This is a genomic window from Gallionella capsiferriformans ES-2, assembly GCF_000145255.1.
Classification (GTDB): Bacteria; Pseudomonadota; Gammaproteobacteria; order Burkholderiales; family Gallionellaceae; genus Gallionella; species Gallionella capsiferriformans.
This window is the reverse complement of record NC_014394.1, coordinates 575,127-805,812: the sequence shown is the minus strand read 5'-3', so window position 1 is coordinate 805,812 and position 230,686 is coordinate 575,127. Positions and strand designations below refer to the sequence as shown.

Sequence of the window (230,686 nt, the reverse complement as noted above, 5' to 3'; positions counted from 1 at the left end):
TCTTTATCGCTTTGATCGACATTAGCCGTCAGTGCAATGACCGGCATGTTCTGATAAGCCGGATTGCTGCGCAACCGCTCACAAGCAGTCAGTCCATCCATCACTGGCATTTGTAGATCCATCAGCACGACATCATAGTGTGATCGTGCCAGCTGATCGAGTGCATCCTGACCGTTTTCTGCCAGATCAAACTGCAAGCCGACATCCCGCAGCATCTCACCCATTACCTGCTGATTAAAGGCATTATCTTCAACTAGCAATACGCGCGAACCACGCAGACTCGTCATTTTTTGCTCGAGCTGTTCGCGCGAGTGAGCCTGTGCCAACAACTCACCGGAAGGCGCTCCGCCGATTACAAAGCGTACCGTAAAACAAAAAGTACTCCCAATTCCGGGCTCACTTTCCACCCAGATTCGCCCCCCCATACGCTCAACCAGACCGCGACAAATCGACAGTCCTAAACCCGTTCCGCCAAAACGGCGCGTCGTTGAAGAGTCCGCCTGCGAGAACGGCTTGAACAGCAAACCTAGTTGCGCCGGTGAAATACCAATTCCGCTGTCCTGCACGGCAAATTTCAGTTCAACAGCTTGACCGGATATCGCACCCAACTGACAACGTATGCTAATGCTGCCCTGAGTTGAAAATTTGATCGCATTACTGCATAAATTGAGCAGGATCTGCTGCAATCGCATCGGGTCGCCCCGCAACGGATACTGTTCGATGTGCTCATCAAGATCGACATGGATCGTCAAGCCTTTATCAACGGCCAGCACGCCAATCAAATCGGTGACGTTTTTCACGACCCGGCTGATCTTGAGCGGAATCGCTTCGAGCATATGCTGCCCTGCCTCTATCTTCGACAGATCGAGCACCTCATTGATGATGTGCAACAAAGACTGCGCCGCACTGCCGGCCTTGGTTAGATAATCCTTCTGTTTATCGCTCAGTTGAGTGCGCAGGCAAAGCTCGTTAAAACCGATAATCGCATTCATAGGCGTGCGGATTTCATGGCTCATATTGGCTAGAAATTCACTCTTGGCCTTATTAGCCGCTTCAGCCTGCGTTTTGGCTTCAAACATCTCACTGGTGCGCTTTACCACTAGCGCCTCCAGATCGCGCCGGTATATTTCCAGCTCTTCATCCATCAGTTTTTTCTGGGTGATATCCTTCTGGATGGCAACATAATGGGTGATTTCCCCGTCAGCCTGGCGGATCGGCGATACGATCGCAAAGTCGGTGTAGTCCTCACCGTTTTTACGCCGGTTGATAAACTCACCCTGCCAGACCTCCCCTTGTTGCAAGGTCTGCCACAACGCCGCATACACTTCTGGTTGTGTGAGCCCTGACTTAAAAAAACCGGTCTTACGCCCGATAGCTTCGCTTGCGCTATAACCTGTGATCGCAGTAAACGCCGCATTGACATACTCAATCACACCATTTGTATCGCAAATGACGTTGCTGTTTGGACTTTGCTCCACGGCCTGAGAGAGTTTGCGCAACTGAGCTTCATCCTGTTTACGCTGACTGATATCGTGTAAAAATGAAAAGCAGCGCCCTCCTTCAGCCGCAATATAAGTTACATTGATCTCAACCGGCCAGATGTGACCACTCCAGGTTTTATGCTGCGTCTCAAAACGGGCATGCCCCTGCTCGGCCAGCCCTGTTAGCACATGGGCTACATCTGAGGCTGACATCTTCGCTTCCAGATCACCGATATTCATCGTCACCAGTTCCTCTGCGCTGTAGCCTGACAGACAGGCATAGGCATCATTGGTTTCCAGTATGCGCCCCTGCATATCCACCACCAGAAAACCATCCTTGGACGTTTCGATCACGGCGCGATACTGCAACTCGTGCTGACGTATCTGCTCGAAGTTTACTTCATTGAATTTAAGCTGCATCTTACGCAGCGCTAGCATATTGCGCACCCGTGCGGTGAACTCAACGGTATCGAGCGGTTTATTGATGAAATCGTTGGCGTGCAACTCCAGTGCACGCAATTTGACCTCACGCTCAATGGCCGCCGTCACCATGATAACGGGCACCATCATTTTCCCGGGGAGTGCTCGAAACCGTTTAATGAATTCCAACCCGTCAAGTACCGGCATCATGTAATCAACCAGCAACAGATCGGGCGCATTGGACTCGCACCAGATAATAGCTTGCATCGCATCCGTGAAGCTCACAGGGGATACTCCATCTATCTTTAGCAGCAGCTGAGCAATCAGCGACAGATTGATCGCATTGTCATCAACAACTAAAACCGTAAATTGCATATTCAGTCACTTTGTAATTAAGCGCGAGGTTCTCACACTACCACCAGCGCTGACTTGTTGCATTGATGTCACTAGCTTGAACAGTTGAGCGCTTACCCCTGAATCCCTATTTTTCTCATTGCCAGCAACGCGCTTCAGCATGCAGCAATTTCACCACATGGATGATAACAAGCAAACTTTCCACCATAAAATGATATTATATGCATATATTTGATAAAATATGATATTTGATGTTACATTACCATCTATAAAAAATAATTAAGCACCTCCCCTTACCAACGGCAAAAAGGCTAATCATGGCTCATAACAGGCAAGCCCCTAAGACATTTTGCACGACACGCGAGGCGGCAGAACTCCTTTCCGTCTCGCTGCGCACAGCACAGCTCTGGAGCGAGAGCGGCCTGCTAGAAGCATGGAAAACGGATGGCGGCCATCGGCGCATTTCTAGGCTGTCAATCGAAAGACTGCTGGCCGAACCGATCGTCAGACAACTCGACAACAAAGCCAAAACGCCCGAAGCGTTAAAAATACTCGTGGTTGAAGACGATCCTGCCTTGCGTCGCCTCTATGAGATCAATATGCAACGCTGGCCGATGTCCGTCAGATTTCATTCTGCCAATGACGGCTACGAAGCACTGATCCGCATAGGGCACGACAAGCCAGACTTGCTCATTACCGACTTACAGATGCCAGGGATGGACGGATTTCGCATGCTAAACACGCTTTGCAACATCTCCGAACTCGCCGACATGCAGATTGTTGCCGTCAGTGGACTAGATCCAGATGCAATCAGCGCACACGGCGGCATACCGGACGGCATATCCCTGCTGTCCAAACCCGTCCCGTTTAGCCATTTACTCGCGATCGCTGAAAAAACAGCCCAAGTTAAATTACTCAAAGCACGGGAGGCCGCATGAAAAAAGTCTTACTCGTCGACGATCACGCCGATATCCGTCGCCTTATCCGTATCACACTGGGAGAAAATTTTGATATTTTTGAAGCTGAGGATGGCGTCACCGCACTACGGCTTGCCTTAAAAATCGTACCCGACCTTATTGTGCTCGGTGTCATGATGGCCGGTGCTCTGGATGGCCTTCAGGTACTGGGCGCAATCAAAAGCGCGCCTCAATTGCAGCACACCCACGTCATCATGGTCACCGCGCGCGGCCAGGTGAGCGACTACGAAGATGGCATGCAACGCGGCGCGGACGCCTATTTCATCAAACCATTCAGTCCCCTCGCACTGGTTGCCGCAATCAAAGAACAACTCGGCCGGTAAATCCCGATGAGCACCCGATCCCCGCAAAAGCGCCCAAAAGCAAACAGCCTGTCAGACTCCAACCAGATGCTGCATGACCAGCTTTTTCGCTATGCTGAGGATCTGCAGCAAATGATCAATCGCAACAGTGAACTCGAACAAAACTACCGGCAACTCAATGAGCACATAGAACAATCCCATTTAACGAACGTTGCGCTCGAATCCCGCATTTCAACGATGGTTTTAAAAAACGCGGCCGAGGGCGTGATGATCACGGATTGCAACGGAAAAATTCTGGCAGTTAATCCCGCGTTCAACCAGATCACCGGTTTTTGCGAAAACGAAATACTAGGCCAGACGCCCCGCATACTCAATTCCGGCTGTCAGGATGCTGCGTTTTACCAGAACTTATGGCAGTCACTGCAAGAGGATGGCAACTGGCAGGGCGAACTGTATAACAAGCGAAAAAATGGCGAGATCTATTTGCAGCAACTGTCGATCAACACCCTACGCGATAGCGAGGGTTGTATTCAAAACTATATCGCCTATTTTTTCGACCAGTCAAAAACTGAAAAGCAGCTGGCTTATCTGGCCTATCACGACACGCTGACCGGCCTGCCCAATCGACAACTACTGCAAGAGCGTATCAGGCAAAGGCTTACGCAATCGACACGCAGCACAAAAAAATTCACCCTCATTTTCATCGATCTGGATCACTTCAAACAAATTAACGACACGCTGGGACACGCCATTGGTGACAGCGTACTTTGTGAAGCCGCCAAACGCCTGCTCGCCTCGGTACGCAAAGCCGATACAGTCGCACGACTGGGTGGTGATGAGTTTGTCATACTCGCTGAAAATCTTTCAGGTGCTGACAATATTGGCCTATTTTGCAACAAGGCCATTGCGTCACTGGCTCACCCCATGCAAGTTGCAGGTCACGAACTCTTTGTCGGCGGCAGTTTCGGCTGCGCAGAATACCCGCAGCATGGCGACGACGAAACTACGCTGATGGAACATGCTGACCAAGCTATGTATCAGGCGAAATCAGCCGGCGGCAATACTTTTAATATTTACCTGTCGCCGAGCATACCGGGATGAAATACATTCAAGGGCACCCGCGATCATCGCCAACTCACGAAAGATCAAAAATATGATCAAAAAATTTTGTAGTCTCGCGCTGCTCCTCAGCACTATCGGCTTAGCGCGTGCCGCCCCCCCCATACAGACATTAAGCGTGGGCATCGTGCCGCAGCAATCGGTCAGCCGCCTGGCGGAAGAATGGGGACCGCTGTTAGCCGAAGTGAGCCGACGCTCCGGTGTTACTTTAGTGTTCCGCACCGCACCCGGCATCCCTGTTTTTGAGGAACGGCTGGTACAAGGAGACTACGACCTGGCCTATATGAACCCCTATCATTACGTCATATTCCATAAATCAAACGGTTATCAAGCATTTGCCAAGGAGCAGGATCGAAAAATCCGCGGCATACTGGTGGTCAAAAAGGACAGTCGCTACCATAAGCTGGCCGATCTCAAAGGCCGGACCGTGGTGTTTCCCGCACCGGCTGCTTTCGCTGCCAGTATTTTGCCGCAGGCCGAGTTCAGCCGGCGGTTCATCCCCGTTGAGGCGAAATTTGTCGCTTCCCATGATTCTGTCTATCGTGCTGTTGCCGCGGGACTGCATGAGGCAGGCGGCGGTATCCAGCGCACCTTTGAGGCCTGCCCACCGGAAATTTGCGACTCACTGCGCATTTTGTCAGAAACTAAGGCCTATACCCCGCATGCCTTCGCCGCCCATCCCCGCGTGAGCGCTCAAACATTAGCGCGCGTGCAATCGGCGATGATTTCACTGGGTTCAGACGAAACAGGACAACGTCTGCTAGCCCCACTGGCGTTCAAAGGTATCTCCGCTGCTCACGACAAAGAGTGGAATGACATCCGCGCGCTTGACATCGAGCTTTTGAAACGCGACGTCCAACCTTAACGTTCATGCGCATCCGCACAAAAACAATATTAGGAATCGCCACCATTGAATTGGTGCTGCTCGCCATTCTGGTTGGCAGCGCGCTGTCGGTATTACGCGAATCCAACGAAGCGGAGCTGATGCGCCGCGTCCAACTGGGCGGCGTCCTGCTTGCCAGCGCAGCTAAGGATGCGGTGATTAGTCAGGATCTGGCCACGCTCGACAGTCTGGTTATCGAAGCAATGAACTCGGGTCAGATTGACATGGTGCGCATCGTTGATGCAGATGGCGTCATTCTGGCGCAGCGCGGTGATGCCGCCGTGCTCGCCCGTCCCTTTCACAAGGAGGTACACCCAGATCAGGTTAATGACGGAATTTTGGACTGGTCATCAACGGTGAGTGCGGGCGGCATTCAACACGGAGAGGTACAACTGGGTATCGCCATCGCCCCGCTCACCGCCCTGCTCAACTCCGCCCGCCATTGGGCAGCGGGAATTGCCAGCCTTGAGATGTTGCTCGTTGCCCTTTTTTCATGGCTGCTTGGCAGCTATCTTACCCGCCAACTCATTGCACTGCGGGAGGCGAGCAAGACGTTTTCAAACGGTAATTTTGATCATCGCCTCCCGATCAGCGGCGATGACGAATTAACCCAGACAGCAACCGCCTTCAACCTGATGGCACAAAAAATCGGCGAAAGCCATATACAGCTGATCAACGAAAACCAGTTACGCGTCCAATCGCAGCAGGATGCGGAACAGGCACAAGCACTGGCTGAGGACATTGCCTCTCAACTCAAGGAAATTTTCGCACTCAGTCCGGATGGTTTTGTCTCTTTTAATGGTGAACACCTCGTCAAATATGTCAGCCCGGCCTTCTCTAGACTGACAGGCCTGACTGAGGAAGATGTCATCGGCATCAACGAAATCACGTTTTTCGATCGACTGAAAGGACGCTGCATAAAAGGAGCGGATTTTCCGGATATTGCCACACTGCACGACAACCAAACCAGTCTCACCGACAGAACACCCGTCAAAAAACGGCAGCGCCAGATAATAGAGCTGTCGAACGGACGTATACTCGAAATCGGATTGCGCGAATCAAAAAGCGAGACGGTTTCGCAAATTCTTTACCTGCGTAACATTACCCACGAAACAGAAGTTGATCGCTTAAAGAGTGAATTCCTCTCCACGGCGGCACATGAGCTTCGCACGCCGATGGCAAGCATCTACGGCTACTCGGAATTGCTGCTAACCCGTGAATTTAGCCATGACGAGCAACACGAATTCCTGAGCACCATCTATCGTCAATCCGAATTGATGATCTCGATTATCAATGAACTGCTCGATATTGCCCGCATTGAAGCGCGCGGCAGCCTGGATTTCACGCTCACACAGATCGACTTATACGATTTACTGAACAACATCATCGCCGGATGCAAGCCGCCCAACGGACGCAAATGCCCGCAACAACCGCAACGTAGCACCCCGCTCTGGGTCGCAGGAGACCGTCGAAAACTCACTCAGGCGATCTCCAACGTCCTCTCAAATGCCTACAAATACTCCTCCGACGAAGTTGGAATCGAGTTTCTCACATCCGATCTGTCGGGACACTTGATCGGACTGCGGATTAGTGACCGTGGCATCGGTATGACAGCAGAACAATTATCCCACGTCTTCGAACGATTTTATCGTGCCGACGACTCGGGAAAGTTCCCCGGTACCGGTCTTGGCATGAGCATCGTGCAGGAAATCATCACCTTGCATGGCGGCCACATTGACATAGAAAGCCAATCGGGTACCGGCACCATCGTTACCTTGTGGATTCCGGCAGCAACAGATTGACAACGCATTTTACGAAAGACGCATCATGACAAAACAGGAAAACGAAATTAACGCGCTGAACGAGCACAAACTCCGCTCTGAGCTGGTACGCGCATACGATTTACTGCGCACGGTGATAGATGAAAATCCCAATATCATCCTGATGAAGGACTGGGACGGCAAATTTCTGATCGGTAACCGTGCGTTGGCCAATCTGTATGGGACGACGCCGGAAAATCTGGAGGGAAAAGATGACGGCGCATTCAATCCGAATGCCGAACAGGTCGCATTTTATTTGCAAAACGTGCGCGAAATCATGTCGCAGCCTGCCACCCAAATCGTGATGGAGGAGTCTACCAACAACGCCACCGGCGAAACTCACTATTACCAGTCAATAAAAAAGCCTCTCGTTTCAGCAGACGGTAAAAAACAGATTCTGGTCATCGCCAATGACGTGACAGAATTAAAGCTGGCACAGAAAAAACTCGAAGAGAGCGAGCGCCGTCTGCGCTATGTGCTGGATGCAACCGGTGAAGGCGTATGGGACTGGGATATCAAAAGCGGCATAGTGACCCACAATAGTCAGTGGTGCAAAATCGCGGGGATGGACGACAACTATCTGCAGCATCCGGTTGAAGAATTCGGGCAGCTGCTGCATGAAGACGACCGCGCCCGTGTCTTTGATGCGCTGCAAAACTGCCTCAACGGACACGGACACTATCAGAGCGAACACCGTATGCGTATGCCCGGAAACCGGATCGTCTGGGTGCTCGACCGCGGCGATGTGGTTGAGCGGGATAGCGAGGGGACAGCACTGCGCATGGTCGGCAGTTTTGTCGACATCACCAAGCGCAAAGAAATTGAACTGGCACTGGGCGTGCGTACCGAGTTGCTCGATGCGATATTTGAATTGAGTCCGGACGGATTTATCTCGTTCGATGAGGCGCATTGTATCAGCTATGTCAGCCCGGCCTTCACCCGGATGACCGGACTGCATGCCGCGCAATTGCAGGGAATGAACGAGGCACAGTTCAGCGATTTACTCACACGGCTTTGTGTTGCGGGTACGCATTTCAAAGGCGTGCAGAAATTGCGAGCACCCGCTTCGGACAAGCTGCCTGACACACGCCAAATCATTGAACTGTCGCATGTGGGCAAACGCATACTCGAGGTTGGTTTGCGCAGCAGCACCACCAGTTCTGTGTCACAAATTCTCTATTTCCGCGAAATAACTCACGAGACAGAACTCGATCAACTCAAAAGCGAATTCCTCTCGACGGCCGCACACGAACTGCGCACCCCGATGGCCAGTATTTACGGTTTTGCCGAGCTACTGCTGTCGCACGACTTTGACGAGGAGAGCCGCCGGGAATTTTTGACGATTATTTTAAAGCAGTCTGAACTGATGACCTCTATCCTCAATGAACTGTTGGATCTTGCCCGCATTGAGGCGCGGCGCGGCAAGGATTTCGTCATTGAAATTTTGCCCGCACAAGCCTTAATTACACAGGTGGTGCGCAGTTTCATCCTGCCTGAAGGCCGCCGCGCACCTGCCCTCAAAATGCCCGGCACCACGGTCTTCCTGATGGCCGATCACAAAAAAACCTATCAGGCGATCGTTAACGTACTGTCGAATGCCTACAAATATTCGTCAGGCGAGGTCAATATCGAACTGATTAATGAACCGCAACCGGCCAGCCTCAGCACTGCGGCCGTCGGCATACGCATTATTGACTGCGGCATCGGCATGACACCCGAGCAACAGTCCCGCGTTTTTGAACGGTTTTATCGCGCCGACTCGTCGGGGAAAATTACCGGCACGGGTTTAGGGATGAGCATCGTGCAAGAAATCGTGTTGCTGCACGGCGGACAGGTCACGCTCGAAAGCACGATAGGCAAAGGCACATCCGTTACGCTTTGGTTCCCCGCCGAGTCTAACCTGCCGTCAACCGCTGGACTGACATCATGACCCTTGCACAACGTTTCAATGTCTTGTTTTTATTGGCGGCGGCAGGCATGACCGGTTTGGCCGGCATTAACTTAATTCAGTTCAATCACGTTTACGAAACAGTCAACACCAGCAATGTCAAAATCATCCCGTCTTTGTTACTGCTGGATGATGCAGCCAAAGCCTTTGGCCGACTGCGCGTCGGCCTGTATCAGCATGTGCTGCATCACGATGCCTCCCGCTTATCCGATGTTGAGGTTTTGATCATCCAGTCTCAAGCCGATCTCAACACTGCGCTCAATAAATACGAGCTGTACCTGTTCGATGAGAAAGACCGTCTGCTGCTCAGCGAAGACATCAAAGCGGTGCACGACTATACCGAGCACATCGAAAAGATCAAAGCAGCCTCACACAACCATCATGATAACGAAGCCCTGATCCTGCTCAATGAAGCCTCTCCCTTGGCAGACCGGATAAATCAAGTGCTCGAGTCCCATAAAAACTTCAAGTCAACCCTCGGAAAAAAAATTGCCGCAGAAGGACTCGAGATTAAATACAACACTGTGACAATTTCAATCACCGTATGGGCATCAATACTGACGCTGGTGCTGCTGATCGGTGTTTGGCTAAGGCGTACTCTGTTGCACGCACTAGAAAAGGCCACACAAGTGGCGGAGCACATCGCGGCAGGGGATCTGTCCTACAGACTGAATATCTCAGGCAACGATGAGTCTTCCCATCTGCTCAGCGCAATGATGTCAATGCAGTCGAACTTGCGTGCACTGATCGGCGACCTGAGCAACATCGTCGAAGCCGCCGCATCCAGAGGTGAATTCAACGTCAGAATGAGTCTGAGCGACAAGTCAGGCTATGCACAGGACATTTCTAAGCTAGTCAATAATCTGTCAGACATCACCGACACGGGAATGCGCGATGTGATTCGCGTCGCACGCGCCATTGATCAGGGCGACCTGACGCAAACCATCAGCGCCAATTACCCCGGGCTGTTCGGCGAAGTGAAAGAAGCACTGCTCTCGATGCAGGAAGTCGCGCGTGCACTTGAACAAAGGCGCTGGGCTAAAGATGAAATTACCAATCTGATTAGCGCGATTCAGCAATCGCGATCTCACAGTGAATTCGGTGAGGCCCTGCTCTCGCATCTATGCCCGACCGTTCACGCGGTGCAGGGCTGCCTGTATGTCCAAACGGAAGAGAGCCTATCGCCTGTGAGCGCCTACGGCGCCCGCATCGATCAAATCAATCCGAGCGGCCTGATTGAACAATGCGCACAAGATCAAAAAATGATCGCCATTGAGGATCCCGAGGCGCGCCTGCACCTGTCAGGCTTGCTCAGTGCACGCACCGCGCATGTGGTGATACTCCCGCTCGTCTTGCAAAATCGGGCCATCGGTATCATTGAACTGTCCTTATTGAGTCCGCCTGACGCACACTGCAGCCTGTTGCTGAGTGAACTCCCGCAGATGCTCGCCCCGGTGCTCGAAGTACTCCGGCGTAACCTGCGCACCCAGCATCTCAACATGATGCTAGCCGCACAAACGAAGGAACTCGACGCACAACGGCGTGAACTGCTCAACACGCATGAGGCGACCGGCAAGGTTAATGCAATGCTGCAGGACATTCTGGCAGCCGCTACTGAAATCGCCATTATCGGCACCGATGTGAACGGACTGATCACGCTGTTCAACACGGGCGCCAACAAGATGCTGGGCTGGATAGCGGACGAAGTGGTCGGTCTGCAAACACCCGCCTGCTTCCACCGCGAAGACGAATTAGCTGCCGCCTGCCGGACGGCTGATGTGAGCAGCAGCTTTGGCGCTATCGTCGCCGGTGCGGTGATGAACGGCCACGACAGTCGCGAATGGACGTTTGTGCGCCATGACGGCACCGAATTTATCGGCCTGTTGCTTACCAGCGCGGTCTATAGCATGGATAGCGTAATCTCCGGCTATCTTTGCGTGATACAGGACATTTCTGGCCGTCGGGAAACAGAACAAAACTTGATCAATGCCCGCACACTGGCCGAAGAAACATCGCGGATGAAATCCGACTTTTTAGCCAACATGAGCCACGAAATACGCACCCCGATGAACGGCATTATCGGCATGTCACATCTGGCGCTCAATACCGATCTCACCCCGCGTCAGCGCGACTACCTGAAGAAAATTCAGCAATCCGGTCAAAATCTGTTGCGCATCATCAACGACATACTCGACATCTCAAAAATTGAAGCAGGAAAACTGTCCATCGAGCACAGCGAATTCGAGCTAGAAAACACCCTGGCCGATGTCGTTGCACTCATCGGCGAAAAAACCACCGAAAAAGGGTTGGAACTCATCCTCGACATCGCAAGCGATGTGCCGGTCAATCTGCTGGGAGACTCACTACGCTTAGGACAAGTGTTGCTCAACTATGCGAGCAATGCACTCAAATTCACCGAACAAGGGGAAATTGTCATTGCGGTGCGCCTGCGCGAACGTTCGGAAGATCAGGTACTGCTCTATTTCGAGGTTAGAGATACCGGCATCGGCCTGTCTTCTGAACAGATCAGCCGGTTATTTACGCCCTTCACGCAAGGTGACGCCAGCACGACACGCCGTTACGGAGGAACGGGGCTGGGGCTGGCTATCTGCCGTCAACTGGCTGATCTGATGGGTGGCGAAGCGGGCGTCAACAGCGTCGAAGGTCAGGGAAGCACATTCTGGTTTACCGCGCGTCTAGGCACCGGCGGAATCAAAAAACGCACGCTGCTGCCTGTTGCGGATCTTCGCGGCGGCCACGTTCTGGTGGTGGACGACAATGACAACGCGCGTCAGGTGATGAATGAAATGCTAGACGGCATGAGTTTTTCCGTCGATGTAGCTAACTCGGCTATTGAGGCAATCACGGCGATTGAACTGGCCGACCGTCAGCGTGATCCCTATAAACTAGTGTTCATGGACTGGCACATGCCGACAATGAACGGCATCGACGCCTGCAACAAGATTCAATCCCTGCCACTGACCGCGCCACCCCATCTGGTACTGGTCACCGCCTACGGTCGCGATGAAGTTTTCCACAACGCGGAAAATGCCGGCATCCGCGATGTACTGGTTAAACCCGTGACCGCCTCAACTTTATTTGATACAGCGATACGCGTGATCGGCGCTGAACGCGAAGATCTGCACATAAGCTGCGTGCCGACACAACCTGCTGAGGACATGAATACAATTAGCGGAGCGCGCATCCTGCTGGTCGAGGACAACGAGTTCAACCAGCAGATCGCGATGGAGTTGTTGCAACAGATGCATCTTGCGGTCGATCTGGCAGAAAACGGCGCTGAAGCGCTCAACCTGCTGGAAAAAAACAATTACGATCTCGTACTGATGGATATGCAAATGCCGGTAATGGACGGCATCTCGGCCACGCTTGAATTGCGACGTCAAGCCCGATTCGCGGAACTACCCGTGGTGGCGATGACGGCAAATGTGCTTCAGGCAGATCGCCAGCGCTGCCTGGACGCCGGCATGAATGACTTCCTGTCCAAACCGATTGAACCCGAGTTACTCTGGCAAACCTTGCTTAAGTGGATTACGGCGTACCGCTCGCAGGTTAAACCGGTTGCAAAACCCGACCGGCAGGCATTCGATCCGGAAATTGAGGGCATAGAGTCGATCCCAGCCCTGCGGCGCATGCTGGGTAATACCGAGCTATATTTTTCCGCGCTACGCAAATTCTGCGAGCTGCAGCAGCCTACTCCTGAGCAAACCCGCGCAGCGCTCGCTATAAATGACTGGGCGAGCGCGCAACGCCACATTCACACTTTAAAGGGCGTCTCTGCCAGCATCGGCGCCAAGGAACTGGCAAAGGATGCCGCCCTCCTAGAACAAGGTTTGAGCGAACGCTGGCCCAAAGATGAGATTGACTCACGCTTAGAGGCTCTCGAGAGCGCACTCAACGAGTTGATCGGACGGGTTTTACCAAGATTGCCTGTACCGGCTAGCAGTCAACCGGCCGACAGCGCATCGGGGATCAACGCACTCGCAGAACTCAAACTCCTGCTCACCGAAAACAATCCGGAGGCCATGAGCTGGTTCGACAGCAACAGCCATACGCTAAAAGGCCTATTTCCGGAAAAACAACTGACGAAATTATCAACCGCCATCCACCTGTGCGATCTGGATTCAGCCTTAGCGATTTTAAAAAATGCAAGCCCTGAATCTGCCAATGAAAGTTTGACATGAGTATTGCAAACAAAACAATCGAAACCGTGCTGGTCATCGACGACAGCCCGGAAATCCTGCTGATCATCAACGAACTTCTCAAGAAAGACTACCGCATCAAGGCGGCCAATAGCGGAGAAAAGGGATTGCGTCTGGCGCGTGAAGAACCCATACCCGACCTCATACTGTTAGATATTATGATGCCGGGAATCAACGGCCACGAGGTGTGCCGCACGCTCAAAGCGGATCGCAGCACCCGCGACATTCCGGTCATATTTCTGACCGCGATGCACAACGAATGCGATGAAGAACAAGGCCTGAAACTGGGCGCTGCCGACTATATCGGCAAACCGATCAGCGGGCCGATCCTACGCGCCCGCGTCAAGACACACCTCGCGATGAAACAGTCGGCAGACTATATCAGGGACAAAAATGTCTTCCTGATAGGCGAAGTCTCCAAGCGCGCCCGCGAACTGGAATTCATCCAGGATGTGACTATTCTAGCCTTAGCGTCTGTGGCCGAGACGCGCGACAATGAAACGGGCAACCATCTGCGCCGCACCCAACATTATGTGCGATTGCTGGCGGAACATCTGCAGCGCCATCCGCGCTTTTCACTCAGCCTCACGCGCACTAACATCGAGTTGATCTATAAATCGGCACCCTTGCACGATATCGGCAAGGTCGGCATACCCGACAGCATATTGCTTAAACCGGGGCGCCTGACAGCCGATGAATTTACAGTCATGAAAACACATGCCGCTCTGGGGCGCGAAGCGATCGAGCACGCCGAACAGCAAATGGGGCGCAGCGCACCCTTTTTGACCTTCGCCAAGGAGATCGCCGGCAGTCATCAGGAAAAATGGGACGGCAGTGGTTACCCTGAAGGATTAGCCGGCGAGCAGATTCCCGCTTCGGCTCGTCTGATGGCGGTAGCAGATGTCTACGATGCCCTAGTCAGCGAACGCCCCTATAAAAAACCCATGTCCCATGAAGCCGCCTGCGAGATCATCACAAAGGGGAGCGGCTCACACTTTGACCCTAACGTAGTCGATGCTTTTCTCTCTTTGAATCTTGAATTCAAAAATACGGCCGAGCACTTCAAAGACAACTTCAATGAGAATGCACTCAGCCAACCTTTAGGACACACCACATGAAAAAAATTATGATCGTCGATGACCAACCTATCATCCGAAAAATGATCCTGCTAGCACTACAAGATGAACATTTTGTTCTGACCGAAGCCTGCGATGCGGATAGCGCCTATCAGTTAATGCTGAAGGACAAACCGGATGGCATCGTACTCGATGTCATGATGCCGGGCCAACTCAATGGCTTTCAGTTATGTGAACGCATCAAGCAGTCGCCTGAGCTGTCCGGCATCCACGTTGTGCTGGTTACCGCCTGCGGCCAGATTGCCGACCAGGAATTTGGCCGCGCACTCGGCGCGGATGCTTACTTTGTCAAACCCTTCAGTCCGGTGGCGCTCGCAATGCACATGAAGGAAGCACTACTCAAGGAGTCCACATGAGCGAACATGAGCGCGCAGCCTGGCACAGCAACCCATGGGGCATGGCAGCCATCGATATCAGCGGCCGGGTCTCCGCAGTTAATCCCGTCTTCGAATACAGCACGAAACTTAGCGCCGCCCAACTGATCGGCTTGAGCGAAGCGGATTTCGACCATATTTTGTCAGATTTACCATTTACCGATCGCAGCCGCATTAATGTCACGGATGGAAGCATACGCGCCATCCACTATGTGCGCTGTCAGGAATGCACTGAACGCGATCACACTTTATCGCGGATCGCCGAAGTGCTGCGCGAGCCGCTGGCGAGCATCTACGGCTTTGCCGAACTGCTTTTAACGCAGCACTATGACGAACAAACCCGGCAGGATCTGACAGCCATGTTGTTAGGTCAAGCCGAAGTGATGGCCAACCTGATCAACGAACGGCTGGAAAACCGTACGCTCTGGAGCCGTGCCTCAGAAAATCAGCTATCGGAGGATTCGCGATGAGAACACGCCCGCGCTATATCACGCTGATCGAAGCCGAGGCCGGCATGGAACTGGCCGCCCCGTTAAGCACCGTAAGCCATGGTATTTTAAGCCTGAAGCTGCCGGCAGGTCATATTCTGACGCATGACAGCCTGCAACAACTCCACGCTCACAAGGCGGAATCGATGTTTATCGTTGAACCGGATACTCGTCCTAGCGGGCAGATCGCCATTAAAGCGGCAGAGGCAGCGCATCGCGTAATGGAAATTTTCGCCGGGGCTGACTTATCGGATCCCGCCATGGCGACCCTTTTCAACCAAATTCTTATTTTTCACAGCAAATGAACCTCGCCTACCCTATCAGCCAAGAAGAAGTTGTCAGGCTGTGCCAACAACTGCCCAGTTTTCCTTTGATCATCAGCAAAATTCTGGCCGATATCACCGATACGGAAACTAATTTAAACGAACTCGTCAGCTACATCGAGCAGGATCCGGTCATCGCAGCCCGCGTACTATCGCTTGCCAACAGGGCGGGTAGCCGCGCGCGCAACCAGCCTGAGATTAAGGATCTATGCACAGCCATTTCATTGATTGGTGCGGGAAATATCCGAGAAATGGCACTAGTCAGCTGCATCACCAATTTTGCCGACAATAGCCTGAGAGGCCAGATATCCGAGAATTTTTGGCGACATAGTGTGGCCGTTGCAGTCTGTACGCAAGAACTGACCCGCCAGATTGATACGAGCCGCATCACCTCGGAATCAGCGCTGGTCGCAGGACTGCTGCACGATATCGGCAAGCTTTGGCTATTCAGTTTCCACACCGAAATATATCAGGAAGTATGGTTAGACGCTCGCCGGCGTCAGGTAGGCATAGAGGATGCCGAGCAAGCCGCTTTCGGCGTCGATCACGCCGTCATCGGCGCCTGGATCAGTCAATACTGGGGCCTGCCCGATAGCATTAGCCATGCCATCAAACATCACCATGCACCGGAACATCACTGTAGCGACCCGCTGGTGGCCTTATTGCACGTGGGCGAAGTAATGACCAATGCGCTGGATCTGGATGGAGGTCAGGAAAATCGTGTGACATTTATTTCAGCAGCCGCATGCGAAAAACTGGGGCTAATCTGGGGCTGCGCCGCACGTCCGGATTTTATTTCCTTGTTCGGCAGAATCACGGCACGCGCGCGCCATGCCAGTACGCTGTTCTCATAACAGTACAGTCGCGTATAAGTGCAGGCGAGCAACACTTGCCTGATTAGCGCTATAAATTCACCGCAGCATGTATTTTTGAGCCGGGGGGCGCTGACGTGGTTTATTAAGCATCCTTCATAAAATCCGCATACGCTACAAAAGCCATCGATTACGACAACCTCCCGCGACGTGAAGCTCTCTCGAGCAACGCTGCGTAAACCCCCATTCCCCCTTACCGCCCAGTACAGCTTCCGCCAGCCAAATATGCACCGACGCCACCCGCTGCATCACAGCCCCCGTTGCACCAAACTGCACAGCATCGGTGCAACAGGTGTCCGGGAAAGTTTTTTCAGCCGATGCAAATTTCCCGAGCGGGTCACGCTGAGAAGCCACGGGGTGGGTAGAAAGCGCCAACAATTTCAGATCTAAGCGCGTTGAGATAGGCCTAAACCCATCGAAACTGCTCCGATCAAAAACTATTCAGATCAAGTTTTTTGTAATAGTCAGCAGGAACACCTTCAAAATCAACATCTTGACTCGCCTGGCTGGACGCATGCTGCATCCGCTGACTGGGCGATTTTTCTGCTGCCTGCAGGCCAGATGAAACGGATTCTCGCCCTTGCTCAATTTTAGCCGCACGTTTTTTCTTGCACTCATCATCCTCAATTGCTTCGGCAGGAATTACGAACAAGCTGGTGAATAATAATGCTGATAAAGCCATTTGAAGTTGCATAATTGTCCTCATGTAATTATGAAATATCAAAGCACATCGCTTTGTGCGCAAATGGACCAAAACACGCAAGATCAGTTCAAATTAATAAAAAATAATGTTTCTATGCCAGAGTGATCAGCACCCCTCGTCCACCAGCAAATTACCACTCACATCCAAAATTGCGCCCAAGACAGCCCCGCGCCCTGACGGATGAGGGTGGTCATCTAGGCCTGCAATCGGCTAAAACTGTATGCATTTCTGCCCCAACTCGGTGCCGCCTGCCTGCGCATTCCCCTCCAAAGGATCCCCGTTAATTCAACTAGGTGGCGTCGATGCGTCGGGTGCGGCGGGTTTACGGGAGAGTTTATTCAGTGCGAATCAAATTTCCCGGCGGGATCAGACAGCGGCGTCAGGAGATGCAAGCAATTTTAATGTCAGTAGATCCTGCTCAACCCATTCGGCATCAGCAAGAAACTTTACATCCGACATCCCCGCTTGCTGAAACAAGGTGAGCTGAACTTCGGCACCGTCACCATTCTGAATGACTCGCAAAGGAACATAAATTTCAGGACCATCATTCACACGGACATAATGGTCCATGATGCCGAATTGATTGTGCTCTGTAAACCGTATGCTGACAGTTCCTTCTGGCCCTTCTGCATGCCATCTGACACCATCATGGGTCAGCACGGATCTGCTGAGACCTGACGCCCATTTTGGGAAGTCTTGCGGCCGCCAATAGGCTTCGTAAATATCCTGCCAATTCTGATCAATTGTGATGCTGATTGTTCGAGAGTGGTACATACAATCCCTTCACACCATTAAGAGCAATTGAGTCACAATTGCATTCTTTATCGAAATACTCAGTGCAGCAATGTACCTTCATCCGGGAGTATGCCATCCAAGTCATCTTCCAGAACTTCGGCAAATTCCTCGACCATCAGAGGCTCAACACCCATATCCCAGATCATTGATTTATATTCGAGAGCAAACCATTCCCGGAACATCTTCAGGGTACGTTTCTTGGGCCACGCCGATTCATCCTCAATCCACGACATCAGGATATGTTCAAAAAACATACGCCAGCGCTTTTCTACCCACTTCACAGCATCCTCAGTCGTTTCTACAGGATCAATATGACTATCGTATGCGGGAATCAGAAAAGCATCTCCATCATCGTTGGCCTCTTCAAGTGTGAGTTCCAGCGGGAAGGGGCCAGCGGTCTTGACCCAATCGATATAAGGCTGCTTGTAGCGCAGTACGACCATTGCTCTGTTAACCGGGTGCCTTGGATATTCTTTCATTTGCATTCCCTCTGTGTCAGCTACTTTAGATCAACCCGCTCACGCAATTCCTTGCCTACCTTGAAGTGAGGAACATACTTGGCAGGCACTGACACCTTGCCTGCCGTCTTCGGATTCCGCCCCTTCCGAAGTGGCCTGTAATTCAGAGCGAAGCTGCCGAACCCGCGTATTTCGACGCGCCCATTCTTGGACAGCGTTTCTGAAATCGCATCAAAGTCCACCCTGACAGCAAGCTCTGCATCACTCAGCTTGAGTTACGGATGCAGTTCAGCCAAACGGGATATCAGGTCAGATCGGCTCATGCTCGGTATTGGCGTCGTGGTCAGAAAATTTCAGATCGCATTTTACATCAAGGCGGCACATGACGGACTCGACGCATCGACGCGGAAATGCACTTCCAATCAGGCAAGCGGCGTCAGGTCGTCGATTGCGACAGGTGTATCTGGGAAAATATTTCCTGAAAATCAGTCCCGTTCAATTTGACAGCTGCGAGCGATGAGTCATGTTATATCCAATTGATGGCACATTGGATCGAAGTTGCAAGATCAATTCCCCCTCTTTCTTGCTGACCTCAGTTTTGCTTTTTGACTCGAAGATAATTTCTTTGCGAATTGAAAAGTCTCGCAATTGCTCGTCTGAAAAATCCTTTTGGACCAGTTCATTGTCCCATGACCCAAAATATCGCAAGGAGTGGCCTTGTGCGCCTATGTCTTTACCAACATAGATTTTGCCATTGGGGAATGTCAGTTTATAAACGACGTAATCTAAAGGCATATGACTGATTCCAAATTAACTTCCCTCAATTTCTTTCAAAGCCTTACGGAGCCTGAACCGTTTTCTGGCATTCCATGCAGTAGACTTTCCCTCCGAACCTTGGCTTGTTGAACCAGCAAAATTTAGCAACGCTGTACAGCACGGGCGCTGAGCATGATGCACAGATCAGTTTCTGCTTTGGTTTATCGCCGCCCTCTGTTGTATCGGCAGGAACGGCAGGGCTGTCTACTGATGGCTGAACGACTGGCTGGACCTGCGGAACCTGTTGAGCGGCCTCTGGGACCGTAGTTGGAACAGAAGCAATGACTGGTGGATTTTCTGGAAGACCAAATTTAGCATACCATTTGAAGGTGACAGGCTTGTGCTGCCTGGCAAGATCACGGCACACAGCTTCCAACGTATCTTGCCCGATGATTTTCGCCATCATCAATGGGTTGTTATTTCCATCGACAGCCTTGTCTATTGCCTTAAATAGCTGATCGTTTTTGATCACACAATCCAGTCCGTCAACTTTTGCCTTAGGACGAGCTATTCTCGCATGCTTGGACACCAGCACAAGGCTCTTCAAGTCAGGTTTGATCGTGAAGCCGAGTCTTGTCGGCAGTTTGACAGCACCCGACTCAAAGTAACGTTTAAGTATCAGGATATGACGATTATTCTGTTCAATCGGTGATGGAACGCCATAAGGCTTGCTGCCGAAGAAAGCGGCAAACTCCCCGTGCTCGTTGATGGCGATACCTTCCGAGAAATGCTTGCTCTCACACACCCAGACTTCCAAAAAACGATTGACAATCAAATGGTCAATCTGAGCGACCAAATCACCGTGCTCGATCCGCAAGTCATGGATAACCATCCAGTTCTTGGATTCGCCCCAATGCACTTTCATTTCATAGGCAGCTTCATCCTCGCCCTTGATGCCTGCTTGAATATTGCGGAGTTCCTGCTCGATCTTCTTCCGTGTCTCGGGAGGACAATCAGACCTGCCCTGCAAACATTGAAGAGTGGTGATGTGCGATTTCTTTTCGTCTGCCACTTTGATGATCATCGTTTTGGGCCGTAATTAGCAACCCGTGGAGACTAGCACGGTGATGAACGTTACGCATCTGCCGAAAGGATTAGATAAGTGTAACTTGTGCCAAATCAAGTGCAAATGCTGACTGGCCAGAAATAACCTATATCGACTTTGCCGAACACAAATTTTGGGCGAGAAAAAAGGGTTGGTACGTTAGCACCAACCCTTTATCTGTCTGGCTCCCCGACCTGAACCAATATGGGCACTGGGTAATCACCATTTCAATTTGACATCGGGATGTTCCTCATTTTACCTTACAAAAGTAAAAAATCATTGATGACCCAAGAAGCAGAAATTCTGGAATTCTGAAAACAGGCGAATCCGTCCTGCCGTGAAAGTGTGAACTCCTGAAATCCGACACGACTCACGCCAGACTGATCACCAATTTTTTCCCGCAAGCATGAGCATATTTTTTCAATGTCGAAAAACTAGGCGAATGCTTCTGACTGATCAGAGATGACTCCAGACGAGACACTGCACTAGTTGTTGTACCCATGCGTTGAGCAATCTCGGACTGTGTCAAGCCAGCCTCACGACGAGCACGCAAGACAGCATGCAGAGCCACATACTCTTCCTCAAGCTCATCATAGGCATGTTTTGTTTCAACATCACTCAACATCTGAGCAACAAACGCATCATCGTGAGCAACAGGATTGAATCGTTCATTTTGCATTTTTAACCTCCTTCAAGCGACGGGTCGCAATATCCAACTCATTATTCGGTGTTCTTTGTGTCTTCTTGACGAATGAATGAAGCACAACAATCATCTGCCCTACCTGAGTACAGTAGAACACACGACCGATTCCCTCCGGGCCTTTGGGACGTAATTCAAACAGACCACTTCCCATTGCCTTGGAGTGAGGCATCCTCAAGTCGGCACCATGTTCTTCCATCAGTTCAGCCAGACGCAGATAGTCGGCTCGGATGCCGGGAGGCAAGGCCAACACATCAGATCGCACACGTTCAGAAAAGTAAATTATCCGCCAGTTCATGTGCAAATATTAGCATATATGTGAATTTTCTACACAAAAAACTCGACTCACCCGACGCATCAGCGTAGCTATTTTTACTTATGAGAGTGTCCATCCTGTGCATGCTCAAATATGTCGCCAACCGAAACAATCTCTTTTTCAGCAGATACATACCGCAATAACTCAGCCAGTTTACACAGACTTATCCACAGAAATTGTGGACAACGTATTCCAGACAGCCCTGAGCTGCCATCAAAGACCCTTTCAGCACCGAACCTGTTTCGGGTATGCTGGCAAGTATCAAACAGTCGAGAAGCTACCATGAACGTCGAAACTCTGCCCAAGTTCACACCACCTGCCGCCAAGCTGTACGCCGCAATCCCTGCTGACATCAGAAAGCAACTGCTCTCAAATGTCTGGTGTGGCGTATGCCGCCATGAGGTCATGATCAGCAATTTTTCCGGCGCTGTTCGATCTGGCGACCTGCTGCTTGTTGGGAAGTGCTCGGAATGCCACGGTGATGTTGCACGGGTGATTGAGAGCGCCTGAATCGACGCACCCGACGCCCCGTCGCCGCCCCTTGCATCCAAAACCTGCCCCACCTCGCATCCGCCGCCCCGCCCGACAGGGGCAGCCATCCCGGTCACGCAGCGACTCCGACTGAGTGCATTTCTGGGCCACCTCAGCACCGTGTTGCATCGCCAGAACCCCCTATAGTCCCCCGTTGCGGCAAGTGACTGGCGTCGATGCGTCGGGAGCGACAGGTTTCCGGGAGAAATATTTCTGCGCAGATCAAATTTCCCGGCGGGGGCAGGCAGAAGTGTCGTTATTGTCGGAATGTCGCATGACACTGCACGCAATAGCCCATTGTGGTTTGCAGTGCCTCCAGTGATTTCTTCATATCCTTCTTCTTTATGGTATCGCCCAGATCATCGCCGCTCTGATGGAACGCCAAACCGAGCTGCCTGAATTTTTCATTGTCCGACATAGTGGAGCACATTTTTTTCATCTCATCGGTCAATCCAAGGTCAGAGTGTGCGACCTGTGCAGCCTGATCGAACTCATTGTTTGCCAGATGCCCAACAATAGACTGAATGGCAACCACATGTGAACGCATATTTTTCAGTTGATGCTGCTTCATTTCCGGTGATAGCCCAAGAGAAAGACGTTCATCCATGCTGTGCTGATGGTGCATGGCATGATGATCCATAACAATGCCTTCTTCAGCCACTGACTGGCTCATGGTCAAATAGCCACAAAACAAGATTGCAAACAATGCAGAAATTTTCTTCATGTAATTCTTTCTATAAAAGTGATGTACAACAAACCCCACATTTTCGGCGGACTATATTATTGGGCAGCACATCACCCACCTGTTATGATTCAAATCATATCAAAGACTCTGAATACACCACATGGACTGGCAACCACTAATTGAATCCCAACCATTTTTAGATTACGTACCAAATGAACTGCGTCAGGTAACTCAATACAAAAACATGGCAGTGGGTGATAGTATTTTCAGAATTGGTGACTCCGTGCGCAACTTATTTTGCGTTGTCAAAGGTGAAGTGCAGCTGATTCGTCACGACAAGCGCGGCACAAAAATTATTTTGCAAAGATCACGGGGCGGATTCTTCGCCGAGGCCAGTCTTGGCAGCACTGCGTACCATTGTGATGCGCTGGCTGTCGAGACAGGAATCCTGCTGTGTTTCCCTCTTGCAGCATTCCGCACCGCACTCGATCGAAATTCACCTTTTCGCAATGTATGGATAGATCAGCTTGCCCGTGAAGTACGAAAACTGCGTGCCCAATGTGAGCGATTGAGCCTCAATGGGGCGGCGGAGCGGATCATTCATTACATCGAATCAGAGGGAATCAATGATACGGTCACCCTGCGTCAACCCCGCAAGTCATGGGCATCTGAACTGGGCTTAAGCCACGAATCACTCTATCGCACGCTGAAACAACTAAGTAATCAGGGAATGCTCCACACCAACGGCAACAAAATTTCACTCGCCCCGAAAGAGGATGAAGTCCCCTATCGCATTTCATCGAACGATCAAACATGTGACAAACCTGTGTGAACGGTACAAAAATTTCCTGAATATCTTGACGGACTCGACGCATCGTCGCCGGGAATGCACCTCCAATCAGGCAAGCGGCGTCAGGTCGTCGATTGCGACAGGTGTATCTGGGAAAATATTTCCTGAGAGGCCACATCAACCCCTGCGCATCACACAGAGGCCACCACACTGATCTGCACATCACCCAGCGTCACAACCGACCCTGCACGTATCTTGGCCGTCTTGCGCAGCTCCAGTAGCCCATCGACAGAGACGACGCCCTCAGCCACCAGCGCCTTGCCTGCACCGCCGCTGTCGCATAGGCCGACCATCTTGAGCAGTTGGTTGAGTTCGACATATTCGCTGTTCAATTGAAATTCGATGTGTTGCATAGGGGGCGTCCTTACTTAATTGGGTTTCGTTGCTCTGTCATGATCGTTTTGACAGCTATCGTCTAACGATCTTCCCGCGTGTGCCAGAGTCTCAGCAGGTAAATTGTGGAATGTTGAATTTCATAACGCATCTCATAATGACCAACCAAAATACGCCGCACCTCACGAGGATCAAACTCTTCCAGCCTTTCACCCAGACGTGGTTGCACCATGAGCTTGGCGGGTGCTGCCGTCAGGGATTGCACAGTGGCGGCAGCGGCTTGCTTGTTTAATGGTGAAAGAAACTCATGCAGCCTTGCCAAATCTGACAATGCCTTGCCCGTCCATTTCAATTCCATCAACGCGGCACCGGCAGCGGTTGATCGCTACTAAGACTGTCCGCCCAAGCTTGCACGGATTGATGGTCGATGACGTGACCCGCATCCACATCTGCCATCGCGTCCAGTGTCATACGACGACGCAATTCTTCCTGATCAACCCAAGCGGACAGCGCCTGCTTCACGATCCATCCGCGAGAACGTTCCATGCGAGCGGCGATTAAATCAACCTTTTCAATGAGTGGAACGGGAACATGCGCTGTGAGCACTTTAGTGAGCATACTGAATCTCCTGAAAATCAAATTTAATCGCAGTGATTATATTTGATTAGCACGACGACGTGTAACCCTTGTATGAACGCCAAAGTGAACCTATACCGACTCCAACGAACACGAATTTTGGGCGAGAAAAAAGGGCTGGCACCTAAGCACCAACCCTTTATCTGTCTGGCTCCCCGACCTGGACTCGAACCAGGGACCTGCGGATTAACAGTCAGAAGATATTGCATCCTACAATGTCCAATAAAATTCACGAGACACAATGAATATAACAATATCACATTGTAATCATTGGTATTTATTTATTGCATCGTCCATTTATGTCTAGTATTATTCAAAACAATCTAAGAGCATAACGGCACGATAACGGCACGCAAAACAAATGATCACATCACTATCAATTAAAGCAGCTCTCGCAAAGGCTATAAAAGACAAAGCCGATGTTTTTCTCTCTGATGACACCGGGCAACGTCTTGGCTGGCGCTTACAATTAAGATGCCTGCCTAGTGGCTCAGCAACTTGGATTTTTCGTTACACACACAATGGCAAACGCTATCAAATCAACCTAGGGACTTTCCCATCGTTTGACATTCAAACCGCTCGAACGACGGCAAGTCACTACGCAGCTATTTATAAAGAAAACACTGATGTGTTAGGGAAACTGCGGGCCGATGAGCAAGCGAAACAAGCTGCCATTGATTTTGAACAAGAAAAACTAGCAGCCATAGATGAACAAAGAAAACAACGTGACGAGTACACGTTATCAAAACTAATGACAGTCTATGTTAACTATCTTAAAAAACAGAATAAAATAAAATCAGCGAATGATGTCATCTCATTATCAAAACATTTAGCTCCAATTTCGAACAAGCCTGCGTCAGAGATTAGTAAACGAGACTTGGTAACAGTTCAGCGTACCTTGCTTGATATGGGAAAGGGGCGTACTGCAAACAAATTGAGATCTTTTGTAAGTGCTGCCTATGCGTTGACATTGAGGGCAGAGAGCGATTCATCCGCACCCGAATCAGCATTAGACTTTGCAACCACTGGCGGCGTAAACTCAAATCCAGCTGCACAACTTGCTGTAGCAAAAGGATTTAATGGCACAAGCGATAGAGTATTAACAGACAAGGAGTTATTCCAGCTCTTAGAGGAAGCAAAACACGGTGGCGCAGCAGGCCTAGCTATCCGCGCCACAGTATTCCTTGCAGGTCAGCGAATGGCCCAATTACTGAGAGGCACCGTTACAGATATCGAAGACAACTTTTTAACGCTTCTCGACCCAAAAGGAAAAAGAGAGGAACCGCGCAGACATCCGATTCCACTCGAAGGAATGGCAGACATAATTATTTCTGAAGCTGTAACGAGAGCACAGTCTCTTGATACAAAATGGTTGTTTAGTTCCACAGGAAAAGTAAAGCTAAACCCTGACACGGTCACCACCTATGTATCAGGCATCTCAACTAAATTCGTTGAATCAGGGGTATCTTCAACACCCTTCAAACTAGCCGACTTACGTCGCACGCTTGAAACACGAATGGCAGGGTTAAAAATCCCAAAGGACATACGAGCTCAACTCATGAGTCACGGTCTCGGTGGAATACAATCCAGACACTATGATCGACACGAATATGAAGAAGAGAAACGCGAAGCCCTCAACACACTGCATGCTTGGCTTAGATCGCTTAATAATCCAAAGAATGCCGTATCCAAAGATGCATGATATTTTGCTGCGCAACGTGCGCATAACCATCCGCTCCCTTTTCCAGAATCCACACGTCCTCTTGTACCAAGACATCGACAAAATAGGGCTGATCCGTTGTCACAAAAATTTGCGTAGTGGTCGAGAAGCTCGGTGACCAACATGTGCCACGCCTGTAAGCGTCCATCCGCGCCACATTGATTCGTTAAGCGAAAGATAAGAGCATGGTGTCCACCTAATTTAAGTGGACACCATCATGAGTACTACGAATCCTGCACCTCGCCGACGCACGTATACAACCGAGTTCAGGCAAGGACTGGTCGCACAATGCCAGCCTGGCGTATCTGTTTCAAGAATCGCGCTGGCGCACGGTATCAATACCAACCTGCTGCGCAAATGGATCGACCGCTACCGGAATCAACTGCCAGCCTCTGTCTCAGCAGAACCTTCAAAACTGGTTGCCGTTCAAGTCGAATTGCCGGTAAAGGCTCAGACTGAAGCCGCTTGCACTGAGCCCATTGAGATTAGTCTGACCAAGCGCACCACGCACATCAACATCCGCTGGCCAGGCAATCAAGCGCAAGCTTGTGCCACATGGTTAAGTGCGTGGCTCAAATGATCCAGCCGGAACAGGTATTCCTGCACGCGGAACCCGTAGACATGCGCTGGAGCATGGATCGACTGTCATTGCTGATCCAGCAGATTGACGGACGTTCTCCCTGCGATGGCACAGCCTATGGATTCACCAATCGCAATTACTCCCGCCTGAAGCTATTGATCTGGGATGGCACCGGCGTCTGGTTGTGCCATCGTCGCCTGCACAAGGGACGTTTTAAATGGCCTGCACCCGGTGAAACCTTGTTCCAAATGAGCGCGGAACAATGGCGTTGGTTGACAACCGGAGTGGACTGGCAACGGCTGTGTGCATCACCTTCCGTGCAGTGGCGAGTTTAGCGCCTAACCACCTGATGTTAAGTGAGTTTTTTGGCTGGATTTGATATAATCAAGCCCATGAATTCACTGGATAAAACCGATCATTCTGTCACTTCTCAGTCTCGCGATGACGAGATTGCCCGTCTCACCGAACTTGTTCAGTCGCTGAATTCAACGCTCAAAACACAAGATATCAAGATTCAGGCACTGATCCAGGAGGTGGCTTATCTGCGCCGCATGCGGTATGGCGTCAAGAACGAAGCGATGAGCGCAGAACAGCGCTCATTGTTCGAGGATGATGTGGTTCAGGATATCGCCGCCGTTGAAGCCGAGCTACCGGCAACGACTGCAGCACCGAGAGCGCGTTCCGGTCGCCAGACCTTGCCCGAACATCTGGAGCGTGTCGTTGTGCGCCACGAACCGGATTCCTGCACCTGTTCCGCCTGCCAGTCCGATCTGGTCAAGATCGGCGAAGATGTCAGCGAACAACTGGACATCGAACCGGCGCGCTTCTTTGTGATTCGCCATATTCGCCCGCAGTATGCCTGCCGCAAGTGCGAAACCATCACCGCAGCACCCGTGGCGCCTGCGGTAATCGACGGCTCGTTGGCCGCGCCCGGTTTGCTGACCTGGGTTGCCACTAGCAAATATCTGGATCATCTGCCGCTGTACAGGCTGGAACAGATCGCCGCCCGGCAACAAGTCAATCTGTCGCGCAGCACCATGAGCGAATGGATCGGTCGCATGGGCTTTGCCCTGCAACCGCTTGCAGACAGGCTATCTGAACTGCTCAGGCAACGGCAGGTACTGCATGCCGACGAAACACCGGTGAAACAACTGGATCCGGGAGCAGGCAAGACCAAGCGTGCTTATCTGTGGAGCTACCGGAGTAACGATCTGGATGAGGGACCTCCGATCGTGGTGTTCGATTACCAGTGCAGCCGATCCGGTCAGCATGCGCGAGACTTTCTGCATGGCTGGCAAGGAAGTCTCATGGTCGACGACTACGGCGGCTACAAGAAGATGTTTGCCGCCGATGCACAATTTGCTGTTACCGAGCTTGGCTGCTGGGCGCATGCCCGGCGCAAATTCTTCGACCTTCAGGTCAGTGGCGCACATCCACAGGCGGCGGAAGCGTTGCGGCGTATTGCCCAACTTTACGCTGTTGAAGCAGAGGCTCGCGAAATGGACCATGCGGCCCGTGGAGAACACCGCCTACTAAACAGTCTGCCGATACTGGTGGACATGCACGACTGGCTGATCCGCTTACGTATCGCAACGGCTGACGGCAGCGGACTGGCCCGTGCGATCGACTACAGCCTGCATCGTTGGCCCAGCCTGATTCGCTATGCACAGACCGGCAATCTACCCATCGATAATAACCCGGTGGAAAATGCGATCCGCCCGATTGCACTGGGTAAGAAGAACTGGTTATTTGCAGGAAGTGAACGTACGGGCAAACGGGCTGCTGCAATTCAAAGCTTGTTCGCTACCGCCAAGCTCAATGGCATTGAACCGTCCGCCTGGCTGAAAGACACACTGGAAAAACTCCCCGTCTGGACTATGCGCCGCATCGACGAATTGCTGCCTATCAAACCGACTGCATAAACCGGCTCATCCGAACAGGTGGAGCGGCCGGACGCTTACCCACGCCTCAGATTCCGCACTGAAGCAATCAAGCATTTGCCGTAGTTGTCCCAGTGCCGGTTTACCTTGAGAGCGGAGACCAGAAATTGAGTCTGGATTGACTGGCTACAATCGACTGATTGTATGTGATGGTGTAGCCTCAGAGCTTAAATTACGCTTTGATCCACATCCATTGGCTCCGAAAGATTCTCATGTCGATTATGCGCCAATTGAACTGCCGGCAACATGAGGCGCGGTAAATGCATGCGCGTGCATTGATTTGTAAGCAGTTCGCGCCAATAAGGCCAAATATGGTAACTGGCATTTTTGAGTGAAAACTCATCTATACAGGTTTGATCCAACTCTCCTGTCACACGGTACTCAGCGACGAAACTCGCCTCTATCATTGCGCGTACCGAACATTCCTCGTCTGACTCAGTCAGATCAACCCATCGTGCCCCTGTGTCCACAAATACACGCAACAAGCGTCCATCTCCTTCCCGCTCCATAACAACCGACTGCTTTACCACATGCAAATACTGTACAGTTAATTGGGAATAGTCATCACAATACTTAGGGTCAAAATCTCCAACGCAACGAGACAGACAGTCGCGCAGGTACACATCCTGAATCTGCAAGGTATCAATTGCTTTTTGCAGCTTGGCATTCTTCATTACGCATATCTCCGCTGCTGCTCTGGAACGGGTTCAGAAACTGAAACAATACGCAAATGTGGAGCACGTCGAACTGGCGTGACATCGGGCTCACTCGCCCAATCTGCCGATTTCCAATTTTTACTCATGCTTTCACTCTGCGGCTGGATTATTCCTGCTTGTTTAGCCAAATGAGCATAGGCCGCAGGTACTGCATCTGCTAGCCTCAGCAATTTATCCATGGCCTCTGACTGCGCCACATCATCACTTTCATACTTTGAGAAGGCCACAGGCCCTCCGCCGAAGATCAGCGATGCATAAGTCTGATTAATACCAAATTTATCACGCAGAGCGCGCACTTGAACGCCAGTCAACAGGCCATCGACTTCCTTTTTGAAAGCCATCATGGCACGCTTGTTGGTACGAACATCATTTGCGGATGCTTGTTCAGATCCACAGACCGAGCAAATTGAGCAATACATATCCAGTTCTTTGCTGACACCTTTATATTCGACCGGATTGATTTCAACCAGAGCACTAAGATGCCCCTCTCCGCAAATCTGGCAAATTCCAGTTGGGTTAGTCATGTTCATCTCCTAATATTGTGGTGTATGGCAAGAGGCAAGCAACAATAACTGGCCGGTCCTACCGATTGCAAACTTGACGTAGTACTCGCATTGCATATTTTTGTGGGCTGCTGCAATCCATTCCGAACGACGCAAAAGGTATGAATCACATGCCGCCCAAGGTCCACCAGGTTTTTGCATACACCACTGCGAATTTATGTATCGGCCACTCTGTAATGCCTGCCGAATAAGCTCTACCAAATCACTGTTATCCCAACCTAGACTTTGCACATCACGGATGCACTTATTGGTCCAAGCATTGATAGCGTCTTCTCCTCGCTGCTCAAGCAACACCATGACAACTTCAGGCGCATAAAGAGGAGTGTCTGAAATTGCGAGATCAGCCTCGCCCGCACCGTGAACTTGTCCTTGATAACGACTAACGTTGGTATTATTTACCATAATGGTAAGCTAAGTCCAGAAAAAGTTTCATAATAACCTTCTACATTCACACTAGCATCCATTACTTCTGGATGTGGTGCACAAAACAAAACTTATTAAAATCAATTTATTACATGACTCACATAAGGAATTTTTTCTATACCCTCGACACGATCTTAGTATCAACCAAGGATCTGAGATGCTCGCCAAGCAATTGAGGGATTCTCCCTCCCGTCACAAGCACACCGGCTTCCATATTTTTCTCCATCGCAAAGCCGGTCAAATTTGCACTGGTGATAAAACAGATAGCTTCGTCTGCGACAGCTAGAGTGCCAAACAACTCCTGAGTTAAATTAACTTCTCGATTAATAACAGGAATAGCAAAAAATCAAGCATCATACTGAATAAATATGCGTCAACGATTACCAAACGAGATGACATGACAATTAAACCGACGCAACGCACCTTTTCTCAATGTAAAACGATTGGGGCAGTGGGAGCGCTGAGAACATCGCTCACAAGACCTGTAGTGATAGTGTTTTTTTGGCAGCCTCTCTGTACTCAAGGGTTATTTTCGACGTGAGAACGGCGGGAACGCCCCCGCCAATTCTACAGTATGACTGAAATTCGATAAGCATGCTGGCGATCAAAAATTTCCGCCTAGTGCCTTGTCCGTCAATACATAAAACCACAAACCCTTGCCGCCGACTGCATTAATTCGCTTTTTTTGTTGGGTGCGGCCTGAACTAGGTTCAAGCCACCCGGCTTTGATTAAAGTTTTTGCAGCAGCCTTGTAGTTAAAGCCTTTGCATAGTTCACGCATGAATGCGCCTGATTCAGCCCAGTAAGACACATTATTGTCGTTTATATAACTAAAGCCAGCACGGTTCTGTACACGCTGCAAATCGATTGATGAAATGTCGTGGGGTGGAAACCTGCTTGATCCATGCGCTTGAAGAAATGCTGAGATCTGAGAGAACAGTGCCTTGTTATCTGCTCCCATTATACCATCGGCATCAGAAAGCCAGTCGTTGAAACATCGGATAGCTGCTTTCAGTGCTTCACCTTTGTCCCAACCTGTGACACCAAACTGTGTAGCCAATTCACCTGAAAAAGCCACTAGCGCAAACCGTGCCGCCACGCGTCCAACTTCGGGCGCCGCCTCGTCTGAAATCGCCATTAATTTAACAATCTCGTTGAGACAGTCACGAATGTTGCCATTCGTTTCTCTCAGTGTCGCAGGATTAGTCAACTGCTCTAAAAACGCTTCACCTGCTGTACCGTAATATTTTCGTGTTACCGACTTCATGGTGTCCGAGAAATGTCGGCCATCAGGCTGGTCGTGCAGATGTTCGAGTGAAAACATTCCTCCGCCAGCATCTGCAGGAATACTGGGCAAACGAGCTACTTGACCGCCCTTGGCAATCTTGCCAGACTCAGCCATGTGTTCTGATATATCTAACTCACCTGAAGATAAAATCATTGTTTTCCACGTTGAGAGAGGACGATTCCCTCCCTCTTTTTGCATCCGGGCCTTACCTTGACCATTCGCAATAAGATACGCCGACTGACCACACTCCCTAGCATCAGACTGCCCCAGATCGTCTAGCATCAGGGTTGAGTGATTACGCGATAGACACATTGCCTCCAATCCATTTGCTGTTGTGCGCCACTTTTTTGCAAATCTATCAGGAACACCCCACACACTAGCTGCTGGATCAATCAATGTCGAAGTTTTACCTTTTGATGTTGTCCCTGTAAACTGGAAACCGCCACCAGACTCGCCCGCCATTTCAACCAAAACTCCGGAAAAGGCCGTTGATATAGCAAAGACAATGCGCGAGTTACCAACCGCCCTTGCTGCTACCTCACGTTGCCAGTCAACTAAGGTGCCCGCAGTCGCATAATCTCCATTCGTAGCGCCTTGATAAATCATGCTTTCCCCTTCCTGTTTTCCATACACTCGATTGGCCAACACGTAAATATCTCCATACCACCCAGTTTTGGTGACGCACCTCACACGATCTGGGGATTGAGGTTTAAAGCCCAGCACATAGTCAACCAACTTTTGTCTAGCTTTGCTGTTGGTGGCGATAGTCAATCCATTGCGCACCAATTCTCGCCTAAATTCCGCCGTATCGGTCGCGGCTAGAATTTCAACTGGACAGGCCCAGTTATGTGCGTGCCCATCGTTGTCCAGCCAAGCAAGGAGTCGGCCCCAATTGCTCTGGTCTGTGTCACGTGTTTCAGCCACAATGATGAGCGGGGAGCAGAGTAAAATCGCAGGCTTTGGCACATCGTCCTCTCTGAATGGCTCTTGCCAATAAACTCCGTTCTTAAATCCCTTGCGATTCTCAAAGACATTAAATTCAGAGTCTTTAAACAACTCCCTCACCTGAGCTCGCCTTTCCGCTGCAACAGCTTCTTGTTGCGTCTTATCATTATTGTTTTTCCCCACCCCTTCAACCTTCGATATTTCCTGGCTTGGAGTGAAACCAAATAACATATTGTCACCCTGAGAATTATTTTTGAGATCAAGAAGGGATTGGATTTTGTCTGCGGTGAACCCTTCCAACTCAGCATCCGCTGCGTCCCAACCAACTGGCAAGGCCTCGCGCTTAATGCCCAGCTCATTTCCCATCTGAAGAAACCATTCAGAACGAATGGCATGCTTAACTTCCCCACCAGCAGCAACCACCAACTTTTCTACCGCTGTAATATAACTCTTGCCAGGCTCATCAAAATCCCCCCACAAAATTATGGAGCGACCAGCCAAGACTGACCAATCCGATTTCTCCGGCGAGTTCGCCCCGTTCATGCTGGATACTGCAACAACGCTAGGAAATAATCGTGTCGCAGCATCAGTTGGCTTCTCACCTTCACAGACCATCACGTCCGCATCAGGCCAAGTTGCAAGACGATCCAGTCCATAGAGCGGCCGAGGCTCAGCTGGTGCTTTTCGATTCCACTTAATTCCCGATTCAGTTTTAAAAAAAGTCAGAGGACGGAATTGCTTTTTCCCCACTTTAGTGTCAAACCGCTGTACATAAAATAATACCTTGCCGCATTTATCACGATAGGCCCACGCGCTAGACATCTTAACGGTCTCATTGCCAATATCCAAAACTTTGTAACGCTCAGGAATGACGGGCACATCCTCAAGGTCTGGGGGTACGGTTGCTGAGGCAGCTTTCTGCGTGATGTTCCCATTCGCGAAATTCGTGCTTGAGAACACACTATGATCGTCTGAACCATCGTTGTTATTGAGAATTCGCTCGCCGTTCTCACAGCTCCCAACGTTCCCAGAAAAAACCGGCATATCTAGACATTCTTCAACCTTCGATTTCATTAATTTTCCTCCCAAGCACCCAGCACTTTTGCTGAAGTGACAAAATCACAACCCGTAATCAATTGGTGCGCAGCTAAAACATCGCCACCTTTCGCTCCGCACGCATGACAAAAGAAACCACCAGACTCGGTGTTGATACCCAAGCTAGCATGCGTGTCGTCATGAAATGTGCACTTAGCCATTGCCCAGCCCTTTTTAGCTTTAAGCTGAATGCCGTGTGATGCCCAAAACGTTTCAGGCGAAGGTAAGTTGGAGTGCTTGAACGGGGATTGTTTGTGCTGATCTGTTGTAACTTTTAACCCCAATGTCACCATCAATGTGCTTGCTGACTGACCTGCAGTAATCATAGTTGTCACCGTTTTAAGCCGTAGTCTTACGAGCAGCTTCCAAATTAATAACGATCTCTCGAATATCCTGATCCGACTTCCCAGCTACACGGGCAACATTAATAGTTGAAATTTCATTTTCTGGCCAACCGACTGCCCTACCACCCAGGGAAATGGGACGTGGCCATAATCCATCTTTTATCCTTAGGTATATCGTTGATCGAGCAAGGCCGGTAAGTGCTTGCACAGCTTTTAAACGTTTAATAACTGTTCCCATCTTTTTCCTCACAAGTAATATTCTGTCCAATAGTGTTTTACAAGATTCATCGCAATCCAGTAAATGCAGCATATATCGTTGGAAGTACGTGTTTGGAGTGAGAACAGCGTTTTTTCGTCACTCCTTGAGATAGTTGAGTGATGGGCGAGCAGTTGATTGGACATATCAGCCGTGACGGCACTGCAATTGAGGCGCACGAACACAGTCGCAGCATGGTGCATGTGCCGCTGATTGATCACACTCCACGCAAAGGCGAGAAGATTGGGTTCAGGATTATCCGGCTTGCGCTCGGCACGCTGTTATATGCCGGCATCCTGATTTTAATGTTCACCCGATTCAAATTTCGATAAAAACATTTTTAATTCAATTAATTACAAAATTGTTCTTTGGAAAACAGTCGAGATAGGCATCATGTTAATTGCATACACAAACAGGAGATAAACATGCAAATTCAAAACCCACAAACAACTGAAACACACAGCCCGGCAGACATTCAACCGGCTGATGCAGGCGCTTTACCCGTTACTGAAGCGGGCATCGAGGACACGGCCGATGAGACCCCTTGGTACAAATCACAGGCCATCAGCAGTCTGTCATTCGCTTTCTTCTTCATGCTGTGGTTTACCACGGGGTCATATTTTTTAGGCCAACTGAACACCGTACCGACCAGGGTGATTTTAAAAAAGGAAGGCTGCACCTATCTACGCCATCTGCAGGTTGAGACACGACCCTATGACGAAGCGGCTGGGATGTGCAGCATTGTCACCCCGTTTCGTGGTGACCTGATTGGCAATGGTGGCACATTCATTTTGCAAGACCGGGAACTCAAGGTGACCGAGAACCCGATTGTCGCGACTGAAAAGCTCGACAGTCTGCCTTACACCGATTCGCAGACACGGATGGTCGTGTGGCTGTGCATCAACTCAGCACTGGCCCTGATGGCCATGATCTGGGCAATCTTTTGCTTACTGTAGAGAGGAGACTTGATCATGAACATGCTTAAAACCCACTCCGTCGCCACCGAGCAAGCCGACACGTATCGGGTGTACTGGAGCAACAGCAGCCACCGTGTCGGTGGCGTCCTGAAAGTTCGTATCAACGCACCAATCGAAGATAAGCATATTGCCGCAGAGCTGGCCGCAATGCGGCACCTGCTGGAAGTCAAAGGCGTCCTAGGCAATAAGCTGATTGGTAATGCCGGCACGCAATTGATTGTATCGCTTGGCGCCATTCGCAAATTGCACCGTTCACAATCAGACAAAGCGCATCTGGCCTGCTATGCCAAGTTTTTAACCACGCGCTTTGCGGGCTGCGCTCTTACGGTAGACAAAGACACCCGCTGGTTTACAGGCACTCAGCAGGAAGCAGTTGAAGATCTGCTGGTCAGCGGGCCGGTGCGCGAAACGTTGAATATCGCAGGCGTCGGTGAAGTCGAGATCACGCAGCATGTGCTGGCACGTTTCACCGATCGTTTTCTTGCCGCCACGGCCCCTGATAAAGCGGCGCAAGCCGCCTGGAAAAAACTCAACCAGATCGCAGCTGACGGATCGGTACGTGAGGTAGTGCGCAACAGCCTGTGGAATGCGGCCAAATATATGCGCGAAGGTCGGCAGGAAGGTCGATATTTTCTGAATGCCAAGCGCAATCTGGTGCTGGTCGTCACTGACAACCCGCGCGAGGGAAAACGGCTGGTGACCACCTACCCAGCCACAAGCCAGTTTCAGGCGTTGGCGGCCTGATCACCTCAAGCCACGCCACGACAGATACATATATATAGGACGTGACAGAACATGTTTATCAGCCATAAAAAATTGTGTAAGTACATCGAAGCGGGCAGAACGGCAATCGAATCGCGCATGCTCGGGATCATCATTCACCCCAGAGCCAGCACGGAAGCGGACGAGGCTGAAATGGCCTCGCTGCACGCCCTCTACAAACAATACAACGCGCTCATGTCGCCGGCCGAGCTGCCTGCCAGCAAGACTGCAAAGAGTAAGACATCGGCTGTCGACAAACACCCCAATCACAAACAAGGAGAACCCACGTGAACACCGCATTGAACACCTCACCGCAATTGCATTTTGAACACATCAGCAATACATCGAACATGCCCAGAGACGCACGCCGTAATCGTGCTGCGGAGCTTGCATGGGAGAATTTTTATTTTGTCGGCTTCCGGATTGACTCTGCGTATGGCGAGCGGTATCACCATGCGCTGATTCTGGCGGATAACCACGATGCGTTTTTGAGTGGCATCGCAGCCGAATATCTCGAGCTGCTCAATTACGACTGGATTACCTCGGCACATGACATCTCGGTGATCTTCATCGAAAATTTGATGATGCAGAATCCGGCACTGGTTGATGAAGCCCACCCAGTGCAAGCCAAACCTAAGGGTTCATCTACCCCCGGAGGAACAGCAATGCCTTTTCAGTAATCGGTTTTACCGACAGCAATCAGTACTGCCGCTTAGAAGTGGATTCAGACAATGCCTTGAAGGCAATCGATGAAGCCAATGCCCAAGTGAATTACGCGTGCGGCGCTCAATTCAAACCGTTGCTGATCAGTCAGCTCAATGCCGTGGCGATCGATTTCTTTAACTTGCTCAATGCGGTGGTCGAATCGGTAAAAGAACTGATGGGCGGCGCGGCGACAAATCGAGGCTATCTACACTGAGCCCGCAGTGGCATCAACGCGCTCACGGAGTTCCTTACCTGTTTTGAAGTGCGGCACATATTTGGCGGGCACCATCACGTTCACACCTGACTTTGGGTTGCGACCTTTGCGCGGAGGGCGGTGATTGAGCCCAAAACTGCCAAAGCCGCGTATTTCGATGCGATTTCCCCGCGCGAGTGTGCGTGACATTTCATCCAGAATCGTACGCACCGCCATATCGATATCGCTGTTGGTGAGCTGTGGAAATTTTGCAGCGAGCTGCACGATGAGTTCGGATCGGGTCATGACGGTTTTTAGAATGGCTGCGCGGGCAGAAAATAGAGTCTAACAAGTTTAATTATATCAGGAGGTTGAGAATGAAGGACAAATCGGACAATAAGGCAGACGGGATTGCCAGCCGGTTAACGGAAGGCATGGGGCAGCTTCGAGCTGGATTTATGCAGACGATCACTGGACCGAGATTCATTCGCCGAAGCTATGTCGGCTATTTTGCGCCGGTCATTGCGGGCTGCAGGTTGAGTAAAAAACGCAACTGGCACTATTTGCGTATTCTGGTGAAAACCGCCACCTATAATGCTCCAAACCCGCCACCTGAAATACTTCAAATACTCCACCCATAATGCCCGCAATTCCGCCACCGAAAATGGTGTAATAGCGCCACCTGCTGTTTAGATATTTTTGAACGTCTGATTAGATAGCAGAAGTTATTTCGATGTTGTGTGAATGTAGCCTGCTTATCTTGCTTGGTTTCTATCTGTTGTGGCGCATCTGAATGAGTCCGTCAGCCTGAGGTTCGTGGCCGCTGCTTTAGGCAATTAGTGACAACCCTTTTTATTTGCGACCTCAAGACTACCAACCTCGCATTCTTCCAGATAATTGATAAAGGCCAGTTTGAGACGATCTACCCAGTCTCCGCCGAGCTCGGAACCGATATAGCTTAGCTTGTCTGCGATCTGCTCAGTGGTAACCTGTATCAAGTCATACTGTATTTCTATCTTGTTTGCCGCAATGCGAACCGCCTGTATCCCCATCATCGAAAGCAGCGCTTTTTTCACCTGTTCGGACTGAACGGCATCCAGTGGTTCCGATAGCATCAGACTGCGTTTCTTGATTACTTCTTTGCCTAGTTGTGCGGGTGCTTTGTGTCCGGGAAGTCCGATATATAAACGCGGATTCGCCAGAAATCTTTCGCGGCACTGCTCAGAACAAAAAGCATACTGTATGCCTTCGTATTCGCAGACATGGGACGTTGTTGGGACTTGCATGTGACAAACCGGGTCTTCGGCGTTCATGACGCACCTCCTATGATTTTGAACGTGTTCGTTGCGGGATGAACCTTGATGTATGAGCCGCATATTCCCGCCACTGCGCGCCAAAACGGACTTCTGCATCTCGCTCCTCGGTATGCGCCAGACGCACATACATCCACACCAGCACAGGGAACATCAACAGGGTCAGCAGCGTTGGCCATTGCAACAAGAAACCAAACATGATGAGTACGAAAGCATCGTACTGGGGATGGCGGATTTTGGCATAAGGCCCGGTAATCGCCAGTTGATGATTGCGCTGCGCCTGATAGAGAATTTTCCATGCAGATGCAAGCAGGATGAATCCGCCGCCGATGAACACAAAACTGAGCATGTGTAACGGATCGGTGTGCGGATCGCCCCTCCAGCCGAGCAGGGTATGCCAGAGGTGACCGCTATTATGGGAGGAAATACCGACACCGGGATAACGGGTTTGCAACCAGCCGGCAAACAGATAAATCGTCAGTGGAAAACCATACATTTCGGCGAACAGCGCCACGATGAAGGCCGAGAACGCGCTGAACGAGCGCCAGTCGCGCGGCGTTTCTGGCTTGGTGAAGCTGAATGCAAATATGATGAACACCAGCGAGTTGATGATGACCAGCGACCACAGGCCATAATCGGGAGCGTCCGTATTCATTTTGACTCTCCTTCGGATGAACCATGATTATGCTGGTCATGGTTGTTATGGCCATGATGCATGAACAAGTGCATCAGCGGGCAGGCCAGCAAGAACAGAAATGGCAATGCACCCAGCAGGTGGGCGCGGTGTTCGGTAAACAGAAAAAATGCAGCAATCGCCAGAAATACCACCAGAATCCAGTTGTATCCCCTTGGTACACAGTGTGCATCTTGCTTAGTAGATTCGTCCTGTTTCATCACGTTCTCCTTTCAGGAAAAAGTTTACGTCCAAAAAAACCTTGTTACATCTTCACCCGATTCAGCCTGAGCGCATTCAGTATCACCGACACAGAACTGAAACTCATCGCTGCGGCGGCGATGATCGGCGAGAGTAGCAAGCCGAAGAACGGGTACAGCACGCCTGCCGCAATCGGAATGCCGAGTACGTTGTAGATGAAGGCAAAAAATAGGTTCTGGCGGATGTTGCGCATGGTGGCGCGTGACAGACGCAGCGCACGCACGATGCCGTTCAGGTCGCCCTTGATCAGCGTGATGCCTGCACTCTCCATCGCCACATCGGTTCCGGTGCCCATCGCGATGCCCACCTGCGCCTGAGCCAGTGCAGGCGCGTCGTTGATGCCGTCGCCTGCCATCGCCACGATGCGCCCCTCTGCCTGCAACTGCTTGACAATGGAGGCTTTCTGCTCAGGCAGCACTTCAGCTTCGATACGGTCTATGCCCAATTTTTTTGCAACCGCTTGTGCCGTGATGCGGTTGTCTCCGGTAAGCATGATGACTTGCACGCCTTCTTCATGCAGGGCGCGGATCGCCTCTGCCGTAGATGCCTTGACCGGATCGGCCACGCCGATCAGTCCCGCCGCCTTATTTTCGATTGCCAGCAGCATCACCGTCTGTCCGTCGCTGCGCAGCGCCTCGGCACGGATGTGCAAGTCGCTTGCATCGATGTGTAATTCTTCAAAAAGTTTGAGATTGCCCAGCGCGATTGCCCTGCCCTCGACCGTGCCCGCCACGCCCTTGCCGGTGAACGATTTAAAATCACTGACTGTGTTGAGTGTTATTCCCTTTTTCTCTGCGCCGTTCACGATAGCTGCAGCCAGCGGGTGTTCGCTGGCGCGTTCCAGACTGGCGCCCAGCCGCAGCACCTCATCCTCTTCAAATCCGGCAAGCGGAATGACCGAAGTCAGTTTCGGTTTGCCCTCGGTCAGCGTGCCGGTCTTGTCCACTACCAGCGTGTTTACCTTTTCCATAATTTCCAGCGCTTCGGCATTCTTGATCAGCACGCCGGCCAAGGCACCGCGTCCGGTGCCGACCATGATGGACATCGGCGTGGCCAGTCCCAGCGCGCACGGGCAGGCGATAATCAGCACCGCCACCGCGTTGACGATGGCATGCGCCAGGCGCGGCTCCGGCCCAAAGAGTCCCCATACCGCTAGTGTGGCGAGCGCTGCCAGCACCACTGCCGGCACAAAATAACCCGCAGTGACATCGGCCAGCCGCTGGATAGGCGCGCGTGAACGTTGCGCCTCGCTCACCATATGCACAATCTGCGCCAGCAAGGTGTCTGCCCCTACGCGCTCGGCGCGCATCAACAAACTGCCGGTGCCGTTCACCGTGGCACCGATCAGCCTTGCATCTGTCGTTTTTTCCACCGGAATGGATTCGCCGGTGACCATGGATTCATCCAGCGAACTGTTACCTTCCAGCACCACCCCGTCTACCGGCACCTTCTCGCCAGGACGCACGCGCAGCACATCGCCAGGCTGCACTTGTTCCAGCGGAATGTCTTCCTCGTGTCCGTCAGCACGCACGATGCGCGCGGTTTTTGGTGCTAAGCCCAGCAGCAGTTTGATTGCGGCACTGGTCTGGCTGCGTGCGCGCAATTCCATCACCTGCCCCAGCAGCACCAACGCCATGATCACCGCAGCAGCCTCGAAATAAACCGGCACGGTTTCCCCCATGCTGCGCATTGCAGGTGGAAAATTCCCCGGCAGCAACATCGCAATCACGCTGTATGTCCACGCCACGCCGACACCGAGCGAAATCAGCGTGAACATGTTGAGACTGCGGTTGACCAGTGAAGCCCAGCCGCGCCGGAAGATCGGCCAGCCGCCCCACAACACAACCGGGGTTGCCAGAAAAAATTCCAGCCATTGCAACACCGTCATCGAAACGGAATCCGGTATGAATTGCGGTGCCAGATCGGATGCCATCGCCATCACGAACACCGGCAAGGCCAACGCCGCGCTTAGCCAGAAACGGCGCGTCATGTCATGCAATTCGGTATTGTCATCATCAGGTGCGTTGCGCGGCTCCAGTGCCATGCCGCAGATCGGGCAACTACCGGGTTCATTGCGCACGATCTCAGGGTGCATCGGGCAGGTATATTCGGTAGCACCTGACTTGGCCGTAACTGGTGCAATCGGTTCCAAGGCCATACCACACTTGGGACATGAACCCGGCGCAGGCTGGCGAATTTCCGGATGCATCGGGCAGGTGAATACACCTGCAATTTGAACAGTAGCCGTCACAGCCGGCTTAAGGTATTCAGTGGGATTTGCCTGAAACTTGGCCAGACACTTCACGCTGCAAAACAGATAAGTTTGTCCGCTCTCTACGAGGCGGTACGTGCTGTCGGCAGAGACTGTCATGCCGCATACGGGATCAGTTGCCATTGCATGCCCCTTTCCGGTGGTGAAAATTGCCTCAGTGAATCATTTGATCAACCATTTGAAGCTTCTGGGAGACTTGTCGCCTGCCAGACGTATTTGCAGTTCCATTGATCGTGGCTGAGGAGCAACCGCCTTGAAGCGCAACAGCCCCTTGCGGTGATGGCCTCCGGGCGGCGCGCCGTCCCAGGCCAGCGGCAGGTATTGCTTGCCATCAACAATCAGCGTTGCAGACTTGGTCAAATCATCGCTCAAGGCCTGCGTATGGGTTTCCAGCGTCACCTCAAAAGTCCATGTTTTCGCATCCGCAGGAATAGCTTGCAGCGCAGTGGTTACCTTGATGCCCCGCTCGTTGCTTATTTGCGGCGCAATCTCCGCCGCATCGCATGTCGTAATAAGGCCGTTATGCACAAAGGCAATCAACGTTGCAAATGCAAAACTGCTCAAATATTTTTTCAGCATTTTTTATGCTCCCGCGTAGCGTTGATAACTTTAGGTACGATATAGAGAATACCGGCCACGTTAAAGGCAAGACCTGCCCAGAACAACTCAATCTGATATTCTGCAACGATGGTGAGAAAGCCGGTGACACCCAGAACAGGCAAGATATTGACCAGATAATGTGCGCAACAGGAAACCATTGCCGCAGTGGAGGTCGTGCCGGACACCGCTACCACCTTGCCTGATGCGCCATGTTGCCCGACAAGTTGCTTGAGGTAGGTGTAGAGACCGACCTGAATGCCAAATCCCAACGCAAGGGACACGAAGAAATACCAGAACTTTGTAAACTGTTCGAGTGTGAAATCCACCCCGGAAATCAGGCTGACCACAGCAAAATTAATGGCGAGCAGCAACACAAATGCACCCGCTCCAAATTGGATGGGTCTTATGGATAGAGCCGTCTCAGATTGTTGCTGCGTCATGCTGACCTCACATTCAGTCGAATTCAGTCTAATGATTAAATTCCAGTGTGTCCATGCATTACTGACATGTCACCCGACTCATCCGCTCATTCGGTGCTTACCCTAATGTCTTCTTTAATAAATTCAACATACCATCCTCATGCATCACAACAGGTTCATAAACAGGTGGCTTTTCTGTCGAAGGTGATTGCCCATGATTACAGGTCATTGTCCAACGACGCTGCAGGACATTTTTGCAATAATCATAGCGGCACGCACTGGGGCCTTCCCGTAACAGCTAGGCTTAACATTTGACAGCTGCATTTATTCCCATGCGAGTTTTCCATAAATTTCCCTATCGTTATTGAAATCCACTAGAAATATTTTTTTATTATCACTTTTAGTGTTTTCTGCAAATATCCTCGATCGGATTGTCCAATCTCGCCGTATAGCGTGGCGGCGACAGTTATGAAGATACCGACTACTTCAGGATCAAAATGTCCCCCGGCTCCATCCTGCAAAATTTTTAATGCGTCATCAATCAATAAGGACTCCTTATAGGGCCGTTTTGACATCAAAGCATCGAACACATCAACCACAGCAAACAATCGTGCCGAAAGAGGAATATCCTTGCCATAAATGCCGTGTGGGTAGCCGCTGCCATCAAATTTCTCATGGTGAAAAAGCACCACGTCCCGGGCACGCTTCAACCAAGTTGAATCCTGAATAATCTCCCCGCCAAATACAACATGGCGTTTCATAATCTCAAACTCATCCGCAGTCAGTCGCCCCGGTTTCAGTAGTATCTGATCCGGAACTCCAATTTTTCCGACATCGTGCAGAAAAGCACCAACAATCAGCGATTCGATGCTATCTCGATTCAGGTTCATTGTTTCGGCAAGCCTGACCGAATACAGCGTCACCCGGTAATTATGCGTATCGGTATCGGCATCTCTTTTTGCTATAGCGCTACCCAATGATTGCAATAATTCAAGGTTCGAATCCAAAAGCGATTGAGACAGGGACTCGGACCGCCGCGTCAATCCAAGTAAAACGGGGTAGAGCAAGATTAAAATCAAAATCACCGCAACGAAAGAAGTCAGTGTTGCATTGCGCGCCTGATGTTTTCTTGCATATCGCGTTCCAACATCAAGACGATAGACGCCTTCAAAATACACTTCCGTCACACGCATCGAATCAAGCAGTGGTATGAGCACTTGCACGAAATCTTCATCCTCATTCGTTAGCCAGTTATAGTGTTGCTTGCCTGGCTTTGGAAAAACATGCTGATGCGCTTGCACAGTACTTCGAAGACTGCCGGCCTCCATCCCCCATGCTTCCATCAATGATTTTCCGGATGAATCGAAAATACGGATGCCTGCAAAGCTGGAGTTCTCCAATAGTTTGGCAAGTTCAAGCAGACTCATTTGAGAGTCCGCCGCAACCAGTTTCCGCATTTCAGGGGAATCGAAATGTCTGGCACTTGCCGCAGCTTGTTCAAAGGCCATCTTTTCGACTCTCCAGTTTTCCAGATAAAAAACAAGTGTGCCGACAAGTACGCTGATCAATATGCCTGATACAAAAAATCTTGTAAGCAGATAACGATGGAGTTCTCTGGAATTATTGGGAATGGCTGCAAACATGATTTTCTGCAATGCCTCATTTCAAATTTATTTGAATCTGATTGATAGTTGACTTGCTGGCTTTGTCAAAAAAGCCGACATATCAATTCAAAAGGGGAAAAAATGTACGCCAAAATATTGTTCATCCTGGCGCACACTGAAACACGTAATTTAGTGCTTCTCTTTCAAGTGATCGTGCATAGGCATGTCTTTAGGCATGGATTCACGATGACTCTTACCGCTCGCAGTGCTTCCGACAGGCATGCCGGTTTTCTCTTCCATATGATTGTGTCTTTTCACAGGCTTTTTTGCCTCTGCCTTTTCAGTCTTAACTGTCTCAGTTTTTTCCGTTCCGGTGTTGGTGTCGTGAACATCAACGGCAAATGCCGTTACATTGAAAACAGAAAATATAACCAAAGTGGCAGCAAGCAATGTAGATTTAAGTTTCATTTTATTCTCCGAATGGTGGTGGTTAAAAAATATGCTGTAACAAAAATTATTTAAACGCGCATCGACACCTCCTTTCAATAATTAGTGGGTATGCTCCTCATGCGCAGGCAAGGACATCACACCCAAGCCATGCCGATAGACCACCTCGCCACCATGCCAGGCAGCGCTGACCACTAGCAACCACGCCGCGATCAGCAAAACCAGAAAACCTGGCGAGGGTGCCGTAAAAGAACGACCGCGCCACACATCCCAAGCGGCAAGCAAAGCCAGCGCACCGAGAGCGGCAAGTGCCCAGTTACAATGGATCGTCATGGCCAGATGTCCCGCTTCGTCATGTTCGACACTGTTATAAGCTAGCCAGCCGAACACCGCTGCGATACAGGAAAAAATGGCCGCTGCCCACAACATCCAGCGACCCATCGTCAGGCACTGCATCGCCCATGAGCGATTTTTGAATATCGTACCTACGGCAATAAAGGTTACCGCAGCCGTGGCAAAGGCAATTGGGAAATGCACCAACACCGGATGCCAATTTGGAATAATTTCAATCATTACTGCCCTTTTAAATTTATGAGTGCAAATAGATTAGTTATTCGACTGAGAACACATACGGTTCTTTCCCATCTTTCGGGACGGCGTAAACGGTCAGCGTTCCCTTCTTTGTCTCTCCCATCCCCGGTGAATTCATCTTCATTCCGGGCACACTGATGCCGACAATCGCGGGCTTCTCATTGAGCAGTTTGCGGATGGCATTAACGGGAACATGCCCCTCAATGACATAGCCATTCACCAACGCCGTATGGCAACTAGCGGCATGTGACATGCCATAACGCTTCTTGACGGCACTCATGTCGGACTCATTCACCGCCTTCACCGTAAAATCGTTCTCGCGCAGATAGTCCACGTATTTCTCGCAGCAGCCGCACGTCGGACTCTTGTAAAGAGTCACTGCCGTTGCGGCTTGCGCTGCACCTATACCTGCCAAGGTGAGTGCTAGAGTGATTGCCAGTAGTTTAAAAATTCTCATCGTGTTTCTTTCATTAATTGAAATTATCAGGCTGTATCGCGCTATTGGTGCGAATGGCACGCAGTGCCCGGATCGACTCGCGCAATACATGCAGTGCCGAGCGTAAAAAGAGTGCGGCAAGTGCCAGACCAACAAGGATGTCAGGCCAGCCGGAATGGGTGAGCCACACGCCCACGGCAGCAAACAATACCGAGATATTCGCAATGATGTCGTTGCGCGAGCACAACCAAACCGAACTCATATTGATGTCATCCGCACGATGTCGCCAGAGCAGAAAGAAACATGTGCCATTCGCGGCAAGTGCCAGCAAGCCGATTGCCCCGATAGCCTCATACACAGGGAGTTGCGGGAACGCGATCCGGTAGATCACCTGCCCGAGGACGAAGAAGCCAAAGGCCGCCATGATGATGCCTTTGAGCAGTGCCGCTCTGGCTTTCATGGTGGCGCTGCGTGCGACCACGTAGAGGCTGAAGCCGTACACCATTGCTATCGCCCAGCATATCCAGCGAATCCGCCACCAGCGAAATCGAGTTGCCGAGCAGTCCTGCCGTGAGTTCTACGACGAACATGACGGCATTGATACCCAGCACTATCTTGAGTGTCGAGCTTTGGCGATATCGAAGTGCGTCGATCTCGCATGCTTTGTCATTGCAACAATCAGCCATTACTTTTCACCTATTGAATTATCTGATTTCTCTGTTCTTGATCAGCGCATAGATCACCGGAATCACCAGCAGCGTCAAAATCGCTGAGGAAATCATGCCTCCCACCATAGGCGCTGCGATGCGGCGCATCACTTCCGAACCCGTGCCGCTGCTCCACAAAATCGGCAACAGCCCTGCCATGATCGCTACCACGGTCATCATCTTGGGACGTACCCGTTCCACAGCGCCGTGCATGATGGCTGTGTGCAGATCGACGGCGTTCGGTTGACGGCCTTCATCAGAGCAACGTGACTGAACGTCCTGCCACGCCTGCTCCAGGTAGATCAACATCACCACCCCCGTCTCCGCTGCCACACCCGCCAGTGCGATAAAGCCAACCGCCACGGCGACGCTCAAGTTGTAATCGAGCAACCACAGTAGCCACACACCGCCGACCAGCGCAAACGGTACGGACAGCATCACCACCAAAGATTCGGTGACGCGTTTAAAATTGAGATACAGCAACAGGAAGATGATCAGCAACGTGATGGGAATGACGATCTTCATTTTCGCGGCAGCACGTTCCATGTATTCGAACTGCCCGCTCCAGGTTGCATAGTAGCCAGGCGGAAATTTCACCTGTGCTGCAACTGCTTTGCGCGCATCGGCCACGTAAGAGCCAATGTCACGATCACGTATATCCACAAAAATATAAGCGGAAAGCAGCGCATTCTCGGTACGGATAGCAGGCGCACCTTTACTCAGGCTGACCTTGGCAAGCTGTCCAAGCGGAATTTGAGCACCCTCCATGGTTGGCACCAGCACTTCGTGGGCAATCTGTTCTGGATCGCTACGCAATTCGCGCGGGTAACGTACTGTCACGCCAAAACGTTCCCGCCCCTCTACCGTCGTCGTGACCATCTCACCACCCAGTGCGGTAGAAATGACTTCCTGTAAATCACCGACGCCAATCCCGTAACGTGCCAGGGCAACGCGATCAGGTTCAATATCAAGGTAGAAACCGCCCGTTAATCGTTCGGCAAAAGCACTGGTGGTACCCGGAACCTTCCTAACCACAGCTTCAATTTCCTTGGCGAGCCGCTCCATTTCATCCAGATTTTTACCAAACACCTTGATGCCTATCGGCGTGCGAATACCGGTTGCCAGCATATCGAGACGCGCCTTGATCGGCATCGTCCACGAATTTGCCACACCGGGAAATTGCAATGCTTTGTTCATCTCGCCGATCAGTTTGTCGATCGTCATTCCAGGTCGCCACTCCTCCTGCGGCTTTAAGTTAATGACCGTCTCAAACATCTCCAATGGTGCAGGATCGGTTGCAGACTGCGCGCGCCCAGCTTTGCCATATACGGACATCACTTCAGGAAAGCTCTTGATAATCTTGTTCTGCGTCTGCAACAATTCCGCCGCCTTGGTCACCGACATGCCGGGCAAGGAGGCGGGCATAAATAACAACGTGCCCTCATTGAGCGTTGGCATGAACTCGCTACCCAATCGGGTAGCGGGATAGGCTGACAATATCAAAACCAGTGCAGCAACGACGATGGTCATTTTCTTGTGTTTCAGCACCGCAGCAATAAGCGGACGATAGCCCGTGATTAACCAACGGTTTAGCGGATTTTGCGCCTCTGGTTTGATGTTTCCGCGTATGAATAGCAACATCAGCACCGGCACCAGTGTGAGCGAGAGCAACGCTGCGCCCGCCATGGAAAAGGTTTTGGTGAAAGCCAGCGGAGAAAACATTCGTCCTTCTTGCGATTCCAGCGTAAATACTGGCAAGAACGATACGGTGATGATGAGCAGCGAAAAGAACAGTGCCGGTCCGACTTCCTTGCACGCCGCAATCATCGCTTCTGTGCGCGATTCACCTTCTTTTACCCGCTCCAGATGTTTGTGTGCATTCTCGATCATCACGATAGCCGCATCTACCATCGCGCCGATGGCAATGGCAATCCCGCCCAAACTCATGATGTTGGAGTTCAGCCCCAGCACGCGCATCGCAATGAAAGAAATTAAAACACCAACAGGCAGCATCACGATGGCGACCAACGCACTGCGTGCATGCATCAAGAACACCATACACACCAGTGCGACAATTAAACTTTCTTCCAGCAGCGTGCCTTTTAATGTTTCAATGGCGCGATGGATCAAATCGGAACGGTCATATACTGAAACAATCTTTACGCCTTCCGGCAAACCGGGAGCGATTTCAGCGATCTTTTCCTTGATGTTGTGGATGACTTCTAATGCGTTTTGCCCATAGCGCGCCATGACGATGCCTGATACGACTTCACCCTCGCCGTTTAACTCAGTCAGTCCGCGCCGTTCATCCGGCCCCAGTTCGACACGGGCAATGTCGCGCAGCAGCACAGGGGTGCCTCGCTCGGCTTTAACGACCAGATTCTCGATGTCACTCTTGCCGCGCAGATAGCCACGCCCGCGCACCATATACTCGGTCTCGGCCATCTCCACCACGCGCCCGCCAACATCGCGGTTCGAGTCACGGATAATCTGTGACACTTTGCTCAAAGGAATACCATAAGCGCGCAGTTTAATGGGATCAACAGTCACCTGATATTGCTGTACAAAACCGCCGATGGAGGCGACTTCCGCAACACCGTGTGCCTTGGTAAGCTGGTAGCGTAAATACCAGTCTTGCATGGTGCGCAGCTGAGCGAGATTATGCTTCTCGCTCAACACCGCGTACTGATACACCCAGCCCACCCCGGTTGCATCCGGCCCCAGTTGCGGCGCGACATTTTTAGGCAGCCGTCCCGCGATGCTGTTGAGATATTCCAACACCCGGGAGCGCGCCCAATAGATGTCGGTGCCATCCTCGAAAATCACATATACAAACGATGCGCCAAAAAACGAGAAGCCGCGCACCACCTTGGATTTCGGCACCGCCAGCATCGCGGTGGTGAGCGGATAGGTGACCTGATCCTCAACCACCTGCGGAGCTTGTCCGGAATACTCAGTGTAAACAATTACCTGCACATCGGATAAATCAGGCAGGGCATCCAGTGGCGTTTTGAGTACCGCATAAATGCCCGCCAAGGTAACAAACAAGGTTGCCAGAATAACCATAAAACGGTTTCGAGCAGACCAATCGATGATGGAATTTAGCATCTTAATGTCCCTCGTGTTGCTGCGGCGCAAGCGCTTGCAACTTGGTAATCACCCATTCATCGGGTTTTCGCTCGACGAGTTCGAAGGTGATCTTGCTACCTGGTTTGATACCGGCGGCCAATGAGGAATTAGTCAAAGCGAAGTCCATGGTCATGCCGGGCCAGCCCAGTGATTTGATCGGCTCATGGGTGATGCTCACAGAACCATCCTCATTGATGCCGTTCAGGATGCCTGCTGCCTGATGACCTATTGTTGCAGGATTTTTCTTTGGCGCTGCAGGAGTTGCATGCGCTGAGTGATCTTCTGCGACGGGTGTAGCCCCGCCATGTGCTGCATGACCACCAAGACCACCCAACGCCGCTTTGAGGTTACTTTCCGCATCGATCAGGAACAAGGCCGAAGTAACTACCTGCTCCCCCTCTACAAGGCCATCCAGTATCTCGACATAATCGTTGCTGCGGCTACCCAATTTGACAGTGCGCGGCGCAAAGCGGCCTTGTGCTAATTGCACCAGCACCACCTGACGCATGCCACTGTCTATCACCGCCGAAGTTGGCACCGTCAGCATCCGAGTATTACTGCCTACGGGCAACGTCACGTTGGCAAACATGGATGGCTTAAGCAAACCTTGTGGATTGGCAATCTCCACGCGTACTTGCACGGTGCGCGTCGCGGAATTCAAAGTCGGATAGACGAAGGCGACTTTTCCCTTGAACAACTTATCCGGGTATGCACCGATACTGACCTGTGCGTCACTACCTGTCGTTACCTGCCCGATATCCTGCTCGTTGATGTCTGCCAGCACCCACACTTGAGACAAGTCGGCGATCTGATACAACGTCTCTCCCGGCATGAAGCGCATGCCCTGTACGGCCTTCTTTTCCAGTACGATGCCCGATACCGGCGCGTAATAGGTCAGGCTGCGTCTGGATTTTCCAGTGGTTAATTGCTTTATTTCTCCCGGCGTAATATCCCAGTTTTTCAGGCGTGCCAGACTGGCATCAGCCAGTTGCTTCATGCCCGCTTTAGTTTCTTCATCTGCATTCTCAAGTTTTGCTTCGCCTTGTGCGGCAATCGCGTATTCGCGCTGCGCCGACACCAGTTCGGGGCTGTACACATCAAACAACGCCTGTCCACGGTTAACAGTCTCTCCGGTGCTGTTCACATAAAGGTGTTCTACCCAGCCCTCGAATTTCGGTGCGATGGTATAGGTACGGCGTTCATCGATTTCAATGCGTCCGGTGGCATGAATGGTTTTGTTTAAACCGCGTAGCGTGGCTGCTTCGCTTTTTACGCCGAGTTTTTGCACTTTTTCAACACTAATATTGACACCCCCCTCCTCCTGAACAGCATCACCGTCATACACCGGTACGTAATCCATCCCCATCGCATCTTTTTTGGGTACCGGCGAGGTATCCGGCAAACCCATCGGATTGCGGTAATAAAGAATCTTGCGTTCCTCCTTTACGGCATCGGCTGTAACCGGCGCTGTCACCCCGGAGAAGCGCTTTCCCAAGCTATAGCTGCCAGCCGAAATAATCGAAACGACGACAATAATTGACACTAATACTATGATTTTTTTCATAACTCTTCTCCAATCAGGCGTTCAATTTCAGCTAGGCGCAATTGCGCGTCATACTGCGCTTTGATGCGTTGTTGGCGCGCTTTCAGTATTTGACGCTGCGCATCGAGCAGTGTGGCAAAATCAAGTTTGCCAGTCTCATACCCACTCAGCGCAGATTGAAAACTCAGCTCAGCTTGAGGTAGAAAACGCGTAGCGATGAGTGTCTCGGTACGCTGCGCGGTCTCAAGACCGGATACACTTTCCGATAATTCCGACAACACTTGATTGAGCAGAGATGCCTGACGCGCAGCGGATGCGGCCATCTTCGCTTCCGCTTCATGCTCCTGAGAACGGCGCGATTCCTGTTGCAACGGAAGATTGAATTCAACCATCAGATCCCAGCTCTTCACGACACTGCCGCTCTGTGTTGGGGCGACGCCAAGAGTAAATCCGGGATAACGGTTTTTATAGGTCAGGTCGCGGCTCTGCTGGGCTTCGTTGACGCTCGCATCAGCCACTTGCAGCTGCGGATTGTGCGCACGCAGCCTATCTTCCAGCGACGTAAGTCGTGCTGAGGCGGGAATTGGACGCAATTGCAGCGGCTCCGCCAGATCTGCATTGGCAGGACGCGACAGTAGATTGTTCAGGCTTGCATGCACATGATGCTGTTCATTGTCCAATTCAATCAGCATAGTTTGCAAATCAGTTTGTTCGATTTGCGCGCGTATCACTTCCTGCTGTGTACCCAGCCCGTTTGCATAGCGAGTTTGCGCGATTTTTTCCAGGCGCTTAGTTAAATCCAATGTTGCACGGGTCAGTCTGATACTGTCCGACAGGTAGTAATGCATCGCATAGGCAGTTTTTATTTTCCCGCTCAAATCCACCCATGCAATGGCAGTTTGTCCGCGCGCCCCGGCAACTTGTGCTTCGGCTATTCCTCTCTGTAAATCGAGCTTGCCGAACCACGGAACGCTTTGCATCAGCAAATAACGCGTACCGCCTACCTGTGACGGCAACAAGCTCGGCGGTTTATTCGTGCCTTGATTAGTAATGTCCATCAACTCGGTACGCAGCACCGGATCAGGCAATGCACCGGCGGGTTGCACGCGCAGCGAGGCGGCCTCGGCCTCATATCGCATCGCAGTCAGAGCCGGATTGTGTTCGCGCGCATAACTCAATAAACCCTGTAAGTCTGCACCTAAAGGTGGCTCTGCAGCTATTGCCGCAAAGCTTGAGGCGCAGCCAAACAGCATTGAAATCAGATTTTTCATATTATTCCTCACGGACTCGTAACGAGTTACGCTGCAAATCCGTCTTTGTTATTGCACCAGTGAGAATGATCAGCAAACCACGAGCATTGGTATTAACAAAATGTGTGCGTGCGTCAAACCGGTAAAACAAGGGCGAACGCAGACGCTTAAAGACTAAGGACGAGCTAGAGTCAGATCAATTTACGAAACTGGTAGACGGAGTCGTCCTGTAGAGCACTAAGCGAGAGGTGGAGGAACGACAGGTGTGGAGGTGATGGAATGATACGAGAATAAATAGGGCGTGACCGAAATGGCAGATTGCAGAACTTCTAGGTTCTTGATTGCCTGCACACCCAAATATCCGCTGCATGCCAGATGGCAGACAGCACAGGCGGTGCAGGATGTTCCGTCCTGATCGTTGTTGGGTGACTGATCATGCGACATCGCGTGTTGATGTTCATCCATATCTTGCATCGTATCCATGCCAGCTTCATGGCACGAGCCATTCTGTATTTGCATGGATACGCTAGCCGCCAGCGCTCCACCGCTAAACAGTGGTAGCCAGATGGCTAAAAGCACAGCGATAAATTTTCGGACGAAACTGGACATGCGCTGAGTTTTTCAGATGCAGGAGCTAATGTCAAGATAAAAACATACAAAATAGAAACTTCATGCCAAGGGCGGGTAATGGCACATTATTCCGATAGATTAATTTCTAATTCTATGAACGCTTGCTATCTGATACCAGCCAATCAGCACTTGTGAATTAGAACGTTTTGTAATGTAAGGCATTGCTATCCGAATATTTCATTCCATCCACCGAAGTATGTGGCGGCTGCGGAGCGGGCTTCGCGCATAGCCATTCCATATCCATCTGAGAATGCTTGACCTACATGCTTTAGCTGGCTATAGTGATTGCTAATTTACAATCAACGATCATGACAACCAGCCAGATTACACAACAAATCAACACAGATCTCGTCTCCATGGCAAAGGGCGAGGCTCGCTCATGGGCGCAAATTGGTCTGCTGCTGGATCAGGTAGATCATAGCGGCTACTGGCAAAAATCTTCCGGCTCTTTTACGGAATGGCTCAAGGCATTAAGTCCTTCCCTTAATTTGAAAGAAGCCAGCCTTTGGCGTTACCTCACGGCAGCAAGGTATTACCAGGAGTTACGCAAGACTTTAATTGCTAGTGGTGTATCCATTCCTTCCCTTGATGAATTATCCGACAAGGTGAGTCCCGAGAATATCGAAATTCTCTCAAAACTGGCTCGTGTTATGCCCGATGATGTCTTTCGGAAAATCGCACAACAAGTCGTGGCTAGCACCGTAACTCGTGCGGAACTGCGAGAAACCTGGCTTGCCTATCGTCCTGTACTAGAAGGAAGGACAGCGCGTGGAAAGGGTGTAGCAGTTCCAAAAATCAATCCAGCGGATTCCTTTCAGTCTGAGTCCATGCTGGAGGCGCAGGTCTTTACAGCGTTATCCGCTAACGGATCTGAATGGACTGGCATTGAACGTCCAGACCGTTACGAATTGTTCATGCACGTTAGCCCAGAACCACCTCTCAATGCTCGCCAGAGATTTACGTTTGACGCAGTGGCCGCAGTGCGCGCCCATAAGTCAGCCCCTCTTACATTCCATGGGATTGAGATTAAAGGGAGTTACCTTATTAGTAGATCCACTTACGAATTGCTTGAGCGACAAACCCCTTTTTGCGACTTCCTTTGGGTTGCAACCCATGGACGCACATCGGAACTGAGCATGGAGTGCATACCGGAACATGTTGGTTTGATGATCGCCGATGGCAACAGCATCCAGGTCATACGTCCTGCACAACGCAGCCAACAATCCGGACACTACACGGGTGAATTGGCCAAAGGCTTGTTGGTCAAGGTCTTCGCTCGCTGAATTTTTTGAGAATCATAATATAGCCGGCTATATTCATGTGTAACAGGAGATTAAATATGAGGAAGATAAGGCAGGTGCTGCGACTCACCTTTGAGATGGAGCAGAGCAAACGCGCCATTGCCAGCAGTATAGGAATTTCCCGCGATTCCGTTTCGGATTACTTGACACGTTCAGCGGTAGCGGGTCTATCTTGGCCTCTGCCATCAGATATGGATGATGCCGAGTTGGAGCGACGCCTGTTCCCATCTCTGCCCAAGGATAATACTTTGCGCAAATCTGAACCCGACTGGATGAAAATCCATCAGGAATTGAAGCAAAAAGGCGCGACGCTCCAAGGATTTCATGAGGAATATCTAGCCGAGTATCCAACTGGACTATCTTACAGTTACTTTTGCCAGCGTCACCGGGAATTCGAAAAAACGCTGAAGCGTTCTATGCGCCAAATCCATGTGGCAGGCGACAAGGTTTTTGTGGACTACGTTGGTCCCACGATGAAAATAACCGATATTGCTACAGGTGAAATCCAAGAGGCCCAAATCTTCGTCGGCGTATTGGGGGCGTCATGCTACATTTATGCCGATGCAGTCTGGAGCCAGAGTCTACCCAATTGGATTGATTCCCATGCGCGCATGTTCGAGCACTTTGGTGGGGTGCCCGCCGTTGTTGTGTGTGATAACTTAAAGTCTGCCGTCATTCGGGCCAGCAAAACCGACCCCACCATTAATTCCAGCTACCAAGACATGGCTGATCATTACGGAACCATGATTATCCCCGCCAGGCCATACAAACCGAAGGATAAGGCTCATGCGGAGAATGGAGTTCTGATCGTTGAACGATGGATTCTCTTCCGGTTGCGCAAACGCATCTTTACTAATTTAGCTGATCTGAACGATGCCATTCGAGAACTTCTCGTTGATGTTAATAACCGCCCATTCAAGAAGCTACCTGGCTGCCGTCGCTCCGTTTTTGAGGCTATCGACCAGCCCGCTCTCCGCCCCTTGGCACTCGAAAAATATACATTAGCAGAATTCCGCCGATTTTGTGTCGATCACGACTATCACATTGATCTGGGCGACCGACACCTATACAGCGTGCCCTACACGCTAATTCGAAAGAACGTTGATGTCCGTGTGACAGCCACCACCGTCGAAATCCTTCATGGTGGCCGCCGCATTGCGACCCATCCACGCGCTAACGGGCCAGGAAAAACAACTGACAAGGAGCACATGCCTTCTTCCCATCGCTATCAGCAGGACTGGAATGAAGACAAAGCGTTGGGCTGGGCACTGGGTATCGGCCCCAATACGCATAGTTTTTTGAAGTTGGCTCTATCCAAGTTAGCTCGCCGGGAACAATCCATGCGTGCAGACAGTGCGCTGAAGTCCATGGGCAATGCGTTCGGCGAAGATCGACTTGAGTCGGCGTGTGCTCGGGCACTTGCCATCGGAGCGAATCATGTGAGTCGTGTGCGTAGCATTCTGGAGAAGAATCTTGATCAGCAGCCCATTTCTGCACCAGCTGTACAGGAAGCGAATTTCGACCACGACAACATTCGTGGCCCCCAATATTACCACTGACCCATTCCACTAAGGAGAACGAAATGCTTATTCAGCAGACTATTACCAAACTTCAAAATCTACACCTAATTGGCATGGCCAAGGGCTTTGATGATCAGTTATCGAGTGTGGCGGCCATGAGCCTCAGTTTTGAGGAACGCTTCGGAATTCTGATTGATCAGGAAACCACTTACCGTGAAAACCAGCGCCTAAAGCGCCTGCTGAAAACGGCCAAGCTCAAATTCAATTCCTGTGTCGAGGATATTGACTACCAACACAATCGCGGATTGGACAAGAGCCAAATGGCTTCGCTGGTGACTTGCCAGTGGATTGAGAAAGGTGTGAATCTGATCATGACCGGCCTGACAGGTTCGGGAAAAACATGGCTGGCGTGTGCTTTTGGCAATCAGGCATGTCGGCAGGGGAAAACGGTATTATTCCAGCGGCTTCCACTTCTCCTAGAGGAGTTGCAAATCAGCCATGCGGATGGCAGTTTCAGAAAGCGCTTGGCACAACTGGCGAAATGCGATCTGTTGATACTAGATGATTTCGGAATGGCAGCGCTAACTATTCAAGGGCGGAGTGACTTACTAGAGGTCATTGATAGTCGTGTGGGAGGGCGTTCAACCATCGTCACCAGCCAGATTCCCGTGGAAAATTGGTATGGCTACCTAAGTGGCGGAAATCCTACCGTTGCCGATGCAATCTTGGATCGAATAATCAGCGGATCATTGCGTATTCCGTTGCAAGGTGAGTCGATGCGGAAACTACGTAAGTAAACTGGCAATATTTCCAAATTCAGCGATGAGCCGACGCTACCCGAAAGAGGCGTCGGCTTTATTATTTTATAGGGTGGCGGATTTGGGTGTTATGAGTGGCTGGTTTGCGAGCATTACAGATGGCGCTATTGAAGTATTATACGTGGTGGGTTTGGAGCATTTTTGGTGGCGGTTTTAGGGCATAAAACGCACTATTTGCACCAGTTGCGCGTCGTGTATCGCTATGCGTTTTGGCGGGGGAGGACTTGACGATCAGCCTGAGCTGCCTAATTACTCATAACGGATGCAATTCTATATGTGGTTCAGGGGATGGAAAACCAAAGGATAAATAACAGTTCTTAAAAAACGTGTTTCACGTAAAAGAGAGTTGCAGGACATCCTTAAAAAATTGAATAAAAACTAACAAATTACTATTTAGTGAGAGTTCACTTGCTTTATTTATATTAATCATTCTCAAGACTGACAACGCTAATATCGGCTATACATGACCCGACAATAAGGCTATTCTCAATACGAAATGAAGTTGGTTCATCATCTTCGTTAAGAACAGGATATTTGCGCGGCTCCCTAGCAAAGGTGTTATTAACTTTAAGATTTCTTTCGCTGATAGCTATATTAATAACGTACATAGCCGTTTTAAAGAAGCCTATTCCAGCCAAAGATATTAAAAAACAACAAAAAAATCTAGAAAACCAGAATGATTTTTGACTAAAACGATGACGGCTATAGCGGGGCACAAAACGCCAAGCAATATGAATAAGTAACCTGAAAATAATATTAATTTTGAACGCATATAAATCTCCTTGTGGTTTAATTATACACAGCAGAGGACTTTACCAAAGAGAATAATAACCTACACCACTACTGATGATTTTCGTAATCAGTAGTGGCTAACTTCACGAATTACTCGCCAACGAAAATTTAGATCAGTGCCAAGCACCAGAATTTTTAGTCAGAAAGATGTAGCTCAATCTCACGGCCATCCGGCAGCCGTATAAACAGCCGGAAAGCGTATGAATTGACGCGTGCTGCCAACGGTTGCAGGCAGCGCTCCGCCGTCCTCACCAGTTCCTGGAGTTGCGCTTCGTCGGGCACCTTGTTTTTCATATCGAGGTAAACTCCAATATGCCGAACTGATACGCCTTATCAGCGTTTACCTGCCTCCATGCCTCGATGCACCGACTTTGAGTTTCTTCATCCGGCTGATGTTGCCACTCAGTTTCAGGTGGATACGACGTAAAAAGCCCGAGGGCACCGCGGATATTGACGATCGCGTCCGCAACATTCTCCTTGCGCGTGATACCAATATATAGACAGATCGTCTTCGTCTCACCCTGCTCATCTGTGTACATGGCATAGTGTGCAAATCCGTCATGTCGTGGCAAGCCGTCTTTAATCATCTGTGCCGAGCCTGCCTCAATTTCCTTTCGCTCACTTTCTGGCAAACCTTCAAGATATTCGTCGAATGTTGTAAAGCCGCTTTCCATGCCGGATATCATTTCGTCATTCATGCTGAGATAAACCCCATCACACCGAACTGACATACCTTGTCGGGATTTGCCCGTTTCCATTCCTCAATACAACGCTCCTGAGTTGCTTCATCAGGTTCAAGTTGCCACTCAGATTCCGGGGGATATGTCGCAAAAAGATTAAGATCATTGCGAATGTGTGCAATGGCCGCCGCCACATTATCCTTGCGAGCGATACCGATATAAAGACAGATCGTCACCGTCTCGCCCTGATCATCGGTATACATCACATAATGTGCAAAGCCATCACGGCGCGGCAGACCTTCTCGGATCATTCTTGCAGTACGCTCTTTGAACTCTACTTGCTGCTCAGGCGATAGCTTGGCCACATAATCAGCAATTATTTTAGAACCGTTACCCATGATAATTTATCCTTTTGTAGTTAGGGATTTCTAATCTACAGAAATGGGAAATTTTCCAAAGAACAATTTTTATCATACTCAGCACGATTTAAACTGCCTGCCACCAAGTTAGTAATAATTCCTAGTTGCTGCCGCAGCGGCTGCCTTTTTAACACTCTTAAAAAAACGTGCAGGAACCCGAACATGGTTTTCCTTCTTGGACAGGGGAACTGTTATATGAGCAGGGGATTTCATACCAGAAGGCCCGAGCAGCATCCGAGCTGCACCATTAGGCTCCACAAGCATAGTAATGGTCCCTTCCTGATCAAGATCTGCATACAAATCGCCATCCTTAATCCAGGCTTTAACAAAGCCCTCTTCTTTACAATATTTGATATGTCTAGCATTAAATTTCATTTTGATTACCTCTATACGTTTAGTAGAAATCACCAGAAATTAACTGATGATGCTTATCATAAATGCTTAAAAAACGCCGGCGCGATCGAGAAGATCAGATTTTATGAACTCCTTGAGATTTTCGTAAATTCTGTTGGTGCCGTAAAAGCTGAGCAACGTAATCTATAGTTTATCGCATGACTCACTATCTCACGACCATCGGCAGCCATATAAACAGCTGGAAACCGTATGTTTTCCAAAGAATTTTTTCAGATTAATTAGCGATCAAAATCTGCTGTGCGTAACACTGAATAAATTTAGCTTTGGAAAATGTTCGAGTTAGGCAGAATGAACTCCTAACCTAAAGGAGCTTCAAAAATGAAACAAACCGTAAAAGTCACAACAAATCCAGCCGCACGTAACACTTTCTATTTGTGCGAAAAACCTTCGCAAGCACGTACGCTGGCAAAGGTGCTTGGCGCTGAAAAGGGTCGTGATCAGATGCATTTCGCAGAAGGCGTTGTTATCGGACATGCGTATGGGCACATGCTGAACTTGGCAAAACCGGAGACATATATCGGTACGGGCCCATGGTGCCTGGACAACCTCCCTATCCTGCCAAAAACTTGGGTATGGCAGGTCAAGGATGAACATCGCGAACATTTCGACAATCTCGGAAAGTACCTGAGTCAGGCCGATTTGGTTGTACTCGCAACCGATCCTGATGAGGAAGGCGAAGTCATCGGCCGTCAGATACTTCAGGCCCACAATTATTCTGGACAAGTTTTGCGACTGTGGATGTCCGCCCTCGAAACAGAGTCACTTAAAAAATCCCTGCAAAACTTGCGTCCGCTGTCAGAGACCGATCATTTTTACCAAGCAGGACGTGTGCGCCATGAAATGGACTGGCTGTTTGGTATGAATTTAAGCCGTGCATTCTCCGTCCTCCTCAAATCTAAGGCCAACATCGGTCGCGTCAAAACGCGCTTGCTTAATGAAATCGTCACCAACGACCAGCAAGCTGAAAATGTTATACAAGACGGATATGAGACGGCCTATGTGATGCTGGGTGACACCCTGCTGGAATTAATACAAGCTGATCAGCCGTGTGACCATATCGTGAATTTCAAAAAACTCGCAGGAGCGCAATGCGGAATTTATCGAAATGATAAAAGTTGCAACTACACCGATGAGATGGGAGTCCCCCTAGTGACACCCAGACCTCTCCCCTACACACTCACTGCATTGCTCGCAGACTCCGCAGACATCGGGATCCCACTGGATGAAGGTTACAAAGCGGTTCAAAAGCTTTATGAGTCCGGCGCAATCAGCTATCCCCGTACTAACTCAACAAAGCTGCCGGGCACATCGTCTGATGACTTTGCCGTACATCACGCTATCGTCACAATGAGGGATGATTTACCCACTGGCATGACAGAGGAAGCCACGCGCATCTTTGAGTTGATTCGTTTGAACGAGTTGTATCAAAGAAATCAGTTGATCACCATTGACCGCACACAAACGATTGAGATCGGTGGAGAATATTTTTCTTCACGTGAAGAGTGGAAGACCATTTCATTTGATTCACCCGATCGTGCTCTGCTGAAAAATCAAAACATTCTGGCCAACCAGAAAAAACTGGCCATCTACAAAACGGGCGATGAGTTTCCGGTCAAGGTTCGACTGACGCGCGAAAATTACGGGAAGCCAACGTATTTTACTGAGTCTTCACTGCTGCGGATGATGGCTGAAAAAGGGATCGGTACAGAATCCACTCGGGTCGCGGCTATTACCAATCTCATCAAAGAAAAACTCATCGATGTCACGCCGCAAACAGACCATGAAGGCGTGCCATGCACGCAGGCGCGCACCCTCCGTTCGACAACACTCGGTCGCAACTTAATCAGCAGACTGCCGGAAGTGGTAACCGGACAGGAAATGGAAGCTCAATTGCAGCAGGCATTGAAAGCTATGCGTGATGGACATTCGGATGAATCAGCCCACCTGATGCGTACAGCCACGTGGCTCACACAAACGATTCACGAGGCAGCATAACAGGCGTAGCGCGCCAGACGTGCAAATAATCAGGGAGACTGCCATGTTGGAAACTATTCATCTTTCCGGCATGTGCATGCTGCCTGGCACGGCGGATTTAATACCGCGTTGCTCGTCCCGGCGAGATAACTGGGGTTCATAGCAGGCCATTTTGGATGCCCTCCCCCTATCAGATCGGCAATCAGATCGAATGCTGCGGTTAAAACCGCAAACAAATATTTCAGTATTAAATTTATAAAATCAGGAGAATTAAATTATGAGTAATTCAATCAATAAGTTGATGAGGAAGTTCAAGTACGACGACAAACGGATCGAGCATCTGCTTGAAGATTTTGACGACCTTGTGGAAGCCATTAATGGTTACGATGACCAGTTTGAATTTAGTGACAAGAAGGATGAAACAGCCATGCTTTCTGGCTATCAGAACACTGCCTTCGGCATCCTGCTGTCCCTGCTTCAACTTGGGCATATCACAACGGCCGACTTTCACCATCGGATGCACGCCCTCAATTTAGTGTTCTTCAAAAAAACGGGTTATTAACACTACGACTGTAATTCTCGTGTAAAAAGATGACAATTTCTTTCCTTTAATATGGAAGGTGAGGTTCACCCGAAAAATAGTCTTCCAAGGGTGACGTAGAATTAACGTTACTTTTGGAAAGGCAAATAATGAAAATACCGAAGCCGGAATACACGACCGAGTTTCGTGAGTTGGCCGTAACCCTTTAGTCTGGATCAACTTAGCCTGATCGTCGGTTTCCACCTTCGTAATGGGATGATCCAAATTCAGCCGGTCAAGCCAAGTCAAATACTAGCAGTCAGCAAAATGAGTGAGGTCTGTAGCGGAAAAGGAAACCTGAAAATTTTTTTTTGCATGATTAGCATGCCTCCCTGTTTTCAACTGGATAGACCAGTGAATCTATGGGAGCGAAGATATCAACTCCAGTTGACCGCAGAATAAATCACTAAAAAATTAATTATCAAATAAATTTTTACTCAACAAGAAACAACTAACCTAATGTTTTATAAGTAATTTAAAGTATTTTTGCTAACAAAAAGATGCTACACAACTATCGAGTCCGCAGGGTACCTCACCGCATCTCAGATTACCCTCAATGACCGTATCTGCTTTTACATGTAATCTGTATCTAACCAAAACATACATTGCAAACAATTTTAAAACCGTGCATATCAGTCCCCAAGCAGCTACTGTTCCGCATATATCAAACACAATATTGAAAAATATTCCCAATTATCAGCCTAATTAATGATCTTAATTTAAATTAAATTTCAAATTCTCAGACTCATCAACGGCACGTGCGAAACCGAACGCCCCACTTTGCGCATTAACAGGTCTCGTCAATCAACTTCAGACTTATCGCATTTTTCGACTGGATAACTTATCCAGTCAATGAATTGACTAACTGGATAACTCATCCAGTGCTATAATTTTCCCCATGATAATTTCTGCTATTTCTCCAAATTACGTCCCACACTTCTCCGGTCACGAGACTTTCACATTGAGACAAATGTGGCTCAAAAAAGTCTTTGATCAAAAAACCGAAGATGGGCACATAAAAAAATCGACCTTTACCGACGACGAATCAATCGCCCGGTTCGGTGTTGGTAAAAACATGGTCGCATCAATGCGTCATTGGGCTCTCGCCACCAACCTGATCAGCGAAGGTCGAGGCGACGATTACGAACTGTCCCCTACCGCGCAGAAGATTTTTTCGAATGATGGCTTCGACCCCTACTCAGAGAACCCATCCACGGCTTGGTTCGTCCATTGGCAGCTCGCCGGATTAGGGAATCGTTCGACGACATGGTTTTGGCTGTTCAACAAGGTCACGGCACCGAATTTCACAAAGACAGATCTTGAAAAGCCCTTGACCGACTTTGCGGCAAAACTCAACAGCAAGCGAGGCATATCAGCCTCAACACTAACCCGCGACATCGATACCTGCATCCGCAGCTACGCCCCTAGATCCGGCGCGGGCTCCCCGGAAGATTTTGCGGAACCCATGCTCGGCGAGTTGGGCTTGATTTCGGAAGACATCAAAGGAACGTTTTCTTTTCGGCGCGGCCCAAAGCCCACGCTCAGCGACGGCATGTTCATCTACGCACTGATTGACTATTGGGAGGCTCTTGACTCCACCGCAAATTCAATGGCATTCGAGTCCATCGTTTACGGTGAAGGATCGCCCGGGCGCGTCTTCAAACTCGACGAAGAGTCGGTCGCGGAGCGTCTGTTCTCGCTGGAAGACTTCACCGGAGGCGTCTTTTCTTGGACGGACACCTCAGGCCTTCGGCAGGTGCTTAGAAAGAGCTGGAATGGCTCAGCGTTTCGCAGCTGGATGTTGGAGAAGGCCTACACATGAGCAAAGCTGACACCATCTTGCTATCCGAAATCGTACGTATTCGAAGCCAATACCAACGATCCATCCGCTTGGACGTCGACTTTGGGCGCATGGACGCCCTCGACGGCTATGTGTGCCATAAGACGGCCGCCGATGTATTGGACACCATGTCCAAGCAAATTTCCGGAAGCAATCAGCGAGCATTTACTTTGACAGGGCCATTTGGGGGCGGCAAATCTTCACTGGCTGTAGCTCTGGCGTCAGCTCTTGGCTCAGATGAAAGTCTGCGCGACAAGGCTCGCGAAGTGTTGCGCCTGAACTCCCACCCGAACTTCGACGAAGCCTTCCCCGTGAACAAAGGCTGGCTCGTCCTTCCGGTCGTCGGCAAGCGGGGATCTGTCTCTGACCAAATCTCAAAGACTCTACATCACGCACTAGGCTCAACAGCCGCTCCTGACTCCGCTACCGAGGTCATTCTTGAACTGTGCACTGCGGCCTCGGACGACCGACACGACGGAGTCCTCCTCGTCATCGACGAAATGGGAAAATTTCTCGAAGCCGCTGCCCTAGGCCTCGGTGACGACGTCTATTTCTTTCAGAATCTCGCGGAATCTGCTGCCCGTGCCCATGGGAAGATCGTCGTGGTCGGCGTTCTGCACCAATCCTTCCGGCAGTATGCCTCGCGTCTTGGCAGTGAGTCCCGCGACGACTGGGCGAAGATCCAAGGCCGCTACGCGGACATTCCGTTGGTCGCGGCAAGCGATGAGGTTGTAGAGCTGATTGGCCGCGCTGTGGAAACTAATGCCCGTCCGAAATCCAACCGCGTTGACGCCAGATCGGTCGCTCTCTCGATGGCGGCACGGCGGCCGGCCATTGGCATCGACAGCTTTGCCGACAGCCTGGACGCATGCTGGCCATTACACCCCACCATGGCAGCCCTCCTTGGCCCGGTGTCTCGACGACAGTTTGGCCAAAATGAGCGCAGCACCTTCGGATTTCTGGGGTCGATTGAACCGCACGGTTTCCGCTCATTCCTGAAAGAGCAGGAACAGTCTGACGAATGCCGGTATCGCCCTGACCACTACTGGGATTACCTCCGGGTTAATCTTGAACCGGCGATCCTTTCCTCCCCCGATGGCCATCGCTGGGCTCAGGCAGCTGATGCAGTTGAGCGGACGGAGGCCCACCATAGCCACCTTCACTCCGCCTTGATCAAGAGCATCGCAGTCATTGATCTGCTTCGCAGCACCTCTGGTTTGGCCGCCGAAGCAGAGGTGCTGCGCTCGCTATTCCACCGAAAACTCGCCCAAGAGGTCGACTCCGCATTGGAGCAGCTTTCAAAGTGGCGCGTCGCGATCTACAAAAAGCATATTGGCGCTTGGTCGGTCTTCGAAGGCAGCGACTTTGACATCGAAAAAGCCCTTGCCCAAGCGCAATCAACCCTTCCCGGCATCGACTTCTCGGTTCTGACCTGCATCGCCAACCTCTACCCTGCGATCGCCAAGCGGCACTACCACAAGACGGGAACGCTTCGTTGGATGGATGTCGCCCTGTGCAGGCTTGAAGACGCGGAGGGGCTCTCCTCCAAATTTTCCCCCAAGAAGGGAGAGTTTGGCCTTTTCCTGCTGGCGCTACCATCAAAGGAAATCCGCATGGAGTCTGCACTGAAGGAATGCGGAAAGATTGCCCGAAGCCGCCCGTGGCCGGTAGCCATTGGGATCCCGCCAAACTACGCGCGGATCGAAGAACTAGGCTTGGAGTTGGTTTGCCTGCAGTCCGTGCAAGGCCGCCCGGAACTGGAAGGCGATCAAATCGGAAAACGCGAAGTTACTGCCCGGATTTCTGCCACACGTTCGGAGCTCGAGGAGCAGCTTCGGGCCGCAGTGGCGCAAGCAACTTGGACCTTGGCAGGACGAACCTGCCCGACCGGAACTCCGATCGCCCGTTGCGCCTCGGATCTGGCAGACGAGCTTTACCGGGACTCTCCTCGACTTTGGAGCGAACTGATCAATCGCGATGCTCCGTCGAGCGCGAGTGTCAAAGCCCGGCGCAACTTAATTCATGCGATGTTGCAAAACGAGCACTTGGAGAACCTCGGATTCGAAGGCTTCCCGGCCGAGCGCGGACTCTATGAGTCCCTCTTGAAAGGAACGGGACTACATCGCAAAGACGGGAATTCGGACATCTGGCGCTTGCAGCCCCCGGACGAACTGCACGGAGCAACACTCATCAGTGTTTGGAATGAAACCCGCAAGCTATTCTCCGATGCATCCAAGCGAGTGGAGGCAGCCGAAATTGACCGCTTGTGGTCCAACGAGCCTTTTGGTATTCGCTCCGGCGTTAGACCGATCCTAATGACAGCCTTTCTCCTGGCGCACAAAGGTAACCTCGCAGCCTACAAGGACGGCATGTTTGTTCCGAGCTTGAACGACGCGGACCTCGACGAGTATTTGCAGGACGAGAGACGTTTTTCGTTTCGCTGGCTGATCGTCGACGACGAGAAGACGCGAATCCTATCCGGGATATCCAAGCTTCTGGCCTCAATCGGCGCGACAGCGCCGGCAAGCGATCCCTTGGAGGCAGCAAAAGGCTTGGTCGCCTTGGTTTTCCGCCTTCCCCCTTGGACTCAGCGAACTTCGACCCTGACGACAGAGGCCCGTGCGGTACGCGACATTCTCGCCAAGGCCAGCGACCCGCACAGGGTTCTGTTCATGGATCTGGCGGCTGTGTTCGGCGCAGCCAATGGGGCCGATTACGTCGATGCGTTGCGAGTCCCAATCACCGAGCTGGCGGGAGCCTACGAGGCAATGCTGCGCAAAATCGAATCAAGCATGCTCGAAGAGCTCGATGCGCCCAAAAACTCCCTAGAGCGACTGCGCGCACGAGCGGAGCTGCTCAAAGATTTGGATGGCGAGTTACGCCAAAACGCTTTTGCAGGCCATCTCGCGAAACACAACGGCAGCCTTGCGAGCATCGAAAGGATCGTTGGCTTGACAGTCAACAAGCCTGCGCGCGATTGGACGGATCGGGATTTCGATCAGGCCCTGCTTGAAATTGCGAGGCTCGCCTTGCGTTTCCGGCAGTCGGAGGCTTTGGTGTCCGTGCGAGGCAGAAAGCCCATGACCGATGCGTTCGCCGTAGTAATTGGAGCGGGATCCTCGGCGAGGATGATCTCGCGCCAATTCGATCTGTCTGAACGCCACCGTGCGACGGTCGACAACTTGGCCGAGGAACTGGCCAGCAGTCTTCAATCAAAGGGCTTGGATATTGACGTACTGCTAGCCGCCCTCGCCCGCACGGGCTTGAAGTTGACAACAGACGACTCCGCGGAGATCGAGCATGGCTGAGCGTCACGTCCTCGGAATTTCAGGCGGCAAGGACAGCGCGGCTCTGGCCGTGTTCGTCCGGCACCATCACCCAGAAGTCGAGGTGGAGTATTTTTTCACCGACACCGGCAAGGAGCTGCCTGAGGTCTATGAGTTCCTGGGACGGCTGGAGGGTTTCCTCGGAAAACCAATCCTGCGGCTCAATCCCCAGCGGGACTTCGATTTCTGGCTACGCGAATACAACCACTTCCTGCCTTCCGCCCAGACCCGCTGGTGCACCCGCCAGTTGAAACTTGCCCCGTTCGAGCAGTGGGTGCGTCCAATGCTCGCGGCCGGCGACACAGTCGTCTCCTATGTAGCCATTCGTGCCGACGAGGACTACCGCGAGGGATACACCTCCAAGCACAAGAACCTCAAAGTGCGCCTGCCATTCCGCGAGTCCGGCGTCGACAAGCGCGGCGTGATGGACATCCTGGAATCCTCCGGAGTTGGGATCCCGAAGTATTACGACTGGCGCTCTCGAAGCGGCTGCACCTTCTGCTTCTTCCAGCAGAAAATCGAGTGGGTTCGCCTACGCGAGCAGCATCCGGAAGCCTACGAGGACGCTAAGACCTACGAGAAGAATGCCTTGGAGCACGGCTCGCCGTTCACCTGGTCTGCAAGAGAGTCTCTGACCCAACTCGAGCGACCGGAACGAGTTGCGCAGATCATTGCAGATTTTGAGAAGCGCAAGCAACGCAACCGTGCGGCGACTCCAATCAACCCGCTGCGGCCTGTTCGAGATTTCCCCGAGGACATAGATGATGTTTACGGTGTGGATGAAGGTGGTGGCTCTTGCATAGTTTGCCACAAGTAACTCAAAGCAGGCTCAGATACTTGTCCAGATTGGCGATGGAGATGTACCGGGTCTGACCGGACGTCAGAACGGCGAACTCGTCCATCTTAATCGTGATCGTAGCCTTCTTGATCGAGCACAGAGCTGCCTGGGCCGCGTACTTGACGAACAGTTCGACTTGGTAGTCGCCTATAGGCCACTCGTTCGACTCGTATCCCGGGCGTTGAACTGGAACGAACAGAACGGACTGTTGAACCGAAGACTGTGGGGCGATCGCGAAGTCTCCGAATGGATGCCCTTGTCGTCGTCGCGTGGCGTATACCTCGCCGGGTTTATCGGCAACAACGAGTTCGGGGCGGTAGCGCATCTCTCGCGTGGCGGACCATACACGCAGCAAAAACATCTCCACGACGGCTGTGGAAGCACCTCCGTTGACGACTGTGAGTGGAAGAACTAGCTCGAAAGCACGGCCGGAAACCTGCACTGGACCCGCTATTTCCAGCACGCTCCACAGAACAGCGCAGTTCGAGGTCAAGCGCTGACTAACCGCATGCGGGTAGGAGGCCGTGATTCCGCTGAGCACCCATCCATCGAACTCGTCACGCGGCATACGCTTTCCGCATATCGCTGCCTGAAGCATGCGTGCGACGAGCTCGTAGATCAACGACTCGCGAAGAGGCAGTGGAAGCGGATCAATGGATTTCGCAGTCAGGTAGCGATCCACCTTCGTGATAGCCTGCTCAAGTAGAGCCAGAGTGTCCATTGACGTGGGGGTAGGCACCTCTACACCATGAAATGGGGCATCATCCAAAACGGCAGCAGCGATCGGCCCAGCCAATATCAGCTGATACTTGATTGCAGAGCGGGAGTCCTTGAGCTCTTTGCACCAACCGTCCACATGACTTTTCCCGATCTGGTTCTTGGACGATTTGACCTGCTGAGCGCAGGTCGAACCATCGTCGTACTCCCAGTAGATATCCACCTTATCGTTGTCGGAGTCAGGCTCAAGCGTGACAGCGGTCCACTGTACGTCCGCACAGAATGAGTCAAGCAGACAGATGAGGGTCTGCACCGCAAACCCGCGGATCGCTTCGCGCCCGCCCATGGTTAATTCTCGATCTCGAAGAAGTCCATGGCCATTCGACCCCACTCAGAACGGTTTTCCTCCATGGCCCTTCGGAGCTGCCCGCTTGCCGCTTCATCTTCCATCCGAGCCCAGGCGGCAACAAGCGACAGGACCTGCCTAGCGTACTGAGTTTCAGGCCCTTCCTCCCCCCGAAGGACCTCGAAGATTCGTGCGTGCACTGGATGACGCGTGTTCAGGGTGACCAAGATGACGCCCCCAGCAGTGGAGATGTCGAAGATATTGAAACCTGAAATTTCGGCGTGCCTGAAGCGAAATTTGATCTTCTTGCTGACATACTCCACTGCGAGTACTTGAGCTTTCGCCTCCTCCACGCCGTCCTGGACAATGTCGGCGGTAAGCGCCGATGCGCGTTCGCTTGCGTGTGCATGCTCCTCTTTGTCACTTCGGCCGATATCTCCAACCCGTTCTCTACGTCTCATCACCGAGTCAGTGGCCGCTTTCTCAGCCTTGTTCTCTGCTCGTTCCTTCGCGGAGTCGATGCGCTCACCTTCTCGCATCTTGGCCACTTGCGCGCGCATAGAGTGTAATAGCTTCTCGATCTCGCGGCTGATGCGGTACATTACAAGCTGCGGATCACGATCCTGCTCCAGCCTTTCCTGGTACTCCTTCGCGCTGAGGCCCTCTTCAAATGAGTCTTCCTCGACACTCAAGTATGTAAATCCAGTTGCAGACTGCTTGTTGTTGCTGACCCCGAAGACGTCATCCAAGCCAGGCTCGAACTGCACTTCAATCCCCCACCATCTCTCCCGCGTGTCGTAGGAGTTCGTGAAGCTGTGGTTGAGCTCTAGCTCACGCCTCGATCTCACGACGGAGATGCCCTGATTTCTTTGCGCATGCTGACCTATAGCTTTACCTCCTCCTTCACGCCGCGCCTCCGGCTTGCAGATTGAAGCCATGATGGTCACGGAATGTTCCACCCCGCTGAGAGCCACCTTGAGTACCAGCGGTTGTCCGAAGGGCACGAAGGCCGGCATCTGATTAAAGGGCGCAGGGGCATTCGTTCCGGACATCAGGTAGAGCGGATCGTTTGGCCGGACGAAGCTTTCATAGACGGTCGCTTTGGTCTTGCTCTCATAGGCGGCAAGACGAATTCGAACAGACTTGTCGTTGATGAAGTGTCGGTACACTCGCCCGCTGATAAATTCAGTGTGTCGCAGCAGAGTCGTACTTTGCTTCCAAGTGATGCGGTCCAGTTTGCTCCAGACGACCAAGGTACCGTGTTCTTCGAGATTGCCAGCGATCAATGATCTCCACTCTGAGGGGATCTCAGAGGGTTGCGACTCTGGAACTTCAATCATCTTGCCATCTTGGATATCCTGCACATCCAAGTACGCGTGATGAACCACCCCATCTTGCCATGTCCAGACGTCCACCCTCTTGCATTGAGAGATCGAAGAGTTCGGCAAACCCATGCCAAACTTACCGATCCCCTTCTGCTGAGCCCTGTCAAGACGCGAGCCATTGCCGAACTGAAGGGACTTTCTGAGTAGGCCGGGGCTCATGCCAATGGCATTATCATAGACCGCGATTCGGGAGGTCTGACGTCGTCCCTCGGTCGAAACTTCGTCGATGCAAATGACCTCAACTTCGGTGCGGGTTTTAGTTTCCTCTCCGGCCTGGATAGCGTTGTCGATGAGCTCCGCCAAGGCGTGGGCAGTGTCGCGATAGCCTGAGCTTCGCATCGCAGCAATGGACAGATTCTGGGGGATGATGGGAAATGACATATAGACTCCTAGGTGTTCAGTGGCGACCAAGTGCTCAGCGACCCCACCCAGCCGGTATCGGCTTGTGAGTCTGCAGCTACAATGAGTCTTAGAGTTTGAAGATCGGCCGTTCGCGCCTGGACAAGCCGCCCGATCATGGATAGGAAAGTTGCTCGGGACTTGCAGGGCGACGCCATCAGACATACGGAGATGTCCGGAACGGAGATTCCGGAGAGCAGGAACCCGTGTACGCACAAGACCCTTTCCTCTCTAGCGACAAATCTCTGAAGGGCAAGGGCGCGTTCTGCTGGGGATTCCTCCGCAGTAACGGATCTTGCCTTCACCCCTTGGACCGGCAGAAGGCCAGCGAACAGCCTCGCATTCTCGGCTGTTGTCGCGTAATAGATAATCCGTCCCCTACCGCCGGCCTCCTTCTTCAAGACCTCCATGATGCGCTCGTTGCGTTCAACGCTGTTGCTGAGCTCGGTAACGTAACTGTGATCGAAGTCGAGCGAGTCGTGGTTGACCGGGAGCGGGGCGCTTGTGGTCGAGTGGTTCGTGAGATGCACGACTGTGGCGTCAATGCTCGCGAAGTCGCCTGCCTCGCGAAGCAACTGCAATTCGTCTTCGGCTGCGACCGTTATCCAAGCGTCCGAAAAGGCTGCCTTCAAGGCACTCTGAGCAGGTTCCGTAGGAATGGCCGCACCAGATGTAGCCAGTATTCCCACGACACTGAAATGTCCACCTGCAGACATCCTTCTGACAATCTCGGCCCCAACAGGATGAATGAGACTCTCTGCATCAGCAAAGACGGCTACCGACGTGAAGGCCCCTAGCTTTTCGAGTGCCGGGTCATCCTTGCTGAGTCGAAGAATGTCGATGACTGCTATCGCCCCTCCGAGCTGATCCAAATCGCGCGTCGGATGCTCACCGTAGAGCCGGAGAATAGTTGTGTCGCGTGAGCCTAGTTGCTGCCACACCTCCTGCAACTCAAGGAACGCCTCCTCACACATTGCTGTACCGGGGGCCAGCCAGATGATCGATCGATCGTCGGCATCCGATCGATACAGATCGAGCGCCGCCGTAGCGACGAGCCGAAGCTTTCCCGCGCCAAACGGCATGTGAACTAAAGCGGAACATGGCGGGTGGGCGATCGCTCGTAGAAGTTTGCGAAATGCGTTCAGTTGATGCGGATGGAGCTTGTGGGAGGCAATGACTTTGTGGGATCCCTCGGATGCTTGAAGAGGCGCCTCAACATCGTCATCCACTAAGCCATACCATCTTTCCAGAAGTTCCAGATTGCCTGGCGCAGCATCGAAATTGAGACCACTAAGCGCTTGGAGGGGCGAAATCACTGGCAGCTGAAGCTGGTGGCACAGTTGAGTGGCCTCTGACATATCCAGTTTGGACAGCAGGAGACCTCGAATGTCCTGCCTTCGCAAAGCGCCGCGTTTTCCATGTAGACTCACAATAAAGTAAGCCAGACCAGCTGGGCTGGTCGCTTCTGGGCCAAGCTTAGAAAGTAATTCAACGGTTGAGGATCCCAACAGGGGAGCGAGCTCGGACGTCTCGCTTCTGGCCAGGTGTTCAACGAGTCGAGTCATCGCAGCCTCTCTAGATGATCCTAAGGTCGATGGAAGTTCTGGAGTGTTAGATGGTGCCATTTGCTGATCTTTGCGAGTTGTCGAGCGCAATCGCCTCTACTGCTGCGGCAATGTCATCATCTGATAAAAACGGGGCCTGAGCAAAAATCAGCCCCTGCTCGCCATTGAGCTTAGCGGCCAGATGCCCTTTGCCAAGTAGCAGCTCGGCACCAGGACGATCCAAGGAAATTTTCGAAGTCGCTTCACTGGCCACTTTCAGAATCAGACGATTTCCGAGATTTTCCCGAAGCTGCATCGGCATAACGTCTTTGTCAGGCCGCTGAGCAGCGAAGATCAAGTGAATGCCGGCCGCCCGAGCCTTGACACCCAAGCGCTGAACAGCAGCGCTGATCGCTCCCTTGTATTCGTCATCGAGCATCCAATCTGCGAACTCGTCGTGGACGAGGAATACCATTGGCAGCCTGTCTTCAAAAGCCATCTTGGCGTTGTAGGTAGCAAGATCCCGTGCTCGGGCCGGGGCAAACAGCCGATACCGCCCTTCCATCTCCTCAACCAAAGCCGTCAGAACCTCCGTCGAGCGTTCCCGTGTCGTGATGATCGGCTCGCGCATGTGAGGTAGATCCTCCAAAGCCGCGTAGTCGACACCCATCTTGGGATCAATCAAGATGATCTGTGCCAAATCTTTGGAGTTGGTCGCAGCAACATCCAGGAGCAATGCTTGGAGCAGCACCGATTTACCGCTGCCGGTCGCTCCGGCGACCAAGGAATGCGGCTCGTGCGACTGCAGCCCGCCGAACTCCTTGCCAAGATTCAGATACAGGAGCGCCCCGTTGATTTCTTGCAGACCCAGAATGAACGAGGTGTTGATACCGGCGGTATTGCGATTAAGTTCGCGCCTAGCCCATAGATCCCACATCGAAACGGACTGGCGCTTTTCACCAGCAATGGTCACCACGATCTCTCCCGGCTTGGGCTGGACCGTAACGAGGTTGATGGCGTGCGTCGTCAGAAGCTGCGTGCGCTTCGCCTCAATGTCCTCCACTCGAAGCTTGTCGGATCCGGCCAAGCGAACTAGGCAGCCATTTGGCGTCAGACGAGTGCCAAGCACCGCAGCTTGCAGGCCATACCCATTGAGAGCTGTTTTTAGCTTGCGCGTCGTTTCCTCGGCCCAAGCCTCCCGTTCGTCCACCACGGATGAATGGGAGGCCATTTTCGTTTGAACTAGGGCACCAAGATTCGTACCGGCGTTCGAAAGCACTTGCTGATTAGATGGCGAAGCCACTTCCACTGGTGCTTCCACAGATGAGGACTCAATCACGTCGGGTTCACTAGAGTGAGTCTTCTCGGCTTGTTTCTCATCTGCCGTCTCGGCGATCGGCCCCAGGTGCTCCATCATGGCCGTCCACGCAACTCGGGGCGCCGGAGGCTTCACCTCTGCGGAGCTCCACGGGTGATCTGTGCCAAGACGCGAACGCAATAATGCTGGATCGGATCCATTTGCGTAGCCACCGATCAATTCGCGCAGTTCCCCGCGCTCGAAGACCTCTTGAAGGGCTTGCAGGCCACTAGAATCGGTGATGGCAATTTGCTCCGAAGCAGGCTGAGTGACGCCCGGCTCCGCCGAATGAACGAACACATGGGAATACCCACGCAAGGAAATCCCCGACTCCCCATCGCGGACCTTGGCCCGAACTCGTTCCAGCAGCGGCGTGCAGCCCGAGGGAATGTCCGCATCCAAGAGCATGTCGGCCAGACGCGCGAGCCATACATCGCGATCCAAACGACCCGGATCTCCGAAGAGGGCGGCGTGGAAGGTCGACAAGGTCGCCAAAAGCTGGGTCTTCGATGAGCGCTTGGCCTCGGCCGCGCCGAGATGCGAGACGTATTTAGATTCGACGATCGCAATATGCAGGCGCGGACCATCTTCTCCCTCCTCCACGCATAGGCCGAGGATGTCAGCGATGCGGCTTTCCTTCTGGGACAGCCAGTCGGCGTAATCGTCGAGAAGGAAGAAGACACTGAACGCCTGTCGGCTTCCCGTCAGCGCTTTGAATTCCTGTTCGAGCAAGTGGCGGCTGAGAACCAAGCCGATCATCTCACCTGCAGACACTCCCCGCTTGGCGGCCCGAAGAACGATGTCACCAGAGATGGACAAGGCGTCTTTCTTCATCCGTCCAGCCAAGTCTGCCATTTGATCAACATCAAGCGGCAGGGCCAGCCCGTCGAGGCGGCGTTTAATCAAAACTCCGAGCAGGCGCAGCTCCGAAGTGGAGCTGACGATCATGTTGCGGCCATTGGTGCTCGCCCGGCGGTAGCGGACGACGGTCACCTTGTTGGCTTGAAGCTGTCGTTTGTCGAGCAGTTCGTCGTAGGTGGCGACCCACTCGGCCAAAGCGTGCGCGTCATCGAGAGCGCCTCCTATCGCCTCGTCCTGCAACGAAATCCGTCGCGCGGGAAGGAAACGTGCATTGGCGGGTGGATCGGTCCGGCGGGCGACCGCGCCAACGGCTCCGACATATTCCCAGCCGGATACGGTCTGTCTCGGGCAAGTCAGGAACGTGGTGGATTTGAGCTCGTTCTCCCCGGAGACGCTCCGGTAGGACCAGCGCGAAGGCGCGTGTTCCAAAGTCGGTCGCTCGTTCGTCCAATCAACTTGAACCCACTCGACGGCTGCCGTGCGGGAAACCACGTCATGCAGGAAAGCAATGTCAAACGGACGGAACTCGTTTGCAGACCTGGCCGGAGTGGCCGACGGTGGAATAACCGAAATGCGCAGCTTGGACATGAAGTTGTCCGAGGTCTCGCTCACGACCGGAAGGTCGGGATCGTCACCCGATTTGTTGACTAGTTCCGCATAGACCCGACGCAACTTGGCTTGATCTCTGTGGCGCACGGAGACATTGCACTGAAAATCGGCTTCCGTGTTCAGATTGGCGAGCTCGCGAACGGCCGCAAGCGGGAGTTCTGCAGCATCGGCGTTGTAGAGTAGGACGCTTAGGTTCGCGCCCTCGTGGGGCTGCAAGCCAACATACCGTTCAAGCAATTCCCGTATTTGCTTCGCTGCAGCGGATGGATCGACGTCAGAAAATTGGTCCTCGGTTCCACGCTCAGGTGATTCAAGCAAGCTGTAACCGTTGACCGTGCTGGTCTCCGAAACAAGATGCGGGGTCACGCCACGCATGAAGATCCCAATTTCCGGATAGAACGGATGAGCGAGTTCTTCGGAGAATTCGCGGAAGAAAATGCCTCGATCACCAAACAAGACATCCTTTCCGCCGAGCATGTGCGTCACCAAACCGGCAACGCGACGAGTTTTTACGGCAAGAGCCTTCATGCGCTCCGGATGCCAAGGCGGAATGATTAGGCAAGCCTGAGCGCCAGAAAGCCTTACGGTTCCAATCGAGATCACCTCGGAGACGAGCTTGGCGCGACAGACATCGCCGCGCGCGTGCACCGATAAGGTTCTTAGCAGAGTCCCAAAAGATTCAGCCTGTTTCAGGACGGCCTCGCCATGCAGCCCATAGGAGAGAAAGTCATCCATGGCCTTGATGTAGTCTTCTTCGAAGCTGTTCCAAGCAGCGCGGATTTCATTTCGTTGTTCAGAGGAAAGGCGCCTGTCTGTCGCCAATTCGTCGATGCGGCGTTTAATTTCGGCGCGCAAGCTGCGCAGCTTATTCGGGGGAGGCACGAGCGAACCGGCGTCGCGCGAGTAGCTCGCCTCCAAGGATGATGTATCCAGAAGGGAAACGCTTTGCACACCGCCCTTCTTGCTGACGAGGCGTCGAGGCACCTCCGTGCAGCCTACAGCCCCTTTTTCCTTGAGACGGGCCATGTCGGCGGCCAAAGACAGGCCAATCGACTCCGGGCGATACGACCAAAGCAGTTGGGTCTTATCCAGAATATCCGTCGCAGCCCCCTTACGCTCGATCAAAGCCACCTCGAACTTGATTTGGAGGGCCAGTTTGGCCAGTGAAGTGGAGGTCTTCAGCTTGTCGCCTCGAATCTCCTTCTCTTTTGCGATGAATGCCGGGTGCTCGAACAACGGATCGGGCAAGCTGCCCGACCCCATGCGTTCGATGATCCACTCGACCTTGTTTCCCATGAGCTCTTTGAGGCCGCGGTGCATCACCGAGAAATAGGCGCCGACATCTCGATTGAAACGTTCGCGCCACTCGGTGCGCCCCTTAGAAATTGTCAGCCGAAGGGCGCGCTCGCCTTTCGGCTCATCCGCCCCGGCGACTAGGCGCTGCGCCGCAGTCACGAAGCCTTCGAGGAAATCGTGACAATCAATCGGCTTACCAAAAATCGCCTTTTCCCACCTCGAAAGAAGCTTAGGAGCTTGCTCGATATAGCGACGATACAGCTCAAAGAACTCCTCGTCCTCCTCGTTTGTTTCGGCTCGGCGCTCGCGCGCCTTGAATTCTTCAAGATGTTTGCGCCAACATTCCTCGAGAACATCGGCCTCTTCGCAATCATGGTCGAAAAAGTGAATCGTCGAATCCGCGAGTCCCCGTTGCTTTTCCCTAGGCTTGTCGAAAATGAAATGAACACCATCGACTTCCCACTCAAGCAAGGCAATGGCTTGGGCGGTCGGCTCGTCGCCGGCCGGAGCGTTGATGAACGCCTCCAAAGCAACGCGTGCATGGTCTTGAATGGCCGCCGCGTTCTCTTCCAGGAGCAACAACATCTCGGCACCTTCAAGGGGCTGGCCATTGGGTTTGAGTCTGGACAGGAGCGGGTAGCGATTGACGAACAGCTTATCGAAAGCCTTGCGCCATGGACCGGCGGCGGTTCCAAAGGTTCGCGCGCTCGAGAAGAAGGAGGTGTCCCGAGGAAGCCCCACCGCAGGCAAAGCCCAGCCAATCGCATCGCGGATCGATTGGCCTTGCGAGGTATTCGCCTCGCTCACCAAAGCGCAGAAGCTGCCGATCTGGTGCAAACTGAGATCAAACGAGGACATCATTCCCTTCAAGCCCGCCAAGAAGATTTTCCTGTCGTCAGGAGCAGGAGCGATGCCGGTTACATGGCAGGTCGCCTCAACCCAACAGTCCTCATTGGCTCGAAATTCCTTGGCTCCCAGAGCCGTAACGTGCCCTAGCGTATCAGCGAGGTTGTGCTCATTGCCGTTGGCGGTCAGCAAAGCTTCCTTTGCAGTTCCGGAATTACGCACGGCCCCCGCGTTCTGAGCGGTAAGGACGCTTTCAGGAAGCCCCTCGCCCTCAACCAAGGCTGAAGGGATGCGCAAGTCGACCCGAGCCGAGAGCTCCGGATTTGCGAGAATCGCTTTCACCACCGAGGCAATCTGCCCCGAGGAAAGCTTGTCCAAGCGAAAGAGAGCGGACGAGTCTGGAAGCTGCCCGTCGCTTTGGCGGCTATCCGCGATGCGACGTTGGAGGATGTCGGCGCCAACGCGCCCGACTATGCGATTGGGGACCATCAATTGTTTCCTTCGCTGGTGAACGGATTCTCGACGAAAGAGCAGGAGTCCGAGAGTCTTCTAACCAATCCAAGCCCAAGCAGGCGTGTTTCGAGGCTCGAGCGGTTTTCGCTGAGCGCCTCTTGGTCGACCAAATTCTGTTTGACCAGATGAGCGCCTTCAGCGTCCCCGATGACGATGCCGTAACGCCGACGCAGCTCGTGCAGGAATTCGTCGAACTGCATGCGCTCATCGACCACCGTAACCACGAGAGTTTTCAGGAGGCGATCATTCGGGGCGTAGCGGTTGCCGCGCGCTAAGCGGCGCGAGCTCAGACCGATGGACTTGGACCAAGTCGAGTGAATCTTCCCGAAATGCTGGTCATGCCGGTTCTTGGCCTTTTCCATGAGTTTTCGCACCAGTTCGTCGCCTCGCAGACGCTCATAGTCGTCATCGTCATCGCGACCGGCCGGAGGCCACTGAAAGCGTTCGCGCATCAGTTTCAAACACTCCCCCTCGGGATCGGATGAGTCGAGCGCAACCGCCCATTCGGGGTCGAGCTTGATCGATTCGATAAAGGAGACCACAGCGCGCTCGGAAACGGCTTGATGCGCTTGGTAGGACTTGCCGGAAAGCGAACGAACCTTGGTTCGTTCCCGAGAGATGATCTCGCAAACCATCTCAACCGGCTCGTCGTCGCCACTATGAGCCTTGGCGCACTCGAGGAAATACAGGAGCAGGTTGAGGCCGGCGCTGGCAATCAGATGCTCCAAGGCGTCATAGATCGGAATGTCGCGAGATAAAATCGCGAGCCAGTCATCACACATCCGGTCGAAGCGCGGATGAGTCGCATAAGGCAGATAACGCTGGCCGATGGTCTTCGTCGACTCGGCGTGCTGGGGCTCGCCTTGCAGGACCTTGACAAGTCGGTTCATCGGTGCCCCAGCGTCGAACAGCCTCTCAACCAACTTTTTGCCCAGCTCCCTACCATTCGAGGCTCGGCTGAGCATCAAATACAGCATTTCGCCCGTTCGCGCGAAGAAGCGGCGGTCATTGGAAGCTCCGCCCGAATCAATGCGCAGATCCTCATAGAGCGCGTCCGGGCCAAACGGAAAGACGAATTTTGAGCTCCAGCGCTTGTTGCTGCGGACCTCAAAGGAAGACGAGCGCAGCAGTTCCAAGGCCTTGGCGAAATCGTCGAACGTCAGAAACGACTTGCGCAGATACTCCATATCCAAGTCGTCGCGGCCCGTCGCATCCTGTTTAAACAACTCCATCCAGTCGCGCCATTTGTCTTCGTCCGGATCACCCCGCTCCCTGACCGTTTCGACATACGGGTTATTGAACAGAAGTCCTCGAAGCCTGATTTGCTGTTGCGGCGCGTAGCGCACATCGGCGGCAGGATCATTCGCCAGCGGGTTGGTCCGATTCGCTCCCAGAACACTGAGAAATTCGAGAACCGTCAGGTGCGGAAGCTGTTCGTCGTAGAGGCGGTGCCCCCAAATATGTTCGTCGACGGTGAAGTCGACCTTGTCGATATTAAGAGGCATCAGGCGATCCTTATCGTCGACGGCCGAGTGAAACCGTGGCCATCCTTTTCGATTTCGATGAAATTCAAGGTCAATGCGCCCTCCTCCGCAGATCCCTCCTCATCGTCATCCGAAGTCAGAAGCGAGCGCAATCGCTCGGCTTTGCGCAACAGTTTAGCCTTGAAGGCGAGAAGATCCTCCAAGCACTCATTGGAGAAGCTTCCCGGCAAAGCGCCTTCTGCGACCCGGCAAAGAAACTCGAAACGCACAGGAGATAGAGTGAATTGCGCCCCGGAGCCAGGCACGTGCCCGAGGATGATATCGAGAGCAGGGCGATCCGTCTGCGGATCCAGCTTAATGGCCATACCGAGGCCTCCCTGACGTCGCGCCGTCGTCTGCGTGTCGCACAAAACACTGATCCGGGACTGGGTAAAACCGCCAGAACTGGCGACAAAGATCCGGTCGGAGTTTTCTAGCAACAGGCCCGTCATGACGCGATTCAAACCGCGAACCAAGCGGGCTCGGGTCGTTTCGCTGACGGCCTTGCGCCCAAAAACGGCCTCAGAAAGTTCCAAGTAGTCGCCGGCATAACGGAAAGCCGTCATGCCCCAGTAATGGTAATCCGGCTCATTTTCTGGCAACGTAAAAAAGAACCGACGCCGTTGGGCCGCCAGATGACTCAGGAAGTCTGACTGGCCTCCATCAATGCGCGCGGCCTCGTCGCCTTCAAGGTAATGTTGCTGAGCCGCCAGGTAGGCGGTAGTTGCCCCATAGACGGGGTCCGAGCCAACAAATCTTTGGAAGGCTTCGTATAACCTCGCGTCATCGGCTCCATAAACCAAGAGACCGTCCAAGCCGTTTGAGGTTTCCTCTCCGATACCGAAGGTGGAAAATGCCTTGAAGACTGAGCGGTCCATCGCCCTTCGGCGGGGAAGGTTCACGCCGAAGGCATTGTCGTAAAGGCTGCCCTTTTCAACCCCGCCAGCCGATTGGATACGGCCGACCTCGGAACAAGACATCAGGGCTTCTTTAGCATCCGGGTGTCCGAGAATGAGGTTGGAGACCAAGGCCAGTAGGTCTCGGACGGGCAGATGCCAACCATTCAGGCGTGAGGTTTCAACAAGGTCGCCAAGCCGATCTGCGAAGCGCACGCCTTTGACCGAACCCATCAGCCGATTGCGATTCTCGAAGATCGGGCAGACGCGCCCTTCGGCCTGCAGCGCGCAGTTTTTGCAGCTCGCCCACTCAGGATGGCCGGCGACCGCAGAGATCACCTCTTCAAGGGATTGGCGATGAGCCGTTCGACTCAGGTCGTAAAGCGCTAAGCGCTCCGGAAGCTTGCCGGAGATGAGAAAGGCCTCTTGGATGGGTTTACGCAGCGGATGCTTTCTGTTTTGACGAATGCCGAGGTCCCGCAAGCGTTCGAGGATTTGCCCGTGATTTGCGGCGATCACCGCGATCTTGGTGTTTTCCTCGCCGAGGGACGAACGCTCCAACAGATCCAGAACGGCGTCGCTCTGCTCATCGTTTAGCTCACTTAGGTCCTTCACAAAAACTGCGCTGCGGCCATCAGTCAAATCTAACGATTTGACCAACTCTGGAGAGGACCAAGCTTTGGCGGTGCCGCCAAGGGACATCCATAGACTACGGCAGTGGTAGGTCTTCCCGTCCCCGGCGGTGCCCGCGATCAAGATCGATCCCGGAGCTCCCAAGGACGCCCTTTGCTTCATCGCCTCCAAGTGGGGACTCGTCAAGGTGATTGGTTGGACTTTGGCTCTATTCAACGCGCCGGTCACGTACTCATCGAACAAGTTCAGGTTGTTCGGCGTCGGACCGTAAGAGCGCAAAAAACGAATCCAAGAAGCCGCAGGCGGACTAATGAACTCAGGGGCGGAATTAACTGGATTTTCCATAATTTATCCGATTCGTTAGATTCTAAGGAGCCTTACCACAACTAAAATCCTCATTCAATTTAGCAGCTCATCAAAATCCCAACGAAAAATATTGAAATAAACAGTCAAATACGCCATGAATTCATAGTTAAATAACATCGCAACTTGTACCCTCCCGTTGTTAAAAAATATCAAAATTAGCTGCGCATAACAAATACTAAACATAATTTAATGGTACACAGCAGCTGAACGGTTTCGATAATACACCGCCTAAAACCTGCCTTTAAAAATTTTTCTCGGTTCAAAATTTAGCTTGCCTGATTGCTGACGCTCACGACTTGAAAGCAAACTTTCAATCGACCGAAAATTGTGTGCTGAATGACTCTAGTGTATGGCATTCTGTTTGGCACCCGTTGGTGCAGCAATACAGGCCCACACATATGCAATTCAACTCTGATCGTAATCATTCATTACGCCCGATACGGGACAGTAATCCACAGTCGTTAGGACGTTCAAACCCTGAACTGCCCTCTACATATGCCGTAACAAGCCGTCCGACAGCCGAGACGACATCTTTGTCGGCACTAATGAATCCGATGGGGAAGGTAACAGGGTAAGAATCAGGCAATGAGACGTGATAAACGACAACCACAAACTCGCCTTCGAAGTGTAGCACCTCAATACTCCCTCCAAAGAAGCCCTCAATCAATCCGTGAACCTTGTCAGTATTAGGCTCGAACTCCCTTTGCCATTGGCGTGCAGTCCTATGGTCATTTGGACCGGAGACCGGCAAATAGATTATCGGCGAATAGAGCTTTTTATCCTTCGTACTTGCCCTTTCGAGAAGCTCACTGACTCTTACCTGAAGACTGCTGCTCTTTCCCCAATATGGCTCGCTGGGTGCAACCCAAAGAAAATGGGCTTGCCCCACGTCCGCCTTACTTTCTCGCCTAGTCTTGATGATTGGAGCCAAGTGTTTCTGGACCAATTCCCAATTTTCGGACGAGTAGATTGGTCCGATAAAGGTGGTTCTCTGCTTCTGACTATTGGATTCCAGCTTCGCCAAGTCTTCGAAGAATTGCAGGCTAACAGAACTGCCCTTCGAGTCGAAGAGTTTCAACGTCTCGCCATCACCGATCTCGAGCATGGTTTTAGCAATCTCACCAAAATTACTGGGTCTCGCCAAGCGGTCCAGCTCCAGAGAGATTTGCTCATGCACATAGTCAGAGCTTTTCAGGTTCTCGAAATCCTCTCGCTCGACGCTTCTTCCATCTTCGTCAACCTTAAACTGAACCGGCAGTCTGACGGGCATCTGCTTAATCTTGTTCACCGAATTCACGGTGTAGACATTCGGCGAGTCCTTTTCGTCCTGGGTCAGCGCCCTGGAAAGAAAACCCTTATGCAGTATTTCATGGAACTGACGCTGAAAATGCTTTTCCACATGCGTCTGGCTACAGGATGCGTTTTCGTCGTCGACCTTGATTGAAAGACCAGCTTTCCACTTTTCCGAAATATTGTCTTTCCCAAGGCATGTGAAAGTTGCGAGGTCGAAAGATAAGCAAGCTGTGCTATCTCGAAGTAGGGATAAACGCGGAACCTCGCCGAGTTCCGTGAAGTAACCACTGGATTTTTCCGTAAGGGTCAGACGACCATTTTCGGACAATGTCAGTTCACCGCGTTCGACGAGGTCAGAAATTGCCTCTTGAACTTCCTTGCGTGAAAAGCCAAAGAAGGTCGCAACCTGTGACATAGACATTGGCGCAAGATGGATCAGACGAAGCACGAATTCCCGAACGAAAGGAAGCCCTTTTTGGGTGATGTACGAGAAATTGATGTTGAAGCGTTGCGCTGGCAACAGAAAATCAATCTCGTGATAAATCGTAGTATTTTCCAATATCGTCACCTTAGCGGTTCGTCTTCGCGGACAGGAACTTATAGCCGGCGTCCTCGCACATATCGCTCATGTAGGAAACAACCTGTCCGAGAGGCTTGTCCTTGTTATGGGTCTTCCACATCTCCGCGTTACCAATGATTAGAAGCCGATCCATTGCTCGCGACATAGCGACGTTAATTCTATTGGGTGTGCGCAGGAAACCTGGACTCTTTTGTTTGTCGGAACGCGTCAGGCTCAAGATGATGATTCGATTTTCCTTGCCCTGGTAGCTATCGACAGTGTCGATTTTCACCAATTCCTTGAACCCATCGCTCCAAATCCCTTGGTTGAACTTCTGCCGAATCAACCGCTTTTGTTCGGCATACATGCAGATGACACCGATCAGCGCATCATCTTTGTCCTTGAGATTGCAAAGGTCGGTCAGGAATTGACCGTTCTCTGAAATCTGCTTGAGCAGGTCGATAACCTGTTCTGCCTCACAACGGTTGTATATGCTGACGCCACGGTCGCTCTGATGATTGGCTTGTTCGCCAAGTGGAGAGGTGTCGAGCCAAGTCACGGCAGAACGAAGCGAGTTCGGAGCACTTTCATAAATCTCGGGAATAGCCCGATCTCCATTGTTCAGCTTGCCATCGTAGAAGGTATGGGAAACCAGATTGCCAATGGGAGGTGCCATCCGATACTGAGTAAGCAACGTTGCACTAGTTTGCTTCCCATATTCAGAATTGAAAGCCCGCGCAAAGTCGCTTCGCAACACCTCATCAAGCTCGGTGTGTTTGTCATTGATGCCAAGTCGGCGTGCCAGCGCAGCTTTGTGAGCGTCGGAATACAGGGGGGGCAGTTGCAAATGGTCACCGACCAGGAGGACACGTTTCGCAGACTGCATTGCAATTGCCAGTTCGCTGGATATTGAACGAGCCGCCTCATCAATGATTACAAAATCATAGATGTTGTCGTGAATACCGATGTGTCCTTGCCCGATACCGACGCAGGTGCCGGTAACCAATTGTCTCGAGCGGGCATAGAACTCGTCGCAATTCACCCTTTCCGCCGACAGTGCATCCTGAATATCTCGGGATATCTGAGCCAATGCACGAACTCGTTTTGCTTCATTTGGACGGACACCATACTCGGAACAAATGTTGGAGAGCAGGATAGACTTCGCTTCCGAAACCTTGCTTTCCTGTGAAAGTAAAATTCCGTAGTCCGCTTGCAACTTGGTTCGGATAGACTCATTGAGTTCGACCACGATCGGCTTGAGGGCTTTGATGTCCTCCTCGTCGCCTACATTTTCGAAGTTCTTGAGCAAGGATTCAAGATGGTCAATCTGCTTGAACAGTTTCAGCTCCGCATCGACGACCTTGGAGATGAATTCAGTATCGAGACCTAGCGCATCCGATAGAGCTGCGACACGGTAGCGATATTCGGCGTTGAACAACTCGCGTTTTTCTGCGGTGATGGCATGGGAGTAGACGTCTTTCAGTCCATGCGAAACCGCCCCTTCACGATTGCTGAACCTGACTACTTCGAGTGAAGTTCCCAATCTCCCGCAGTGCTTCCTTATCCGCTCCGCAGCCGTGTTGACCGCTTCGTGAGATTGGCTGACCAGCAGGATTCTTCGCACATCCAACTTCTCAACGAGAAAGTGGACGAATGCAGCGATGAATTCCGTCTTTCCTGTTCCAGGCGGCCCCTGTAAAAGCGACAGCGGACCATAGTTCAGCAGCTTGGTGAATGCCTCACGCTGTTGCTCGTTGAGGCTAATTTTGTTTCCATGCAGATCTTCGCGGTCGTATCTGGCGAAGTCTTCGTCAGTGACAGAAATATTGTATGGCGTTGCATCCTTTTTGCAGGCAGGGTCAAATAAATCAAGCAGGTCAGGCAAGACCCCTTCCCTATCAAGCAGTCTTTCAAGTGCTGCCTTCCGTTTGCGATATGAAGCCCTGTCTTGTTTCGTCCTGAAGAAGACAGAGTCGCCATCTTTAAGACCATAGGCTGAACTACGGACTTTATTCAGTCGAACTTCGTTCAGAGCTGATTTTTTGAGAAAGACCTCCCCGATGATTTTTTCAGCACCATCCTGATCGATGAGCAGAGCTTCGACTTCATCCGTGCTTGCAAAAGCGCCAAGCGGATCGATGTCAGCCTCGTAAGGGAGTATCAGTTCAGAATCGGTATTCGATGGCTTAATTGAGGCTCCATTCAACTCGATATTCGGACTTGATTCGGTCTCGGTGGCGAGGATTGCACGCCAAAGTGCATGAGTCGAAATATCGACCGTTATATCAGAATGGTCCTCCCCTACGGAAGCTGCCGCCCTTTCAAACACATCCTTTAGTTGTTGACTCAACCCTGATTCATCAATTTCGGGCTGAACCATCTGAACCATCTGAAGCATTTCGATTGCACGATGAAACGCGTCATCATCGCGGAGATGTTCAGATAATCCAGAAAGTTGAGCTGGCCGCCCTAGCTTGATACGAATTGCTGTGCTGATTTCGAATTGGCTTTCTTCTGCCACCCTGAAATGAACATCAGATCTGATTCGAGGGGGTAACCCTCCGACAAAGCACCGCTGTTCCTTGTCGTAAAAGGTGACGAACGAACCACCAATGCCGGAAAACGTCACCGAGTAATTGCTCTTTCCTTGCTTCGGTGCCTCTACCTTGACGTACAGATGCCCGTTGTCGGGAAATATCGTCACTTGCTCATTAACATTGCTGAGTGATATTTCGAGAAATTGCTGATCCTGCACTTCGGATGAGGTCGTTAGTGACTTTTTAAACCGCCCCAAATCCCTGAAGCCAAACTCTAGATCGTTCAGTTCCGACTGAATCGCATCCGAGATTCTCGGGTAAGCTTTGGACTCCTCGCCCCACTCCAATCCGAGTAATTCGCAAGACATTTTGAGCACCGCAAATATATCCCGCTGTTCGGAAGAGCTTCCGTCGATGCTCTCTGGACTATACCGATGGTTCTTAGCTTCGGCAGTATTGTGGGAAAAGTCAGGAAGATCTATCAGATACACATTCCCGTTTTCCCTACCCAGCATCACATTGCAGGGGTGAAGGTCGCCGTGCGAAATCCCGAGCCCATGAAGATGTTCAACGGCATCAGCCAGCTTCTCAATAACGCCTAATTTGTCCGAGTCATCAATTACAGCATCAGCCCACGTCATACCATCAACCACGTCGGTCACCAGATACATGCTGCTGGACCTTGCCGCGAGCCCGTGTTCATGAATACGGGGCAGGTATGAGGGATTAACTGCCGCAAGCTTGTCCAAACGCTTCAAAAAAGTAAGGACGCGGAAATTGCTTACCGAGTCATCTCCTTTGCCACCGACATTCAGCCATGCTTTAACAAGCCTACCTTGTGAGACATAGACCTCTTTATCATCGTTCGAAACCAGAAACTCGTCCTGGTCAGGGAATTGCCGCGTGTGGTTAATCGGGTGACGATATGCTTCCAGTTCGGAGTCGTCGAAAGTCGGTATCGACTCGCCCTGCGGTTCTGCACGCTTCAAGCCATCGAAGAATTCCGATGCATCCTTAAACCTCCCTACCACTGCATCGAGAAGAACTCCTGCATACCATTCGCTGCTTGAAAGCATCTCGTTCTGAATGTTCTCCAAGCTCTTTGGGGACATTCTTTGAGCAGTCAGCAGATGCCACGACACAAGCCCAAGCGCATGAACGTCTTGCTGAAACGGGGTCGTTGACGAGCCATCCAGCATCTCCTTGACTTCTACTGCCCCTACTGAAAGGTTGCTCCGATAATCGCCGACCGTTCCAATTGGTTGGTGGTAAGCGGAGATAAAATTGGAGAGAGCAATTTCCTTCGAAGGCGACAGCCACAGACTATGGTCAGCAATGTCTCGATGGGCAATCTTAATCGCATGCAGGTCAGCGAACTTCGCGATAAGCAGCTTCGTGAGGTTCAGCCTGTCGGTCTGGTTAAACGACTGACCATATTTCCCCACGAACTCGTTGAACCTCAAATGCCCAGGAGGAAGTTCATAAACCTCGCTGTACTGCGATGTAACCTCATCCTTTTCAAAACTTGTCAGCGAGCGTAGGCAGTGGTTATACAGGTCGCGATTCTGGTGATTGATGAACTGCAATACCTCCCGCTCACGGGATACGATTTCAGCCCTGCCCTGCGGAGTAATAGCCTTGTTGCCTTGGATATTCTTGAAGTTCCAGACCCTAAGCAGAGCCTCCGCACCCTTTGAGATTTCCGAATTTGCCAGATATTCCTTGTATACCAATTTCGGATGCTTGAAAATTTCCTCGACTGCTGTGTACCCTCCAATTTTCAGTGCTTTCGGCGCCGTGTTTCCGCTCAGGAACAATTCATCAAATATCGGAAAGTCCTGATTTAGTACCTTTGCGCCGGGATGGGGGCGGAAGTGCTTTTCGAACGCCCCCTTGTCTGCAAATTTGAGAAAGTCCTTCATGGACATCGTATGGTGAAGTTCGACCTCGGGAAGCTGACTGAAATCAGAATTCCCTGTCATTACCACAAAGTATTCAACAAATGGGGTGTATCCCTTGTTTGAAAATCTCTGACTAAGCTTTTTTAGCTTGTTAGAGAGGGTGTATTGCTTGCTTCTCGTGACGCTAACAGGCGACCGCCCCATGTTCTTGTCGCCCTTGAACCAAATGTCACCATTTGCCGCGATGGGCGCATGGTTCCAGTCCTTTAACTCCACGATGATGACATTGCAGTGAGTCACGATCACCAAATCAAACTCACCCTCCTTGCCCTTCGAATCGACGAACCTAAATCCGGCATAACCTTTCCAAGGGAACATGCCGTTGCGCCCGAGCTTGTTTTGAAGCTGATCCTGTATAGAACCGCCTCTTACTTGGGACTTGCCATCAGGCTGGGCATCAGAAAAAGCAGCCCCGATTTTTTTGATTGCTTCAATCTCTTGTTCTTGAAGTCCGCCGTCCCAAATTTCGATGTCCAAAGCGCTTCCTTATATTCCATTACTCAAAGAATCCTTCCGCCAGAGGAACTTCACATGCCAAACGGTTGACTCGTCTGCCAACTTCCTCACCGGCAAACCTCCCCGCCACTGTCAGCAATTAGCAATAATACAGAGCTATTCTCCGAAGTGCACCAGAGGCGCCTTTACGGATAGCTGTCACTCAAACATGAACAGGCGAAATTCTATTTGCACATTCCCGATGTACGGATTGAAAAATACACTGTCTCAAACCGACCCTTGAATATTGTCCCCTATTCAAAATTTAGCCTGCCTGATTGCTGACCGTCGCAATGGATTATTTCCGATACACAGCACGGATTCGCTATCGAAATAATATGGCAAATAATTCTTGAAGGTTATCAGTTAAGCATCCATGTAGATATTGGAAAATTCTTAGATGCGTGCTGATTTGTTGATTTTTTTGAAACACCTCTGATCTTATGTCAGCTCATATACCACCTCAAAAGACTGCTTTTTGCGCCTGCAGATGACCAGCTTTGTTAAGAGTAGCCGTTCAGGACGGTTACGTCCCAACACAAAACTGTTGCGTCCCGCCCATATATCACCCCCGCTCTGTCGAACTTTTAAAAAGGCAGGTACAGCCTTTGGTAATATGGGCTTTAGTAGGAAACGCGCAACAATCAGCACGCAACAAAATTTTTTTCACAGGCCAAGTACTAAAAATACTGAGTCACACCGTTGCATTTGTTTATCTTGCTACAGTCCTTCCACGTCTATGCCGTATTCAACAAGCTAGGCTTTTCGTCGTTCAAAGTCCGACATGCGCGCTCGACACGCTGCCAGAATTCAGGGGGTGGGTGAGGTTGATGCAGGTTAGCTAATTCATCTACGGCCACATACTCGGCGATACACTGCGGAGGGAGTATGGTTTTCCAAAAAAATACATGCAGTCGCCTTTACCGCAAAATCCCCAACCATACCTCGGCGCGCTTACTGCGCTGCGAGCTGCATTCTACCGAGATAACCGTGATTCAATCGGGGTACCGCACAAAAAATTTCGATTAAAAACCATCCATACCCTTATTTACTTATCAAAATCCAGACGCAACTTCACCATCCGGCGCTATTGCATGCCCGATTGGTGAAGCAATATTACATAAAAATTTATTCCCCGTAAGAATTACTACCACTTGCATTGCAAGTGCGAGGTAGGTCACCCATCCCGTTTCGCCCCCATTTATCACCATTTAGTGGGTGATGAGCTGGGACTGATCTCGCTCTTCGTCACTTCGCAAACAACTCTCGGCTTAGCTACCGTCTGCTTCACCACCTGTGTGGCCTGGCGCAGCGCCAGTTTGTCAAAATGATGCTTTCCTCTTCAACCAAAAACAATTTTCAATATTTTCTCGGTACTACGCCTGTAACTCCTGGCTATTGCCAGGCAGAACGAAAAGCAACCAACTCTACGCATCATCATTATTACCAGCTGCCGGCGCGATGGCTTTGGCTGCTTTGAATAAATTGACCTGAGAATATAGCGCTCTCATCGGACCTACTAAAACTTTACTTATTGGAATGATTTGAATGAAAAACACCCTGCCTGACGGAGGGCTTATGATAAACACCAGCAACGTGATGTTTGATTGTGGACTTGCTACCGCAAGACGTGACGATACCTTGCGGTACCAAGTTGAAGGATAAAAAGCTACTTTTATCAGTGCGACATGTTTGGTTTTGACTTTGCAGCCGCGTAAAAAACCGAACGAACACAACACCTTTTACGGGTGTCAATCGTACTCTGCCTAAGCAGGATGTTCACAATATAAATGTAACCAATTGAATTGTCAACGTAAATACACTTCCGTGATATCAGGCCTGAAATGACCCATTTCCTGACTTACAATTGCTAACGCCAAATCGTAATTTATACCTGCTGATAGCAAAGTCATCATCCGGGATTGCGCATAAGTATGCCTTACCCCGTGCCCACCAGTCGTCCATCCTAACTCACGATCAGCGGCTTTAGTAAAAGAGTCACTCCACTGCTTTCCTCCGCCAATATCATAAAACTGCGAATAGTAAATATCACGATCCTTAAACTGTTGCGGCACTGGCAAACGCAATAATTCCAACCGCTTAGACAGATCATGAGAAATAGCAACTTCCCGCACCAGCCCCCCTTTGCCTTTAACCGTATATCTCTCCACATCATTCCGTCCCAAAAATCTATCATCCGTCCATTTTCGATCGGATAACTTTCTCATCAAATTAACAGGCATAAGTGTCAGAAGCTCATGGGCACGGAGGCCTGCATTGGCTGCGATTTGGGTAGATAGCGAATGCTTTTGAGACTGTGCTGAAACAATCAATTCAATTTGTTGAAATGTGTAGGCTCGACTATGCTGCGCTTGCTCTAACTCACTCTTAACAATCGGCAGCTTTACACCCAGTAGTATCTGCATCGCCTGACGGTCCTTGTCCAGCTGCTTCTGCCCAACGTCCTGCGACCTATGCTCTAGGTAGCTCTCAGCAATTTCACTTGTTAAACCAGACAGTCCTCGACCCGCATAATCCAACCGATTTTGAGTAATATACTCAGCTACCTTTTTTAGCGACTCCAGATAAGTCCGCTCTGTTCCAAGACTGTGAATCTTGCCATCCCCACCTGCCTTGGCATGGCTCGACTTACCAATAGCACGCTTTTTTTGAACGGCGTGTTTAGCTTGACTGGTAGAGGAGCGAAAAGTAGCCATTCTCGCCCCTCAAATAACCGCTGCCTTTTTTTTATCTAAAAAACGTTTGATAGTCGATCGTGCAACTTTTATGCGTTTATGCTTTTTTAACCAAAACCGAATTTCAGCCAAGGAGGCTCCATTATTCCTAAGCGTGATCAACTCAGCCAAATATTTGGTAAGGACAGAAGTACCCCATGTACTCCGTTTTCTACGTATAGAACATTCCGCCCGAACAACGGCGAGTACAACTAGTGGATTGAAATTTTGCATATAGCCTCCTGTGGTTAGAAACAGGAGTGACTATAAATCGGAGCAAGTTGGAATTGCCGGCAAATAAAGCGTTTTTTGGTGACTCCTTGGATATCACTCAAGAAGTTTTCGAAAAAACCCAAGGTCAGGCTAACCAAACACATTACCTACAATAGCAGATAAAAGATCGGGAGCTGAAGGTATGGAATAAGCCATACAACCAATTGAATTAAAATAAATAAATTATTTACAACAGAAATATTTTAGGCATGACGCCTAAGAAAACTCTAAAACAAACGAGAAAATGGCTGGCGACCTAGCCAAAGCCATAACGGCACGCTAACGGCACGGCTTAGAATTCCAGAAACAGATAAGGGGTTAGACTTTCGTCTAACCCCTTGATTATCTGGCTCCCCGACCTGGACTCGAACCAGGGACCTGCGGATTAACAGTCCGTCGCTCTACCGACTGAGCTATCAGGGAATGAAGAGGTGCGCATTATATAGAGATTGTCGATTCGGTCAACATAAAATTTAAATTATTTAAAAAATATTTTTCCACACAGTCATACATCGCTGAAAAAACCAAACCATACGCGTAAAAAACCTACCGCATTCAATTGAATAGATTGTATATTTTATCCGGCATCCCACCGGAACATCATCGACACTACGACATTAGTGCACACATTGATTATTGAAAGCCACCTGCAATGAAAAATTGCAAATCAAAGCGGGCCGACTGCGCTTGACCACTGACGCGACTGTGAGCAGACGCAACACCCTAGCAGGAGACGCCCTACTCAGAACAGCAAGTTTTTCAATGCTGGCGGCTCAAATCGCACAAAATACCGGCATCGCTGCCTATCCTCAGAAACACCTGCTCAGGCGTCATGCGCAACAAGCCGGCAATATCCTTATAGTCATCAGGCAGGGCCGCATCGTCCCAACCGTTGGACGAATGCCGCGCCAGATTGACCGCCAGCATCACGTTGCGCACCCGGGGCTGCTGCGAACTCGAATCATTGACCAGATGCAACAGCAACTGAGGCAACCCCCACTGGGCGATCAGCTCCTTTTGCAATTCAGCCAACGTAAAACCGAGCACTTGCTGCTGAACATCCTTACTGCGCAGCGCTTTGTCGTGCAACTGCAAATCGCGAATTTCCAGCATTAAATCGGGCGCAAAACACCACATCAGAATCTCGGCAATATCGTGCAGCAGGGCTGCGATACGCACTTCCTCATAATGCAGGTCGTGCAACTGTACCGCCCAGTCAAAAGCATAACTGGAAGCGCGATGTGAACGATGCACCACGCGTAGCAGCGGCGGCAAGGCAATCGTATGCGTCTTGAGCATATCTTCGATCAAAGGCTGCGCCGTAACTTTGTTGAAGAACGTTTCCATGCCGAGCATCAGCAACGCCTGCTCAACCTGAACCAACTCCATCGTTTGCGCCTTGTGTTTATGACTTTGCAGATAACGCAGCAACTTAACCGTCATGATGGGATCGGGCGCGATAACCGCTGCAATTGCATGCGCAGAGAGTTTATTCTCATCCTCACGCAGCAGCGCCAACTCTCTGGCAGTGTGCTTTAGAACAGGCAGTTCACTCTGACTGAGCAGAATCACCCAATTATTCAAAGCCTTGTTATCTCCCATCACATCACCTCTCAACCCGATTTATGGAAACTCTACGCTAATATTCAACTCAACGCCCAAACACCCTTGCAGCGCTTAGTCACCCTGTACCGCCAGCCGGCCTACACGCCCCTCGACTTCCTGCATCGACAGTTCATGACGCGGCAACGCCTCAGCTTCCAGCCCCTGCAAATACTGCTGCATAGAAACCAGTTCATAGCCCTGCGCCTGCCAGCCCTGCAACAATTGCTCGAATACCGGCATCCATTTTCCGCCTTCGAGTTCGGCATGCAAGGTATACACATGCCCCGTTGCTGGCGCATCTGCCGTCAGCGTTAAAAAATGTTCAGCGATATTATCAAGCGTAATGCCGTCCCGGTTGATCAACTCATCGAGCGTCGGCAAGGTCGTCGGCAACTGAGGACAGGCGATAATCTCAGCCTGCCAGGTCGGGATAAAGGGGTGCGTACCGCGCGAATCGGAACTATAGTCAAAACCCGAGCGCTGCATCAAACGCATTGCGTGACGATTCATCTGCCAGCCGGCTGCCGCATGTGCATGAGGCGGCTCTGCAAAAATTTCGGTGTAACGGTCGATCGCACGCTGCAACTCGCGCTGCGTCCATGCAGCATCCTTGTCCAGCACATGATCCTGCCAGCGCACATGATCGAAGCAATGAATGCCGACTTCAAATCCTGCATCCCTGACGCTGCGCATAATTCCGGCGCATTTTTTACCGATATCGGGTGCCGGTAGCAAGGTACCGTACAACAGGGTCTTGATGCCGTAGTGTTCGACCACCGACATGCGCGATACTTTTTTCAGATAGCCCGGACGGAACACGCGCCAAATGGCCCGCCCCATATTATCCGGGCCCAGCGTAAAGAAGAACGTCGCCTGCGCATGGTAGCGCTGCAATACCTCAACCAGACGCGGAACACCTTCGCGCGTTCCGCGATAGGTGTCCACATCAATTTTAAGCGCGATCTGTTTCGCCATTAGTCCATCAGCTTGCGCGCTTCGCCGACCTGACCGCGATACGCATCGAAAATATTGCGCAGCGTGTCCGCCATATTGATGACCGGCGCCCAGCCCAGCTCTTCGCAGGTATTGGTGATCTTTGGCACGCGGTTCTGCACGTCCTGATAACCCTTGCCATAGTATGCGGCGGCTGTCGTTTCGAGGATCTTTACCTTTTGTGCCGATTCGCGATATTCCGGATATTCGTTGGCGAGTTTCAACATCATGTCAGCCAGATCTTTGATCGAGAAATTATTGACCGGATTGCCGATGTTGTAGATTTTCCCTGTCGCGACGCCATCTTTGTTCTCGATGATCTTCATCAGCGCATTGATACCGTCATCCACATAGGTGAACGCACGCTTTTGCTGACCGCCATCGACCAGACTGATGTTTTCGCCGCGCACGATATGGCCCAAAAATTGCGTGACCACGCGCGAGCTGCCTTCCTTCGGTGTATGAATGGAATCGAGCCCTGCACCGATCCAGTTGAACGGACGGAACAGGGTGAAATTCAACCCTTCCATACCGTAACCCCAGATCACGCGATCCATCAATTGTTTGGAACAGGAATAGATCCAGCGCGGCTTGTTGATCGGACCGCAGATCAGTTCGGATTCTGCCGGGTCGAATTCTTCGTCATGACACATGCCGTACACTTCGGAAGTAGACGGAAATACCAGATGCTTGCCGTATTTCACTGCGGCACGCACGATAGGCAAATTGGCTTCAAAGTCCAGTTCGAACACGCGCAGCGGCTGCTTGACGTAAGTGGACGGCGTGGCGATGGCAACCAGCGGCAGAATCACATCGCACTTCTTGACGTGATATTCAACCCATTCCTTGTTGATGGTAATGTCGCCTTCGAAGAAATGAAAACGCTCGTGGCCGATCAGGTCCGCGATACGCTCAGAGCTCATGTCCATGCCGTAAACTTCCCAGTCAGTGGTCGCGAGTATTTTATTGGACAGATGGTGACCGATAAAACCGTTCACGCCGAGGATCAGTACTTTTTTCATTTCATTTCCTTAACAATTAAATTCAAATCTTTGCACACCGTAACGTCCGGCGAATTCTTCAGCGCTTAATTCTGCGCCATCCAGTTCAAAACGCAGCACGCGCAACACGCCCTCACCGCAGATCGCGTAGGCGCGGCCTTCTTTGACGTAGAACGCAGGCTTATCCTTCGAGGCCCTGCACTTCGTCACCAGCGTCTGCAAAATGCGCATCGGACGCCCCATCAGCTGCGTCGCGGCGCCCGGGTAAGGCGGCGCTACCGCACGAATCAGATTATGGATCTGTACAGCGCTTTGCTGCCAGTCAATCACACCATCCGCCGCATTCCGTCCGCCAAAATAGGCGCCCAGACTCAAATCCTGTTTCACCGCGCGCGCACGGCCTGCGAGCAATGCCGGCAACACGTTGTTTAGCGCAATTTCCGCCGCAACGGTCACCTTCTGAAACACCTGCAACGCCGTGTCATCGGGCAGAATCGGCACGGCCTGCTGCGCAACGATATCACCGTTGTCCGGTTTCTCGGTCATGTAGTGCAAGGTCGAACCCGTTTCGGTTTCGCCTTTGATTATCGCCCAATTTACCGGCACGCGCCCGCGGTATTTCGGCAACAGCGACCCGTGCATATTCAACGCGCCCCGATGCGGGATCGCCAGCAACGGCGCTTTGAGCATTTCCCGATAGTAAAAGGAAAAGAAGAAATCAGGCTGCAACGCGCGAATCTGTTCGACGACAACCGATTCATTCGGATTCGCAGGCGTAATCACAGGGATACCGTGCAAGGCCGCCAGTTCCGCGACACTGTCAAACCAGATATTCTCATTGGGATTATCTGTATGAGTCACCACCAGTTTTACGTCCACACCGTGAGCTAACAGCACGGACAGGCAGCGCACGCCGACGTTGTGATAGGCGAAGACCACTGCCGTTGAGGATTGAGGATTGAGGATGGAGGATGGAGGAAAACCTGCCGCCCCCTCTTTAACGTGATGAGTACTCATTAATTTTCACCCCCTGTTTTAACTCGAACTTCGTTCCTCAATCCTCACTCCTGCTTTCCAATACCGCTTCGACCAGATAGCGCGGGCGGTGACGCACCTGCTGGTAGATGCGTCCGACATACTCGCCCAGCAGACCGATACCAAACAAGGTGATGCCGATCATGAAGAATACCAGCGCGAACAGCGTAAACAGCCCTTCCGCCTCGGGGCCGATAATCAGACGGCGCACCACCAGAAACACGAAGAACAGGCCGGAAAAAACGGAGATGAGCATACCGGCCATCGAAAACATCTGCAGCGGCACCAGCGAAAATCCGGTCATCAGATCAAAATTCAAGCGAATCAGACTGTAGAGCGAATATTTCGACTCCCCAGCCAGTCGCTCGTCGTGTCCGACGACCACTTCAGCCGGATTGCGCGCAAAGCTATATGCTAACGCGGGAATAAAGGTATTCACCTCGTGGCAGCTGTTGATTGCATTGATGATATCCCGACTGTAAGCGCGGAACATACACCCCTGATCGGTCATTTTGATGCGGGTGATCCGCTCGCGCAAATTGTTCATCGCACGGGATGCCACATGCCGCCACCAGCTATCGTTGCGCTGACGACGGATCGAGCCGACATAGTCGTGCCCCTCATCCATTTTAGCCAGCAACAGGCCGATATCTTCGGGCGGATTTTGCAAGTCGGCATCCAGCGTGACGACGCGCTGCCCGCGCGACTGCTCGAAGCCCGCCATGATCGCCATATGCTGACCGAAATTGCCGTTAAACAGCACCACACGCGTCACATCCGCACGCTTTTGGAACTGCTCGCGCAATAGCGCAGCGGAACGGTCGCGGCTGCCGTCATTGATAAAAACGACCTCGTAACTAATGCCCAGCGTGTCGAGTGCCGGATACAGGCGGTCAAACAGGGTCTGCAGCCCCGCCTCTTCGTTGTAAACAGGAATAACGACGGAAAGTTGTATGGTATTCATAGGACGGCATTCTACCGCACAGGGTAAAATTCGCGAAATCGCGGCGCACTAATTTATAGATTGCCTGATGGCCCGCGCGCGCAACTGCCCGCATGCCCCTTCGATTTCCTGCCCGGCAGAATCGCGTATTTTAACCAGAACCCCTTGCCGCTTCAGCGCATACGCCATTGCAGCAATGCGCTCCGTGGATGGACGACGATAGTCCAGCCCGTCCACTTCGTTGAACGGGATGAAATTCATCACCGCATACTTACCGGCCAGCAGCCGGACGATTCCGTCCAACTCCGCATCACTGTCGTTAACGCCCTCAATCAGTGTCCACTGGTATTGAACGGGATAAGAGGTTATCCGCGCATAGTGTTCTGCCAGCGAAACCAACTCCTCGATCGCGATGACCGGCGCGCTGGGCAACAGTCTGGCGCGCAAGATGGCATCGGTCGTGTGCAGAGAAAGGGCAAGGGCCGGTTTGACGGTCTCCGTCGGCAGACGCTCGAAAACGCGCAAATCGCCCACGGTTGAAAAAACCAGATTCTTGTGGCCGATATTGCCCTGCGTGCCGAGCAACTGGATCGCCTCCAGCACGTTATCGAGATTGTGGGCCGGCTCCCCCATGCCCATGAACACGACTTTGCTCACCTCGCGGCGGCGGCGCGCGAGCACGACCTGAGCGACAATTTCCGCGCTACCCAACTGGCGGATCAGGCCGTTGCGACCGCTCATGCAAAACACACACCCCACCGCACAGCCCACCTGCGTCGAGATGCACAGTCCGCCGCGCGGCAGCAATACGCTCTCTACCATCTGACCGTCAGCGAGTTCAACCAGCAGCCGCGCAACGCCCTCGCCTGCCGGATATTCGCCGTGCAGCTTCGCCAAGCCGGTCAGTTCAGCTTCGATGGCGGGCAATTCGGCGCGCACCGCCGCCGGGAAAAAATTATCCGCCGGGCTATTTTTTCTGTCGTACGAAGCGATCTGGCTCCAGCCGCGCAGCAGCCGGTCTTCATGGCAGGGTTTGCTGCCAAGCTCGCGCAATCGCCTGATTAAATGAAGGATGCGCATAGGCGTGTGAGCTGATAAATTCAAAATAATTGCGCGCCGTGTCAGATTGCCGGTGATGTTAACGCAGGCACGGAATAGCCCATTTTAATCGTGCAACAACGGGGTGTCCCGCAGAATTACCCCAGCACCGCAAGCATTGCAGCGCAGGTGCGTTCCACATCTGCCTTGGTCAATGAATAATACATCGGCAGCGAGACGATCTGACGTCCGACGTGCTCGGCAATCGGGAACATGCCTTCCTTGAAACCCAGCTCGCGGTACAGGGTGAACAGGTGAATCGGGGCGTAATGAAAGCCTACACCGATATTAAAAGCCTTCATGCGCTCCATAAACTGAGCGCGCGTGATGGTATCGGGCAGCACGATCTGGAACAGATGCCAGTTGGTGTTTTCAAATTCGGCAGGCGGCAATTGCGCACCAGTGCGAGCTTCGAAATCCGGCCCCAGCACCTTGAAATAGTGTTGCGCCAGCGCGCGTCGATGCGAGGTAATGTCATCCAAATGGGAGAATTGCCCCAACCCGATCGCCGCGGCGATATCGGTCATGTTGTACTTGCCGCCGAGCACATCGACATCGATGCCGTCCCAACCGCTGCGCGTTACGCCTTGCAAGCGGTATTTTTCGGCAAGCACCACCTCTTCCGGCGTATTCAATACCAGACAACCGCCTTCGGAGGTCGTGATGTTTTTATTCGCCTGAAAGCTGAACGAGACGAAATCACCGAAGGATCCGATAGGACGTCCACGCCAGGTCGAACCGATGGCTTGCGCGGCGTCTTCGATCACGCGCAATTTATATTTGGCCGCAATGGCATACAAACGATCCATATCGAGCGGACGGCCAGCCAGATACACCGGAATAATCGCGCGGGTTTTCGGGGTAATCGCAGCTTCTACGAGATCAAGATCAATGTTACGGGTCACAGGATCGATATCGGCAAACACCGGGGTCGCGCCGACTTCGAGGATCACATTGGAGGTCGCCATCCACGATATCGGCGTGGTGATGACTTCATCCCCGGCACCGATTCCGGCGATACGCAGCGCAATCTCCATGGTGCAGGTGCCGGAATTGAAGGTACGAACCGGACGACCGCCAAAGTAGGCTGAGAGTTGTTTTTCGAATTCGATGACCTTGGGGCCGCTGGTGATCCAGCCGGAACGCAGAGTATCGGCAACGGAGGCGATTGTCGCCTCATCAATCGTCGGTTTGGAAAAAGGCAGGAAGCTATTGTTCATATCAGGCTCGCGAAATAATGACAACACCGAGAATAATCACGCCCATGCCGATCACTTTGGCAGGATTGAAGGACTCGTTAAATAAATACCAGGCCGCAACAGCATTCACCACATAGCCCATCGACAGCAAAGGGTAGGCGATACTGACCTGTACGCGCGACAACGCAAGTATCCAGATCACCACGCCAAACACGTAGCAGACCATCGCGCCGACGATATGGGGTTCCGTCGCCAGCCGCCAGCCGATCGGCACGACGTTGGCGAGACTAAAATCGAAATAGCCGATCGAATTCGTCCCTGTTTTCATCAGGATCTGGGCGGCCGCATTGAGCATCACCCCCGCCATAATCATGCTAAAGCTAACCAGATTCATATTTTTTTCACCACGATATATTGGCCGTCCTGAAAGATGATTTTCATGGCTAATTTTTTGCCCGATGCGGATTCCGCCATTTGTTGCAATTGAGGGTAAGCATACAGCGGCATGATGGCCAGCGCTTCGGCTTGCGCCTCCCAGACCGGCAAAAAATCGTCCAAGGTCGGAATCCAACGCTCAGGCTCCTGTTTAATACCGAAGTCCATTTCATCCTGGAACTGGACCAGGGTAAAGGTACGCTGTAAATAAAAGGGCAAGGTCTGCTCGTAGGTCAGCACCGAATAAAACGGGATGTCGGGTTTGACCTCGGCGCGGATCGCCTCCGCGATATGTTTCGCAGAACGCTCGCCCGCCAGCGTATTGTAGCCTGACACCCCCAGTTGCACGGACAGCAGCGTCCCCAAGGACAACACCAGCACCGCGGGCCACTTCTTGTTGCGCCACAACAGCGCCATGCCTGACAACTGGCTCAACAACAGCATTAAAGAGGCCGCCACCAGCCAGGGCCGGTATTCCGGATACAGGGCAATCTGTGTCGGCGTGTCGGCAAAGCGGTCCACATTGAGCGCCAGCACTAAAAAGGCGATTGCGACCGGCACGATGGGCGAGACTTGCCAGAACAACACGCGCTCGCGCATTTGCACCAGACGCTGCCCCATCAATAGCACCAGCGCCGGAAACATCGGCAACAGATAAGAGGGTAGTTTGGATCCGGAAATAGAGAAGAAACAGTAGATGAAGACCGCCCAGACCAGCAAAAATCGCGCGGCATTAAACGGACGCTCGCCTGCGAGCATCGGCGCTTTAGCACCAAAAACGGCACGCAGCACCGCATCGATCATCAGCACCGTCCAGGGCAGCATACCGGCCAGCAACACCGGCACAAAGTAATACCACGGCTGATAGCGTCCCAAGTCCTTCGTGGTGAAGCGCGTGTAATGCTCGTAGATAAAGAAGCGGCCGAAAAATTCGGGATTCGCCTTCATCACCAGATAAAACCAGGGCGCGGTAATCAGCAGGAAAACCGATATACCGGCCAACCAGTGCATGCGCTTTAACACCGTAAAGTCGCGCTGCACCAAGCAATAGATAAACACCGCCGTGCCCGGCAAAATAATGCCCATCAAGCCTTTGGACAGGACCGCCAGCGCCATGCCGGCCCACGCCAGCAGCATCCAGTTACGCCGCTGCCTGACATCGGTCGCACTCTGCCCCAGCAGCAGGGAAAAAATCCCCAGCGTAATGAAAAACGTCACGCCCATATCGAGCGTATTGATATGGCTCATCATCACATACAGCATACTGCCGGACAGCAGCACCGCCGCAAAGCCGGCCGTCTCACGCCCGAACAGGCGCGAACCTGCGAACCAGACCAGAAAAATCCCCGCAAAGCCCGTCAGCCCGGCCCACAGGCGCGATGTCCACTGATGCTCGCCAAACACGGTATAGGCGGCAGCCGTCGCCCAGTATTGCAGCGGCGGCTTTTCGAAATACTTTAAATTATTCAGCCGCGGGGTCACCCAGTCGCCGGAGGCCACCATCTCGCGCGGAATCTCGGCATAGCGCCCTTCATCGGGTTTAATCAACGTACGATATTCAAGATTGGCAAACCAGATCACCCCGACCACCGCCACCAGCCACCACAATTTCCTGCTCGCAAAAAGACTCATCATACTTTCCTGGCTACCAGCAACAATGACCCGCCAAGCGGGAATGAAATACCGCACGCGATCAACCAGCGCTCCACCTTCATCACGCCCCCTAAGAGCGTATTGGCCAGCTTGCCGATTTTAAATCCGGCATCCATCTGATCCGCGGCATCAGCCGATTTTTGCAACAGACGGGAGGCCAGCATGACCGGCAACAAAAGCGCCACAAAGGAGCCTGCATACTCGACTTTGAATCCGGCGCGGGTCACGCGCTCCAGCAGTTCGGCACGCGTATAGCGGCGCTTGTGATGGGCATAATCGTCCGTGCTGCTCCACAACCAGCGATGCTGCGGCACGGTCAAGATCAGCCCGCCGCCTGTCTGACAGGCCTGATACATCTGCACTAGCGCTGCCTGATCGTCCTCGATATGTTCGAGCACATCAAAACTGCCTATCAGGTCAAACTCATCGCGAAACGGAATCGCACAGGCATCCATCTGAAACAAAGTGGCCGTCGGCACGCGTTGTTTGGCAAACTCGAGCCCCTCGGTGAAAATGTCGCTGCCAGAGAGCGCTGCATCCGGATAAATCCGTCTTGTACCCGCCAGCACGAAACCGGTGCCGCAGCCTATCTCCAGAATATTTTGACGAACGGGAAAATAGCGCGTCATGCAGTCCTGCAAAATCGCATTGCGGGCAATAAACCAGAAGTGGCCGGCCTCAACCGCTGCGTAGCGCTGGAAGGTATCGGGATTAAACCCGTCGTTCTGCTCGGCTAAAGCCGGAGCGAACGCCATAAAGCCACCGCGCCCGGACGGCGCCTGTCCGCAGGCGGGACAGAGCCAGTCGGTATTGGTAAAGGGTCGTTGGCAAGCCAGACAAAATTTCATGGATTCATTCGCGGCAAAAAGCCAAAAAAATAGCAGGTATGGATTTTAACGCGTCCGGCACCGATGCTCCAACTTTATGCGTCGCATACCCTGGCACCCGGCGCTAATTGCACACGGACCGGATCTGCAAAATATTCGTCTGTCCTTGCAACACAAGTTCAATACCGGCCTGCTTTAAGGTGCGCAGACACTGCCCGGCGGCGACCGTCTGAATTTGCTCTACCGTTCCCTGATGTTGAATCAGCTTTTTAATGGGGGGCGTTGCCTCCAGCAATTCGTACAGCCCCACCCGCCCCTTGTAGCCTGAACCTTCGCACTCGCGACAGCCGTGTGCCGCGTACAGAGAAAATTTCCCTTCCGTATTGAGATAGTTTTTTCGCCAGTTCTGTATCACTTGCTCGGGAAGCTGCGGTGTTCCTGTGCAATATTCCTCCGCCAGCGCCTGAATTTCTTCATCGGTCGCGGTATAAATTTCCCGGCATTCCTGACAGTAGCGCCGTGTCAGGCGTTGCGCCAGGATGCCTACCAGCGCATCGGAAAAGTTAAACGGATCCATCCCCAGATCGAGCAGTCTCACCAGACTCTCAGCCGCACTGTTGGTGTGCAAGGTAGAAAACACCATATGTCCGGTGAGCGATGCCTGAATAGCGATTTTTGCCGTCTCGATATCGCGTATTTCACCGACCATGATGACGTCGGGATCGGCGCGCAAGAAGCTGCGCATGGCAGCGGCAAAGGTCCAGCCGATATTTGCGTTGATCTGAACCTGGCGCAGCCCCTCCTGGGTGATTTCAATCGGATCCTCCGCGGTCCAGATCTTACGATCAGGTGAATTGATCAACCCGAGCACCGAATGCAGGGTCGTCGTCTTACCCGACCCGGTCGGCCCGCAAATCAGGAAAAGCCCGTATGGCCTTACAGCCAGCTCCTTCATGCGTGCCAATACATCGGCCGGCAGCCCAATCAGTTCCAGCGGCATGGGCTTAGCCCCTGTCAGTACGCGCAAGACGACGTCTTCGAGTCCGTTGGCCGTCGGCACGGTCGCGACGCGAAATTCGACTTTATGATCCTGGCTTAGTTTGAGTTCAATTTTGCCGTCCTGCGGGCGGCGGCGCTCGGAAATATCGAGTTTCGCCATGATCTTGATTCTGGAAATCAGCGCCTTTTTAAAGGCCGGCGGAAACTCGAAATACTTGCTGATCACTCCGTCACGGCGAAACCTGACCTGCGTGTTGCGCTTATCGGGGTAGGTTTCGATGTGGATATCCGACACCCCCTGATCGTAAGCGTCCAGCATCATCTTATTGACCAGTCCCACCAGGGTATTGTCGGTTTCAGCAACCAACTCCTCACCCGACTCCTCCCCGCCCCCATCGAAGGTCATACCGACAGCCAGCTCGTCTATCCTCTGCCGGCTGGTTTTCTCGTTGCGCAATTCATTGATAACAAAAACAATATCCTCGCGCGCCGCCAGCACCGGCACGACAGTCAGATGGGTGATGACGCGCAATTCATTGAGCGGCTCCCAGAGCAGGGGATTCTCCATCGCCACGATCAGCGAGTGATCCGTGTGATAGAGCGGCAAAATAGAATATTTAGTGACGAAATTGATCGGCACCAGATGAAAGGTCGACGGCTCGACAAAAAATTTCCGTACGTTGACAAAGGGAATGCCGAGTTTTTTGGCCAGCATGCTCTGCACGACTTCCGTGTTCACGACCCCCATGTTGATCAAAATTTCGCCCAAGGCAACTTTTTTATCCGTGCGCTGTTTAGCGAGCGCTTCTTGCAATACCTCATGTGTAATCAGGTTTTCATTGACCAGCATGTCGCCCAGTTTCAACACCGTGCCCGACTGTCGCCCCAATGCGGCAACCAGTTGCTCGGAGCTGACGATCTGCTCATTGGTCAGATACTCACCCAGGCGCTGATGACGCATCTGCTCCTGCTTCTCGAGACCGGAGTTGATTTCCTTGTGCGTGGCAATTTTTTCCTCGATCAGCATCTGACCGATTTTCTTGCCTATCTGGTAGTGTTTAATTGAAACGGCCGGAATAAAGCAGCGGATCACCGAATCATCGGTATGCACCAAAAACAGGTAAAGCCCGGTTTTATCGATGGCGAATCCGACGGTTTCCCCGTCCAGCCGTTTATCGTTGACAAACACGATCGAGCACGCCTGCTTCTCGGACGCGCCAAAAACAGCATGGGTTTCGTTGATCAGGCCGGAAATTTTAATCAGGTGTACCGGATGCAACAGCCTCAGGTAATTGACCGACTCTTCCTTCAGTCTCGAAATTCCCCCGTTAAAAGGTTGAATCTTAAATACGCCCTCTTCAGGCGCAAAACGCATCAGGTCGCCAAAATACTCCTGCCCGTCAGTAGCAATGATCAGACAAGGCTCGCTGTCGAAAGCCTCTAAATCTTCTTCGAATTTATAGTAAAAAGGCGTTGGCCACAGGCTCAGTTTCATATGCACTCCTCAACAGCGGTTTTTCGATTCAGTCGCGAATTATCCATCAATTCGACCGGTACAGGTTCAGACGCCCCGCTCAGTCACTTCAGTTGTCGCCCAGCCGGATGCAAAGGTGATACGCAATGTATCGCCCGTCGCCAGCTGCTCGGCAGCACAGACCAGACGCCCGTCACTATGCTGCACCAGACTATAGCCCCGCGCCAGCACCTGTGCCGGATTGAGCAACCCCAAATGCTGGCCTGCAGTCGCTAGTCTCACCTGTTTACGGCTTTGCCCGGTTTGCATCGCCTGTACCAGACGCGCTGATTGATGCACGAGTTTATCCTGCATGCGGCGAAAATCGCTGCCCGCACCGCGCAGCCGATGCGTATAGGACTTACAGCGCCACTGTTCCTGCTGCAGTCCGTGCGAAAAATTACGCTGTAAACGCTGTTGCATCTGATCGAGCACGGTCGATTTTTGCTTTAATTGCTCTGCCGGATGAACCACGCGACGCTGCAGATAATCGAGCGCTTGCATGGCGTTTTGCAGACGGTTGCGCTGCGAACGCAATAAATGCTGCGCCGTATCCCGCAAACCTTTGAGCAACGTCTCGCGATCGGGCACAGCACGCTGCGCTGCGGCGGTCGGTGTGGGTGCACGCTCGTCAGCCACAAAATCGGCAATGGTAAAATCCGTCTCATGCCCGACGCCGCTGACAATCGGAATAGCGCTGGCAAAGATGGCACGGGCGACTACTTCCTCGTTGAACGACCATAAATCCTCGATACTGCCGCCGCCCCGACACAGGATCAGCACGCTGCACTCATTGCGTTCACAGGCCGTCTGGATGGCGTCGGCAATTTTTTCCGCACTGCCCGCCCCTTGCACCGGCGTCGGGTACAAAATAACCGGAACACCCGGCAGACGCCGCTTCAAAGTCGTCAACACATCGCGCAATGCAGCGGCCTGAGGCGAGGTGATGATCCCAACACGCCGTGGAAACGCCGGCAACGCGCGTTTACATGTCGCATCGAATAAGCCTTCATCCTCCAGTTTTTGTTTAAGCCTGGCGAACTGTTCATATAACACGCCTAATCCTGCCGGCCGCAGTTGTTCGACGGTCAGCTGAAAATCACCGCGCGCCTCGTAGAGGGAGGCAACCGCGAGCAACTCAACCTGACTCCCATTCGCAATCGTGCTGTCCAGCGATTGATTCTTGTGACGAAACATCACACAGCGCACCTGCGCCTGTTCGTCCTTGAGCGCGAAATACCAGTGTCCGGAAGCGGCTTTGACCAGATTGGATATTTCGCCGCGCACCCATAGCGCCGGCACATTTCCTTCCAGTAACTGATTGATTGCACGGGTGAGTTCAGAAACCTGCAGCACGCGCGGTTTTGTATCTAAAAAAATGTATTCAGACATATTGACAATCCAGAATTATTCACAAACCCAGAGAACACGGCGCATAGCGAGCATTCCTCCGCAACAAAACCGCAACACTTACACCAACACATTGATTATAAAAGATAATCTATCTTGTCAAAAAACAGGCAGCATAAGAAAAACCCTTACGGCTCACCGCTTTAAAGCATAAGCACGCGGCTTTATCCACAGAGTTATCCACAGATATTGTGGGTAAACTAAAATATGCTTTGATAACGTGGGATTAGCGCAATCTTATTAACAACTGCTTGAGATGTCTTGCTCAACCGGTCGCGACACGCTACAGTTACGCGTTATCAATCCTTGAAAAATCCGCCGCCCGTAGTTTGAAACGGCGTACATTTGACAATTTAAGCACATTTGGAGAATACCCGTGTTTGCAATCGTAGAAGCGGCTGGCTGGCCGATCTGGTTTTTGATTTTTGCGTCCATCATTGCCACCGGTTTAATCACCGAGCGACTCATTTATCTGCGCAGCAGTCGCATTGCGCCGTCGGGATTACTCGATGAAGTGGTCAAGGAACTCAAGCAGCGCGGTGTCAGCGAAGGCATGCTGGCTAAACTTGCCAAACACTCGCCTCTGGGGTGCATTTTTGCCGCCGGCCTCAAGAACATCAAGAGCACGCCTGAAATCATGAAAGAGTCGATCGAGGAAGCAGGACGCGCAACCTCGCACGATCTGGAACATTTTCTCACCACGCTCGGCACCATCGCATCGATCAGCCCCTTACTGGGATTGTTCGGCACCGTAGTGGGCATGATCGAAATTTTCGGTGCCCAAACGGCGGCCGGCAACAGTCCGGCGATTCTGGCGCACGGTATTTCTGTCGCGCTGTACAACACCGCCTTCGGCCTGATCGTCGCGATCCCCAGCATGATTTTTTACCGTCATTTCCGTGCCAAGGCCGACAGCCTGACCATAGAGATGGAGCAGCAGGCGATCAAGCTGGTCGAAATCGTGCATGGTCAGCGCAAAGGTTAAACGATGAATTTTCAACGCGGACGCACTCGTGAAGAACCGGAAATCAATCTGATTCCGATGATAGACGTACTGCTGGTGATTCTGATCTTTTTGATGGTCACCACCAGCTACGCCAAATATTCCGAATTGCAGATCAATCTGCCGCAGGCGGGCGGCAGCGCAGAAGCTCAGACAGCGCAGCCCGTCAACGTCGCCATCGATGCTAGCGCTCATTATGCAATCAACAACGCGACGTTGAAGTTCACCGATATCAGCGCGTTAGCCGCCGCACTGAAAACGGCGGCTGGATCGCAGACCGATCCTGTCATCGTCATCAATGCTGATGCCAAGACGCCGCATCAGGCCGTCATCAACGTGATGGAAGCCGCAAGACAGGCAGGCTACGGCCGCATCACCTTCGCCACACAGAACGAAGCGAACTAGCCGGCATGGCAGGTATTGAGGCGCACTGGTATCAGCGTAACTGGCGACACCTGATCCTGCTGCCTGCAAGCTGGCTGTTCGGCGCACTAGTAGCCCTGCGCCGCACGCTGTACCGGTGCCGGCTGCTGCACAGTTTTAAATTGCCTGTGACGGTTGCCATCATCGGCAATATCAGCGTAGGCGGCACCGGAAAAACCCCGTTGACCCTGAAGCTGGCACAGCAACTAACACATGCAGGCCATCACCCTGTCATCATCAGCCGCGGCTTCGGCGGAAATAAAGCGCAGCAGGCCGTCACCCCCGAGAGCACCGCAGAACAGGTCGGCGACGAACCAAAGCTGATGGCACAGCGCAACATTTGCCCCGTCTGGGTGGGGCGTGACCGGGTTGCCACCGCGCAGGCGGCGATACAAGCCCATCCTTTATGCGATGTGATCCTGTGTGACGATGGCCTGCAGCATTACCGCCTGCAGCGCGATATGGAAATCGTCGTCATCGACGGCGTGCGCCGTTTCGGCAACAGCTATCTGCTCCCTGCAGGCCCCCTGCGTGAACCCGTTTCACGACTGGCATCCGTCGATGCCGTGGTAATCAACGGTGGAAAAACCGATCCGGGCCAGTATTCGATGCAATTGTCGGGCGACATTTTCTACAATTTAACCGATCCGGAAAAAACGGCAACAGCACTCGATTTCAAGAAGTTACGCGTGCACGCAATCGCCGGCATCGGCCACCCGCAACGCTACTTCGACCATCTGGCCACACTGGGGCTGACCGTCACGCCCCATGCATTTCCGGACCATCACCCCTACACATCGGGCGAACTGATTTATCAGGATTGCGATGCACTACTCCTGACTGAAAAAGATGCGGTAAAATGCGCTGCATTCGCTGATGATAAATATTGGGTATTGCGTGTCGATGCCCTGATTGAACCAGCCCTGACCGACCAACTACTGCGAAAGATTGCCATTCATGGACGCTAAACTGCTCGACATTCTGGTCTGCCCGCTGTGCAAATCCCCGCTGATTTACCGCAAAGCCGAGCAGGAATTAATTTGCCGCGCAGACCGCCTGGCATTCAAAATTGCCGACGGCATTCCGGTGATGCTGGCCGACGAAGCACGCAAACTGACGCCCGAAGAAGCCGAAGCACTCTAAGTTGAGACTACCATGATCGCGTTTAACGTCGTCATCCCGGCACGCCATGCGTCCACCCGACTGCCCGGCAAGCCACTGCTCCACATCGCGGGCAAGCCCATGATCGTGCGCGTCGCCGAACAGGCAGCCAAAAGCGGCGCACAGCACATCTGGATCGCCACCGACCATCACGCAATCGCCAACGTGGTGCATGAACATGGCTTTAAGGCCTGCCTCACGCGCGACACCCATATCAGCGGCACGGATCGCATTGCAGAAGTTGTCGAGCGTCAGGGCTGGCCGGACGAGACGATCGTCGTCAATGTGCAGGGCGATGAACCCCTGATGCCGCCGGAACTGATACGCGCGGTCGCGCAGCACCTGCACGAACATCCGGAATGCGCGATAGCCACCGCCTGCCACACCCTGCACGACGAAGCGTCGATGCGTAATCCGAACATCGTCAAGGCCGTGCTCGACAAACAAGGCAATGCGATGTATTTCAGCCGCGCGCCCATCCCCTATCCGCGCGATGCCTTTGCCGCAGGAGTCGGCTTACCGGCCGACTTACCCGTGCTCAGACATATCGGCATCTATGCCTATCGCGCCAGCTTTTTGCGCGATTACGGTCAGCTTTGGACCACTCCGGTTGAACAATACGAATCGCTCGAACAATTGCGGGCGCTGTATCATGGCTACAAAATCGGTGTGGTCATCGCAGATTCCGCCCCGCCGGCTGGCGTTGACACCGCAGAAGATTTGCAGGCAGCAATAGAAATATTTAAAAAAACGGTTAGTTGTGAGTAGCAAGTAAAACTCACCCCCCACTGACTACTTACCAAGAAAGGATTAACCATGCGCGTCATACTTTTAGGTGCACCCGGAGCCGGCAAAGGCACTCAGGCGACCTACATCAAGGAAAAATATAACATCCCGCAAATCTCCACTGGCGACATGCTGCGCGCAGCAGTCAAGGCAGGCTCTGCGCTGGGATTGGCGGCCAAAAGCATCATGGATGCGGGCGGCCTAGTCTCCGACGACATCATCATCAATCTGGTCAAAGAGCGTATCAAGGATGCAGACTGCAAAGACGGCTTTCTGTTTGACGGTTTTCCACGCACTATCCCGCAGGCACAGGCGATGAAAGACGCCGGCATCCCGATCGACTTCGTGGTCGAAATCGACGTCGCCGACAGCGAGATCATTCAGCGCATGAGCGGTCGCCGCGTGCATCCGGCATCCGGACGCACTTATCACACGATTTTCAACCCGCCTAAAGTCGCAGGACGCGATGACATCACCGGCGAAGAACTGGTACAGCGCCCCGACGATGTTGAGGAAACGGTCATCAAGCGCCTGAACGTGTATCACGACCAGACTAAACCGCTGGTGGAATATTATCAGTCCTGGTCGGCAACGGGCGATACCGCAGCCCCCGTCTCAGTCAAAATTGCCGGCGTCGGTAGCGTAAACGACATTTGCAACAACATCTTCGCCGCACTGACACGATGATCATGTCCACCAAGCCTGTTCTGACGCTGACTGACGCTAAGCGCATTGCAGCAGCGGCCGATGTAGAAGCGCTGCGCAATAACTGGCGCGTCGTCGTCGCGGTGGTGGATGACGGCGGTCATCTGCTATATCTGCAACGCAGTCACGACACCCAGTTCGGCAGTGTCGAAACGGCCATTGCCAAGGCCTATGCCGCGATTGCCTTCCGGCGCGCGACCAAGACCTCGGAAGATGCGGTGCTGAGCGGACGCCTGATTCATCTGGCCTTGCCCAGCGTCATTCCTGCAGAGGGCGGCGTGCCGTTGCTGATCGACGGTATCGTGGTCGGCGCTTTAGGGATCAGCGGCGTGCGTTCATCTGAAGACGGACAAATCGCAGCAGCAGGTCTGGCCGCCTTAAATCAGCTGACATAGTTTCGCACTGCGCTCCGATACTGCTATGATTGCGAGCGTCAGGAAACACTGACCGAGTGGCGTTAATTATAGCGGTTCAACTCAGGGAGAAAATCATGTCAGATGGCCTAGGCTTTGCGCTGTTGTGCTCCGTTGTTGCAATCTTGTATGGCGTGTTTTCAATCAAATGGATCCTCGCCAAACCCACCGGCAGTGAGCGAATGCGAGAAATCGCCGCCGCCATCCAAGAAGGCGCATCCGCCTATCTGGCCCGCCAATATCTGACCATCGCCATCGTCGGCGCCATTCTGTTTATCGTCATCTTCGCAGCCTTAGGCTGGCAAACTGCCATTGGCTTCGCCATCGGCGCACTACTCTCGGGCGCTGCCGGCTTCATCGGTATGAACGTGTCGGTGCGCGCCAATATCCGCACCGCAGAAGCCGCCAAGGAGAGCCTCAACGCGGCACTGGATGTCTCCTTCAAGGGAGGCGCGATTACCGGCATGCTGGTGGTCGGTTTAGGCCTGCTGGGCGTCGCGGGCTATTACGCATTTTTGATCAATACCGGCGCGTCCATGAACGATGCGACTCACGCGCTGATCGGCTTAGGTTTTGGCGGCTCGCTCATCTCCATCTTCGCGCGATTAGGCGGCGGCATTTTCACCAAGGGAGCCGATGTCGGTGCCGATCTGGTAGGTAAAGTCGAAGCCGGCATCCCCGAGGACGACCCGCGCAATCCGGCGGTGATCGCTGACAACGTCGGCGACAATGTCGGCGATTGTGCCGGAATGGCCGCAGACTTGTTCGAAACTTATGCGGTCACCATCATCGCCACCATGATGCTAGGCGGACTGCTGATGACCAATGCAGGTGAGAACGCAGTCATTTATCCGCTGGTGCTGGGCGGTTTCTCCATCATCGCGTCCATCGTCGGAACTTACTTCGTCAAGGCTCGACCCGGCGGCAAGATCATGAACGCGTTGTATCGCGGACTGGCTGTTTCCGCCGTTCTGGCGCTGATCGCCTTCTATCCGTTAACGCAATGGATCATGGGCAACAACGGGGTATATAGCGTCGATGCACTGTATGGCTCGACCGTGATCGGTCTGCTGCTCACCGCAGCGCTGGTATGGATTACCGAATACTACACCGCCACCGAATACGCGCCGGTACGCCACATCGCGGCAGCCTCCACCACGGGTCACGGCACCAACATCATCGCAGGCTTAGGCGTCTCAATGAAATCGACCGCTGCCCCCGTGATTGTGGTCTGTATGGCGATCATGGGCGCCTATTCGATGGCCGGACTCTATGGCATTGCCATTGCCGCCACCGCGATGCTGTCAATGACCGGCATTATCGTAGCGCTCGATGCCTACGGCCCGATCACCGATAACGCAGGCGGCATCGCTGAAATGTCCAAACTGCCCGATGAAGTGCGCGTCATTACCGATGCACTGGACGCCGTGGGTAACACCACCAAAGCTGTCACCAAAGGCTATGCCATCGGCTCGGCAGGGCTGGCCGCCCTCGTGCTGTTCGCCGACTACACCCACGCACTGGAAGCGCATCTCGGTGTCGTGACGAGCTTCGATTTATCCAACCACATGGTCATCGTCGGGCTCTTTATCGGCGGCATGATTCCCTATCTGTTCGGTGCCATGGGCATGGAAGCCGTCGGCCGTGCGGCGGGTGCAGTGGTGGTTGAAGTGCGCCGCCAGTTCAGGGAAATCCCCGGCATCATGGAAGGGACCGGGAAACCGGAATACGGCACCTGTGTCGACATGCTCACCAAAGCCGCCATCCGTGAAATGATCGTCCCCTCCCTGTTGCCGGTTGCCGTTCCCGTCGTCGTCGGTCTGACGCTGGGCCCGCAGGCACTGGGCGGCGTGCTGGTCGGCACCATCATCACCGGCATCTTCGTCGCCATCTCGATGACGGTTGGCGGGGGCGCATGGGATAACGCCAAGAAATACATCGAGGAAGGCAACTTCGGCGGCAAAGGTTCTGAAGCCCACAAGGCCGCTGTCACGGGTGACACCGTGGGCGATCCTTATAAAGACACCGCAGGTCCGGCGATTAATCCGCTGATCAAGATCATCAATATCGTCGCCCTAATGATCGTACCCTTGCTCTGACACACTTCTTATCACTACTGTCCGGTTAAAAATCGAATAGATTCAATTGTTTACTGATGTCCGGTTCGTCAAGATTCTGTATCGCATTTGCAACCATTTGATTTATTGGGGTTTTATCGAACATATTGACCTCAAAAAGATTCAGTAAAATCTGCTGGGAGGCAGGAAGATTGAGCTGTTTTTTGGCAATGCTGACCAGCAGGTAAACGCATATTGCGATCCAGATTTGGGATTTGACGGCATTGAGGGAATTGCCATAGAAATGTTTGATGGCAAGGTTTTGCTTGAGCCACTTGAAGAACAGTTCGATTTGCCAGCGATTTTTGTAGATATTGGCGATGGTCAGCGCGGGCAAATCGAAGCGATTGGTCAGGAACACCAAATGCTTGCCGGTTTCCGGGTCGCGGAAAGAAACCCGGCGCAGGCGTTCCGGGTAAGCGGTTTTTGATTTGGGTGTCGCCAGCAGTATGGTTTGATCGCAGCGTAATCCAGTGGCTTTGTCCACTTCGCGCGACGCAATCCAGGTAAAGCGGAGATTGTTCTTTGCGCGGATGACAAAGGTAACTTGGCGCTGGTGTAGCGCATACAATCTGGCGAAGTGCAGGTAGCCCCGATCAATGACGACGATGGTGCCAGCGGGGAATGGGATCACGTCGAGCAGATTGACATCGTGAACCTTGCCGGTGGTAATGGACAGAAACACAGGGATTGAACCGCGCAGATCAATGATGGTGTGCGCTTTGACGGCGGCCTTGGTTGAACGAAATTCCGCCCAGGGGAACAGCGTCAGGCACAGATCGATGGTGGTCGAGTCCATGGCGTAGAGCGGTTCTTTGAGTCCCAGGCCGATGTCCTCGTCCCGGTACAGTTCGAGCGCTATGGAGATCAAACGATGGCCGAGTGCCTCGAACAGCCGCCAGTCGCGCCGTTCGTTGGCATCGGCCAGTGTGGAACGGGATACTTTGCTGCGGATACCGATATGGTAAAGCTTGCTCTTCTGAGAATTGAGACAGGCAACCAAATCACGCAAGCCATCGCGCCGGGTCAGTTGTGCATAGGCCATGCAGATGAATTGGCTCCATGCGGAGAAATGCTTGATCCCGTGGTTGGCGGCAAAGCGCTCGGTCAGATATTCGAAATGATTGAACGGCACGAAGTCCAGCAATTGTGCGAAAACTGTTTTGCCCCGATTCATGCTGCCGCTCCGTCTGCCGATTAAAGGGCAAACGATACGGTTTTTTAACCAAAGGCGATTCCAGATAGTATTTGAAATCGTCGGAATGCAAAAACGTGCTGAAAGCCACGTCAATAAAGGGCTACAGCGAAATGAACTTAAAATCTACCGGACAGTAGTGACTTCTTATAAACAAATAGGGTCAGACTTAAACAAATAGAAACAAATAGGGTCAGACTCGATTTAATAATTAATTCGAGTCTGACCCTAATTACCTCCTCTAATTACCTGCCCCTAATTACCCAAAAATTTCTTACACACTCGATTCTGAACGTCCAAATCCAAGTCTTCCGCGCGTCGCACCTGATACCCCTATTACAGCGTCGAGAGCAGCACGTTGTCACGCAATTTCTTCAACTGGTCGCGCAAAGTCGTGGCTTTTTCGAATTCCAGATTTTTTGCCGCCGCCAGCATCTCTTTTTCCAGCCGGTTGATTTCTTTGGTGACTTGCGCACGGCTCATCGCCAGATACTTAGCCTGTTCCTGTGCTGCCTTCTGGTTGAGACGGGCATCGTCCAGCTCATACGTCCCCTCAATGATGTCCTTGATACGTTTTTGCACGCCTTGCGGGGTAATGCCGTGTTCTAAGTTGTGCGCGACCTGTTTGGTGCGGCGACGTTCAGTCTCATCCATCGCCCGCCGCATCGAATCGGTGATTCTGTCTGCATATAAAATCGCCGTGCCGTGCAGGTGCCGTGCCGCACGGCCGATGGTCTGAATCAGTGAACGCTCGGAGCGCAGAAACCCCTCCTTATCCGCGTCCAGTATCGCCACCAGCGACACCTCGGGAATATCCAGTCCTTCGCGCAGCAAATTGATGCCGATCAGCACATCGAACTCGCCCAGCCGTAAATCCCTAATGATTTCGACGCGCTCGACGGTGTCGATATCCGAATGCAGATAGCGCACCTTAACGCCGTGTTCAGACAGATACTCCGTCAGATCCTCAGACATGCGCTTGGTTAAGGTCGTCACCAGCACGCGCTCGCCGACTTTGATGCGCAGGCGGATTTCCGACATCAGATCGTCCACCTGATTGATCGCAGGACGCACAAGAATAATAGGATCAACTAGGCCCGTCGGTCTTACCACCTGTTCGACCACCTGCCCCGCATGTTCAGCCTCATACACGGACGGAGTCGCAGAGACAAACACGCTCTGACGCATGATGTGCTCGAATTCATCGAACCGTAATGGGCGGTTGTCCATCGCGGACGGCAGCCTGAATCCGTACACCACCAGATTTTCCTTGCGCGCCCGATCCCCCTTATACATCGCACCCACCTGAGGAATCATCACGTGGCTTTCATCGAGAAACATCAGCGCATTGGGCGGCAGGTAGTCCAGCAGGGTCGGCGGCGGGTCGCCAGGATTTCTACCCGACAGATGGCGCGAATAATTTTCAATCCCCTTGGTAAAGCCAATCTCGGTCAGCATCTCCAGATCGTGACGGGTACGCTGTTCGATACGCTGCGCCTCGACAAGCTTGTTTTCCCCGACAAAATATTTAATGCGCTCGGCAAGCTCCACCTTGATGGTCTCGATCGCCTGCAACACGGTCGCGCGCGGCGTCACGTAATGGCTGGAAGGATAAACGGTATAGCGCGGCACTTTTTGCTGGATATGGCCAGTTAAAGGATCGAACAGGGAGAGCGTCTCGACCTCGTCGTCGAACAGGGTGATGCGCAGCGCCTGTTCGCTGCTTTCCGCCGGAAACACATCGATCACATCCCCCCTGACGCGAAACCGACCGCGCGTAAAATCGACGTCATTGCGCTCGTACTGCATCTCGATCAGGCGTTTGATCACCTCGCGCTGGTGCATCTTTTCGTTGTTGCGCAGATGCAGAATCATGCCGTGGTAATCAACCGGATCGCCAATACCGTAGATCGCCGATACCGTCGCGACGATGATGCAGTCCTCGCGTTCGAGCAGCGCCTTAGTCGCCGACAGCCGCATTTGCTCGATCTGCTCGTTGATCGCCGAATCCTTTTCGATGAACACATCGCGCGACGGCACATAGGCCTCAGGCTGGTAATAATCGTAATAGGAAACGAAATATTCCACCGCATTTTCGGGGAAGAAATCGCGCAGCTCGGAATACAGTTGTGCGGCCAGCGTCTTATTCGGCGCCATCACCATCGCAGGACGCCCGCAACGCGCGATCACGTTCGCCATGGTATAGGTCTTGCCCGAACCCGTGACCCCCAGCAGCGTCTGAAATGCCAGACCGTCGTTGATCCCTTCGACCAGTTGTTCGATGGCGGTCGGCTGATCGCCTGCCGGCTCAAACGGCTGATGCAAACGATAAGGACTGTCTGGGAAAGTTTTGATGTTCATGCCACATATTGTACGGCAATCAACGATTTTTTCATGCGTATCCAGCAACATCCTACGCCCCGCCCGTCGTGAACGAACACTGGCACTAAACACGATGACAAAAACGGCGTATTCTGAGCGGGTTTAATCGAATCACACAGAGGACCACCATGAAAGCCACTTTGCGAACCCTTTTCATCTGCCTCTCGCTGCTGCTCGCCGCGTGCAGTGCAACCGCCTTCCATGTCGGCAATAATTTCGACCTCCAGGCTTTTTCAAACAAGGTCGTACGCGGCACGACCTCACAGGCAGAGGTACGCAGCTGGCTCGGCGCACCGAGCAGCACGGGGGTCAGAGTTGAAACGGATGGTGCACGATTAGAAGAATGGACCTATTACTTCGCGTCGGGGACGCTCTCAAATCTATCCGGCACCGAGCTCAAATCATTGCAAATCAAATATGACCCGCGCGGCATCGTGCAAGGTTACAACTGGTCAATACCGGCGCACTGAACCGAAAGTCCTGTGCGGGTTATTTGCTCTTCAATGCGATCAGCACTGCCCATGTGCCCAGCGCAAAGTAACACAGCAGTGACCACTCCGGAATGCCCAGCGTGAGGAATGTCCATCCGCGTGCTGCGCATTCGCCGGAGCCGTGCATCAGCTCTTTCAAGACGTTGGCCATCGGCATGGTTTCCAGCATGTAGTCGAGTCCCGGTCCGCAAGCGGGAACCTGATCGGCTGGCAGATGCTGTATCCAGATATGGCGCGCAGCGACTGCAATACCGGATGCTGAGAACAGCGTAATCAGCGCGGCGTAAATGCGTGCGCCCGCACGTTTCGGGCCGTGGGTTGCCGCAATCAGATACAGCGCCAGAATACCGATGAAAATCACGCGCTGCACCATGCACAACGGACAGGGATCCTGATGTTTGACGTATTGCAGATAAAAACCGAAGCCCATCAAACCGCTGGCATACAAGAAGCCTGCCAGATACAGCCAACTATTCGAAATACGCCGCCATAAATTAACCATCTTATTCAGCCTCGTCTATCCAGGTCGCCTGTATCGCTTCGAGCACTTTTTCACCACCGTGACCGTGATCATCGGCAAAACCCGCAAGATCAACGACCCAGTTGTGTAGATCGACAAAGCGCACAGTGCGCGGATCGGTATCGGGATATTTTTCAGCCAGTGCAATGGCGATGTCGCGCACGTCTATCCATTTCATGCTAACCCTCCTTCACCATATTGATCGTATATTTCGGTATTTCAACCACTAGGTCGGCATCGCTCACCAGCGCCTGACAAGACAGGCGCGAATTCGGCTCCAGCCCCCATGCCTTGTCCAGCATGTCGTCTTCAAGTTCATCAGCCGGATTAAGGGAATTCAATCCCTCACGGATGATCACATGGCAGGTGGTGCATGCACAGGATTTCTCGCAGGCGTGCTCGATGTCGACACCGTTCTGCAGCAGCGCATCACAAATGGAAATGCCTGCTGCAACATTGATTAATGCGCCACGCGGGCACAATTCTTCATGCGGCAATACGATGATTTGCGTCATTATTTTGTACCCAGATCTGAAATATTTTTACCGGCCAGCGCACGAGTCACGCTCTTATCCATCCGAGCCTGAGCAAAACTGACCGTCGCATCGTTCAAGGCCGTGATGGCGCGCTTGATCAACGGCTGACCACCCGTTTGCAGCGCGTCACGCACACCCGCAATTTTGGCTTCGATATGCGCACGCTGAACAAGATCCAGTAAATCGCCATCCTGCGCCAGCGCATTTTGCACCGCCTCGCATAGCTGATTCGCTTCGGTCTGCTGCTCGCGTTGTGCACGCGCCTGCATATCATCGACGGCATGTTGTGTGGACTCTTGCAACATGCGGGTAATCTCAGCATCCGACAGCCCATAGGACGGCTTGACGACGATCGCAGCCTCAATGCCGCTTGCCATCTCGCGTGCCGCCACGTTAAGCAAACCGTCCGCATCGACCTGAAACGTCACGCGAATACGGGCGGCACCGGCAACCATGGCAGGAATGCCTCGTAACTCAAACTTAGCGAGCGAGCGGCAATCACTCACCAGCTCCCTTTCACCCTGCACGACATGCAGACTCATCGCCGTCTGACCGTCCTTATAGGTGGTGAACTCCTGCGCACGCGCCGTGGGGAGGGTGCTGTTGCGCGGAATCACCTTTTCAGCCAGCCCGCCCATGGTCTCCAAACCCAACGACAGCGGGATCACATCGAGCAACAGCCAGTCATCGCCAGTACGGTTACCCGCCAGTAAATTGGCCTGTATCGCAGCACCCAGCGCCACAACCTTATCCGGATCCAGATTCGTCAGCGGTGTCTGACCGAAAAAATCACCAACGGCCTGCTGCACCTGAGGCATGCGCGTCGCCCCCCCCACCATCACCACGCCCTTTACATCGGACACGGAGAGTTTTGCATCGCGCAGCGCACGGCGCAGCGGTTGCAAGGTGCGCTGAATCAAATTTTGCGACAGTGATTGAAATTCTGCCTGCGTCAACACATTGTCGATCAACTCCCCACTTGAGAGCACCGCCGTGATGCGTGCCTCCGGATATTCGGTGAGTTGCTCCTTGGCGGTACGCGCCAGCGTCAACAACAATCGCGTATCGCGAGGATTGAGCGCGGAGAGCTGATTTTTTTCCAGCAGCCAGCAATGAATGCGCTGATCGAAATCATCCCCCCCGAGCGCCGAATCCCCATTGGCCGCCAGCACCTCGAACACCCCGCGCGACAGTCGCAAGATGGAAATATCGAAGGTGCCGCCGCCCAAATCGTATACCGCATACACGCCTTCCGAGGCATTATCCAGACCGTAGGCAATCGCCGCCGCGGTGGGCTCATTGAGCAGACGCAGCACGTTGATTCCTGCGAGTTTTGCAGCATCCTTGGTCGCCTGCCGCTGCGCATCGTCAAAATAGGCCGGTACGGTAATCACCGCTCCCACCAACTCACCACCGAGAGAGGCTTCCGCGCGCAGACGCAAAACTTTGAGGATTTCGGCTGACACTTCGACTGGACTCTTCACGCCCGCCACCGTACGCAGTTGCACCATGCCGCCAGGCTCACCGGCTTCCACAAAACGGTAAGGCAGACGACTGGTATCCCCCACATCCGTCAAGCCGCGTCCCATAAAACGCTTCACCGACACGATCGTATTGACCGGATCCTCGCTCTGAGCAAGTTGCGCCGCTTCACCTGCAACGACACCGCCATCAGACCCATAACGCACCACAGAGGGCAGCATCGCACGACCATGCTCGTCGTTCAGCACCACGCTGATGCCGTTACGCACCGTTGCGACCAGCGAATTGGTGGTACCCAGATCGATACCCACCGCAAGCCTGTGCTGATGAGGTGCACTGCTCAACCCGGGTTCTGAAATTTGTAGTAAAGCCATGTGGAGTAGTCAGTAGTGAGTCTTAAGTGGTTTATCGTTTTTAGCAACTCGCGACTAACCACTCGCAACTCACCAGCTTTAGTTATCTAGTTCGTCATAAGCGGAATGAATTTCTTCCGCGAGTTTTTCCATGAAACGCAGCTTGCGCACGAGGCCGGCAGCAAACGGATAGTCATGTTGAATGTCTATTTTATCGCGAAGCTCGGCTTCAAGTTCACGTGTTTCAATTTTCATGCGCGCATCGAGCGTATCGAGGGCGGCAATATCACGCGATTTTTCAGCATCCACAACCGCTTCGCGCCATTCCATCTGCGCCATCAGAAACTCAACCGGCATGGCCGTATTGGTTTCTTCCTGCGTGTCGACGCCCTTAAGCCCTAATAGATAGCGCGCGCGTCGTATCGAACTTTTCAGCGTCTGATAGGCTTCGTTAACCCTTGTGGAGCGCTGCATTGCCAGGCGCTGTTCGGAATCTGTCAAGCGGACTGATTTGTCCGGATGAAACTTCGCCTGCAAAGCACGATAAGTGAGTTCAAGTTGCGCGGTATCGAGCTCAAATTGCTCGCCAAGTCCGAACAACTCGAAGTGATTTTTTGCTGCGTCAAAATTCCCTGTCAAACCTGAAAACTCTCGCCGCAACCGCACGCGTCTTTAACGTTCGGGTTATTGAACTTGAATCCTTCGTTCAATCCTTCACGGGTGTAATCAAGCTCCATCCCGTCGATATACGGCAAGCTTTTAGGATCGACCAGAACCGTTACACCGAAACTGTCGAACGGCAAATCATCTGCCTCAAGGACGTCGGCGAATTCAAGTTTATAAGCCATACCGGAACAGCCGCTGGTGCGAACCCCGATGCGCAAGCCTATGCCACGACCCCGTTTGGCAATAAAGTTTTTCACATGTTTTGCCGCTGCTTCAGTAAGCGTTACGCCCATTTTTTTCTCCGCTTAACAACTGCCCGTGCAGGCCGACGTTTCAACATTTTCGCCGTGTTTGGACTTGTAATCAGCAACTGCAGCCTTGATCGCATCTTCAGCCAGAATCGAGCAATGAATTTTCACCGGCGGCAGGGCCAGCTCTTCGGCGATCTGGGTGTTTTTGATTTGCAACGCCTGATCGACGGTCTTGCCCTTGACCCACTCGGTCACTAAAGAACTGGATGCAATCGCCGAACCGCAACCATAGGTCTTGAATTTGGCATCTTCGATGATGCCGTCTTTACCGACCTTGATCTGTAATTTCATCACGTCACCACAAGCCGGCGCACCTACCATGCCGGTACCCAGACCTTCGTCATCCTTGCCGAACGAACCTACGTTGCGCGGATTTTCGTAATGGTCCAATAATTTTTCGCTGTAAGCCATTTTAATCTCCAGAATGCGGGATTCGGGATTCAGGAAAGTCGTTTCCGGCTAAATCCTGCATCCTCTATCCTGTTGTTAGTGTGCCGCCCACTGCACGGTGTTCAAGTCGATACCATCTTGGTACATTTCCCACAACGGCGATAATTCGCGCAATTTGTCGATTTTGCTCTTCATCAACGCGATCACATAATCCACTTCTTCGACGGTGGTAAAACGTCCGACCGTGAAGCGGATAGAGCTGTGCGCCAACTCATCGCTACGCCCCAGCGCACGCAAAACATAAGAAGGTTCCAGACTCGCCGAGGTGCACGCAGAACCGCTGGAGACGGCGACATCTTTAATCGCCATAATCAGCGATTCGCCTTCGACAAAATTAAAACTTAGATTCAAGTTATGCGGCACACGCTGCACGAGATCGCCGTTCAGATGCACCTCTTCCATATCCATCAGGCCTGCCATCAAACGGTCGCGCAAGGTGCGAATGCGCTCATTTTCCGCTGTCATTTCCTCCTTTGCGATGCGAAACGCTTCGCCCATACCGACGATCTGGTGAGTCGCCAGGGTGCCGGAACGCATACCGCGCTCATGACCGCCACCGTGCATCTGCGCCTCTAACCGAACGCGCGGTTTACGCTGCACATACAGCGCACCAATACCTTTAGGGCCGTAAGTCTTGTGTGCCGAGAACGACATCAGATCCACTTTCAGCGCCTGCAAATCAATCGCGACTTTACCGGTCGCCTGTGCCGCATCCACATGAAACAGAATGCCTTTCTCACGGCAGATTTCACCGATCCGAGCGATATCCTGAATTACGCCGATTTCGTTGTTGACCAGCATGATCGATACGATAATCGTGTCCGGACGCAAGGCCGCTTTAAATTTTTCAATATCCAGCAAGCCGTTCGGTTCAGGATCCAGATAGGTGGCGGAAAATCCTTCACGCTCGAGTTCACGCACCGTGTCGATCACCGCCTTATGCTCGATCTTCATGGTGACGATATGTTTACCCTTACCCTGATAGAAATGCGCCGCGCCCTTAATGGCAAGGTTGTTGGATTCGGTCGCGCCCGAGGTCCAGACGATCTCTTTAGGATCGGCATTCACCAGCGAGGCGACTTGTTCGCGCGCCAACTCAACCGCGGCATCCGCCTCCCAGCCAAAGGCGTGCGAACGACTGGCTGGATTGCCGAATTTCTCGCATAAATAAGGGATCATTTTTTCTGCTACCCGCGGGTCAACCGGCGTGGTGGCGGAGTAGTCCATATAAATCGGTAATTTCATCATTAACCTTCTGTCGTAACAACTATCTGACGGTCTGCTTATTAATCGAAATCGCGGTAACGCCCGATCCTGTTTTCGATTGACCTTCGACCAGCTGCTGCAGATTGATCGAGTCCAAATAGGAATAAATCCGCTCATTGAGCCCCATCCACAAATTGTGCGTCAAGCAAGGCTGCCCGTCACGGCAATCGCCTTTTTCCGCACAATAGGTCGCATCCAAGGGTTCATCCACGGCAACCACGATCTCGGCAATCTTAATTTTTGTCGCTGTTTTGGCAAGGTAATAACCACCCCCCGGGCCGCGCACACTTTCAACCAGATTGCTACGGCGCAACTTGCCAAACAACTGCTCAAGATAAGATAGCGAAATTTTCTGCCGTTCGCTGATAGATGCCAATGTTACAGGGCCTCGTCCGCCGTTCATCGCCAAATCAACCATTGCAGTTACCGCAAAACGCCCTTTGGTAGTCAATCGCATGTTATCTCCAGTAATTCTCAGTTCTCAAGTAGAGAGAATAGTATAATACCCGAATATTTTAATCAACTATCTTATTCAGATGATTAGGGTCAAATTTATCCGCGGTCGCGCGCTCTTCTTCAACGCAAACACCCATCTTCTCGAGCTGCTGCAAGATAAAATCAATGCGCTGATCAACCGTTACACTATGCCCCAGCAGCCCGTGTATCGCTTTCGATAAAGGATCGTTCTGATCATTGCCGATACCGTAGGCGTCGAATCCGGCCGTTTTTTTCTTCTCCTCGTCGAGTATCCGCGCCGGAATACCGGCAGCCGTCGCCCCTGCAGGAACGTCTTTGACCACCACCGCATTCGATCCGATCTTGGCACCTGCGCCCACCGTGATCGGCCCGAGTATTTTCGCACCCGCACCGACTACTACCCCATCGCCCAGCGTCGGATGCCGTTTGCCGTGCCGCCACGAGGTACCACCCAGCGTCACGCCGTGATACAGCGTCACGTCATCGCCGATTTCGGCGGTCTCACCGATCACAACCCCCATGCCGTGATCAATGAAAAAACGCCGGCCTATCGTTGCACCCGGATGAATCTCGATGCCGGTCAGTCCGCGCGTTAAATAGGACAAAAAACGCGCCGGCCATTTTAAATTGGCATGCCACAGGATATTAGCCAGACGATGGAGCACGCGCGCATGCAAACCGGGATAGCAGGTCAACACCTCGAACGTGGTGCGCGCAGCCGGGTCACGGTCGAATACGCTGCGAATATCTTCTCTGATATTTTTAAACACTAAACATCTTTCTCTTGCTGGTAACGTGCCTTGAGGCGGCCATTGTACTCGGTTGTCACGCTCAATATGCCGCGCAGAATGTTGATTTCATCGGCTTCCGGCCTCGCTCTGGCATACAAACGACGCAGCCTCTGCATCATGCGCGCCGGATTCTGCGTGGTGAAAAATCCGATTTCGTGCAGCGTTTTTTCAAGGTGACTCATAAAGCCTTCGACCTGCTGATGGGCGGCTGGCTGCAAGGACTGCTCGACGGGCTGATAGTTTTGCGCCGCAACCGATAGTTCGTAGGAAATCACCTGCACTGCCGCGGCCAGATTAAGCGAAGAAAATTCAGGATTGGCCGGAATATTCACCAGCATCTGGGCGCGGCTGGCCTCTTCATTAGTCAACCCCGACATCTCGGTACCAAACAACAAAGCCACCTGCAGCGTTTGGGCCTGCTGCACCACCTGCGGCATCGCCTCGCGCGGCACGCTCACCTCGTTTGAGATATCACGCTGCCTTGCCGTCATTCCCACAGTCAGCACCACCCCGTCTAACGCCTCATCGATCGAGGCGCACACCACCGCATTTTGCAGCACGTCATCCGCACCCGCCGCCATGGCCGAGGCCTGCGGATCGGGGAAGTGACGCGGATTAATCAGATAAAGACGGCTCAGCCCCATCGCCTTCATCGCGCGCGCCGCAGCGCCAATATTGCCCGGATGCGTGGTGTGACTTAAGACGACCCGGATATTACTTAAATGATTTTGTTTATACAAAGCTCAATTCCAACTAGAATACGGTACTGGATTCTACCGCTCATTAAACTCGAAAACCGCCACGCCGCAAAAGTTGCCCGAAACCGGGCCGTATGCGCAAGGCAATTTCATCAAAAAGGTCGTAAATATGCATCCCATGCTCAACATCGCGGTGAAGGCCGCACGTCGCGCCGGCAACCTGATACACCGCAGCACCGACAAGATCGATCACCTGACCATTACCAAAAAATCCCATGCGGATTTCGTCAGTGAAGTCGATCGCGCCGCCGAGCAAACCATCATCCAGACACTGCTGGATGCCTATCCCGACCATGCGATTCTAGCAGAAGAGAGCGGCGCTCACGGCGAGTCCGACTTCGTCTGGATTATCGATCCGTTGGACGGCACCACCAATTTCCTGCACGGTTTCCCGCAATTTTCCGTCTCAATTGCTTTGCAGCATAAGGGCATCATCACTCAGGCAGTCATTTACGACCCAACCAAAAACGAGCTGTTCACAGCCACCCGCGGACGCGGCGCCTTTCTCAACGACAAGCGCCTGCGCGTATCCAAACGCATCCACATGGCGGACGCACTGATAGGAACCGGTTTTCCCTACACCAATTTCGAACACATGGATGCCTACATCGGCATCTTCCGCGACCTGATGCAACAGACTTCCGGCCTGCGTCGCCCGGGTTCTGCCGCGCTTGATTTAGCCTGGATGGCAGCGGGTCGTTACGACGGCTTCTTTGAAACCGGCTTAAAAGTCTGGGACATCGCCGCCGGCACCCTGCTAATTACTGAAGCAGGCGGCATGGTCAGCGATCTGTCAGGGGGTGACACCTTCCTCAAGACCGGACACATCTGCGCGGGCAATGCGGAAATCCATCCTAAACTGCTCGAAATCATCGCGCCGCACCTGAGCGACGCGCTCAAATAAACACCTGCATCCGGCCGCAAGGTCGGATGCGTTTTCACCTCAGGTTTTACACAGGCAAAAAGTTTACTTTAAATTCAATAAATTAGACTAAAATTTAAAGCAAATCCGACCCGTTAGGCAGAATTATGAATCTGATGAATGAATCGATTGAAGTTTTCCCTTGGAACGATAATTTTTCCACCGGCATCCCGTTGATCGATGAACAGCACAAAAGACTCATCCATCTGATCAACCTGCTCGCGTGCGGACTTGCTTACCAGTCAGACACGGCAGAACTGGATCGCATTTTCAGCGAACTTGCCGACTACGCTGTTTACCATTTCAAAACCGAAGAGGCCGTCTGGCATGCACATCTCGCAGACGATGAGTGGGAAGTCGAACACCAGCACTCACACAACCGGTTTGTCACCGACTTGCTCGAACTGAAAAGCAAAAAAGAGAATGCCACCGTCAATGAAACGCTCAAAGATATTCTGTCATTCCTGACACATTGGCTGGCTTTTCACATTCTGGAGTCCGACAAACACATGTCCAAAGTAGCCCTCGGACTGCAAGCAGGCATGACACTCACAGACGCCAAGTTACAGGCCTCAGCCGATATGAGCGGCTCGATGAAAGTCCTGATTGAGACGGTGCTCTCGATGTACGACACGCTCTCCAGCCGCACGCTGGAGCTGATCAAAGAAGTAATCGACCGCCAAAAAGCCGAGGCGAAACTGCGCCTTGCCGCCAACGCCATCGAAAATACGCTGGAAGCAATTTGCATTACCGATCATTGCGCAAATATTATCGATGCCAATCCGGCTTTCCAGCAAATCACCCAGCAGCCCCTCGATGCTTTGATCGGAAAAAACCTGCGCTTACTAAAATCCGGGCTCGATGATGATCTGGTTTTCGCCAACATCATGGAAAAACTTGCAGAGGAAGGGCACTGGAGCGGCGAAATCAAGAGCCGGTCAAATTCGGGAGAAACCTATACAGACTGGCTGACACTCTCAACTATCAAAGAAGAGAATGGCGCCATTTGCAATTACGTCGGGATTTTTTCTAATTTCTCACGCCTGTCAGGACAATGGCAAGAACTGCAACATATGGCCAATCACGATGCGCTGACCGGACTGCCCAACCGGCTGCTGCTCGCAGATCGCATGGAACTTGCGATGGCCCATGCAGAACGCACCGGCAGTTTTCTGGCGGTGTGCTATCTGGATCTGGATAATTTTAAACCCGTCAACGACACCCTCGGCCATACGGCGGGCGATCTGGTGTTGCGCGAAATTTCCAAACGCCTGCAAAGCCACCTGCGCCTGAATGACACAGTCTCCCGAGTAGGCGGTGACGAATTCGTCATCCTGCTCAACGATCTGCACAAACCGGATGATTTTGAAGAACTGCTGGTGAGGATACTCCAAGAGATTTGCCTGCCGATCGGCATCAGGGAGCAGAACGTGTTCGTCACCGGCAGCATCGGCGTTACCCAGTTCCCGCATGACAAAGGCGAGGCAGCAATGCTGCTGGCACATGCCGACTCCGCGATGTATCAGGCAAAAAATCTAGGAAAATCCAGATACCAGCTCTACGACATTACCAAAGAGAATTAACCGTATCCTGCCCATGGAAAACAACAAAGCCAATCACACGCCGATGATGCAGCAGTTTTTGCGCATCAAGGCCGAACACCCGGACGGACTCCTGTTTTACCGGATGGGCGATTTTTATGAGATGTTTTTCGAAGATGCCGAGCGCGCCGCAAAGCTGCTCGATATCACGCTGACGCATCGCGGCTCCTCAAACGGCGTGCCGATCAAGATGTGCGGCATTCCCTATCACGCAGCCGAACAATATCTGGCGCGACTGGTCAAGCTGGGGCTGTCGGTCGCGATATGCGAGCAGGTGGGGGATCCTGCCACCAGCAAGGGACCTGTCGAGCGCAAAGTCATGCGCATCGTCACCCCTGGCACCCTGACCGATTCGGCGCTGCTCGACGAAAAACGCGACAACCTGCTGCTAAGCCTGCACCAGCGGAACGGCCTGTTGGGAATGGCCTGGATGAATTTGGCCTCGGGACACTTTTATGTCTGCGAGACGGCGATTGACAATCTGCCCGCCGAACTCGAACGCCTGCAACCTTCGGAAATCCTGCAAGCCGAGAATTCAAATCTGCTCCCTGCCGCATCTTGCCGGCAGTTGCCCTCGTGGCATTTCGAACTCGACACCGCACGCCGCACGCTGTGTCAGCAATTTGCCACGCTGGATCTGGCAGGATTCGGCTGCGATGAGTACACCGCAGGCCTTGAAGCTGCCGGCGCCCTGTTGGGGTATATCCGTCTTACCCAAGGCCAGACGATGGATCACGTCAGTAGCTTGCGAGTCTACAGCGCCGATCACTACGTGCGCATGGATGCCGCGACAAGGCGCAATCTGGAAATCACCCAGACCTTGCGGGGCGAGGCAGCGCCCACACTGCTCTCCTTGCTCGACACGTGTTCGACCAACATGGGCAGCCGGCTACTGTCGCACTGGCTGCACCATCCGCTGCGCGACCGCGATATTTTGCGCGCGCGCCTCGATGCGGTCGATAAACTGACCGAGCTGTCGGATGCTGTACAGACGCACTTAAAGCCCTGTGTCGATGTCGAGCGCATCACCGCACGCATCGCTTTGAAATCGGCCCGCCCGCGCGATCTGTCCGGCCTGCGTGATACACTCACCGCGCTACCGCAACTGCACACAACGTTAAACGCCTGCGATTCAACGCGGGTTAATGCGCTAAGCGATGCCCTGCAAGCGGATGTCCATCTCACGGCGCTACTACAAGCTTCGTTGCGCAGCGACCCGTCCTCTGTGATACGCGAAGGCGGTGTGATTGCCGACGGATTCGATGCAGAACTCGACGAATTGCGCGGCATACAGACCAATTGCGGCGACTTTTTGCTGGCACTGGAAGCGCGCGAAAAAGCGCGCACCGGCATTTCTACTTTAAAAGTGGAATACAACCGCGTGCATGGTTTCTACATCGAGGTGTCCGTCGCGCAAAGCGTCAACGTGCCAGATGACTATCGCCGCCGCCAGACGCTCAAGAACGCAGAACGCTACATCACGCCAGAACTGAAAACCTTCGAGGACAAGGCCCTGTCCGCCAACGACCGCGCCCTAACCCGCGAAAAGTTTCTCTATGATCAGCTACTGGAACAATTAGCGCCGTACATTGCGCAACTGCAACGCATCTCAGGCGCGATCTCCGAACTGGATGTCTTGGCCACCTTTGCCGAGCGTGCCCGCACGCTGCACTTTACCGCACCGCAATTTACCGGCGATTCCACAATTCAAATCAGCGGCGGACGCCACCCGGTCGTGGAAGCGCAAGTTGAGCGCTTCACGCCCAACGATACCGAGTTGTCTGACGCGCGGCGCATGCTGCTCATCACAGGCCCGAACATGGGGGGTAAATCCACCTATATGCGTCAGGTCGCCATCATCGCACTACTGGCCCATGTCGGCAGTTTTGTGCCGGCGCAGCAAGCGGTCTTAGGCGAGATCGACCAGATTTTCACCCGCATCGGCTCATCGGACGATCTGGCCAGCGGACGCTCCACCTTCATGGTCGAAATGACGGAGGCGGCCAACATCCTGCACAACGCCACCGCACAGAGTCTGGTGCTGGTGGACGAAATCGGGCGCGGCACCTCAACCTTCGATGGACTCGCTCTGGCCTACGCGATTGCCTGCCATCTGCTGAACAAGAACCAGAGCTACACCTTGTTCGCCACGCATTATTTCGAACTGACGCGTTTATCAGAAGAATTCGCCCAGCTTGCCAACGTACATCTGAGTGCCATTGAGCACCAGCACAGCATCGTCTTTTTGCACTCGGTCAATGAAGGTGCGGCGAGCCAAAGTTACGGCCTGCAGGTTGCGGCACTGGCAGGCGTGCCGGCGCAAGTCATCAAAACCGCCAAAAAGCAGCTGCGCGTACTGGAACAAAACAGCGCCGCACAAAGTCCGCAGGGTGATTTATTCGCGGCAATACCCGACCTCCCTGAACCCGAAGAGCATGCGCTACTGGCAGCTTTACGCGACATCCAGCCCGATGACATGAGCCCGAAAGCAGCGCTGGAAACACTGTACCAGTTAAAAAAACTGCTTTAAGCGATTTGTAGGGGGCTATAAATCTCAATTTACTTCTGCGGGGGCAGCCCGGCGGCTAGTGACTTTCTTTTGAGTCGCCAAAAGAAAGTCACCCAAGAAAAGGCGCCCCCCGGTTTACCGCACAGGAGCTGCTGAAAACCGTGTTTGCTGTATTATTCACCCGCTGAAATTTCGTATTACCGACTGTCTTTCATATAGAGCCCAAAAACTACTGTGATCAACCGCGCGTTTTTAACGCGCGCTTCAACGCAACCGCTAAAGCGCGTCCACCCGGCTCTGGCAAATGTGGAATAATCACCTCCCGACTTTCTCGTTCACACCATGAGCAACCCCCGCCATCTGGTCGTATCCGTCTCCGGCCACGGTTTCGGGCATGTCGCACAAACTGCGCCGATCTTAAACGCCTTACACCAGCGCTGTCCGCAACTGCGCATCACCGTGCGCTCGTCGGCGCCAGAGTCACATCTGCGCTCACGCATCCACGCACCTTTTGACTACCTTAACAGCACCGGCGATATCGGCATGGTGATGTCATCCGCACTGACCGTCGACATCGAAAAAAGCCGCAGCGCCTATCATGCCTTTCACGCGGACTGGGACGCACGCGTCACCGAAGAAGCACGCCTCTTAAAATCATTGGGCGCAGACAGAGTATTTTCCAACGTAGGTTACCTGCCGCTGGCGGGCGCACAACGCGCAGGCATTGCGAATGTCGCGCTGTGCTCGCTAAACTGGGCGGACATCTACCGCCATTACTGCTGCGATGGAACAGACACGCGCGATGAGACTATCGCCGCGCAAATCCAGTCGAGCTACGCCGGTGCGGATGTGTTTTGGCGCACCACGCCCGGCATGGCGATGAGCAACCTTGCCAATGTGACGCCGGTCGCGCCGATTGCCGCGATTGGCACCCGCCGGCGCGGTGAATTGAACCGGCATCTAAAATTGTCAGCACAGGAAAAACTGGTGCTGGTCAGTATGGGAGGCATTAGCAGCCGGTTGCCCGTGGAAAACTGGCCCCGACTGGACGGTGTACGCTATCTGTTGCAGGCAAACTGCAGCGACCAACATCCGGACGCCATTAATTTTGAAGCGCTCCCGTTCAGTTTCTACGATTTGCTGGCAAGCTCGGATGTGCTGCTGTGCAAACCCGGCTATGGCAGTTTCGTTGAGGCCGCAGGTTCCGGCGTGCCGGTGCTCTATGCCAACCGGCCGGACTGGCCGGAGTCCCCCGCATTGATCGCGTGGCTGCAACAGCATGGTGTCTGCCGTGAAATTCCGCAAAACTCACTGGAGAATGGCGATTTCTCCGGCATGCTGATACAGATACTAGACGCGCCCGCCGTGGATAGGGTCACGCCGAATGGCGCCGAACACGTTGCGCTGTATCTGGCCGAATATTAAACCCGTTCAGATTTAGTGTGCCACATGCAGCGCTGGACTCGCCGTCGTCCCTTCAACTTGCAACATGACCGTACCGGCACGCATGGATAAATCCGCCGAGAGCATGCCGGATAATTTCTGGCGATTCACCGCCAGCGTCCCCGCTGCCTTGACCACACTGTCATTGATCTTAAGCTGGCTAAACCGGTATAAGTCATTGGCATAATTTAACTCGCCGCTCATCGCCTCAAAATGGGTTCTGCCACCGGGCAAATTCTCACGGCTGCGCAAACGGGCGGTTTCAACAACATCCACACCGTTGACGATTCCCTTGTTAACGTTAAAAACGCCATTGAGTACGGCCGTATCGGCAAGTTTAGCCAGACGCCCCGACTGCATCTGAAAGCGCGCCGTGCCATCCAGATCGCCGCCGAGCAGCTTATTGATGTTCTGCAACGGAATAACTTTAGCCTCCAGCGCGCCTTGTACACGCCAGCCCTCACGCCAATTGATGCGCGCATCACCGGTCAACACACCGCCCCTGATCCTGCCATCCAGATCGCTGATGCGCATTTCATCCTGGCTTAGTTCGCCGTTCGCCTTTAAATCCTCGAATATCCAGTCAGGAAACAACGGTAGCGCCCGATCGCGCAGCGTCAGACTGAACGGCAACTTTGGCCCGGCGTGAAGCTCCAGCACCAGTTTATGGCCGTCCGCGTTGAGTTTTGCCTCAGTAAAATGACCCGATGCATCAAAATCCACCTCGCCGCCCACCCCGGATAACGGCACGCTGTCGGATTCCAGACGAGCCTGTGTAAAACCAATGCGCGCGACAGGATAATGCGCATCGCTCGCCGTCTGCTGCAGCCAGCCTGCCACTTGCAACAAGGCCTCATCCTTCACCCGCACCCCCTCCAGATTCAGGCTGTCGATCGCGCGGGTCGCACCAAACAGCGCAGAATAGGCAAAATTGACCTGTGCCTGATCCGCCTGAATTTGACGTGTCGCGCCGATGGAAACCTCGCTCAGGATCAGACGCGGCGCAGGCAGTATCCGAGCTGACAATCGACCGATGTGCACAGGCTGCTGCAATTTCGCACTCAGCGTCTGCTCGATGTTCGCCAGATAACTTTGCATCGGCATCACGGCCGGCAACGCGAACAAAGTCGCGACTAAGGCGACAGCCAGTCCGGCCGCGAGTTTACCCCAGGGCTTTGGTTTACGAGGCACACGAGGCAATCTGACGACCGGCTCGGGTGCGGCCTGGGGGGGGGGCACCGTTTTCCGCGCGTCTTCCGCCGCCCGGCTTTCCGCTTCCCGCCACTTTTTGGCCTGCGCATCCGCCAGCTGTTTTGCTTCCTGCTCGGAATACTCCGCTACGACTTTAGACTGAGCAGCGATAGGCGCAACCGTCGCGGCAATCGCCTCAACAGGCGCTACGATAGGCGGCAATTCCAATTTTGCGGCATCGAGCAGCAACTGATCAGCCGCGCTGAGCTGCGGCGAGAGCGCCATCTCAGGCATCAAGACCTCAGCCTCAGCAGGCGCCTCCAGATCAAAGGCATCCAGATTAAATCCCTCGAAGCCCTCGGACGACAGAATTTCAGGTTGAGGCAATACGACTTCGGCATTCGCGTCGATCAATTCGTAAATCTGATGTTCACGACCGTGCTTGTCCTGTTGCGCACCGCGATAACGGAACAAGTCCTTGTACTCATCACTCAGATTCGAGACAAATTCAAAATAGGCACGGGAGACATAAATTTGATCGTGACCGGCAAAGCTCATCACACGCTGTGCGCTGTTGATGCCATCGCCCAGCATATTGATCTGCCCGTTCATATCTTTGACCAGACTGACCGGTCCTAAATGTATCCCCAGACGCACGCGTAAATCAGGATAGTCAAAGTGACTGTTAGCCGTCAGGCCGGCACGAAAATGGATCGCAGATTCGAGCGCATCGGTCGGGTGTTGCAAAAATCCGATCGCAGCACCGTCCCCGGTATCCAGAATAATGCGCTCTCCGGCGTCGAGCGGATCCAGACTGTTGCCCACCAGCTGGCTGAACTGCTGTTTCAAGGAAATCTGCCGCTGATCAGACAGTTTGGTATAGCCCACAATATCGAAAAACAGCACCGCTGCCGTTGTCGTTCTGCGCTCGACAACCGGAACACCGTTGTTGCCTCCCCGGCTGTCGCAACCGGGCACCGCTGGCGCTGCCTGCCGCCTGTCAGTCGCAGGTGCCGAATCGCTACGCACCACCCACTGCGAGGAGTCTCGCGACGCGGCGGCAGCGGCTGCCTGAGTCAATTCATCCAACGCAGAAACAACGTTCCTTTCTTCGTCGGCGTGCTTTGCGTTTAATCTAACGACTGCAGCCAACACAGGGTCATCCGGTACGAGTTTACTGGCATCCTCATCGGGAATCGGACTGATCAATTCAACCTGTGCGCCTCTTTGCGCCGCAACTTTTTCAGCGTGTTCGCGTGCGGCCTCTTCACGCGCCTGCAACAATTGCTGCTCAGACTCGCGACGCACCAGACTAATTTCCTCCTCAGCCTTGATACGCCGGGCCTCCGCTTCCCGCAGCAGACGCTCGGATGCCTGCTGCGCCTTGACCGTCTCAGCTTCCAGTCTGGCCAGCGTATCGACGCGCCTGCGTTCATCCGTTCTGGCATCCGCCTTGAGCTGAGAGACTTCCGCCTCAAGCTTCGCGCGCTCCTGTGCCAGCGCCAACGCACGTACGTCGGCTTCAGCCTGCACTTGCGCTGCATGCTGCTCAGCTTTCAGCTTGGCTTCTGCGGCCTCGTGACGCTCAGCTTCTGCACGCAAAGCCGCTTTGGCAGCCTCCTGTTCCGCCTTGATGCGGGCCACCTCAGCCGCTTCACGAACCTGACGCGCCGTCTGTTCACGCGCTGCTGCACGCTCCCGTTCAAGCTCTTCGCGAACGCGTGCGGCCTCTTCAGCAGCCAGTCGCTTTGCCGCTTCAATTTCCTGTCGGGCATGCGCTTCAGCGTCTGCCTGCGCCTTCAAGCGCGCCGCTTCCGCCTCCAGCCTGGCACGCTCTTGCGCCACAACCCGCGCCGCCTCCTCAGAAGCCAACCGCTTTGCCGCTTCAATTTCCTGCCGGGCATGCGCCTGCGCTTCGGCTTCGGCCGCAGCCTTCAACCGGGCCACTTCCGCTTCCAGCTTGGTACGCTCTTGCGCCACCACCCGCGCCGCTTCAGCCTTAACGCGTTCTGCCAGTTCGTGCGCCACGCGTGCCGACTCCGCTTTCACGCGTGCCACTTCAGCGTCGCGTTTTGCCTGCTCTTCCGCACGAGCGCGTGCTTCCGCCTGCCGCGCTGCGGCTTCGATACGCTCAGCCTCTAGGACGCGCGCCTTTTCAGCCGCTTTTTGCTCGACACGAGCCGCCTCCTCGCGCGCGGCAATTTGTGCTTTTTCGAGTGCAGCCTGCTCAGCCTTCACCCGGGCAACTTCTTCCTCAGTTTTCTGGCGGGCAACTTGAGCTTGCGCCTCGACTCGGGCTTTTTCACGCGAGAGCTTAGCCGCTTCCTCAGCCATCATGGCGGAGGTGGGCACACGAAAAGCAGCGGTAAAATCCAGCTCTTCAATCCCGGCATCGGGCTTTTTAGGGGATGCTACCGGCGCATGAGGCGCAACCAGTTTAGCCAAACTGGAAACCTTGCTTTTATCCTGAATAAAACCGCCTCGCGCCAACTCGAGAAACATATCTTGCAACATACCGCGCAAACTGGGTGAAGAGCGCTTCATGATCTCAGCGACCGAAGCCGTACCGTCCACCATCATCAATGCGCGCTTGATGTCCTTGGACAGAAGCGCGGTACGACCACGCGCCTCGCCGTCCCCGCTTTCCGTCCTGACAAAAATTAATTTTTCATTCATGTTTTCATTCTAACTGATTGCAGACGCATGTTTGAATTGAAAAATACATTTTAAATACACACAACACATGGCACCTAGCAACCGCGCCAAAATCATCTGAATGAATCCCATTGACAACAGAACGAACGTTCTTTATATTGCACAGCACGTTCGTTCTCAAGGAAATTACCATGACCGACTTCAACTCTAAAGATACCGAGTATTTAAACAAGCTTCAAGACTACTACGCAGACTGGAAAAGCATTCCGTCCTATGCCCGTTTGTGCGAAATTTTCGGCATCGCCTCCAAATCCTGGGTAAAAACCATCCTAACCCGACTCGGGGAGGCCGACTTCATCGAACGTACGCCCGATGGTGCATGGATACCCACCCGACAATTTTTCGCGCGGCCGCTGGCCGAATCGACGGTTCAGGCAGGCATGCCCGTATCCGTCACCGCCACGCAGGGAGATTTTTTCGTAATCGACGAGATGCTGATTGATACCCCCTCAAAGACCACGCTCATCACAGTCAAGGGCGATTCGATGATCGATGCGGGCATACACGATGGCGATGTCGCCGTGGTCGAGAAACGCATGACGGCGAATATCGGCGATATCGTGGTGGCGATCGTCGATGATGACTTCACGCTCAAAACCCTCGATCGCGAGAATGGCGCGTTTATTCTGCGCCCGGCCAATCCCGCGTTCCCTATCATCCGCCCGCAAGGCACGCTGGAAATATTCGGCGTACTGACCGGTCTCGTTCGCAAATACCGGAGATAACCATCATGCAATTACACGCTTCGCGCCGTAGCGCCCCGTCCGTTCTGCTCTCTATGACCTCGCCCAACAAGGAATTGTTTTATCGCCAGCGCGCCCTGCTGCGCCGCGCCGTACCGGCAGGCTTCCCGTCTCCTGCCGACGATTATGTCGAACAGCGCATCAGTCTGGATGAACACCTGATCGGACGCCGCGAATCGACCTTTTTCATGCGCGTTGCGGGTGAATCGATGCGCGGTTTAGGCATCTTCGACGGCGACCTGCTGGTGGTCGACCGCGCACTGCCCGCCACCTCGGGCTGCGTAGTGATTGCCGTGGTCGATGGCGAATTTACCGTCAAGCAATTGTTGCACACGAGCGATGGCCCCGTGCTGCGCGCAGCACACCCTGACTATGACGACATGCGCATCCAGCCTGAACAGGATTTTTCCATCTGGGGCGTGGTGAGCTGGAACGTACACAAGCATTAAGCCGATTTAGCAGAAAAAATTAACCGTATGCAGCGCGCAATCGCACTGGTTGACTGCAACAACTTCTACGTCTCCTGCGAACGCCTGTTTCAGCCGGCGCTGGAAGGAAAACCCGTCGTGATACTAAGCAACAACGATGGCTGCGTGGTATCGCGTTCACAAGAAGTCAAAAATCTGGGGATTGCGATGGCCGCGCCCTGGTTCAAATTAAAAGAACTCGCCAAGCAGCACGGCATCATCGCGCTGTCATCTAATTACACGCTGTACGCCGACCTCTCCAACCGGGTAATGCGCGTATTAGCGCAGTTCTCGCCCGACCAGGAAGTCTATTCGATAGACGAATGCTTCCTCGATGTGACAGGGATCGACGAACTCACCCGCTACGCTCAATCGATGCGCCAAAGAGTCAAACAGCACGTCGGCATTCCTGTCTGCGTGGGCATTGCTGCGAGCAAGACACTGGCAAAGCTCGCCAACCATGTCGCCAAAAAACGCTCCTCCGGCATCTGCAATTTCAACGCGCTATCGGACGACGAATTAAACCGTCTGCTGGGCCGCATCGAGGTCGGTGAAGTCTGGGGCGTCGGCAGGCGTACGCACAGCCGGTTACAGGAAATGGGCATCACCACGGTACTGGCACTCAAATGCGCATCCGGTGAGCGCATCCGTGCCGAGTTCGGCATCACCCTTGCGAGAACCGTGGCGGAACTGGGCGGCACCGCGTGCCTGTCGCTTGACGAATGTGCCCGGCCGCGCGCACAAATCATCTGTTCGCGCTCGTTCGGCATTCCGGTCACACAACTGGCTGACCTAGAAGAAGCCGTGATCGCCTACACCAGCCGTGCTGCCGAAAAATTGCGCCGCCAGCAGTCGATGGCCTGCTGCGTGCAGGTTGCCATCCGCACCAACCCGAATCAGCTCATAGCGCCGCAATACCAGCCGAGCCTCACGCAAGCATTAACGGAGCCCAGCAATGATACGCGCGTGTTGTGTCACGCAACGCTGTCAGGATTGCGGCAAATTTATCGCACAGGCTACGCTTACCAAAAAGCCGGCATCGTACTGTCCGGCATCATCGCAAGCGACGACAAGCCACGCTCCCTATTTGATGATAGCGAAGCACAACAAAAATCCGCCACGCTGATGGCCACACTCGACCTGATCAATCGCCGCATGGGGAGCGGCACCCTACACTTGCTGGGAGAGGGAATCACAAAAAGCTGGGCCATGAAGCGCGGCAACGTATCGCCGCGCTATACAACCGAGCTTAGCGACATCGCACTGGCGCACGCCGCGCAAAACTAAGAAGGGCAATTTGCAATCCGGAATTAGATGAGGCGCATTTCAGCGGCAAATTCTCATGCGCAGGCGCCTGATCAATGTCGCGGCTTTAAATAACCGTTTTGCTTCCTATTGAGGAAGTTCACCCTGATGCAGCGTGACGAAACGAGACAACCCCGTGGCGAACACTCAGCTTCATTTTCCAGTTTAAATTATTTCAAATGACAACAGGACGGCACAAACACCCAATTCCAACAGCCCCAGCATAAAAAACTGGTCAGCATATTTTTCAAAACTTGCCGATTTTACGCCACGCATCGATGCATAAGAAAGGGCTGTGCTGATCGTAAATATCAGCGCATCAATCGCCAGAAATTTATCCAGTAGCGATCCTGCCTGCCCCAGATGCAGTACCTTAACCAAAGAAATAACGGTCAGACATACGCCAACCAATTGAGCCGAGGTTGGCAGTATATGTTGCGACAAATCATTACGTTCTGACATTTTCAATAATCCATGAGGAAATTTAGCGCATCACACAAAAACAAACTCAGCTCAGAGACGAATGGTTTTAACAAAATATACCGAATGGAACCCGACATGATTTTTTTAAAATTGTGTCGCTAGCGTTCTGTATAAGCGGTCCTGATAGACTACAACCCGCTGATTTTAATAAGCCATGAGGATATTGCATGTCAATCGCCCCTACACACTCGACACCTCATGCCCCCATACGACTGAAAGTCGTGCGTGAACGCGGGCGTAACACTTTAGCCGGCAAACGGCGCGATCATACACGAGCTGGATTAAGCGTTTTGCGCATTTTTATCCAAAAAAACACCCGCGCAAAATGACAGGGTAGCTGTCGTTTCGATCACAGAGGCACAGCCAAAAAACGCTATCGAGACTCGTCGAATCAAAACGGGACTGATATGATTTGCAAGAAACGCTATTCTCAGGGCAAGATAAAGCATGACCGCACATAATCACTCCCACGCCACGAACTACAATCGCGCTTTTGCCATCGGCATCACGCTGAATATCATTTTCGTGTTGATCGAGGCAGTGTACGGCTGGCAGGCCGATTCGCTCGCGCTGCTATCCGATGCGGGGCATAACCTGAGCGATGTACTGGGACTGGTGATGGCGTGGGGGGGATTTTATTTGTCCAGGCTGCGACCCAATCAAAAACATACCTACGGCTGGGGGCGTGCCACCATCATGGCGGCCTTGTTCAACGCACTGATCCTGCTGGTTGCGATAGGCGGCATTGTGTGGGAGGCGATTGCCAGATTCAGCCATCCTGTCCCGATTCAGGGCAACATTGTTATGTGGGTGGCTGCCATCGGCGTGATCATCAACGGCATTACCGCACGGCTATTCATGTCCGGCAACAAGGATGATCTCAATCTGCGCGGCGCATATCTGCACATGGCGGCAGATGCGCTGGTGTCCTTAGGCGTCGTTATCGCAGGCGCATTATTGATATGGACGGGTTGGACGTGGCTGGATCCAGCACTCAGTATCGTGATTGCCGTGGTGATACTGCTGGGCACATGGGGACTGTTGCGTCAGTCGTTACATCTTTCGCTGGATGGCGTGCCGGCCTCAATCGACTTGGCCGCAGTCAAAAGTTATTTATCGGCATTGCCCGGCGTCAGCGAAGTGCATGATCTGCATGTGTGGGCGATGAGCACCTCCGGGATTGCCTTGACCGCGCATCTGGTTACGCCGAACGGCCCTCAGGAGGATGACTTTTTAAACCGTGTGACGGAAGAATTGCATGATCAGTTTGCCATTGAACATGCGACCCTACAGCTGGAGACGGGCAGTCGAACCTGTGCGTTAGCTAACCATACTTGACGAGCCACATAGTCAAGACGACGCAGCTTAAGTATCAAAAATGGTCAGGGGCGGCGTGCTACTGGCACTTGGCATTTGCAAGACCCTAGAGAAAGCAAAAGCAATGGCGAAAAGCATACGCCCGGTAATCCGGATCAGCGAGCACCCTTAGTAGCGCCCGCCCTCAGCATAAGGCTAGGCCGCAATCAGTCGTTCAACAGCTTCTTCATCAAATCCCTGCATCTCGACTTTGAGGCAGGCCATACCTTCCGCCGCAACCACCAGCACCTCTCGCACACCTTGCAACTGAGCCAGTTGCAGCTCTAACGCGGCCCCTTCCGAGTCGCTCATTTCGTTCAGGTGGTACAGCTTAGTGCGCACCACCGCCAGTGGTTGCATGCCGGACACCACGATCAGCCAGACCAGCAGCAAGGCGATCGCGAAGAAAAATATCGCATTGTGCCCGACATACTGCATCAAGGCGCCACCTACGGCCGCACCGAAAAATGCGCCGAGAAACTGCACGCTGCTGTACACGCCCATCGCAGTTCCCTTAGCGGCGAGTGGCGCAATCTTGGAAATCATCGAAGGCAGCGTCGCCTCCAGCACGTTAAACGCGGTGAAGAAAAGCAGCAAAGCCGCCGCCACACCCCACAAGCTGTCTTGCATCAGCATCAGCATCAGCTGGGCTGCCATCGCCAGCGCAACCGCGGCAATAAACACGGGTTTGAGCTTGCCTTTGGTCTCCGCGATGATGATAGGCGGCACCATCAGTACGAAAGCGATCAGCATGACGGGCAAATACACCTTCCAGTGCGCTGATGCCTCGAGGCCATCATTTTGCAGCACGAATGGCACCTGCATGAAAACCGACATCAAAATAGCGTGCAGCGAAAAAATACCGAAATCCAGACGGCGCAATTCGGGGTTTTTCAACACCTCGGCGAATTTGCTGCCACGGGCTTCTGTGTCGCTGTGAAAACGAGTAATGGCAGGATTGGGAATCACAAAGCGCACGATCGCCATCGCCAGCAGTGCAAGTACGCCGGTCATCGCAAAAATTCCCTGCACACCCAACACGCCATTTAATAACGGTGACAGAATCAGCGAGATCGAAAAGGTGATGCCGATCGTCATGCCGATCATCGCCATCGCCTTGGTGCGATGCTCTTCACGGGTCAGATCGGCAGTCAGCGCCATCACGGCGGCATTAATCGCACCCGCACCCTGAATCGCGCGACCGGCAATGACCCAGTAAATATTATCGGCGAAAGCGGCGATGAAACTGCCGATAGCGAAAATGACCAGCCCCGCGTAAATGATCGGCTTGCGGCCATAGCGATCCGACATCCAGCCGGCCGGAATCTGCAATACCGCCTGCGTCAGACCATACGCACCCAGCGCAATTCCCATCAGCAGATGGCTGCTGCCCCCCGGCAATTTTTCTGCATACAACGCAAAAATCGGCAGGATGATGAACAGACCCAGCATGCGCAGCCCGTAGATGCCGGCCAAACCGAAGCTGGCGCGTTTCTCGGTTGCGGTCATTGATTCGGATATAGGTTGCATGGGAATTTTGAAGGAGCTGAAAAGGGGGGTTATTTTAGCAGGTCGTCCCCCTGCCAACAAATATAAGCGCGGCCGACAACAGGGATATAGCGACCCGGTGTACTAGGACATGGATACCAGATCGTCCATCATTGAGCTGCCTTTTTTCTCATCCAGCATTTCGAGGGTAATTTTATCGAACTCTGCGCGACCGATATCGACATAGCGCAAAAATGCATCGATCTGCGATGTCATCCACAGCTCGCTGTGCGGCAGCCCGAAATGCTCGCGCATGATATGTTCAGCCAGATAGCCGATGGCGATTTGCAGCGAGACCCATTTAGCGACCTCTTCCTTCTGCGCACCGCCCAGAAACATTTCAATATTCAAATGCATACGCACCGATTGTTGAGTACGCTCGGGCAGCAGCCATTTTTTCGTGAAGTGATAACCGATTACGGCGTGATCAATGCTGCGCTGCTCGATCTCAACCTGAGCCATATAGAGCTGCTTGTCAGCCTGCACTGCCTGACTTAACTGGCCTGATTTAACCCGGTGCGCAATCATCAGAGGAATCGCCGCATCGCGAAACAGCACGTGAATATAGACCTCATCGCGCGCAAGCCCTACGATACGGTTGGCCAGATCCGCTGCAAAGGCCGCGGTCACCGAGGCCTGATCCCAAAAATACCGCACGCCATCGCCATGCACATCGCCACTGGCATTTTTCAAAGCGATCGCGGTGACGATATTGATCACATTGCGCATTCCCAGAAACATCACCGCCTGTTGCACGGACAACATCTTCGCGCGCAAGCCGAAAAAGGGCGAATTAACTGTTTTGAGCAGCGCCGCGGTCATCGCAGGATCCTGCTCGGCGAGTCTGGCAATCTCACGCATATCCGGGCTCGACGCATTTTGCGCCTGAGTCATTTCTACGATGACGCGCGGGCAAGCCGGGATTTCGATGGATGAGGCGAAACTCGCCAGTTTGTCATCTGAAATTCCGTAGTCGTCTGCAGAATTTTTATTGGGTTGCAATGCGCGTTCTCCTGTTACTTGACGGCCCCGTATGGCGGATAAAGTCCGGCCTATTTGAGCTCTTGCACTTGGGTATGATTTAAAATATTGCAAGCTGGTGCGGCAGGCCTTACCAGCCGGCTATTTTATCAGGGATAATACGCACAGGCGCAGACTAATACAGTTACCGCGCAACAGGCACGCGCATAAAGCATGCCATCCTTATACCCGATAGGTTAAATAAATAGAGAGCAGATATGGGCGCACAGTGGAAAGCCAGACATAAAGAAGTCGCAGCAAATGCAAAAGGACGAGTTTTCGGCAAGTTGTCGAAGGAAATCATGGTCGCCGCCCGCGCCGGTGCCGACCCCGACATGAATCCGCGCCTGCGACTGGTCGTTGAACAAGCCAAAAAAGTATCCATGCCCAAAGAAACACTGGAACGCGCCATCAAAAAAGGCGCCGGACTGCTTGATGAAGGCATGAGTCTGGAGCGCCTGACCTACGAGGGCTTTGCGCCGCACCGGGTCCCGGTCATCGTCGAATGCCTGACCGACAACCCCAACCGAACCTACCCTAACATCCGCGTGTTGTTCCGCAAGGGACAACTGGGAGCATCCGGTTCGGTCGCCTGGGATTTTGATCATCTGGGCATGATCGAAGCGCTACCTGCGAGGCCTGACAGCGATGCGGAGTTGGCCGCGATCGAAGCCGGTGCTCAAGATTTCGAACCCGCAGAGGAGGGTGCGACGCTGTTCCTGACCGATCTGACCGATTTGGATGCCGTCTGCCGCGCGCTGCCTGAACAGGGTTTTACCGTGCAGTCAGCCCAGTTAGGCTACCGCGCCAAAAATCCGGTGAAACTCACCGATGCGGAGCGTGAAGAAGTCGAGGCCTTCCTCGAATCCATCGACGCGGATGACGATGTGCAAAATGTCTATGTGGGGCTGGCAGGCTAACGGCGTTTGGGATTGCGCAGCAAATCGCGTATATTGACAGGTCAACTCCACACATTCCGACCATCATGGAAAGCATCAAGATACGCGGCGCTCGCACCCACAACCTGAAAAACATCGACATCGACCTGCCTCGCCACAAACTGGTGGTGATCACAGGCCTGTCGGGCTCGGGCAAATCATCGCTGGCATTCGATACCCTGTATGCAGAAGGACAACGCCGCTACGTGGAATCGCTGTCCGCCTATGCGCGCCAGTTCTTGCAGCTGATGGAAAAGCCCGATGTCGACCTGATCGAAGGTTTGTCGCCCGCGATTGCGATCGAGCAAAAAGCCACCTCGCACAATCCGCGCTCAACGGTCGGCACCGTCACCGAAATCCACGATTATCTGCGCCTGCTGTTCGCGCGTGCGGGCGATCCGTATTGCCCGCAGCATGATCTGGTATTGCAGTCGCAAAGTGTCGGCCAGATGGTCGATCACGTGCTGGAACTGCCCGAAGGCACCCGTGTCATGATCCTCTCGCCGCTGGTGGTCGATCGCAAGGGCGAGCAGCTGGACATGTTCGACGAACTGCGCGCTCAGGGGTTTACCAAGCTACGCATCAACGGCACGGTGTACGAAATCGACGCGCTGCCCGCCTTGCAGAAAACCAAGAAGCACACCGTCGAAATCGTGGTCGACAGACTGAAAGTAAACGTCGAGTCCAAGCAGCGTCTGGCCGAGTCGTTCGAGACCGCGCTGCGCCATGCGGACGGGCGTGCGGTCGCCGTTGAAATGGATAGCGGCACCGAACATCTGTTTTCGGCGAAATTCGCCTGCCCGATCTGCAATTATTCGCTGCCTGAACTCGAACCGCGCTTATTCTCGTTCAACAACCCGATGGGTGCCTGCCCCAAATGCGATGGCTTAGGCGTCATCAGTTTCTTTGACCCCAAGCGCATCGTCACCCTCCCCTCGTTGTCGCTGAGTTCAGGCGCAATCAAAGGCTGGGACAGACGCAACCAGTTCTACTACCAGCTGCTCTCCGGGCTCGCGCGCCATTACGACTTCGATCTGGAACAGTCTTTCGAAAGCCTGCCCGATCACATTCAGCAGGCCGTGCTGTACGGCAGCGGAAAAGTTGAGATCGCCTTCCAGTACACCAACGAACGCGGTCGCCCCATGTTGCGCGAACACGCCTTTGAGGGCGTCGTGAATAATCTGGAGCGCCGCTATAAGGAAACCGACTCTCCCACGGTCCGGGAAGAGCTGTCCAAATATCTGAACAGTTGCACCTGTACGGAATGCAACGGCACCCGCTTGCGTCTGGAAGCGCGCCATGTGCGCTTTCTGGACAAGAATCTGTACGAAATCAGTGCGCTGCCGCTGAGCGACTCGCTGCATTTTTTTCAGACGCTCAAACTGAGCGGACAAAAACTCGCCATTGCCGAGAAGATCGTGCATGAGATCGCATCCCGCCTGACCTTTTTGAACAACGTCGGGCTCAATTATCTGACGCTGGAGCGCTCAGCCGAAACCCTTTCAGGGGGCGAGGCGCAGCGCATCCGGCTCGCATCGCAAATCGGCTCAGGCTTAACGGGCGTGATGTATGTACTGGACGAACCCTCAATCGGCTTGCATCAACGGGACAACGACCGCCTGCTGACCACCCTGTATAAGCTGCGCGACATGGGCAACAGCGTGATCGTGGTCGAACACGACGAGGACGCGATCCGCCATGCCGACTACGTGGTGGATATGGGGCCGGGGGCCGGTGAACACGGCGGCATGATCGTCGCCCAAGGCACGCCGGCAGAGATTTGCAACAATGCCGAATCGCTCACCGGTGACTATCTGACCGGCCGCCGGCAAATCCCGATGCCCTCCAAACGCCTCGCACCCGATCCCGAGCGCATGCTGCGCATCGTGGGCGCATCGGGCCACAACCTGAAAAACATCACGCTGAATCTGCCGGTAGGATTGCTCGTCTGCGTCACCGGCGTGTCAGGTTCCGGAAAGTCCACGCTGATCAACGACACGCTGTATCCTGCCATCTCGCAGCATCTGTATCGCAGCAACACCGAGCCTGCCCCGTTTGCCGAAATTTCCGGGCTGGAATTTTTCGACAAGGTGATCAACGTCGATCAAAGCCCCATCGGGCGCACACCGCGCTCGAATCCTGCCACCTATACCGGACTGTTTACACCGATCCGCGATCTGTTCGCGGGTGTACCTTCTTCGCGCGAACGCGGCTATGGACCGGGGCGCTTCTCGTTCAACGTTAAAGGCGGCAGATGTGAATCCTGTCAGGGCGATGGCGTCATCAAGGTCGAAATGCACTTCATGCCGGACATTTATGTGCCGTGCGATGTATGCCACGGGCAGCGCTATAACCGCGAGACGCTGGAAATTCAATATAAGGGTAAAAACATCCAGCAGATCCTGCAGATGACCGTCGAAACTGCGCATGAGTTTTTCAAGGCGGTCCCTGTCATTGCGCGCAAACTCCAGACGCTGCTCGATGTCGGCTTAGGCTATATCACGCTGGGTCAATCGGCTACGACACTGTCAGGCGGGGAAGCGCAGCGCGTCAAACTGTCGCTGGAATTATCCAAACGCGATACCGGTCGCACCTTGTATATTCTGGATGAACCCACCACCGGCCTGCATTTTCACGACATCGCACTGCTGTTGCGCGTGATACACAAGCTGCGCGATCAGGGCAACACGCTGGTTGTCATCGAGCACAATCTGGATGTCATCAAGACGGCCGACTGGGTGATTGATTTAGGTCCCGAAGGCGGCAGTGGCGGCGGTCAGATCATCGCCCAGGGATCACCGCAGGACATCGCCAAAAACAAGAAAAGCGTAACAGGCGTGTATTTGAAGCCCGTACTGGCCGCATGCAGATAAGCGCCCGGATCGAAATCCCGGACACCGAGATCGAGCTCAATGCAATCAGGGCTCAGGGCGCGGGCGGGCAGAACGTCAATAAGGTATCCAGCGCCATCCACCTGCGCTTTGACATCAATGCGTCTTCCCTTCCTGAAGAGTACAAGGAAAAATTAAGACAGCTAGCCGACCGGCGCATCAGCAACGACGATGTGATTATCCTCAAGGCGCAACGCTTTCGCTCTCAGGACAAGAACCGTGCCGATGCGATGGAGCGGCTGCAGGCGCTGATCATCAGTGCGGGGATTTCGGCCAGAAAACGCACGCCGACCAAACCCACCCGAAGTTCAAAGAAGAAACGCCTCGAAGGAAAAACACGGCGCGGCGAGATCAAAACTTTACGCGGCAAAGTCACGCAATAAGCAGTTAAGCACGCCATTCGGCCATTTTTTCCAGTGCAGCAGCCGTGACCAACGTCACGCCGCCCGGGCTGACATAAAAATACCGGCGATCCTCCTCCGGATCGACACCGGCCGAAAATCCATCGGGAATGCAGCAGTTTTTTTCCACAATCACCTTTTTCAAGACGACGTGACGCCCGATATCCACGTTGGGCAGCAACACCGAATCTTCGATGCGGCTATAGCAATCCACTCGCACGTCGTAAAACAGCAGCGAGCGGCGCACCAGCGACCCGCTAACAATACAACCACCCGACACCAGCGAGTCAATCGCCATCCCGCGCATCCCGTCATCGTCAAACACGAACTTGGCCGGCGGCGATTGCTCATGCCGTGTCCAGATCGGCCAGAGTCTGTCGTAGATATTCAAATCCGGAGTGACATTGGTCAATGCGATATTGGCTGCCCAATACGCATCGATAGAGCCGATATCGCGCCAATAAGGCTCGGCGCTTTTCCCCATACAACTGTGCTTAAAGTTCTGCGCGAACACCGCATGATTTTTAACCATGTGCGGGATCAGATTTTTCCCGAAGTCATGGCAGGAATGCAGATCTTCGCCGTCACGCAACAGGTGATCAAACAAAAATCGGCTATTGAAGATATAGATCCCCATATTTACCAGTGAACTGCCTGGATTATCCGGCAGCTCAGCGGGTCTGGAAGGCTTTTCAGAAAACGCCACCACCCGTGAGTTTTCATCCACGCTGAGCACGCCGTAGGCTGACGCACCACTGACCGGCACTTCGACGCAGGCCATCGTCATATCGGCACGGTTTGTAACATGAAAAGCCAGCAGTTTGCCGTAATCCATTTTATAGACATGATCACCGGACAAAATCAGCACAAACTCAGGCGTGTGAGCGCGCAAAATATCGAGATTTTGATACAAGACATCCGCGGTACCCCGGTAGCCGTGTCCCGCACTAACGCGCTGCTGGGCGGGCAGCAAATCGACAAATTCGCTGAAGTGTCCGTTTAAAAATGACCAGCCGCGCTTGATATGCTGAATGAGATTTTGCGAACGGTATTGCGTCGCGACGCCAATGTGACGAATGCCGGAATTCATGCAGTTGGATAGCACAAAATCGATGATGCGGAATTTTCCGCCGAAGGGCACGGCAGCCTTGGCACAGCATTCGGTGAGTTGTTGCAATCGACAATCCTGACCACCCGCTAACACCATCGCATAGGTATTTTTGGTGAGCTGATCAACAGAAGGCCGCGCACTGGAGGCGCAGCGATACTTCCTTTTCAAATACCCCTGTTCAGCATTCATTGGTTTTCCAAACAATGAGTTGGTCACGGCAGCATTTTTCGCATGCGTGGCATGAGATCGATAATTCTACGCCATATAAAAGCAAACTGCCCGGACGATTTCTCGGCCGGGCAGCGGACTAAAACACAAGCGGGGGATTAAGCGCGCTTTTTAAACTCGTTGGTGCGTGTATCGATTTCGATCTTGTCGCCGATTTCAACGAATGCCGCAACAGGCAACTCGAATCCACCGTTGATCTTGGCAGGCTTCATCACCTTGCCTGAGGTATCGCCACGTACTGCGGGTTCTGTGTAAATGATTTCGCGCACGATGGTGTTTGGCAGTTCAACAGAAATCGCCTTGTCGTTGTAGAACACCACTTCACACGGCATGCCGTCTTCGACGTAGTTGAGCGCATCGCCCATGCATTCCGCTTCGATTTCGTACTGGTTGTATTCTTCATCCATGAATACGTACATCGGCTCAGCGAAGTAGGAGTAAGTGACTTCCTTGCGATCAAGGATAACCTGGTCAAACTTGTCGTCGGCTGCGAATACGGTTTCTTTAGCAGACTCAGTCAACAGATTCTTCATCTTCATTTTGACGACCGAACCGTTACGACCGGAACGGCTGTATTCTGCCTTCAAGATGACCATCGGATCTGGACCGACCATAATGACGTTGCCGGCGCGTAGTTCTTGTGCTGTTTTCATGTTCACTGCTCATCAATTTCGAAGGCGCGCATTCTACCGATTTCCTGAAAAAAAGCCAGCAAATTCAATGCCAGAGTGTTTTGTGATAATTCACGCGCCCACGCCATTGCACATAAGTTCAACTCGCCCTGCTGCGCCGCAAACCGTTCCCACTCACCCCCCGCAGGCTGACTGCCGTTCCACATTTTCCACAGCCCCTGCACAGACTCACGCGCGGCCGGTGCCAGATGCCGTGTATACAAGTCGAGAAAGGCCTGCAACTTCTGCCAGTGCACGGCATCATGCTGCGGATAGATCTGCCAGATAAACGGCTTGCCCGCCCACTGCGCCCGCACGCAGGAATCCTCGCCCCGCACAAAGTTGATATCGCACGCCCACAGCAGCTCGTCGTAATTTTCCTGTGCCACGAACGGCAACACGCACACGGTGAGATTGCCGCGCGAATAACTGGTGACCTCCCCCGTCCCCTCAGCAAAGTAATGCGCCACCTGCGGCAAAATGCGCCCTTCCGGCACCAGACACAATACGGCTTGCGCACCCGTCGCCCACGCATCGAACAAGACGGCCAGCGCGGCATTTTCATACGAAAACAGGGAAATTTTAAGCGTACCGGCGGCGGGCACCTCTATGCCAATGGCGCGCCAGAATGCCTGCTGTTGTAAGGTATCGCCTAAGAATGCATCGCGCCTCGCCAGAAGGTCACGCTCCAGCAACAAACCGCCGGTCTTTTTCGTAAAACCCGGAAAAAAGAAATAGCGGGTCAGCGGCGGCTTGGGGGACGGTAATTTATGACACCCTTCGACCCAGTCTTCAGCGGAGAGATATTCGAGGTTGATCCAGACAGGCGGCATCTCCTGCTGCGCCATTGCGGCAAGGTAAGTGGCCGGCATCTTGCAGCCAAAGGCTTCGATCACCAAAGCTGCCGGCAACACCTCAGGAAAGGCGTTGCGCCACAGCCGTATCTCCACGCCGCGACAGTGCTGGCTATCCAGCGCAACATCGGCATCCGGACATAGCCTTGCGAAACTTGCCAGATCGTCGACCCACAACTGAACGGTGACGCCAAACTCCTTCGCCAGCTGCCGCGCCAGCCGCCAGCTCACGCCAATGTCGCCGTAGTTGTCGATGACATTGCAGAAAATGTCGCAAGTACGCGGCATAAGATTAGTTTTCATAGCGCTTTGTTTGGCTGGCGCAATCGTCACACGGAACGGCCTGCTATCCAATCTGCCAAACGCTGGCGCACCGGTAACAACCTTGCGTCTTCTATCGCGCCAATACTGCCAATCAACAATGCGCCATCCAATACTGCCAGCCTTGATAAGCGCAACACGCTAGATGCTTTCAATCCGGTGGCGGGAAAATCGGTATCGTTCGGCGTAATAATTTCATCGAAGCCTGATTCAGCCTGTTCCAACTGCGAAGAAACCATGCATACCAGCCAATCGTCAAAACGATTTGATGCCTCGCGCAACAGCAAAACAGGACGCAGTTTTGTCCCGGACAAATCGGTGTAAGGAAAAGGCGTGAGGACGATCTGTCCTGCACGCTTCATTGCCAGCGCTCCTTGAGATCATCGCGCGTGTAGCTCACATCCTCATTTTCCATGCCGCGCAACGCCTGACGCATAGCGAACTGTGCAAACTCGCCATCTGTCCATTCTTCAGGTTCGTGCTGCGTGCTGCGTGCCATTTTTGACCTGGCGGCAAGAAACTCAACGAAGTCGAACACTTCAGCACGCTTATCTTGCGGCAGATTCTGGAGCGTTTCAATTAGTTCAGCGTATCCCATTCATGCCTCCGTTTGGTATTGTTTGCAGTATACCCATTCGCCGATACAGGCCGCAATGATTCAACCGCTTAATGCGCTACGCCAGCCGCCAGCTCACGCCGATGTCGCCATAGTTATCGATGACGTTGCAGAAGATGTCGCAACTGCGCGGATTCATTACGCCTTGGGTTTTCCGTAGCCGACAAACTGCCGCTGGGCATCGGCAAACTCATCCGCTGTGAGTAGCACCGGCTCACCGACCGCTAAGCTGCGCAGGTAAAGCTCGCTCAGGTTCTCCACTTCGACGGTATATTTGAACGCCTCATCCAGATTTTTCCCCGCCGCAATCATGCCGTGATTGGCCAGCAGACACGCTTTGCGTTCTTTCATTGCGAGTAACGCGTTATCCGACAGCGCTTGGGTGCCGAAAGTCGCATAGGTGGCGCAGCGCAGACTGTCGCCGCCCAAGAGCGCCAGCATGTAATGAAAGGGCGGGATGTCGCGCCGCAGACAGGCGAGCGTGGTCGCCGCATTCGAATGGGTGTGAACGATCGCGCCGAATTCGGGCCGTTCTACATAGATGTCGCGATGAAACAACCATTCGCTGGACGGCTGCCAGCGCCCCGTCGATGCGCCCGACAGATGCACGAACACGATGTCCTCTTCCGTCAGCCCTTCCGCCCCGAAACCGGACGGGGTGATTAAAAATCCCTCGCCCGAGCGCACGCTGAGATTACCTGAGGTGCCGTGACTCAACGCCAGCGCATCGAGTTTTTGGGTGGTGCGCACAAGCTCCCCGCGTAGTTGTTGTTCGTTCATATCCATTCCTCAATCGGCTAAGGCGGCGAGTATGGCCGCCGTGTTTGCTGCTACCACGCCGCGCTCGGTAATCAGACCTGTGACAAGACGCGCCGGGGTGACATCGAATCCGTAGTTGGCAGCTTTAGACCCTTCTGGTGTAAGACGCACACGGCGCACCTGACCGTCATCGCAAAGCCCGGACACATGCGTCACTTCTTCCTGCTCCCGTTCCTCGATCGGAATTTCAAGCACACCGTCCAGCAGAGTCAAATCCAGCGTGGAGATCGGCATCGCGACATAGAACGGCACGCCGTTGTCAAATGCCGCCAGCGCCTTCAAGTACGTGCCGATCTTGTTGCAAACATCACCATGCGCCGTGACGCGATCGCATCCTACGATGACCATATCCACCAGGCCGTGCTGCATCAAATGGCCGCCTGCGTTATCCACAATAACGGTATGCGGAATGCCGTGCTGCGCGAGCTCCCAAGCGGTGAGGCTGGCACCCTGATTGCGCGGACGGGTCTCGTCCACCCACACATGCAGCGGGATGCCTGCCTCGAACGCGGTATAGACCGGTGCCAGCGCCGTACCCCAGTCCACCGTCGCCAGCCAGCCGGCATTGCAATGCGTGAGGATGTTTACCGTATCACCCTTTTCCAGGTGAATAACCTGAATATGTTCCCGCCCGTGCCGTCCGATGGCCTGGTTGATCTTCACGTCCTGTTCTGCAATGCGCCCCGCCTCCAGCCAAGCTGCATCCGCACGTTCGCAGGCTTGCAGTGGCAACAGCAGCGCGCGCATCCGCTCAACCGCCCAGGATAGATTCACCGCCGTGGGCCGAGCCTTAGCCAGCATATCGCAGGTGGCTTTTAGCGCCGCATCCGTCGCATGGTGTTTCATCGACAACGCCACGCCATAGGCTGCAGCCACGCCGATCAGCGGCGCACCTCTGACCTGCATGGAACGGATCGCGAATTCCGCGTCGCGCATTGATTCGAGACGAACGGTCACGAACTCATGCGGCAAGCGCGTCTGATCGATGATCTCGACCGCCCCGTCAGCTGTGGGCCAGATCGTGCGATAAGGGATGTTGTTAATTTTCATGGTTTGTACTCTGCATTATTAAATTACACTGCTCACCCATATCACGAACGAAACAAAATCGCCGGTGGCAGACCGGCAACTGCACACCTTTCTGATCTTGCCCAGAAAGGTATGCCAAAGAAATCGCCCCCGGTTTGCCGCGCCTTTGGCGTTCCCTTAATAACCAGAAAAAATCGGGGCTGCGCAACTCGACCTCGCTATGCTCGGGACTCGAACAGTGCTCGCCTAACCCACCGCTTATTTTCTGGTTATCTTCGGCGGCGCACAGGGGATGACGTGCAACACGCATGCTTCGCACACTTGCGTCTAACAGCTAACGACTGCCTTTAGTCACCTTCAAACTCGCACAAAGCGAATACCTTCTGCCCCTGCCCCTCCAGCCTGGCACGCCCGCCGATATCGGGCAGATCGATCACAAAGCAGCATTCGACGACAATTCCGCCCATGTCTTCGATCAGCTTGGTGGCCGCCTCCGCCGTGCCGCCGGTTGCGATCAAGTCGTCCACCAGCAACACGCGATCGCCCGGTTTGATTGCATCAACGTGGATTTCGATGCGGTCGCTGCCGTATTCCAGTTCATAGTCGCGGCCGACCGTCTCGGACGGCAATTTGCCGCGTTTTCTGATCGGCACGAAGCCCAGATTCAGCTCATAGGCGACAGGCGTGCCGACGATAAAGCCGCGCGACTCGATACCAGCGACAACATCGATCTGCATATCCTGATAACGTGCAACGATTCTGGCCACCATGTCACGCAAGCCTGCCGGATCTTTGAGCAGGGTGGTGATGTCGCGAAACATGATGCCCTGATGAGGGTAATGAGGAACCGTACGGATGAGAGATTTGAGCATGATAAATTCAGGATTGAGGATTGAGGATACGGCCCGCCACAGCGGAGAGTTTTTCGAGCATCGCGGCATCGCGCGCTTCAGGCGCGGTCAGGATTGCATATTGCAGCGCGCTGCGACAGGCGCATGTGCCGGCACAGCTATCCGCATGCACAGGATGCGCAACGGCCTTGACCAGCGCGCGGGCCTTGTCAGCGTTAGCCAGCAGCACTTTGACGATGGCATCCACCGTCACATTATCGTGTTCCGGATGCCAGCAATCGAAATCCGTCACCATCGCCACCGTCGCGTAACAAATTTCCGCCTCACGCGCGAGTTTCGCTTCCGGCATATTGGTCATGCCGATCACGTCACAACGCCACGAACGATACAGTTCAGACTCCGCAAGGCTGGAGAACTGCATTCCCTCCATCACCAAGTAAGTACCACCGCGCGCAACCGGTATATTCAAGGACTCGGCTGCCGCAAACAGATGATCGCCCAAACGGTTGCAGACCGGGTGCGCCATCGAAATATGCGCGACCAGCCCCGTGCCGAAAAAACTCTTCTCGCGGGCAAAAGTCCGGTCGATGAACTGATCGACGATGACGAAGGTGCCGGGCGGCAGATCTTCGCGCAACGAGCCTACCGCACTGACCGAAATGATGTCAGTCACCCCCAGACGCTTCATCGCATCGATATTGGCGCGAAAGTTGATATCCGACGGTGAAATACGATGCCCTCTGCCGTGGCGCGGCAAAAATGCGATGGGCTGTCCGGCCAGCTCAGCGAGCAAAATCTCGTCCGAAGGGTCGCCAAAACTGGATTCCACCTTGACCCAGCGCGAATTCTCCAGCCCTTCTATATGATAAACACCGCTGCCGCCAATAATGCCCAACATAGTTTTAAGTCTCCAACATCGATTTATAGATAAAATTTTGCAGCAAGGTCAAATCCACACTCAGCGTCTGAACAAACTCCATGCCGTGCATCACGATACTCTCACCGCTCTTACTGTCATTTTCAACATGCACGTTGCGAATCACCGAGGACACTAAAAACACCTGAGTTTCGCCGGCGACCTGCATACGCAAACTGACTGACACCGTGTCTCCCACCTGACCGAATGATTTCGCCGCTTGAATGCGCGCGCCGGAAATACTCATATCCTCAATAATGGCAGGCAGCTTACCTCCAAGCGCAGGAGACTCAACCGAGCACACGAGTTTGAGTTTGATGCGCACCGCTTTGCGCATGCAAGTAGTTTTAACCTGAGGCGGAAATGCCAGATGCAGGTAAGGATAGGGCGTGAGACAAACGCTGATGACATTGCTGCTGAATTCAAATGTTTTGGTACCGGCAAAGCCGCGCACCATGAATCCATGCCCTTCCTTGATGAAACTCAATTTTTCATCCTGACGGGGATGGGAGACCAGCACACTTTTTTTATTCATAAAACCGATCAGTTTCACAAAATAGCGCTGCTTGTCCGAAGAAAAGTCCTGTAATTGTATCGTGTCGCCAATGACGAGCTTGACCGACAGCAAGTCTTCCGTCTTATCCGGACTTTTTGACTTCGCCTCATCAGGGTCAGCGACAGCGGTTTTTCTGGCGACATGTACACTACGGCGCTCACGGAACAGACCATTTTCGATCAGACCGTCGAGCTGACGCTGCGATTCAACCATCACCCCTTCGCGCAGCAACAAGTGACCGTGTTTATCGTACACTGACCAGGCCAGCGGAATCCCCAGGGGAATATCGGCAGCTTTAACCGGCTGAAATTTATCGTTCATACCCTCTCCCGTTACAGCCGGACAGGCACACGTGCCGTCAGCCCACACATCAGTTCATAACTAATGGTACCCGCAGCAGCGGCAACCGTTTCAACCGGCAAGCCCTGCCCCCACAGCGTCACCTGCGCCCCCATCCCGCTGTCCGGCAGGGCGGTCAAATCGACACACAGCATATCCATTGAAATGCGACCGAGCAACTGCGTCTTGCGCCCGTCGACCAGCACAGGCGTACCATTGGGCGCGTGACGCGGGTAGCCGTCCGCATAACCGCAGGCGACCACACCGATACGCATCGTCCTGTCCGCACGGAACACGCCTGCGTAACCGACTTCGTCACCCGCCTGTAAATTCTGAATGGCGATAATCCGACTCGATAGCGTCATGACCGGCTTCAATCCCAATTGCTGCGCGCTGGTGTCGGCAAACGGCGATGCGCCGTATAGCATGACCCCCGGGCGCACCCAGTCGCCATGCGTCGCAGGATAGCGCAGCAGCGCGGCCGAATTAGCCAGACTGCGCGCCACCCGATATTCCGAGGCAATCTCGTTGATCAGCGCCAGTTGTAAGGAAACGCCGCGCGGCTCATCGGCATGAGAAAAGTGACTCATCAGCGTGATTTCACGCACTGCGGCATGAGCACGCAAAGACTTCATCGCCGCGTTCACCCCTTCAGGTGAGAAACCCAGCCTGTGCATGCCGCTGTTCACCTTGAGCCACACATCGAGCGTGCCGCGCCCCGGATAGGCGTCGAGCAACGCAATCTGCCAGTTGCTGTGTATCACCGTCGTAAGCTCGTAGGCGGCAATCAACGCCAGATCGGCCGCATCAAAGAAACCTTCGAGCAGCAATATCGTCTGGCGATAGCCGGCTTCCCGCAAACGCACGGCGTCCTGTATGTCGAGCAGCGCAAAACCCTCTGCCGCCGCCAGCGCTTCGGCTACGCGCAACAGCCCGTGCCCATAACCATCGGCCTTGATAACCGCCATGATGCGTGATGACGCCGCACGGCGCGCGACATGCAAATTGTTTTCGAGCGCATTTTGATCGATGAGTGCTTGTATAGGACGCGGCATGAATCTTAAGTTTTGGCTGTATTCGAATTATGTAATGATAGCAGGGGGCATACTTTCATGATATAAAACCCCCTGATAAAAAATACGTCAGATTTAATGAATATCGGCTTCTACATCATACTCGCGGCGCAATTCCTGTCAGCGCTGGCAGACAATGCGTTGTTGTTCGCCGCTATCGCACTGCTCAAAGACCTTCATTCCCCCAGCTGGCATACGCCTGTGCTGCAGGAAGCCTTCATTTTTTCCTACATCGTATTAGCACCCTTCGTCGGCGCGTTTGCCGACTCGCTGCCTAAAGGGCGCGTGATGTTTGTCAGCAACAACATCAAAATAATGGGCTGCATCGCCATGCTGCTCGGCGTCAATCCGCTGCTGGCCTACGGACTGGTGGGCCTCGGCGCAGCAGCCTACTCGCCTGCCAAATACGGCATCCTCACCGAATATCTGCCGCCTGAAAAACTCGTGCTGGCCAATAGCTGGATGGAAGGCCTGACCGTGCTGGCCATCGTACTGGGTGCCGTGGTCGGTGGCGTATTGATCAGCCCGGGCATAGGCGGCACCCTGTTGCAATGGTGGGACGTGCCGTTCATCAACACCGGCATCGACACCTTGCCTGAACTGGCCATCGCAGCGATCGTGCTGATTTACTTTTTAGCCGCCCTTTTCAATCTGTATATCCCGCGCGTCGCACTCGATCACAAACCGCTGAGCCACAATCCGATTTTCCTGCTCTCCGAGTTCTGGCATAACTTCAAACTACTCTGGAAAGATCCATTAGGCCGCGTATCGCTCGCCGTCACCACCCTGTTCTGGGGAACCGGTGCGACCTTGCGCCTGATCGTGCTGGGCTGGGCTGCCGTTGCCCTGCACTACGACATCGCCACTGCCGCCAAGCTCACCGCCTGGGTTGCGATCGGCATAGCGATCGGTTCAGTGCTGGCGGCTAAATTTGTCAAACTGGAAAATTCGGTGAGAGTACTGCCGATCGGCATCGCAATGGGTATCGTCGTCCTGTTCATGATCCCGGTCACCGACAGCACGCTCGCCATCCTGCTGCTGATCGTGATCGGCGCCATGGGCGGCTATTTTGTGGTACCGATGAATGCGCTGCTACAGCATCGCGGCCACCTTCTGATGGGCGCAGGCAGCTCGATCGCCGTGCAGAATTTCAACGAAAACCTGAGCATCTTCGCGATGCTGGCGCTGTATGCCGTGATGGAAAAGCTGCAGTTTTCCATCTACATCATTATTCTGGTGTTTGGTCTGATGCTCTCTGGCATCATGACCGTGCTGTATAAACGGCACGGCCACGATCAGGATTCCGGCAAAACCTAACCAGTACAACCGTCCATCGTTTGCACCGCCAGACATAAATCCTGCCAGGCGCGCGCCTTTTCCAGCGGACTGCGCAATAAATAGGCAGGATGGTAAGTCACCACCAAAGGAATCCCTTTGTAGTCATGCACGATCCCTCGCAAACTGGCGATCGTCGCATCCGTATCCAGGAGCGCAGAGGCCGCCGTCTTACCCAACGCAACAATCACCGCGGGCTGCAGCAAACCGATCTGGCGCTTCAAATACGGCAGACAGGCGGCAATCTCGCCCACATGCGGATGCCGGTCATCAAGCGGCCTGCACTTGATCACATTGGCGAGATAAACCTCGCTGCGCTGCAAACCGATCGCCAACAGCATATTGTCCAGCAGTCGCCCCGATGCTCCGACAAAGGGCTCGCAAAGCTCATCTTCCTCGGCACCTGGCGCCTCACCGACAAACAGCCAGCGCGCATGCGGGTCCCCCGTCCCGAAGACCGGTTGCGTACACTCAGCACGCAACTTACATTCCGTGCATCCCTGTACTTTTTGCTGAAGTTCGGGCCAGTCGGTAGTGCCTAACAGCCCCCCGGAATTTTTGAGCTGAAACTCGCGCAACGAGTTGTCTGCGGCCTCGCCCGGCGCAGCGAATTGAAAATCGCTGGCAAATAGATCGACGACAGGCGCCTGAACCTCGATTGCGTTACCGGCATCCTGACTAAGCGGCGATGCCGTCCCGCTATGAGACACGAACGATGGCTCGACTGACGTTACCTGCTCAACGGGTTCAACGGCCTCAACTGACGCCACCTGCTCAACGGGTTCAACGGACGCTGCCCGCGCTGCGGGTTCAACCGGTACAGCCTGTTCAACCGGCACCGCATTCAGCGCGCTTTTCGCAACGGGCGCATCCCCCTCAGTCGACACAGGATTACGCCGCACCCACACGGGGTACAGATTCAATTCGCGCAGCATCGCCTCGCGCCTATCCATTTTTTTCACCTGAAAAATTGTCGCATGCCATCACTAACGCATCCTCGCTGCCTGCCGCATTCCGGTAATATCCGCGCCGCAAACCAATTTGCGCGAACCCTGCGCGTAAATACAGGGCAATCGCCGCCCTGTTAGACGCTCTCACTTCAAGAAAAACCCGTGACAACTGTTTCTCAGCTGCCAGCCTTAACAACTCGGCGAGCATCAATCTGCCCAATCCCTTGCGCTGATGCGCCAATGCGACCCCGATCGTCAGCAATTCAGCCTCCCCCACCCCAGGCATCAGCACCGCATAACCGCGCACTTCACCCGCCAACTCGTCTACAAAACACAGGTAGCCGCAGCTCAGTGCATCGCTGAAATTACCACGCGTCCACGGATAGGCCTGCACGACCTGCTCAACGGTCAGGACGGCATCGAGATCCGCCAAAGTCATCGTTCTCATTTAAATCACTAAGGTCAATATATTACGGGAATACGACAGAAAAAAATAAAACAGCAGAGCAAACTGGCGACTGCGTCTAACGCGACGTGAAGCCCCTCAAATGCGTATACAGGCGCTCAGTTTACAATGCAACCGGCATTTTACCGATGAAATTTAACATTCCGGAGCGCCACTTTCAGCGATTCTTGGCGATTATCAACCCCGCAGCTAAATGAACAGTCAATCACGAAGCAAGCCCATGACGCTATGCAAGTTCCATGGCTAATTATCGATCCGCGAGGCGCGGGCTAATTGCTCCCGCTCAGCCGTTTTCAAAGCCACTTTATCACGCAGGTAAAAGGGCTGCGCGGCTGCGGCATCCGCACCGAGTCCTGCGGCAAACTGCCCGGCACCCAGTTTTGCGATCGCCGCGGCTTGCGGAATGGCCGCCCCGTCGACACCGTTCAACTGCCCTGCATAGCGCGCCTGCAATGCTTCCGAAAACGCGGCAAAACCGCTGCCCATGCCAAACCAGTCCGCACCGTCAACTGCCGGCGCCACATCAGGCTTACAAAGACAGGGCTCAAAAACGACCATCCATGCGCCCTCCAGCTTTTGATAGGCGGCACAATAAATCTCGCCCATACGCGCATCCAGCGCCGCAATCACGCGATCCCGGCCCGACGCTTCAGCCAGCGCCAGCAAGGTGCAGATACCGGATACCGGCAAATCAGCCCCCAGCGCGAGTCCTTGAGTCGCCCCGCACGCGATGCGCACGCCGGTAAACGAACCCGGCCCCGAACCGTAGGCGATACCGTCCAGATCCGCAATCCTCAGTCCCGAATCCTGAAGCAACGCACTTACCATCCCGATCAGCAATTCAGAATGTTTCTGCCCGACGAGTTCGCAATGCTCAATGACCGCCCCCGCCTGCCAGAGCGCTACCGAACAATATTCGGTGGAAGTGTCCAGTCCCAGTATCTTCATTGCTCGGCAATCAGCAAGACAACCGCCTGTGCGGCGATACCTTCGCCGCGTCCGGTATAACCTAGTTTCTCGGTGGTGGTAGCCTTCACGTTCACGGCGCTCTTCTCGATGCGCAGGTCAGCGGCGATGTGTTCGACCATCTTAAATATATGCGGCGCCATCTTAGGGCTTTGCGCGATGATGGTCGCATCCACATTGCCGACGCGGAATCCCGCCCCGCGCACCAGATGCAGCGTTTCACGCAGCAGGATGCGGCTGTCGATATTTTTGAATTTGGCATCGGTATCGGAAAAGTGCCGTCCGATATCCCCCAAGGCTGCGGCACCCAGCAGCGCATCGCAAATCGCATGCAACAAGACATCGGCATCCGAATGGCCTAGCAAACCCTTTTCATACGGGATGGTGACACCGCCGATGATGAGCGCTCGCCCCTCAACCAGTTGATGTACGTCAAACCCCTGCCCTATCCTCATTTTTTCTCTCCAAGCAACAATTCGGCCATCCTCAAATCCTGCGGATAGGTCACTTTAAAATTCGTTGAATCGCCTGCAACCAGCTTAGGATGCAGCCCCAGCGCCTCGATGGCCGACGCCTCATCGGTCACGGCTTTGCATTGCTGCAAGGCTTGCGCCAGCAGACCTGCGCGGAACATCTGCGGCGTCTGCGCCTGCCATAACTGCTCGCGGTTTTCAGTATTCTGTATGCGTCCGGCAGCATTCGCGCGTTTTAATGTGTCCGCGACAGGCACCGCCAGTATGCCGCCTATCGGATCATCCTTTAATTCATTGATCAGCTTCGTCAAATGCGCATTTGCAAGACAAGGACGCGCCGCATCGTGCACCAACACCCAGTCATCCGGCTCCAGTTCAGACGCAAGAAGTCCGTTCAACACCGTATCCGCACGTGTTTCGCCGCCGCAATATAAAGGCTGCAGCTTATCGCCAAACCGGCTCCAGTCACAGGCATCAAATAATGTGTCATGAACCGACAACACCACAAACACGGTCGTGATTTCCGCGCAATCACACAGCGTCGCGATCGCGTGATAAATCATCGGATGACCTGCCAGCGGCAGATATTGCTTGGGTAACTCATGTCCCATGCGCGCGCCAAAACCGGCGGCGGGAACCAGAGCGTAAAATTGTGTCATAAGATCTCGATATCGGCAGGGGAAAATAACGGAATCGCGCGAAGGCCTCATTCTAACCGACAACAGAGCAAATCGGCCTGCCACATCGTACCGCGCTACGCAGACCGAATGCGCACGCGCTATCTGCGATTAATTTCCTGCTTACACGCAAGCTTTGCAATCACGGATGCGGATGAGCGGTTTTTCTTGGATAATGCACGGCTATTCGTCTTCAGATTTCAGCCATGCTGTTCACATCGACCCACACACGCCCCCGCTATACCCGCCTTATCGGCTCCTCCGACGCGCTGGCACTGGCGCAATTTGCTGATCAACATAAGCCCCTGGTGGTCATCACGGCGAATGCGAATGAGGCCCAGCGACTCATCGAGGAAATACCGTTCTTCGCGCCCGACTTGCGCGTACACCTGCTGCCTGACTGGGAGACGTTGCCGTACGACCATTTCTCGCCGCATCAGGACCTGATCTCAGAACGCCTGTCCACACTGCACCATGTGCGCAGTCAGTCGTGCGACGTGCTGGTGGTGCCGGTCACGACCGCGCTCTACCCGTTGCCACCGGCTGAATATCTGGCCGCGTTCACCTTTTTTATCAAACGCGGCGAAAAACTCAATCTGCCGGCCTTGCGCGAACAGATGACATTCGCCGGCTACAGCCACGTGCAACAGGTGTTGTCGCCCGGCGAATTCTGCGTCAGAGGCGGCATCATCGACTTGTTTGCCATGGGCAGCGTGCTACCGTATCGCATCGATTTATTCGACGATGAAATTGAGAGCATTTCAACGTTTGACGTGGACACGCAACGCACCCTGTATCCGGTTCCTGAAATCCGCCTGCTACCCGCGCGGGAATTTCCGCTGGATGAAAAAGGTCAGGCGCATTTTCGCCAGCGTTTCCGCGACCTGTTCGAGGGCGACCCGTCCAAGTCGCGCATCTACAAAGAAGTCAGCAAAGGCAATGCACCGGCAGGGATCGAGTATTACCTGCCGCTGTTCTTCGACAAGACCGCCACCGTATTCGACTATCTGCCGAAAAATGCCACGCTGTGCCTGCATGGTAATGTGGATGCGGCGATTGCGCAGTTCGGCGTGGATGCCGCCTCGCGCTACAACCTGCTACGAGGCGACCCGCAACACCCGCTGCTGCCGCTGGCGGATTTGTTCATGGATGCCGAGGAATTTTTTATTGCCGCCCGCGCATTCGCAAGGCTCGATATTGCGCCGGATGGCGACTCCGCCAATCTCACCCCTTGCGCGACCGACAAACTGCCCAACATCGCGGTCAACCGTCACGCCGAGATGCCGACACAGGCCTTTGCACAATTTCTACAAACGTATGACGGACGCACGCTGCTGCTGGCGGACAGCCTGGGGCGGCGCGAAATCATGTCGGGCTATTTGCAGGAATATGGCCTGAAAGCGGAAGTATGCGAAAATTTCGCCGTTTTCTTGCAGCACAAGGCCCGGTTCATGCTGTGCATCGCGCCGCTGCAAAACGGCTTCTTGCTGCCGGATGAACGCTTAGCCATCGTAACCGAGAGCGAGCTGTATGCCTCCATGCCCCGCAACCGCGCGGCCCGAATCGCTAAAAAAACCAACATCGAAGGTATGTTGCGCGACCTGTCCGAACTCAAGGTTGGCGACCCGGTGGTGCACGAGCAGCACGGCATTGCGCGCTATCAGGGTCTGGTCAATCTGGATCTGGGCGAAGGAATGGGCGAATTCCTGCTGCTCGAATATGCAGGCTCCGATAAGTTATACGTGCCGGTATCGCTACTGCATGTGATCGGCCGCTACAGCGGAGGGGCGCATGATACCGCCCCGCTACACAAACTCGGCAACGGCGCATGGGATAAGGCTAAACGCCGTGCAATGCAACAGGTACGCGACACCGCTGCCGAGCTTCTGAACATCTACGCCCAGCGCGCCACCCGCAAGGGGCATGCCTTCAAACTGACGCTGCGCGATTATGAAGAATTTGCCGCAGGCTTCGGGTTCGAAGAAACGCCCGATCAGGCCGCCGCCATCAACGCCGTCATCGAAGACCTGCAATCGGGAAAACCGATGGACAGACTGATTTGCGGTGACGTCGGGTTCGGCAAAACCGAAGTCGCCCTGCGCGCCGCGTTCGTCGCCGTCATGGACGGCAAACAGGTTGCCGTGCTGGTGCCAACCACGCTGCTTGCCGAACAGCACTACCAGAATTTCTCCACCCGTTTCGCCGACTGGCCGATCCGCATCGGCGAGCTGTCGCGCTTCCGTTCGGCCAAAGAACAGACGCAGGCCTTAAAAGAAATGGCTGAGGGCAAACTCGACATCATCATCGGCACCCACAAACTGATCCAGAAAGGCATCGAATTCGACAATCTGGGGCTGCTGATTATCGATGAGGAACACCGTTTCGGCGTGCAGCAGAAGGAACGCCTGAAAGCATTACGCGCCGAAGTGGATATCCTGACGCTGACCGCCACGCCGATTCCGAGGACACTTGCGATGTCGCTCGAAGGACTGCGCGACTTTTCCATCATCGCGACCGCCCCGCAGCGGCGCTTGTCCATTAAAACCTTCGTCAGCGCCTATAGCCAGGGCGTGATCCGCGAAGCGGTGCTGCGCGAACTCAAGCGCGGCGGTCAGGTGTATTTCCTGCACAACGAGGTGGACACCATCGCCAACATGGCGGAAAAGCTGACAGAGTTGCTGCCTGAGGCGCGCATCCGCACCGCACACGGCCAGATGGGCGAGCGCGAGTTAGAGGCCGTCATGCGCGACTTCTATCAGCAGCGTTTTAACATCCTGTTGTGCACCACCATCATCGAGACCGGCATCGATGTACCCACCGCCAACACCATCATCATGAATCGCGCAGACCGCTTCGGCCTTGCGCAATTGCACCAGTTGCGAGGCCGTGTCGGACGATCACACCATCAGGCGTACGCTTATCTGCTGGTGGACAGTCTGGACGGCCTGACCGTACAGGCCAAAAAACGTCTGGAAGCGATACAGGCGATGGAACAACTGGGCAGCGGCTTTTTTCTGGCGATGCACGATCTGGAAATACGCGGAGCGGGCGAAGTGCTGGGCGAATCGCAAAGCGGCGAGATGCAGGAAATCGGGTTTTCGCTGTATACCGAAATGCTCAATGCCGCCGTTGCCTCCCTCAAGCAGGGGCGTGAGCCGGACATGGCGCACCCGCTCGGCGTCACCACCGAAATCAATCTGCACAGCCCGGCACTACTCCCTGATGAGTATTGCGGCGACATCCACCAGCGGCTGGTGATCTACAAACGGCTGGCCAATTGCACGAACCAGCCTGAACTCGACTCCATGCATCAAGAATTGATCGACCGATTCGGCCTGCTGCCGGAGGCCGCGCAAACACTGCTCGACAGCCATCGCCTGCGCATTGCCGCCAAACCGTTAGGAATCTGCAAAGTGGATGCGTCGGATGAGGCCATTCAGATTCAGTTCGTGCAAAATCCGCCGATCGACCCGATGAAAATCATCACGCTGATCCAAAGCCGCCGCTACATCAAAATGATCGGACAGGACAAACTGCGCATCGAGGTCAAACATACGGATTTAACTCAACGGGTGCTGACGATCAGAAATTTCATCAACGAGTTGAAATAGGGCAGGAATCAGCCACTCCGCACGGGAGTGGCTGTGACTTAACGGGAACGCAAGTGTTTGAGTTGCTTCTGAATTTCCGCTATTTCCAGATGCGACAACTTGGATGTTTCGAGTTTACGTTCGAGCGCATGAATTTTATCTTCATGGGTGCCCACCTTCGCACCACGCGCCGCGACCAGCGCTTCGTGCATGACTTTCTCATACCCGATATAGTTATGCGGCTTCATAACAGTCCCCCTTTACGCAATGATTTCATACAGCCTTCGCTGATAAATTGTACAAGAAAACCCGTGCCGCTAGCGTAAATTGATGATGTCCCAGCCATGCTGCACGGCATGCGCACGCAAGGTCTCATCGGGGTTTGCAGCGACAGGATGTTTCACCTTGCACATCAGCGGCAGATCGTTGAGCGAATCGCTGTAAAAAGTGCTGTTCTCGAAACTCTCCAGCGTCCAGCCGTGTGAATTCAACCAGTTCGTCAACCGCGTGATTTTTCCCTCGCGGAAACACGGCACGTCGGCAACGCGACCGGTAAATTCGCCCTCGATGTGTTCAGGTTCGGTCGCAATCAGATGCTCGATGCCGAACTCACACGCAATCGGTGCGGTGACAAAGCTGTTAGTCGCAGTGATGATGACGCAGACGTCCCCCGCCTGCCGGTGCCGCTGCACCAGATCGCGCGAGGCTTGTGTCACCATCGGCATCACGCTCTGGCGCATAAACTGCGCGTGCCAAGTGTCGAGCGTCTTACGCGAGTGGCGCGACAAGGGCTTGAGCTGAAAGTCTAAAAACTCATGGATATCAAGCGTGCCCGCCTTGTACTGATCGTAAAAGGCTTGATTTTTTACCTCGAACAGTTCGCGATCGAGTATGCCGATGCGAATCAAAAATTGCGACCACTCAAAATCGCTGTCGCCGTTAAGCAGCGTATTATCCAGATCAAATAAGGCTAAATTCATGTCAGTCAGCTTCCCAGATTGATTTCAAATTGCATCACTTCCTTGAGCAAGGGGATCGAAGGGGCACGGTGCAGGCGCAGCGAGTGCTCATCGAGTGCGTCGAGCACCGTCAGCAAACTCGGCAGATCGCGACGCCCGTGACGCAGCAGATACTGCACAACTTCCGGTGCCAGCGCAAATCCCCTGCCCTGCGCGTGCCCTACCAGCGCCAAGGCCTTCTCTTCGTCGCTCAGCCCCTGCACCTGATATACCAGCCCCCATCCTAAACGAGTGCGCAAATCAGCGCGCACATTCAGATGCAACGGAGAGCTCAGCCCGGAAACCAGCAGCATGCCGCCACTGTCACGCATCCAGTTGTATAAATTGAACAATTCGATTTGTCCCGCTTCATCGAGCGTATCGGCATCGTCAACCGCCACCACCTCAGCAGGCTCAGGCACATAGCCTTGCGCATAAATCGCATTTAGATGCGCGTTTTGCGCCACCCCGACACAGGCTTGCAGCAAATGGCTCTTGCCGCTGCCGTCCGCCCCCCATACATACACACACCGATCCGTGCTCTCGCCGGACAAGGCTTGATGCAGTACAGACAACAATTCGGCATTGCCGCCCGCGACAAAATTATCGAAGGTCGGCCACCAGTCAGGCGTGATATCCAGCAGTAACTGATTCATTGCTTACCGTACATCCGGCTGGACAGATACCAGATCGTGCCGTGACGTAATCCAACTAACAGGATGGCCGACATCGGCAAGGCCAGCAGCACGCCGAAAAAGCCAAACAACTGACCGAAAGCCAGCAGCGCAAAAATAACCGCCAGCGGATGCAGACCGATCCGCTCGCCAACTAGCCATGGCGTGACCAGGGTACCCTCTAGCATCTGACCGGCGCCGAATACGCCCCACACCCACACTACGCTACTTAATTCGCTAAATTGCATCACGGCCGCCAGCGTCGCCAGCAGCAGCCCAATCACCATACCCAGATAGGGAATGAACACCAGCATCCCGGCAACAATGCCGATCGGCAAGGCAAATTCGAGCCCCACCGCCCATAACACTAGACTATAAAAAGCACTCATCAGCAACATGACTGAGATTTGTCCGCGCAAAAATTCCGCCAGCACACGGTCTACCTCGGCGCTGATCTCGCACACCTTAGCGTGCCAGTGACGCGGAATCAGCGCATCAAATTTGGCGGACATTAATCCCCCATCGCGCAAAAAATAAAACATCGCGACCGGAATCAACAACAGGTTCATCGCCACATTGAGAATTTTGCCGCCGCTGCTCGACAACCAGGGCAGCAGCTTTTCAGCCACCCCGCCTGCCGACTGCCAGTGACTCAACAACCAGTTTTTCAGCAGCGTGCTATCCCATTGCAGTTCTGCACCAAACAAGAGTTGCAGCTTCGGCAGCAGACTAGCCCGCAACATCTCGATCAAATCGGGGAGGCGCACCATAAACAGGCTGATTTCCTTTTCCAGCAGCGGCAGCATGATCAGCAACAGACCTGCGAACAACAGCATCAAAAAAACCATCACCATCACCACCGCCGCCGCTCGCGGCAACTTCAAAACGACGAGACGACGCACCAGCGGATTGCAGATATAGGCGAGTATCGCCGCTGCCACAAAAGGCGTCAGGATGGGGCTGAGCCAGTAGAGCAACAGCAAGGCTGGCACAACAAAAAGCAACCACTGCAATGCGGGAAAACGGGATGTTGTCATTTAGATAAAGGAAAAAATTTAAGGCCGCAGCAACAGCATCAATGACCGCTGCACGTGTTTTGGTCGTGAGCGAGTCGATGAGTTATAATTGCGGCAGTGAAAAACCACACAATCCTCGGTTTAGCAATCAACTGATGCGCATTGTATCGAGATTTACTTGCCGTTTGTTCGCGACTGCAACGAAATTTCAATATTTCCCCTATATAGTCACCGTGCATTGCAAAACAATCACCCTGAATAAATAGCCTAATCGCCCGAATAGCGATGAAATTGAAAGTGTTTATGAACGCCCCCCAAGATAATTTGCAGCCTGCCTGCTGGACCGGATTTACCGGCGGTCAATGGCAACAGCGCGTGTCCGTGCGCGACTTCATCCAGCTCAATTACACGCCCTATGAAGGCGGCGAGCAGTTTTTAGCCCCGGCCACGGCGCGCACGCAGCAACTATGGCGCGAGCTCTCGGTGCTTATCAAAGAAGAGCGCATCAAGGGCGTACTGGATGTCTCAGCCGACATCGGTTCATCGATCACAGCCCATACGCCCGGTTACATCAACCAGACACTCGAACTGATCGTCGGCCTGCAGACCGATGCGCCGCTCAAACGCGCTATCATCCCTAACGGCGGATTGCGCATGGTTGAAGCCGGCCTTGAGGCTTACGGCTACACACTGAACCCGAAAGTCAAAGAAGCCTTCCAGCTGTATCGCAAGGATCACAATCAGGGCGTGTTCGACGCCTACAGCCCTGACATTCTCGCCTGCCGCAAATCCGGCATCATCACAGGACTGCCCGACGCCTACGGGCGCGGGCGCATCGTGGGGGATTATCGCCGCGTCGCGCTGTACGGCATCGACTTTCTGGTTCGCGACAAGCAGCGCGAAAAGTCAGAACTCGACAACGCGGTGTTCAGCGAAGACGTGCTGCGCATGCGCGAAGAGTTATCCGAACAAATCCGGGCACTCACAGAACTCAAGCAGATGGCGGCAACCTACGGCTTCGATATCGGCACGCCTGCGGCCTCTGCGCGCGAGGCGGTGCAATGGACCTATTTCGGCTATCTGGCCGCAATCAAGGAACAAAACGGGGCGGCAATGTCGATCGGGCGGATTTCGTCCTTCCTTGACATCTATCTCGAACGCGACCTAGCAACAGGCGTGCTGACCGAATCGCAGGCACAGGAACTGATGGACGATCTGGTCATCAAATTGCGCATCGTGCGCTTTTTGCGCACCCCTGAATACGACTTACTGTTCTCCGGCGATCCTGCCTGGGTCACCGAAGCGATCGGCGGCATGGGCGAAGATGGCCGCACGCTGGTCACTAAAAACAGCTTCCGCTTCCTCAACACCCTCTACAATCTGGGCCCTGCGCCCGAGCCCAATCTGACCGTGTTGTGGTCAAAATCGCTGCCGCAGGGCTTCAAGAACTTCTGTTCCAAAGCCTCCATCGAGACCAGTGCGATCCAGTATGAATCGGATGATTTAATGCGCGAACACTGGGGCGATGATTACGCCATCGCGTGCTGCGTCTCGGCGATGCGCATCGGCAAACAGATGCAGTTCTTCGGTGCGCGCTGTAATCTGGCCAAGACCATGCTGTATGCGATCAACGGCGGCGTAGATGAAAAATCCGGCGTCAAGATCGCTCACGGCTTTACCCCGATCACCGCCGACTATCTGAACTATGATGAAGTGATCGATAAATTCGAGCAGATGATGGACTGGCTTGCCACGACCTACATCAAGGCCTTGAATGCCATACACTACATGCACGACAAATACCATTACGAACGCATCGAAATGGCGCTGCACGACCGCGACATCCTGCGCACCATGGCCTGCGGCATTGCCGGTCTGTCTGTGGTAGCTGATTCGCTGTCCGCGATCAAATACGCCCGCGTCAAAGTAATCCGTAACGACCAGGGTATCGCGACCGACTTTGCCATTGAAGGCGAATATCCGGCCTACGGCAACAACGACAATCGCGTCGATCAAATCGCGGTGTGGCTGGTCGAGACGTTCATGGATAAAATCCGTAAACACAAGACCTACCGCGACAGCGTGCCGACCCAGTCGGTACTGACGATTACCTCCAACGTGGTGTACGGCAAAAAGACCGGCAACACCCCGGACGGCAGAAGAACCGGCGAGCCTTTTGCACCCGGCGCCAATCCGATGAACGGCCGCGATACGCAGGGCTTTGTCGCCTCCGGTGCCTCAGTCGCAAAGCTACCCTATCTGGCCGCACTCGATGGCATTTCATGGACCGCCACCTGTACGCCGGACGCGCTGGGACGCACCCTGACAGACCGCGTCGACAATCTGACCAACTGTCTGGATATGTTTTGCACGTCGAACGGTTTTCACGTCAATGTCAACGTGCTGAATAAGGAAACGCTGCTCGACGCGATGGAACATCCGGAAAATTACCCGCAATTAACGCTGCGCGTCTCGGGCTATGCGGTCAATTTCATCAAGCTGACCCGCGAACAGCAGCTCGATGTCATTAACCGGACTTTCCATCTGCACTGTTAAAAATTCAGGCCTTCGATGATGGCGATACCCGATCATGCAAACCGAATCAAGACATCCTAACTATATTGCCCCTGCCTGCGTCGACGAAAACGGTCGACTGTCAGGCTTTGTGCATTCATTCGTGACCAGCAGTGCCGTCGATGGCCCCGGCATGCGCTTCGTGGTTTTCGTCTCCGGCTGCCAGTTTCGCTGCCTGTATTGCCACAATCCCGATACCGTAAAATTGCACAACGGCAAACTGATGCAAGTGGATGAAGTCCTCAGCAAATTAAAGAAGTACGCCAGATTTCTTCGCGCAACCGGCGGACTGACCATTTCAGGTGGCGAGCCGCTGATGCAGGCGCACTATATCGGGGAAATCTTCTACCGCGCAAAACACGAGCTGCACCTGCACACCACGCTCGACACGCAGGGATTTTTAGGCGCCCACCTGCAAGACGACTGGTTTGACAATGTCGACCTGATTTTGCTCGACATCAAACACATCGACCCTGCAAAACATCATGCGCTGACCGCGAACCCCGTCCAGCCGACGCTCGATTTTGCACGCAGGATGTCGGCGATGGGCAAGAAGATGTGGATACGCTACGTACTGGTGCCAGGTTACACCGATGCGATTGACGACGTGGAAAAACTGGCCGATTTCGTCGCCACACTGGACGGCGTGGAACGCGTCGAAGTATTGCCCTTCCATAAAATGGGCGAACACAAATGGGAGGAGTTGGGATACCCCTACCAGTTAAAAACGGTACAGCCGCCCTCAGCCGAACTGTTAAATCGCGTCATCAACCAGTTCAGGCTACGCAATCTGAACGCCTGCTAAACCACATTCAACACTTTAACCTTCATCAAGAAAGCTGCTTATGACCACACCCAATTTATCAACCGGCACCCCTTCAGGCTGGCTCGCCCGTGAGCGCACCGTCGCCCGCGCAGGGTTTAACCGCTGGCTGGTTCCCCCCGCTGCGCTCGCCATTCACCTGTGTATTGGCATGGCCTATGGCTTTTCCGTGTTCTGGCTGCCGTTATCCAAATCCGTCGGCATCACGACGCAGGTTGCCTGCCCCGCCGAATCGGGACTGATCGATGCCTTATTCGCGACCTCTTGCGACTGGAAAATCAGCGATCTGGGCTGGATGTACACCTTGTTCTTCCTGTTACTGGGTTCCTCTGCCGCAATCTGGGGCGGCTGGCTCGAACGCGTGGGGCCGCGTCGCGCAGGGTTTACCGCCGCGGTGTGCTGGGGTGGCGGTTTGCTGATTTCCGCCTACGGCGTGTATATCCACCAGCTCTGGCTGATGTGGTTAGGATCGGGTTTCATCGGCGGCATTGGTCTGGGTTTGGGCTATATCTCGCCCGTTTCCACGCTGATCAAATGGTTCCCGGATAAACGCGGCATGGCAACCGGCATGGCCATCATGGGCTTCGGCGGCGGCGCGATGATAGGCGCTCCGCTGGCCAACATGCTGATGGAGCATTTCCGCACCCCGACCAGCATCGGTGTGTGGGAGACCTTCGCTACCATGGGCGTCGTATATTTCATCGCGATGACCTGCGGCGCATTCGGTTACCGCGTGCCGCCAACCGGCTGGAAACTGGAAGGCTGGAGCCGGCCTGAGACTCAGCATGCGCTGATCTCGGACAACAACGTGCATGTAAAGAACGTGCACAAAACGCCGCAATTCTGGCTGATCTGGGCGGTGCTGTGCCTGAACGTCAGCGCCGGCATCGGCGTGCTCGGCATGGCATCGCCCATGTTGCAGGAAATTTTCAGCGGCCGCTTGCTGGGCCTGCCCGAGGTCGATTTTGTCCACCTGAACGACGATCAGAAAAAATCAATCGCAGCACTGGCCGCAGGTTTTGCCGGATTGCTTTCGTTGTTTAACATCGCAGGACGCTTCTTCTGGGCCTCGCTCTCCGACACGCTCGGGCGCAAGAATACTTACTTCGTGTTCTTCGCACTGGGCATCGCGATGTATTCGCTCGCACCGTGGGCGGCGCACTCGGGCCATCAAGCCTTATTCGTCGCGTTCTTCTGCGTGATCCTGTCCATGTATGGCGGCGGCTTTGCCACGGTTCCGGCATATCTGGCGGACATGTTCGGCACGCAATTTGTCGGCGCAATCCACGGCCGCCTGCTGACCGCCTGGGCGACAGCCGGCATCATCGGCCCGGTGGTGGTGAACTACATCAGAGAAGCGCAGATCAATGCGGGCGTGCCGCGCGAACAGGTATACGACTTCACCATGTATATACTGGCAAGCTTCCTAGTGCTGGGCTTTATCGCCAACTGGCTGATCAAACCGGTGGACAAGAAGTGGCATCTGACCGAACAGGAAATGCGTGAAATCGAAGCGGCTCACCATCAAAAGGAAGTGAACGAAGAACTCGTTACAGGTTCTTTTGGCATCACGCACGGCGGCCTCGATACGGCAACAGCGCTCGCTTGGACTGCTGTCGGCATCCCGATCGCAATTGGCCTGTGGATCACCTTCAACAAAGCAGTGATTCTGTTTCATTGATGAGCCTTAAGCCTTTGTAGCCCACACAGTTGGCAGCCTGAAAATGGCTGCCAATTTTTTTGCCTGCAAACCTCACTCCGGTCTGGCCATTGAGCGTCATGTATAATCCGCAGCCTCTCAAACCAAGGTGCGAAAATGTCCACAACGATACTGTTCATCGGACTGATGGTGTTCTTTGCCCATTTCCTTTCCCTGCAATTTCGCAAAACCAATATCCCGGATGTGCTGGTGCTGGTGATTGTCGGTATCGTGCTAGGCCCTGTGCTGGGGTTCGTCTCGCCGGCTGACTTCGGCAAGGTCGGCTCCTTGTTTGCCACCATCGCACTGGTGGTCATCCTGTTCGAAGGCGGCACCTCGCTTGAGATGAATGTGCTGAGTAAATCGCTCACCACCACGGGTAAACTTGCCATCGGCTGCTTCGTGCTGACCGCGATCATCGCAACCTTGGTCGGCATCTACGCGCTGGAGCTTAGCATCTTGCCCGCCACCATGCTGGGTCTGACGCTGGGGAGCACCTCTCCCGCTGTCATCATCCCGCTGGTGAAAGTGTTGCGCGTATCCGAAAAGCCTGCCACCGTGATGATCCTTGAGTCTGCGCTGACGGATGTGCTGAGCATTATCGGCGTATTTGCGCTGCTGCATATCTACACGCAAGGCGGCGTAGAGCCCGGTAAGCTGATCGGCAGCGTGCTCTCGGCGATGGTGTTTGCAACCGTGATCGGCGTGATCGGCGGTATAGGCTGGCTGCTGGTATTAGGCCGCGTGCGCGATTTTCCCAATACCATCTCATCGACACTGGCCTATGTGTTCATCGTCTATGGCGCGACCGAAGGGCTGGGATTCTCGGGCCCCATCGCGGCGCTGGCGTTAGGTTTTACACTGAGCAATTTTGAAGAATTCAATTTACATCGCATCCCGAGCATAGACCGGAACATCGTGCCGCTGAACGACATCGATCTGGCTTTTTACAGCGAAGCGGTATTTCTGCTCCGAACTTACTTCTTCGTCTACCTTGGCATTTCCATCCACTTTAGCGCGGTGAATCTGACACTGACCGCAGCGCTCATCGTGCTGCTGATCTATCTGATGCGCATCGCACTGACCCGCGCCGTGTTCCGCGATCCCGGCTACAGCCTACGCGATACCGCGATCACCTCAATGATGGTTCCCAAGGGACTGGCGGCCGCCGTGCTGGCATCATTGCCGCTGCAATATGGCGTGGCGGGGGGCGAGATCATCAGAGATACCACTTACATGGTCGTGCTGATCAGCATTACCTTCACCGCGTTGCTGGTGATGGCCTACCCGACACGGCTGGCGCAGCGCTTTTACTCGCTGGCAATCGGCAAACCCGTCAAGGAAAAATAAACCGCCGTGCGAAGATTAATTCCCCGGTGTTTGCTGACTTACCTGCAGAGTATATAACCTGCGACTGTCCGCGCGCAGCACCGTGAAGATAAAGGCGTCCAGTTGCACCCGGTCACCACATTTAGGCAGGCGACCGGCCGCTTTGAGCACCAGCCCCCCCACCGTGTCACAATCCTCATCGCTAAAGTCCGTACCCAGCACCGCGTTAAAATCGGCGATTTCGGTATCGGCCTTGATGCGATACTGGCCCGCGCCATCGGCGATGATGTTGTCCTCATCAACATCAAAATCGTATTCATCCTCGATGTCGCCGACGATCTGCTCCAGCACATCCTCGATGGTGACCAGACCCGACACGCCACCATACTCATTGACGACCAGCGCAATGTGATTGCGATTGCTGCGAAACTCGCGCAGCAGCACGTTCTGGCGCTTGGATTCCGGAACGAATACGACCGGCCGCAACATATCGCGCACATCAAACTCTTCGCCGGCATAGTAACGCAGCAAATCTTTCGCCAGCAGTATGCCGATGATGTGATCCTTGTCGCCTTCTATGACCGGGAAACGCGAGTGTGCGGTTTCAATGACAAAGGGGATGAATGCTTCAGGTGGCTGACTGATGTCGATGACATCCATCTGCGCGCGGGGGATCATAATTTCGCGCACCTGACGTTCGGAGACTTGCAGCACCCCCTCCATCATCGATAGTGCATCTGCATCGAGCAAATTATTTTCGTAAGCGCCGTGCAGCAGTTGTACCAACTGCTCTCGATCTTCCGGTTCGCGCAACAGCAGCGCGGATAAACGTTCCAGCAAGGTGGGTTTGTGACTCTCAGGCTCGTCCATGTTTTGGCTGTCAGGTTTCTTTATAGGGATCAGGATACCCCAATTTTAACATCAGCGCTGTTTCCAACGCTTCCATCTCCTCTGCCTCGGCGTCGACTTCGTGGTCATAGCCTTGCAGATGCAGAGCGGCGTGAATGGCCAGATGCGCATAATGGGTCAACAAATCCTTATCCTGCTCAGTGGCTTCACGCGCCACCACCGGCGCACAGATCACCACATCGCCCGACAAATGATCGTCCTCGTCATAGACGAAGGTCAGCACATTGGTCGCATAGTCCCGCCCCCGATACGCCTTGTTTAGCTCACGGCCTTCCGCCTCATCGACGATGCGCAGCGCGAGGCTCACATCGCGCTGCAAGGCGGCTTTAATCCAGCGCCGCCACTGCGGGCGGGCGGGCAAATTCTGAGCTGCGCTGACGTATTGCACGGCAAGCGAGAGCGCAGGCTTGACAACTTTATTCGCAGGTTTCATGCAACCATCCCCGCCAGCTCACCGCGCAACGTGTGCCTGACAACTTCGGTCACTTTGACATCCACAAAACGGCCGATCATGCCGGGCGAGCCGCGAAAATTGATCACGCGGTTGTTGTCGGTGCGCCCTGCCATTTCCAGCAGGTCTTTTTTCGAGATGCCTTCCACCAGCACGCGCTGAACCGAGCCTAACATCGCCTGCCCCACGCCGTCCTCCAGCGAAGACAACTTATCCTGCAATCGTTTCAGACGCGCGGATTTCACCTCCAGCGGCGTGTCGTCATGCATTTCGGCCGCAGGCGTACCGGGGCGCGGGCTGTACAGATAACTAAAACTGTTGTCGAAGCCGATATCCTCGATCAGTTTGAGGGTTGCCTCAAAATCAGCTTCGGTCTCGCCGGGAAAACCGACGATAAAATCGGAGGTCACGCACAGGTCGGGACGCAGCGCACGTACACGGCGGATCACCGATTTGTATTCGAGTACCGTATGACCGCGCTTCATCGCCGCCAGCACCCGGTCTGAACCGGATTGCACCGGCAGATGCAAGTGGCTCACCAGCTTCGGCGTGGTGGCATAGACGTCGATCAGACGCTGGCTCATATCTCTGGGATGCGAGGTCGAATAACGGATGCGGGCAATCTCGGGCAGTGCTGCGATCGCCTGAATCAGATACGCGAAGTCGACCGTATCGTCATCCTCGGTCAACCCGGCATAGGCATTGACGTTCTGGCCGATCAGGGTCACTTCCTTGACGCCCTGAGCGGTGAGTTCCTCGATATCCTTCATCACGTCGCTCAAGGGGCGCGACACTTCTTCACCACGCGTATAAGGCACCACGCAGAACGTACAGTATTTGCTGCACCCTTCCATGATGGAGACGAAGGCGGAAGCGGAGGTCGTCACAGGCGTTGGCAGATGATCGAATTTTTCAATCTCAGGGAAGCTGATGTCCACCTGAGCGCGCCCGCTATCGCGCCGCGCCTTGATCAGTTCCGGCAGACGATGCAGGGTTTGCGGCCCGAACACCACGTCCACATAAGGCGCGCGTTTGATGATCACATCGCCCTCTTGACTTGCGACACAGCCGCCCACGCCGATCACCAGATTCGGATTGGCCAGCTTGAGCGGGCGCACACGCCCCAAATCCGAAAACACCTTCTCTTCTGCTTTCTCGCGTATCGAACAGGTATTGAACAGAATGACATCGGCCTCTTCGATCTTGTCAGTCTGTTCCATGCCGTCGCACGCACGCATCACATCCGCCATTTTGTCCGAGTCGTACTCGTTCATCTGGCAGCCATAGGTTTTAATATAAAGTTTTTTCATAGCGGGGCGATGATACCTGCATATCGAAAAAACATTAATTCAAATCTCGGCAAATTGTAAAAAAATCTAGGCCGTAAACCGGGCAACTTCCTGTTGCAGGCCTGCCGCCAGCTTCTCCAACCGCCCGGCAGCCGATGACACTTCAGAGACCGCGCCCACGCTTTCCTCGCTCATTTGCGCAATTTGCTCAATATTTCGGGCGATTTCCGCACTGGCATTTTTTTGCTCGCGCAACACATCGGAAATATCGCCGATCGCCTTAACCACATCCGATGCGCCCTCGTTGATTTGACTCATCGAGCCGCCTGCATTTTCAGCCAGCATCACACCGTGCGTGACCATCTCATTACCGCGGCGCATCACACTGGTAGAATTTTTTGCCTGAACCTGAATCGAGCCTATCATGCTGGTAATTTCCTGCGCAGATTGCGTCGTACGTTCAGCCAGCTTGCGCACCTCATCGGCAACCACGGCGAATCCGCGCCCCTGCTCACCCGCCCGCGCAGCTTCAATCGCCGCATTCAATGCCAGCAAGTTAGTCTGATCAGCCACTTCCCTGATTGCATTGATAATGCTGCTGATCTCCTCGGCTTTCATACCCAGCGACTCAATCTGTCCCGAGGCGTCGTTAACCACCTTTTCGATATTCCTGATTTCCGCCACTGCACTGGCCACTTCATCGCCCGCGTGCCGTGAGGATTCACCCGACATGGCCGCTTTTTTCTCAGCCTGCGCCGCACTATCTGCAACCTGATCGATACTGACAGAAAATTCTTCAACGGAAGCCGCAACGGACGAGGTCGTCTCACCCTGATGATTTGCATTATCCAGTACTTGCGCCGCAGCGGCGGCCAATTGACGGGCTGAACTGGCCACCATATCGGCAGAATCGCGGGTGTTTTTGACGATATGTTGCAACTCATCCACGAATGAATTCACCCCGGCCGCAATTTCACCGAGTTCATCGTCCATATCCGAGGGCAGGCGCTGAGTTAAATCCCCCTGCTTCAACAAGACGATCTTTTGCTGGATGCCCCGCAAACCTGATTGCAATGAGCGGGCAAGATTCAGCACCACAAACACATTCACGGCAGCGATCAGCCCGATGAGGGCAATCAACTGCCAGAAGATTCTGCCTGAAACTTCCGTCGCCTGCTCTCTTGCCTGCGCAGCTTCACTCTGCCGCACACCGATGAATTTTTCCAGCGCAGACTGGAAGGGCTTGAATTCACCGTTATACAAAGGAACTAATTTTTCAGTGGCCGTTTTTATGTCGGTCTGCCCCAACTGGATCAGCGATTGCGAATCCTTGTTGTAGCGATCCCATTGGCCAAGGATGCTTTTCAACTCGTCGCGTATGGCTTCGCGCTTAATCGTCTTAACCGCAATCGCGCCATGCAACTCGATATTTTGAGCCGCGGCAGAAAAAACCTCTTTGGTTTCTGACAAAGCCGGATCCAGCATAATAGTCGACAGCGCGCTGGCTTTCACTTCGAGCAGGTCGATGACATACGCCTCCCTGCGATGAGCGGTATCCCCGGCTTCCTGAATCGCATTCAGCCCAAAAATAGTCACCATCAAAATCAATCCCAGCCCGCTCAAAGTCACGAAGCCTAAAATTCTAAGTTTAGTTCTGATGCTCATTTTAAGATCCCTTTTTAAGCATGAGTTAAAGCCTACATAGACTGATGCGCAACACGGTTAACAGCGACTATCAAATGCCCCCGCACCGTCACTCCCGGTGAACAGTATCGATACGGCCGTAAGCCTAAGCTTTTGCAAAATGGAATGCAACGACATCCTTATTCATACAAGCATTTCCAGAAAGTTATTTGCTAAATACCCCCTAAAAATCAGCGATGACGAAAAGTTGTACGGTTAACAACTATTTTATGACCTCACGATTAAAAAACTCACATTTCCGACAAATTTGCTATTATAATCTGCAACGTTTCAGTCAACTATTTTTCGATAATTGAGCTATGGAACTATCAGGGAGAAAATAAAAATGGCTATTATCGCAACGATCGCTTCATTAGGCACCGTCATCATATTTGTTGGTTTTTCTATCTTTATGATCACTCAATTAGTAAAGGGCGAATAAATCCATTCCGCCCGGAGCGCTGCAGCGCTCCTTAACACTCCCTAGATTACCCTGCTTTGCCTGCGCTAATTAGCGCCGGGCTTACATATCTATGAACAAAAATATTTTACTTAAAAAAAATTTGTGCTAAAGTTCGCACAGTTGTTTTTAATGTTCAATTTAGTAACTCTCGGGAGGAGTAAATATGTCAATTATCGCAACCGTAGCATCTGTAGGCACCATGATCATGGCAATTGCTTTTGCATTGTGGATGGTTTCACAACTGTTCAGCAAAGACTAAGCAGGCATCAGCATTAAAAAAACCAGCTCCGGCTGGTTTTTTTACGTCCGAAACACAGTCCGCCAGCGCATTGCTGCTCCGCATGCGCAAAGGAATGACTTGCATGGGTGCGCGCCAGAATAAATTTGCGTTCCACTATCTTCGGCTTGAAGCTCAGCGACTCCGCGATTTCCTGATCCTTGGGCAGGCGGTTGGCGAACGCATAGGTCTGTAGCAGCTTTTCAAATTGAGCAGGTTTGATCTGCTCGTCGCGACACAGCTACACAAAGGCGTTTTGTCGTTGCCGCGTCCAGCAGCTTTCAAACTTGGCAATCACGTTGTCGTCCAGTTTGAGCTTGGGCAGATTACCCTCGATGAACGCTTCGATCAGTTTGCGCTTGCTGCGCAGCTGCACTTAGCCTGCCAGCATGTCGAGAATCGCCTTCTGGCGCTTCCGGGCTTCCTCGGGCGGCAACCCCTTCAGATTGATCAGCAGATTCAGGATATACGCCACATTGATCTCGTCGCGGCGGATCAGGCTCAATTCAAAATCCACCTCTTCCAGCACCGAGACTTTTTCAGGTTCGGTTTATTTCTTCACCTTATCGTGAATGTCGAGATATTTGAGGTAGCAAAAAGTTCTGCCAGCGGGTTCTGGTTCATTATTAGCGTCCATTCGCCCCTCAGCGTGAGCGAATAGTGATCAGCGGGAAGACGTCAAGGGAAAATAAAAGAATAAAGGCAACGTAATCTTTTGATTACATTGCCTTTTTATTGGTGGTGATAGGTGGATTTGAACCACCGACCTCAGCGTTATGAGTGCTGCGCTCTAACCACCTGAGCTATATCACCGAAGAGGTCAGCATTGTCCAGATTTCAGTGCCCCGTGTCAATGGCAAGAAACACTCTTTAACTCACTTGCAGCAAATTCTTTTTGCAAAACCGCCAATTTCGCACTCATTTTGACATCCAGACCATCGAATACGAATATTACCGTCTTGCTTTTACTGGATCGCTCGCCCATTTTGGCCGAGTTCACACCCTTTTTACGCAGACCTTCAATAAAACTTTGCGCCGCCTCGCGGGTTTTAAATAACCCAAGGGAAATTGCGTTCTGCCACTCCCCCGCTTCCTGCACAACAAAAAAATCCGTCACACCGCGCGCCTTGAGCTGAGCCAACTTCTGAATGACCGCGCCGTTATCCTTTAAGGGCGCGATATAAACCCAGAAACCGATGACACGATCAACTTCGCGCTGACTGAGCTTGTCGCCCGGCACGATCTTGTTCAAGGCAGCAGCCGCCTTATCAAGCTCAGCCCCGGTAAATTCACCCCATTCAAAACAGGAACGGGTCGCGACGATCGCAGCGACAGGAGCCGGCAACACCGGCTCTGAAACTGCCAGCACAGCGGATATCGCAACAGGTTCAGAGACGGCGACAGGCACTGATGGTGCCGTAATTGTAAGCGTGATCTTGTCAGCATTGATCGCCGCCAGCACTGGCGCATCCGGATGCCCCTCAAAAATCCCGGACTTCATGACTGCGAAAAAAATCACATTTACAGCGATCAATGCCCAGAGTATTTTTTTCATGCGCCACCACTTTCACGTGCAATTATCAATAAGCCCTGCAAGACCAGATTATCCTGTATCTGCCGCGGTAAATTTAAGTGTTCGGACAACAAGCGGGCAGCCCCCCCACACAGCAGCACCGGCGCATCGTCCGCAGCAAGCCGCGCATATTGCAAGCCGATCGCACCGCAAGTGGCCTGCAGCGCGCCGCTGAAGATCGCATCGGCCGTGGTGAGCGGAAAAGCGGCATACTCACCGCCTGCAAGCTGCAACTGCGCCGTAGCACCCGCCAGCGCCTGCTGCATCAGCGCGATGCCAGGCAAGATCAGCCCGCCTAAAAACTCGCCCCCGTCAGATAAGGCATCGATCGTCGTGGCCGTCCCGCTTCCCACCACGAGACAGGCGCGTTTTTGCAACGCCCACGCGGCAATCAGCGACGCCCAGCGGTCCGTACCCAGACTCGACGGCTGCGTATAGGTGTTCTGCACGCCGCACTGCAAAGCTTGTGACGCGATAAAGGTCACTGTGCAGCCGCGCGCCGCACAGACGGCACGGATGCGCTCACCCAGCGCAGAGCCCGCCACGTTGCTGACCCACACGGAGCAAGCGGATACAGGAAAATAGTCCTCGAGCTCGCAAGCCCGATTGACAGGCAACACACACACGGGCTGGCACCAATCCCCTTCGACCTGCTGGATCTTGATATTGGTGTTGCCGGCATCGATCAGCAGCCTCAACAAGCGCCCACCTCCCCTGAGTTAAACAGCCTTACACCGTCCGCTGTTGCAAGCCTGAGCTCACCCGAATCACTGACACCCAGCGCAATGCCGTTCACGCTGCTTCCATCAGGCATAGCCAGACGAACGGGAAGATTTTGCTGCAAATGGTAACGCTGCCACTCCTCCTGAAAACCGGCAAAGCCACTTGAGGAAAACTGCTGCAAAACGCCCGCCAAATCCTGCAAAATCGCAGCCAGCAACTGAGCTCTGTCGGGCGCACGCGAGCACAACTGATCGAGTGACGCTGCGCGCTGGGTGATGAGCTGCGCCAGCGAATTCGGCAGACTGCAATTGAGACCGATGCCGATCACGACACTGCTGGGGCCGTACATATCCCCCTGCGCCTCGATCAACACGCCGCCCAGCTTGCCATCGGAGGACAGGATGTCATTGGGCCATTTAAGACCCGCACCTGCCACCTCAAAACGCTGCAGCGCGCGCATGATGGCCACGCCCACCGCCAAACTCAGCCCGGAGAGCGCATTCAGGCCGCAGTTAAAACGCCACAACAGGGAAAAAGTCAGCGCATTGCCTAAGCCGGTATGCCAGCTACGACCGATACGACCGCGCCCGCCGGTTTGCAGCTCGACTGCGAGCACACAGCCACTGGTAGCACCCAGCGAGGCACGCCGCAGCAACTCAGTATTACTGGAAGTGGCCTGCTGCAAAATTTCAAGCTGAAAACAGGCCGCATTCTCAGTTAATGCCGCATTGACCTGATCCGCCTCCAGCGGCTGCCAGGCCGGCAGCAGACGGTAGCCACGACCGCGTATCCGTTGCAGCTGCACGCCGAATTCGGTAACGGAGGACAGCGCAGAAAACACCGTCGCGCGCGAGACCCCTAACTGACGCCCCAGCGCAACGCCGGAATGAAACTCGCCGTCTGCCAACAGTCGCAGCAACTGCCAGGTACGCGGGGTCATGAAAAGAACAATTGATAAGTGTAAATTGAAAATGGACAGTTAACAGTCGGCAACCACATGACGTCTTGCATCATGCATCCTCCTTCAAGGAATTATTGATTAAGGATTGCGCTCTGACACTATTCATTAATTAACAATTGATAATTATCAATTATCCATTGCCTTGTTTACACGTTAAACAGGAAATTCAACACATCGCCATCCTGCACGACATATTCCTTACCTTCGACGCGCATCTTGCCCTTTTCCTTGGCACCCGCTTCACCGCCGCAGGCGATAAAATCGCTAAAGGCAATGGTCTGAGCACGAATAAATCCGCGTTCAAAATCAGTGTGGATGACGCCCGCCGCCTGTGGCGCCGTGTCGCCCTTATGGATCGTCCACGCGCGCACTTCCTTCACCCCGGCAGTAAAGTAAGTTTGCAACCCGAGCAAGTCATACCCTGCGCGGATCAACTTATTCAAACCGGGTTCATCCAGCCCCAGATCCGCTAAAAATTCCAGTCGGTCGGCATCATCCAGATCGGACAGCTCCGCTTCGATCTTGGCGCACAGCACCACGACCGGCGCGCCCTCTTTTGCCGCATATTCGCGCAAGCGATCCAGATGCGGGTTATTTTCGAAACCATCCTCCATCACATTACCCACATACATCGCAGGCTTGATGGTCAACATGCACAGCGGCTTGACGATTTCCTTCTCGTCATCGGAGAGACCGAACGTACGCACAGGCTTGCCTTCGTTTAGATGCGGCAACAGCTTTTCCAGCACCGCCACCATCTTGATCGCATCCTTGTCGCCCGACTTGGCTTTCTTACCGTCGCGATGCAAGGTTCGTTCAACCACCGCCATGTCAGCCAGCGCTAACTCAGTGAGAATAACCTCAATGTCCGACAACGGGTCAACACGACCGGCGACATGCACGACATTTTCATCTTCAAAACAACGCACCACGTTGACGATGGCATCCGTTTCGCGAATATTGGCCAGAAATTGATTGCCCAGCCCTTCCCCCTTGGAGGCACCCGCCACCAGACCGGCAATATCCACAAACTCAACAATAGCAGGCTGCATACGCTGTGGCTTTACGATCTTGGCTAGCTCATCCATACGCGGATCCGGCACTTCGACAATACCGACGTTAGGCTCAATGGTACAGAAGGGATAGTTTTCCGCCGCGATACCAGCTTTGGTAAGGGCATTGAACAGGGTGGATTTACCCACATTGGGAAGACCTACGATACCGCATTTCAAACTCATTTAATTTCCTTGATATTCAATATAGCCCGCAAAAGCAGGCTGAAAAAAACATAGACCGCGAGCGTCAGAGTGCAACACCCTTATCGTCGAACAGGCCTTCGAACAGAATCGAGCTTAGATACCGCTCACCGGAATCTGGCAAAATAACGACAATCGTTTTACCGGAATTTTCCGGCAGATGCGCTAAGCGCACCGCCACAGCAACCGCCGCACCGCAGGAGATCCCCGCCAGTATGCCTTCCTCGCGCGCTAGGCGACGCGCATATAGCACCGCCTCCTCGTTGCACACCTGTTCAATCTGATCAACCAGCGACAGATCCAGCGTGTCGGGCACAAAGCCTGCGCCGATCCCCTGAATTTTATGCGGCCCGGGCTTGAGCGGCTCACCTGCACGCCGCTGAGACAGCACCGGACTGGCGGCAGGCTCAACCGCCACCGTCGTAATGGCACGCCCCTGAGTATTTTTGATATAGCGGGAAATGCCCGTAATCGTGCCGCCCGTACCGACGCCAGACACCAGAATATCGATCTTGCCATCGGTATCCTGCCAAATTTCAGGGCCGGTAGTTTTTTCATGAATAGCGGGATTAGCGGGATTCTTGAATTGCTGGAGCAACAGATATTTAGCCGGATTCGATGCCGCGATTTCCTCGGCCTTTGCAATGGCCCCGCTCATCCCCTTAGCGCCATCTGTCAACACCAGTGTCGCGCCATAGGCCAGCAGCAATTTACGCCGCTCTATGCTCATCGTCTCAGGCATGGTGAGCGTCAACGGAATGCCGCGCGCCGCCGCAACAAAGGCCAACGCAATGCCGGTATTGCCGCTGGTCGGTTCAACCAGATGCGTATCGGGACCCAGCAGCCCGCGCTGCTCAGCATCCTCCACCATCGCAGCACCGATGCGACATTTAACCGAGTAGCCGGGATTACGGCCTTCAATCTTTGCCAGTATCGTAGCCGGCGCGCCATCCGTTACGCGATTGAGGCGCACCAGCGGGGTGTGACCGACAGACTTGGAATTATCCTCAAACCAATTTGACATACTGACTCCCGATTAAATATACGAAACTCACAGCAAAGTAATGCGCATAATAGCAAAAAGCCGGAATAATCCGGCTTTTTGTTTAACACAGATCAATCAACAGATTACTCAGCGTCAACAACTTCAGCATCAGCAGGGCGGTCCATCAGTTCAACCAATGCCATAGGAGCATTGTCGCCTTGACGGAAACCGAACTTCAGAACGCGCAAATAACCGCCGTTGCGTGTTGCGTAGCGTGGGCCCAGCTCTTCAAACAACTTGGTAACCATTTCACGGTCACGCAGACGGGCAAATGCCAGACGGCGATTAGCCAGTGTTGGAGTCTTGCCCAACGTCAGGATAGGTTCTGCAACGCGACGCAGTTCCTTAGCCTTAGGCAGGGTAGTCTTGATGACTTCGTGACGCAACAGCGAAACTGTCATGTTGCGGAACATTGCCAGACGGTGACTGCTGGTACGGTTGAGTTTTCTTAAACCTAAACGGTGACGCATAATTTGCCTCTCTTAAACTTCAGTTATTCTACTAACGGCCTATGCAACAGCGACGGGCCAGTTTTCCAGCTTCATACCCAGCGACAAATTGTGCTCGGCAAGAACCTGCTTGATCTCATTCAGAGACTTGCGGCCCAGATTCGGGGTGCGCAACAGATCGTTTTCGCTGTATTGAATCAGATCGCCGATGTAATGAATGCTTTGTGCCTTCAGACAGTTCGAAGAACGTGGTGTCAACTCCAGATCATCGACCGGACGCAACAGGATAGGATCAACCTGAGGAACATGTTCCTTTTCAACAACAGGCTCAGTACCTTCCAATGCCGCGAACACAGAGAACTGATCAACAAGAATACGCGCTGCATTGCGTATCGCTTGTTCAGGATCAATTGCACCGTTGGTTTCGATCGTCATGATCAGCTTGTCGAGGTCGGTACGCTGTTCAACACGTGCACTCTCAACCGCATAGCTAACACGGCTCACAGGGCTGAATGAAGCATCCAGCGCGATGTGCCCTACCGCACGCGTTTCATTAGGCAACTGACGTGAGATTGCGGAAACATAACCACGGCCCTGCTCAACCTTAATCTGCATATCCAGCTTACCGCCGGCAGTCAGATGAGCAATCACGTGTTCAGGATTCAACACTTCAACTTCAGCATTTGCACTGATATCCGCAGCAGTAACGACGCCGAAACCTTCCTTTTTCAAGGTCAGAACGACTTCTTTAACGCCATGCAGACGCAGAACAACACCTTTGAGATTCAGCAGGATATCAACAACGTCTTCCTGCACGCCGTCTATCGTTGCGTACTCGTGCAACACACCGGACATCTTCACTTCGGTCGGTGCAGCACCGGCCATAGAAGACAGCAAAATGCGACGCAGAGCATTACCTAAAGTGTGGCCAAAGCCACGCTCAAAAGGTTCCATGACCACTTTAGCCTGGGTCTCGGAAATCTTTTGAACTTCAATAATGCGAGGCTTCAAAAAATCATTGTTATACATAAGCTACTCCGCGTGGATTACTTGGAATACAACTCAACCACGAGATGCTCGTTGATGGTTGCAGGCAGTTCAGCACGTTGTGGGTTGGCTTTGAATGTACCCTTGAATGCTTTAGTGTCCATTTCAATCCACTCGGGAAAGCCACGCGTTTCGGCAGCTGCAATAGCGGCCTTAATACGCAACTGAGCCTTTGACTTTTCAGCCACTTCAACTACGTCACCAGGACGCACTTGATAGGAAGGAATATTCACTCGCTTGCCGTTGACCAGCAGGGCATTGTGGCGCACAACCTGACGCGCTTCAGCACGAGATGCGCCAAAACCCATACGGTACGACACGTTATCCAGACGCGATTCAAGCAATTGCAGCAAAGACTCACCGGTAATACCGCGTGAAGCTTCAGCCTTTTTGTAAGTCAGACGGAACTGACGCTCAAGAACGCCATAGATACGACGAACTTTTTGCTTTTCACGCAACTGACCACCGTACTCTGACAAACGTGTGTTACGACGCTGGCCATGCTGACCAGGTGGATACGCACGACGCTCAACAGCACACTTGTCGGTAAAGCATTTTTCGCCCTTCAGAAAGAGCTTTTCGCCCTCACGACGGCACTTACGGCATTTTGCATCAAGATTTCTAGCCAAGATCAACTCCCAAATAAATTAGATACGACGCTTTTTAGGCGGACGGCAACCGTTGTGCGGTACCGGCGTAATATCAGAAATGCTTGTGATCTTAAAACCAGCTGCATTCAATGCACGTACTGTAGATTCACGACCAGGACCTGGGCCCTTGATACGCACTTCAATATTCTTAACTCCACATTCAGCAGCAGATTTGCCGACAACTTCAGCAGCAACCTGAGCAGCAAACGGAGTACTCTTACGCGAACCCTTAAAACCATTCGCACCGCTCGTGGACCAAGCCAGAGCATTGCCCTGACGATCCGTGATCGTTACGATCGTGTTGTTAAAGGAAGCGTGAACGTGAGCAATACCTTCTACTACGTTCTTTTTAACTTTTTTACGCACTTTCGTGCTTGGCTTAGCCATGATTAAATCCTCTAATGCGTTAAAGCAAACTTACTTCTTAGATCCGGAAATAGCTTTGCGCGGACCTTTACGTGTACGCGCGTTAGTGCGAGTACGCTGTCCGCGACAAGGCAGACCACGACGATGACGCACGCCGCGATAACAACCCAGATCCATCAGACGTTTGATATTCATCGTTGTTTCACGACGAAGATCACCCTCTACGGTGAATTTGGCGACTTCTTCGCGCAGTTTTTCAACTTCTGCGTCAGTCAAGTCTTTCATTTTGACGCTGGGGGTGACCCCTGCTGCCGCGCAAATACCTTGCGAACGAACTCGTCCGATACCGTAAATTGCTGTTAAAGCAATTACAGCGTGTTGATGGTTTGGGATGTTTACCCCTGCAATACGTGCCATGCAGCTACCCTATCTTTAAAAAACGAAAATTATATCATCAAAAACCAAAGTTTAAAAATTAACCTTGGCGTTGCTTGTGACGTGGCTCAGTGCAAATTACACGCACAACACGTTTACGAATAACGATCTTGCAGTTACGGCAGATCTTTTTTACTGATGCTTGAACTCTCATTTACTTCTCCTAACTAAAAACTATTTGGCACGGAATACGATACGAGCACGGCTCAAATCGTAAGGTGTCAACTCAACCGTCACCTTATCACCAGGTAAGATGCGAATATAGTGCATGCGCATTTTACCTGAGATATGACCTAGAACAACATGACCATTTTCCAGCTTGATGCGGAATGTTGCATTAGGCAACGATTCCTCAATCTCACCTTGCATCTGAATTACATCTTCTTTTGCCATTAGCGCGACAACCCACCTTTAAAATTAGCCTTTTTCAGCAAACTGTCATACTGGTGCGTCATCAGATACGACTGCACTTGTGCCATGAAATCCATAGTGACGACAACGAGAATCAGCAGCGACGTACCACCGAAATAGAACGGCACGTTGAACTTGACAACCAAAAATTCAGGCAACAAACAAACCAGCGTGATATACACCGCGCCGATCAAAGTCAGACGCAACATAATCTTCTCAACGTACTTGGCAGTTTGCTCTCCCGGACGAATACCGGGCAAAAATGCACCGCTCTTCTTCAGGTTATCCGCTGTTTCTTTAGGACTGAAAACCAGCGCCGTATAGAAAAAGCAAAAGAACAAAATCGCAGACGCATAAGCCAGTACATAAATCGGCTGACCCGGAGACAACATCTGACTCGCATCTTTCAACCAACCCATGCCTTGGGAGTTACCAAACCAACCGGCAATCGTCGCTGGAAACAGGATGATACTTGAAGCAAAAATCGGAGGAATCACACCCGCCATATTCAGTTTCAAAGGCAAATGAGAACTTTGCCCGCCATAGACCCTGTTACCCACCTGACGTTTGGCATAGTTGACCAGTATCTTGCGCTGACCGCGCTCGACGAAGACAACCAGAGCCGTCACCGCAATCGCACCAACAAACAGAAACAGCACCAGCGGGATCGAAAATGCACCCGTACGAGCCAGTTCAAGCGTGCTGCCAATCGCACTAGGAAGACCTGCCGCGATACCTGCAAAGATGATCAAAGAAATACCGTTGCCCAAACCGCGCTCAGTAATCTGCTCACCTAACCACATCAGGAACATCGTTCCCGTTACCAGTGTGATCATCGTAGTCATCTGGAACATGGATCCCGGATGAAGCACCAGACCAGGCTGAGCTTGAAGTGCAACAGAAATCCCGAACGACTGAAATACAGCCAGACCAAGCGTTCCGTAGCGAGTGTATTGAGTAATCTTACGACGACCCGATTCACCCTCCTTCTTCAACTGCTCCAGATACGGCACAGCGATAGAAGCCAACTGCATGATAATGGATGCCGAAATGTACGGCATAATACCTAAAGCAAAAATGGTAAAACGCGACAGAGCGCCACCTGAGAACATGTTAAACATGCCCAGAATGCCGTTCTTTTGCGTTTTAAACAAGTCAGCTAGTACAACCGGATCAATTCCCGGAACCGGAATGTGCGCACCGATACGAAACACGACCAGTGCGCCCAGCAAGAACCAAAGACGGGTGCTTAAATCCCCGTACTTGGCCTTAGGTGCATCCTTAGCAACTTTGCTCACGTTCTGCCTTCTTACTCAGCGATACTACCGCCAGCAGCTTCAATCGCTGCACGGGCACCCTTGGTGACCAGCAGACCCTGCAACGCAACTGCGCGAGTAATTTCACCGCAAAGAAAAACCTTAGCGCCCAAAGCACCGGCACGAACGATACCTGCTTGCTTCAGCGCCAACAGATCGATGGATGAAACCGGCAATGAATCCAGATCGCCCAGACGAACTTCAACGGTGTCATTGCGAGTTAAAGAAACGAAACCACGCTTAGGCAAACGACGCTGCAAAGGCATTTGACCGCCTTCGAAACCGACCTTATGAAAACCGCCTGCACGAGACTTCTGCCCCTTGTGACCACGACCACAGGTCTTGCCGAGGCCAGAACCGATACCACGGCCAACGCGACGCTTGGAGTGCTTAGCACCTGGTGCTGCTTGAATAGTATTAAGTTGCATTATTGAGCCTCGTACTTAACCAGGTAAAACACTTTGTTAATCATACCGCGAACGCAAGGTGTATCTTCCAGTTCAACAGTATGATTGATACGACGCAACCCAAGACCGCGCAACGTAGCACGATGCGATTCCTTAGTGCCAATCTGGCTCTTGAGTTGTGTCACTTTAATAGTTTTGGCTTGTGTCATTTCTTACCCCAAAATTTCGTCAAGATTCTTGCCGCGTTTAGCAGCAATCTCAGACGGTGCATTCAACGCCTTCAAGCCATTCAATGTTGCACGAACGACGTTGTATGGATTGCTCGAACCCAGGCATTTAGCTGAAACGTCGCGTACACCAACAGCTTCAAAAACAGCACGCATTGCGCCACCGGCGATAATTCCAGTACCCTCAACAGCAGGACGCATCAGAACCTTAGCTGCGCCATGAGTACCGATAACAGCGTGATGCAATGTGCCATTCTTCAGATTCACTTTGAACAGGTTACGACGGCATTCTTCCATTGCCTTTTGTACAGCAACTGGAACTTCCTTGGACTTACCCTTGCCCATTGCAATACGACCATCACCATCACCAACGACAGCCAGAGCAGCGAAGCCCATAATACGGCCACCCTTAACGACTTTGGTGACGCGATTAACGGCGATCATTTTTTCGATCATGCCATCATCGCGTTCCTCTTTTTGCATTTTTCCTTGCGGCTTAGCCATTGCTCAACTCCAATTAGAACTGCAGACCATGTTCACGCGCAGCTTCTGCCAACGCCTTAACACGACCATGATAACGATTACCGGAACGATCGAAGGCGACCTGAGTAATACCTGCACTCTTTGCCTTCTCAGCGATACGTTGACCCACGACGCTAGCTGCCGCCTTGTTTCCACCATTAGCCAGGTCCTTGGCAACATCCGCTTCTAAACTGGATGCACTTGCAAGAATCTTACCGCCGCATGCAGATATGATCTGAGCGTAGATATGCATATTTGTACGGTGAATTGCCAGACGTACGGTTCTTTGTTCAGCAATGCGGGCACGGGTTTTGCGTGCTCTGCGCTGACGAGATGCTTTTTTATTCAACATATCCGCCTCAATTATTTCTTCTTGGTTTCTTTCAGAGCCACCACTTCATCGCTATAACGAACGCCCTTGCCCTTGTAAGGCTCTGGAGAACGGAAAGCGCGAATTTCTGCGGCAACCTGGCCTACGCGTTGTTTGTCAGCACCCTTCAGAACCACTTCGGTCTGAGTAGGTGTTGTCACTACAACGCCATCTGGCATCACGTAATTTACAGGGTGAGAAAAACCCAGTGTCAGGTTCAACGTATCGCCTACGGCTTGTGCACGGTAACCCACGCCAACCAGAAGCAACTTACGCTCAAAACCCTTGCTCACGCCATGCACCATATTGGCCAGCAAAGCACGGATGGTTCCTGACATCGCATTTGACTGCTTGGATCCGCTAGTAGCGGAACACAAGAGCGCATCGCCTTCGCGAACAACGCTCACGTCAGCAGTCAAACCGTGCTTCAGAACACCCAACGGGCCTTTTACAGTTATTTCATTTGCAGCCATAGTAACTTCAACATCACCAGGGACTACAACAGGATTCTTGGCTACTCTAGACATACTTACCTCACTACGCGACTACGCACAATACTTCGCCACCAATACCATTGGCGCGTGCTTTGCGGTCGGTCATCAAACCCTTGGAAGTAGAAACAATCGCGATTCCCAGACCATTCATAACCTTAGGAATATCGGTGTTACCCTTGTAAATACGCAATCCCGGACGGCTGATGCGCTGAATTTTTTCGATTACAGGACGACCGCTGTAGTACTTCAGACCGATTTCCAAAGTAGCCTTACCAGGCGTTCCTTGTTCGATTTTGAAGCCGTCAACATAGCCCTCTTCTTTAAGAACTTCTGCAATTGCAACCTTCAATTTTGAAGATGGCATTGATACGCTTGCTTTTTCAGCCATCTGCGCATTGCGAATGCGCGTCAACATATCGGAAATTGGATCATTCATGCTCATAATTATTACTCCTACCAGCTAGCCTTAGTGATGCCAGGAATCTCACCACGCATCGCAAATTCACGAACCTTAATGCGACCCAAACCAAACTTCCTGAATGTTCCGCGAGGACGACCAGTCAAAGCGCAGCGATTACGCAAACGAACCGGACTTGAATCGCGCGGCAAGGCTTGCAACTTCAAACGAGCAGCAGCACGATCTTCATCAGATGCACTCACATTTGAAATCGTAGCCTTCAATTCAGCGCGCTTTGCAGCAAACTTTTCGACGATCTCGCGACGCTTCAGGTCACGGTTAATCAATGACATCTTAGCCATTAGTAATCCCTCATTTCTTTAATGGGAGTTTGAAAGCCAACAACAAAGCACGAGCTTCTTCGTCAGTCTTCGCGGAAGTCGTGATCGTGATATTCATACCACGCAATGCATCGACTTTTTCATATTCAATTTCTGGAAATATGATCTGCTCTTTGATACCCATGTTGTAGTTACCACGACCATCAAAAGACTTCCCGGAAATACCACGAAAATCGCGGATACGGGGAATTGCAACAGAAATCAGACGATCGAGAAAGTCATACATGCGATCTTTACGCAACGTGACCTTACAACCAACCGGATAACCTTCACGAATCTTAAAGCCGGCGATCGACTTCTTAGACATCGTAACGATAGGCTTTTGACCTGCGATCTTCTGCATATCACCAACCGCGAAATCCATAACCTTCTTGTCAGCAACCGCTTCACCCACACCCATGTTCAAGGTGATCTTTTCGATACACGGTACTTCCATCACTGACTTATAACCGAATTGCGTCATAAGATCTGCAGTGATCTTTTCCTTATAAATATCATACAAACGAGCCATGCCCTATACCCCTTAAGCGTCAACAACTTCGCCGTTGGACTTGAAAACGCGTACTTTGCGTCCATCTTCCAGCGTTTTAATACCGACTCGATCACCCTTATTCGCAGCGGCGTTAAACAAAGCCACGTTTGAAATATGTATTTTCGATTCTTTTTCGATGATACCGCCCGCTTCACCCTTTACCGGATTTGGCTTCTGATGTTTTTTGACTTTATTGATACCGCCAACGAGCAGATAATCACCTGAAACGCTCAAAACGTTACCGCGATTACCTTTGTCTTTACCAGCGATCACAATTACGTCATCGTTCTTTTTAATCTTACGCATGTTTTTCCTCGATCGACCCGTTAACGCTAGAGCACTTCAGGTGCAAGCGAAACGATCTTCATAAACTTTTCAGTGCGAAGCTCACGTGTAACTGGTCCGAAAATACGAGTACCAATTGGTTCCAGCTTTGCGTTCAACAACACTGCTGCATTGCCATCAAACTTAACCAGCGAACCATCTGAACGGCGAACACCATAAGCCGTGCGAACGACTACAGCATTGTAAACTTCGCCCTTCTTTACACGACCACGCGGAGCCGCATCACGGATACTTACCTTGATAACATCACCAACGGAAGCATAACGACGCTTAGAACCGCCCAAAACTTTGATGCACATAACAGAGCGCGCACCAGTATTGTCAGCCACATCTAAAACAGACTGCATTTGTATCATTATTTAATCTCCAACTTTTTCCGCTTACGGCGGCCAGTTTTGGAACCCGTTCGGGTTAAGGACGCCGCAAGCGGCGATGTAACGAAGCCGCGTATTATATGCAAATTAAAATAATTTGCAAGCTGAAATTGCAAACAAAAATGTTAAGCGGCTTTAGCTACACGCCAGGCTTTAGTTTTTGCCAGAGGACGACACTCTTCAATCGTAACAACATCGCCTGTGTGGCACTCATTATTTTCATCGTGAGCATGGTACTTCTTGGAAACGCGAATGATCTTACCCAGCAATGGGTGCTTCACTTTGCGCTCAACCAAGACGGTAACCGTCTTGTCCATTTTGTCACTTGTAACTGTACCGGTCAGGGTACGTTTAACTGTAGTTTCGCTCATGACTGAACATCCTTCTGCTTCATTACGGTTTTAATGCGCGCAATGTCACGACGAACCTTGCGCACTTCGCTGGTCTTAGTCATTTGTTGCGTCGCGACTTGCATACGCAGGCCAAATTGAGCACGAGTCAGAGAAAGCAGATCTTCTTGCAGCTCCGACTTCGACTTAAGCTTGAGTTCACTAGCTTTCATGTTATTCACCTACCTGTCTGACAACAAACACAGTCGCAAGCGGCAACTTTGCAGATGCCAGCTTAAACGCTTCACGAGCCAATTCTTCACTGACGCCGTCCATTTCATACAACATCTTGCCAGGTTGAATCTCGGCAACGTAGTACTCAGGATTACCCTTACCATTACCCATACGAACTTCGGCTGGCTTCTTGGAGATAGGCTTGTCCGGGAATACACGAATCCAGATACGACCACCACGCTTGATGTGACGTGTCATTGCACGACGTGCGGCTTCAATCTGACGTGCAGTCAAACGACCGCGCGCAACCGATTTGAGACCAAATTCACCGAAGCTTACCTTGTTGCCACGTGTGGCAATTCCGGTATTGCGGCCCTTTTGTTCCTTACGGTATTTTCTTCTAGCTGGCTGTAGCATGCTTAGCTCCTGGCTTTTTTACTCGTTTTTCCGGTTCAGCAGCTGCGGGTGCTGCAACTTCCTGACCGATATCACCCTTGTAGACCCAAACCTTGACACCGATAATGCCGTAGGTTGTTTGAGCTTCCGAGGTACCGTAGTCAATGTCTGCACGCAATGTATGCAATGGCACACGGCCTTCGCGATACCATTCGGTACGGGCGATTTCGATACCGTTCAAGCGACCTGCACTCATGATCTTAATGCCAAGAGCACCGAGACGCATTGCATTTTGCATCGAACGCTTCATCGCACGACGGAACATGATGCGCTTTTCCAACTGAGCGGTGATGTTATCAGCGATCAGTTGAGCATCGATTTCTGGTTTGCGTACTTCTTCGATTGCAAGATCAACCGATTGCAGACCCATACGACGACGCAGCTCAGCGCGCAACACTTCAATGTCCTCGCCCTTTTTACCGATAACCATACCTGGGCGCGCGGTGTAGATCGTAACCTTTGCACTCTTAGCAGGACGCTCGATGATGATCTTAGAGACCATTGCCGACGCCAGCTTTTTCTTCAAGTAAGCACGAACTTCGATATCTTTGAGCAGCATGTCAGCGAAATTAGCGCTGTTAGCGAACCACTTAGAATCCCAGTTCTTGCGAACACTTAACCGGAAACCGGTTGGGTGAATTTTCTGTCCCATAATTTATCCTCAGCTTCCGACGCTAACAGTGATATGACAAGTCTGTTTTTCGATCTTATTGCCGCGACCCTTCGCACGAGCCATAAAGCGCTTGAGCGATGAAGCCTTGTCAATATAGATTACCTTGACTTTCAATTCGTCAATATCAGCACCATCATTGTGCTCGGCATTAGCGATTGCAGAATCCAGTGCCTTCTTGATAATTCCAGCACCCTTTTTAGGGCTGAAATTCAAAATATTGAGCGCCTGAGCAACCGGCAATCCGCGAATCTGATCCGCGACCAGACGGCCTTTTTGTGCGGAGAGGTGAATATTTTTTGCAACTGCGGTAGTTAAAGTCATCATGCCTCCCTTATCTCTTCACTGCTTTTTTATCAGCAGCATGACCCTTGAAGGTACGAGTCAGGGAAAATTCACCTAACTTATGACCAACCATGTTTTCAGAAACGTACACGGGAATGTGTTGCTTACCGTTGTGTACCGCAATCGTCAAACCGACAAACTCAGGCAACACCGTAGAACGGCGAGACCAGGTTTTAACCGGGCGCTTATCATTCGTTGCGCGTACTGTCTCAATCTTCTTGAGCAGATGTGCATCAACAAATGGACCTTTTTTAATGGAACGTGCCATGTTTAATTACCCCTTAAGCCTTAAAACGACGACGCACTATCATGCTGTTTGTGCGCTTGTTTCGACGAGTGCGGAAGCCCTTAGCCGGAACACCCCATGGGCTGACCGGATGACGACCTGCTGCAGTCTTACCTTCACCACCACCGTGCGGGTGATCGACCGGGTTCATGACCACACCGCGAACGGTAGGACGAACACCGCGCCAGCGCATTGCACCAGCTTTACCGATAGAACGCAGGCTGTGCTCTGAATTACCCACTTCGCCCAGTGTTGCTTTGCAATCGATATGAACCTTGCGGATTTCGCCTGAACGCAAACGCAATTGAGCGTAGCTGCCATCGCGAGCCAACAATTGAACCGAAGTACCGGCAGAGCGTGCCAACTGAGCACCCTTACCTGGCAACATTTCGATACAGTGGATCGTTGAACCGACTGGAATATTGCGCAAAGGCATTGCATTGCCGTTACGGATCGGAGCTTCCGAACCACTGATCAGCGCAGCACCTGCTGAGATACCCTTAGGTGCAATGATATAGCGACGCTCACCATCCACATATAACAGCAGTGCGATATTAGCGCTGCGGTTTGGATCGTATTCGAGACGCTCAACCGTGCAAGGAATACCATCCTTATTACGCTTGAAGTCAATCAGACGATAGTGCTGCTTATGACCGCCACCCATATGACGAGTCGTAATATGACCGTTGTTGTTACGGCCGGCAGTCTTCGTTTGCTTTTCCAGCAAGGCTGCAACAGGCTTACCCTTATGCAATTCCTTGTTAACAACGCGCAATACAGCACGTTGTCCCGGTGTCGTTGGTTTTAGTTTAATCAGTGCCATGATAATTATCCTTGCTCGCTTACAGCGAAGTTAATTTCCTGACCGGAAGCCAGACAAACATAGGCTTTCTTCCAGTTATTGCGACGGCCAGTGAAACGACCCGAGCGCTTTACTTTACCCTTAACGTTTGCAAGTTGGACACTGTCAACTTTGACCTTGAACATGAACTCAACTGCAGCCTTGATTTCTGGCTTGGTCGCGTCGGTAGAAACCTTGAAAACAACTTGTTCGTACTTGTCTGCGACATAAGTTGCTTTTTCAGAGATTTGTGGCGCGATCAACACTTTCATCAAACGCTCTTGACTAAATGATTGTGCACTCATGCGAACATCTCCTCAATTTTAGCTACCGCACCGCGTGTCACAACAACACTAGGAAAACGAACCAGACTGACAGGGTCAGCTTGATAGGCTTCCAGAACCAGTACGTTAGGCAGATTACGTGAAGACAAGTACAGATTTTCATCCATGCTGTCAGTGATCACGAGAACGCGACCAGCAATACCCAGATTCTTGATCTTATCGGCAAGAAGCTTAGTCTTAGGTGCGTCTACGGTCAGATCATCGATCACAACCAGACGGCTCTCAGCTACCAGCTTGGACAGAATCGCTGCAAAACCTGCGCGATACATCTTACGGTTAACTTTTTGAGTGTAGTTTTCTTCGCCGGTGTTCGGGAAAATCTTACCACCACCACGCCACAACGGGCTGGACGCCATACCGGCACGTGCACGACCCGTACCCTTTTGGGCAAACGGCTTGCGAGTACTCTTGGCGATTTCACAACGGCTCTTTTGCTTGCTGTTACCAGCGCGCGCATTTGCCTGATAAGCCGTTACCAGCTGATGCACCAGATCTTCATTGTAACCACGACCAAACACTTCGTCGGAAGCGACGAGATTTGCGGTTGACAGACCTTTATCATTGATGACTTTGAGTTCCATTAGGCACCTGCCTTCACTGCGGGACGCACGATAATTTTGCTGTTAGTGCAACCAGGAACGGCGCCCTTAACCAGCAACAATTGACGCGCAACGTCAACACGCACGATTTGTAGATTTTGAACGGTACGCTGCTCATCACCGAGATGACCCGTCATACGCTTGCCAGGAAATACACGACCTGGATCTTGCGCCATACCGATAGAACCCGGTACGTTATGTGACTTTGAGTTACCGTGAGAGGCGCGACCTGATTTGAAATGGTGACGCTTGATGGTACCTGCGTAACCCTTACCCTTAGTCGTACCCGTTACATCAACGAGCTGACCTACCTGGAAAATTTCAACACTGATAGAAGAACCCAATGCCAAACCATCCAACTGCTCAGGCGTAACGATGAATTCTTTAAGTGCACTACCGGCTTCCACACCCGCCTTAGCGTAATGTCCTGCGGCAGCTTTGCTGACGCGGGTTGCACGACGAACACCATGTGCAACTTGCACAGCAGTGTAACCATCTACAGCAACGGATTTAACCTGAGTAACACGATTATTAGACACTTCCAGCACAGTTACCGGCAACGATGATCCGTCTTCGGTAAATACGCGGGTCATGCCAATCTTGCGACCGACAAGTCCTAAGCTCATTTTAATTTCCTCTTGTTAAGGGGCTAACTACAATTGGTCAGCCGATTAGATACTACAAAAACAAGCAAGCAGCGCAGGGTTATTAAACCCTTGCACCGCCAACCTGAATTATTACTGCAACTTGATTTCTACATCAACGCCAGCTGGCAGATCCAACTTCATTAACGCATCAACTGTCTTATCAGTTGGGTCAACGATGTCCATTAAACGCAGATGGGTACGAATTTCGAATTGGTCACGCGAAGTCTTATTGACATGAGGTGAACGCAGAACGTCGAAACGCTCAATTTTTGTCGGCAATGGAACAGGACCATTAACCACAGCGCCAGTGCGCTTTGCTGTTTCTACAATGCGTGCAGCGGATTGATCTATCAAACGATAATCAAACGCTTTGAGGCGAATGCGAATTTTTTGACTTTGCATAAATTTTCTCTGGCTTTGTGCGGCAATGCCGCTAATTAAAGAACAAACTCACTTGAACTCAATCAAGTGAGGGGGCGCATTGTATTCGCTATAAATACTAAATGCAAGCAAAATCAGGAATGAGGATCGAGGAGTGAGATCTGAGTACAAAATCTACTCAGTCCTCAATCCACAATCCCGATCCTGCTATTACTCGATAACTTTTGCAACGACACCGGCACCAACGGTACGGCCACCTTCGCGAATCGCGAAACGCAGACCTTCTTCCATCGCGATCGGATTGATCAGTGCAACGGTAATGCTGACGTTATCGCCTGGCATAACCATTTCGGTGCCCGCTGGCAATTCAACTGCACCCGTTACGTCCGTCGTACGGAAGTAGAACTGAGGACGGTAGCCCTGGAAGAATGGCGTATGACGACCACCTTCTTCTTTGCCCAATACGTAGATTTCCGCAGTGAACTTAGTGTGAGGCTTGATTGAACCTGGTTTGCACAATACTTGACCGCGCTCAACTTCTTCACGCTTCGTACCGCGCAACAGAACACCCACGTTATCGCCAGCCTGACCTTGATCGAGCAGCTTACGGAACATTTCAACGCCAGTACAAGTGGTCTTCAAAGTTGGCTTGATACCAACGATTTCGATTTCTTCGCCGACTTTAACGATACCGCGTTCGATACGACCCGTTACAACAGTACCGCGACCGGAGATCGAGAATACGTCTTCAACTGGCATCAGGAATGCGCCGTCAACAGCACGTTCCGGCGTTGGAATGTAGGTATCCAATGCTTCAGCCAAACGAAAAATTGCAGGCTCGCCGATATCAGACTGATCGCCCTTGATGGCCAGCATCGCAGAACCCTTGATAACTGGAATGTCATCACCAGGGAAATCGTACTTGGACAGCAATTCACGAACTTCCATTTCAACCAGTTCGAGCAACTCTTCGTCGTCGACCATGTCGCACTTGTTCAAGAACACAACGATGTAAGGAACGCCAACCTGACGTGCCAGCAAGATGTGTTCGCGAGTCTGAGGCATAGGACCGTCAGCAGCTGAACAAACCAGGATCGCGCCGTCCATCTGCGCAGCACCCGTGATCATGTTCTTAACATAGTCGGCGTGGCCCGGGCAATCTACGTGAGCGTAGTGACGAGTTGCTGTTTCGTATTCAACGTGAGCGGTATTAATGGTAATACCGCGTGCCTTTTCTTCCGGTGCCGCATCGATCTGGTCGTAAGCCTTGGCTTCGCCGCCAAACTTCTTGCACAACACCATCGTGATCGCCGCTGTCAGCGTTGTCTTACCGTGATCCACGTGACCGATCGTACCGACGTTGACGTGTGGTTTGGTGCGTTCAAATTTACTTTTTGCCATTTTAGCCTCTATCAAATAATTATCTGTTTTACTAACGTCTAATCGCCAGTTAGCTCAAGGCTAACTAGCGACTAGTGTTTAACAACTTCCTTTTACTTCTTGTTCATAATCGCTTCAGCGACATTCTTTGGCGCTTCAGTGTAATGCTTGAATTCCATTGTGTACGTAGCACGACCCTGAGTCGCAGAACGCAACGATGTAGAGTAACCAAACATCTCAGACAGTGGAACTTCCGCCTTAACAGACTTGCCACCACCCAACATGTCATCCATACCCTGAACCATACCGCGGCGTGATGACAAATCGCCCATCACCGTACCTGTATAGTCTTCCGGTGTTTCAACTTCAACCGACATCATAGGCTCAAGCAGAACAGGACTCGCCTTACGCATACCTTCCTTGAAGGCCATAGACGCTGCCATCTTGAACGCATTTTCGTTCGAGTCAACATCGTGGTACGAACCGTCGAACAAGGTTACCTTAACATCGACAACCGGGAAGCCCGCCAACACACCACTTGGCAATGATTCGCGCAAACCCTTTTCAACCGCAGGGATGTATTCACGAGGAACCGTACCACCCTTGATCGCGTCAACGAATTCGAAACCCTTGCCAGCTTCGTTTGGCTCCATGGTAATCCACACATGACCATACTGACCGCGACCACCGGTTTGCTTCGCGTACTTACCTTCGACTTCGACTTTCTTGCGGATCGCTTCACGGTAGGCAACTTGCGGTGCACCCACGTTCGCTTCAACGCCAAATTCGCGCTTCATACGGTCGACCAAAATTTCCAGATGCAACTCACCCATACCGGACATAATGGTTTGACCCGACTCTTCATCGGTGCGAACACGGAAAGAAGGATCTTCAGCAGCCAGACGACCCAGCGCCAGACCCATCTTTTCCTGATCAACCTTCGTCTTAGGTTCAACTGCAACGTGGATCACCGGCTCAGGGAATACCATACGCTCAAGAATGATCGTATTGTTGATATCACACAGAGATTCACCGGTGGTCACTTCCTTCAGACCGATACAAGCAGCGATATCGCCAGCCAGAATTTCATCCACTTCCAGTCGCTCATTAGCATGCATCTGCACGATACGACCGATACGTTCCTTTTTGCCACGCACAGAGTTGTAGACCGTATCGCCCTTTTTCAGCACACCGGAATAAACACGCACGAAGGTCAATTGGCCGACGAATGGATCCGTCATCAACTTGAATGCCAAAGCAGAAAAACTCTCGCTGTCATCGGCTTTACGCGAAATCGGCTGACCTTCTTCGTCTTCACCCGTCACATCAGGGATATCCACAGGCGACGGCATGAACATGATGACCGCATCAAGCATACGCTGGACGCCCTTGTTCTTGAAAGCCGAACCGCACAGCATAGGCTGAATTTCGCAGGCGATTGTACGGGTGCGCAGACCAAAAATAATTTCCTCTTCGGTCAATTCACCATTCTCAAGGTAGTTATTCATCAACTCTTCAGAAGCTTCGGCAGCAGTTTCAACCATCTTCGCGCGCCATTCGGCAGCGACCTCAACCAAATCGGCCGGGATTTCACGATAGTCAAACTTCATACCCTGAGATGCCTCATCCCAGTAGATGGCACGCATCTTGATCAGATCAACCACACCTTCGAATTTTTCTTCAGCACCGATAGGCACAACAATCGGCACAGGGTTAGCACGCAGGCGTGTGCCCATCTGCTCAACCACTTTGAAGAAATTTGCGCCTTGACGGTCCATCTTGTTAACAAAAGCCAAACGAGGGACTTTGTATTTGTTAGCCTGACGCCAAACTGTTTCCGACTGAGGCTGCACACCACCTACTGCGCAATAAACCATGCACGCACCGTCAAGCACACGCATAGAACGTTCAACTTCGATCGTAAAGTCAACGTGACCCGGCGTATCGATGATGTTGAAACGATGCTCTTCATACTGCTTTTCCATGCCCTTCCAGAAGCATGTTGTCGCAGCCGAAGTAATGGTAATTCCACGCTCCTGCTCCTGTTCCATCCAGTCCATGGTGGCAGCGCCATCATGAACTTCACCGATCTTGTGACTTACGCCGGTGTAGAACAGAATACGTTCGGTTGTCGTAGTTTTGCCCGCATCAATATGCGCGCTGATACCGATATTACGGTAACGGTTAATAGGTGTTTTACGAGCCACGATGTATACCTAACTAGTTTGATTGTTAATGCTAAATTAGAAACGGAAATGCGAGAACGCCTTATTGGCTTCAGCCATACGGTGAACTTCTTCACGCTTCTTCACCGCACCACCACGACCTTCAGATGCATCGATCAGCTCACCAGCCAAACGCATACCCATGGATTTTTCACCACGCTTGCGAGCTGCTTCGCGCAACCAGCGCATGGACAAAGCCATACGACGTGACGGACGAACTTCAACAGGAACCTGGTAGTTTGCACCACCTACACGACGGCTCTTCACTTCAACCTGTGGCTTAGCATTGGTCAGCGCAAGATTGAAAATTTCAATCGCATCTTTACCAGTCTTCTTGCCAACCTGCTCCAGTGCACCGTACAAGATACGTTCTGCAACTGATTTTTTACCAGCTGTCATCAACACGTTTACAAATTTGGACAAATCCTGATTACCGAACTTTGGATCTGGCAACACTTCACGTTTGGGTACTTCTCTGCGTCTTGGCATATCAACCTCAAATAAATTACTTAAAAAAATACAATCGCGAACTTATTTCTTAGGACGCTTGGTACCGTACTTGGAACGTGATTGCTTACGATCCTTCACACCTGCTGTATCCAGACTACCGCGAACCATGTGGTAACGCACACCCGGCAAATCCTTTACACGACCACCGCGCAACAGCACAACCGAGTGCTCCTGCAGATTATGGCCTTCACCGCCGATGTAGCTAATGACTTCAAAACCATTGGTCAGACGAACTTTAGCCACTTTACGCAACGCAGAGTTAGGCTTCTTAGGTGTTGTGGTGTAAACACGAGTACACACACCACGCTTTTGTGGCGAACTACCGAGCGCTGGTACCTTGCTCTTTTCTACGATTGCGACACGCGGCTTGCGGATCAACTGATTAATGGTTGGCATTATCTAACATCCTAAAGTAAATTCTAAAATTCCGTTTGTGTTTATAAAACAAAAGCTTATCGTCGCAGACAGACAGAATCACCTGCTGCGACGATAAAAAGATTGTGGATTCTATTCAGAAACCACCGCACTGTCAAGCAACTCACCGGCGGGTGCCGACTCTGCAGCCATAAAATCACGACCTTGCGCCATATCAATACCCAGACCCTGCTTGCGTCGTGCATTGTGGTAAGCCATCCCGGTACCGGCCGGAATCAGACGACCCACAATGACGTTTTCTTTCAGACCGCGCAATTCGTCGCGTTTGCCCATGATCGCAGCTTCGGTCAGAACACGGGTTGTTTCCTGGAAGGAAGCGGCCGAGATAAACGAATCGGTCGACAACGATGCCTTGGTAATACCCAGCAGCATAAATTCGAAAGTAGCTGGCTCTTTGCCGGCAGCACTCATTTTCTCGTTTTCTTCCAGCAGATCTGCGCGCTCTACCTGTTCGCCCACGATAAAGCGAGTATCACCCACTTCTTTCACCTGAACGCGACGCAACATCTGACGCACGATCACTTCAATGTGCTTGTCGTTGATCTTAACGCCTTGCAGACGGTACACTTCCTGAACTTCATCAGTGATGTAGCGAGCCAGCTCCGCGACGCCCAACAGGCGCAGAATATCGTGAGGATCAGCAGGACCGTCGACGATCATTTCACCGCGCGTCACCATCTGACCATCGTGAACCAGCACATGTTTTTCCTTAGGAATCAGGAATTCGCTTGCCAGACCTTCAACATCGGTAATAACCAGACGCTGTTTGCCCTTGGTTTCCTTACCGAACGATACCGTACCGGTACACTCAGCCAGCATGCCGGCATCTTTAGGGATACGCGCTTCGAACAACTCAGCCACACGCGGCAAACCACCGGTAATATCGCGAGTCTTGGAAGATTCCTGAGGAATACGCGCCAATACATCACCAATACCAACCATCTGACCATCTTCTACCGTAATAATGCAACCGGTCTGGAACGTCACACTAACCGCTGTTTCTGTGCCTGTCAGCTTGACATCTTCACCGCTTTCATCGAACAGGCGAACCATAGGACGAACCATCGTGCCGGCCTTGTTTTGTGCCGCAGTACGCTGCTTAGGATCGATAACCACTAGCGTTGACAAGCCAGTCACTTCATCGATCTGCTTAGCAACCGTCACACCTTCCTCAACGTTCTGGAAGCTGACACGACCTGCGTACTCAGTAATGATAGGACGGGTATGCGGATCCCAGGTTGCCAGGACTTCACCGGCACGGACAGCAGCGCCTTCCTTAATCACCAGCGTCGCACCGTATGGAATCTTATGGCGTTCGCGTTCGCGACCATAATCATCGGCGATGATAATTTCCGCACTACGCGCAACGACAATCGCTTCACCGCGCAAGGTGGTCACCACGCGCATATTAGGGCTGTATTTCAGCACACCGTTAGACTTACCTTCAACCTGGCTCGCGACGACGTTACGTGATGCGGCACCGCCGACGTGGAAGGTACGCATCGTCAACTGGGTACCTGGTTCACCGATGGATTGCGCAGCGATCACACCCACTGCTTCACCCACGTTAACCATCGAACCGCGACCCAGATCACGACCGTAGCACTTAGCACACAGACCGAAGCGCGTCTCACACTTCAACGGTGCACGAACTTCAACCTCATCCACGCCCAGCGCTTCGATACGTTCAACCGCGGTTTCATCCAGCAGGCAACCGATTTCGTACAGAGTTTCACCTGACTCAGGATTGACTACATCACGGCTCAATACACGACCCAGAATACGTTCGCGCAAGGCTTCGATGACTTCACCGCCTTCAACGATCGCCTTCATCATCGCGCCGTTAACCGTGCCACAGTCCTCTTCCACCACCACCAGATCCTGCGTCACATCGACCAGACGACGTGTCAGGTAACCTGAGTTCGCTGTCTTCAACGCCGTATCGGCCAGACCCTTACGGGCACCGTGGGTCGAAATAAAGTACTGCAACATGCTCAAACCTTCGCGGAAGTTCGCGGTGATTGGCGTTTCAATAATCGAACCATCCGGTTTAGCCATCAAACCGCGCATCCCGGACAACTGACGAATCTGTGCAGCAGAACCCCGCGCACCGGAGTCGGCCATCATGTAAATCGAATTTAACGATTCCTGCATCATAGGCTTGCCGTTCGTCATGCGAACTTCACCCGTAATACGGTCCAGGACAGGCTCGGAGCTCAATTGATCCATCATGGCCTTAGCCACCATGTCACCGGTACGACCCCAGATATCCACAACCTTGTTATAGCGTTCGCCGTCCGTCACCAGACCCGAGGTGTACTGGGTGTGAATCTCCATCACTTCTTTTTCTGCTGCACCGATCAGATCCGCTTTTTCCGGCGGCATCAACATATCATCGATACAAATCGAAATACCCGCGCGCGTCGCATAAGTAAAGCCGGTGTACATCAGCTTATCGGCCATGATAACGGTATCGCGCAACCCGCACTGACGGAAACTCGCATTAATCAGCCTTGAAATCTCTTTCTTTTTCAATGCCTTATTAATCAATGCGAACGGCAGCCCGGCCGGCAACACTTCTGAGAGCAGCGCACGACCCACTGTCGTGTCATGACGAACCAACTTTTCTACAAACTCGCCCGCCTCGTCTTTATGGAATTCCTTCAGACGAACGATAACCTTAGCTTGCAAGTCCACTTCACGAGACTCATAGGCACGCGAAACTTCTGCGATATTGGCAAACATCGAACCTTCGCCCTTGACGCCGATATTTTCGCGAGTCATGTAGTACAGACCCAGCACGATATCCTGTGAAGGAACAATAATCGGCTCACCATTCGCAGGTGACAATACGTTGTTGGATGCCAGCAACAGGGTACGGCATTCCATCTGCGCTTCGAGCGACAGAGGAACGTGTACCGCCATTTGATCGCCGTCGAAGTCGGCGTTGAATGCCGTACAAACCAACGGGTGCAATTGAATGGCCTTACCTTCGATCAGGATCGGTTCGAATGCTTGAATACCCAAACGGTGCAAGGTTGGTGCGCGGTTCAACATCACCGGATGTTCGCGGATGACTTCTTCGAGAATATCCCACACGACCGGTTCTTCAGCCTCGACCATACGCTTACTTGCCTTGATCGTCGTTGCCAGTCCCATGGCCTCCAGACGACTGAAGATAAACGGCTTGAACAACTCCAGCGCCATTTTCTTAGGCAAACCGCACTGATGCAGTTTGAGCTGCGGCCCCACCACGATCACGGAACGACCGGAATAATCGACGCGCTTACCCAACAAGTTTTGACGGAAACGACCGCTCTTACCCTTGATCATGTCAGCCAATGACTTCAATTGGCGCTTGTTCGCACCGGTCATCGCTTTGCCGCGACGACCATTGTCCAGCAGCGAATCGACCGCTTCTTGCAACATGCGCTTTTCGTTACGCACGATGATATCCGGCGCCTTCAGTTCCAGCAGGCGGCGCAGACGGTTGTTACGGTTGATCACGCGACGATACAGATCGTTCAGATCAGATGTCGCGAAGCGCCCGCCATCCAGTGGCACTAACGGACGCAATTCAGGTGGCAATACCGGCAAGACTTCCAGCACCATCCACTGCGGCTTGATGCCGGATGCGCTAAACGCTTCCAGCACTTTCAGACGCTTAGCGTACTTTTTGATCTTAGTTTCAGAGCCGGTCGCCTGCAAATCCGCACGCAACGTCTCGATTTCACTCATGACATCAAGACCGGAGAGTAAGGCACGCACGCCTTCAGCGCCCATCAGTGCAGTGAATTCGTCACCGTACTCTTCAGTCTTAGCCAGATAGTCGTCGTCAGACAACAACTGACCGCGGTTAAGCGGTGTCATGCCGGGTTCAGTCACGACATAGGCTTCGAAGTACAAGACACGCTCGATATCGCGCAGCGTCATGTCCAGTACCATACCCAAACGGGATGGCAGAGACTTCAGAAACCAGATATGCGCGACCGGACTTGCCAGTTCGATATGTCCCATGCGTTCGCGACGCACTTTGGACAGGGTGACTTCAACGCCGCACTTCTCGCAAATCACACCGCGATGTTTCAGGCGTTTGTACTTACCGCACAAACATTCGTAATCTTTTACCGGTCCGAAAATCTTAGCGCAGAACAGACCGTCGCGCTCAGGTTTAAAGGTGCGGTAGTTGATGGTTTCAGGCTTTTTAACTTCGCCATACGACCAGGAACGAATTTTCTCAGGTGACGCAAGACCAATCTTGATCGCATCGAATTCTTCTTTTTGTGTGACCTGTTTGAACAAATCTAACAATGACTTCATGTGTAACTCCTAAATCTGGTAAGTGGGGTGTAGTAAATGGTGAGTAGGAAATAGGTGAGCGGTAAGCTCTCTATTTCCTACTTCCTACTTCCTATATCTAGTTACGCTCCAAATCCATATCGATGGCGAGAGATCTGATTTCCTTGATCACCACATTGAACGACTCCGGCATGCCGGCGTCGATCTTGTGATCACCCTTGACGATATTTTCATACACCTTGGTACGTCCGGCTACGTCATCCGACTTAACGGTGAGCATTTCCTGCAAGGTGTAAGCCGCGCCATACGCTTCCAACGCCCAGACTTCCATTTCACCGAAACGCTGACCACCGAACTGTGCCTTACCACCCAGCGGCTGTTGTGTAACCAGGCTGTATGGACCGGTTGAACGTGCATGCATCTTGTCATCAACCAAGTGATGCAGCTTCAGCACATGCTTGTAACCTACCGTGACTGGACGATCAAACGCTTCGCCGGTACGACCGTCATGCAAGGTCGTTTGGCCCGACAGCGGCAAGTCAGCCAGCGCCAGCATGTACTTGATTTCTTCTTCCGATGCACCGTCAAATACCGGGGTCGCAAAAGGCACACCCTTACGCAGATTGCGGCACAATTCGATGATTTCGTCGTCGGTAAACGATTTGAAATCAACAGACTGACCGTTGTTATTGTTGTAGATCTTGTCGAGGAAGCCGCGCAATTCGGTGATCTTGGCATTGGTCTGCAACATCTGATCAATCTTCTTACCTAAGCCATTGGCAGCCCAGCCCAGATGGGTTTCCAGAATCTGACCGATGTTCATCCGTGAAGGAACGCCCAACGGGTTCAACACCACGTCAACCGGCGTACCGTCAGCCATATAAGGCATATCTTCAACAGGAACAATGCGTGAGATCACACCCTTGTTACCGTGACGACCGGCCATCTTATCACCCGGTTGCAGACGACGCTTAACTGCAACGTAGACCTTAACCATCTTCTGCACGCCGGCTTGCAACTCATCGCCCTGCGTCATCTTTTTCTTCTTCAATTCGAAAGCCGCATCGAATTCCAGACGCTTTTGCGCCAGACCATCCTTGACCTGTTCCATTTGCGCGGCGACTTCATCGTCTGCCAGGCGAATATCAAACCATTGATGATGCTCGACACCCGACAAGTAGTCAGCCGTCAGTAAGCTACCCTTAGCCAGCTTCTTAGGACCGCCATTGGCAACCTTATCCAGCAGCAACTTTTCGAGACGTGTGAAAGCATCGCTCTCAACGATACGCATCTGATCGGCCAGATCCTTCTTGTAACGGTTCAGTTCATCATCGACGATCTGCTGGGCACGCTTGTCGCGCTGCAGACCTTCGCGGGTAAACACTTGAACGTCGATGACCGTACCGGAACTACCTGCAGAAACACGCAGACTGGTATCCTTCACATCGGAGGCCTTTTCGCCGAAAATTGCGCGCAGCAACTTTTCTTCCGGTGTCAGTTGAGTTTCGCCCTTAGGGGTGACTTTACCGACCAGTACGTCGCCTACCGCCACTTCCGCACCGATATGCACGATACCGCAGTCATCCAGACGGCCCAATTGCACTTCAGACAGATTAGGAATATCGCGAGTGATTTCCTCGGTACCCAGCTTGGTATCGCGTGCAACCACAGTCAGCTCTTCGATATGGATCGAAGTAAAACGATCCTGAGCGATGATTCGTTCTGAAATCAGAATCGAATCTTCGTAGTTGTAACCGTTCCAAGGCATAAACGCGACCAGCACGTTTTGACCCAGCGCCAGCTCACCCATATCAGTTGAAGCACCGTCAGCCACGACGTCGCCGCGAGCAATCACATCACCTACCTTGACCAGCGGACGCTGATTGATATTGGTGTTCTGATTCGAACGGGTGTACTTGATCAGGTTGTAAATATCAACACCGACTTCACCCGCCGTCGTTTCTTCATCATTCACCCGCACCACGATACGCGCTGCATCCACGTAATCGATACGACCGCCACGAATTGCTTGCACTGCCGTACCCGAATCGAGTGCAACCGTGCGTTCGATACCCGTACCCACCAGCGGCTTTTCAGCACGCAAGCAAGGCACAGCCTGACGTGACATATTGGCACCCATCAACGCGCGGTTCGCATCGTCGTGTTCCAGGAACGGAATCAGACAGGCGGCTACCGATACGACTTGCGATGGTGATACGTCCATGTAATTGATGGTATCGGGCGCTGCCAGCACAAATTCGTTGTGGCGGCGTGCGGAAACGATGTCATCCGTAAAGCGGCCCTTCTTATCCAATTCCGCATTCGCCTGCGCAATGGTGTAGGTGCTCTCTTCAATGGCTGACAGATAGTCAACATCGTTAGATACACAACCATTCGTCACTTTACGATACGGTGTTTCAATAAAGCCGTACTCGTTGGTGCGTGCGTACAGTGCTAAAGAGTTAATAAGACCAATGTTTGGACCTTCCGGCGTTTCGATTGGACATACACGACCATAGTGCGTCGGATGCACGTCGCGAACTTCAAAGCCAGCACGTTCACGCGTCAGACCACCCGGTCCCAATGCTGAAATACGACGCTTGTGCGTTACTTCAGACAGCGGATTGGTTTGATCCATAAACTGCGACAGTTGGCTCGAACCAAAGAATTCCTTGATCGCGGCTGAAATCGGCTTAGCATTGATCAGATCATGCGGCATCAGATTATCTGCTTCCGCCTGACCTAAGCGCTCTTTAACAGCGCGCTCTACACGAGCCAGACCCACGCGGAACTGGTTCTCAGCCAACTCACCCACCGCACGTACGCGACGATTACCCAAGTGATCGATATCGTCGATTTCGCCGCGACCATTGCGCAATTCAACCAGAATCTTAACCACCGCAACGATGTCCTCATTGGACAAAATCGGTGAACCGGTCAACTCTTCGCGACCTACGCGGCGATTGAACTTCATACGGCCGACGACTGACAGATCGTAACGCTCTTCGCTGAAGAACAGACCATTGAACAAGCCTTCTACCGACTCTTCGGTCGGCGGCTCGCCGGGACGCATCATGCGATAAATCGCAACGCGTGCGGTCCACTTATCAGTGGTTTCATCCGTGCGCAGGGTTTGCGATATGTACGCGCCCTGATCCAAATCGTTGGTGTACAGGGTGTTAAGCTTGGTGACATTCGCATCCTGCAACTTGCGCAGCAGCTCTTCGGTCATCACATCGTTGGCATTGGCAATAATTTCGCCGCTTTCTTTGTCGATGACGTTATTCGCGATAACACGGCCCAGCAGGAAATCGTCGGCAACAGCCAATTTGTCGATCCCCGCTTCCTGCATCTGACGGATGTGGCGCACAGTGATGCGCTTGTCGGTGGCGACGATGGTCTTGCCCGACTTGTCCAGAATATCGAAGCGCGCGATTTCGCCGCGCAGACGTTCTGCAACCACTTCAAACTGAATACCGCCCTTTTTGCCCAGTTGGAAGGTGTCGAATTCGTAGAACATGCCCAGCATGTCTTCATTGGTGTAACCCAATGAGCGCAGCAGGATCGTAACTGGCATTTTGCGGCGACGATCGATACGGAAATAGACGTAATCCTTGGCATCGAATTCAAAATCCAACCATGAACCACGGTAAGGAATAATACGTGCGGAGAACAGCAATTTGCCCGAAGAGTGTGTTTTGCCCCGGTCATGCTCGAAGAACACGCCTGGAGAACGATGCAGCTGAGACACGATAACGCGCTCTGTACCGTTGATCACGAAAGAACCAGTATTCGTCATCAGAGGCATTTCGCCCATGTAAACTTCCTGCTCTTTTACTTCCTTTACCGTCGGTTTGGAAGCTTCCTTATCCATAATGGTCAGGCGTACGCGAGCGCGCAGTGGCGATGCGTAGGTCAAGCCGCGCTGCTGACATTCCTTGACGTCAAAAGCCGGTGTCCCCAGCATATAGCTGACGAAATCCAGTCTGGCATTCTTAGAATGGCTTTCAATCGGAAATATTCCGTTGAAAGCAGCTTGCAAACCTTCATTTTTGCGTTTTTCAGGCGCAGTTGCCTCCTGAAGAAAGGCAGCAAAGGCTTCCAATTGGGTGGATAAAAGGAAAGGAACCGGAAGTGCACCGATTCGCTTGCCGAAACTTTTACGAATACGTTTTTTTTCGGTAAAAGAGTAGCTCATATATTCTCCACGACTAGGCAAAAAGACAGGGGGCGAAAAGCATGAAATCAGACTTTCCGTCCATTAGCTTCTTAGAGCGCCAAAAGGCTGACGGTAAGCCGTCAGCCTTTTGACAACACAATGTATTACTTAACTTCAGCGGTCGCGCCAGCTTCGATCAATTGCTTAGCAATTGCGTCAGCATCAGCCTTTGAAACGCCTTCTTTAACAACCTTAGGTGCTGCATCAACCAGATCCTTAGCTTCTTTCAAGCCCAGACCAGTGATAACGCGAACAGCCTTAATTACACTAACCTTGTTGTCGCCAACAGTTGCCAGGATAACGTCAAATTCAGATTGTTCAGCAGCGGCAGCAGCAGGACCAGCAGCAGGACCAGCAACAGCAACAGCTGCAGCAGATACGCCAAACTTTTCTTCCATTTGCTTGATCAGTTCTGACAATTCCAGCACAGTCATCGAAGCGACTGCATCCATCAATTCAGCATTAGTAATAGCCATATTGTTCTCCAATTATTTCAAAAATTAAACAGCAGCCGCTTCAGCAGCGACTTCAGCAGGTGCATCTACAACACCATTTGCATCACGGATTGCAGCCAGCGTACGTACGAACTTCGCAGTCGTCGCATTCATAGTTGCCATCAAGCGAGCAATCAACTCATCACGACTAGGTGTTGCGGCGAGCACAGCGACTTGATCCGCAGACATCACGGAACCTGCCATTGAGCCAGCTTTAACAACCAGCAGCGGGTTGGTCTTGGCAAATTCGCACATCACTTTAGCAGCAGCAACAGCGTCGGCACTCATGCTATAAACAAGAGGACCTACCATACTGTCAGCCAATGCTTCAAATGAAGTACCTTGTACCGCACGGCGCGCCAATGTGTTTTTCAACACGTGCAGATAAACACCTGACTCACGTGCAGTAGCACGCAATTTAGTGATATCGGCAACTTTGATGCCACGGTACTCTGCCAAAACGATGGTTTGCGATTGCGCCACTTGTGCGCTGACTTCCGCTACCACGGTTTGTTTTTCTTGCAGATTGAGACTCAAGTCTTCCTCCATTATCCAGAACGCATTCAACATGCGCTCCATCATTTACAACAGCGACCATGAGTCAGGAGAACAACCACTCCTGCTCGCGGGCACACCATCTGCGGGGGGATCAATCCCGATGCCAGGATCATGGATTGAGACAACCCGTAAACCCCGATACCCGAATTTTCAATTAAGCTGCCTCAATCCTGAATCCTGATTTCGACAGCCCCACCGGTCTTTGATGCTGACTACCGCCAGCAGTGCAAAGATATAAGGCGACATGGCAGACACCATGCCACCAGATTTGAATCTTTAAGCCGTGAAACTGGCTTGATCTACGCGAACACCGACACCCATAGTGCTAGACAAAGATACCTTCTTCATGAAGACACCCTTGGAAGCAGCAGGCTTAGCCTTAGCCAGCGCATCAATCAATGCAAGCAGGTTTTCACGCAATGCTTCAGGCGCGAATGAAGCGCGGCCGATCGTGCATTGAATAATACCGTTCTTGTCATTACGATACTGAACCTGACCTGCCTTAGCGTTACGCACTGCACCTGCCACGTCAGCAGAAACAGTACCCACCTTAGGGTTAGGCATCAAACCGCGAGGACCCAGAACCTGACCCAATTGACCTACCAGACGCATTGCATCCGGACTTGCGATGACAACGTCGAAATCCAGATTACCGGCTTTGATAGACTCAGCCAGATCATCAAAACCAACGATATCAGCACCGGCAGCGCGAGCTTCTTCAGCCTTGGCACCCTGAGCAAATACAGCAACACGAACGGTCTTACCTGTACCGCGTGGCAATACCACTGAACCGCGAACCAGTTGATCAGATTTACGTGCATCGATACCCAGATTAACTGCCACGTCGATGGACTCATCGAATTTGGCAACAGCGTTTTCCTTAACCAGTGCCAACGCATCAGTCAATGCATACAGCTTATTGCGATCGACTTTAGTTGCAATTGCTTTATAGCGCTTAGACATTATTCGCCCTCCACTGTGATACCGATACTGCGCGCGCTACCCGCGATGATGCGTACAGCCGCATCCATATTCGCAGCGGTCAGATCAGCCATCTTGGTTGTTGCAATTTCTTCAGCTTGCTTACGTGTCAAGTGACCTACCTTAACGGTATGCGGGGTTGCGCTACCCTTTTGAATACCAACAGCCTTCTTGATCAGAATGGTTGCTGGCGGGGTCTTCATAATGAAGGTGAAGCTCTTGTCAGCAAACGCAGTGATAACCACTGGGATTGGCAAACCTGGCTCTACGCCCTGGGTTGCAGCGTTGAACGCCTTACAGAACTCCATAATATTCAGACCGCGTTGACCCAATGCTGGACCAATCGGTGGACTTGGATTTGCTTTACCAGCTGGCACTTGCAGCTTGATGTAGCCTATGACCTTCTTTGCCATGTTACTCTCCTATCAAACGGGTAATCGAGATTTTCACCTCTCCCCAAATACAGAAAACAGCAAACGGGAAACAGCGCCTGCAATCATTGCAAGCTGCGTTTCCCATGCCATTCCCCTCTAATTTAGCCTTTTTCTACCTGGCCAAAATCCAACTCAACCGGTGTCGCACGACCGAAAATCGTAACTGCCACCCGTATCTTATTCTTGTCGTAGTTAACTTCTTCCACCATGCCGGTAAAGTCGGTGAACGGACCCTCCTTAACACGTACAGACTCGCCCACTTCGAACAAAACCTTAGGCCTTGGTTTTTCAACGCCCGCCTGCATTTGCTGCATGATATTCTGAACTTCTTTTTCACTGATCGGCGTCGGGCGCATTGCTGATCCGCCCAAGAACCCAGTTACTTTTGGTGTATTTTTCACCAAGTGCCAGGACTCATCGGTCATTTCCATCTCAACCAGCACATACCCAGGAAAAAACTTGCGCTCTGAGGTGACTTTTTGCCCCCCCTTGAGTTCAACAACCTCTTCGACTGGAACCAGAATCTGACCAAACTTTTCTTGCATACCCTCGCGAGCAATTCTTTCGACTAATGCCCGCGAAACACTTTTCTCAAATTGAGAGTACGTGTGAACAACATACCAACTCATCGCCATTATTCAGCCCGTCCCATCAACTTATTTACCATCGTCATCAGACTGGCATCAACCAACCACAGAAATAAAGCCATCGTGATAGCAAACAAAATCACCACACCGGTGGTTTGCAGCGTTTCCTTACGGGTAGGCCAAACAACGCGCTTCGCCTCCGCAATCGAATCACGACCAAAGGCGATAAACTGACGACCTGACTCGCTTGTAGACGCGACACCTACCGCAAGCAAAACACCCGCGAGCACCGACAATAACCGCAGCACTGCCGCACTGTCATGCAGGTAGTAGTAACCCGCAATCCCTGCTACAACCAGCAGAAATGCAAATAGCAACTTGATTTTATCCGACATGCGAGAATGTTCCGATTAACGATTACTTACTATTTGGCAGGCCAGGAGGGTTTCGAACCCCCAACCCTCGGTTTTGGAGACCGATACTCTACCAATTGAGCTACTGGCCTAAAAATTTAGGATTGCGGGTTATGTAATGAGCAAGCTCAATTCAAAACCCCCAATCCCGATCCTGCTATTACTCGATAACTTTTGCAACGACACCGGCACCAACGGTACGGCCACCTTCGCGAATCGCGAAACGCAGACCTTCTTCCATCGCGATCGGATTGATCAGTGCAACGGTAATGCTGACGTTATCGCCTGGCATAACCATTTCGGTGCCCGCTGGCAATTCAACTGCACCCGTTACGTCCGTCGTACGGAAGTAGAACTGAGGACGGTAGCCCTGGAAGAATGGCGTATGACGACCACCTTCTTCTTTGCCCAATACGTAGATTTCCGCAGTGAACTTAGTGTGAGGCTTGATTGAACCTGGTTTGCACAATACTTGACCGCGCTCAACTTCTTCACGCTTCGTACCGCGCAACAGAACACCCACGTTATCGCCAGCCTGACCTTGATCGAGCAGCTTACGGAACATTTCAACGCCAGTACAAGTGGTCTTCAAAGTTGGCTTGATACCAACGATTTCGATTTCTTCGCCGACTTTAACGATACCGCGTTCGATACGACCCGTTACAACAGTACCGCGACCGGAGATCGAGAATACGTCTTCAACTGGCATCAGGAATGCGCCGTCAACAGCACGTTCCGGCGTTGGAATGTAGGTATCCAATGCTTCAGCCAAACGAAAAATTGCAGGCTCGCCGATATCAGACTGATCGCCCTTGATGGCCAGCATCGCAGAACCCTTGATAACTGGAATGTCATCACCAGGGAAATCGTACTTGGACAGCAATTCACGAACTTCCATTTCAACCAGTTCGAGCAACTCTTCGTCGTCGACCATGTCGCACTTGTTCAAGAACACAACGATGTAAGGAACGCCAACCTGACGTGCCAGCAAGATGTGTTCGCGAGTCTGAGGCATAGGACCGTCAGCAGCTGAACAAACCAGGATCGCGCCGTCCATCTGCGCAGCACCCGTGATCATGTTCTTAACATAGTCGGCGTGGCCCGGGCAATCTACGTGAGCGTAGTGACGAGTTGCTGTTTCGTATTCAACGTGAGCGGTATTAATGGTAATACCGCGTGCCTTTTCTTCCGGTGCCGCATCGATCTGGTCGTAAGCCTTGGCTTCGCCGCCAAACTTCTTGCACAACACCATCGTGATCGCCGCTGTCAGCGTTGTCTTACCGTGATCCACGTGACCGATCGTACCGACGTTGACGTGTGGTTTGGTGCGTTCAAATTTACTTTTTGCCATGACTTTTCCTTATCAATGTCAAACGTTAACAATAATTACTCAATTTGGTGCCCATGGCGAGAATCGGACTCGCGACCTCTCCCTTACCAAGGGAGTGCTCTACCACTGAGCCACATGGGCGGAATTTTACTGGAGCGGGTGAAGGGGATCGAACCCTCGTCGTAAGTTTGGAAAACTTCTGCTCTACCATTGAGCTACACCCGCAAGCATTCCTATCAAACAACGCCATTAAGACTGCATTTACCTGCCAGACTTAACCTAAATTTTGGTGGAGGGGGAAGGATTCGAACCTTCGTACTCAGAGAGGGCAGATTTACAGTCTGCTGCCTTTAACCACTCGGCCACCCCTCCAAAACTGGAGCAGCATTATGATAATCTTAGACTCGATTGTCAATAGCTTTTTTAATTTATTTCACTTCTGTACATTGCTGACTGAGCGTGCGCTTGCAATCCTTCACCCAAAGCCAGTGTCGCCGCAATTTTTCCCAACGTCTTTGCACCCTGCGGCGAGACCTGTATCAGGCTACTGCGCTTCTGAAAGTCGTAAACTCCCAGCGGTGATGAAAAACGTGCCGTCCCTGAAGTCGGCAGGACGTGATTCGGACCGGCACAGTAATCCCCGAGGGATTCCGATGTATAACGTCCCATAAAGATAGCACCGGCATGCTTGAGTTTTGGCAGATAGTCCTCCGGCTGCTCAACCGACATTTCCAGATGCTCTGGTGCGATGCGGTTACTGATTTCGCACGCCTCATCCAGACTGGCGACATGGATCAACGCACCGCGATTTTCCAGCGCGGTGCGAATAATGTCACGACGCGGCATTTGTTCTAGTAAACGATTCGCACTCGCTGCGACCGCCGCAATAAAGTCCGCATCCGGTGAGAGCAAGATGGCCTGTGCTAGCTCATCGTGTTCCGCTTGCGAAAACAAATCCATCGCAATCCAGTCAGGATTGGTATGTCCGTCGCAAATCACCAGAATCTCCGAGGGGCCCGCGATCATATCAATGCCGCAGATACCGAAAACACGGCGCTTGGCTGCAGCCACGTAAGCATTGCCAGGACCTACAATTTTATCTACCTTGGGTATCGTCGCCGTACCATAGGCCAAGGCCGCCACGGCTTGCGCACCGCCGATCGTAAATACACGGTCGACACCCGACAGATAAGCTGCCGCGAGCACCAGCTGGTTTTTAAGCCCATCAGGTGTAGGCACCACCATAATCAGTTCCGCCACACCCGCCACCTTAGCCGGCAGCGCATTCATCAAGACGGAGGAAGGGTAAGCCGCCTTACCCCCTGGAACATACAAACCGACGCGGTCCAATGGCGTGACCTGCTGCCCCAGCAGCGTACCATCCGCATCCTCATAACGCCAGGACGCCTGCACCTGCTTCTGGTGATATTCAGTGACGCGCGCTGCCGCCGCCTCCAATGCCACGCGTTGCTCAACAGGCAAGCCGTCAAAGGCTGCACGCAACTCTGCCCTTGGCAACTCCATCCCTGCGGCATCGGCTATCGTCAGACGGTCAAAGCGACTCGTGTATTCCAGCACGGCCGCATCACCGCGATTTTTAACATCCGACAAAATAGCAGCGACCGTTGCTTCTAATTTTTCATCCGCCGTTTCTTCAAATGCCAGCAAGGCGGTCAGCTCAGCGCTAAAATTTGCATCAGAACTTGATAATTGTTTGATTTTCATCATCGCACCTTATTTAATCAACGCCTGCGCGAAGGCATCAAGCATAGGTTGAATTTTGTCACGCTTTAATTTCAGCGCCGCCTGATTCACCACCAGACGGGACGATACATCACTAATGTGTTCGACCGCCTTCAAGTGATTAGCGCGCAAAGTACCGCCGCTGCTGACCAGATCGACAATCACGTCGGACAAACCGACCAGCGGCGCAAGTTCCATCGAGCCGTATAATTTGATCAGATCGATATGTACACCCTTGGCCGCAAAGTGTTCGCGCGCCGCGTTGACATACTTGGTCGCAACACGCAACCGCGCGCCCTGCTTTACCGCGGACTCGTAATCAAAATCGTCGCGCACCGCAACCATCATCCGGCAGCGCGCAATATTTAAGTCCAGCGGCTGGTACAAGCCCTGCCCGCCGTGCTCATTCAGCACGTCTTTACCCGCCACACCGATGTCCGCTGCACCGTATTGCACATAAGTTGGCACATCACTGGCACGAACGATAATCAAGCGTACGTCGCTGCGATTGGTATCCAGTATCAGTTTGCGCGAAGTTTCAGGATCATCCAGCGCAGTAATCCCTGCCGCAGCCAGCAAGGGCATGGTTTCTTCAAAGATACGGCCTTTGGATAAAGCGATGGTAATCATGTTATTTTCACAGTCAGTTGTAAATGGTAAGTGGGGAAGCGGGAAGCGGGTTGCCTAGCCACTGGCAACTTACCACGCGCTACTTCCTACTGAATTCTTCGTATCTTTGCGCCTAACGCTGACAGCTTCGCTTCTATGTGTTCGTATCCGCGATCTAAATGATAAATGCGATCCACGATAGTTTCACCCTGCGCCACCATGCCGGCAATCACAAGGGATGCAGAGGCACGCAAATCGGTTGCCATCACATTCGCACCTTCGAGCTGCGCACGCCCCTGAATCACAGCGGTATTGCCCTCGATCTCAATCAAAGCGCCCAAGCGCTGCAACTCCTGAACATGCATAAAGCGATTTTCAAAAATCGTCTCAACCACCTTAGAACTACCCTCTGCGATCGCATTCATCGCCATAAACTGCGCCTGCATATCGGTCGGAAAAGCAGGATAGGGTGCGGTGCGCAAATTAACGGCACGCGGACGACCATTCATGGCAATCGAAATTCGCTCGCCATCCACTTCGATCAGCGCCCCCGCCTCACGCAACTTATCCAGCACATTGTCCAGCGTATCCGCACGCGCACCAGTCAGCGTGATCTGCCCGCCTGTGGCGGCTGCCGCAACCAGAAAAGTTCCGCTCTCAATGCGATCCGGCATCACCGCGTACTCTGCACCGTGCAGCGCATCCACGCCAAAAATCGTAATCTTATCGCTGCCCGCCCCCTCGATCTTCGCACCCATCGCAATCAGACAGTTGGCCAGATCAACCACTTCCGGTTCGCGCGCTGCATTTTCCAGCACCGTGACGCCCTCAGCGAGCACACCAGCCATCATCAGATTTTCCGTGCCGGTCACACTGATCAGATCGAAGCAAATACGCGCGCCCTGCAGGCGTTTTGCTGTCGCATGGATATAACCGTGCTCGATATGAATCGACGCGCCCATCGCCTGCAAGCCTTTGATATGCAAATCCACCGGACGCGAGCCAATCGCACAACCACCGGGCAGCGACACACGCGCTTCGCCAAAACGGGTCAGCAGCGGCCCCAGCACCAGAATCGCCGCACGCATGGTTTTCACCATATCGTAAGGTGCTTCGAGTTTATCCACCGCGCCCGCATTGAACGTTGCGGTCTGATCTCCGGACGCTATCCGAACGCCCATCTGTTGCAATAATCTGACCATGGTTTTAACATCATGCATGTCAGGTAAATTACTCAAATGTAACGCATCCGCCGTTAACAGACTCGCACACATAATCGGCAGTGCCGCATTCTTTGCACCGGAGATTTTCACCTCACCCTTGAGGCGGTAACCGCCTTGAATCGCTAGTTTTTGCATAAGTTTCTCTAAATTGACAATTGATAATTATCAATTGCTTGCTTGCGCCCATTCTTCAGGTGTGTAGGTTTTCATCGACAGCGCATGAATTTCGCCTTTCATCCTGTCGCCCAGCGTCTTGTAGACCAACTGCTGGCGTCCGATACGGCTCTTTCCGGAAAATTCCTGACTGACCACAATCGCCTCGAAGTGCTGACCGTCACCCGTGACGGTTAAATGTGTCGTAGCCATGTTGCTCGCGATATCCTGCTGTATGCTTTCAGGGGTAACCATTCAAATCCTAAATTGAGTTAAAACAACAGCGTGCCGATGCACTCATTTAATTAATGCGGCAGCATATCGGCCACGCCGTACAGATTAGCCAGACTCAGCAACGACGCCGGCATACCCGTAACACGCAACGCACCCTGACGCGCTTGAGCGGCTCTTGACCACCCAAGCAGCATGCTGACAGCGGCTGAATCGACCGTCTCGACTCGACTCATATCCACCAGCAAGTCTTTTTCAGCGAGCACTTTCAAGCCGGACTCATACAGTGCAGGCACGGTCGACATCGTCAAGCGACCGCTCAGCAACAACGCATCTTCCGTCTGCTCGATCACTTAACGTCTGCCTTGCGCACTGAGCCCGCATTCATTCCGGACAATTCCTTGATCAAGCCGTCAATACCCGACTGCTGGATCGTCGTCGCAAATTGCCCGCGATAATTCGTCACCAGACTCACCGCCTCAATGACAACGTCGTACACCTTCCAGCCATCCGCTTCTTTTTCCATTTTGTAATCAACCAGTGTCGGCTGACCACTGGATTTAATGATGCGCGTGTTCACAACAACCTCTTTATCGCCCGCATTCATTTTGACCGGCCTAACTTCAATTTTCTGATCGCGGTACATCGACAAGGCATTCGCATAAGTGCGCACCAGCATATTGCGGAATTCGGCCACCAGTGCTTTTTGCTGCTCAGGCGTCGCCTGCCTCCAGTAGCGGCCGACAGCCAACTGAGTCATGTGGGTAAAATCAAAATTAGGCAGTACGCGGGCATCGACCAGCGCCAGAATTTTCTTCTGGTTATCCGCCTTACTGCCGGCGTCCTGCTTGATGATGACGATGACTTCCTGAGCCACATCCTTGATCATCGCATCGGGTGCCTGTATTTCAGCTTGAGCCGTAACACACGACAAACCCACTACCATACTCAATAAAATACGCTTCATTTCGACTCCTCTTTTGCAGGCTCTGCAGCCTTGCTGTACATAAATTTACCGATCAAATCTTCCAGCACCATCGCCGATTGCGTTTGCTTCAAAAGGTCGCCGTCTTTGATCATCTCCGTCTCGCCGCCTGGCACCAGACCAATGTATTGCTCCCCCAACAAGCCAGACGTCAGAATATTGGCGAAGGTATCCTTGGGAAACTGGTAACGCTTGTCCACGTTCATGACCACATTGGCTTCATAACGTTCCGTATCGAGCGAAATAGATGTCACACGTCCCACCAGCACCCCAGCACTGCGAATCGATGCTTTAGGCTTCAATCCACCGATATTGGAGAAATAGGCATGCACCTGATACGTTTCAGAAACATTGTAGGTACCCAGATTACCGACTTTCATCGCCAGCATCACCAGCGCACCGATCCCTGCCACCACAAACATGCCCACCCATAAATCCAAAGTTGTCCGTTCCATCTCTTAAGCCCCTCTAAACATGATTGCAGTCAATACAAAGTCCAACATCAAAATCGCCAGTGACGACGTTACAACAGTGCGGGTCGTGGCGCCCGACACGCCTTCTGCAGTCGGAGGCGCATCGAATCCCTCGAACAAAGCGATTACCGTCACCACCGTCCCAAATACGACACTTTTGATAATCCCATTCATGATGTCTTCGCGAAAATCAACCGCTGCCTGCATCTGCGACCAGAATGAACCTTCATCCACACCAATCTGCACGACACCGACGAGATAGCCGCCGAAAATTCCGACCGCACTAAACAACGCCGCCAGTAGCGGCATGGAAATCACCCCGGCCCAAAAACGCGGCGCAACGATGCGCGCGATCGGATTGACGGCCATCATTTCCATCGCCGAAATTTGTTCGGTCGCCTTCATCAAGCCGATTTCAGCCGTCATTGCAGAGCCTGCACGACTGGCGAACAGCAATGCGGCCATCACAGGCCCTAGCTCGCGCACCAATCCCAGTGCCACCATCACGCCCAATGCCGATTCAGAACCATAGCGCTTGAGCGTTTCGTACCCTTGCAAGCCCAACACCATACCAACAAACAAACCTGCCACGATGATGATGATCAAGGACATTACCCCGGTGGAAAACAACTCCTTGATAACCAGATGAAAACGCCTTAAACAGTTCCCTGAATACAGCAGGGTCAGAAAGAAAAAACGCGCCGCCACACCGATACGCCAGACGGTGTCGACGATGCGATGACCAATTGCACTTATAGTTTTAACGACTGCCATAATTTCAAGCCCGTAAATTTAAAGCCTGGCGATAATCAACGCCGGGATAATGAAATGGTACCGGCCCGTCCATCTCGCCGTGCACAAACTGACGTACAAAATCCGTGTCACAGGCGCGAAGTTCATCCGGCGTACCTTCCGCGACAATCACGCCGTTCGCCATAAAATAGACATAGTCAACAATCTTGAGCGATTCCTGAATATCGTGTGTGACGATAATCGAGGTCGCACCCAGTGCATCGTTCAGACTGCGTATCAAATCGCCAATCACCGTCATCGATATCGGATCAAGGCCCGCGAACGGCTCGTCATACATCACAAGCATCGGGTCCAGCGCCATGGTTCTAGCCAATGCGACGCGACGCGCCATACCGCCGGACAATTCAGACGGCATCATGTGCTGCGCCCCGCGCAAACCTACCGCATTCAGTTTCATGATCACCAGATTATGTATCATCTCTTCAGACAAATCGGTATGTTCACGCATTTGAAACGCCACGTTGTCATATACCGACATATCGGTGAAAAGCGCACCAAACTGGAACAACATGCCCATTTTGCGTCGCATCAGGTACAGCGCTTTCGGATCAAGCTCATGCATTAGCTGACCGTCAAATTTGACGTAGCCACGAGTAGGCTTCAGCGCCCCGCCGATGTGCCGCAGCAGGGTCGTTTTGCCACAACCACTCAAGCCCATGATAGCAACCAACTTTCCTTTCGGAAACGTCATATTGATACCCTGCAGGACAGGGCGCTTATCATAGGTGAAGTTAAGGTCGCGAATTTCGACTAGGGAGGGCGCAGGCAAGTTTTAATTCCAATGATCAATTCGCGCATTCTAAACGATAGCGCTGACTATGCTCAACTATTACCTTTGAGGCGCATGACTTAAACTGCCTCATCGAACAAAGTTTGCAGACTGACCGCCGTATTGCTTTCCAGGCTGGCGGCGCATTTAGCCAGCCATTGCTTTAACGGGTCATCCCCCTCTTCCACCAGCAAACTGCTTCGATCCAGCACAAACAAATGCAATAATTCGGACGCCTGAATATGGGCCGCATCTCGCATCATCAGCCAGCCGTGCCCCTCTGCCTTGCGCACCAGATCAGCGCTCACCAGCCGCTCAATAATTTCCTCCAGCGTAAAAAATCCTAAATGCAATTTGCTGGATAGCGCAGGTATCGTCATCACCACCCCCTGGCGCATGCCGTCCGACATCAGCTTGAGTACCCGCAGCGCATCGAGCATCTTCACGACCGCCGGCAAATAGGGCGCCTCCGTAGTTCGCCAGTGCGGAAGCGATGCCGCGACCACCGCCCCCAGCAAAATGGTCAACCAGGAAAAGTACACCCACATCAGAAAAATCGGCACACTGGCGAATGCGCCGTAGACGAGCTTGTAGGTCGGGAAGTGGCTGATGTAATACCCGAACACGCGATTCATTGTTTCAAATAACGCCGAAGCGACGATCCCCCCGATCAGCGCATGACTCAATGGCACATAACGGTTAGGCACCAGACGGAATAGCATCGCAAATGCCAGCGTGGTAAAGATGACCGGCAGCGCTTTGAGCATCCCCACGCCGAAAAACGGAATATTTTTAGCATAACCCATCGACAGCCCGACCAGCCAGGAGGTAAGCGATAGGCTCGCTCCGACCAGCACAGGCGCTAGAGTCAGTACCGCCCAGTAAATGACCAGCCGCTTTAACAGGGTACGCGGGCGACTTACCCGCCAGATGATATTAAAGGCATGATCAATGGTCAGCATCATCAACATCGCCGTGACCGTCAGAAATAACACACCCAACGCGCTCAGTCGCCCGGCACTTTCAGCAAACTGCTCCATGTAATGGGTAATCACGCGCCCCGCCGTCTCCGGCATCAGATTACCCAGCAAATAGGTTTTGATCTGGGTTGAAAAATCGCCGAATACCGGAAACGCGGAAAACAGCGTCAACGCGATGGTAATTAAGGGCACCACCGATAACAAGGTGGTAAACGTCAGGCTCGACGCGATCTGCACGCAACGATCCTGGCGGAATCGCGCGGCGACAAAACGAATAAAAGAAAAGAGTTCCTGACTTTGCATACTGATATTGAATCCCTATAATGCGCGCATGATAACCGACAAAGAAATACTGGTGCTGTATTACAGCCAGCACGGCGCGACGCGCCAGATGGCGCAGTTAATTGCACGCGGCATAGAAACCATTCCGGGAGCACGCGCTCGTGTGCGCACCGTACCTAAAATATCCGCCGTATGCGAGGCAACCGAATCTGCCATCCCCGATAACGGCGCGCCTTACGCCGAACTATCCGACTTGGAAGCCTGCGCAGGACTGGCGCTGGGCAGTCCGACCCGCTTTGGCAATATGGCTGGTGCGATGAAACACTTCTGGGATGGCACAAGCGAACTCTGGATGAAACACGCTTTGGTTGGCAAACCCGCAGCACTGTTCACCTCCAGCAGCAGCCTGCACGGAGGACAGGAGTCGACGCTGCTGTCGATGATGCTACCGCTGCTGCACCACGGCATGTTGATCACCGGCATACCCTATTCAGAACCTGAACTGGCCGCCACACAGAGCGGTGGCACGCCTTACGGCGCAAGCCATGTAGCCGGATTAACCAGCGATATGGCCATTTCAGAGACCGAAAAGAAACTGTGCATGGCGCTCGGACGCCGCCTGGCTCAGACAGCCTTGAAACTCTCTTCATGAGCCATGCCCAAGAAGCACGCCGACTACTGCGCGCCCACCGCTACGGCGCGCTCAGCACCCTATCCAAAAAACTCGCAGGCTTTCCGTTTGGTTCGATCACCCCTTATCTGACCGATCACGATGGCAGCCTAATTATCCTGATCAGCGCGCTTGCCGAGCACACCAAAAATATCAAACAAGACCCGCGCGTCAGCCTGATTACGCACAATCAATCGAGTCCCGATATCCAAATGCAGGGACGCGTCACGGCGACAGGACTGGCTGAACCCATACGCGACCATCAAAGCATTGTGCATCGCTATCTGCGCCATTTTCCCGAAGCAGACGACCTCTTAAAACTTGACTTCGCCTTCTACCGTATCATTCCTGTTGCGATCCGCCACATCGCTGGCGTAGGACAGATACACTGGATCAACAAGGAAGACTATGCCGCCCATGCGGCCGAAGATTTTTCCGCACACGAAGCAACCTTGCTCAGACACATCAACAACGAGCAACAAGATGCACTCTGCCAGCAATTACAACGGTCACACGACGTTCGATCGAGCAGTGCAAGCGCCTACGGACTCGATTGTGACGGACTGGATGTACGCACCGCATCTCACAGCTTCAGACTCGACTTTTCCCAACCGCTAACCCATCCAAAGCAGTTCACATCTTTAACAGAGCTCACGTTTCGATCGCCCTGAACGGATACAGCCCGGCACGAATATTTAAACAACACACAAATATTTGCGCAGTGGCCGTGATTTATGGATAATGCTCGGCTGGATTACAACCCGAATGCGCACACCCGCCGCATCAAATTACCTGCTAGGAAAAAAAAATGAAAGCCAATACACATCCCGATTACCACGAAATTACCGTAACTTGCAGCTGCGGCAATTGTTTCAAGACAAACTCATCCATGGCGAAGACCACATTGAGCATTGAAGTTTGCTCTGAATGCCACCCGTTCTATACCGGCACACAGAAAATTGTTGATACTGCTGGCCGTATTGACAAGTTCCGTCAAAAATACGCAACAAAGGCTGCTTAAATATAACAGCTGCGCGAGGGAACCCTTCGCACAGAACCTCATCGAAGGGCAGCTTGAGCTGCCCTTTGTTGTTTTAAACGTGTAGCCTTATCCAATTTTCGAAAAGGAATACCGATGCGCTTTCTGATCATCCCCCTGATTGCGGCCCTGCTGTCCGGTTGCGCACAAAATCCCGTGACCGGCTCCAACGATTTTGTGATGATGTCAGAGAAACAGGAAGTCGCCATCGGTCGCCAAAACGACGAGCAGATCAAAAAGCAATACAAGGTTTACGGCTCACGCGCATTGCAAGACTACGTTAATCGTATCGGCCAGAAAATAGCAAAGCAGAGCCATCGCCCCGGCTTGCAATACCACTTCACCGTGCTCGACACGCCGGACATCAATGCGTTTGCGCTCCCCGGCGGCTACGTCTATATCACGCGCGGCATTATGGCCTATCTCAATTCGGAAGCGGAACTCGCAGCCGTTCTGGGCCACGAAATCGGCCACGTAACCGCGCGCCACGGCGTGCGTCAGCAAAGTGCGGCGCAAGCGGCCAACATCGGCATGACGATCGCATCACTCTTCGTACCCGGAATCAACACCATGGGCGGCAGCAATCTGACTAACCTGATTGGCGGCGCATTGCTGTCAGGCTACGGGCGAGACCACGAACTGGAAGCCGACAAGCTGGGTGCCGAGTATCTGGCACGCACCGACTACGATCCACAAGCGATCATCACCGTGATCGGCGTGCTGAAAAATCAGGAATTGCAAGACGCCATACTCGCCAAACAGGAAGGGCGCGAGCCGCGCCGCTATCATGGCGTATTTGCCAGCCACCCGGACAACGACACGCGCTTAAAACAGGCCGTAGCCGAATCAGACAAACTCACCTCCGCCACCCATTTTACCGGACGCCGCGAATTCCTTGCCGCCACAGAAGGCCTGATTTTCAATGAAAACAGCGATCAGGGGGTTGTCCGCTACAACGCCTTTTATCACGGCGAACTGGGCATCGCCCTGCAATTCCCCAAGACATGGCAAATACACAATCTGCCGACCTCACTGATAGCCGTCAGCCCGAACGGTGACGTCAAAATGCAGATGAAACTGGACGAGATGCCAAAGGGCACGCCCGAAGCATACACGCGTCGCATGACCAGCTATAGCGCTCAAATTACCAATACCTACATCAATGGATTACCCGCAGCACTGTTCGAGCAACCCGATACAGCAGGCGGTGTTGTGTTTCACGACAAGCAAGCCTTTGTGCTGCAAGCCAAAGGAAAGGACAACAACCTCCTCGCCGCGCATCGCGATGAAGTGATCAGGACCGTAAAAAGTTTTCATAGCATCACCTCCGATGAACGCCAATTCCTCAAACCCCTCACGCTGCACGTGATCACAGCGAAAAAGGGAGACAGCTACGCGGAGCTGGCGCAAGACTCGCCATTGGGTCAGTCGGCTGAAAACTATTTACGCCTGATTAATGCGAACTTCCCGGACGGCGAGCCTGTGGCCGGCCAGCAAATCAAACTGGTCAGATAACGCGCTGTCATGTATTTCATTAAGCCCACCGACCCGAATCCCGTCACGCCCGCCAAGGCTGTGATGCTGGCGCTGCTCTGCACCGTCTGGGTCGCGACAGGGCTCGTCGGCCATGACCCCTGGAAACCCGAAGATGCTTACAGTTTCGGCGTGGTCTATAGCATGCTGCAAAGCGGCAACTGGTTGATCCCCACGCTGGCCGGCGAACCGTTTATGGCTAATCCGCCGCTGTATTATTGGACTGCGGCCCTGACGGCCAAGCTGCTCTCGCCATGGCTGGCCCTGCACGATGGCGCGCGGCTCGCAAGCGGGTTTTACAGCGCGCTCACCCTGTTGTTCATCGGCCTTGCCGGTCGTAAATTGTATGGCGAAAATCGCGGCTGGGCCGCCAGCATCATCCTGATCGGCTGCATCGGTATGCTGGTCAGATCCCACGAAATGATTACGGACCTTACGCTGCTCACAGGCTGTGCAATGATGCTCTACGGCTTTGCGCACAGTCAGGAGCGCGCCCTGCGTGCCGGTATCTGGACAGGACTTGGCTGCGGCATCGGCTTTTTATCCAAAGGATTCATCTCACCGCTGCTGTTTGTACTGATCGCATCCCTCTTGCCAGCCTTATTTCGGAACTGGCGCTGCCGCAACTATCTGCTCAGCGTCGGCCTGTCCACCCTCGTTGCACTGCCGTTTCTGACAATCTGGCCTTATCTGCTGCATCAGCAGGCACCGAAATTATTTGCTGAATGGGCCTGGTCGCTCAACATCGGCGGCTGGCTTAGCTTTATTCAAAAAGGACCAGACACAGAGGCATTTTATTATCTGAAAAGCCTGCCTTGGCTCGCCTGGCCTGCCCTGCCGCTGGCCGTCTGGGCCGTCTGGCGGGAACGCAAGCGCTTAGCTCAACGCGATGATCTGCAGCTCCCCCTCGTCGCATTTGTCGTGATGCTGGTGGTTTTGAGCCTGTCGACCAACGTCAAAGAAGCCTATGCGCTGCCGATGCTGTTGCCAGTTGCACTGCTGGCGACCGCCTCGCTTTCCATGCTCAAGCGCGGAGCTGCCAACGCGCTGGACTGGTTCGGACTGATGACCTTCGCGCTGTTAGCCATTCTGCTGTGGTGGGGCTGGGCGGGACTGCTGCTGGATAATCACGCCAAAGTCACCTCGCTGATGAAAGAATATCAACCGGGCTTCGTGCCGGTGTTTCAAAACCCGGCCGTCGCCATCGCCTTCGCATCAACCGTCTTGTGGCTGGTACTCGTCTGGCGCGTGGGTCGTTCGATGCGCCGCGCCGTCGTCAACTGGGCCTCCGGCATCACGCTGATCTGGATACTCGCAATGACACTCTGGCTTCCCTGGCTTGACAGCGGCAAGAGCTACCGTGGCATGGTCGCCTCCCTCAGTGCCGCCATGCCGGCAGAGGCCAACTGCGTGGCACGCAACGCCTCTTTAGGCGATGCCCAACGCGCCATGCTGCATTATTTTGGCAATATCATCACACGGCGTGACCCGGCGCGCTTCTGCGAACTGCGTCTAATTCAGGGCGAAAAGATTTCCAGACCGCTGATGGATGAGAGTCGCTATGAAAAAATCTGGGAAGGGAGTCGAAAAACGGACAACCATGAGCAGTACCGGCTCTATAAGGAAATCAAAAAGTAACACTCGCGCTGCGGTGGCGATATCCTAACCACACAGCGGCGGCGAGGATCAGCAACCAGCCTGCCACGCGCACCAGCGCTGCAATCCCCGTATCCCAGTCCAGCACGCCCCAGCGACTGAAAATTTCTGTCCAGTCATGCTCACCGTTTCCCACCAAAGGTAAAATCTGCACCCGTGCATCGGCCATATACACCGCGATATTGAACAAATTTTCGCCTAGCCACAACACAGCAAAGGCAACGGACAGTGTTTCACCCCGGCGATAAAAATGAAAACCTGCAGATAATGGAAACACCAGTTGCATCAGCGTGCCGCCATAGACCGTGAGGCGGTCACTGATCAAGCTCAATGCCGGATGCCCTGCCTCGTGCAAGGCCAGATTCGCGTTGTCGAGCAGAAAAACCCAGTGTCCTTCGCTGTGCGACAACCATAGGATGAGCAGCGCAAAAAACAGATAGCTTGCCACGCCCCAGCCTGTGACAGGTTCCCACTCGCCGGAATCTTCCTCATTCACAGCGATTTAATCTGATTGCCGCGCTGTTTCGATGCCTGTTGCACCGCGCTCACAATTTCTTCAGCGGGTGCATGGGCTTCATCATCGGGGAATCTGACTAACACCCGATGGGCAAACTCACTGATAACAGTCAGATACGTGCTTTGATCTTTAGATAACGGGGGAGCGGCCTGAATATACAACAGGCCTTCGCGCCGCGTGATCGCCAACAGGTAACACTCAAACCCGTGCGCCGAGACCTCGCTGTCGCGAACTTCAAAATAGTACGTCTCTGTATTGGCAGGCACATCCGCTAAAGATGCAATCTGCCGGACTATGGCCTCAATGAAGGATTGCGCGAGATTGAGTTGCGGCGCCAGCGTCAGATGGTACTGTCCGGGACGCTCGATGACCAGCGGATTTTCCAACGGCGGCGTCTTGCCCGGCCGGAAGAAAATCAGATACAGCATGCACAATGTAATCAGCGTCGCAGTTTCGATCATGGCAAAAATCAGGATTCAGGATTGAGGATCGAACGGGGATTCCCACCGCTCACGACTTGCCACTAAATACTTCCCGCAATCTTCGGCGTCCCGCACACCACATCGGCGTTTTGTGCACGATGGCGCAGCGCATGATCGATCAGCACCAGCGCCAGCATGGCTTCAGCGATGGGCGTCGCGCGTATGCCAACACAAGGGTCGTGACGACCGTGCGTCTCCACCATCACAGGCTCACCGGCTGCATTGATCGAATGGCGCGGAATACGAATGCTGGAAGTGGGTTTGATCGCGAGGCGGGCAACGATGTCCTGCCCGGTCGAAATGCCGCCCAAAATTCCGCCTGCATGATTCGATAAAAAACCTTCCGGCGTCATCTCATCGCCATGCACACTGCCCTTCTGTGCGACACAAGCAAAACCGTCGCCAATTTCCACGCCCTTGGCCGCATTGATCCCCATCAGCGCATAAGCGATTTCCGCATCCAGCCTGTCGTACACCGGCTCTCCCCAACCCACAGGCACATTTTGGGCCACGACCGTCAACGCGGCACCGATCGAATCGCCGGATTTGCGCAATGCATCCATGTAGTCTTCCAAGGGAGCGACCACCGCTGGGTCGGCTGCGAAAAACGGGTTGTCGTTCACGCCCTCCCAGCTCACAAACGGCATCTCGATTTCGCCCAACTGAGAAATATAACCGCGTATGACCACGCCGTAACGCTCATTCAGCCATTTTTTGGCAATCGCTCCTGCCGCCACACGTACCGCTGTCTCGCGCGCCGATGAGCGACCGCCGCCGCGATGATCGCGAAACCCGTATTTTTGCGTGTAGGTGTAATCGGCGTGTCCGGGACGGAAAGTCTCGCTGATATTGCCATAATCGCGGCTGCGCTGATCTTCGTTACGGATCAGCAGTGCAATCGGCGTGCCGGTGGTCTTACCCTCAAACACACCGGACAAAATTTCGACCGTATCCGACTCGCGCCTTTGCGTGACGTGCCGCGAGGTACCGGGCTTCCTCCTATCCAAATCGTGCTGGATGTCCGCTTCAGTTAACGCCAGCCCCGGCGGACAACCATCGACGACACAGCCGATCGCGGCACCATGCGATTCGCCGAATGAGGTTACGGTAAAAATAAGACCAAAGGTGTTTCCTGACATAAGCAATCCAGTCGAAAAGATGCGCAAATAAGTCGCGCAGTTTAACATAGACACCTGCCCCATTAAAAAGCGAGCTTTGTGATGACCTGCAATTCTGAGCGTAAACCCATCGGGTTAATCGACACGCACTGTCATCTGGATGCGGCCGAATTTGCCGGCCATCAGGCCGAACTCCTGCTGGCTGCGCAAAGCACGGGGATTAGCCATATCGTGGTGCCGTCTGTTTCACGCGCCAATTTCGCAAGTGTTAGCGCGCTGTGCGATGAGCACCCTGCCTGTTCGGCCGCCTACGGCATTCATCCGATGTTGATTGAAGCGGCAACGCCCGACGACCTGCGGGTATTGCAAGATTATCTGCGCACCCGCAACCCTGTCGCCGTCGGCGAAATCGGATTGGATTTTTTTATACGCAGCGACAACAGGGCCAGGCAGGAATATTTTTTTGTCGAACAACTCAAACTGGCGCGCGAATTCGATCTGCCGGTGCTGCTGCACACACGCCGCGCAACCGACATCGTGTTAAAGCACCTGCGGCAAATTACCGTCCGCGGCGGGATTGCCCATGCTTTTTCAGGCAGCCGGGAGCAAGCAGAGGCGTTCATCAAACTGGGTTTCAAGTTGGGCTTTGGCGGCGCCGCGACTTTTCCGCGCGCAACCCGCTTGCGTGAACTTGCCGCGACCCTGCCGCTCTCCTGCCTTGTGCTGGAAACTGATGCGCCCGACATGCCCCCTGAATTTGTGCTGCGCGGCTCCCCCAACAAGCCCGAGTACCTGCTGCGCATCGCCGAAATATTAGCGAATGTGCGCGGCATCCCATTGGAAGCGCTCGCGCTTGCCACAACCGAAAACGCCCGCTCCGTGCTTGCCGGACTGCCGCGCTAAAAAAAGCGGCCTATGGCCGCTTTTTTTGACTCACAATTAG

The 230,686-nt window shown here is 52.8% G+C and carries 230 protein-coding genes, 6 tRNA genes and 2 pseudogenes (2 of these 238 only partly in view); 66 read left to right on the top strand and 172 right to left on the bottom strand.

What is annotated here, in order from left to right; translation table 11 throughout:
* Positions 1-2,276 carry the 5' portion of a response regulator gene (locus GALF_RS03835; protein ID WP_013292739.1) on the bottom strand. Its footprint begins 481 nt before the window's first position, so the window shows 2,276 of its 2,757 coding nt (coding positions 1-2,276); the start codon lies at positions 2,274-2,276; the stop codon falls past the left edge of the window.
* 296 nt (positions 2,277-2,572) lie between these two features.
* Between GALF_RS03835 and GALF_RS03830 the strand changes: the two genes are divergently transcribed.
* The 12 genes from GALF_RS03830 to GALF_RS03770 are packed head-to-tail and all read left to right on the top strand — an operon-like array spanning position 2,573 to position 16,699.
* Positions 2,573-3,193 (top strand): response regulator, encoded by a 621-nt coding sequence (locus tag GALF_RS03830; RefSeq protein ID WP_013292738.1) that lies wholly within the window; start codon positions 2,573-2,575, stop codon positions 3,191-3,193.
* On the top strand, positions 3,190-3,555 hold the full coding sequence (locus GALF_RS03825) for a response regulator transcription factor (RefSeq protein ID WP_013292737.1): 366 nt from the start codon (positions 3,190-3,192) through the stop codon (positions 3,553-3,555). Before GALF_RS03830 ends, GALF_RS03825 begins: the two co-directional genes overlap by 4 nt.
* Positions 3,556-3,561: 6 nt before the next feature.
* Positions 3,562-4,635: a sensor domain-containing diguanylate cyclase gene (locus GALF_RS03820; protein ID WP_013292736.1), complete on the top strand. Its 1,074-nt coding sequence runs from the start codon at positions 3,562-3,564 to the stop codon at positions 4,633-4,635.
* Positions 4,636-4,687: 52 nt separating this feature from the next.
* Positions 4,688-5,518, top strand: a complete 831-nt coding sequence (locus GALF_RS03815; protein WP_013292735.1) for a phosphate/phosphite/phosphonate ABC transporter substrate-binding protein — start codon at positions 4,688-4,690, stop codon at positions 5,516-5,518.
* 5 nt (positions 5,519-5,523) lie between these two features.
* Complete coding sequence (locus GALF_RS14805; RefSeq protein ID WP_013292734.1) at positions 5,524-7,338, top strand: ATP-binding protein; 1,815 nt, start codon at positions 5,524-5,526, stop codon at positions 7,336-7,338.
* Positions 7,339-7,363: 25 nt separating this feature from the next.
* Positions 7,364-9,286 (top strand): sensor histidine kinase, encoded by a 1,923-nt coding sequence (locus GALF_RS14800; RefSeq protein ID WP_013292733.1) that lies wholly within the window; start codon positions 7,364-7,366, stop codon positions 9,284-9,286.
* Complete coding sequence (locus GALF_RS14795) at positions 9,283-13,506, top strand: response regulator (RefSeq protein WP_013292732.1); 4,224 nt, start codon at positions 9,283-9,285, stop codon at positions 13,504-13,506. The genes GALF_RS14800 and GALF_RS14795 overlap by 4 nt, the downstream gene beginning before the upstream one ends.
* A complete protein-coding gene (locus GALF_RS03790) occupies positions 13,503-14,642 on the top strand; it encodes an HD-GYP domain-containing protein (protein WP_013292731.1) in 1,140 nt (379 codons plus the stop codon). The genes GALF_RS14795 and GALF_RS03790 overlap by 4 nt, the downstream gene beginning before the upstream one ends.
* A complete protein-coding gene (locus GALF_RS03785; protein WP_013292730.1) occupies positions 14,639-15,016 on the top strand; it encodes a response regulator transcription factor in 378 nt (125 codons plus the stop codon). Before GALF_RS03790 ends, GALF_RS03785 begins: the two co-directional genes overlap by 4 nt.
* The gene (locus tag GALF_RS03780) at positions 15,013-15,504 is read left to right on the top strand and encodes a nitrogen regulation protein NR(II) (protein ID WP_013292729.1); all 492 of its coding nucleotides are present in this window, start codon (positions 15,013-15,015) and stop codon (positions 15,502-15,504) included. Before GALF_RS03785 ends, GALF_RS03780 begins: the two co-directional genes overlap by 4 nt.
* On the top strand, positions 15,501-15,827 hold the full coding sequence (locus GALF_RS03775; RefSeq protein WP_013292728.1) for a hypothetical protein: 327 nt from the start codon (positions 15,501-15,503) through the stop codon (positions 15,825-15,827). The genes GALF_RS03780 and GALF_RS03775 overlap by 4 nt, the downstream gene beginning before the upstream one ends.
* Complete coding sequence (locus GALF_RS03770) at positions 15,824-16,699, top strand: HDOD domain-containing protein (RefSeq protein ID WP_013292727.1); 876 nt, start codon at positions 15,824-15,826, stop codon at positions 16,697-16,699. Before GALF_RS03775 ends, GALF_RS03770 begins: the two co-directional genes overlap by 4 nt.
* Positions 16,700-17,147: 448 nt before the next feature.
* Here the strand turns inward: GALF_RS03770 and GALF_RS03765 are convergent, their stop codons facing one another.
* The 8 genes from GALF_RS03765 to GALF_RS03725 form a co-directional block, all read right to left on the bottom strand.
* Positions 17,148-17,411: a hypothetical protein gene (locus GALF_RS03765; RefSeq protein WP_013292726.1), complete on the bottom strand. Its 264-nt coding sequence runs from the start codon at positions 17,409-17,411 to the stop codon at positions 17,148-17,150.
* 375 nt (positions 17,412-17,786) lie between these two features.
* On the bottom strand, positions 17,787-18,194 hold the full coding sequence (locus tag GALF_RS03760) for a hypothetical protein (protein ID WP_013292725.1): 408 nt from the start codon (positions 18,192-18,194) through the stop codon (positions 17,787-17,789).
* A 59-nt stretch (positions 18,195-18,253) separates the two neighbouring features.
* Positions 18,254-18,694 carry a hypothetical protein gene (locus GALF_RS03755; RefSeq protein WP_013292724.1) on the bottom strand — a complete coding sequence of 147 codons (441 nt, stop codon included), beginning with the start codon at positions 18,692-18,694 and terminating at the stop codon, positions 18,254-18,256.
* Between the two features lie 20 nt (positions 18,695-18,714).
* Positions 18,715-18,942: an HU family DNA-binding protein gene (locus GALF_RS03750; protein ID WP_223293746.1), complete on the bottom strand. Its 228-nt coding sequence runs from the start codon at positions 18,940-18,942 to the stop codon at positions 18,715-18,717.
* Between the two features lie 226 nt (positions 18,943-19,168).
* Positions 19,169-19,468, bottom strand: a complete 300-nt coding sequence (locus GALF_RS03740) for a GIY-YIG nuclease family protein (RefSeq protein ID WP_013292723.1) — start codon at positions 19,466-19,468, stop codon at positions 19,169-19,171.
* A gap of 43 nt (positions 19,469-19,511) precedes the next feature.
* A complete protein-coding gene (locus GALF_RS03735; protein WP_013292722.1) occupies positions 19,512-20,513 on the bottom strand; it encodes a nuclease-related domain-containing protein in 1,002 nt (333 codons plus the stop codon).
* A gap of 391 nt (positions 20,514-20,904) precedes the next feature.
* Complete coding sequence (locus tag GALF_RS03730) at positions 20,905-21,213, bottom strand: helix-turn-helix domain-containing protein (RefSeq protein WP_013292721.1); 309 nt, start codon at positions 21,211-21,213, stop codon at positions 20,905-20,907.
* Positions 21,203-21,532, bottom strand: a complete 330-nt coding sequence (locus tag GALF_RS03725) for a type II toxin-antitoxin system RelE/ParE family toxin (RefSeq protein WP_013292720.1) — start codon at positions 21,530-21,532, stop codon at positions 21,203-21,205. The genes GALF_RS03730 and GALF_RS03725 overlap by 11 nt, the downstream gene beginning before the upstream one ends.
* Positions 21,533-21,832: 300 nt before the next feature.
* On the opposite strand from GALF_RS03725, the gene GALF_RS03720 reads away from it, so the two are divergent.
* Positions 21,833-22,060, top strand: a complete 228-nt coding sequence (locus GALF_RS03720; RefSeq protein ID WP_013292718.1) for a hypothetical protein — start codon at positions 21,833-21,835, stop codon at positions 22,058-22,060.
* Positions 22,061-22,337: 277 nt separating this feature from the next.
* On the opposite strand, the gene GALF_RS03715 is transcribed toward GALF_RS03720, so the two are convergent.
* A complete protein-coding gene (locus GALF_RS03715) occupies positions 22,338-22,805 on the bottom strand; it encodes a cytochrome c (protein WP_013292717.1) in 468 nt (155 codons plus the stop codon).
* Between the two features lie 121 nt (positions 22,806-22,926).
* On the opposite strand from GALF_RS03715, the gene GALF_RS03710 reads away from it, so the two are divergent.
* Positions 22,927-23,598: a Crp/Fnr family transcriptional regulator gene (locus GALF_RS03710; RefSeq protein ID WP_013292716.1), complete on the top strand. Its 672-nt coding sequence runs from the start codon at positions 22,927-22,929 to the stop codon at positions 23,596-23,598.
* Positions 23,599-23,747: 149 nt separating this feature from the next.
* Here GALF_RS03710 and GALF_RS03705 read toward each other — a convergent pair whose 3' ends face one another.
* The 3 genes from GALF_RS03705 to GALF_RS03695 form a co-directional block, all read right to left on the bottom strand.
* Positions 23,748-23,969: an RNA-binding S4 domain-containing protein gene (locus GALF_RS03705; protein WP_013292715.1), complete on the bottom strand. Its 222-nt coding sequence runs from the start codon at positions 23,967-23,969 to the stop codon at positions 23,748-23,750.
* Between the two features lie 62 nt (positions 23,970-24,031).
* Positions 24,032-24,307 (bottom strand): type II toxin-antitoxin system RelE/ParE family toxin, encoded by a 276-nt coding sequence (locus tag GALF_RS03700; protein WP_013292714.1) that lies wholly within the window; start codon positions 24,305-24,307, stop codon positions 24,032-24,034.
* A complete protein-coding gene (locus tag GALF_RS03695; protein WP_013292713.1) occupies positions 24,307-24,567 on the bottom strand; it encodes a CopG family ribbon-helix-helix protein in 261 nt (86 codons plus the stop codon). The genes GALF_RS03700 and GALF_RS03695 overlap by 1 nt, the downstream gene beginning before the upstream one ends.
* A gap of 379 nt (positions 24,568-24,946) precedes the next feature.
* Here GALF_RS03695 and GALF_RS14790 point away from each other — a divergent pair, with 379 nt between their 5' ends.
* The 4 genes from GALF_RS14790 to tnpC all read left to right on the top strand — a co-directional run bounded on the left by GALF_RS14790 (position 24,947) and on the right by tnpC (position 28,807).
* On the top strand, positions 24,947-26,287 hold the full coding sequence (locus GALF_RS14790; protein WP_013292712.1) for a tyrosine-type recombinase/integrase: 1,341 nt from the start codon (positions 24,947-24,949) through the stop codon (positions 26,285-26,287).
* 235 nt (positions 26,288-26,522) lie between these two features.
* The gene (gene tnpA, locus GALF_RS03685; RefSeq protein WP_013292711.1) at positions 26,523-26,885 is read left to right on the top strand and encodes an IS66-like element accessory protein TnpA; all 363 of its coding nucleotides are present in this window, start codon (positions 26,523-26,525) and stop codon (positions 26,883-26,885) included.
* A complete protein-coding gene (tnpB, locus tag GALF_RS03680) occupies positions 26,882-27,220 on the top strand; it encodes an IS66 family insertion sequence element accessory protein TnpB (RefSeq protein ID WP_013292710.1) in 339 nt (112 codons plus the stop codon). The genes tnpA and tnpB overlap by 4 nt, the downstream gene beginning before the upstream one ends.
* Positions 27,221-27,277: 57 nt before the next feature.
* On the top strand, positions 27,278-28,807 hold the full coding sequence (gene tnpC / locus GALF_RS03675; RefSeq protein WP_013292709.1) for an IS66 family transposase: 1,530 nt from the start codon (positions 27,278-27,280) through the stop codon (positions 28,805-28,807).
* A gap of 185 nt (positions 28,808-28,992) precedes the next feature.
* Here tnpC and GALF_RS03670 read toward each other — a convergent pair whose 3' ends face one another.
* The 6 genes from GALF_RS03670 to GALF_RS03645 all read right to left on the bottom strand — a co-directional run bounded on the left by GALF_RS03670 (position 28,993) and on the right by GALF_RS03645 (position 34,437).
* Positions 28,993-29,499, bottom strand: a complete 507-nt coding sequence (locus tag GALF_RS03670) for a hypothetical protein (protein WP_013292708.1) — start codon at positions 29,497-29,499, stop codon at positions 28,993-28,995.
* Positions 29,499-30,065, bottom strand: a complete 567-nt coding sequence (locus GALF_RS03665; protein WP_013292707.1) for a type II toxin-antitoxin system MqsA family antitoxin — start codon at positions 30,063-30,065, stop codon at positions 29,499-29,501. The genes GALF_RS03670 and GALF_RS03665 overlap by 1 nt, the downstream gene beginning before the upstream one ends.
* A 9-nt stretch (positions 30,066-30,074) precedes the next feature.
* Positions 30,075-30,506 (bottom strand): hypothetical protein, encoded by a 432-nt coding sequence (locus GALF_RS03660; RefSeq protein ID WP_013292706.1) that lies wholly within the window; start codon positions 30,504-30,506, stop codon positions 30,075-30,077.
* 625 nt (positions 30,507-31,131) lie between these two features.
* Positions 31,132-33,834 (bottom strand): DUF927 domain-containing protein, encoded by a 2,703-nt coding sequence (locus tag GALF_RS14785; protein WP_013292705.1) that lies wholly within the window; start codon positions 33,832-33,834, stop codon positions 31,132-31,134.
* On the bottom strand, positions 33,834-34,181 hold the full coding sequence (locus tag GALF_RS03650; RefSeq protein ID WP_013292704.1) for a CHC2 zinc finger domain-containing protein: 348 nt from the start codon (positions 34,179-34,181) through the stop codon (positions 33,834-33,836). Before GALF_RS03650 ends, GALF_RS14785 begins: the two co-directional genes overlap by 1 nt.
* 13 nt (positions 34,182-34,194) lie before the next feature.
* Positions 34,195-34,437, bottom strand: a complete 243-nt coding sequence (locus GALF_RS03645; RefSeq protein WP_013292703.1) for a helix-turn-helix transcriptional regulator — start codon at positions 34,435-34,437, stop codon at positions 34,195-34,197.
* Positions 34,438-34,574: 137 nt separating this feature from the next.
* Between GALF_RS03645 and GALF_RS03640 the strand changes: the two genes are divergently transcribed.
* From GALF_RS03640 to GALF_RS15835, 6 genes are all read left to right on the top strand, one after another.
* Positions 34,575-34,787 carry a hypothetical protein gene (locus GALF_RS03640; RefSeq protein ID WP_150102563.1) on the top strand — a complete coding sequence of 71 codons (213 nt, stop codon included), beginning with the start codon at positions 34,575-34,577 and terminating at the stop codon, positions 34,785-34,787.
* A 93-nt stretch (positions 34,788-34,880) separates the two neighbouring features.
* Entirely contained in the window at positions 34,881-35,411 is a 531-nt protein-coding gene (locus tag GALF_RS03635) for a hypothetical protein (RefSeq protein ID WP_013292701.1), read from the top strand.
* A gap of 15 nt (positions 35,412-35,426) precedes the next feature.
* The gene (locus GALF_RS03630; RefSeq protein ID WP_013292700.1) at positions 35,427-36,176 is read left to right on the top strand and encodes a hypothetical protein; all 750 of its coding nucleotides are present in this window, start codon (positions 35,427-35,429) and stop codon (positions 36,174-36,176) included.
* A gap of 51 nt (positions 36,177-36,227) precedes the next feature.
* On the top strand, positions 36,228-36,485 hold the full coding sequence (locus GALF_RS03625) for a hypothetical protein (protein WP_013292699.1): 258 nt from the start codon (positions 36,228-36,230) through the stop codon (positions 36,483-36,485).
* Positions 36,482-36,874 (top strand): hypothetical protein, encoded by a 393-nt coding sequence (locus tag GALF_RS15840; protein ID WP_013292698.1) that lies wholly within the window; start codon positions 36,482-36,484, stop codon positions 36,872-36,874. The genes GALF_RS03625 and GALF_RS15840 overlap by 4 nt, the downstream gene beginning before the upstream one ends.
* Before the next feature lie 38 nt (positions 36,875-36,912).
* Positions 36,913-37,113, top strand: a complete 201-nt coding sequence (locus GALF_RS15835; protein WP_013292697.1) for a hypothetical protein — start codon at positions 36,913-36,915, stop codon at positions 37,111-37,113.
* On the opposite strand, the gene GALF_RS03610 is transcribed toward GALF_RS15835, so the two are convergent.
* Complete coding sequence (locus tag GALF_RS03610) at positions 37,105-37,398, bottom strand: integration host factor subunit beta (RefSeq protein ID WP_013292696.1); 294 nt, start codon at positions 37,396-37,398, stop codon at positions 37,105-37,107. The genes GALF_RS15835 and GALF_RS03610 overlap by 9 nt on opposite strands.
* Before the next feature lie 71 nt (positions 37,399-37,469).
* Between GALF_RS03610 and GALF_RS03605 the strand changes: the two genes are divergently transcribed.
* Positions 37,470-37,733 (top strand): hypothetical protein, encoded by a 264-nt coding sequence (locus tag GALF_RS03605; RefSeq protein ID WP_013292695.1) that lies wholly within the window; start codon positions 37,470-37,472, stop codon positions 37,731-37,733.
* 195 nt (positions 37,734-37,928) lie between these two features.
* Here GALF_RS03605 and GALF_RS03600 read toward each other — a convergent pair whose 3' ends face one another.
* From GALF_RS03600 to GALF_RS03530, 15 genes are all read right to left on the bottom strand, one after another.
* Complete coding sequence (locus GALF_RS03600; protein ID WP_013292694.1) at positions 37,929-38,405, bottom strand: YHS domain-containing protein; 477 nt, start codon at positions 38,403-38,405, stop codon at positions 37,929-37,931.
* A 10-nt stretch (positions 38,406-38,415) separates the two neighbouring features.
* Entirely contained in the window at positions 38,416-39,060 is a 645-nt protein-coding gene (locus GALF_RS03595; protein ID WP_013292693.1) for a methyltransferase family protein, read from the bottom strand.
* Positions 39,057-39,299 carry a DUF2933 domain-containing protein gene (locus tag GALF_RS03590; RefSeq protein ID WP_013292692.1) on the bottom strand — a complete coding sequence of 81 codons (243 nt, stop codon included), beginning with the start codon at positions 39,297-39,299 and terminating at the stop codon, positions 39,057-39,059. Before GALF_RS03590 ends, GALF_RS03595 begins: the two co-directional genes overlap by 4 nt.
* Positions 39,300-39,343: 44 nt before the next feature.
* On the bottom strand, positions 39,344-41,734 hold the full coding sequence (locus tag GALF_RS03585) for a heavy metal translocating P-type ATPase (RefSeq protein ID WP_013292691.1): 2,391 nt from the start codon (positions 41,732-41,734) through the stop codon (positions 39,344-39,346).
* Positions 41,735-41,773: 39 nt separating this feature from the next.
* Positions 41,774-42,190, bottom strand: a complete 417-nt coding sequence (locus GALF_RS03580) for a hypothetical protein (protein ID WP_013292690.1) — start codon at positions 42,188-42,190, stop codon at positions 41,774-41,776.
* Positions 42,184-42,651 carry a hypothetical protein gene (locus GALF_RS03575; RefSeq protein WP_013292689.1) on the bottom strand — a complete coding sequence of 156 codons (468 nt, stop codon included), beginning with the start codon at positions 42,649-42,651 and terminating at the stop codon, positions 42,184-42,186. Before GALF_RS03575 ends, GALF_RS03580 begins: the two co-directional genes overlap by 7 nt.
* A 353-nt stretch (positions 42,652-43,004) precedes the next feature.
* The gene (locus GALF_RS03570; protein ID WP_041937950.1) at positions 43,005-44,273 is read right to left on the bottom strand and encodes an HD-GYP domain-containing protein; all 1,269 of its coding nucleotides are present in this window, start codon (positions 44,271-44,273) and stop codon (positions 43,005-43,007) included.
* 150 nt (positions 44,274-44,423) lie between these two features.
* On the bottom strand, positions 44,424-44,702 hold the full coding sequence (locus GALF_RS03565) for a hypothetical protein (RefSeq protein WP_013292687.1): 279 nt from the start codon (positions 44,700-44,702) through the stop codon (positions 44,424-44,426).
* 81 nt (positions 44,703-44,783) lie between these two features.
* Positions 44,784-45,254, bottom strand: coding sequence for a DUF2231 domain-containing protein (locus GALF_RS03560; protein ID WP_013292686.1), 471 nt, complete (start codon positions 45,252-45,254; stop codon positions 44,784-44,786).
* Between the two features lie 37 nt (positions 45,255-45,291).
* On the bottom strand, positions 45,292-45,729 hold the full coding sequence (locus GALF_RS03555; protein WP_013292685.1) for a DUF411 domain-containing protein: 438 nt from the start codon (positions 45,727-45,729) through the stop codon (positions 45,292-45,294).
* A 13-nt stretch (positions 45,730-45,742) separates the two neighbouring features.
* The gene (locus GALF_RS03550) at positions 45,743-46,213 is read right to left on the bottom strand and encodes a cation transporter (protein WP_223293725.1); all 471 of its coding nucleotides are present in this window, start codon (positions 46,211-46,213) and stop codon (positions 45,743-45,745) included.
* Between the two features lie 199 nt (positions 46,214-46,412).
* Positions 46,413-49,523 (bottom strand): efflux RND transporter permease subunit, encoded by a 3,111-nt coding sequence (locus tag GALF_RS03545; RefSeq protein WP_013292684.1) that lies wholly within the window; start codon positions 49,521-49,523, stop codon positions 46,413-46,415.
* A 1-nt stretch (position 49,524) separates the two neighbouring features.
* Positions 49,525-51,108, bottom strand: coding sequence for an efflux RND transporter periplasmic adaptor subunit (locus tag GALF_RS03540; protein WP_013292683.1), 1,584 nt, complete (start codon positions 51,106-51,108; stop codon positions 49,525-49,527).
* Positions 51,105-52,358 carry a TolC family protein gene (locus GALF_RS03535; RefSeq protein ID WP_013292682.1) on the bottom strand — a complete coding sequence of 418 codons (1,254 nt, stop codon included), beginning with the start codon at positions 52,356-52,358 and terminating at the stop codon, positions 51,105-51,107. Before GALF_RS03535 ends, GALF_RS03540 begins: the two co-directional genes overlap by 4 nt.
* A 216-nt stretch (positions 52,359-52,574) precedes the next feature.
* Positions 52,575-52,946, bottom strand: coding sequence for a DUF2946 family protein (locus GALF_RS03530; RefSeq protein WP_013292681.1), 372 nt, complete (start codon positions 52,944-52,946; stop codon positions 52,575-52,577).
* 302 nt (positions 52,947-53,248) lie between these two features.
* Here GALF_RS03530 and GALF_RS03525 point away from each other — a divergent pair, with 302 nt between their 5' ends.
* Genes GALF_RS03525 through istB form a run of 3 tightly spaced genes read left to right on the top strand, consistent with a single transcriptional unit; the run spans position 53,249 to position 56,585 of the window.
* Complete coding sequence (locus tag GALF_RS03525) at positions 53,249-54,250, top strand: hypothetical protein (protein WP_150102561.1); 1,002 nt, start codon at positions 53,249-53,251, stop codon at positions 54,248-54,250.
* Between the two features lie 35 nt (positions 54,251-54,285).
* Positions 54,286-55,827 carry an IS21 family transposase gene (gene istA, locus GALF_RS03520; protein WP_041937949.1) on the top strand — a complete coding sequence of 514 codons (1,542 nt, stop codon included), beginning with the start codon at positions 54,286-54,288 and terminating at the stop codon, positions 55,825-55,827.
* Between the two features lie 23 nt (positions 55,828-55,850).
* Positions 55,851-56,585, top strand: a complete 735-nt coding sequence (gene istB, locus GALF_RS03515; protein WP_013292678.1) for an IS21-like element helper ATPase IstB — start codon at positions 55,851-55,853, stop codon at positions 56,583-56,585.
* 948 nt (positions 56,586-57,533) lie between these two features.
* On the opposite strand, the gene GALF_RS15640 is transcribed toward istB, so the two are convergent.
* The 4 genes from GALF_RS15640 to GALF_RS15475 form a co-directional block, all read right to left on the bottom strand.
* Positions 57,534-57,692, bottom strand: coding sequence for a hypothetical protein (locus GALF_RS15640; protein ID WP_013292676.1), 159 nt, complete (start codon positions 57,690-57,692; stop codon positions 57,534-57,536).
* Positions 57,689-58,096, bottom strand: a complete 408-nt coding sequence (locus tag GALF_RS03510) for a hypothetical protein (RefSeq protein ID WP_013292675.1) — start codon at positions 58,094-58,096, stop codon at positions 57,689-57,691. The genes GALF_RS15640 and GALF_RS03510 overlap by 4 nt, the downstream gene beginning before the upstream one ends.
* Complete coding sequence (locus tag GALF_RS03505) at positions 58,093-58,476, bottom strand: hypothetical protein (RefSeq protein WP_013292674.1); 384 nt, start codon at positions 58,474-58,476, stop codon at positions 58,093-58,095. The genes GALF_RS03510 and GALF_RS03505 overlap by 4 nt, the downstream gene beginning before the upstream one ends.
* A gap of 108 nt (positions 58,477-58,584) precedes the next feature.
* Entirely contained in the window at positions 58,585-58,872 is a 288-nt protein-coding gene (locus GALF_RS15475; protein ID WP_013292673.1) for a hypothetical protein, read from the bottom strand.
* Positions 58,873-59,229: 357 nt separating this feature from the next.
* Between GALF_RS15475 and GALF_RS03495 the strand changes: the two genes are divergently transcribed.
* The 5 genes from GALF_RS03495 to GALF_RS03475 all read left to right on the top strand — a co-directional run bounded on the left by GALF_RS03495 (position 59,230) and on the right by GALF_RS03475 (position 67,448).
* The gene (locus tag GALF_RS03495) at positions 59,230-60,906 is read left to right on the top strand and encodes a DNA topoisomerase (protein WP_013292672.1); all 1,677 of its coding nucleotides are present in this window, start codon (positions 59,230-59,232) and stop codon (positions 60,904-60,906) included.
* Between the two features lie 256 nt (positions 60,907-61,162).
* The gene (locus GALF_RS03490) at positions 61,163-61,447 is read left to right on the top strand and encodes a hypothetical protein (RefSeq protein ID WP_013292670.1); all 285 of its coding nucleotides are present in this window, start codon (positions 61,163-61,165) and stop codon (positions 61,445-61,447) included.
* A gap of 916 nt (positions 61,448-62,363) precedes the next feature.
* On the top strand, positions 62,364-63,287 hold the full coding sequence (locus tag GALF_RS03485; protein ID WP_013292669.1) for a DUF4007 family protein: 924 nt from the start codon (positions 62,364-62,366) through the stop codon (positions 63,285-63,287).
* Positions 63,284-66,613, top strand: coding sequence for a hypothetical protein (locus GALF_RS03480; protein ID WP_013292668.1), 3,330 nt, complete (start codon positions 63,284-63,286; stop codon positions 66,611-66,613). The genes GALF_RS03485 and GALF_RS03480 overlap by 4 nt, the downstream gene beginning before the upstream one ends.
* Complete coding sequence (locus GALF_RS03475) at positions 66,606-67,448, top strand: phosphoadenosine phosphosulfate reductase family protein (protein ID WP_013292667.1); 843 nt, start codon at positions 66,606-66,608, stop codon at positions 67,446-67,448. The genes GALF_RS03480 and GALF_RS03475 overlap by 8 nt, the downstream gene beginning before the upstream one ends.
* Position 67,449: 1 nt before the next feature.
* Here GALF_RS03475 and GALF_RS03470 read toward each other — a convergent pair whose 3' ends face one another.
* The 22 genes from GALF_RS03470 to xseA all read right to left on the bottom strand — a co-directional run bounded on the left by GALF_RS03470 (position 67,450) and on the right by xseA (position 105,306).
* Positions 67,450-68,532 (bottom strand): hypothetical protein, encoded by a 1,083-nt coding sequence (locus GALF_RS03470; RefSeq protein ID WP_013292666.1) that lies wholly within the window; start codon positions 68,530-68,532, stop codon positions 67,450-67,452.
* Between the two features lie 2 nt (positions 68,533-68,534).
* Positions 68,535-70,298 (bottom strand): ATP-binding protein, encoded by a 1,764-nt coding sequence (locus GALF_RS03465; RefSeq protein WP_013292665.1) that lies wholly within the window; start codon positions 70,296-70,298, stop codon positions 68,535-68,537.
* Positions 70,299-70,306: 8 nt separating this feature from the next.
* A complete protein-coding gene (locus tag GALF_RS15470; RefSeq protein WP_013292664.1) occupies positions 70,307-71,881 on the bottom strand; it encodes a DEAD/DEAH box helicase in 1,575 nt (524 codons plus the stop codon).
* 46 nt (positions 71,882-71,927) lie between these two features.
* A complete protein-coding gene (locus tag GALF_RS03455; RefSeq protein ID WP_013292663.1) occupies positions 71,928-77,318 on the bottom strand; it encodes an FtsK/SpoIIIE domain-containing protein in 5,391 nt (1,796 codons plus the stop codon).
* On the bottom strand, positions 77,318-78,847 hold the full coding sequence (locus GALF_RS03450; RefSeq protein WP_013292662.1) for a hypothetical protein: 1,530 nt from the start codon (positions 78,845-78,847) through the stop codon (positions 77,318-77,320). The genes GALF_RS03455 and GALF_RS03450 overlap by 1 nt, the downstream gene beginning before the upstream one ends.
* Positions 78,847-80,739: a hypothetical protein gene (locus GALF_RS03445; protein ID WP_013292661.1), complete on the bottom strand. Its 1,893-nt coding sequence runs from the start codon at positions 80,737-80,739 to the stop codon at positions 78,847-78,849. Before GALF_RS03445 ends, GALF_RS03450 begins: the two co-directional genes overlap by 1 nt.
* 442 nt (positions 80,740-81,181) lie before the next feature.
* Complete coding sequence (locus tag GALF_RS03440) at positions 81,182-82,621, bottom strand: hypothetical protein (protein WP_396230359.1); 1,440 nt, start codon at positions 82,619-82,621, stop codon at positions 81,182-81,184.
* A gap of 1 nt (position 82,622) precedes the next feature.
* A complete protein-coding gene (locus GALF_RS03435) occupies positions 82,623-87,587 on the bottom strand; it encodes an AAA domain-containing protein (RefSeq protein WP_013292659.1) in 4,965 nt (1,654 codons plus the stop codon).
* A gap of 1,826 nt (positions 87,588-89,413) precedes the next feature.
* Complete coding sequence (locus GALF_RS03425; RefSeq protein ID WP_013292658.1) at positions 89,414-90,322, bottom strand: site-specific integrase; 909 nt, start codon at positions 90,320-90,322, stop codon at positions 89,414-89,416.
* Positions 90,323-90,960: 638 nt separating this feature from the next.
* Positions 90,961-91,036 (bottom strand) — tRNA-Asn (locus GALF_RS03420).
* Between the two features lie 336 nt (positions 91,037-91,372).
* Positions 91,373-92,215, bottom strand: coding sequence for an HDOD domain-containing protein (locus GALF_RS03415; protein ID WP_013292656.1), 843 nt, complete (start codon positions 92,213-92,215; stop codon positions 91,373-91,375).
* Between the two features lie 75 nt (positions 92,216-92,290).
* Positions 92,291-93,193 carry a polysaccharide deacetylase family protein gene (locus GALF_RS03410; RefSeq protein WP_013292655.1) on the bottom strand — a complete coding sequence of 301 codons (903 nt, stop codon included), beginning with the start codon at positions 93,191-93,193 and terminating at the stop codon, positions 92,291-92,293.
* Entirely contained in the window at positions 93,193-94,233 is a 1,041-nt protein-coding gene (locus GALF_RS03405; RefSeq protein ID WP_013292654.1) for a bifunctional UDP-4-keto-pentose/UDP-xylose synthase, read from the bottom strand. Before GALF_RS03405 ends, GALF_RS03410 begins: the two co-directional genes overlap by 1 nt.
* 9 nt (positions 94,234-94,242) lie before the next feature.
* On the bottom strand, positions 94,243-95,229 hold the full coding sequence (locus tag GALF_RS03400) for a formyltransferase (RefSeq protein ID WP_013292653.1): 987 nt from the start codon (positions 95,227-95,229) through the stop codon (positions 94,243-94,245).
* 37 nt (positions 95,230-95,266) lie between these two features.
* Positions 95,267-96,211 carry a glycosyltransferase gene (locus GALF_RS03395; protein ID WP_013292652.1) on the bottom strand — a complete coding sequence of 315 codons (945 nt, stop codon included), beginning with the start codon at positions 96,209-96,211 and terminating at the stop codon, positions 95,267-95,269.
* Between the two features lie 48 nt (positions 96,212-96,259).
* A complete protein-coding gene (locus GALF_RS03390; protein ID WP_013292651.1) occupies positions 96,260-97,270 on the bottom strand; it encodes an RNA methyltransferase in 1,011 nt (336 codons plus the stop codon).
* 116 nt (positions 97,271-97,386) lie between these two features.
* Positions 97,387-98,508: a DegT/DnrJ/EryC1/StrS family aminotransferase gene (locus tag GALF_RS03385; protein ID WP_013292650.1), complete on the bottom strand. Its 1,122-nt coding sequence runs from the start codon at positions 98,506-98,508 to the stop codon at positions 97,387-97,389.
* A gap of 1 nt (position 98,509) precedes the next feature.
* The gene (locus tag GALF_RS03380; protein WP_013292649.1) at positions 98,510-98,881 is read right to left on the bottom strand and encodes an SMR family transporter; all 372 of its coding nucleotides are present in this window, start codon (positions 98,879-98,881) and stop codon (positions 98,510-98,512) included.
* Positions 98,878-100,557 carry a glycosyltransferase family 39 protein gene (locus GALF_RS03375; RefSeq protein ID WP_041937946.1) on the bottom strand — a complete coding sequence of 560 codons (1,680 nt, stop codon included), beginning with the start codon at positions 100,555-100,557 and terminating at the stop codon, positions 98,878-98,880. Before GALF_RS03375 ends, GALF_RS03380 begins: the two co-directional genes overlap by 4 nt.
* Complete coding sequence (locus GALF_RS03370; RefSeq protein WP_013292647.1) at positions 100,554-101,423, bottom strand: class I SAM-dependent methyltransferase; 870 nt, start codon at positions 101,421-101,423, stop codon at positions 100,554-100,556. The genes GALF_RS03375 and GALF_RS03370 overlap by 4 nt, the downstream gene beginning before the upstream one ends.
* 103 nt (positions 101,424-101,526) lie before the next feature.
* Positions 101,527-103,896, bottom strand: coding sequence for a GspE/PulE family protein (locus tag GALF_RS03365; protein ID WP_013292646.1), 2,370 nt, complete (start codon positions 103,894-103,896; stop codon positions 101,527-101,529).
* 66 nt (positions 103,897-103,962) lie between these two features.
* A complete protein-coding gene (gene xseA, locus GALF_RS03360) occupies positions 103,963-105,306 on the bottom strand; it encodes an exodeoxyribonuclease VII large subunit (protein ID WP_013292645.1) in 1,344 nt (447 codons plus the stop codon).
* Positions 105,307-105,700: 394 nt separating this feature from the next.
* Between xseA and GALF_RS03355 the strand changes: the two genes are divergently transcribed.
* From GALF_RS03355 to GALF_RS03320, 8 genes are all read left to right on the top strand, one after another.
* Complete coding sequence (locus tag GALF_RS03355) at positions 105,701-106,309, top strand: MotA/TolQ/ExbB proton channel family protein (protein ID WP_013292644.1); 609 nt, start codon at positions 105,701-105,703, stop codon at positions 106,307-106,309.
* 3 nt (positions 106,310-106,312) lie between these two features.
* Positions 106,313-106,732 (top strand): ExbD/TolR family protein, encoded by a 420-nt coding sequence (locus GALF_RS03350; protein WP_013292643.1) that lies wholly within the window; start codon positions 106,313-106,315, stop codon positions 106,730-106,732.
* Positions 106,733-106,737: 5 nt separating this feature from the next.
* The gene (lpxK, locus tag GALF_RS03345) at positions 106,738-107,718 is read left to right on the top strand and encodes a tetraacyldisaccharide 4'-kinase (protein WP_013292642.1); all 981 of its coding nucleotides are present in this window, start codon (positions 106,738-106,740) and stop codon (positions 107,716-107,718) included.
* Positions 107,708-107,893 (top strand): Trm112 family protein, encoded by a 186-nt coding sequence (locus tag GALF_RS03340; protein WP_013292641.1) that lies wholly within the window; start codon positions 107,708-107,710, stop codon positions 107,891-107,893. The genes lpxK and GALF_RS03340 overlap by 11 nt, the downstream gene beginning before the upstream one ends.
* 12 nt (positions 107,894-107,905) lie before the next feature.
* Complete coding sequence (gene kdsB, locus GALF_RS03335; RefSeq protein WP_013292640.1) at positions 107,906-108,679, top strand: 3-deoxy-manno-octulosonate cytidylyltransferase; 774 nt, start codon at positions 107,906-107,908, stop codon at positions 108,677-108,679.
* Between the two features lie 48 nt (positions 108,680-108,727).
* Positions 108,728-109,384, top strand: coding sequence for an adenylate kinase (adk, locus tag GALF_RS03330; protein WP_013292639.1), 657 nt, complete (start codon positions 108,728-108,730; stop codon positions 109,382-109,384).
* A 2-nt stretch (positions 109,385-109,386) separates the two neighbouring features.
* Positions 109,387-109,797 (top strand): GlcG/HbpS family heme-binding protein, encoded by a 411-nt coding sequence (locus tag GALF_RS03325; RefSeq protein WP_041938216.1) that lies wholly within the window; start codon positions 109,387-109,389, stop codon positions 109,795-109,797.
* A 95-nt stretch (positions 109,798-109,892) separates the two neighbouring features.
* The gene (locus GALF_RS03320; protein WP_013292637.1) at positions 109,893-111,914 is read left to right on the top strand and encodes a sodium-translocating pyrophosphatase; all 2,022 of its coding nucleotides are present in this window, start codon (positions 109,893-109,895) and stop codon (positions 111,912-111,914) included.
* Between the two features lie 25 nt (positions 111,915-111,939).
* On the opposite strand, the gene GALF_RS03315 is transcribed toward GALF_RS03320, so the two are convergent.
* Positions 111,940-113,109, bottom strand: coding sequence for an IS4 family transposase (locus GALF_RS03315; protein ID WP_013292311.1), 1,170 nt, complete (start codon positions 113,107-113,109; stop codon positions 111,940-111,942).
* Positions 113,110-113,463: 354 nt separating this feature from the next.
* Positions 113,464-115,488: an excinuclease ABC subunit UvrB gene (gene uvrB, locus GALF_RS03305; RefSeq protein ID WP_041938215.1), complete on the bottom strand. Its 2,025-nt coding sequence runs from the start codon at positions 115,486-115,488 to the stop codon at positions 113,464-113,466.
* A 149-nt stretch (positions 115,489-115,637) separates the two neighbouring features.
* Here uvrB and GALF_RS03300 point away from each other — a divergent pair, with 149 nt between their 5' ends.
* Positions 115,638-115,979, top strand: coding sequence for a hypothetical protein (locus GALF_RS03300; protein ID WP_013292635.1), 342 nt, complete (start codon positions 115,638-115,640; stop codon positions 115,977-115,979).
* 19 nt (positions 115,980-115,998) lie between these two features.
* Here GALF_RS03300 and GALF_RS03295 read toward each other — a convergent pair whose 3' ends face one another.
* From GALF_RS03295 to GALF_RS03245, 11 genes are all read right to left on the bottom strand, one after another.
* Complete coding sequence (locus GALF_RS03295) at positions 115,999-116,502, bottom strand: disulfide bond formation protein B (protein WP_013292634.1); 504 nt, start codon at positions 116,500-116,502, stop codon at positions 115,999-116,001.
* A gap of 1 nt (position 116,503) precedes the next feature.
* Complete coding sequence (gene iscX, locus GALF_RS03290) at positions 116,504-116,698, bottom strand: Fe-S cluster assembly protein IscX (RefSeq protein WP_013292633.1); 195 nt, start codon at positions 116,696-116,698, stop codon at positions 116,504-116,506.
* Between the two features lies 1 nt (position 116,699).
* Complete coding sequence (gene fdx / locus GALF_RS03285) at positions 116,700-117,035, bottom strand: ISC system 2Fe-2S type ferredoxin (protein ID WP_013292632.1); 336 nt, start codon at positions 117,033-117,035, stop codon at positions 116,700-116,702.
* Entirely contained in the window at positions 117,035-118,912 is a 1,878-nt protein-coding gene (hscA, locus tag GALF_RS03280) for a Fe-S protein assembly chaperone HscA (protein ID WP_013292631.1), read from the bottom strand. The genes fdx and hscA overlap by 1 nt, the downstream gene beginning before the upstream one ends.
* Before the next feature lie 78 nt (positions 118,913-118,990).
* A complete protein-coding gene (gene hscB, locus GALF_RS03275) occupies positions 118,991-119,530 on the bottom strand; it encodes a Fe-S protein assembly co-chaperone HscB (RefSeq protein ID WP_013292630.1) in 540 nt (179 codons plus the stop codon).
* Entirely contained in the window at positions 119,527-119,850 is a 324-nt protein-coding gene (iscA, locus tag GALF_RS03270) for an iron-sulfur cluster assembly protein IscA (protein WP_013292629.1), read from the bottom strand. Before iscA ends, hscB begins: the two co-directional genes overlap by 4 nt.
* A 12-nt stretch (positions 119,851-119,862) precedes the next feature.
* Complete coding sequence (iscU, locus tag GALF_RS03265; RefSeq protein ID WP_013292628.1) at positions 119,863-120,279, bottom strand: Fe-S cluster assembly scaffold IscU; 417 nt, start codon at positions 120,277-120,279, stop codon at positions 119,863-119,865.
* A 75-nt stretch (positions 120,280-120,354) separates the two neighbouring features.
* Positions 120,355-121,566, bottom strand: coding sequence for an IscS subfamily cysteine desulfurase (locus tag GALF_RS03260; RefSeq protein ID WP_150102558.1), 1,212 nt, complete (start codon positions 121,564-121,566; stop codon positions 120,355-120,357).
* Positions 121,567-121,585: 19 nt separating this feature from the next.
* Positions 121,586-122,041 carry a Fe-S cluster assembly transcription factor gene (locus GALF_RS03255; RefSeq protein WP_013292626.1) on the bottom strand — a complete coding sequence of 152 codons (456 nt, stop codon included), beginning with the start codon at positions 122,039-122,041 and terminating at the stop codon, positions 121,586-121,588.
* A 58-nt stretch (positions 122,042-122,099) separates the two neighbouring features.
* Entirely contained in the window at positions 122,100-122,831 is a 732-nt protein-coding gene (gene cysE, locus GALF_RS03250; RefSeq protein ID WP_013292625.1) for a serine O-acetyltransferase, read from the bottom strand.
* Entirely contained in the window at positions 122,831-123,592 is a 762-nt protein-coding gene (locus tag GALF_RS03245; protein WP_013292624.1) for an RNA methyltransferase, read from the bottom strand. Before GALF_RS03245 ends, cysE begins: the two co-directional genes overlap by 1 nt.
* Positions 123,593-123,719: 127 nt before the next feature.
* On the opposite strand from GALF_RS03245, the gene GALF_RS03240 reads away from it, so the two are divergent.
* From GALF_RS03240 to GALF_RS03225, 4 genes are all read left to right on the top strand, one after another.
* Positions 123,720-124,514 carry an inositol monophosphatase family protein gene (locus tag GALF_RS03240; RefSeq protein ID WP_013292623.1) on the top strand — a complete coding sequence of 265 codons (795 nt, stop codon included), beginning with the start codon at positions 123,720-123,722 and terminating at the stop codon, positions 124,512-124,514.
* A gap of 125 nt (positions 124,515-124,639) precedes the next feature.
* Positions 124,640-126,115: a bacteriohemerythrin gene (locus tag GALF_RS03235; RefSeq protein ID WP_013292622.1), complete on the top strand. Its 1,476-nt coding sequence runs from the start codon at positions 124,640-124,642 to the stop codon at positions 126,113-126,115.
* A gap of 13 nt (positions 126,116-126,128) precedes the next feature.
* Entirely contained in the window at positions 126,129-128,663 is a 2,535-nt protein-coding gene (mutS, locus tag GALF_RS03230; protein ID WP_013292621.1) for a DNA mismatch repair protein MutS, read from the top strand.
* A gap of 321 nt (positions 128,664-128,984) precedes the next feature.
* On the top strand, positions 128,985-130,067 hold the full coding sequence (locus GALF_RS03225) for a glycosyltransferase family protein (RefSeq protein WP_013292620.1): 1,083 nt from the start codon (positions 128,985-128,987) through the stop codon (positions 130,065-130,067).
* Positions 130,068-130,079: 12 nt separating this feature from the next.
* On the opposite strand, the gene GALF_RS14780 is transcribed toward GALF_RS03225, so the two are convergent.
* Complete coding sequence (locus GALF_RS14780) at positions 130,080-133,952, bottom strand: adenylate/guanylate cyclase domain-containing protein (RefSeq protein ID WP_013292619.1); 3,873 nt, start codon at positions 133,950-133,952, stop codon at positions 130,080-130,082.
* Between the two features lie 170 nt (positions 133,953-134,122).
* Between GALF_RS14780 and GALF_RS03205 the strand changes: the two genes are divergently transcribed.
* The 3 genes from GALF_RS03205 to GALF_RS03195 are packed head-to-tail and all read left to right on the top strand — an operon-like array spanning position 134,123 to position 136,488.
* On the top strand, positions 134,123-134,716 hold the full coding sequence (locus GALF_RS03205) for a LexA family protein (protein WP_013292618.1): 594 nt from the start codon (positions 134,123-134,125) through the stop codon (positions 134,714-134,716).
* A gap of 5 nt (positions 134,717-134,721) precedes the next feature.
* On the top strand, positions 134,722-135,183 hold the full coding sequence (locus tag GALF_RS03200) for a LexA family protein (protein ID WP_013292617.1): 462 nt from the start codon (positions 134,722-134,724) through the stop codon (positions 135,181-135,183).
* A 27-nt stretch (positions 135,184-135,210) separates the two neighbouring features.
* Positions 135,211-136,488 (top strand): Y-family DNA polymerase, encoded by a 1,278-nt coding sequence (locus GALF_RS03195; protein ID WP_013292616.1) that lies wholly within the window; start codon positions 135,211-135,213, stop codon positions 136,486-136,488.
* A gap of 183 nt (positions 136,489-136,671) precedes the next feature.
* Here GALF_RS03195 and GALF_RS03190 read toward each other — a convergent pair whose 3' ends face one another.
* Positions 136,672-136,968, bottom strand: a complete 297-nt coding sequence (locus GALF_RS03190; protein ID WP_013292615.1) for a hypothetical protein — start codon at positions 136,966-136,968, stop codon at positions 136,672-136,674.
* A 277-nt stretch (positions 136,969-137,245) separates the two neighbouring features.
* Here GALF_RS03190 and GALF_RS16115 point away from each other — a divergent pair.
* A pseudogene (locus tag GALF_RS16115) lies at positions 137,246-137,326 on the top strand (phage integrase N-terminal SAM-like domain-containing protein); the annotation flags it as partial.
* Between the two features lie 110 nt (positions 137,327-137,436).
* Entirely contained in the window at positions 137,437-138,327 is an 891-nt protein-coding gene (locus GALF_RS03185) for a cation diffusion facilitator family transporter (protein WP_013292614.1), read from the top strand.
* 174 nt (positions 138,328-138,501) lie between these two features.
* Here the strand turns inward: GALF_RS03185 and GALF_RS03180 are convergent, their stop codons facing one another.
* Positions 138,502-139,854: an MFS transporter gene (locus GALF_RS03180; protein WP_013292613.1), complete on the bottom strand. Its 1,353-nt coding sequence runs from the start codon at positions 139,852-139,854 to the stop codon at positions 138,502-138,504.
* 123 nt (positions 139,855-139,977) lie between these two features.
* A complete protein-coding gene (locus tag GALF_RS03175; RefSeq protein WP_013292612.1) occupies positions 139,978-140,895 on the bottom strand; it encodes an HDOD domain-containing protein in 918 nt (305 codons plus the stop codon).
* Positions 140,896-141,131: 236 nt separating this feature from the next.
* On the opposite strand from GALF_RS03175, the gene GALF_RS03170 reads away from it, so the two are divergent.
* The 3 genes from GALF_RS03170 to arfB all read left to right on the top strand — a co-directional run bounded on the left by GALF_RS03170 (position 141,132) and on the right by arfB (position 145,125).
* Complete coding sequence (locus GALF_RS03170; protein ID WP_013292611.1) at positions 141,132-141,833, top strand: YebC/PmpR family DNA-binding transcriptional regulator; 702 nt, start codon at positions 141,132-141,134, stop codon at positions 141,831-141,833.
* A 65-nt stretch (positions 141,834-141,898) separates the two neighbouring features.
* Positions 141,899-144,724 carry an excinuclease ABC subunit UvrA gene (gene uvrA, locus GALF_RS03165; protein ID WP_013292610.1) on the top strand — a complete coding sequence of 942 codons (2,826 nt, stop codon included), beginning with the start codon at positions 141,899-141,901 and terminating at the stop codon, positions 144,722-144,724.
* Positions 144,715-145,125 carry an alternative ribosome rescue aminoacyl-tRNA hydrolase ArfB gene (arfB, locus tag GALF_RS03160; RefSeq protein WP_013292609.1) on the top strand — a complete coding sequence of 137 codons (411 nt, stop codon included), beginning with the start codon at positions 144,715-144,717 and terminating at the stop codon, positions 145,123-145,125. Before uvrA ends, arfB begins: the two co-directional genes overlap by 10 nt.
* A gap of 4 nt (positions 145,126-145,129) precedes the next feature.
* Here the strand turns inward: arfB and glgC are convergent, their stop codons facing one another.
* The 12 genes from glgC to alr all read right to left on the bottom strand — a co-directional run bounded on the left by glgC (position 145,130) and on the right by alr (position 154,509).
* Positions 145,130-146,443 carry a glucose-1-phosphate adenylyltransferase gene (gene glgC, locus GALF_RS03155; protein WP_013292608.1) on the bottom strand — a complete coding sequence of 438 codons (1,314 nt, stop codon included), beginning with the start codon at positions 146,441-146,443 and terminating at the stop codon, positions 145,130-145,132.
* A 137-nt stretch (positions 146,444-146,580) separates the two neighbouring features.
* Positions 146,581-147,135, bottom strand: coding sequence for an elongation factor P (efp, locus tag GALF_RS03150; protein WP_013292607.1), 555 nt, complete (start codon positions 147,133-147,135; stop codon positions 146,581-146,583).
* A 2-nt stretch (positions 147,136-147,137) separates the two neighbouring features.
* Positions 147,138-148,310 carry an elongation factor P maturation arginine rhamnosyltransferase EarP gene (earP, locus tag GALF_RS14775; RefSeq protein ID WP_223293723.1) on the bottom strand — a complete coding sequence of 391 codons (1,173 nt, stop codon included), beginning with the start codon at positions 148,308-148,310 and terminating at the stop codon, positions 147,138-147,140.
* Positions 148,311-148,336: 26 nt separating this feature from the next.
* Complete coding sequence (locus GALF_RS03140) at positions 148,337-148,690, bottom strand: type II toxin-antitoxin system PemK/MazF family toxin (RefSeq protein WP_013292605.1); 354 nt, start codon at positions 148,688-148,690, stop codon at positions 148,337-148,339.
* Positions 148,687-148,926 (bottom strand): DUF2281 domain-containing protein, encoded by a 240-nt coding sequence (locus GALF_RS03135; protein ID WP_013292604.1) that lies wholly within the window; start codon positions 148,924-148,926, stop codon positions 148,687-148,689. The genes GALF_RS03140 and GALF_RS03135 overlap by 4 nt, the downstream gene beginning before the upstream one ends.
* Before the next feature lie 76 nt (positions 148,927-149,002).
* A complete protein-coding gene (gene earP, locus GALF_RS15450) occupies positions 149,003-149,083 on the bottom strand; it encodes an elongation factor P maturation arginine rhamnosyltransferase EarP (RefSeq protein ID WP_223293744.1) in 81 nt (26 codons plus the stop codon).
* On the bottom strand, positions 149,083-149,724 hold the full coding sequence (locus tag GALF_RS03130; protein ID WP_013292603.1) for a class II aldolase/adducin family protein: 642 nt from the start codon (positions 149,722-149,724) through the stop codon (positions 149,083-149,085). The genes earP (GALF_RS15450) and GALF_RS03130 overlap by 1 nt, the downstream gene beginning before the upstream one ends.
* A 9-nt stretch (positions 149,725-149,733) precedes the next feature.
* Complete coding sequence (mtnA, locus tag GALF_RS03125; RefSeq protein ID WP_013292602.1) at positions 149,734-150,813, bottom strand: S-methyl-5-thioribose-1-phosphate isomerase; 1,080 nt, start codon at positions 150,811-150,813, stop codon at positions 149,734-149,736.
* Positions 150,814-151,139: 326 nt separating this feature from the next.
* Positions 151,140-151,667: an adenine phosphoribosyltransferase gene (locus tag GALF_RS03120; RefSeq protein ID WP_041938210.1), complete on the bottom strand. Its 528-nt coding sequence runs from the start codon at positions 151,665-151,667 to the stop codon at positions 151,140-151,142.
* A gap of 4 nt (positions 151,668-151,671) precedes the next feature.
* Complete coding sequence (locus tag GALF_RS03115; RefSeq protein WP_013292600.1) at positions 151,672-152,541, bottom strand: S-methyl-5'-thioadenosine phosphorylase; 870 nt, start codon at positions 152,539-152,541, stop codon at positions 151,672-151,674.
* Between the two features lie 4 nt (positions 152,542-152,545).
* Positions 152,546-153,436, bottom strand: a complete 891-nt coding sequence (locus GALF_RS03110) for a flagellar brake protein (protein ID WP_013292599.1) — start codon at positions 153,434-153,436, stop codon at positions 152,546-152,548.
* An 11-nt stretch (positions 153,437-153,447) separates the two neighbouring features.
* On the bottom strand, positions 153,448-154,509 hold the full coding sequence (gene alr, locus GALF_RS03105; protein WP_013292598.1) for an alanine racemase: 1,062 nt from the start codon (positions 154,507-154,509) through the stop codon (positions 153,448-153,450).
* Between the two features lie 96 nt (positions 154,510-154,605).
* Between alr and lplT the strand changes: the two genes are divergently transcribed.
* On the top strand, positions 154,606-155,844 hold the full coding sequence (gene lplT, locus GALF_RS03100; protein WP_013292597.1) for a lysophospholipid transporter LplT: 1,239 nt from the start codon (positions 154,606-154,608) through the stop codon (positions 155,842-155,844).
* Here lplT and GALF_RS03095 read toward each other — a convergent pair.
* The 5 genes from GALF_RS03095 to ispD all read right to left on the bottom strand — a co-directional run bounded on the left by GALF_RS03095 (position 155,841) and on the right by ispD (position 159,376).
* Positions 155,841-156,815 (bottom strand): uracil-DNA glycosylase, encoded by a 975-nt coding sequence (locus tag GALF_RS03095; RefSeq protein ID WP_013292596.1) that lies wholly within the window; start codon positions 156,813-156,815, stop codon positions 155,841-155,843. The genes lplT and GALF_RS03095 overlap by 4 nt on opposite strands.
* A complete protein-coding gene (rimI, locus tag GALF_RS03090; RefSeq protein WP_013292595.1) occupies positions 156,808-157,260 on the bottom strand; it encodes a ribosomal protein S18-alanine N-acetyltransferase in 453 nt (150 codons plus the stop codon). The genes GALF_RS03095 and rimI overlap by 8 nt, the downstream gene beginning before the upstream one ends.
* A 261-nt stretch (positions 157,261-157,521) precedes the next feature.
* Complete coding sequence (gene tsaB / locus GALF_RS03085; protein ID WP_013292594.1) at positions 157,522-158,226, bottom strand: tRNA (adenosine(37)-N6)-threonylcarbamoyltransferase complex dimerization subunit type 1 TsaB; 705 nt, start codon at positions 158,224-158,226, stop codon at positions 157,522-157,524.
* Positions 158,223-158,699 carry a 2-C-methyl-D-erythritol 2,4-cyclodiphosphate synthase gene (gene ispF, locus GALF_RS03080; protein ID WP_013292593.1) on the bottom strand — a complete coding sequence of 159 codons (477 nt, stop codon included), beginning with the start codon at positions 158,697-158,699 and terminating at the stop codon, positions 158,223-158,225. Before ispF ends, tsaB begins: the two co-directional genes overlap by 4 nt.
* Positions 158,696-159,376 carry a 2-C-methyl-D-erythritol 4-phosphate cytidylyltransferase gene (ispD, locus tag GALF_RS03075; protein WP_013292592.1) on the bottom strand — a complete coding sequence of 227 codons (681 nt, stop codon included), beginning with the start codon at positions 159,374-159,376 and terminating at the stop codon, positions 158,696-158,698. The genes ispF and ispD overlap by 4 nt, the downstream gene beginning before the upstream one ends.
* A 224-nt stretch (positions 159,377-159,600) precedes the next feature.
* Here ispD and mfd point away from each other — a divergent pair, with 224 nt between their 5' ends.
* Positions 159,601-163,005: a transcription-repair coupling factor gene (mfd, locus tag GALF_RS03070; protein ID WP_013292591.1), complete on the top strand. Its 3,405-nt coding sequence runs from the start codon at positions 159,601-159,603 to the stop codon at positions 163,003-163,005.
* Between the two features lie 38 nt (positions 163,006-163,043).
* Here mfd and GALF_RS03065 read toward each other — a convergent pair whose 3' ends face one another.
* From GALF_RS03065 to GALF_RS03050, 4 genes are all read right to left on the bottom strand, one after another.
* Positions 163,044-163,232: a hypothetical protein gene (locus tag GALF_RS03065; protein WP_013292590.1), complete on the bottom strand. Its 189-nt coding sequence runs from the start codon at positions 163,230-163,232 to the stop codon at positions 163,044-163,046.
* A gap of 69 nt (positions 163,233-163,301) precedes the next feature.
* Complete coding sequence (locus tag GALF_RS03060) at positions 163,302-163,964, bottom strand: histidinol-phosphatase (protein WP_013292589.1); 663 nt, start codon at positions 163,962-163,964, stop codon at positions 163,302-163,304.
* 5 nt (positions 163,965-163,969) lie between these two features.
* The gene (hda, locus tag GALF_RS03055) at positions 163,970-164,638 is read right to left on the bottom strand and encodes a DnaA regulatory inactivator Hda (protein ID WP_013292588.1); all 669 of its coding nucleotides are present in this window, start codon (positions 164,636-164,638) and stop codon (positions 163,970-163,972) included.
* Complete coding sequence (locus GALF_RS03050; protein ID WP_013292587.1) at positions 164,635-165,693, bottom strand: AI-2E family transporter; 1,059 nt, start codon at positions 165,691-165,693, stop codon at positions 164,635-164,637. The genes hda and GALF_RS03050 overlap by 4 nt, the downstream gene beginning before the upstream one ends.
* Positions 165,694-165,975: 282 nt before the next feature.
* On the opposite strand from GALF_RS03050, the gene pflB reads away from it, so the two are divergent.
* From pflB to GALF_RS03025, 4 genes are all read left to right on the top strand, one after another.
* A complete protein-coding gene (gene pflB / locus GALF_RS03040; protein WP_041938209.1) occupies positions 165,976-168,228 on the top strand; it encodes a formate C-acetyltransferase in 2,253 nt (750 codons plus the stop codon).
* Positions 168,229-168,262: 34 nt separating this feature from the next.
* The gene (gene pflA / locus GALF_RS03035; RefSeq protein ID WP_013292585.1) at positions 168,263-169,051 is read left to right on the top strand and encodes a pyruvate formate-lyase-activating protein; all 789 of its coding nucleotides are present in this window, start codon (positions 168,263-168,265) and stop codon (positions 169,049-169,051) included.
* A 40-nt stretch (positions 169,052-169,091) separates the two neighbouring features.
* The gene (locus GALF_RS03030; RefSeq protein ID WP_013292584.1) at positions 169,092-170,750 is read left to right on the top strand and encodes an OFA family MFS transporter; all 1,659 of its coding nucleotides are present in this window, start codon (positions 169,092-169,094) and stop codon (positions 170,748-170,750) included.
* Positions 170,751-170,885: 135 nt separating this feature from the next.
* Entirely contained in the window at positions 170,886-172,118 is a 1,233-nt protein-coding gene (locus tag GALF_RS03025; protein ID WP_013292582.1) for a cation:proton antiporter, read from the top strand.
* Positions 172,119-172,133: 15 nt separating this feature from the next.
* Here the strand turns inward: GALF_RS03025 and GALF_RS03020 are convergent, their stop codons facing one another.
* From GALF_RS03020 to GALF_RS02700, 69 genes and pseudogenes are all read right to left on the bottom strand, one after another.
* Positions 172,134-172,967: an HlyC/CorC family transporter gene (locus tag GALF_RS03020; RefSeq protein WP_013292581.1), complete on the bottom strand. Its 834-nt coding sequence runs from the start codon at positions 172,965-172,967 to the stop codon at positions 172,134-172,136.
* Between the two features lie 10 nt (positions 172,968-172,977).
* On the bottom strand, positions 172,978-173,439 hold the full coding sequence (ybeY, locus tag GALF_RS03015) for an rRNA maturation RNase YbeY (protein WP_013292580.1): 462 nt from the start codon (positions 173,437-173,439) through the stop codon (positions 172,978-172,980).
* Entirely contained in the window at positions 173,436-174,767 is a 1,332-nt protein-coding gene (gene miaB, locus GALF_RS03010) for a tRNA (N6-isopentenyl adenosine(37)-C2)-methylthiotransferase MiaB (protein ID WP_013292579.1), read from the bottom strand. Before miaB ends, ybeY begins: the two co-directional genes overlap by 4 nt.
* 66 nt (positions 174,768-174,833) lie before the next feature.
* A complete protein-coding gene (locus tag GALF_RS03005; RefSeq protein WP_013292578.1) occupies positions 174,834-176,411 on the bottom strand; it encodes a methyl-accepting chemotaxis protein in 1,578 nt (525 codons plus the stop codon).
* A 716-nt stretch (positions 176,412-177,127) separates the two neighbouring features.
* Positions 177,128-177,256 (bottom strand): hypothetical protein, encoded by a 129-nt coding sequence (locus GALF_RS16015; protein WP_263053280.1) that lies wholly within the window; start codon positions 177,254-177,256, stop codon positions 177,128-177,130.
* 154 nt (positions 177,257-177,410) lie between these two features.
* Positions 177,411-177,545, bottom strand: a complete 135-nt coding sequence (locus tag GALF_RS16010) for a hypothetical protein (RefSeq protein ID WP_263053279.1) — start codon at positions 177,543-177,545, stop codon at positions 177,411-177,413.
* A pseudogene (locus tag GALF_RS15830) lies at positions 177,546-177,704 on the bottom strand (type I restriction endonuclease subunit R, EcoR124 family); the annotation flags it as partial.
* A 201-nt stretch (positions 177,705-177,905) separates the two neighbouring features.
* Positions 177,906-177,982 (bottom strand) — tRNA-Met (locus GALF_RS03000).
* A gap of 37 nt (positions 177,983-178,019) precedes the next feature.
* Entirely contained in the window at positions 178,020-178,724 is a 705-nt protein-coding gene (locus GALF_RS02995; protein ID WP_013292575.1) for an SPOR domain-containing protein, read from the bottom strand.
* Positions 178,721-179,443 (bottom strand): type III pantothenate kinase, encoded by a 723-nt coding sequence (locus tag GALF_RS02990; RefSeq protein ID WP_013292574.1) that lies wholly within the window; start codon positions 179,441-179,443, stop codon positions 178,721-178,723. Before GALF_RS02990 ends, GALF_RS02995 begins: the two co-directional genes overlap by 4 nt.
* Positions 179,437-180,405: a biotin--[acetyl-CoA-carboxylase] ligase gene (locus GALF_RS02985; protein ID WP_013292573.1), complete on the bottom strand. Its 969-nt coding sequence runs from the start codon at positions 180,403-180,405 to the stop codon at positions 179,437-179,439. Before GALF_RS02985 ends, GALF_RS02990 begins: the two co-directional genes overlap by 7 nt.
* 167 nt (positions 180,406-180,572) lie before the next feature.
* Complete coding sequence (gene ychF / locus GALF_RS02980) at positions 180,573-181,664, bottom strand: redox-regulated ATPase YchF (RefSeq protein ID WP_013292572.1); 1,092 nt, start codon at positions 181,662-181,664, stop codon at positions 180,573-180,575.
* 64 nt (positions 181,665-181,728) lie between these two features.
* Positions 181,729-182,706 (bottom strand): cysteine synthase A, encoded by a 978-nt coding sequence (gene cysK / locus GALF_RS02975; RefSeq protein WP_013292571.1) that lies wholly within the window; start codon positions 182,704-182,706, stop codon positions 181,729-181,731.
* 104 nt (positions 182,707-182,810) lie between these two features.
* On the bottom strand, positions 182,811-183,197 hold the full coding sequence (gene rplQ, locus GALF_RS02970; protein WP_013292570.1) for a 50S ribosomal protein L17: 387 nt from the start codon (positions 183,195-183,197) through the stop codon (positions 182,811-182,813).
* Positions 183,198-183,236: 39 nt separating this feature from the next.
* Positions 183,237-184,205, bottom strand: a complete 969-nt coding sequence (locus GALF_RS02965; protein WP_013292569.1) for a DNA-directed RNA polymerase subunit alpha — start codon at positions 184,203-184,205, stop codon at positions 183,237-183,239.
* Positions 184,206-184,222: 17 nt separating this feature from the next.
* The gene (gene rpsD, locus GALF_RS02960; RefSeq protein WP_013292568.1) at positions 184,223-184,852 is read right to left on the bottom strand and encodes a 30S ribosomal protein S4; all 630 of its coding nucleotides are present in this window, start codon (positions 184,850-184,852) and stop codon (positions 184,223-184,225) included.
* Positions 184,853-184,870: 18 nt separating this feature from the next.
* Positions 184,871-185,260: a 30S ribosomal protein S11 gene (gene rpsK / locus GALF_RS02955; RefSeq protein ID WP_013292567.1), complete on the bottom strand. Its 390-nt coding sequence runs from the start codon at positions 185,258-185,260 to the stop codon at positions 184,871-184,873.
* Between the two features lie 30 nt (positions 185,261-185,290).
* The gene (rpsM, locus tag GALF_RS02950) at positions 185,291-185,656 is read right to left on the bottom strand and encodes a 30S ribosomal protein S13 (protein WP_013292566.1); all 366 of its coding nucleotides are present in this window, start codon (positions 185,654-185,656) and stop codon (positions 185,291-185,293) included.
* Positions 185,657-185,714: 58 nt separating this feature from the next.
* Positions 185,715-185,828, bottom strand: a complete 114-nt coding sequence (gene rpmJ, locus GALF_RS15210; protein ID WP_013292565.1) for a 50S ribosomal protein L36 — start codon at positions 185,826-185,828, stop codon at positions 185,715-185,717.
* Between the two features lie 20 nt (positions 185,829-185,848).
* Entirely contained in the window at positions 185,849-186,067 is a 219-nt protein-coding gene (infA, locus tag GALF_RS02945) for a translation initiation factor IF-1 (protein WP_013292564.1), read from the bottom strand.
* Positions 186,067-187,383: a preprotein translocase subunit SecY gene (gene secY / locus GALF_RS02940; RefSeq protein WP_013292563.1), complete on the bottom strand. Its 1,317-nt coding sequence runs from the start codon at positions 187,381-187,383 to the stop codon at positions 186,067-186,069. The genes infA and secY overlap by 1 nt, the downstream gene beginning before the upstream one ends.
* Positions 187,384-187,394: 11 nt before the next feature.
* The gene (gene rplO, locus GALF_RS02935) at positions 187,395-187,829 is read right to left on the bottom strand and encodes a 50S ribosomal protein L15 (protein WP_013292562.1); all 435 of its coding nucleotides are present in this window, start codon (positions 187,827-187,829) and stop codon (positions 187,395-187,397) included.
* Complete coding sequence (rpmD, locus tag GALF_RS02930; RefSeq protein ID WP_013292561.1) at positions 187,829-188,017, bottom strand: 50S ribosomal protein L30; 189 nt, start codon at positions 188,015-188,017, stop codon at positions 187,829-187,831. The genes rplO and rpmD overlap by 1 nt, the downstream gene beginning before the upstream one ends.
* Positions 188,018-188,020: 3 nt before the next feature.
* The gene (rpsE, locus tag GALF_RS02925) at positions 188,021-188,539 is read right to left on the bottom strand and encodes a 30S ribosomal protein S5 (protein WP_013292560.1); all 519 of its coding nucleotides are present in this window, start codon (positions 188,537-188,539) and stop codon (positions 188,021-188,023) included.
* A 13-nt stretch (positions 188,540-188,552) separates the two neighbouring features.
* Positions 188,553-188,906, bottom strand: coding sequence for a 50S ribosomal protein L18 (gene rplR / locus GALF_RS02920; RefSeq protein WP_041938206.1), 354 nt, complete (start codon positions 188,904-188,906; stop codon positions 188,553-188,555).
* 14 nt (positions 188,907-188,920) lie between these two features.
* Positions 188,921-189,454, bottom strand: a complete 534-nt coding sequence (rplF, locus tag GALF_RS02915; protein ID WP_013292558.1) for a 50S ribosomal protein L6 — start codon at positions 189,452-189,454, stop codon at positions 188,921-188,923.
* A gap of 10 nt (positions 189,455-189,464) precedes the next feature.
* The gene (gene rpsH / locus GALF_RS02910) at positions 189,465-189,863 is read right to left on the bottom strand and encodes a 30S ribosomal protein S8 (RefSeq protein WP_013292557.1); all 399 of its coding nucleotides are present in this window, start codon (positions 189,861-189,863) and stop codon (positions 189,465-189,467) included.
* Between the two features lie 11 nt (positions 189,864-189,874).
* Complete coding sequence (gene rpsN / locus GALF_RS02905; protein WP_013292556.1) at positions 189,875-190,180, bottom strand: 30S ribosomal protein S14; 306 nt, start codon at positions 190,178-190,180, stop codon at positions 189,875-189,877.
* 10 nt (positions 190,181-190,190) lie between these two features.
* Positions 190,191-190,730, bottom strand: a complete 540-nt coding sequence (rplE, locus tag GALF_RS02900; protein WP_013292555.1) for a 50S ribosomal protein L5 — start codon at positions 190,728-190,730, stop codon at positions 190,191-190,193.
* Positions 190,731-190,742: 12 nt separating this feature from the next.
* Positions 190,743-191,057 carry a 50S ribosomal protein L24 gene (rplX, locus tag GALF_RS02895; protein ID WP_013292554.1) on the bottom strand — a complete coding sequence of 105 codons (315 nt, stop codon included), beginning with the start codon at positions 191,055-191,057 and terminating at the stop codon, positions 190,743-190,745.
* A 26-nt stretch (positions 191,058-191,083) separates the two neighbouring features.
* Positions 191,084-191,452 (bottom strand): 50S ribosomal protein L14, encoded by a 369-nt coding sequence (gene rplN, locus GALF_RS02890; protein WP_013292553.1) that lies wholly within the window; start codon positions 191,450-191,452, stop codon positions 191,084-191,086.
* A gap of 143 nt (positions 191,453-191,595) precedes the next feature.
* Positions 191,596-191,841: a 30S ribosomal protein S17 gene (gene rpsQ / locus GALF_RS02885; RefSeq protein WP_013292552.1), complete on the bottom strand. Its 246-nt coding sequence runs from the start codon at positions 191,839-191,841 to the stop codon at positions 191,596-191,598.
* A complete protein-coding gene (gene rpmC, locus GALF_RS02880; RefSeq protein ID WP_013292551.1) occupies positions 191,838-192,032 on the bottom strand; it encodes a 50S ribosomal protein L29 in 195 nt (64 codons plus the stop codon). Before rpmC ends, rpsQ begins: the two co-directional genes overlap by 4 nt.
* A 1-nt stretch (position 192,033) precedes the next feature.
* Complete coding sequence (gene rplP, locus GALF_RS02875; protein WP_013292550.1) at positions 192,034-192,450, bottom strand: 50S ribosomal protein L16; 417 nt, start codon at positions 192,448-192,450, stop codon at positions 192,034-192,036.
* Positions 192,434-193,141, bottom strand: a complete 708-nt coding sequence (gene rpsC, locus GALF_RS02870) for a 30S ribosomal protein S3 (RefSeq protein ID WP_013292549.1) — start codon at positions 193,139-193,141, stop codon at positions 192,434-192,436. Before rpsC ends, rplP begins: the two co-directional genes overlap by 17 nt.
* A gap of 9 nt (positions 193,142-193,150) precedes the next feature.
* Complete coding sequence (gene rplV / locus GALF_RS02865) at positions 193,151-193,483, bottom strand: 50S ribosomal protein L22 (RefSeq protein ID WP_013292548.1); 333 nt, start codon at positions 193,481-193,483, stop codon at positions 193,151-193,153.
* Positions 193,484-193,493: 10 nt separating this feature from the next.
* Positions 193,494-193,772, bottom strand: a complete 279-nt coding sequence (gene rpsS / locus GALF_RS02860) for a 30S ribosomal protein S19 (protein WP_013292547.1) — start codon at positions 193,770-193,772, stop codon at positions 193,494-193,496.
* A gap of 13 nt (positions 193,773-193,785) precedes the next feature.
* Positions 193,786-194,613: a 50S ribosomal protein L2 gene (gene rplB / locus GALF_RS02855; protein ID WP_013292546.1), complete on the bottom strand. Its 828-nt coding sequence runs from the start codon at positions 194,611-194,613 to the stop codon at positions 193,786-193,788.
* 5 nt (positions 194,614-194,618) lie between these two features.
* Positions 194,619-194,936 (bottom strand): 50S ribosomal protein L23, encoded by a 318-nt coding sequence (rplW, locus tag GALF_RS02850; protein ID WP_013292545.1) that lies wholly within the window; start codon positions 194,934-194,936, stop codon positions 194,619-194,621.
* Complete coding sequence (rplD, locus tag GALF_RS02845; RefSeq protein ID WP_013292544.1) at positions 194,933-195,556, bottom strand: 50S ribosomal protein L4; 624 nt, start codon at positions 195,554-195,556, stop codon at positions 194,933-194,935. Before rplD ends, rplW begins: the two co-directional genes overlap by 4 nt.
* The gene (rplC, locus tag GALF_RS02840; protein ID WP_013292543.1) at positions 195,556-196,200 is read right to left on the bottom strand and encodes a 50S ribosomal protein L3; all 645 of its coding nucleotides are present in this window, start codon (positions 196,198-196,200) and stop codon (positions 195,556-195,558) included. The genes rplD and rplC overlap by 1 nt, the downstream gene beginning before the upstream one ends.
* Positions 196,201-196,311: 111 nt before the next feature.
* A complete protein-coding gene (rpsJ, locus tag GALF_RS02835) occupies positions 196,312-196,623 on the bottom strand; it encodes a 30S ribosomal protein S10 (RefSeq protein ID WP_013292542.1) in 312 nt (103 codons plus the stop codon).
* A gap of 189 nt (positions 196,624-196,812) precedes the next feature.
* Positions 196,813-198,003, bottom strand: coding sequence for an elongation factor Tu (tuf, locus tag GALF_RS02830; protein WP_013292530.1), 1,191 nt, complete (start codon positions 198,001-198,003; stop codon positions 196,813-196,815).
* Positions 198,004-198,095: 92 nt separating this feature from the next.
* Complete coding sequence (fusA, locus tag GALF_RS02825; RefSeq protein WP_013292541.1) at positions 198,096-200,189, bottom strand: elongation factor G; 2,094 nt, start codon at positions 200,187-200,189, stop codon at positions 198,096-198,098.
* Positions 200,190-200,225: 36 nt separating this feature from the next.
* Positions 200,226-200,696 (bottom strand): 30S ribosomal protein S7, encoded by a 471-nt coding sequence (gene rpsG / locus GALF_RS02820; protein ID WP_013292540.1) that lies wholly within the window; start codon positions 200,694-200,696, stop codon positions 200,226-200,228.
* Between the two features lie 42 nt (positions 200,697-200,738).
* Positions 200,739-201,113 carry a 30S ribosomal protein S12 gene (gene rpsL / locus GALF_RS02815; protein ID WP_013292539.1) on the bottom strand — a complete coding sequence of 125 codons (375 nt, stop codon included), beginning with the start codon at positions 201,111-201,113 and terminating at the stop codon, positions 200,739-200,741.
* Between the two features lie 111 nt (positions 201,114-201,224).
* Entirely contained in the window at positions 201,225-205,472 is a 4,248-nt protein-coding gene (gene rpoC, locus GALF_RS02810) for a DNA-directed RNA polymerase subunit beta' (protein WP_013292538.1), read from the bottom strand.
* A gap of 97 nt (positions 205,473-205,569) precedes the next feature.
* Positions 205,570-209,649 (bottom strand): DNA-directed RNA polymerase subunit beta, encoded by a 4,080-nt coding sequence (rpoB, locus tag GALF_RS02805; RefSeq protein ID WP_013292537.1) that lies wholly within the window; start codon positions 209,647-209,649, stop codon positions 205,570-205,572.
* A gap of 125 nt (positions 209,650-209,774) precedes the next feature.
* A complete protein-coding gene (gene rplL / locus GALF_RS02800) occupies positions 209,775-210,146 on the bottom strand; it encodes a 50S ribosomal protein L7/L12 (protein WP_013292536.1) in 372 nt (123 codons plus the stop codon).
* Between the two features lie 24 nt (positions 210,147-210,170).
* Positions 210,171-210,701 (bottom strand): 50S ribosomal protein L10, encoded by a 531-nt coding sequence (gene rplJ / locus GALF_RS02795; RefSeq protein WP_013292535.1) that lies wholly within the window; start codon positions 210,699-210,701, stop codon positions 210,171-210,173.
* 297 nt (positions 210,702-210,998) lie between these two features.
* The gene (gene rplA, locus GALF_RS02790; RefSeq protein ID WP_013292534.1) at positions 210,999-211,685 is read right to left on the bottom strand and encodes a 50S ribosomal protein L1; all 687 of its coding nucleotides are present in this window, start codon (positions 211,683-211,685) and stop codon (positions 210,999-211,001) included.
* Positions 211,685-212,116 carry a 50S ribosomal protein L11 gene (rplK, locus tag GALF_RS02785; RefSeq protein WP_013292533.1) on the bottom strand — a complete coding sequence of 144 codons (432 nt, stop codon included), beginning with the start codon at positions 212,114-212,116 and terminating at the stop codon, positions 211,685-211,687. The genes rplA and rplK overlap by 1 nt, the downstream gene beginning before the upstream one ends.
* 122 nt (positions 212,117-212,238) lie before the next feature.
* Entirely contained in the window at positions 212,239-212,772 is a 534-nt protein-coding gene (gene nusG, locus GALF_RS02780) for a transcription termination/antitermination protein NusG (protein ID WP_013292532.1), read from the bottom strand.
* Complete coding sequence (gene secE / locus GALF_RS02775) at positions 212,772-213,119, bottom strand: preprotein translocase subunit SecE (RefSeq protein ID WP_013292531.1); 348 nt, start codon at positions 213,117-213,119, stop codon at positions 212,772-212,774. The genes nusG and secE overlap by 1 nt, the downstream gene beginning before the upstream one ends.
* A 34-nt stretch (positions 213,120-213,153) precedes the next feature.
* Positions 213,154-213,229: transfer RNA gene (locus tag GALF_RS02770), tRNA-Trp, on the bottom strand.
* A gap of 68 nt (positions 213,230-213,297) precedes the next feature.
* Positions 213,298-214,488: an elongation factor Tu gene (gene tuf / locus GALF_RS02765; protein ID WP_013292530.1), complete on the bottom strand. Its 1,191-nt coding sequence runs from the start codon at positions 214,486-214,488 to the stop codon at positions 213,298-213,300.
* 45 nt (positions 214,489-214,533) lie between these two features.
* Positions 214,534-214,608 (bottom strand) — tRNA-Thr (locus GALF_RS02760).
* A 10-nt stretch (positions 214,609-214,618) separates the two neighbouring features.
* Positions 214,619-214,692: transfer RNA gene (locus GALF_RS02755), tRNA-Gly, on the bottom strand.
* Between the two features lie 62 nt (positions 214,693-214,754).
* A tRNA-Tyr gene (locus tag GALF_RS02750) sits at positions 214,755-214,839 on the bottom strand.
* Positions 214,840-214,890: 51 nt separating this feature from the next.
* A complete protein-coding gene (gene hisD, locus GALF_RS02745; protein WP_013292529.1) occupies positions 214,891-216,192 on the bottom strand; it encodes a histidinol dehydrogenase in 1,302 nt (433 codons plus the stop codon).
* A gap of 9 nt (positions 216,193-216,201) precedes the next feature.
* Positions 216,202-216,840 carry an ATP phosphoribosyltransferase gene (gene hisG / locus GALF_RS02740; protein ID WP_013292528.1) on the bottom strand — a complete coding sequence of 213 codons (639 nt, stop codon included), beginning with the start codon at positions 216,838-216,840 and terminating at the stop codon, positions 216,202-216,204.
* Positions 216,841-216,926: 86 nt separating this feature from the next.
* The gene (murA, locus tag GALF_RS02735) at positions 216,927-218,177 is read right to left on the bottom strand and encodes a UDP-N-acetylglucosamine 1-carboxyvinyltransferase (RefSeq protein ID WP_013292527.1); all 1,251 of its coding nucleotides are present in this window, start codon (positions 218,175-218,177) and stop codon (positions 216,927-216,929) included.
* Between the two features lie 30 nt (positions 218,178-218,207).
* Entirely contained in the window at positions 218,208-218,450 is a 243-nt protein-coding gene (locus GALF_RS02730; protein ID WP_013292526.1) for a BolA family protein, read from the bottom strand.
* A gap of 50 nt (positions 218,451-218,500) precedes the next feature.
* Positions 218,501-218,779, bottom strand: a complete 279-nt coding sequence (locus GALF_RS02725) for an STAS domain-containing protein (protein ID WP_013292525.1) — start codon at positions 218,777-218,779, stop codon at positions 218,501-218,503.
* Positions 218,776-219,393 (bottom strand): MlaC/ttg2D family ABC transporter substrate-binding protein, encoded by a 618-nt coding sequence (locus GALF_RS02720; protein ID WP_013292524.1) that lies wholly within the window; start codon positions 219,391-219,393, stop codon positions 218,776-218,778. The genes GALF_RS02725 and GALF_RS02720 overlap by 4 nt, the downstream gene beginning before the upstream one ends.
* Positions 219,390-219,866: an outer membrane lipid asymmetry maintenance protein MlaD gene (gene mlaD, locus GALF_RS02715; protein WP_013292523.1), complete on the bottom strand. Its 477-nt coding sequence runs from the start codon at positions 219,864-219,866 to the stop codon at positions 219,390-219,392. Before mlaD ends, GALF_RS02720 begins: the two co-directional genes overlap by 4 nt.
* A gap of 3 nt (positions 219,867-219,869) precedes the next feature.
* Positions 219,870-220,658: a lipid asymmetry maintenance ABC transporter permease subunit MlaE gene (gene mlaE, locus GALF_RS02710; RefSeq protein WP_013292522.1), complete on the bottom strand. Its 789-nt coding sequence runs from the start codon at positions 220,656-220,658 to the stop codon at positions 219,870-219,872.
* Positions 220,659-220,662: 4 nt separating this feature from the next.
* On the bottom strand, positions 220,663-221,466 hold the full coding sequence (locus GALF_RS02705; protein ID WP_013292521.1) for an ABC transporter ATP-binding protein: 804 nt from the start codon (positions 221,464-221,466) through the stop codon (positions 220,663-220,665).
* Positions 221,467-221,546: 80 nt separating this feature from the next.
* Positions 221,547-222,749: a YihY family inner membrane protein gene (locus tag GALF_RS02700; protein ID WP_013292520.1), complete on the bottom strand. Its 1,203-nt coding sequence runs from the start codon at positions 222,747-222,749 to the stop codon at positions 221,547-221,549.
* 28 nt (positions 222,750-222,777) lie between these two features.
* On the opposite strand from GALF_RS02700, the gene wrbA reads away from it, so the two are divergent.
* The 5 genes from wrbA (at position 222,778) to GALF_RS02675 (ending at position 227,608) form a co-directional block, all read left to right on the top strand.
* Entirely contained in the window at positions 222,778-223,380 is a 603-nt protein-coding gene (wrbA, locus tag GALF_RS02695) for an NAD(P)H:quinone oxidoreductase (RefSeq protein WP_013292519.1), read from the top strand.
* Positions 223,377-224,069, top strand: coding sequence for a HugZ family pyridoxamine 5'-phosphate oxidase (locus GALF_RS02690; protein WP_013292518.1), 693 nt, complete (start codon positions 223,377-223,379; stop codon positions 224,067-224,069). The genes wrbA and GALF_RS02690 overlap by 4 nt, the downstream gene beginning before the upstream one ends.
* Positions 224,070-224,206: 137 nt before the next feature.
* Positions 224,207-224,419, top strand: a complete 213-nt coding sequence (gene rpmE, locus GALF_RS15205) for a 50S ribosomal protein L31 (protein WP_013292517.1) — start codon at positions 224,207-224,209, stop codon at positions 224,417-224,419.
* Between the two features lie 114 nt (positions 224,420-224,533).
* Positions 224,534-225,952, top strand: coding sequence for a M48 family metalloprotease (locus tag GALF_RS02680; protein ID WP_013292516.1), 1,419 nt, complete (start codon positions 224,534-224,536; stop codon positions 225,950-225,952).
* Between the two features lie 9 nt (positions 225,953-225,961).
* Complete coding sequence (locus GALF_RS02675; protein ID WP_013292515.1) at positions 225,962-227,608, top strand: ArnT family glycosyltransferase; 1,647 nt, start codon at positions 225,962-225,964, stop codon at positions 227,606-227,608.
* On the opposite strand, the gene GALF_RS02670 is transcribed toward GALF_RS02675, so the two are convergent.
* From GALF_RS02670 to aroC, 3 genes are all read right to left on the bottom strand, one after another.
* Positions 227,598-228,122 carry a hypothetical protein gene (locus GALF_RS02670; RefSeq protein ID WP_013292514.1) on the bottom strand — a complete coding sequence of 175 codons (525 nt, stop codon included), beginning with the start codon at positions 228,120-228,122 and terminating at the stop codon, positions 227,598-227,600. The genes GALF_RS02675 and GALF_RS02670 overlap by 11 nt on opposite strands.
* The gene (locus tag GALF_RS02665) at positions 228,119-228,604 is read right to left on the bottom strand and encodes a hypothetical protein (protein WP_013292513.1); all 486 of its coding nucleotides are present in this window, start codon (positions 228,602-228,604) and stop codon (positions 228,119-228,121) included. Before GALF_RS02665 ends, GALF_RS02670 begins: the two co-directional genes overlap by 4 nt.
* 62 nt (positions 228,605-228,666) lie before the next feature.
* Complete coding sequence (aroC, locus tag GALF_RS02660; protein ID WP_041938204.1) at positions 228,667-229,764, bottom strand: chorismate synthase; 1,098 nt, start codon at positions 229,762-229,764, stop codon at positions 228,667-228,669.
* An 81-nt stretch (positions 229,765-229,845) separates the two neighbouring features.
* Here aroC and GALF_RS02655 point away from each other — a divergent pair, with 81 nt between their 5' ends.
* Positions 229,846-230,646 carry a TatD family hydrolase gene (locus tag GALF_RS02655; RefSeq protein WP_013292511.1) on the top strand — a complete coding sequence of 267 codons (801 nt, stop codon included), beginning with the start codon at positions 229,846-229,848 and terminating at the stop codon, positions 230,644-230,646.
* 36 nt (positions 230,647-230,682) lie between these two features.
* Here the strand turns inward: GALF_RS02655 and purL are convergent, their stop codons facing one another.
* Positions 230,683-230,686: the 3' end of a phosphoribosylformylglycinamidine synthase gene (gene purL, locus GALF_RS02650; RefSeq protein ID WP_013292510.1), read on the bottom strand. The gene runs 3,851 nt beyond the window's last position; only the last 4 of its 3,855 coding nucleotides appear in the window; its start codon lies beyond the right edge, outside the window; the stop codon is at positions 230,683-230,685.

Bases quoted from the DNA above. Each gene is read 5' to 3' on its own strand.
- GALF_RS03340 (WP_013292641.1), top strand. From the start codon at position 107,708: ATGGACGCTAAACTGCTCGACATTCTGGTCTGCCCGCTGTGCAAATCC.
- GALF_RS03790 (WP_013292731.1), top strand. From the start codon at position 13,503: ATGAGTATTGCAAACAAAACAATCGAAACCGTGCTGGTCATCGACGAC.
- GALF_RS03610 (WP_013292696.1), bottom strand. From the start codon at position 37,398: ATGACCCGATCCGAACTCATCGTGCAGCTCGCTGCAAAATTTCCACAG.
- GALF_RS03815 (WP_013292735.1), top strand. From the start codon at position 4,688: ATGATCAAAAAATTTTGTAGTCTCGCGCTGCTCCTCAGCACTATCGGC.
- GALF_RS03495 (WP_013292672.1), top strand. From the start codon at position 59,230: ATGAAACAAACCGTAAAAGTCACAACAAATCCAGCCGCACGTAACACT.
- GALF_RS03550 (WP_223293725.1), bottom strand. From the start codon at position 46,213: ATGGTGTACGGCTTCAGCCTCTACGTGGTCGCACGCAGCGCCACCATG.
- GALF_RS14780 (WP_013292619.1), bottom strand. From the start codon at position 133,952: ATGAATGAAAAATTAATTTTTGTCAGGACGGAAAGCGGGGACGGCGAG.
- rplC (WP_013292543.1), bottom strand. From the start codon at position 196,200: ATGAGCTTAGGACTTGTCGGTCGCAAGATTGGCATGACCCGCGTATTT.
- GALF_RS03470 (WP_013292666.1), bottom strand. From the start codon at position 68,532: ATGGGCGGGCGCGAAGCGATCCGCGGGTTTGCGGTGCAGACCCTCATC.
- GALF_RS03830 (WP_013292738.1), top strand. From the start codon at position 2,573: ATGGCTCATAACAGGCAAGCCCCTAAGACATTTTGCACGACACGCGAG.
- GALF_RS03480 (WP_013292668.1), top strand. From the start codon at position 63,284: ATGAGCAAAGCTGACACCATCTTGCTATCCGAAATCGTACGTATTCGA.
- aroC (WP_041938204.1), bottom strand. From the start codon at position 229,764: ATGTCAGGAAACACCTTTGGTCTTATTTTTACCGTAACCTCATTCGGC.
- GALF_RS03700 (WP_013292714.1), bottom strand. From the start codon at position 24,307: ATGGAATTGAAATGGACGGGCAAGGCATTGTCAGATTTGGCAAGGCTG.
- GALF_RS15470 (WP_013292664.1), bottom strand. From the start codon at position 71,881: ATGACTCGACTCGTTGAACACCTGGCCAGAAGCGAGACGTCCGAGCTC.
- GALF_RS03005 (WP_013292578.1), bottom strand. From the start codon at position 176,411: ATGAGCATCAGAACTAAACTTAGAATTTTAGGCTTCGTGACTTTGAGC.
- GALF_RS02730 (WP_013292526.1), bottom strand. From the start codon at position 218,450: ATGGTTACCCCTGAAAGCATACAGCAGGATATCGCGAGCAACATGGCT.
- rplQ (WP_013292570.1), bottom strand. From the start codon at position 183,197: ATGCGTCACCGTTTAGGTTTAAGAAAACTCAACCGTACCAGCAGTCAC.
- GALF_RS03060 (WP_013292589.1), bottom strand. From the start codon at position 163,964: ATGAATTTAGCCTTATTTGATCTGGATAATACGCTGCTTAACGGCGAC.
- rpsE (WP_013292560.1), bottom strand. From the start codon at position 188,539: ATGGCTAAGCCGCAAGGAAAAATGCAAAAAGAGGAACGCGATGATGGC.
- GALF_RS03295 (WP_013292634.1), bottom strand. From the start codon at position 116,502: ATGGTTAATTTATGGCGGCGTATTTCGAATAGTTGGCTGTATCTGGCA.
- GALF_RS03635 (WP_013292701.1), top strand. From the start codon at position 34,881: ATGCAAATTCAAAACCCACAAACAACTGAAACACACAGCCCGGCAGAC.
- hisG (WP_013292528.1), bottom strand. From the start codon at position 216,840: ATGATTACCATCGCTTTATCCAAAGGCCGTATCTTTGAAGAAACCATG.
- glgC (WP_013292608.1), bottom strand. From the start codon at position 146,443: ATGAATGCTGAACAGGGGTATTTGAAAAGGAAGTATCGCTGCGCCTCC.
- fdx (WP_013292632.1), bottom strand. From the start codon at position 117,035: ATGACGCAAATCATCGTATTGCCGCATGAAGAATTGTGCCCGCGTGGC.
- GALF_RS03715 (WP_013292717.1), bottom strand. From the start codon at position 22,805: ATGAAGAAAATTTCTGCATTGTTTGCAATCTTGTTTTGTGGCTATTTG.
- GALF_RS03630 (WP_013292700.1), top strand. From the start codon at position 35,427: ATGAACATGCTTAAAACCCACTCCGTCGCCACCGAGCAAGCCGACACG.
- GALF_RS03390 (WP_013292651.1), bottom strand. From the start codon at position 97,270: ATGCGCATCCTTCATTTAATCAGGCGATTGCGCGAGCTTGGCAGCAAA.
- GALF_RS03735 (WP_013292722.1), bottom strand. From the start codon at position 20,513: ATGATCATCAAAGTGGCAGACGAAAAGAAATCGCACATCACCACTCTT.
- GALF_RS14790 (WP_013292712.1), top strand. From the start codon at position 24,947: ATGATCACATCACTATCAATTAAAGCAGCTCTCGCAAAGGCTATAAAA.
- rplE (WP_013292555.1), bottom strand. From the start codon at position 190,730: ATGGCTCGTTTGTATGATATTTATAAGGAAAAGATCACTGCAGATCTT.
- GALF_RS03720 (WP_013292718.1), top strand. From the start codon at position 21,833: ATGAACGTCGAAACTCTGCCCAAGTTCACACCACCTGCCGCCAAGCTG.
- GALF_RS03660 (WP_013292706.1), bottom strand. From the start codon at position 30,506: ATGGTAAATAATACCAACGTTAGTCGTTATCAAGGACAAGTTCACGGT.
- GALF_RS03065 (WP_013292590.1), bottom strand. From the start codon at position 163,232: ATGAAGCCGCATAACTATATCGGGTATGAGAAAGTCATGCACGAAGCG.
- GALF_RS03595 (WP_013292693.1), bottom strand. From the start codon at position 39,060: ATGAATACGGACGCTCCCGATTATGGCCTGTGGTCGCTGGTCATCATC.
- rplK (WP_013292533.1), bottom strand. From the start codon at position 212,116: ATGGCAAAGAAGGTCATAGGCTACATCAAGCTGCAAGTGCCAGCTGGT.
- cysK (WP_013292571.1), bottom strand. From the start codon at position 182,706: ATGTCAAATTGGTTTGAGGATAATTCCAAGTCTGTCGGTCACACCCCG.
- GALF_RS03410 (WP_013292655.1), bottom strand. From the start codon at position 93,193: ATGGCGAAACAGATCGCGCTTAAAATTGATGTGGACACCTATCGCGGA.
- GALF_RS02665 (WP_013292513.1), bottom strand. From the start codon at position 228,604: ATGATCGAAACTGCGACGCTGATTACATTGTGCATGCTGTATCTGATT.
- rpoB (WP_013292537.1), bottom strand. From the start codon at position 209,649: ATGAGCTACTCTTTTACCGAAAAAAAACGTATTCGTAAAAGTTTCGGC.
- GALF_RS03320 (WP_013292637.1), top strand. From the start codon at position 109,893: ATGTCAGATGGCCTAGGCTTTGCGCTGTTGTGCTCCGTTGTTGCAATC.
- GALF_RS03565 (WP_013292687.1), bottom strand. From the start codon at position 44,702: ATGAAACTTAAATCTACATTGCTTGCTGCCACTTTGGTTATATTTTCT.
- GALF_RS03455 (WP_013292663.1), bottom strand. From the start codon at position 77,318: ATGGTCCCCAATCGCATAGTCGGGCGCGTTGGCGCCGACATCCTCCAA.
- GALF_RS03625 (WP_013292699.1), top strand. From the start codon at position 36,228: ATGTTTATCAGCCATAAAAAATTGTGTAAGTACATCGAAGCGGGCAGA.
- infA (WP_013292564.1), bottom strand. From the start codon at position 186,067: ATGGCAAAAGAAGATGTAATTCAGATGCAAGGTGAGATTGAGGAATCG.
- GALF_RS03770 (WP_013292727.1), top strand. From the start codon at position 15,824: ATGAACCTCGCCTACCCTATCAGCCAAGAAGAAGTTGTCAGGCTGTGC.
- alr (WP_013292598.1), bottom strand. From the start codon at position 154,509: ATGCCGCGTCCTATACAAGCACTCATCGATCAAAATGCGCTCGAAAAC.
- iscU (WP_013292628.1), bottom strand. From the start codon at position 120,279: ATGGCTTACAGCGAAAAATTATTGGACCATTACGAAAATCCGCGCAAC.
- GALF_RS03465 (WP_013292665.1), bottom strand. From the start codon at position 70,298: ATGTCATTTCCCATCATCCCCCAGAATCTGTCCATTGCTGCGATGCGA.
- GALF_RS03365 (WP_013292646.1), bottom strand. From the start codon at position 103,896: ATGAAACTGAGCCTGTGGCCAACGCCTTTTTACTATAAATTCGAAGAA.
- ispF (WP_013292593.1), bottom strand. From the start codon at position 158,699: ATGAGGATAGGGCAGGGGTTTGACGTACATCAACTGGTTGAGGGGCGA.
- GALF_RS03570 (WP_041937950.1), bottom strand. From the start codon at position 44,273: ATGTTTGCAGCCATTCCCAATAATTCCAGAGAACTCCATCGTTATCTG.
- GALF_RS03225 (WP_013292620.1), top strand. From the start codon at position 128,985: ATGAGCAACCCCCGCCATCTGGTCGTATCCGTCTCCGGCCACGGTTTC.
- GALF_RS03195 (WP_013292616.1), top strand. From the start codon at position 135,211: ATGCAGCGCGCAATCGCACTGGTTGACTGCAACAACTTCTACGTCTCC.
- rplB (WP_013292546.1), bottom strand. From the start codon at position 194,613: ATGGCACTGATTAAACTAAAACCAACGACACCGGGACAACGTGCTGTA.
- GALF_RS03205 (WP_013292618.1), top strand. From the start codon at position 134,123: ATGACCGACTTCAACTCTAAAGATACCGAGTATTTAAACAAGCTTCAA.
- earP (WP_223293723.1), bottom strand. From the start codon at position 148,310: ATGAAAACTAATCTTATGCCGCGTACTTGCGACATTTTCTGCAATGTC.
- GALF_RS03665 (WP_013292707.1), bottom strand. From the start codon at position 30,065: ATGACTAACCCAACTGGAATTTGCCAGATTTGCGGAGAGGGGCATCTT.
- GALF_RS03110 (WP_013292599.1), bottom strand. From the start codon at position 153,436: ATGAACGATAAATTTCAGCCGGTTAAAGCTGCCGATATTCCCCTGGGG.
- lplT (WP_013292597.1), top strand. From the start codon at position 154,606: ATGAATATCGGCTTCTACATCATACTCGCGGCGCAATTCCTGTCAGCG.
- rplL (WP_013292536.1), bottom strand. From the start codon at position 210,146: ATGGCTATTACTAATGCTGAATTGATGGATGCAGTCGCTTCGATGACT.
- pflA (WP_013292585.1), top strand. From the start codon at position 168,263: ATGCAAACCGAATCAAGACATCCTAACTATATTGCCCCTGCCTGCGTC.
- mtnA (WP_013292602.1), bottom strand. From the start codon at position 150,813: ATGAAAATTAACAACATCCCTTATCGCACGATCTGGCCCACAGCTGAC.
- rpoC (WP_013292538.1), bottom strand. From the start codon at position 205,472: ATGAAGTCATTGTTAGATTTGTTCAAACAGGTCACACAAAAAGAAGAA.
- GALF_RS03780 (WP_013292729.1), top strand. From the start codon at position 15,013: ATGAGCGAACATGAGCGCGCAGCCTGGCACAGCAACCCATGGGGCATG.
- GALF_RS16015 (WP_263053280.1), bottom strand. From the start codon at position 177,256: ATGCAAGTCATTCCTTTGCGCATGCGGAGCAGCAATGCGCTGGCGGAC.
- GALF_RS03325 (WP_041938216.1), top strand. From the start codon at position 109,387: ATGTCCACCAAGCCTGTTCTGACGCTGACTGACGCTAAGCGCATTGCA.
- GALF_RS02965 (WP_013292569.1), bottom strand. From the start codon at position 184,205: ATGTATAACAATGATTTTTTGAAGCCTCGCATTATTGAAGTTCAAAAG.
- GALF_RS03380 (WP_013292649.1), bottom strand. From the start codon at position 98,881: ATGAATCTGGTTAGCTTTAGCATGATTATGGCGGGGGTGATGCTCAAT.
- GALF_RS03025 (WP_013292582.1), top strand. From the start codon at position 170,886: ATGTCCACAACGATACTGTTCATCGGACTGATGGTGTTCTTTGCCCAT.
- rplN (WP_013292553.1), bottom strand. From the start codon at position 191,452: ATGATACAAATGCAGTCTGTTTTAGATGTGGCTGACAATACTGGTGCG.
- rpmC (WP_013292551.1), bottom strand. From the start codon at position 192,032: ATGAAAGCTAGTGAACTCAAGCTTAAGTCGAAGTCGGAGCTGCAAGAA.
- rpsG (WP_013292540.1), bottom strand. From the start codon at position 200,696: ATGCCAAGACGCAGAGAAGTACCCAAACGTGAAGTGTTGCCAGATCCA.
- rpsK (WP_013292567.1), bottom strand. From the start codon at position 185,260: ATGGCTAAGCCAAGCACGAAAGTGCGTAAAAAAGTTAAAAAGAACGTA.
- GALF_RS03645 (WP_013292703.1), bottom strand. From the start codon at position 34,437: ATGGGAACAGTTATTAAACGTTTAAAAGCTGTGCAAGCACTTACCGGC.
- mlaE (WP_013292522.1), bottom strand. From the start codon at position 220,658: ATGGCAGTCGTTAAAACTATAAGTGCAATTGGTCATCGCATCGTCGAC.
- tuf (WP_013292530.1), bottom strand. From the start codon at position 198,003: ATGGCAAAAAGTAAATTTGAACGCACCAAACCACACGTCAACGTCGGT.
- GALF_RS03545 (WP_013292684.1), bottom strand. From the start codon at position 49,523: ATGCTAAATTCCATCATCGATTGGTCTGCTCGAAACCGTTTTATGGTT.
- rpmE (WP_013292517.1), top strand. From the start codon at position 224,207: ATGAAAGCCAATACACATCCCGATTACCACGAAATTACCGTAACTTGC.
- GALF_RS03590 (WP_013292692.1), bottom strand. From the start codon at position 39,299: ATGAAACAGGACGAATCTACTAAGCAAGATGCACACTGTGTACCAAGG.
- GALF_RS03235 (WP_013292622.1), top strand. From the start codon at position 124,640: ATGAATCTGATGAATGAATCGATTGAAGTTTTCCCTTGGAACGATAAT.
- GALF_RS03240 (WP_013292623.1), top strand. From the start codon at position 123,720: ATGCATCCCATGCTCAACATCGCGGTGAAGGCCGCACGTCGCGCCGGC.
- GALF_RS03400 (WP_013292653.1), bottom strand. From the start codon at position 95,229: ATGAGTACTCATCACGTTAAAGAGGGGGCGGCAGGTTTTCCTCCATCC.
- GALF_RS03650 (WP_013292704.1), bottom strand. From the start codon at position 34,181: ATGATTACTGCAGGTCAGTCAGCAAGCACATTGATGGTGACATTGGGG.
- ychF (WP_013292572.1), bottom strand. From the start codon at position 181,664: ATGAGTTTGAAATGCGGTATCGTAGGTCTTCCCAATGTGGGTAAATCC.
- GALF_RS02700 (WP_013292520.1), bottom strand. From the start codon at position 222,749: ATGCAAAGTCAGGAACTCTTTTCTTTTATTCGTTTTGTCGCCGCGCGA.
- GALF_RS03395 (WP_013292652.1), bottom strand. From the start codon at position 96,211: ATGAATACCATACAACTTTCCGTCGTTATTCCTGTTTACAACGAAGAG.
- GALF_RS03490 (WP_013292670.1), top strand. From the start codon at position 61,163: ATGAGTAATTCAATCAATAAGTTGATGAGGAAGTTCAAGTACGACGAC.
- GALF_RS03260 (WP_150102558.1), bottom strand. From the start codon at position 121,566: ATGATGAAATTACCGATTTATATGGACTACTCCGCCACCACGCCGGTT.
- lpxK (WP_013292642.1), top strand. From the start codon at position 106,738: ATGGCAGGTATTGAGGCGCACTGGTATCAGCGTAACTGGCGACACCTG.
- GALF_RS03130 (WP_013292603.1), bottom strand. From the start codon at position 149,724: ATGAACGAACAACAACTACGCGGGGAGCTTGTGCGCACCACCCAAAAA.
- GALF_RS03585 (WP_013292691.1), bottom strand. From the start codon at position 41,734: ATGGCAACTGATCCCGTATGCGGCATGACAGTCTCTGCCGACAGCACG.
- GALF_RS03375 (WP_041937946.1), bottom strand. From the start codon at position 100,557: ATGATGAGTCTTTTTGCGAGCAGGAAATTGTGGTGGCTGGTGGCGGTG.
- GALF_RS03370 (WP_013292647.1), bottom strand. From the start codon at position 101,423: ATGAAATTTTGTCTGGCTTGCCAACGACCCTTTACCAATACCGACTGG.
- tuf (WP_013292530.1), bottom strand. From the start codon at position 214,488: ATGGCAAAAAGTAAATTTGAACGCACCAAACCACACGTCAACGTCGGT.
- GALF_RS03755 (WP_013292724.1), bottom strand. From the start codon at position 18,694: ATGAAAGAATATCCAAGGCACCCGGTTAACAGAGCAATGGTCGTACTG.
- secE (WP_013292531.1), bottom strand. From the start codon at position 213,119: ATGTCGGATAAAATCAAGTTGCTATTTGCATTTCTGCTGGTTGTAGCA.
- GALF_RS03140 (WP_013292605.1), bottom strand. From the start codon at position 148,690: ATGAAGCGTGCAGGACAGATCGTCCTCACGCCTTTTCCTTACACCGAT.
- GALF_RS03725 (WP_013292720.1), bottom strand. From the start codon at position 21,532: ATGAACTGGCGGATAATTTACTTTTCTGAACGTGTGCGATCTGATGTG.
- GALF_RS03200 (WP_013292617.1), top strand. From the start codon at position 134,722: ATGCAATTACACGCTTCGCGCCGTAGCGCCCCGTCCGTTCTGCTCTCT.
- iscX (WP_013292633.1), bottom strand. From the start codon at position 116,698: ATGAAATGGATAGACGTGCGCGACATCGCCATTGCACTGGCTGAAAAA.
- GALF_RS03190 (WP_013292615.1), bottom strand. From the start codon at position 136,968: ATGTCAGAACGTAATGATTTGTCGCAACATATACTGCCAACCTCGGCT.
- GALF_RS03560 (WP_013292686.1), bottom strand. From the start codon at position 45,254: ATGATTGAAATTATTCCAAATTGGCATCCGGTGTTGGTGCATTTCCCA.
- rpsL (WP_013292539.1), bottom strand. From the start codon at position 201,113: ATGCCAACCATTAATCAGTTGATCCGCAAGCCGCGTGTCGCAATCGTA.
- rpmJ (WP_013292565.1), bottom strand. From the start codon at position 185,828: ATGAGAGTTCAAGCATCAGTAAAAAAGATCTGCCGTAACTGCAAGATC.
- xseA (WP_013292645.1), bottom strand. From the start codon at position 105,306: ATGTCTGAATACATTTTTTTAGATACAAAACCGCGCGTGCTGCAGGTT.
- hda (WP_013292588.1), bottom strand. From the start codon at position 164,638: ATGAATCAGTTACTGCTGGATATCACGCCTGACTGGTGGCCGACCTTC.
- GALF_RS02655 (WP_013292511.1), top strand. From the start codon at position 229,846: ATGACCTGCAATTCTGAGCGTAAACCCATCGGGTTAATCGACACGCAC.
- efp (WP_013292607.1), bottom strand. From the start codon at position 147,135: ATGAAAACAGCACAAGAACTACGCGCCGGCAACGTCATTATGGTCGGT.
- tnpA (WP_013292711.1), top strand. From the start codon at position 26,523: ATGAGTACTACGAATCCTGCACCTCGCCGACGCACGTATACAACCGAG.
- GALF_RS02720 (WP_013292524.1), bottom strand. From the start codon at position 219,393: ATGAAGCGTATTTTATTGAGTATGGTAGTGGGTTTGTCGTGTGTTACG.
- mlaD (WP_013292523.1), bottom strand. From the start codon at position 219,866: ATGGAACGGACAACTTTGGATTTATGGGTGGGCATGTTTGTGGTGGCA.
- GALF_RS03825 (WP_013292737.1), top strand. From the start codon at position 3,190: ATGAAAAAAGTCTTACTCGTCGACGATCACGCCGATATCCGTCGCCTT.
- GALF_RS03555 (WP_013292685.1), bottom strand. From the start codon at position 45,729: ATGAGAATTTTTAAACTACTGGCAATCACTCTAGCACTCACCTTGGCA.
- earP (WP_223293744.1), bottom strand. From the start codon at position 149,083: ATGAATCCGCGCAGTTGCGACATCTTCTGCAACGTCATCGATAACTAT.
- mutS (WP_013292621.1), top strand. From the start codon at position 126,129: ATGGAAAACAACAAAGCCAATCACACGCCGATGATGCAGCAGTTTTTG.
- GALF_RS03695 (WP_013292713.1), bottom strand. From the start codon at position 24,567: ATGCTCACTAAAGTGCTCACAGCGCATGTTCCCGTTCCACTCATTGAA.
- GALF_RS03020 (WP_013292581.1), bottom strand. From the start codon at position 172,967: ATGGACGAGCCTGAGAGTCACAAACCCACCTTGCTGGAACGTTTATCC.
- GALF_RS03350 (WP_013292643.1), top strand. From the start codon at position 106,313: ATGAATTTTCAACGCGGACGCACTCGTGAAGAACCGGAAATCAATCTG.
- GALF_RS03530 (WP_013292681.1), bottom strand. From the start codon at position 52,946: ATGTCCAGTTTCGTCCGAAAATTTATCGCTGTGCTTTTAGCCATCTGG.
- GALF_RS03180 (WP_013292613.1), bottom strand. From the start codon at position 139,854: ATGACCGCAACCGAGAAACGCGCCAGCTTCGGTTTGGCCGGCATCTAC.
- pflB (WP_041938209.1), top strand. From the start codon at position 165,976: ATGAACGCCCCCCAAGATAATTTGCAGCCTGCCTGCTGGACCGGATTT.
- GALF_RS03740 (WP_013292723.1), bottom strand. From the start codon at position 19,468: ATGCCTTTAGATTACGTCGTTTATAAACTGACATTCCCCAATGGCAAA.
- GALF_RS03575 (WP_013292689.1), bottom strand. From the start codon at position 42,651: ATGACGCAGCAACAATCTGAGACGGCTCTATCCATAAGACCCATCCAA.
- GALF_RS03185 (WP_013292614.1), top strand. From the start codon at position 137,437: ATGACCGCACATAATCACTCCCACGCCACGAACTACAATCGCGCTTTT.
- rpsC (WP_013292549.1), bottom strand. From the start codon at position 193,141: ATGGGACAGAAAATTCACCCAACCGGTTTCCGGTTAAGTGTTCGCAAG.
- rpmD (WP_013292561.1), bottom strand. From the start codon at position 188,017: ATGACACAAGCCAAAACTATTAAAGTGACACAACTCAAGAGCCAGATT.
- GALF_RS03115 (WP_013292600.1), bottom strand. From the start codon at position 152,541: ATGTTGGGCATTATTGGCGGCAGCGGTGTTTATCATATAGAAGGGCTG.
- GALF_RS03760 (WP_013292725.1), bottom strand. From the start codon at position 18,194: ATGTACCACTCTCGAACAATCAGCATCACAATTGATCAGAATTGGCAG.
- GALF_RS03600 (WP_013292694.1), bottom strand. From the start codon at position 38,405: ATGAACGCCGAAGACCCGGTTTGTCACATGCAAGTCCCAACAACGTCC.
- GALF_RS03315 (WP_013292311.1), bottom strand. From the start codon at position 113,109: ATGAATCGGGGCAAAACAGTTTTCGCACAATTGCTGGACTTCGTGCCG.
- GALF_RS03255 (WP_013292626.1), bottom strand. From the start codon at position 122,041: ATGCGATTGACTACCAAAGGGCGTTTTGCGGTAACTGCAATGGTTGAT.
- miaB (WP_013292579.1), bottom strand. From the start codon at position 174,767: ATGAAAAAACTTTATATTAAAACCTATGGCTGCCAGATGAACGAGTAC.
- rpsJ (WP_013292542.1), bottom strand. From the start codon at position 196,623: ATGCAAAGTCAAAAAATTCGCATTCGCCTCAAAGCGTTTGATTATCGT.
- rplX (WP_013292554.1), bottom strand. From the start codon at position 191,057: ATGCGTAAGATTAAAAAGAACGATGACGTAATTGTGATCGCTGGTAAA.
- GALF_RS14805 (WP_013292734.1), top strand. From the start codon at position 5,524: ATGCGCATCCGCACAAAAACAATATTAGGAATCGCCACCATTGAATTG.
- rplP (WP_013292550.1), bottom strand. From the start codon at position 192,450: ATGCTACAGCCAGCTAGAAGAAAATACCGTAAGGAACAAAAGGGCCGC.
- GALF_RS02985 (WP_013292573.1), bottom strand. From the start codon at position 180,405: ATGACCCCGCGTACCTGGCAGTTGCTGCGACTGTTGGCAGACGGCGAG.
- istA (WP_041937949.1), top strand. From the start codon at position 54,286: ATGTGTAACAGGAGATTAAATATGAGGAAGATAAGGCAGGTGCTGCGA.
- tsaB (WP_013292594.1), bottom strand. From the start codon at position 158,226: ATGAAGATACTGGGACTGGACACTTCCACCGAATATTGTTCGGTAGCG.
- GALF_RS02680 (WP_013292516.1), top strand. From the start codon at position 224,534: ATGCGCTTTCTGATCATCCCCCTGATTGCGGCCCTGCTGTCCGGTTGC.
- GALF_RS02995 (WP_013292575.1), bottom strand. From the start codon at position 178,724: ATGAAAAAAATACTCTGGGCATTGATCGCTGTAAATGTGATTTTTTTC.
- GALF_RS03710 (WP_013292716.1), top strand. From the start codon at position 22,927: ATGGACTGGCAACCACTAATTGAATCCCAACCATTTTTAGATTACGTA.
- GALF_RS15640 (WP_013292676.1), bottom strand. From the start codon at position 57,692: ATGAAAAACAAGGTGCCCGACGAAGCGCAACTCCAGGAACTGGTGAGG.
- GALF_RS14785 (WP_013292705.1), bottom strand. From the start codon at position 33,834: ATGAAATCGAAGGTTGAAGAATGTCTAGATATGCCGGTTTTTTCTGGG.
- uvrA (WP_013292610.1), top strand. From the start codon at position 141,899: ATGGAAAGCATCAAGATACGCGGCGCTCGCACCCACAACCTGAAAAAC.
- GALF_RS03820 (WP_013292736.1), top strand. From the start codon at position 3,562: ATGAGCACCCGATCCCCGCAAAAGCGCCCAAAAGCAAACAGCCTGTCA.
- rplD (WP_013292544.1), bottom strand. From the start codon at position 195,556: ATGGAACTCAAAGTCATCAATGATAAAGGTCTGTCAACCGCAAATCTC.
- rplV (WP_013292548.1), bottom strand. From the start codon at position 193,483: ATGACTTTAACTACCGCAGTTGCAAAAAATATTCACCTCTCCGCACAA.
- rpsM (WP_013292566.1), bottom strand. From the start codon at position 185,656: ATGGCACGTATTGCAGGGGTAAACATCCCAAACCATCAACACGCTGTA.
- GALF_RS03540 (WP_013292683.1), bottom strand. From the start codon at position 51,108: ATGAAAAAAATCATAGTATTAGTGTCAATTATTGTCGTCGTTTCGATT.
- GALF_RS03535 (WP_013292682.1), bottom strand. From the start codon at position 52,358: ATGAAAAATCTGATTTCAATGCTGTTTGGCTGCGCCTCAAGCTTTGCG.
- GALF_RS03510 (WP_013292675.1), bottom strand. From the start codon at position 58,096: ATGAATGACGAAATGATATCCGGCATGGAAAGCGGCTTTACAACATTC.
- rpsS (WP_013292547.1), bottom strand. From the start codon at position 193,772: ATGGCACGTTCCATTAAAAAAGGTCCATTTGTTGATGCACATCTGCTC.
- hisD (WP_013292529.1), bottom strand. From the start codon at position 216,192: ATGAAAATCAAACAATTATCAAGTTCTGATGCAAATTTTAGCGCTGAG.
- kdsB (WP_013292640.1), top strand. From the start codon at position 107,906: ATGATCGCGTTTAACGTCGTCATCCCGGCACGCCATGCGTCCACCCGA.
- hscA (WP_013292631.1), bottom strand. From the start codon at position 118,912: ATGGCTTTACTACAAATTTCAGAACCCGGGTTGAGCAGTGCACCTCAT.
- GALF_RS03485 (WP_013292669.1), top strand. From the start codon at position 62,364: ATGATAATTTCTGCTATTTCTCCAAATTACGTCCCACACTTCTCCGGT.
- GALF_RS03135 (WP_013292604.1), bottom strand. From the start codon at position 148,926: ATGGGATACGCTGAACTAATTGAAACGCTCCAGAATCTGCCGCAAGAT.
- GALF_RS15475 (WP_013292673.1), bottom strand. From the start codon at position 58,872: ATGAAATTTAATGCTAGACATATCAAATATTGTAAAGAAGAGGGCTTT.
- tnpC (WP_013292709.1), top strand. From the start codon at position 27,278: ATGAATTCACTGGATAAAACCGATCATTCTGTCACTTCTCAGTCTCGC.
- GALF_RS03415 (WP_013292656.1), bottom strand. From the start codon at position 92,215: ATGGGAGATAACAAGGCTTTGAATAATTGGGTGATTCTGCTCAGTCAG.
- uvrB (WP_041938215.1), bottom strand. From the start codon at position 115,488: ATGAACATCAAAACTTTCCCAGACAGTCCTTATCGTTTGCATCAGCCG.
- rpsN (WP_013292556.1), bottom strand. From the start codon at position 190,180: ATGGCTAAGATGTCATTGATTAACCGTGACCTGAAGCGTCGCGAGATC.
- murA (WP_013292527.1), bottom strand. From the start codon at position 218,177: ATGCAAAAACTAGCGATTCAAGGCGGTTACCGCCTCAAGGGTGAGGTG.
- rplF (WP_013292558.1), bottom strand. From the start codon at position 189,454: ATGTCTAGAGTAGCCAAGAATCCTGTTGTAGTCCCTGGTGATGTTGAA.
- rplO (WP_013292562.1), bottom strand. From the start codon at position 187,829: ATGCAACTTAATACTATTCAAGCAGCACCAGGTGCTAAGCACTCCAAG.
- GALF_RS03425 (WP_013292658.1), bottom strand. From the start codon at position 90,322: ATGGCTACTTTTCGCTCCTCTACCAGTCAAGCTAAACACGCCGTTCAA.
- wrbA (WP_013292519.1), top strand. From the start codon at position 222,778: ATGATAACCGACAAAGAAATACTGGTGCTGTATTACAGCCAGCACGGC.
- GALF_RS03405 (WP_013292654.1), bottom strand. From the start codon at position 94,233: ATGAAAAAAGTACTGATCCTCGGCGTGAACGGTTTTATCGGTCACCAT.
- GALF_RS03050 (WP_013292587.1), bottom strand. From the start codon at position 165,693: ATGACAACATCCCGTTTTCCCGCATTGCAGTGGTTGCTTTTTGTTGTG.
- nusG (WP_013292532.1), bottom strand. From the start codon at position 212,772: ATGGCGATGAGTTGGTATGTTGTTCACACGTACTCTCAATTTGAGAAA.
- GALF_RS03785 (WP_013292730.1), top strand. From the start codon at position 14,639: ATGAAAAAAATTATGATCGTCGATGACCAACCTATCATCCGAAAAATG.
- iscA (WP_013292629.1), bottom strand. From the start codon at position 119,850: ATGGGCGTAACGCTTACTGAAGCAGCGGCAAAACATGTGAAAAACTTT.
- GALF_RS03605 (WP_013292695.1), top strand. From the start codon at position 37,470: ATGAAGGACAAATCGGACAATAAGGCAGACGGGATTGCCAGCCGGTTA.
- tnpB (WP_013292710.1), top strand. From the start codon at position 26,882: ATGATCCAGCCGGAACAGGTATTCCTGCACGCGGAACCCGTAGACATG.
- GALF_RS03505 (WP_013292674.1), bottom strand. From the start codon at position 58,476: ATGGGTAACGGTTCTAAAATAATTGCTGATTATGTGGCCAAGCTATCG.
- GALF_RS03765 (WP_013292726.1), bottom strand. From the start codon at position 17,411: ATGCAACTTCAAATGGCTTTATCAGCATTATTATTCACCAGCTTGTTC.
- GALF_RS03445 (WP_013292661.1), bottom strand. From the start codon at position 80,739: ATGGAAAATCCAGTTAATTCCGCCCCTGAGTTCATTAGTCCGCCTGCG.
- GALF_RS03385 (WP_013292650.1), bottom strand. From the start codon at position 98,508: ATGAACAATAGCTTCCTGCCTTTTTCCAAACCGACGATTGATGAGGCG.
- GALF_RS03775 (WP_013292728.1), top strand. From the start codon at position 15,501: ATGAGAACACGCCCGCGCTATATCACGCTGATCGAAGCCGAGGCCGGC.
- rpsH (WP_013292557.1), bottom strand. From the start codon at position 189,863: ATGAGCATGAATGATCCAATTTCCGATATGTTGACGCGCATTCGCAAT.
- GALF_RS02690 (WP_013292518.1), top strand. From the start codon at position 223,377: ATGAGCCATGCCCAAGAAGCACGCCGACTACTGCGCGCCCACCGCTAC.
- rplW (WP_013292545.1), bottom strand. From the start codon at position 194,936: ATGAGTGCACAATCATTTAGTCAAGAGCGTTTGATGAAAGTGTTGATC.
- GALF_RS03300 (WP_013292635.1), top strand. From the start codon at position 115,638: ATGAAAGCCACTTTGCGAACCCTTTTCATCTGCCTCTCGCTGCTGCTC.
- ybeY (WP_013292580.1), bottom strand. From the start codon at position 173,439: ATGAAACCTGCGAATAAAGTTGTCAAGCCTGCGCTCTCGCTTGCCGTG.
- adk (WP_013292639.1), top strand. From the start codon at position 108,728: ATGCGCGTCATACTTTTAGGTGCACCCGGAGCCGGCAAAGGCACTCAG.
- arfB (WP_013292609.1), top strand. From the start codon at position 144,715: ATGCAGATAAGCGCCCGGATCGAAATCCCGGACACCGAGATCGAGCTC.
- GALF_RS03475 (WP_013292667.1), top strand. From the start codon at position 66,606: ATGGCTGAGCGTCACGTCCTCGGAATTTCAGGCGGCAAGGACAGCGCG.
- rplA (WP_013292534.1), bottom strand. From the start codon at position 211,685: ATGTCTAAGCGCTATAAAGCAATTGCAACTAAAGTCGATCGCAATAAG.
- GALF_RS03580 (WP_013292690.1), bottom strand. From the start codon at position 42,190: ATGCTGAAAAAATATTTGAGCAGTTTTGCATTTGCAACGTTGATTGCC.
- istB (WP_013292678.1), top strand. From the start codon at position 55,851: ATGCTTATTCAGCAGACTATTACCAAACTTCAAAATCTACACCTAATT.
- GALF_RS03095 (WP_013292596.1), bottom strand. From the start codon at position 156,815: ATGGATAGGCGCGAGGCGATGCTGCGCGAATTGAATCTGTACCCCGTG.
- GALF_RS02675 (WP_013292515.1), top strand. From the start codon at position 225,962: ATGTATTTCATTAAGCCCACCGACCCGAATCCCGTCACGCCCGCCAAG.
- GALF_RS03730 (WP_013292721.1), bottom strand. From the start codon at position 21,213: ATGCAAAATGAACGATTCAATCCTGTTGCTCACGATGATGCGTTTGTT.
- GALF_RS14800 (WP_013292733.1), top strand. From the start codon at position 7,364: ATGACAAAACAGGAAAACGAAATTAACGCGCTGAACGAGCACAAACTC.
- rpsQ (WP_013292552.1), bottom strand. From the start codon at position 191,841: ATGAGCGAAACTACAGTTAAACGTACCCTGACCGGTACAGTTACAAGT.
- GALF_RS03450 (WP_013292662.1), bottom strand. From the start codon at position 78,847: ATGCCTCTTAATATCGACAAGGTCGACTTCACCGTCGACGAACATATT.
- ispD (WP_013292592.1), bottom strand. From the start codon at position 159,376: ATGACACAATTTTACGCTCTGGTTCCCGCCGCCGGTTTTGGCGCGCGC.
- rimI (WP_013292595.1), bottom strand. From the start codon at position 157,260: ATGAGAACGATGACTTTGGCGGATCTCGATGCCGTCCTGACCGTTGAG.
- mfd (WP_013292591.1), top strand. From the start codon at position 159,601: ATGCTGTTCACATCGACCCACACACGCCCCCGCTATACCCGCCTTATC.
- GALF_RS03670 (WP_013292708.1), bottom strand. From the start codon at position 29,499: ATGAAGAATGCCAAGCTGCAAAAAGCAATTGATACCTTGCAGATTCAG.
- GALF_RS03030 (WP_013292584.1), top strand. From the start codon at position 169,092: ATGACCACACCCAATTTATCAACCGGCACCCCTTCAGGCTGGCTCGCC.
- GALF_RS03705 (WP_013292715.1), bottom strand. From the start codon at position 23,969: ATGCAACACATCGAATTTCAATTGAACAGCGAATATGTCGAACTCAAC.
- GALF_RS03170 (WP_013292611.1), top strand. From the start codon at position 141,132: ATGGGCGCACAGTGGAAAGCCAGACATAAAGAAGTCGCAGCAAATGCA.
- GALF_RS14795 (WP_013292732.1), top strand. From the start codon at position 9,283: ATGACCCTTGCACAACGTTTCAATGTCTTGTTTTTATTGGCGGCGGCA.